The sequence below is a fragment of the Mesorhizobium sp. WSM4307 genome, from assembly GCF_007003945.1.
GTDB lineage: Bacteria > Pseudomonadota > Alphaproteobacteria > Rhizobiales > Rhizobiaceae > Mesorhizobium.
The window spans coordinates 168,028-391,196 of the sequence record NZ_VFTB01000002.1 but is presented as its reverse complement, the minus strand read 5'-3'; the positions used below and the strand labels follow the sequence as shown (position 1 = coordinate 391,196).

At 63.4% G+C, this 223,169-nt stretch carries 223 protein-coding genes, 2 tRNA genes, 4 pseudogenes and 1 riboswitch (1 of these 230 running past the window's edge); of the genes and pseudogenes, 90 read left to right on the top strand and 139 right to left on the bottom strand.

Annotated elements, in window-relative coordinates; all coding sequences use genetic code 11:
* The first annotated feature begins 137 nt into the window (after positions 1-137).
* Positions 138-1,196 (top strand): D-TA family PLP-dependent enzyme, encoded by a 1,059-nt coding sequence (locus FJV83_RS05495; RefSeq protein ID WP_142884780.1) that lies wholly within the window; start codon positions 138-140, stop codon positions 1,194-1,196.
* A gap of 28 nt (positions 1,197-1,224) precedes the next feature.
* On the opposite strand, the gene FJV83_RS05490 is transcribed toward FJV83_RS05495, so the two are convergent.
* The 8 genes from FJV83_RS05490 to hutI form a co-directional block, all read right to left on the bottom strand.
* Positions 1,225-1,989, bottom strand: a complete 765-nt coding sequence (locus FJV83_RS05490; RefSeq protein WP_095770490.1) for a heme ABC transporter permease — start codon at positions 1,987-1,989, stop codon at positions 1,225-1,227.
* Between the two features lie 162 nt (positions 1,990-2,151).
* The gene (locus FJV83_RS05485; protein ID WP_095770491.1) at positions 2,152-3,924 is read right to left on the bottom strand and encodes a glucan ABC transporter ATP-binding protein/ permease; all 1,773 of its coding nucleotides are present in this window, start codon (positions 3,922-3,924) and stop codon (positions 2,152-2,154) included.
* Positions 3,925-4,304: 380 nt separating this feature from the next.
* On the bottom strand, positions 4,305-12,896 hold the full coding sequence (locus tag FJV83_RS05480) for a glucoamylase family protein (protein ID WP_142884781.1): 8,592 nt from the start codon (positions 12,894-12,896) through the stop codon (positions 4,305-4,307).
* Positions 12,897-13,184: 288 nt separating this feature from the next.
* Positions 13,185-13,763: a HutD family protein gene (locus tag FJV83_RS05475; RefSeq protein WP_095791633.1), complete on the bottom strand. Its 579-nt coding sequence runs from the start codon at positions 13,761-13,763 to the stop codon at positions 13,185-13,187.
* A gap of 12 nt (positions 13,764-13,775) precedes the next feature.
* Positions 13,776-15,449 carry a urocanate hydratase gene (gene hutU / locus FJV83_RS05470; protein ID WP_179301002.1) on the bottom strand — a complete coding sequence of 558 codons (1,674 nt, stop codon included), beginning with the start codon at positions 15,447-15,449 and terminating at the stop codon, positions 13,776-13,778.
* Between the two features lie 28 nt (positions 15,450-15,477).
* Positions 15,478-16,296 carry an N-formylglutamate deformylase gene (gene hutG / locus FJV83_RS05465; protein ID WP_142884782.1) on the bottom strand — a complete coding sequence of 273 codons (819 nt, stop codon included), beginning with the start codon at positions 16,294-16,296 and terminating at the stop codon, positions 15,478-15,480.
* On the bottom strand, positions 16,296-17,837 hold the full coding sequence (hutH, locus tag FJV83_RS05460) for a histidine ammonia-lyase (protein WP_095791635.1): 1,542 nt from the start codon (positions 17,835-17,837) through the stop codon (positions 16,296-16,298). Before hutH ends, hutG begins: the two co-directional genes overlap by 1 nt.
* On the bottom strand, positions 17,834-19,063 hold the full coding sequence (hutI, locus tag FJV83_RS05455) for an imidazolonepropionase (protein WP_179301003.1): 1,230 nt from the start codon (positions 19,061-19,063) through the stop codon (positions 17,834-17,836). Before hutI ends, hutH begins: the two co-directional genes overlap by 4 nt.
* A gap of 97 nt (positions 19,064-19,160) precedes the next feature.
* Between hutI and FJV83_RS05450 the strand changes: the two genes are divergently transcribed.
* Together FJV83_RS05450 and hutC are read left to right on the top strand one after the other, a co-directional pair.
* Positions 19,161-20,516, top strand: a complete 1,356-nt coding sequence (locus tag FJV83_RS05450) for a formimidoylglutamate deiminase (protein ID WP_095791636.1) — start codon at positions 19,161-19,163, stop codon at positions 20,514-20,516.
* A gap of 13 nt (positions 20,517-20,529) precedes the next feature.
* Positions 20,530-21,276: a histidine utilization repressor gene (gene hutC, locus FJV83_RS05445; RefSeq protein WP_142884783.1), complete on the top strand. Its 747-nt coding sequence runs from the start codon at positions 20,530-20,532 to the stop codon at positions 21,274-21,276.
* 126 nt (positions 21,277-21,402) lie between these two features.
* Here the strand turns inward: hutC and FJV83_RS05440 are convergent, their stop codons facing one another.
* Entirely contained in the window at positions 21,403-21,747 is a 345-nt protein-coding gene (locus FJV83_RS05440) for a RidA family protein (protein ID WP_095770498.1), read from the bottom strand.
* Between the two features lie 220 nt (positions 21,748-21,967).
* Between FJV83_RS05440 and aztA the strand changes: the two genes are divergently transcribed.
* From aztA to FJV83_RS05420, 4 genes are all read left to right on the top strand, one after another.
* Positions 21,968-22,786, top strand: coding sequence for a zinc ABC transporter ATP-binding protein AztA (aztA, locus tag FJV83_RS05435; protein WP_095788397.1), 819 nt, complete (start codon positions 21,968-21,970; stop codon positions 22,784-22,786).
* Positions 22,786-23,661, top strand: coding sequence for a zinc ABC transporter permease AztB (aztB, locus tag FJV83_RS05430; RefSeq protein ID WP_095770500.1), 876 nt, complete (start codon positions 22,786-22,788; stop codon positions 23,659-23,661). Before aztA ends, aztB begins: the two co-directional genes overlap by 1 nt.
* Positions 23,662-23,691: 30 nt before the next feature.
* Positions 23,692-24,633 (top strand): zinc ABC transporter substrate-binding protein AztC, encoded by a 942-nt coding sequence (gene aztC, locus FJV83_RS05425; protein ID WP_142884784.1) that lies wholly within the window; start codon positions 23,692-23,694, stop codon positions 24,631-24,633.
* A gap of 225 nt (positions 24,634-24,858) precedes the next feature.
* Complete coding sequence (locus FJV83_RS05420) at positions 24,859-25,197, top strand: TIGR01244 family sulfur transferase (protein ID WP_142884785.1); 339 nt, start codon at positions 24,859-24,861, stop codon at positions 25,195-25,197.
* Here FJV83_RS05420 and FJV83_RS05415 read toward each other — a convergent pair.
* The gene (locus FJV83_RS05415) at positions 25,194-25,661 is read right to left on the bottom strand and encodes an Lrp/AsnC family transcriptional regulator (protein ID WP_027027888.1); all 468 of its coding nucleotides are present in this window, start codon (positions 25,659-25,661) and stop codon (positions 25,194-25,196) included. The genes FJV83_RS05420 and FJV83_RS05415 overlap by 4 nt on opposite strands.
* A 137-nt stretch (positions 25,662-25,798) precedes the next feature.
* Between FJV83_RS05415 and hppD the strand changes: the two genes are divergently transcribed.
* Together hppD and FJV83_RS05405 are read left to right on the top strand one after the other, a co-directional pair.
* Positions 25,799-26,914: a 4-hydroxyphenylpyruvate dioxygenase gene (gene hppD, locus FJV83_RS05410; RefSeq protein WP_142884786.1), complete on the top strand. Its 1,116-nt coding sequence runs from the start codon at positions 25,799-25,801 to the stop codon at positions 26,912-26,914.
* A 46-nt stretch (positions 26,915-26,960) separates the two neighbouring features.
* Positions 26,961-27,164, top strand: a complete 204-nt coding sequence (locus tag FJV83_RS05405) for a type II toxin-antitoxin system prevent-host-death family antitoxin (protein ID WP_348629130.1) — start codon at positions 26,961-26,963, stop codon at positions 27,162-27,164.
* A 15-nt stretch (positions 27,165-27,179) separates the two neighbouring features.
* Here the strand turns inward: FJV83_RS05405 and FJV83_RS05400 are convergent, their stop codons facing one another.
* From FJV83_RS05400 to hmgA, 4 genes are all read right to left on the bottom strand, one after another.
* On the bottom strand, positions 27,180-27,716 hold the full coding sequence (locus FJV83_RS05400; RefSeq protein WP_142884787.1) for a DinB family protein: 537 nt from the start codon (positions 27,714-27,716) through the stop codon (positions 27,180-27,182).
* A 20-nt stretch (positions 27,717-27,736) separates the two neighbouring features.
* The gene (locus tag FJV83_RS05395; protein WP_142884788.1) at positions 27,737-28,750 is read right to left on the bottom strand and encodes a fumarylacetoacetate hydrolase family protein; all 1,014 of its coding nucleotides are present in this window, start codon (positions 28,748-28,750) and stop codon (positions 27,737-27,739) included.
* 91 nt (positions 28,751-28,841) lie between these two features.
* Positions 28,842-29,696, bottom strand: coding sequence for an MBL fold metallo-hydrolase (locus FJV83_RS05390; protein ID WP_185973296.1), 855 nt, complete (start codon positions 29,694-29,696; stop codon positions 28,842-28,844).
* 11 nt (positions 29,697-29,707) lie between these two features.
* Complete coding sequence (hmgA, locus tag FJV83_RS05385; protein ID WP_142884790.1) at positions 29,708-31,021, bottom strand: homogentisate 1,2-dioxygenase; 1,314 nt, start codon at positions 31,019-31,021, stop codon at positions 29,708-29,710.
* A gap of 87 nt (positions 31,022-31,108) precedes the next feature.
* On the opposite strand from hmgA, the gene FJV83_RS05380 reads away from it, so the two are divergent.
* Positions 31,109-31,558, top strand: a complete 450-nt coding sequence (locus tag FJV83_RS05380) for a MarR family transcriptional regulator (protein ID WP_095770508.1) — start codon at positions 31,109-31,111, stop codon at positions 31,556-31,558.
* 45 nt (positions 31,559-31,603) lie between these two features.
* Here FJV83_RS05380 and tdh read toward each other — a convergent pair whose 3' ends face one another.
* Entirely contained in the window at positions 31,604-32,638 is a 1,035-nt protein-coding gene (gene tdh, locus FJV83_RS05375) for an L-threonine 3-dehydrogenase (RefSeq protein ID WP_142884791.1), read from the bottom strand.
* A 52-nt stretch (positions 32,639-32,690) separates the two neighbouring features.
* A complete protein-coding gene (locus FJV83_RS05370) occupies positions 32,691-33,878 on the bottom strand; it encodes a glycine C-acetyltransferase (RefSeq protein ID WP_095770510.1) in 1,188 nt (395 codons plus the stop codon).
* Positions 33,879-34,186: 308 nt separating this feature from the next.
* On the opposite strand from FJV83_RS05370, the gene FJV83_RS05365 reads away from it, so the two are divergent.
* Positions 34,187-36,256: an EAL domain-containing protein gene (locus FJV83_RS05365; RefSeq protein WP_142884792.1), complete on the top strand. Its 2,070-nt coding sequence runs from the start codon at positions 34,187-34,189 to the stop codon at positions 36,254-36,256.
* A 68-nt stretch (positions 36,257-36,324) separates the two neighbouring features.
* Complete coding sequence (locus FJV83_RS05360) at positions 36,325-37,065, top strand: polysaccharide deacetylase family protein (RefSeq protein ID WP_142884793.1); 741 nt, start codon at positions 36,325-36,327, stop codon at positions 37,063-37,065.
* 18 nt (positions 37,066-37,083) lie between these two features.
* Here the strand turns inward: FJV83_RS05360 and FJV83_RS05355 are convergent, their stop codons facing one another.
* Entirely contained in the window at positions 37,084-37,512 is a 429-nt protein-coding gene (locus FJV83_RS05355) for a MarR family winged helix-turn-helix transcriptional regulator (RefSeq protein ID WP_095770513.1), read from the bottom strand.
* A 115-nt stretch (positions 37,513-37,627) separates the two neighbouring features.
* On the opposite strand from FJV83_RS05355, the gene FJV83_RS05350 reads away from it, so the two are divergent.
* Complete coding sequence (locus tag FJV83_RS05350) at positions 37,628-38,035, top strand: hypothetical protein (RefSeq protein ID WP_142884794.1); 408 nt, start codon at positions 37,628-37,630, stop codon at positions 38,033-38,035.
* Positions 38,036-38,194: 159 nt separating this feature from the next.
* On the opposite strand, the gene FJV83_RS05345 is transcribed toward FJV83_RS05350, so the two are convergent.
* Positions 38,195-40,240, bottom strand: coding sequence for an NADH:flavin oxidoreductase (locus FJV83_RS05345; protein ID WP_142884795.1), 2,046 nt, complete (start codon positions 40,238-40,240; stop codon positions 38,195-38,197).
* 135 nt (positions 40,241-40,375) lie between these two features.
* Between FJV83_RS05345 and queF the strand changes: the two genes are divergently transcribed.
* Complete coding sequence (queF, locus tag FJV83_RS05340; RefSeq protein WP_142884796.1) at positions 40,376-40,837, top strand: preQ(1) synthase; 462 nt, start codon at positions 40,376-40,378, stop codon at positions 40,835-40,837.
* A 5-nt stretch (positions 40,838-40,842) separates the two neighbouring features.
* Here queF and FJV83_RS05335 read toward each other — a convergent pair whose 3' ends face one another.
* Positions 40,843-41,427, bottom strand: coding sequence for a hypothetical protein (locus FJV83_RS05335; protein ID WP_142884797.1), 585 nt, complete (start codon positions 41,425-41,427; stop codon positions 40,843-40,845).
* Positions 41,428-41,472: 45 nt separating this feature from the next.
* Here FJV83_RS05335 and FJV83_RS05330 point away from each other — a divergent pair, with 45 nt between their 5' ends.
* On the top strand, positions 41,473-43,332 hold the full coding sequence (locus tag FJV83_RS05330) for a class I SAM-dependent methyltransferase (RefSeq protein WP_142884798.1): 1,860 nt from the start codon (positions 41,473-41,475) through the stop codon (positions 43,330-43,332).
* Positions 43,333-43,549: 217 nt separating this feature from the next.
* On the opposite strand, the gene FJV83_RS05325 is transcribed toward FJV83_RS05330, so the two are convergent.
* The 4 genes from FJV83_RS05325 to FJV83_RS05310 all read right to left on the bottom strand — a co-directional run bounded on the left by FJV83_RS05325 (position 43,550) and on the right by FJV83_RS05310 (position 48,649).
* The gene (locus FJV83_RS05325) at positions 43,550-44,533 is read right to left on the bottom strand and encodes a right-handed parallel beta-helix repeat-containing protein (RefSeq protein ID WP_185973287.1); all 984 of its coding nucleotides are present in this window, start codon (positions 44,531-44,533) and stop codon (positions 43,550-43,552) included.
* Positions 44,534-44,827: 294 nt separating this feature from the next.
* Complete coding sequence (locus FJV83_RS05320) at positions 44,828-45,307, bottom strand: DUF3828 domain-containing protein (RefSeq protein WP_142884799.1); 480 nt, start codon at positions 45,305-45,307, stop codon at positions 44,828-44,830.
* 97 nt (positions 45,308-45,404) lie between these two features.
* Complete coding sequence (locus FJV83_RS05315) at positions 45,405-47,054, bottom strand: ABC transporter substrate-binding protein (protein ID WP_142884800.1); 1,650 nt, start codon at positions 47,052-47,054, stop codon at positions 45,405-45,407.
* A gap of 44 nt (positions 47,055-47,098) precedes the next feature.
* Positions 47,099-48,649 carry a trimethylamine methyltransferase family protein gene (locus FJV83_RS05310; RefSeq protein ID WP_095770520.1) on the bottom strand — a complete coding sequence of 517 codons (1,551 nt, stop codon included), beginning with the start codon at positions 48,647-48,649 and terminating at the stop codon, positions 47,099-47,101.
* Between the two features lie 88 nt (positions 48,650-48,737).
* Here FJV83_RS05310 and FJV83_RS05305 point away from each other — a divergent pair, with 88 nt between their 5' ends.
* The 4 genes from FJV83_RS05305 to FJV83_RS05290 all read left to right on the top strand — a co-directional run bounded on the left by FJV83_RS05305 (position 48,738) and on the right by FJV83_RS05290 (position 52,353).
* The gene (locus tag FJV83_RS05305) at positions 48,738-49,640 is read left to right on the top strand and encodes a LysR substrate-binding domain-containing protein (protein ID WP_095788381.1); all 903 of its coding nucleotides are present in this window, start codon (positions 48,738-48,740) and stop codon (positions 49,638-49,640) included.
* 67 nt (positions 49,641-49,707) lie between these two features.
* Positions 49,708-51,597: a DNA mismatch repair endonuclease MutL gene (gene mutL, locus FJV83_RS05300; protein ID WP_142884801.1), complete on the top strand. Its 1,890-nt coding sequence runs from the start codon at positions 49,708-49,710 to the stop codon at positions 51,595-51,597.
* The gene (locus FJV83_RS05295) at positions 51,597-52,013 is read left to right on the top strand and encodes a hypothetical protein (RefSeq protein WP_142884802.1); all 417 of its coding nucleotides are present in this window, start codon (positions 51,597-51,599) and stop codon (positions 52,011-52,013) included. Before mutL ends, FJV83_RS05295 begins: the two co-directional genes overlap by 1 nt.
* Positions 52,014-52,038: 25 nt before the next feature.
* Positions 52,039-52,353 carry a DUF1905 domain-containing protein gene (locus FJV83_RS05290; protein WP_142884803.1) on the top strand — a complete coding sequence of 105 codons (315 nt, stop codon included), beginning with the start codon at positions 52,039-52,041 and terminating at the stop codon, positions 52,351-52,353.
* Between the two features lie 234 nt (positions 52,354-52,587).
* On the opposite strand, the gene FJV83_RS05285 is transcribed toward FJV83_RS05290, so the two are convergent.
* The gene (locus tag FJV83_RS05285) at positions 52,588-53,481 is read right to left on the bottom strand and encodes a DMT family transporter (protein WP_142884804.1); all 894 of its coding nucleotides are present in this window, start codon (positions 53,479-53,481) and stop codon (positions 52,588-52,590) included.
* Positions 53,482-53,573: 92 nt separating this feature from the next.
* On the opposite strand from FJV83_RS05285, the gene FJV83_RS05280 reads away from it, so the two are divergent.
* Entirely contained in the window at positions 53,574-54,500 is a 927-nt protein-coding gene (locus FJV83_RS05280) for a LysR family transcriptional regulator (protein WP_142876418.1), read from the top strand.
* 25 nt (positions 54,501-54,525) lie between these two features.
* Here FJV83_RS05280 and FJV83_RS05275 read toward each other — a convergent pair whose 3' ends face one another.
* Positions 54,526-55,068, bottom strand: a complete 543-nt coding sequence (locus FJV83_RS05275; RefSeq protein WP_246688947.1) for a hypothetical protein — start codon at positions 55,066-55,068, stop codon at positions 54,526-54,528.
* Between the two features lie 171 nt (positions 55,069-55,239).
* On the opposite strand from FJV83_RS05275, the gene FJV83_RS05270 reads away from it, so the two are divergent.
* Complete coding sequence (locus FJV83_RS05270; RefSeq protein WP_095770527.1) at positions 55,240-55,473, top strand: DUF2093 domain-containing protein; 234 nt, start codon at positions 55,240-55,242, stop codon at positions 55,471-55,473.
* Here the strand turns inward: FJV83_RS05270 and lpxK are convergent.
* The 6 genes from lpxK to FJV83_RS05240 form a co-directional block, all read right to left on the bottom strand.
* Positions 55,470-56,495: a tetraacyldisaccharide 4'-kinase gene (gene lpxK, locus FJV83_RS05265; protein ID WP_095770528.1), complete on the bottom strand. Its 1,026-nt coding sequence runs from the start codon at positions 56,493-56,495 to the stop codon at positions 55,470-55,472. The genes FJV83_RS05270 and lpxK overlap by 4 nt on opposite strands.
* Position 56,496: 1 nt before the next feature.
* Positions 56,497-57,813 carry a lipid IV(A) 3-deoxy-D-manno-octulosonic acid transferase gene (gene waaA / locus FJV83_RS05260; protein WP_142884805.1) on the bottom strand — a complete coding sequence of 439 codons (1,317 nt, stop codon included), beginning with the start codon at positions 57,811-57,813 and terminating at the stop codon, positions 56,497-56,499.
* Positions 57,810-58,601, bottom strand: coding sequence for a lysophospholipid acyltransferase family protein (locus tag FJV83_RS05255; RefSeq protein WP_095770530.1), 792 nt, complete (start codon positions 58,599-58,601; stop codon positions 57,810-57,812). The genes waaA and FJV83_RS05255 overlap by 4 nt, the downstream gene beginning before the upstream one ends.
* A 5-nt stretch (positions 58,602-58,606) precedes the next feature.
* Positions 58,607-58,852: a DUF4170 domain-containing protein gene (locus FJV83_RS05250; protein ID WP_095770531.1), complete on the bottom strand. Its 246-nt coding sequence runs from the start codon at positions 58,850-58,852 to the stop codon at positions 58,607-58,609.
* Positions 58,853-58,928: 76 nt separating this feature from the next.
* The gene (locus FJV83_RS05245; RefSeq protein ID WP_095788377.1) at positions 58,929-59,738 is read right to left on the bottom strand and encodes a 3'(2'),5'-bisphosphate nucleotidase CysQ; all 810 of its coding nucleotides are present in this window, start codon (positions 59,736-59,738) and stop codon (positions 58,929-58,931) included.
* A complete protein-coding gene (locus FJV83_RS05240; protein WP_142884806.1) occupies positions 59,725-61,068 on the bottom strand; it encodes a TldD/PmbA family protein in 1,344 nt (447 codons plus the stop codon). The genes FJV83_RS05245 and FJV83_RS05240 overlap by 14 nt, the downstream gene beginning before the upstream one ends.
* A gap of 168 nt (positions 61,069-61,236) precedes the next feature.
* Here FJV83_RS05240 and FJV83_RS05235 point away from each other — a divergent pair, with 168 nt between their 5' ends.
* Positions 61,237-61,653: a VOC family protein gene (locus tag FJV83_RS05235; protein ID WP_027042200.1), complete on the top strand. Its 417-nt coding sequence runs from the start codon at positions 61,237-61,239 to the stop codon at positions 61,651-61,653.
* 25 nt (positions 61,654-61,678) lie between these two features.
* On the opposite strand, the gene epmA is transcribed toward FJV83_RS05235, so the two are convergent.
* On the bottom strand, positions 61,679-62,725 hold the full coding sequence (epmA, locus tag FJV83_RS05230; protein WP_142884807.1) for an EF-P lysine aminoacylase EpmA: 1,047 nt from the start codon (positions 62,723-62,725) through the stop codon (positions 61,679-61,681).
* 123 nt (positions 62,726-62,848) lie between these two features.
* Between epmA and efp the strand changes: the two genes are divergently transcribed.
* Positions 62,849-63,418, top strand: coding sequence for an elongation factor P (gene efp, locus FJV83_RS05225; protein ID WP_010915481.1), 570 nt, complete (start codon positions 62,849-62,851; stop codon positions 63,416-63,418).
* 48 nt (positions 63,419-63,466) lie between these two features.
* On the opposite strand, the gene FJV83_RS05220 is transcribed toward efp, so the two are convergent.
* Positions 63,467-64,366, bottom strand: a complete 900-nt coding sequence (locus FJV83_RS05220; protein WP_142884808.1) for an HNH endonuclease — start codon at positions 64,364-64,366, stop codon at positions 63,467-63,469.
* A gap of 163 nt (positions 64,367-64,529) precedes the next feature.
* On the opposite strand from FJV83_RS05220, the gene FJV83_RS05215 reads away from it, so the two are divergent.
* On the top strand, positions 64,530-65,072 hold the full coding sequence (locus FJV83_RS05215) for a dihydrofolate reductase family protein (RefSeq protein ID WP_095788374.1): 543 nt from the start codon (positions 64,530-64,532) through the stop codon (positions 65,070-65,072).
* A gap of 64 nt (positions 65,073-65,136) precedes the next feature.
* On the opposite strand, the gene FJV83_RS05210 is transcribed toward FJV83_RS05215, so the two are convergent.
* The 5 genes from FJV83_RS05210 to FJV83_RS05190 all read right to left on the bottom strand — a co-directional run bounded on the left by FJV83_RS05210 (position 65,137) and on the right by FJV83_RS05190 (position 71,552).
* Positions 65,137-66,006 carry a patatin-like phospholipase family protein gene (locus FJV83_RS05210; protein ID WP_142884809.1) on the bottom strand — a complete coding sequence of 290 codons (870 nt, stop codon included), beginning with the start codon at positions 66,004-66,006 and terminating at the stop codon, positions 65,137-65,139.
* Positions 66,003-67,430: a pitrilysin family protein gene (locus FJV83_RS05205; RefSeq protein ID WP_142884810.1), complete on the bottom strand. Its 1,428-nt coding sequence runs from the start codon at positions 67,428-67,430 to the stop codon at positions 66,003-66,005. The genes FJV83_RS05210 and FJV83_RS05205 overlap by 4 nt, the downstream gene beginning before the upstream one ends.
* 110 nt (positions 67,431-67,540) lie before the next feature.
* Positions 67,541-68,929, bottom strand: coding sequence for a pitrilysin family protein (locus FJV83_RS05200; RefSeq protein ID WP_142884811.1), 1,389 nt, complete (start codon positions 68,927-68,929; stop codon positions 67,541-67,543).
* A 113-nt stretch (positions 68,930-69,042) separates the two neighbouring features.
* Entirely contained in the window at positions 69,043-69,597 is a 555-nt protein-coding gene (rsmD, locus tag FJV83_RS05195; RefSeq protein WP_142884812.1) for a 16S rRNA (guanine(966)-N(2))-methyltransferase RsmD, read from the bottom strand.
* On the bottom strand, positions 69,594-71,552 hold the full coding sequence (locus FJV83_RS05190; protein WP_142884813.1) for a pseudouridine synthase: 1,959 nt from the start codon (positions 71,550-71,552) through the stop codon (positions 69,594-69,596). Before FJV83_RS05190 ends, rsmD begins: the two co-directional genes overlap by 4 nt.
* Positions 71,553-71,732: 180 nt before the next feature.
* Between FJV83_RS05190 and FJV83_RS05185 the strand changes: the two genes are divergently transcribed.
* Positions 71,733-72,182 (top strand): nucleoside deaminase, encoded by a 450-nt coding sequence (locus FJV83_RS05185; RefSeq protein ID WP_095770541.1) that lies wholly within the window; start codon positions 71,733-71,735, stop codon positions 72,180-72,182.
* A 38-nt stretch (positions 72,183-72,220) separates the two neighbouring features.
* On the opposite strand, the gene FJV83_RS05180 is transcribed toward FJV83_RS05185, so the two are convergent.
* The 5 genes from FJV83_RS05180 to FJV83_RS05160 all read right to left on the bottom strand — a co-directional run bounded on the left by FJV83_RS05180 (position 72,221) and on the right by FJV83_RS05160 (position 79,143).
* A complete protein-coding gene (locus FJV83_RS05180; RefSeq protein WP_095770542.1) occupies positions 72,221-72,898 on the bottom strand; it encodes a hypothetical protein in 678 nt (225 codons plus the stop codon).
* Positions 72,899-73,143: 245 nt separating this feature from the next.
* Positions 73,144-76,125, bottom strand: coding sequence for an isoleucine--tRNA ligase (gene ileS, locus FJV83_RS05175; RefSeq protein ID WP_142884814.1), 2,982 nt, complete (start codon positions 76,123-76,125; stop codon positions 73,144-73,146).
* 288 nt (positions 76,126-76,413) lie between these two features.
* On the bottom strand, positions 76,414-77,226 hold the full coding sequence (locus FJV83_RS05170) for a MipA/OmpV family protein (RefSeq protein ID WP_142884815.1): 813 nt from the start codon (positions 77,224-77,226) through the stop codon (positions 76,414-76,416).
* 130 nt (positions 77,227-77,356) lie between these two features.
* On the bottom strand, positions 77,357-77,569 hold the full coding sequence (locus tag FJV83_RS05165) for a hypothetical protein (protein ID WP_142884816.1): 213 nt from the start codon (positions 77,567-77,569) through the stop codon (positions 77,357-77,359).
* A 23-nt stretch (positions 77,570-77,592) separates the two neighbouring features.
* On the bottom strand, positions 77,593-79,143 hold the full coding sequence (locus FJV83_RS05160; RefSeq protein WP_246691801.1) for an acid phosphatase: 1,551 nt from the start codon (positions 79,141-79,143) through the stop codon (positions 77,593-77,595).
* Positions 79,144-79,285: 142 nt separating this feature from the next.
* Here FJV83_RS05160 and FJV83_RS05155 point away from each other — a divergent pair, with 142 nt between their 5' ends.
* A complete protein-coding gene (locus tag FJV83_RS05155) occupies positions 79,286-79,840 on the top strand; it encodes an HdeD family acid-resistance protein (RefSeq protein WP_142876432.1) in 555 nt (184 codons plus the stop codon).
* A 19-nt stretch (positions 79,841-79,859) separates the two neighbouring features.
* Positions 79,860-80,234, top strand: a complete 375-nt coding sequence (locus FJV83_RS05150; protein ID WP_142884818.1) for a hypothetical protein — start codon at positions 79,860-79,862, stop codon at positions 80,232-80,234.
* Between the two features lie 89 nt (positions 80,235-80,323).
* Here FJV83_RS05150 and FJV83_RS05145 read toward each other — a convergent pair whose 3' ends face one another.
* Together FJV83_RS05145 and FJV83_RS05140 are read right to left on the bottom strand one after the other, a co-directional pair.
* Entirely contained in the window at positions 80,324-81,304 is a 981-nt protein-coding gene (locus tag FJV83_RS05145) for a bifunctional riboflavin kinase/FAD synthetase (RefSeq protein WP_142876433.1), read from the bottom strand.
* 6 nt (positions 81,305-81,310) lie between these two features.
* Complete coding sequence (locus FJV83_RS05140; protein WP_142884819.1) at positions 81,311-82,171, bottom strand: TIGR01459 family HAD-type hydrolase; 861 nt, start codon at positions 82,169-82,171, stop codon at positions 81,311-81,313.
* 296 nt (positions 82,172-82,467) lie between these two features.
* Here FJV83_RS05140 and FJV83_RS05135 point away from each other — a divergent pair, with 296 nt between their 5' ends.
* The 3 genes from FJV83_RS05135 (at position 82,468) to FJV83_RS05125 (ending at position 87,402) form a co-directional block, all read left to right on the top strand.
* Entirely contained in the window at positions 82,468-84,387 is a 1,920-nt protein-coding gene (locus tag FJV83_RS05135) for a TadE/TadG family type IV pilus assembly protein (RefSeq protein ID WP_142884820.1), read from the top strand.
* Positions 84,388-84,575: 188 nt separating this feature from the next.
* Complete coding sequence (locus FJV83_RS05130; RefSeq protein WP_185973288.1) at positions 84,576-86,561, top strand: TadE/TadG family type IV pilus assembly protein; 1,986 nt, start codon at positions 84,576-84,578, stop codon at positions 86,559-86,561.
* Positions 86,562-86,769: 208 nt separating this feature from the next.
* Positions 86,770-87,402, top strand: coding sequence for a LysE family translocator (locus FJV83_RS05125; protein ID WP_032929773.1), 633 nt, complete (start codon positions 86,770-86,772; stop codon positions 87,400-87,402).
* 23 nt (positions 87,403-87,425) lie between these two features.
* Here the strand turns inward: FJV83_RS05125 and FJV83_RS05120 are convergent, their stop codons facing one another.
* The 3 genes from FJV83_RS05120 to FJV83_RS05110 all read right to left on the bottom strand — a co-directional run bounded on the left by FJV83_RS05120 (position 87,426) and on the right by FJV83_RS05110 (position 89,772).
* Positions 87,426-88,289, bottom strand: a complete 864-nt coding sequence (locus tag FJV83_RS05120) for a dienelactone hydrolase family protein (RefSeq protein ID WP_246691800.1) — start codon at positions 88,287-88,289, stop codon at positions 87,426-87,428.
* Between the two features lie 87 nt (positions 88,290-88,376).
* On the bottom strand, positions 88,377-89,201 hold the full coding sequence (locus FJV83_RS05115; protein ID WP_095770552.1) for a DUF2189 domain-containing protein: 825 nt from the start codon (positions 89,199-89,201) through the stop codon (positions 88,377-88,379).
* A 172-nt stretch (positions 89,202-89,373) separates the two neighbouring features.
* A complete protein-coding gene (locus FJV83_RS05110; protein WP_095770553.1) occupies positions 89,374-89,772 on the bottom strand; it encodes a VOC family protein in 399 nt (132 codons plus the stop codon).
* Between the two features lie 243 nt (positions 89,773-90,015).
* Here FJV83_RS05110 and FJV83_RS05105 point away from each other — a divergent pair, with 243 nt between their 5' ends.
* Both FJV83_RS05105 and FJV83_RS05100 read left to right on the top strand, forming a co-directional pair.
* Complete coding sequence (locus FJV83_RS05105) at positions 90,016-91,239, top strand: TadE/TadG family type IV pilus assembly protein (RefSeq protein ID WP_095770554.1); 1,224 nt, start codon at positions 90,016-90,018, stop codon at positions 91,237-91,239.
* 78 nt (positions 91,240-91,317) lie between these two features.
* Positions 91,318-91,833: a CAP domain-containing protein gene (locus FJV83_RS05100; RefSeq protein ID WP_095770555.1), complete on the top strand. Its 516-nt coding sequence runs from the start codon at positions 91,318-91,320 to the stop codon at positions 91,831-91,833.
* A 94-nt stretch (positions 91,834-91,927) separates the two neighbouring features.
* On the opposite strand, the gene FJV83_RS05095 is transcribed toward FJV83_RS05100, so the two are convergent.
* The 3 genes from FJV83_RS05095 to FJV83_RS05085 form a co-directional block, all read right to left on the bottom strand.
* Positions 91,928-93,460 carry a DHA2 family efflux MFS transporter permease subunit gene (locus FJV83_RS05095; RefSeq protein WP_095770556.1) on the bottom strand — a complete coding sequence of 511 codons (1,533 nt, stop codon included), beginning with the start codon at positions 93,458-93,460 and terminating at the stop codon, positions 91,928-91,930.
* Between the two features lie 310 nt (positions 93,461-93,770).
* Complete coding sequence (locus FJV83_RS05090; protein WP_095770557.1) at positions 93,771-94,949, bottom strand: HlyD family secretion protein; 1,179 nt, start codon at positions 94,947-94,949, stop codon at positions 93,771-93,773.
* Positions 94,946-95,419 (bottom strand): MarR family transcriptional regulator, encoded by a 474-nt coding sequence (locus FJV83_RS05085; RefSeq protein WP_095770558.1) that lies wholly within the window; start codon positions 95,417-95,419, stop codon positions 94,946-94,948. The genes FJV83_RS05090 and FJV83_RS05085 overlap by 4 nt, the downstream gene beginning before the upstream one ends.
* Before the next feature lie 219 nt (positions 95,420-95,638).
* Here FJV83_RS05085 and FJV83_RS05080 point away from each other — a divergent pair, with 219 nt between their 5' ends.
* From FJV83_RS05080 to FJV83_RS05055, 6 genes are read left to right on the top strand one after another with little or no spacing between them, the layout of a single operon-like run.
* Entirely contained in the window at positions 95,639-96,247 is a 609-nt protein-coding gene (locus FJV83_RS05080; protein WP_095770559.1) for a CDP-alcohol phosphatidyltransferase family protein, read from the top strand.
* Between the two features lie 40 nt (positions 96,248-96,287).
* Positions 96,288-98,069 (top strand): bifunctional alpha/beta hydrolase/class I SAM-dependent methyltransferase, encoded by a 1,782-nt coding sequence (locus FJV83_RS05075; protein ID WP_179296340.1) that lies wholly within the window; start codon positions 96,288-96,290, stop codon positions 98,067-98,069.
* A 13-nt stretch (positions 98,070-98,082) separates the two neighbouring features.
* Entirely contained in the window at positions 98,083-99,423 is a 1,341-nt protein-coding gene (locus FJV83_RS05070) for a phosphatase PAP2/dual specificity phosphatase family protein (RefSeq protein WP_142884822.1), read from the top strand.
* Complete coding sequence (locus FJV83_RS05065; RefSeq protein ID WP_095770562.1) at positions 99,420-99,863, top strand: hypothetical protein; 444 nt, start codon at positions 99,420-99,422, stop codon at positions 99,861-99,863. Before FJV83_RS05070 ends, FJV83_RS05065 begins: the two co-directional genes overlap by 4 nt.
* Positions 99,860-100,522, top strand: a complete 663-nt coding sequence (locus tag FJV83_RS05060; RefSeq protein ID WP_095770563.1) for a lysophospholipid acyltransferase family protein — start codon at positions 99,860-99,862, stop codon at positions 100,520-100,522. Before FJV83_RS05065 ends, FJV83_RS05060 begins: the two co-directional genes overlap by 4 nt.
* Positions 100,522-101,457 carry a phosphatidate cytidylyltransferase gene (locus tag FJV83_RS05055; protein ID WP_095770564.1) on the top strand — a complete coding sequence of 312 codons (936 nt, stop codon included), beginning with the start codon at positions 100,522-100,524 and terminating at the stop codon, positions 101,455-101,457. The genes FJV83_RS05060 and FJV83_RS05055 overlap by 1 nt, the downstream gene beginning before the upstream one ends.
* Positions 101,458-101,563: 106 nt before the next feature.
* Here the strand turns inward: FJV83_RS05055 and FJV83_RS05050 are convergent, their stop codons facing one another.
* The 9 genes from FJV83_RS05050 to FJV83_RS05010 all read right to left on the bottom strand — a co-directional run bounded on the left by FJV83_RS05050 (position 101,564) and on the right by FJV83_RS05010 (position 110,775).
* Complete coding sequence (locus FJV83_RS05050; RefSeq protein ID WP_185973289.1) at positions 101,564-102,613, bottom strand: iron ABC transporter permease; 1,050 nt, start codon at positions 102,611-102,613, stop codon at positions 101,564-101,566.
* Entirely contained in the window at positions 102,613-103,560 is a 948-nt protein-coding gene (locus tag FJV83_RS05045; protein ID WP_142884823.1) for an ABC transporter substrate-binding protein, read from the bottom strand. The genes FJV83_RS05050 and FJV83_RS05045 overlap by 1 nt, the downstream gene beginning before the upstream one ends.
* A gap of 47 nt (positions 103,561-103,607) precedes the next feature.
* Positions 103,608-104,396: an ABC transporter ATP-binding protein gene (locus FJV83_RS05040; protein WP_142884824.1), complete on the bottom strand. Its 789-nt coding sequence runs from the start codon at positions 104,394-104,396 to the stop codon at positions 103,608-103,610.
* Positions 104,393-104,791 carry a DUF1636 family protein gene (locus FJV83_RS05035; RefSeq protein ID WP_095770568.1) on the bottom strand — a complete coding sequence of 133 codons (399 nt, stop codon included), beginning with the start codon at positions 104,789-104,791 and terminating at the stop codon, positions 104,393-104,395. The genes FJV83_RS05040 and FJV83_RS05035 overlap by 4 nt, the downstream gene beginning before the upstream one ends.
* Positions 104,792-104,881: 90 nt before the next feature.
* Positions 104,882-105,088: riboswitch (cobalamin riboswitch) on the bottom strand.
* Positions 105,089-105,295: 207 nt separating this feature from the next.
* Entirely contained in the window at positions 105,296-105,943 is a 648-nt protein-coding gene (locus FJV83_RS05030) for a class I SAM-dependent methyltransferase (protein ID WP_142884825.1), read from the bottom strand.
* Positions 105,944-106,116: 173 nt separating this feature from the next.
* Positions 106,117-107,106, bottom strand: a complete 990-nt coding sequence (locus FJV83_RS05025; RefSeq protein WP_095788353.1) for a substrate-binding domain-containing protein — start codon at positions 107,104-107,106, stop codon at positions 106,117-106,119.
* 71 nt (positions 107,107-107,177) lie between these two features.
* Positions 107,178-108,233: an ABC transporter permease gene (locus FJV83_RS05020; protein WP_142884826.1), complete on the bottom strand. Its 1,056-nt coding sequence runs from the start codon at positions 108,231-108,233 to the stop codon at positions 107,178-107,180.
* Positions 108,233-109,750, bottom strand: a complete 1,518-nt coding sequence (locus FJV83_RS05015; RefSeq protein ID WP_095770572.1) for a sugar ABC transporter ATP-binding protein — start codon at positions 109,748-109,750, stop codon at positions 108,233-108,235. Before FJV83_RS05015 ends, FJV83_RS05020 begins: the two co-directional genes overlap by 1 nt.
* Positions 109,747-110,775 carry a LacI family DNA-binding transcriptional regulator gene (locus FJV83_RS05010; protein ID WP_142884827.1) on the bottom strand — a complete coding sequence of 343 codons (1,029 nt, stop codon included), beginning with the start codon at positions 110,773-110,775 and terminating at the stop codon, positions 109,747-109,749. The genes FJV83_RS05015 and FJV83_RS05010 overlap by 4 nt, the downstream gene beginning before the upstream one ends.
* A 217-nt stretch (positions 110,776-110,992) precedes the next feature.
* Between FJV83_RS05010 and FJV83_RS05005 the strand changes: the two genes are divergently transcribed.
* Positions 110,993-111,826, top strand: a complete 834-nt coding sequence (locus FJV83_RS05005) for an AraC family transcriptional regulator (RefSeq protein WP_142884828.1) — start codon at positions 110,993-110,995, stop codon at positions 111,824-111,826.
* A gap of 6 nt (positions 111,827-111,832) precedes the next feature.
* On the opposite strand, the gene FJV83_RS05000 is transcribed toward FJV83_RS05005, so the two are convergent.
* From FJV83_RS05000 to FJV83_RS04985, 4 genes are all read right to left on the bottom strand, one after another.
* On the bottom strand, positions 111,833-112,783 hold the full coding sequence (locus tag FJV83_RS05000; RefSeq protein WP_142884829.1) for a helix-turn-helix domain-containing GNAT family N-acetyltransferase: 951 nt from the start codon (positions 112,781-112,783) through the stop codon (positions 111,833-111,835).
* A 71-nt stretch (positions 112,784-112,854) separates the two neighbouring features.
* Positions 112,855-114,000: an alanine racemase gene (locus FJV83_RS04995; protein WP_142884830.1), complete on the bottom strand. Its 1,146-nt coding sequence runs from the start codon at positions 113,998-114,000 to the stop codon at positions 112,855-112,857.
* Positions 113,997-115,319: a D-arabinono-1,4-lactone oxidase gene (locus tag FJV83_RS04990; protein WP_142884848.1), complete on the bottom strand. Its 1,323-nt coding sequence runs from the start codon at positions 115,317-115,319 to the stop codon at positions 113,997-113,999. The genes FJV83_RS04995 and FJV83_RS04990 overlap by 4 nt, the downstream gene beginning before the upstream one ends.
* A gap of 5 nt (positions 115,320-115,324) precedes the next feature.
* Complete coding sequence (locus tag FJV83_RS04985) at positions 115,325-116,509, bottom strand: MFS transporter (RefSeq protein WP_142876446.1); 1,185 nt, start codon at positions 116,507-116,509, stop codon at positions 115,325-115,327.
* 125 nt (positions 116,510-116,634) lie between these two features.
* Between FJV83_RS04985 and FJV83_RS04980 the strand changes: the two genes are divergently transcribed.
* The 7 genes from FJV83_RS04980 (at position 116,635) to FJV83_RS04955 (ending at position 122,895) form a co-directional block, all read left to right on the top strand.
* Positions 116,635-117,261 (top strand): TetR/AcrR family transcriptional regulator, encoded by a 627-nt coding sequence (locus FJV83_RS04980; RefSeq protein ID WP_142876447.1) that lies wholly within the window; start codon positions 116,635-116,637, stop codon positions 117,259-117,261.
* 177 nt (positions 117,262-117,438) lie between these two features.
* On the top strand, positions 117,439-117,735 hold the full coding sequence (groES, locus tag FJV83_RS04975; protein WP_010915433.1) for a co-chaperone GroES: 297 nt from the start codon (positions 117,439-117,441) through the stop codon (positions 117,733-117,735).
* A gap of 62 nt (positions 117,736-117,797) precedes the next feature.
* Positions 117,798-119,453 (top strand): chaperonin GroEL, encoded by a 1,656-nt coding sequence (gene groL, locus FJV83_RS04970; RefSeq protein ID WP_095770579.1) that lies wholly within the window; start codon positions 117,798-117,800, stop codon positions 119,451-119,453.
* A 349-nt stretch (positions 119,454-119,802) separates the two neighbouring features.
* Positions 119,803-121,872 carry a TadE/TadG family type IV pilus assembly protein gene (locus FJV83_RS04965; protein WP_246691799.1) on the top strand — a complete coding sequence of 690 codons (2,070 nt, stop codon included), beginning with the start codon at positions 119,803-119,805 and terminating at the stop codon, positions 121,870-121,872.
* Positions 121,869-122,039 (top strand): TadE family protein, encoded by a 171-nt coding sequence (locus tag FJV83_RS36865; protein WP_246691798.1) that lies wholly within the window; start codon positions 121,869-121,871, stop codon positions 122,037-122,039. Before FJV83_RS04965 ends, FJV83_RS36865 begins: the two co-directional genes overlap by 4 nt.
* Before the next feature lie 95 nt (positions 122,040-122,134).
* Positions 122,135-122,458 carry a hypothetical protein gene (locus FJV83_RS36860; protein WP_246691797.1) on the top strand — a complete coding sequence of 108 codons (324 nt, stop codon included), beginning with the start codon at positions 122,135-122,137 and terminating at the stop codon, positions 122,456-122,458.
* Positions 122,455-122,895 carry a TadE/TadG family type IV pilus assembly protein gene (locus tag FJV83_RS04955; protein WP_142884831.1) on the top strand — a complete coding sequence of 147 codons (441 nt, stop codon included), beginning with the start codon at positions 122,455-122,457 and terminating at the stop codon, positions 122,893-122,895. Before FJV83_RS36860 ends, FJV83_RS04955 begins: the two co-directional genes overlap by 4 nt.
* 2 nt (positions 122,896-122,897) lie before the next feature.
* On the opposite strand, the gene FJV83_RS04950 is transcribed toward FJV83_RS04955, so the two are convergent.
* Entirely contained in the window at positions 122,898-123,506 is a 609-nt protein-coding gene (locus FJV83_RS04950; RefSeq protein ID WP_142884832.1) for a TetR/AcrR family transcriptional regulator, read from the bottom strand.
* Between the two features lie 98 nt (positions 123,507-123,604).
* Between FJV83_RS04950 and FJV83_RS04945 the strand changes: the two genes are divergently transcribed.
* Genes FJV83_RS04945 through FJV83_RS04925 form a run of 6 tightly spaced genes read left to right on the top strand, consistent with a single transcriptional unit; the run spans position 123,605 to position 126,545 of the window.
* A complete protein-coding gene (locus FJV83_RS04945; protein WP_246691796.1) occupies positions 123,605-124,114 on the top strand; it encodes an NAD(P)-dependent alcohol dehydrogenase in 510 nt (169 codons plus the stop codon).
* Positions 124,115-124,174: 60 nt separating this feature from the next.
* Positions 124,175-124,567: a transposase gene (locus FJV83_RS36335; RefSeq protein ID WP_185976822.1), complete on the top strand. Its 393-nt coding sequence runs from the start codon at positions 124,175-124,177 to the stop codon at positions 124,565-124,567.
* Positions 124,551-125,126, top strand: coding sequence for an IS630 family transposase (locus tag FJV83_RS36330; protein WP_185976821.1), 576 nt, complete (start codon positions 124,551-124,553; stop codon positions 125,124-125,126). The genes FJV83_RS36335 and FJV83_RS36330 overlap by 17 nt, the downstream gene beginning before the upstream one ends.
* An 18-nt stretch (positions 125,127-125,144) precedes the next feature.
* Entirely contained in the window at positions 125,145-125,660 is a 516-nt protein-coding gene (locus FJV83_RS04935; RefSeq protein WP_281408850.1) for a zinc-binding dehydrogenase, read from the top strand.
* Positions 125,661-125,693: 33 nt separating this feature from the next.
* The gene (locus tag FJV83_RS04930; protein ID WP_142876449.1) at positions 125,694-126,143 is read left to right on the top strand and encodes an OsmC family protein; all 450 of its coding nucleotides are present in this window, start codon (positions 125,694-125,696) and stop codon (positions 126,141-126,143) included.
* Between the two features lie 15 nt (positions 126,144-126,158).
* Positions 126,159-126,545 (top strand): nuclear transport factor 2 family protein, encoded by a 387-nt coding sequence (locus tag FJV83_RS04925; RefSeq protein ID WP_142886420.1) that lies wholly within the window; start codon positions 126,159-126,161, stop codon positions 126,543-126,545.
* Positions 126,546-126,559: 14 nt separating this feature from the next.
* On the opposite strand, the gene FJV83_RS04920 is transcribed toward FJV83_RS04925, so the two are convergent.
* From FJV83_RS04920 to FJV83_RS04890, 8 genes are all read right to left on the bottom strand, one after another.
* Entirely contained in the window at positions 126,560-127,171 is a 612-nt protein-coding gene (locus FJV83_RS04920; RefSeq protein ID WP_095770916.1) for a LysE family translocator, read from the bottom strand.
* A gap of 105 nt (positions 127,172-127,276) precedes the next feature.
* Entirely contained in the window at positions 127,277-127,657 is a 381-nt protein-coding gene (locus tag FJV83_RS04915; protein WP_095788344.1) for a YkgJ family cysteine cluster protein, read from the bottom strand.
* Positions 127,658-127,661: 4 nt separating this feature from the next.
* Positions 127,662-127,826 (bottom strand): hypothetical protein, encoded by a 165-nt coding sequence (locus FJV83_RS36325; protein ID WP_181167851.1) that lies wholly within the window; start codon positions 127,824-127,826, stop codon positions 127,662-127,664.
* 1 nt (position 127,827) lies between these two features.
* Entirely contained in the window at positions 127,828-128,235 is a 408-nt protein-coding gene (locus FJV83_RS04910) for a hypothetical protein (protein WP_142886419.1), read from the bottom strand.
* The gene (locus tag FJV83_RS04905; RefSeq protein WP_095770917.1) at positions 128,235-128,462 is read right to left on the bottom strand and encodes a hypothetical protein; all 228 of its coding nucleotides are present in this window, start codon (positions 128,460-128,462) and stop codon (positions 128,235-128,237) included. Before FJV83_RS04905 ends, FJV83_RS04910 begins: the two co-directional genes overlap by 1 nt.
* A gap of 386 nt (positions 128,463-128,848) precedes the next feature.
* The gene (locus FJV83_RS04900; protein WP_010915421.1) at positions 128,849-129,058 is read right to left on the bottom strand and encodes a cold-shock protein; all 210 of its coding nucleotides are present in this window, start codon (positions 129,056-129,058) and stop codon (positions 128,849-128,851) included.
* Between the two features lie 501 nt (positions 129,059-129,559).
* Complete coding sequence (locus tag FJV83_RS04895; RefSeq protein ID WP_245437705.1) at positions 129,560-129,889, bottom strand: YciI family protein; 330 nt, start codon at positions 129,887-129,889, stop codon at positions 129,560-129,562.
* Positions 129,890-129,935: 46 nt separating this feature from the next.
* Positions 129,936-130,604, bottom strand: coding sequence for a glutathione S-transferase family protein (locus tag FJV83_RS04890; RefSeq protein ID WP_185973421.1), 669 nt, complete (start codon positions 130,602-130,604; stop codon positions 129,936-129,938).
* A gap of 165 nt (positions 130,605-130,769) precedes the next feature.
* On the opposite strand from FJV83_RS04890, the pseudogene FJV83_RS04885 reads away from it, so the two are divergent.
* A pseudogene (locus FJV83_RS04885) lies at positions 130,770-130,957 on the top strand (CsbD family protein).
* Between the two features lie 55 nt (positions 130,958-131,012).
* Here the strand turns inward: FJV83_RS04885 and FJV83_RS04880 are convergent.
* Positions 131,013-132,146, bottom strand: a pseudogene (locus FJV83_RS04880) (metallophosphoesterase).
* Between the two features lie 134 nt (positions 132,147-132,280).
* On the opposite strand from FJV83_RS04880, the gene FJV83_RS04875 reads away from it, so the two are divergent.
* The gene (locus tag FJV83_RS04875; protein WP_142886418.1) at positions 132,281-132,874 is read left to right on the top strand and encodes a hypothetical protein; all 594 of its coding nucleotides are present in this window, start codon (positions 132,281-132,283) and stop codon (positions 132,872-132,874) included.
* Between the two features lie 38 nt (positions 132,875-132,912).
* On the opposite strand, the pseudogene FJV83_RS04870 reads toward FJV83_RS04875, so the two are convergent.
* Positions 132,913-133,255 (bottom strand): annotated as a pseudogene (locus tag FJV83_RS04870) (D-amino-acid oxidase); the annotation flags it as partial.
* A gap of 133 nt (positions 133,256-133,388) precedes the next feature.
* Complete coding sequence (locus tag FJV83_RS04860; protein WP_185973420.1) at positions 133,389-133,943, bottom strand: TetR/AcrR family transcriptional regulator; 555 nt, start codon at positions 133,941-133,943, stop codon at positions 133,389-133,391.
* A gap of 80 nt (positions 133,944-134,023) precedes the next feature.
* Here FJV83_RS04860 and FJV83_RS04855 point away from each other — a divergent pair, with 80 nt between their 5' ends.
* Positions 134,024-134,875 (top strand): NIPSNAP family protein, encoded by an 852-nt coding sequence (locus FJV83_RS04855; RefSeq protein WP_348645167.1) that lies wholly within the window; start codon positions 134,024-134,026, stop codon positions 134,873-134,875.
* On the opposite strand, the gene FJV83_RS04850 is transcribed toward FJV83_RS04855, so the two are convergent.
* Complete coding sequence (locus tag FJV83_RS04850) at positions 134,872-135,708, bottom strand: alpha/beta hydrolase (protein WP_246691795.1); 837 nt, start codon at positions 135,706-135,708, stop codon at positions 134,872-134,874. The genes FJV83_RS04855 and FJV83_RS04850 overlap by 4 nt on opposite strands.
* Complete coding sequence (gene choX / locus FJV83_RS04845; RefSeq protein ID WP_142886417.1) at positions 135,705-136,643, bottom strand: choline ABC transporter substrate-binding protein; 939 nt, start codon at positions 136,641-136,643, stop codon at positions 135,705-135,707. The genes FJV83_RS04850 and choX overlap by 4 nt, the downstream gene beginning before the upstream one ends.
* A gap of 95 nt (positions 136,644-136,738) precedes the next feature.
* Between choX and betI the strand changes: the two genes are divergently transcribed.
* The 5 genes from betI (at position 136,739) to FJV83_RS04820 (ending at position 141,019) form a co-directional block, all read left to right on the top strand.
* Positions 136,739-137,377 (top strand): transcriptional regulator BetI, encoded by a 639-nt coding sequence (gene betI / locus FJV83_RS04840; RefSeq protein WP_095791693.1) that lies wholly within the window; start codon positions 136,739-136,741, stop codon positions 137,375-137,377.
* A 147-nt stretch (positions 137,378-137,524) separates the two neighbouring features.
* A complete protein-coding gene (locus FJV83_RS04835; protein ID WP_142886416.1) occupies positions 137,525-138,298 on the top strand; it encodes an SDR family oxidoreductase in 774 nt (257 codons plus the stop codon).
* Positions 138,299-138,442: 144 nt separating this feature from the next.
* Positions 138,443-139,840, top strand: a complete 1,398-nt coding sequence (gene fumC / locus FJV83_RS04830; RefSeq protein ID WP_095770919.1) for a class II fumarate hydratase — start codon at positions 138,443-138,445, stop codon at positions 139,838-139,840.
* A 177-nt stretch (positions 139,841-140,017) separates the two neighbouring features.
* Positions 140,018-140,440 (top strand): DoxX family protein, encoded by a 423-nt coding sequence (locus FJV83_RS04825; RefSeq protein WP_142886415.1) that lies wholly within the window; start codon positions 140,018-140,020, stop codon positions 140,438-140,440.
* Between the two features lie 156 nt (positions 140,441-140,596).
* Complete coding sequence (locus tag FJV83_RS04820) at positions 140,597-141,019, top strand: DoxX family protein (RefSeq protein WP_095791694.1); 423 nt, start codon at positions 140,597-140,599, stop codon at positions 141,017-141,019.
* A 20-nt stretch (positions 141,020-141,039) separates the two neighbouring features.
* Here the strand turns inward: FJV83_RS04820 and ppx are convergent, their stop codons facing one another.
* Together ppx and FJV83_RS04810 are read right to left on the bottom strand one after the other, a co-directional pair.
* On the bottom strand, positions 141,040-142,575 hold the full coding sequence (ppx, locus tag FJV83_RS04815) for an exopolyphosphatase (protein WP_142877620.1): 1,536 nt from the start codon (positions 142,573-142,575) through the stop codon (positions 141,040-141,042).
* Positions 142,575-144,776: an RNA degradosome polyphosphate kinase gene (locus FJV83_RS04810; RefSeq protein ID WP_142886414.1), complete on the bottom strand. Its 2,202-nt coding sequence runs from the start codon at positions 144,774-144,776 to the stop codon at positions 142,575-142,577. Before FJV83_RS04810 ends, ppx begins: the two co-directional genes overlap by 1 nt.
* A gap of 228 nt (positions 144,777-145,004) precedes the next feature.
* On the opposite strand from FJV83_RS04810, the gene FJV83_RS04805 reads away from it, so the two are divergent.
* Both FJV83_RS04805 and FJV83_RS04800 read left to right on the top strand, forming a co-directional pair.
* Positions 145,005-145,250, top strand: a complete 246-nt coding sequence (locus tag FJV83_RS04805; protein ID WP_015318409.1) for a zinc-finger domain-containing protein — start codon at positions 145,005-145,007, stop codon at positions 145,248-145,250.
* Between the two features lie 19 nt (positions 145,251-145,269).
* Positions 145,270-146,508, top strand: a complete 1,239-nt coding sequence (locus tag FJV83_RS04800) for an FAD-dependent monooxygenase (RefSeq protein WP_095791696.1) — start codon at positions 145,270-145,272, stop codon at positions 146,506-146,508.
* A 65-nt stretch (positions 146,509-146,573) separates the two neighbouring features.
* On the opposite strand, the gene FJV83_RS04795 is transcribed toward FJV83_RS04800, so the two are convergent.
* The 7 genes from FJV83_RS04795 to FJV83_RS04765 form a co-directional block, all read right to left on the bottom strand.
* Complete coding sequence (locus FJV83_RS04795; protein ID WP_095791697.1) at positions 146,574-147,239, bottom strand: TIGR02117 family protein; 666 nt, start codon at positions 147,237-147,239, stop codon at positions 146,574-146,576.
* Positions 147,240-147,332: 93 nt separating this feature from the next.
* A complete protein-coding gene (locus FJV83_RS04790; RefSeq protein WP_010915400.1) occupies positions 147,333-148,136 on the bottom strand; it encodes an amino acid ABC transporter ATP-binding protein in 804 nt (267 codons plus the stop codon).
* Between the two features lie 23 nt (positions 148,137-148,159).
* Entirely contained in the window at positions 148,160-149,317 is a 1,158-nt protein-coding gene (locus FJV83_RS04785; protein ID WP_095770603.1) for an amino acid ABC transporter permease, read from the bottom strand.
* Positions 149,318-149,321: 4 nt separating this feature from the next.
* Positions 149,322-150,509: an amino acid ABC transporter permease gene (locus FJV83_RS04780; protein ID WP_142886413.1), complete on the bottom strand. Its 1,188-nt coding sequence runs from the start codon at positions 150,507-150,509 to the stop codon at positions 149,322-149,324.
* Positions 150,510-150,571: 62 nt separating this feature from the next.
* Positions 150,572-151,600, bottom strand: coding sequence for an amino acid ABC transporter substrate-binding protein (locus FJV83_RS04775; RefSeq protein ID WP_095770605.1), 1,029 nt, complete (start codon positions 151,598-151,600; stop codon positions 150,572-150,574).
* Between the two features lie 382 nt (positions 151,601-151,982).
* Entirely contained in the window at positions 151,983-152,843 is an 861-nt protein-coding gene (locus FJV83_RS04770; RefSeq protein WP_095770606.1) for a DUF2182 domain-containing protein, read from the bottom strand.
* A 9-nt stretch (positions 152,844-152,852) separates the two neighbouring features.
* Positions 152,853-153,488 carry a DUF1326 domain-containing protein gene (locus FJV83_RS04765; protein ID WP_095788328.1) on the bottom strand — a complete coding sequence of 212 codons (636 nt, stop codon included), beginning with the start codon at positions 153,486-153,488 and terminating at the stop codon, positions 152,853-152,855.
* A gap of 350 nt (positions 153,489-153,838) precedes the next feature.
* Between FJV83_RS04765 and FJV83_RS04760 the strand changes: the two genes are divergently transcribed.
* The 5 genes from FJV83_RS04760 (at position 153,839) to FJV83_RS04740 (ending at position 158,175) form a co-directional block, all read left to right on the top strand.
* Positions 153,839-155,020, top strand: a complete 1,182-nt coding sequence (locus FJV83_RS04760; protein WP_095791699.1) for a cystathionine beta-lyase — start codon at positions 153,839-153,841, stop codon at positions 155,018-155,020.
* A 227-nt stretch (positions 155,021-155,247) separates the two neighbouring features.
* The gene (locus FJV83_RS04755) at positions 155,248-156,327 is read left to right on the top strand and encodes an HPP family protein (RefSeq protein ID WP_095788326.1); all 1,080 of its coding nucleotides are present in this window, start codon (positions 155,248-155,250) and stop codon (positions 156,325-156,327) included.
* A gap of 216 nt (positions 156,328-156,543) precedes the next feature.
* Entirely contained in the window at positions 156,544-157,230 is a 687-nt protein-coding gene (locus tag FJV83_RS04750; protein ID WP_185973419.1) for an RNA polymerase sigma factor, read from the top strand.
* Between the two features lie 106 nt (positions 157,231-157,336).
* Positions 157,337-157,861, top strand: a complete 525-nt coding sequence (locus FJV83_RS04745; RefSeq protein WP_142877626.1) for a DUF4142 domain-containing protein — start codon at positions 157,337-157,339, stop codon at positions 157,859-157,861.
* On the top strand, positions 157,858-158,175 hold the full coding sequence (locus FJV83_RS04740; RefSeq protein WP_095791702.1) for a cupredoxin family copper-binding protein: 318 nt from the start codon (positions 157,858-157,860) through the stop codon (positions 158,173-158,175). The genes FJV83_RS04745 and FJV83_RS04740 overlap by 4 nt, the downstream gene beginning before the upstream one ends.
* A 146-nt stretch (positions 158,176-158,321) precedes the next feature.
* Here the strand turns inward: FJV83_RS04740 and FJV83_RS04735 are convergent, their stop codons facing one another.
* Positions 158,322-159,173: a crotonase/enoyl-CoA hydratase family protein gene (locus FJV83_RS04735; RefSeq protein ID WP_095791703.1), complete on the bottom strand. Its 852-nt coding sequence runs from the start codon at positions 159,171-159,173 to the stop codon at positions 158,322-158,324.
* A gap of 79 nt (positions 159,174-159,252) precedes the next feature.
* On the opposite strand from FJV83_RS04735, the gene FJV83_RS04730 reads away from it, so the two are divergent.
* Both FJV83_RS04730 and FJV83_RS04725 read left to right on the top strand, forming a co-directional pair.
* Entirely contained in the window at positions 159,253-159,837 is a 585-nt protein-coding gene (locus FJV83_RS04730; protein ID WP_095791704.1) for a TetR/AcrR family transcriptional regulator, read from the top strand.
* Between the two features lie 87 nt (positions 159,838-159,924).
* On the top strand, positions 159,925-160,614 hold the full coding sequence (locus FJV83_RS04725; protein WP_245318023.1) for a hypothetical protein: 690 nt from the start codon (positions 159,925-159,927) through the stop codon (positions 160,612-160,614).
* Here the strand turns inward: FJV83_RS04725 and FJV83_RS04720 are convergent.
* The 8 genes from FJV83_RS04720 to FJV83_RS04685 all read right to left on the bottom strand — a co-directional run bounded on the left by FJV83_RS04720 (position 160,552) and on the right by FJV83_RS04685 (position 166,126).
* Positions 160,552-161,421, bottom strand: coding sequence for a tetratricopeptide repeat protein (locus FJV83_RS04720; protein ID WP_095791857.1), 870 nt, complete (start codon positions 161,419-161,421; stop codon positions 160,552-160,554). The genes FJV83_RS04725 and FJV83_RS04720 overlap by 63 nt on opposite strands.
* A 17-nt stretch (positions 161,422-161,438) precedes the next feature.
* Complete coding sequence (locus FJV83_RS04715; protein WP_142886412.1) at positions 161,439-162,665, bottom strand: anion transporter; 1,227 nt, start codon at positions 162,663-162,665, stop codon at positions 161,439-161,441.
* Between the two features lie 107 nt (positions 162,666-162,772).
* Positions 162,773-163,735 (bottom strand): glycosyltransferase family 4 protein, encoded by a 963-nt coding sequence (locus tag FJV83_RS04710; RefSeq protein ID WP_095788321.1) that lies wholly within the window; start codon positions 163,733-163,735, stop codon positions 162,773-162,775.
* 217 nt (positions 163,736-163,952) lie between these two features.
* Complete coding sequence (locus tag FJV83_RS04705) at positions 163,953-164,741, bottom strand: GGDEF domain-containing protein (protein WP_095770617.1); 789 nt, start codon at positions 164,739-164,741, stop codon at positions 163,953-163,955.
* A 146-nt stretch (positions 164,742-164,887) separates the two neighbouring features.
* Positions 164,888-165,142, bottom strand: coding sequence for a hypothetical protein (locus FJV83_RS04700; protein WP_095770618.1), 255 nt, complete (start codon positions 165,140-165,142; stop codon positions 164,888-164,890).
* A 173-nt stretch (positions 165,143-165,315) separates the two neighbouring features.
* Complete coding sequence (locus FJV83_RS04695; RefSeq protein WP_142886411.1) at positions 165,316-165,603, bottom strand: hypothetical protein; 288 nt, start codon at positions 165,601-165,603, stop codon at positions 165,316-165,318.
* Positions 165,604-165,697: 94 nt separating this feature from the next.
* Positions 165,698-165,774: transfer RNA gene (locus FJV83_RS04690), tRNA-Arg, on the bottom strand.
* Between the two features lie 46 nt (positions 165,775-165,820).
* On the bottom strand, positions 165,821-166,126 hold the full coding sequence (locus FJV83_RS04685) for an ETC complex I subunit (protein WP_015318428.1): 306 nt from the start codon (positions 166,124-166,126) through the stop codon (positions 165,821-165,823).
* Positions 166,127-166,251: 125 nt separating this feature from the next.
* On the opposite strand from FJV83_RS04685, the gene FJV83_RS04680 reads away from it, so the two are divergent.
* Positions 166,252-166,328: transfer RNA gene (locus FJV83_RS04680), tRNA-Pro, on the top strand.
* 395 nt (positions 166,329-166,723) lie between these two features.
* Here FJV83_RS04680 and hdaA read toward each other — a convergent pair.
* The 3 genes from hdaA to FJV83_RS04665 are packed head-to-tail and all read right to left on the bottom strand — an operon-like array spanning position 166,724 to position 169,162.
* Positions 166,724-167,428, bottom strand: a complete 705-nt coding sequence (gene hdaA / locus FJV83_RS04675) for a DnaA regulatory inactivator HdaA (protein WP_095770620.1) — start codon at positions 167,426-167,428, stop codon at positions 166,724-166,726.
* Entirely contained in the window at positions 167,425-168,633 is a 1,209-nt protein-coding gene (locus FJV83_RS04670) for an AI-2E family transporter (protein ID WP_142886410.1), read from the bottom strand. The genes hdaA and FJV83_RS04670 overlap by 4 nt, the downstream gene beginning before the upstream one ends.
* On the bottom strand, positions 168,605-169,162 hold the full coding sequence (locus FJV83_RS04665) for a CDP-alcohol phosphatidyltransferase family protein (RefSeq protein WP_142886409.1): 558 nt from the start codon (positions 169,160-169,162) through the stop codon (positions 168,605-168,607). Before FJV83_RS04665 ends, FJV83_RS04670 begins: the two co-directional genes overlap by 29 nt.
* 203 nt (positions 169,163-169,365) lie before the next feature.
* Between FJV83_RS04665 and purM the strand changes: the two genes are divergently transcribed.
* The 4 genes from purM to FJV83_RS04645 are packed head-to-tail and all read left to right on the top strand — an operon-like array spanning position 169,366 to position 172,046.
* Positions 169,366-170,475, top strand: coding sequence for a phosphoribosylformylglycinamidine cyclo-ligase (gene purM, locus FJV83_RS04660; protein WP_095770623.1), 1,110 nt, complete (start codon positions 169,366-169,368; stop codon positions 170,473-170,475).
* Positions 170,472-171,185 (top strand): phosphoribosylglycinamide formyltransferase, encoded by a 714-nt coding sequence (gene purN, locus FJV83_RS04655; protein WP_142886408.1) that lies wholly within the window; start codon positions 170,472-170,474, stop codon positions 171,183-171,185. The genes purM and purN overlap by 4 nt, the downstream gene beginning before the upstream one ends.
* Positions 171,186-171,195: 10 nt before the next feature.
* A complete protein-coding gene (locus FJV83_RS04650; protein ID WP_142886407.1) occupies positions 171,196-171,537 on the top strand; it encodes a hypothetical protein in 342 nt (113 codons plus the stop codon).
* The gene (locus tag FJV83_RS04645; protein WP_142886406.1) at positions 171,537-172,046 is read left to right on the top strand and encodes a histidine phosphatase family protein; all 510 of its coding nucleotides are present in this window, start codon (positions 171,537-171,539) and stop codon (positions 172,044-172,046) included. The genes FJV83_RS04650 and FJV83_RS04645 overlap by 1 nt, the downstream gene beginning before the upstream one ends.
* Before the next feature lie 46 nt (positions 172,047-172,092).
* Here FJV83_RS04645 and FJV83_RS04640 read toward each other — a convergent pair whose 3' ends face one another.
* Complete coding sequence (locus FJV83_RS04640) at positions 172,093-172,332, bottom strand: DUF680 domain-containing protein (RefSeq protein WP_095770627.1); 240 nt, start codon at positions 172,330-172,332, stop codon at positions 172,093-172,095.
* A 213-nt stretch (positions 172,333-172,545) separates the two neighbouring features.
* A complete protein-coding gene (locus FJV83_RS04635) occupies positions 172,546-172,788 on the bottom strand; it encodes a DUF680 domain-containing protein (protein WP_142886405.1) in 243 nt (80 codons plus the stop codon).
* Between the two features lie 484 nt (positions 172,789-173,272).
* Here FJV83_RS04635 and FJV83_RS04630 point away from each other — a divergent pair, with 484 nt between their 5' ends.
* Together FJV83_RS04630 and FJV83_RS04625 are read left to right on the top strand one after the other, a co-directional pair.
* Entirely contained in the window at positions 173,273-173,944 is a 672-nt protein-coding gene (locus FJV83_RS04630; protein WP_142886404.1) for a response regulator, read from the top strand.
* A complete protein-coding gene (locus FJV83_RS04625; RefSeq protein ID WP_095770630.1) occupies positions 173,931-175,289 on the top strand; it encodes a sensor histidine kinase in 1,359 nt (452 codons plus the stop codon). The genes FJV83_RS04630 and FJV83_RS04625 overlap by 14 nt, the downstream gene beginning before the upstream one ends.
* Positions 175,290-175,302: 13 nt before the next feature.
* Here FJV83_RS04625 and FJV83_RS04620 read toward each other — a convergent pair whose 3' ends face one another.
* The 10 genes from FJV83_RS04620 to FJV83_RS04580 form a co-directional block, all read right to left on the bottom strand.
* Positions 175,303-176,181: an ABC transporter permease gene (locus tag FJV83_RS04620; RefSeq protein WP_142886403.1), complete on the bottom strand. Its 879-nt coding sequence runs from the start codon at positions 176,179-176,181 to the stop codon at positions 175,303-175,305.
* An 11-nt stretch (positions 176,182-176,192) separates the two neighbouring features.
* Complete coding sequence (locus tag FJV83_RS04615; protein WP_142886402.1) at positions 176,193-177,002, bottom strand: ABC transporter ATP-binding protein; 810 nt, start codon at positions 177,000-177,002, stop codon at positions 176,193-176,195.
* Positions 177,003-177,110: 108 nt separating this feature from the next.
* Entirely contained in the window at positions 177,111-178,124 is a 1,014-nt protein-coding gene (locus tag FJV83_RS04610; protein ID WP_095770922.1) for an ABC transporter substrate-binding protein, read from the bottom strand.
* Between the two features lie 204 nt (positions 178,125-178,328).
* Positions 178,329-179,105: a 4-hydroxy-tetrahydrodipicolinate reductase gene (gene dapB, locus FJV83_RS04605; RefSeq protein WP_142886401.1), complete on the bottom strand. Its 777-nt coding sequence runs from the start codon at positions 179,103-179,105 to the stop codon at positions 178,329-178,331.
* Between the two features lie 8 nt (positions 179,106-179,113).
* Complete coding sequence (locus tag FJV83_RS04600; protein ID WP_142886400.1) at positions 179,114-181,207, bottom strand: ATP-dependent helicase; 2,094 nt, start codon at positions 181,205-181,207, stop codon at positions 179,114-179,116.
* Between the two features lie 135 nt (positions 181,208-181,342).
* Entirely contained in the window at positions 181,343-181,516 is a 174-nt protein-coding gene (locus FJV83_RS36320) for a hypothetical protein (RefSeq protein WP_095788308.1), read from the bottom strand.
* Positions 181,517-181,808: 292 nt separating this feature from the next.
* Positions 181,809-181,982 (bottom strand): hypothetical protein, encoded by a 174-nt coding sequence (locus FJV83_RS04595; RefSeq protein ID WP_245437719.1) that lies wholly within the window; start codon positions 181,980-181,982, stop codon positions 181,809-181,811.
* A 318-nt stretch (positions 181,983-182,300) separates the two neighbouring features.
* On the bottom strand, positions 182,301-183,461 hold the full coding sequence (locus FJV83_RS04590) for a M20 aminoacylase family protein (protein ID WP_142886399.1): 1,161 nt from the start codon (positions 183,459-183,461) through the stop codon (positions 182,301-182,303).
* Positions 183,462-183,466: 5 nt separating this feature from the next.
* Positions 183,467-184,699, bottom strand: coding sequence for a Zn-dependent hydrolase (locus FJV83_RS04585; RefSeq protein WP_095770638.1), 1,233 nt, complete (start codon positions 184,697-184,699; stop codon positions 183,467-183,469).
* Positions 184,696-185,904: a diaminopropionate ammonia-lyase gene (locus FJV83_RS04580; RefSeq protein ID WP_142877855.1), complete on the bottom strand. Its 1,209-nt coding sequence runs from the start codon at positions 185,902-185,904 to the stop codon at positions 184,696-184,698. The genes FJV83_RS04585 and FJV83_RS04580 overlap by 4 nt, the downstream gene beginning before the upstream one ends.
* A 105-nt stretch (positions 185,905-186,009) precedes the next feature.
* Between FJV83_RS04580 and FJV83_RS04575 the strand changes: the two genes are divergently transcribed.
* Both FJV83_RS04575 and FJV83_RS04570 read left to right on the top strand, forming a co-directional pair.
* Positions 186,010-186,489, top strand: a complete 480-nt coding sequence (locus FJV83_RS04575; protein ID WP_095770640.1) for an Lrp/AsnC family transcriptional regulator — start codon at positions 186,010-186,012, stop codon at positions 186,487-186,489.
* A gap of 34 nt (positions 186,490-186,523) precedes the next feature.
* A complete protein-coding gene (locus FJV83_RS04570; RefSeq protein WP_179296322.1) occupies positions 186,524-187,711 on the top strand; it encodes an NAD(P)/FAD-dependent oxidoreductase in 1,188 nt (395 codons plus the stop codon).
* Between the two features lie 31 nt (positions 187,712-187,742).
* Here the strand turns inward: FJV83_RS04570 and FJV83_RS04565 are convergent, their stop codons facing one another.
* From FJV83_RS04565 to FJV83_RS36315, 6 genes are all read right to left on the bottom strand, one after another.
* Positions 187,743-189,851 carry a molybdopterin oxidoreductase family protein gene (locus FJV83_RS04565; protein WP_095788305.1) on the bottom strand — a complete coding sequence of 703 codons (2,109 nt, stop codon included), beginning with the start codon at positions 189,849-189,851 and terminating at the stop codon, positions 187,743-187,745.
* Between the two features lie 83 nt (positions 189,852-189,934).
* Positions 189,935-191,812 (bottom strand): ABC-F family ATP-binding cassette domain-containing protein, encoded by a 1,878-nt coding sequence (locus FJV83_RS04560; RefSeq protein WP_142886398.1) that lies wholly within the window; start codon positions 191,810-191,812, stop codon positions 189,935-189,937.
* Between the two features lie 453 nt (positions 191,813-192,265).
* Positions 192,266-192,724 carry a MucR family transcriptional regulator gene (locus tag FJV83_RS04550; RefSeq protein ID WP_019857325.1) on the bottom strand — a complete coding sequence of 153 codons (459 nt, stop codon included), beginning with the start codon at positions 192,722-192,724 and terminating at the stop codon, positions 192,266-192,268.
* 151 nt (positions 192,725-192,875) lie between these two features.
* On the bottom strand, positions 192,876-193,079 hold the full coding sequence (locus tag FJV83_RS04545; RefSeq protein ID WP_010915223.1) for a hypothetical protein: 204 nt from the start codon (positions 193,077-193,079) through the stop codon (positions 192,876-192,878).
* Positions 193,072-193,998, bottom strand: a complete 927-nt coding sequence (locus FJV83_RS04540) for a DMT family transporter (RefSeq protein WP_142886397.1) — start codon at positions 193,996-193,998, stop codon at positions 193,072-193,074. Before FJV83_RS04540 ends, FJV83_RS04545 begins: the two co-directional genes overlap by 8 nt.
* Before the next feature lie 45 nt (positions 193,999-194,043).
* Positions 194,044-194,880, bottom strand: coding sequence for a hypothetical protein (locus tag FJV83_RS36315; RefSeq protein WP_185973418.1), 837 nt, complete (start codon positions 194,878-194,880; stop codon positions 194,044-194,046).
* A 112-nt stretch (positions 194,881-194,992) separates the two neighbouring features.
* Between FJV83_RS36315 and FJV83_RS04525 the strand changes: the two genes are divergently transcribed.
* Together FJV83_RS04525 and FJV83_RS04520 are read left to right on the top strand one after the other, a co-directional pair.
* Positions 194,993-195,952, top strand: a complete 960-nt coding sequence (locus FJV83_RS04525) for a LysR substrate-binding domain-containing protein (protein ID WP_095770643.1) — start codon at positions 194,993-194,995, stop codon at positions 195,950-195,952.
* A 65-nt stretch (positions 195,953-196,017) separates the two neighbouring features.
* Positions 196,018-196,608 carry a GNAT family protein gene (locus tag FJV83_RS04520; protein WP_185973417.1) on the top strand — a complete coding sequence of 197 codons (591 nt, stop codon included), beginning with the start codon at positions 196,018-196,020 and terminating at the stop codon, positions 196,606-196,608.
* Positions 196,609-196,631: 23 nt separating this feature from the next.
* Here the strand turns inward: FJV83_RS04520 and FJV83_RS04515 are convergent, their stop codons facing one another.
* Positions 196,632-197,144, bottom strand: a complete 513-nt coding sequence (locus FJV83_RS04515) for a DinB family protein (RefSeq protein ID WP_019857317.1) — start codon at positions 197,142-197,144, stop codon at positions 196,632-196,634.
* Between the two features lie 67 nt (positions 197,145-197,211).
* Between FJV83_RS04515 and FJV83_RS04510 the strand changes: the two genes are divergently transcribed.
* A complete protein-coding gene (locus tag FJV83_RS04510; RefSeq protein ID WP_095770645.1) occupies positions 197,212-197,904 on the top strand; it encodes a glutathione S-transferase family protein in 693 nt (230 codons plus the stop codon).
* An 82-nt stretch (positions 197,905-197,986) separates the two neighbouring features.
* Here FJV83_RS04510 and FJV83_RS04505 read toward each other — a convergent pair whose 3' ends face one another.
* Positions 197,987-198,253 carry a DUF2934 domain-containing protein gene (locus FJV83_RS04505; RefSeq protein WP_095770646.1) on the bottom strand — a complete coding sequence of 89 codons (267 nt, stop codon included), beginning with the start codon at positions 198,251-198,253 and terminating at the stop codon, positions 197,987-197,989.
* 361 nt (positions 198,254-198,614) lie between these two features.
* Between FJV83_RS04505 and ndk the strand changes: the two genes are divergently transcribed.
* The gene (ndk, locus tag FJV83_RS04500; RefSeq protein WP_095770647.1) at positions 198,615-199,037 is read left to right on the top strand and encodes a nucleoside-diphosphate kinase; all 423 of its coding nucleotides are present in this window, start codon (positions 198,615-198,617) and stop codon (positions 199,035-199,037) included.
* Positions 199,038-199,152: 115 nt separating this feature from the next.
* On the opposite strand, the gene FJV83_RS04495 is transcribed toward ndk, so the two are convergent.
* From FJV83_RS04495 to FJV83_RS04465, 7 genes are all read right to left on the bottom strand, one after another.
* Entirely contained in the window at positions 199,153-199,422 is a 270-nt protein-coding gene (locus tag FJV83_RS04495; protein ID WP_095770648.1) for a hypothetical protein, read from the bottom strand.
* A gap of 164 nt (positions 199,423-199,586) precedes the next feature.
* Entirely contained in the window at positions 199,587-200,351 is a 765-nt protein-coding gene (locus FJV83_RS04490; protein WP_142886394.1) for a YbaY family lipoprotein, read from the bottom strand.
* A 95-nt stretch (positions 200,352-200,446) separates the two neighbouring features.
* The gene (locus FJV83_RS04485) at positions 200,447-200,926 is read right to left on the bottom strand and encodes a molybdenum cofactor biosynthesis protein MoaE (RefSeq protein ID WP_095770650.1); all 480 of its coding nucleotides are present in this window, start codon (positions 200,924-200,926) and stop codon (positions 200,447-200,449) included.
* 4 nt (positions 200,927-200,930) lie between these two features.
* Positions 200,931-201,188, bottom strand: a complete 258-nt coding sequence (moaD, locus tag FJV83_RS04480) for a molybdopterin converting factor subunit 1 (protein WP_095770651.1) — start codon at positions 201,186-201,188, stop codon at positions 200,931-200,933.
* A 1-nt stretch (position 201,189) separates the two neighbouring features.
* Positions 201,190-201,786, bottom strand: coding sequence for a CDP-diacylglycerol--glycerol-3-phosphate 3-phosphatidyltransferase (pgsA, locus tag FJV83_RS04475; RefSeq protein WP_010915213.1), 597 nt, complete (start codon positions 201,784-201,786; stop codon positions 201,190-201,192).
* Positions 201,787-201,883: 97 nt separating this feature from the next.
* The gene (gene uvrC, locus FJV83_RS04470; RefSeq protein WP_142886393.1) at positions 201,884-203,950 is read right to left on the bottom strand and encodes an excinuclease ABC subunit UvrC; all 2,067 of its coding nucleotides are present in this window, start codon (positions 203,948-203,950) and stop codon (positions 201,884-201,886) included.
* Positions 203,947-204,711 carry an SDR family oxidoreductase gene (locus FJV83_RS04465; protein ID WP_142877863.1) on the bottom strand — a complete coding sequence of 255 codons (765 nt, stop codon included), beginning with the start codon at positions 204,709-204,711 and terminating at the stop codon, positions 203,947-203,949. Before FJV83_RS04465 ends, uvrC begins: the two co-directional genes overlap by 4 nt.
* A 413-nt stretch (positions 204,712-205,124) precedes the next feature.
* Between FJV83_RS04465 and FJV83_RS04460 the strand changes: the two genes are divergently transcribed.
* On the top strand, positions 205,125-205,781 hold the full coding sequence (locus tag FJV83_RS04460) for an outer membrane protein (RefSeq protein ID WP_095770654.1): 657 nt from the start codon (positions 205,125-205,127) through the stop codon (positions 205,779-205,781).
* A gap of 62 nt (positions 205,782-205,843) precedes the next feature.
* Here the strand turns inward: FJV83_RS04460 and FJV83_RS04455 are convergent.
* Positions 205,844-206,439: pseudogene (locus FJV83_RS04455) on the bottom strand (glutathione S-transferase).
* 414 nt (positions 206,440-206,853) lie between these two features.
* Positions 206,854-207,234 (bottom strand): hypothetical protein, encoded by a 381-nt coding sequence (locus FJV83_RS04450; protein WP_185973416.1) that lies wholly within the window; start codon positions 207,232-207,234, stop codon positions 206,854-206,856.
* A 643-nt stretch (positions 207,235-207,877) separates the two neighbouring features.
* On the opposite strand from FJV83_RS04450, the gene FJV83_RS04445 reads away from it, so the two are divergent.
* Entirely contained in the window at positions 207,878-208,189 is a 312-nt protein-coding gene (locus tag FJV83_RS04445) for a transcriptional regulator (protein WP_095770656.1), read from the top strand.
* Between the two features lie 108 nt (positions 208,190-208,297).
* On the opposite strand, the gene FJV83_RS04440 is transcribed toward FJV83_RS04445, so the two are convergent.
* The 6 genes from FJV83_RS04440 to FJV83_RS04415 form a co-directional block, all read right to left on the bottom strand.
* A complete protein-coding gene (locus FJV83_RS04440) occupies positions 208,298-208,909 on the bottom strand; it encodes a LysE family translocator (RefSeq protein ID WP_142886391.1) in 612 nt (203 codons plus the stop codon).
* Between the two features lie 88 nt (positions 208,910-208,997).
* Entirely contained in the window at positions 208,998-209,834 is an 837-nt protein-coding gene (locus tag FJV83_RS04435) for a DMT family transporter (RefSeq protein ID WP_095791807.1), read from the bottom strand.
* Positions 209,831-210,412: a TetR/AcrR family transcriptional regulator gene (locus tag FJV83_RS04430; protein ID WP_095788299.1), complete on the bottom strand. Its 582-nt coding sequence runs from the start codon at positions 210,410-210,412 to the stop codon at positions 209,831-209,833. The genes FJV83_RS04435 and FJV83_RS04430 overlap by 4 nt, the downstream gene beginning before the upstream one ends.
* 130 nt (positions 210,413-210,542) lie before the next feature.
* Complete coding sequence (locus FJV83_RS04425) at positions 210,543-210,995, bottom strand: hypothetical protein (RefSeq protein WP_142886390.1); 453 nt, start codon at positions 210,993-210,995, stop codon at positions 210,543-210,545.
* Positions 210,996-211,084: 89 nt separating this feature from the next.
* Positions 211,085-211,447, bottom strand: a complete 363-nt coding sequence (locus FJV83_RS04420; protein ID WP_095791810.1) for a DoxX family protein — start codon at positions 211,445-211,447, stop codon at positions 211,085-211,087.
* A 30-nt stretch (positions 211,448-211,477) separates the two neighbouring features.
* Positions 211,478-211,900 (bottom strand): VOC family protein, encoded by a 423-nt coding sequence (locus FJV83_RS04415; RefSeq protein WP_142886389.1) that lies wholly within the window; start codon positions 211,898-211,900, stop codon positions 211,478-211,480.
* Positions 211,901-212,035: 135 nt separating this feature from the next.
* Between FJV83_RS04415 and FJV83_RS04410 the strand changes: the two genes are divergently transcribed.
* A complete protein-coding gene (locus tag FJV83_RS04410; RefSeq protein ID WP_246691794.1) occupies positions 212,036-212,884 on the top strand; it encodes an AraC family transcriptional regulator in 849 nt (282 codons plus the stop codon).
* Positions 212,885-212,919: 35 nt separating this feature from the next.
* Here the strand turns inward: FJV83_RS04410 and FJV83_RS04405 are convergent, their stop codons facing one another.
* The 3 genes from FJV83_RS04405 to FJV83_RS04395 form a co-directional block, all read right to left on the bottom strand.
* Positions 212,920-213,768 (bottom strand): 23S rRNA (adenine(2030)-N(6))-methyltransferase RlmJ, encoded by an 849-nt coding sequence (locus FJV83_RS04405; protein WP_142886388.1) that lies wholly within the window; start codon positions 213,766-213,768, stop codon positions 212,920-212,922.
* Positions 213,769-213,830: 62 nt separating this feature from the next.
* Positions 213,831-214,436: a hypothetical protein gene (locus FJV83_RS04400; protein WP_142886387.1), complete on the bottom strand. Its 606-nt coding sequence runs from the start codon at positions 214,434-214,436 to the stop codon at positions 213,831-213,833.
* 19 nt (positions 214,437-214,455) lie between these two features.
* Positions 214,456-215,106 (bottom strand): TetR/AcrR family transcriptional regulator, encoded by a 651-nt coding sequence (locus FJV83_RS04395; RefSeq protein ID WP_246689061.1) that lies wholly within the window; start codon positions 215,104-215,106, stop codon positions 214,456-214,458.
* 112 nt (positions 215,107-215,218) lie between these two features.
* Between FJV83_RS04395 and FJV83_RS04390 the strand changes: the two genes are divergently transcribed.
* Positions 215,219-215,689 carry a carboxymuconolactone decarboxylase family protein gene (locus FJV83_RS04390; RefSeq protein WP_095770666.1) on the top strand — a complete coding sequence of 157 codons (471 nt, stop codon included), beginning with the start codon at positions 215,219-215,221 and terminating at the stop codon, positions 215,687-215,689.
* 293 nt (positions 215,690-215,982) lie between these two features.
* Here FJV83_RS04390 and FJV83_RS04385 read toward each other — a convergent pair whose 3' ends face one another.
* Complete coding sequence (locus FJV83_RS04385) at positions 215,983-216,432, bottom strand: DNA polymerase III subunit chi (protein WP_095770667.1); 450 nt, start codon at positions 216,430-216,432, stop codon at positions 215,983-215,985.
* A gap of 9 nt (positions 216,433-216,441) precedes the next feature.
* A complete protein-coding gene (locus tag FJV83_RS04380) occupies positions 216,442-217,953 on the bottom strand; it encodes a leucyl aminopeptidase (RefSeq protein ID WP_142886423.1) in 1,512 nt (503 codons plus the stop codon).
* Between the two features lie 354 nt (positions 217,954-218,307).
* On the opposite strand from FJV83_RS04380, the gene lptF reads away from it, so the two are divergent.
* The 4 genes from lptF to FJV83_RS04360 all read left to right on the top strand — a co-directional run.
* Positions 218,308-219,510, top strand: coding sequence for an LPS export ABC transporter permease LptF (gene lptF / locus FJV83_RS04375; protein WP_095788291.1), 1,203 nt, complete (start codon positions 218,308-218,310; stop codon positions 219,508-219,510).
* On the top strand, positions 219,507-220,592 hold the full coding sequence (gene lptG / locus FJV83_RS04370; protein ID WP_179295932.1) for an LPS export ABC transporter permease LptG: 1,086 nt from the start codon (positions 219,507-219,509) through the stop codon (positions 220,590-220,592). The genes lptF and lptG overlap by 4 nt, the downstream gene beginning before the upstream one ends.
* The gene (locus FJV83_RS04365; protein WP_179296324.1) at positions 220,592-223,036 is read left to right on the top strand and encodes an LPS-assembly protein LptD; all 2,445 of its coding nucleotides are present in this window, start codon (positions 220,592-220,594) and stop codon (positions 223,034-223,036) included. The genes lptG and FJV83_RS04365 overlap by 1 nt, the downstream gene beginning before the upstream one ends.
* 89 nt (positions 223,037-223,125) lie before the next feature.
* Positions 223,126-223,169 carry the 5' end (the start) of a peptidylprolyl isomerase gene (locus FJV83_RS04360; protein WP_179296325.1) on the top strand. 889 nt of this gene lie beyond the right edge of the window, so the window shows 44 of its 933 coding nt (coding positions 1-44); it begins with the start codon at positions 223,126-223,128; its stop codon lies off the right edge, out of view.

The window sequence follows — 223,169 nt, the reverse complement described above, 5'->3', positions numbered from 1 at the left end:
GCCGCTGCGGTGTCGATCCATCTCGCCGTGCCCGCGCCTGCGCTACTCGCGGATGGCCCAGCGGTCCGGTCCGCTGGCCGCATGACATCAAGCACTTTCAGGCTCATAAACCCTGCGAATTCTCACAGGGATAGAAGATGCCGACCGTCCACGATCTCGATACGCCGTCGATCCTGATCGACGCCGCTCGCGCCGAAGCCAACATTGCCCGCGCACAGGCCCACGCCGACAGGAACGGACTGAAGCTGCGGCCGCATATCAAGACGCACAAGCTGCCCTATTGGGCGAAGAAGCAGGTCGCGGCGGGTGCCGTCGGCATAACCTGCCAGAAGATCGGCGAGGCCGAGGTGATGGCCGATGCCGGGCTGTCCGATATTTTTCTACCCTACAACATCCTCGGCCGCGCCAAGCTGGAACGGCTGAAGGCGCTGCACGGCCGCGTAACTCTGTCGGTCACTTCCGACAGCATGGAAACGCTGGAAGGGCTGGCGGCCACTTTCACCGATTCCGGTCATCCTCTCCAGGTTCTGGTCGAATGCGACACCGGCATGGGCCGCTGCGGCGTGCAAACGGCTGATTGGGCGGTTGCGCTGGCAAGGCTGATCGACAAGGCCGATGGCCTCGCCTTCGGCGGGCTGATGACCTATCCAGCCGCTGGCCGCGCGGCCGAGGCCGAAGCCTGGCTTGCGAAAGCCAAGCAGGTGCTGGCCGCTTCAGGCCTCGCTTGCGAACGCATCTCCAGCGGCGGCACCCCGGACATGTGGCGCTCCAGCGATGCATCGGTCGTCACCGAATATCGTCCTGGCACCTACATCTATCTCGACCGCTACCAGGTCGCCAAAGGCGTGGGCACCTTGAGCGATTGCGCGCTGACGGTGCTGTCGACGGTGGTCAGCCACCCGACGGCAACCCGCGCCATCCTCGATGCCGGCAGCAAGGCGCTGTCCAGTGACACGCTGGGGCTGAAAGATTTTGGCGAGCTGCTCGGCGCTCCCGACGCAAGGGTCACCGGGCTCAGCGAAGAACATGGCACCGTCACGCTTTCCGGCGACGCGAAGCTGCGCATCGGCGAGCGCGTGCGCGTGGTGCCCGACCATTGCTGCGTCGTCACCAATCTGTTCAACGAGGTCAACCTGATCGACGGCGAGCAGGTGCTCGAAACGTTGCCGGTGGCGGCGCGCGGGCTGATGGCCTGACCGCCTACGGTCCAGTGACAGGTGGGTTTCAGGCCGGTTGCCGCTCCGCCTGCCGAGCCGCTACCCGCCGCATGGCGATCACCCGGCGGCGGCGGATTTCGGTGCGCATCGCCATCAGGTGCAGCGTGAAGAACAACGCCGTGAACCCGACGGCCATGACCAGCAGCGGCCAGAGCAGGCTGGGGTCGATGGTCGGGCCGCCGAGGCGGAACACCGAGGCCGGCTGGTGCAGCGTGTTCCACCAGTCGACCGAGAATTTGATGATCGGGATGTTGATGAAGCCGACCAGCGTGATGATGGCGGCGGCCCACGCGGCGCGGCTGGCGTCGTCGAGCGCACGGGTCAGCGCGATGATGCCGAGATACATCAGGAACAGCACGAAGACCGAGGTCAGGCGCGCGTCCCAGACCCACCAGGTGCCCCACATCGGCTTGCCCCAGATCGAACCGGTAATCAGCGCCAGTGCGGTGAAGACGGCGCCGATGGGGGCCGCCGATTTCAGCGCGACATCGGCCAGCGGATGCCGCCAGACCAGCGTGCCAAGGGCTGAGACCGCCATCAGCGAGTAACACATCATGGCGAGCCATGCGAAGGGCACATGGATGTACATGATGCGCACGGTGATGCCTTGCTGGAAGTCCTCGGGCGCGGCGAAACTCATATAAAGCCCGACGGCAAGGATGAGCGCGGCGATCGTCGCCAGCCATGGCACGACCTTGTCGGCCAGCCCAACGAAGCGCGTCGGGTTGGCAAGGTCCATCCAGCCGCTCAGGCGTGAAGTCGTGTCGCTCATGCGGCTTTACATAAACCGCCGGCGCGATTGGGGCAATCGAGCGGCGGTGTCGCAGGCTTGGTTACCCCCTTGTTGGGAGGGTCGCTGCGAAGCAGTGGGGCGGCACTGCCCCACCGGGACCTTCGGTCCGACCTCCCCACAAGGGGAGGTAAAGAACAATGATTACGCTGCCTCGCCCTGCACGGAGCGGCTGAGGCGGCGGACTTCCTCGTCGTTGAGCAGGCCGCCGGCGCGCAGCAGGCTGGCAAAGCGGCCGTTGCGCAGCGACAGTTCGGCGAAGCCACCCATTTCGACCACCCTGCCCTTGTCCATGAACACGACCAGATCGGCGTCGCGAACAGTGGTCAGGCGGTGGGCGATGATGAAGGTGGTGCGGTCGCGCCGCAATTCGTCGATCGCTTCCTTGACGCGGTCCTCGGTCTCGACGTCGAGCGCGCTGGTCGCCTCGTCGAGCACCAGGATCGGGGCGTCCTTCAGCACGGCGCGAGCGATGGCGATGCGCTGGCGCTCACCGCCCGACAGCTGGCCGCCACGTTCGCCGACCACCGTGTCGTAGCCATTGCTCTTGGCCAGGATGAAGTCCTGCGCGGCAGCCGCGACGGCCGCGGCATGGATCTCGTCATTGCTGGCTTCGGCACGGCCGACGCGAATGTTGTCCTCGATCGAGCGGTTGAGCAGTCCGGCATCCTGGAACACGGTGGCGATCGAATGGCGCAGCGACTTGCGGGTCACGGTGCGGGTATCGATGCCGTCGATCAGGATGCGGCCGCTGGACGGCGAGAAGACGCGCTGCAGCAAATTGATCAGCGTGGTCTTGCCGGCACCCGTCGGTCCGACAATGGCGACGGTCTGGCCGGCCTGAACCTCGAAGGATACGTCGCTGACGCCCTGTCCCGAATTGGCGAACTCGAAGCAGACATCCTCGAAGCGGACATGGCCGGTGACATTGGTGAGATCGCGCAGGCCATCCGGTTCGGCGGCATCGGCGGCCGAGTCCTCGAGCTTGTAGAACTCCTCGAGTTTGGCGCGAGCCTCCGAAATCTGGTTGGCGAAAGCCGACATCTGGTCGAGCCGCGAGATCAGCAGCGTGGCGAAGCCGGTGAAGGCGATGACATCACCGACGCGCAGCTGGCCATGGGTCACCAGATAGGCGCCGATCAGAAGCACCACCATCATCGAGATGGTCGACGAGAGGCGATTGAGCGCATTGGCGATGGCCCACCAGTCGAGCACCGGGTTCTGGGCGTCGAGCAGGTTCTTGACATAGCGGCGCAGAGTCTCGGCCTCATGGCCAAGGCGGTTGTAGCTCTGGAGAACGGCGACGTTGCTCACGGAGTCCGTCACATGGGCGAACACCTTGTGATAATGGCGCTCCACGGCGGCCTGGCCCCCCTTGGTGCGCTTCATCACCAGACGGCCGATGCCGACATAGAGCACGCCAAGCGCGAGCAGCACCATCGACATACGCACATCCATGCTGAGCGCCGTCGGCACGAGCAGGACGAGCGCGACAGCCGTGGACAGATGCTGGCGCATGAATTCGAGCCACAGGCTGAACAGCGTCTCAACGGCACGCAGCAGCGTGTGCAGGGCGTTGGACGTGCCGCGCTGATGATGCCAGGCGAGCGGCATGGTGATGACGCGCTCGAACGATTGGCACAGCACTTCGCTACGCCGGGCGTGAGCAAAGCGGTCGGCGCCGCGCGCCACCAGGACGAAAGCGATGACGTTGAAGGCGCCCAAACCGGCCCATACGGCAAGCGTGGAGAAAACCGAGCCATGCGCGGAGATGGCATCGATCACCCGGCCAAACATGATCGGCTCCAGGATGGCGATGGCGGCAAGTGCGACGTTGGCACCGCAAATCAGCGCGACGCGCCTCTTGTCGGCGGCCAGATAGCCCAGCGCTCTCCAATAGATCTGCAGAAGTGACACTTCAGCTACTCCGCCAATTCTCTACTGTGCTCAATGCGGTATTGTGCACTGCACCATTGCTTGACACGTAACGGTTGACGCGTCGCAAAACAATGCCCGTCTATCGCTTCCGTTCCCATTTAGCGAACAAAAGATGACGACGATGCGAAATCTGACGTGATCACCTAACGGTTTGAGATAAAAGGTGAAATGTCAGCCTTGCGGCAAAATCATGGCAGCAGCCGAGCAGTGCCACATTTTTAATCACGGCAGGCTTGCATGAATTGTCCGACGACGCCTGGCGGACGCTGGCGGACGCCGTCAGCGACCGCACGCAAGTAAACATTCGCGGCATCGCGCGTCCCGAAGGACGCGCGATCTATCGACCTAAGACGTTGAATTTACGCCGGTATCTTGACCACGACCTCAGTCTGGGTGCCGGCTTTCGGTTCGAAGGAGGCGGACTTTGTTTTCGAACCATCGACTTCGAGCGAGATCGTCTTGGTTTTTTTGTCGCGAACGACGTGAACCTTGATCTCGGCGCCCAGCATCTTGAGGGAAGCCTGGTAGCCATCCCAATGGCTGGGCAGTTTCGGCCGGAACGTGATCTGCTTGCCGCGCCGTTCGATGCCGAGGATGCCTTCGACCGCTGCCCGGTAGAGCCAGCCCGCCGAGCCGGTGTACCAAGTCCAGCCGCCGCGCCCGCCCTTGTCGTCTCCGGCATAGATATCGGCGGCCACCACATAGGGTTCGACGCGGTATTGCTCGGCCGAGGCCTCGTCGGAGGCGTGGTTGACCGGATTCAGCATCGAGAAGCAGCGATAGGCTTCGTCGGTTTGCCCCATCTCGGCCAGCGCGATGACGAACCACGTCGCCGCATGCGTGTACTGGCCGCCATTCTCGCGCACGCCGGGCGGATAGCTCTTGATGTAGCCGGGGTCCTTCTGCGTCTTCGAGAAGGGTGGCGTGAACAGTTTGACGATCTTGAGCTTGTCGTCGACGAGCAGGCTGGTCGCCTGCTGCATCGCCGTCGTCGACCGCGCCGGGTCGCCCTCGCCTGAAAGCACGCTCCAGGACTGGGCGATGGAATCGATCCTGCACTCTTCGGAGGTGCGCGACCCCAAGGGCGTGCCGTCGTCAAAACTGCCGCGCCGGTACCACTCGCCGTCCCATGCCGTGCTCTCGAGCGCCCGCTTCAGCGCCTCGGCATGCTTTGCCCAGGCCTGGGCGCGCTTGTTGTCGCCCTCGCTCTTGGCGACGGCGGCGAAGTCGCCCAGCGTCTTCAGCAGGAACCAGCCCAGCCACACGCTCTCGCCCTTGCCGTGCTCGCCGACACGGTTCATGCCGTCGTTCCAGTCACCGCCAAGGATCAGCGGCAGGCCGGCAGGACTGCTGCGCTTGATGGCCAGGTCGAGCGCGCGCGCGCAATGGTCGTAAAGCGACACCGTCTTCTTCGAGATTTCGGGAGTGAAGAAGGCGTCATGCTCGCCCTCCCCCAGCGCCTGCCCGTCGATGAAGGGCAGTTGCTCCTTGAGGATGGCGGCGTCGCCGGTCACGGTGAGATAGCGCGCCGTGGCGTGGGCCAGCCAGACCACGTCGTCGGAAATCAAGGTGCGCACGCCGGCCCCGGTGCGCGGCAGCCACCAATGCTGCACGTCGCCCTCCGGGAACTGCCGCCGCGCGGCGTTGAGGATCTGATCGCGCGCCAGTGTCGGATCATGCGCCAGCAGTGCCAGCGTGTCCTGCAGCTGGTCGCGGAAGCCGAAGGCGCCGCTTGCCTGGTAGAAGGCCGAGCGGGCGCGGATGCGGCAGGCAAGGCTCTGATAGGGCAGCCAGTGATTGACCATGGCATCGAGCGCCTTGTCCGGCGTCTCGACCTGAATGGTGTCGAGGAAACCGCGCCACTCGCGCTCATTGTCGGCCAGACGCTGATCGAAATCCTTGCCCCGATGCGTCTGCACCAGCGCGCTTGCCTGCGCCGGGGTGTCGGCATCGCCGAGCAGCCAGAGCAGCGTGACGTCGCCGCCGGCCGGGATCTCGACGTCGCGGGCGATCGCCGCGCAGGGATCGTCGCCAGCCTCGACACGGCCCGACAGGGCCGCGCCGGTCAGCACAGCCTGCGGCAGTTCGCTGGACCCGTGCCGGCCGAGGAACTCCGACCGATCCGATGTCACCGAATGGACAGCGGCGTCGGCGGCCAGGAAGGCGACGCGCTCGCTGAAATCGAGCCCATAGGGGTTTTGCGCCAGCAATGCGCCGGTCGCCCCGTCGCGGGATGAGACGATGGTGGCGGCCGTCCGCGACCGATGTCCGCCAAGCACCCATTCGGCATACGCATAGACGCGCAGCCGCGCCGGCACCGGGCCAGAATTCTGGATGCGCAGCCGCGTGATCTTCACTGGATCGACGGGGTCGACCACATGGGTCAGGTCCATCGATAGCGGCCCGCGCTTCGAGCGGAAGGTGGAGAAGCCCTGGCCATGCCAGGCCTCGTAGGTCATCGAGGGATCGCGCACCACCGCAGCGATCGGCGAGAACGCCCTGCCGCTGGCCTGATCGTAGATATAGATACCCTCGCCCGGCCGGTTCGAGACCGGATCGTTGGACCACGGCGTCAACTGGTAGTCGCGGCTGTTGCGGCTCCAGGTGAAGGCTGCCCCCTCGGCCGACGTATGGAAGCCGAACGAGGCGTTGGAGACGACATTGATCCAGGGCTGCGGCGTGGTGCGTCGGCCGGCCAGGCGCACCACATAGTGACGTCCGTCGCCGTCGAAACCGCCAAAGCCATTCCATTGGCTGAGGCCAGAGCCATCGGCACTGACATCCGCCACGTTCTGCGGGGCAAAGGCATGCGCCGCCGGGATTTCGCGTGGAGCCGGCAATCCGATGGACGGCAGGCCGTCGCGCGCCTGCAAGGCAGCCGCCTCGGCCCGTTCGATCTGATCGAAGATGGTGCCGTTGCGCGTATGCAGCACCACCCGGGCGACGGCGAGCAACGTCTTGTAGGTGGTCTCTTCCATCAGGTCGCGGCGCACCGCGAAAATGTGCTGGCGGGGACCGAGTTCCTTGCCGCGCAGACGGCTGTTTTCGCACAGCGTCTCGACCGCGCGCTGCAGATCCTGGACATAGGACGAGGCCTGCTCGTTGACGACGACGAAGTCGATCATCATGCCGCGGGTGCGCATATATTCCTGGAAGCGCAGCGCCTGGGCGACGATCTCCAGATCGGCGACGTCGCCGATCCTGACCAGGAAGATCGGAAAATCGCCCGAAATGCTGGTCGGCCACAGGCTCGACTGCTTGCCGAGGCCCGAAGCGATGGATTCGGCCGGCAAGCGCAGGAACGCGTCGGGATAGATCAGGTAGCGCGCCAGTTTCTGCACATTGGCGGCGTCGGTCAGGCTGAGGCCCATATGGCGCGTCTGCACCTGGCTGCGCGTCCAGGCCAGCATGGCCTGACGGGCAAAGCTCTCCTGATGGTCGAGACGGTTTATCGCCTCTTCCAGTTCGGTGCGGTTGGCCCCGACCACGGTCCAGAAGGTCAGGGATATCTTCTTGTTTGCGGGCACCCGCACCTGACGGCGCAGCGAGGCGATGGGATCGAGCGTAAAGCCGGAATGACCGCCAAGTCTGGCGCCCGGATCGAAAGCGGCGGCATCGACGATCGAGCGGCCACGGCCGATAAAGGCGCGCCTGTCGGTCTCGGCCTCGGCATCGCGCGCCGGACCCGACGGATCGGTGACGAAATGCACCAGGTTGATATCGGGCTCGCTGGTTTCGCGCTTGCGGCGCGTGGCGAAGATCGCTCCGTTGTTGGCGGCGATTTCAGTCTCCACGAACATCTTGGAGAAGGCCGGATGCGCGTAATCGGAAGCCTCCAAACCCAGCACCAGTTCGGCAAAGGACGTCACCTCGATGAAACGATCGGACGTGCTTTCATTGTAGAGCGTGATGCGACGGCCCTCGCCATTGCCTTCGGAAACGACGATGCATTCGACCTCGGAGCGCAACGTGCCGACCAATTTGACGAAGCTCGCCTTGTCGTCGGAGAACAGGGTCTGCACCTTCTCCTCGGCCGCGCGCTTTGGCTCCGCCGTTGCCGACCACCAGTCTCCAGTGCTGACGTCACGCAGGAAGATGTAGGAACCCAGACGATCCTCGACCGGGTCCGGCTGCCAGCGCGTAACGGAAAGGTCGCCCCAGCGGCTGTAGCCGGAGCCGGTTGCCGTCACCATCACCGAATAACGGCCGTTCGACATCACATTGGTCGAACGCAGCGCCCGCAGGGGATCCAGCACGATGCGCGTGTCGGGGCTCTCGGTTTCGGTCTCGTCCTTGGCGCGCTCGTCCGCTTCGGTCCTGACGGTCGCGGTCGGGATGTCGCGCGGCGCCCTTTCCTGCAGCAGGAGTTCAGCCGATTCGATGACCGGATCGCTGTGGAAACGGTCGCGCAGACGACCCTCGAAGATCGCGTCGGCGACCGCCGCGATCGACATGCCCGAATGGTGCGCATAGTAATTCAGCACGACCGCGTGGTTGGTACCTTCAGGCACGCGCTGCGGCGTGAAGTCGACGGCATCGTAAAAGCCATGCGGGCCAAGCGCACCGATGCCGCGCAGACGCGCGAGATTTTGCACGGCTTCGCGCGGGTTGAACTGCGCCGCCATTATGGTGGCGTAGGGCGCAATCACGGTGTTCTGGCCAAGACCGCGCTTCAGCCCAAGCCCGGGCACGCCGAAATTGGTGTACTGGTAGGTCAGTTCGCGGTCGCGGGCGTTGTAGGCCGCTTCCGAGATGCCCCAGGGCACGTTTTTCTGGCGACCATACTGGATCTGGCGCTTGATGATCAGCTTGCTGGTCTGGTTGAGGATCGAGCCCTGCGCCTCCTTCATCACCAGTGGCGGCATCAGATATTCGAACATCGAGCCCGACCAGGACATCAGCGCGCCCTGGAAGCCGATCTCGACGATCGGACGGCCGAGCCGGAACCAATGTTCGGTCGGCAGGTCACCCTTGGCGATGGCGAACAGGCTGGTCAACCGCGCCTCGGAGGCGAGAAGGTCGTAGCAGCTTTCGTCGAGCTGGTGTTCCTCGACCCGGTAGCCGATCGACAGCAACTTGCGTTCCGGCCGCATCAGGAAGGCGAATTCCATCTCGAAGGCGAAACGACGGGTGCGCTCACGCAAGGTCAGGAGTTTGGCGCGCAGCGCTTCGACGGCGTTGTCGTCGCTGTGGGCATCATGGACATGTGCCTCGCAAGTGGCTTCCAGCCTCGCCGCCCAGTCGACGATGATGTCGCTCTGGGCCGAGCCCGCCTCGGTGTGGATGGCGGTGGCCAGCTTGCGGATCTCGCCCGCCAGCACGGCGAGGTTGATGGTGCGGATCGAGGCCATTTCCGGCTGCGCCTTGATCGTCTCGACGGCGCGCCGCATGCCGTCCAGGCGATCGACGAGACGCTGGCGCAGAGGCCTGAGCTGACGGCGGTCGTCGGGCAACTCATCGAGGCTTTCGCTCAGGATGGTGACCGTGTCGAGAATGCCTTCGAAATCGCCCTGGAGGTGAACGGAAGGCGCTTCCGCCCATTCGGCACAGGCAGCCGCCACAGCCACCAGATGGCCGGCGAGATTGCCGCTGTCGACAGCCGAAATGTAGAGCGGGTAGAGCGGCTTCAGCGTCGTGGTGTCGTACCAGTTGAAGAGATGGCCGCGGTGGCGCGGCATGCTCTCTATGGTCGTCATGGTGGCGTCAATGCGGGTGATGGCATCCGACAGGCTGATCCAGCCGAAATCGCGCGCCGAGACCACCGACAGGAGATAGACGCCGACATTGGTCGGCGACGTGCGCGGCGCCACGACCGGGGCCGGGCTTTCCTGGAAATTGTCCGGCGGCAGATTGTGATGCTCCGCCGTGACGAAGCTTTCGAAATAGTGCCAGGTGCGCCGCGCAATAGTGCGCAGCGTGTGGATATCGGCCTGCGATATGCGCAGCCGGTCCTCGGTTTCGGCCGAGCGGCTGATCCAGCTGGCGATCGCCGGCGAGCCTATCCAGAACAGGGCGAAGAAGAAGGCGACGAAGGCGCCGGTGGAATCGGCCAGCACCGGAATGGCCAGGCCGACGAAGCCGATGATCACGGCGCCGTACATCATGCCGTAATAGGAGCCGACATCGTTGTCGCCGGCCTTGTGGGCCTGGGAAGCGGTGCGCCATTCCAGGAGATTCTGGCGGCTGACGAACAGCCGGTAGAGCGTGCGCACGATGGCGTCGCCCATCATCCAGGCGTTGTGCGCCATCAGCACGATCTTCAGGGCCACCATGGCGGTGCCGAAGGCGACATCGCGCGCCAGCGCCGAGAAATGGCCGCGCGGTGTCTGGTCGCCGCTCTTGGGCAGGATGGCGTTGACGACATCGAAGGTCGGCGCCATGAACAGGCTGAGGATCAGCAGTGCCTGCCATTGCGCGGCCTGTGTGAAGGGCAGCAGGGTCCAGCCGGCGATCGCCGCCATCACCCAGAAGGTCGGCGTCAGCGAGCGGCGCAGATTGTCGACCATCTTCCAGCGCGACAGGGCCGGAACACCGGAACGCGGATCGAGGATGAAGCCCAGCAGCTGCCAGTCGCCACGTGCCCAGCGATGGTGGCGCGAGGCGTCGACCGAGTAGCGAGTCGGATAGTCCTCGACCAGTTCGACGTCGGTGACCAGTGCCGCGCGCGCCAGCGCGCCTTCGAGTAGATCGTGGCTGAGGACGGTGTTTTCCTCGATGCGGCCTTGCAGCGCGGCTTCGAAGGCATCGACATGATAGAGGCCCTTGCCGGTGAAGGACCCATCGCTAAAGACATCCTGATAAAGGTCGGAGACGGCGAAGACATAGGGGTCCAGGCCGCGATTGGCCGAGAACACACGCTGGAAGAACGAGGCCTCGTCGCCTGATGTCAGCGAAGCGGTGATGCGCGGCTGCAGGATCGTGTAGCCGGCGGTGACGACGCGCCTGGCGGCGTCGAAATGCGGGCGGTTGAGCGGATGGCAGAGCTTGCCGACGAGGCTCGCCACCGCATCGCGCGTGGTGCGCGTGTCGGCGTCGAGCGTCATCACATGGACGACTTTTTCCGGCAGCGGCACGTCGAGCGGCAGGAAAGTCGTGTCGCTGTCGCCACGCAGCAAAAGGTCAAGCTCATGCAGCTTGCCACGCTTGCGCTCCCAACCCATCCAGGCCCCTTGAGCGGCGTTGAAGAGCCGGCGGCGATGCAGGATGTAGAAGCGCGGCGCGCCTTCCGTGGGATAGCGGGCGTTGAGACGGGCGATCTCGCCACGGGCATATTCGAGGATCTCGGTGTCGGCCGCATCGATCTCGATCTTGGAGTCGGGCCAGTCCGACAGCAGCGCGAAATGGATCTCGTCCACCAGATTGGCAAGGTAATGGACTTCGAGGTTGCGGATGTTTTCCTCGACATCGTCGCGCGAGCCGATGAGCGATGGCACAACCACCAGCGTGCGCGCCTCGGGCGGCACACCGTGCCTGTAGTCGTAGCCGATCAGGCGTGTCGGCTTGAGGAAGAGCGAGACAACCGTGTTGAAGAACGCCAGCGCGCCCTCGCTCGCCGGCACGGCAAACAGCGCCAGCATCAGGACGATCGAGGCCACCGAAAGGCCGAGATTGGCCAACGCGTTGCCGGTGACGACAAGAAGCAAGGCCGTCAGTGCGAAAACAGGCAGGACGATGCCCAACCATCCGGTCTTGGCGAAGGTCCGCTTGACCGTCTGGCTGATGGTGAGCCGATAGCCGATCGCTTTTTCCAGCTCCAGACGGCGCGGACCGACGAGGAAGAAGCCGACATCGGTATGCGCGGACGGAGCCGGAGCTGAATCGTCGCCATCGCCGGCCGATACGTGTTCGCTGGCGGCGTGTTCGCTAGCGGCCTGGCCGGCCAGTTCGATCGCCTTTTCGGCGACGCGGTATTCCGACAGGTTCGAGCGGCGGGCCAGTTCCTCGATCGCGGTGCGGTATTGGTCGCGCGAGAAGAAGTCGAGCGCGGCAAAATCGGTGCGCTCGCGCAGCACGGTGTCGATGCGGCTGACACCTTCGAACCATACCGTCCAGTCGACGTCGTTGATGAGGCGCAGGCCGCGGATGATGTTGCCGGTCGTCACATTGCCGCTGGACAGCGTGTGATGCTCGGAGATGATGATCTCCTCGGCATCGGAACCAGTCTTTTCGAGCTCGCCTTCCAGCCATTCCAGGGCCTTGCCGGCATTCTGCGAGCCATCGCGCAAGCGGTAGAGAAGCTGCGTGGCAAAGGTTGTGTCCTGCGCGTGAGTGCTGAAATTGGCCAGGATCGCCTGGCGGTCGGCACTCTCGTCGGTCGCCAGCACCTTGTCGGCCACATCGTTGGCGATCTGGCGCATCTGGCGGGTGCGATTGACCCTGACGGCCAGCCGGCGGAGATTTTCGATCAGCACGAAGCGCAAAAGCGACGGCAGCGCCCAGAGTTCACCGATCTTCAGCGGCTCGACCGACTGAAAACCCTGGACGATGGACTTGAACATGGTCGCCGAGACGGAACTGTCCGAATGCGCCACATAGGTCCAGGCCAGCGCCAGCGCGCGCGGCACGGTGCCGCCGTCAGGCAGTTTCAGCGTCGGCAGCTGACGATAGAAGCGGCGCGGCAGGTCGCGCTTGACCTGGAAAATGGTCTCCTCGACCAGATAGTTGTTATCGAGCAGCCATTGCGCGGCCGGGGTGATCGTTTCACCCTTGGCCTGCGCGGCATTGGTCGAACGATAGACTTCGAGGATCTTCTTGGCGCTGTCGCGGATGCGGGCCTGGAAATCGAAGGGGATCAGGCCGAACAGGTCGGCGAGATCGCCCTTTGCCAGGCTTTCGCCGAGCAGCCTCAGGCGCTCCTCCGGCAGGAATGTCGACCTTATCGGCTCTTCCGTGATGGCCGGGAAGCTCGCGCTTGTCTTCTCGATCTGGGCAGGATTCGTCTGAATATTCATTGAAAATTCCGTAAGCGGGCACTCAGCGGCGTCACCGCCACGGCAATGGCCCTAAAACCGGTTCAAATGCAATTGGTTGCATCAACCCCTATGCCGAAAGTTTGTTTCCGCACCACGACAGAGCGTCATCTTTCGACCAAACTCAAAGACGAGCGCCCCTCGCTCTCGTCAGGATCGATCGACGGAGAGGATTCGGGCTTTTTCGTGATCCCGGCGGGAGCTTACGCTATATTTCGCCGGCATTGCGATCATGTTTGGAAACAGGCGGTAACCGTTGGCGCGAAAGCGTCAGGCCGCGGTGGTTATCCGGACCACGAACAGCGTCGTATCCTGCGCCGGCTCAACCTTCAGGATGGGAGTTTCCGGCCCGATCAGCAGCGTGTCGAGCGGCCCGAGGCGAATTGACCCAGCCTCGGGGAAAGCAGCTTCGCCCTTGTGGCAAAGGATGAGGATCGAACCGGCCCGGGTCGCGATGTCCACAGGCCGTGAAATCGCCAAGCGCTCGACCGAATGCAGCGTGCGGCCGCGGCGCGTCATGACGTTGAGGTCGGTGATCGGGCCGGCGATCAGCGCGGCACTGGTCGGCAGGTCTGCTGGAAAGGCAAAAGGCGCGGAAGCCGGCGTCAGCCGCACCGCGGGCCGGCCGGCGACATCGAGCACGACGCCATCGCCTTCCAGCACCGACAGCGTGCGGTCTATGTCGGCAAAGCTGGAGAACGGCCCGCTGCCCTCGACGCGGGCCATCGACACGCGCCAGTCGAACTCGTCAAGGCCGGCGCCGTCGGGCGAGACAGCGATTTCGGTCGTCGTGCCGCCGCCGTTCTTCCACGGCATGACGCGGTAGTCGGCGGCACGAAGGATGCGCATGATTTCAGCCTATCAGCCGAGAATGCCGGGCAAATTGAGCTGGTGCTCCTTGGCGCACTCGATGGCGATGTCGTAGCCGGCATCGGCGTGGCGCATGACGCCGGTCGCCGGATCGTTCCACAGCACGCGCTCCAGGCGCCTGGCGGCGTCCTGCGTACCGTCGGCGACGATGACCATGCCGGCATGCTGGGAAAAACCCATGCCGACGCCGCCACCATGATGCAGCGACACCCAGGTGGCGCCCGACGCGGTGTTGAGCAGCGCATTGAGCAGCGGCCAGTCGGACACGGCGTCCGAGCCGTCCTTCATCGCCTCCGTCTCGCGGTTCGGTGAGGCGACCGAGCCGGAATCGAGGTGATCGCGGCCGATGACGACCGGCGCCTTGAGTTCGCCCTTGGCCACCATCTCGTTGAAGGCGAGGCCCAGCCGATGGCGGTCGCCGAGACCGACCCAGCAGATGCGCGCCGGCAGGCCCTGGAACGAGATGCGCTTGCGCGCCATGTCGAGCCAATTGTGCAGATGGGTGTTGCCCGGCGTGAGTTCGCGTACCTTGGCGTCGGTCTTGTAGATATCCTCGGGATCGCCGGAGAGCGCGGCCCAGCGGAACGGACCAATGCCGCGGCAGAACAGCGGGCGAATATAGGCCGGCACGAAGCCTGGGAAGGCAAAGGCGTTCTCAAACCCTTCTTCCTTGGCGACCTGCCGGATGTTGTTGCCGTAATCCAGCGTCGGCACGCCCGCGTTCCAGAACGCCACCATCGCCTCGACGTGTTCGCGCATGGACGCGCGAGCCGCCTTCTCGACCGCCTTCGGGTCGCTGACGCGCTTCTCGCGCCATTCGGCCATCGTCCAGCCCTTCGGCAGATAACCGTTGATGGGGTCGTGGGCCGAGGTCTGGTCGGTAACCATATCGGGGCGTATGCCGCGCCTGAACATTTCCGGCACGATCTCTGCCGCATTGCCGAGCAGGCCGACGGACTTCGCCTCGCCGGCCTTGGTCCAGCGCTCGATCATCTCCATTGCCTCGTCGAGCGTCTCGGCCCTCTCGTCGACATAGCGGGTGCGCAGGCGGAAATCGATGGAGTCCGGGTTGCACTCGATGGCCAGGCAGCACGCGCCGGCCATGATGGCGGCCAGCGGCTGGGCGCCGCCCATGCCGCCGAGGCCGCCGGTCAGGATCCATTTGCCCTTGAGATTGCCGCCATAGTGCTGACGGCCGGCCTCGACGAAGGTCTCGTAGGTGCCCTGCACGATGCCCTGCGTGCCGATGTAGATCCACGAGCCGGCCGTCATCTGGCCGTACATCATCAGGCCCTTTTTATCGAGGTCGTTGAATTTATCCCAGGTCGCCCAGTGCGGCACCAGGTTGGAGTTGGCGATCAGCACGCGCGGCGCATCCGCGTGGGTGCGGAACACGCCGACCGGCTTGCCCGACTGCACCAGCAGCGTCTCTTCCTCGCCAAGCGTCTTCAGCGAGGCGACGATGCGGTCGAAATCGTTCCAGGTGCGTGCCGCGCGGCCGATGCCGCCATAGACGACCAGTTCGTTGGGGTTCTCGGCGACATCGGGGTCGAGATTGTTCATCAGCATGCGCAGCGGCGCTTCGGTCGTCCAATAGCGGGCGTTGAGCTTGTCGCCGCGCGGCGCTCGCACTTCGCGGATGTTGTGGCGAGGGTTGTTCATCATTGTCCCTTTCAGCAAGACGGGCGACGCGTCAGCGCCTTGCCCAGTCGATCGCGGTTTCGAGGATGGTCTTCAGCGTCGCTCGGATCGGCGCTGCATAGGTGGGGTCATAAGGGACCGGCCAGTTCTCCGGCGACCCCTTCTGCGACGGCTCGCGCATGTAGCCACGGTTGGAGAGCTCCATCTGCAGCGCATGAACACCGTTCTGCGGCTGGCCGAAGCCGCGGGTGATCGAGCCGCCCTTGAAGCGGCCGTTGACCACCCAGGTCTCGCCGGTCGCGGCGAGGATGGCGGCGACCTTGTCCTGAAGAACGGGATCGGTGCTCTTGCCGTCATTGGTGCCGAGATTGAAGACCGGCAGCGTGCCTTCGAACAGGCGCGGCAGCACCGAGCGGATCGAATGGCAGTCGTAGAGCACGATCTTTTCATGCATGCCGCGCAGGCGTTCGATCTCGGCCTGCAAGGCGGCATGATAGGGCTTGAAATAGCTCTCGCGACGCTGATCAATCTCGGATGGGGTCGGTTCCTCGCCCATGCGATAAAGCGGATCGCCGTCAAATGTGTCGGTCGGGCAAAGCGTGGTCGTGGTCTGCCCAGGATAAAGCGAAACGCCTGACGGGTCGCGATTGACGTCGATCACGGTGCGCGAAATGGCGGTGTGCACGACGGTTGCGCTGAGGTCGTTGGCGAAGTCATAGAGCTTGTCGATCCACCAGTCGCAATCGCGGCGGCCGAGCCAGGGCGACACCAGCCGGGGTTCGAGGCCAGCGAGGTCGATGCCAGTGTGCGGGATCGACACCAGCAGCGGTGCTGTGCCTCGGCTGACGGTGAGCCAGGGTGTGGCGGCCATCACGCCGTTCCCGCAATCGACGGCAGCGCCACCGCGCCGGCAGCCCTGACGGTCGCGCCGCTGCGCACCATGGCGATTGCCTTTTCCATATCGGGGTGGAAGTGGCGGTCATTGTCGAGATGCGGCACTTCGGCCCGGACCAGCTTGCGCACCGCTTCCAGCGCAGCGCTCGACGCCAGCGGCTGGTGGAAATCGCAGCCTTGCGCGGCGGCCAGCAATTCGATGCCGATCACCGCGGTGGCGTTCTCGACCATGCCGATCAGCCGGCGCGCGCCGTGCGCGGCCATCGAGACGTGGTCTTCCTGGTTGGCCGAGGTCGGGATCGAATCGACGCTGGCCGGATAGGCCTTCTGCTTGTTTTCCGAAACGAGTGCGGCCGCCGTCACCTGCGGGATCATGAAGCCGGAGTTGAGGCCGGGCTTGGGCGTCAGGAAGGCCGGCATGCCGGACAGCGCCGGATCGACCAGCATGGCGATGCGGCGTTCCGACAGCGAGCCGATCTCGCAGACGGCCAACGCGATCATGTCAGCGGCGAAAGCCACCGGCTCAGCGTGGAAATTGCCGCCGGAGAGCGCCGTGTCATCCTCGGCGAAGATCAGCGGATTGTCGGTCACGCCATTGGCTTCGGTGCCGAGCGTATCGGCAGCCTTGCGCAACACGTCGAGGGCGGCGCCCATGACCTGCGGCTGGCAGCGCAGGCAATAGGGATCCTGCACGCGCTCGTCACCGACACGGTGCGATTCGCGGATGACACTGCCGGCCATCAGATTGCGCAGCGCCTCCGCCGTCTCGATCTGACCTCGATGCTTGCGCAGTAGATGAATGCGCGGATCGAAAGGCGCATCGGAACCCTTGGCGGCATCGGTCGACAGCGCGCCGGCAACCAGCGCCGACTGGTAGAGCACTTCGGCTTCGAACAAAGCGGCGAGCGCGTAGGCGGTCGAAAACTGCGTGCCGTTGAGCAGCGCCAGGCCTTCCTTGGCGCCCAGCGTCACGGGCTCGAGGCCGTGCGAGACGAAGGCGACCTTGGCCGGGAACCGGCCATGCGGGGTAAAGCATTCGCCGACGCCGATCATCACCGCCGTCATGTGCGACAGCGGTGCGAGATCGCCGGACGCGCCGACGGAGCCTTGCGCCGGCACCACCGGGATGACGTCGTTGGCGAGCATCGCTTCCAGCAAATTGATGGTTTCGGGGCGCACGCCGGAGGCGCCCTGCGCCAGGCTGGCAAGTTTCAGCGCCATCATCAGCCGGGCAATTGCAACCGGCATCGGCTCGCCGACGCCGGCGGCGTGCGACAGCACGATGTTGCGCTGCAAGGTCTCGAGGTCGCCGGCGGGAATGCGCACGCTGGCCAATTTGCCGAAGCCGGTGTTGATGCCGTAGACCGGCTCCCCTTTGGCGACGATCCTGGCGACAGCCTCGGCGCTCGCCTTGATTTTTGGACGACAGGCCTCATCCAGCTTCGGCACGGCGCCACGGTAGATAGCGCGCCAGTCGGCCAGCGTCGCATTGCCGGGCTTCAGGGTCAGTTCGGTCATTGTCCTCTCCAGATGCGGGCATGCAGCGGGTTGAAGCCCATGCGGTAAACGAGTTCGGCGGGGCGCTCGATGTCCCAGATCGCCAGGTCGGCGGATTTGCCGGATTCCAGCGTGCCGGCCTTGTCGAGAAGGCCAAGCGCCCGCGCGGCCTCGCGGGTGACGCCGGCAAGGCATTCATCGACGGTCAAGCCAAAGAGCGTTGCCGCCATATTCATGGTGAGCAACAGCGAGGTGAGCGGCGAAGTACCGGGATTGCTGTCCGTCGCCACCGCCATCTTCACGCCATGGCGGCGGAACAGCTCGACAGGCGGCTTCTTGGTCTCGCGGATGAAGTAATAGGCGCCAGGCAGGATCGTCGCCACCGTGCCGGCCTTCGCCATCGCGGCAGCGCCTGCCTCGTCGGTGTATTCGAGATGATCCGCCGACAACGCACCATAGCTGGCGGCAAGCGCGGCGCCGTGCAGATTCGAAAGCTGGTCGGCATGGAGTTTCACCGGCAGCCCAAGCGCTTTCGCCTTGTCGAAGACGCGCGCCATCTGCTCCGGCGAAAAGGCGATGCCCTCGCAAAAACCATCGACGGCATCGGCAAGTTTCTCAGCGGCGACGTCCGGCAGGATCGTGCCGGCGACGAGATCGATGAAGGCGTCCTTGCCACCATGGGCTTCGGGCGGCAGCGCGTGCGCGGCAAGGCACGTCGTGCGGACGGTGACGGGGCGCTCATTGGCTAGCCGGCGGGCGGCACGCAATGACTTCTTCTCATTGTCGAGATCGAGGCCGTAGCCCGATTTGACCTCGACCGTCGTGACACCTTCGGCCATCAGCGCATCGAGGCGCGGCAGCGTCTGGGCAACGAGCTCATCCTCGCTTGCCTCGCGCAGCGACTTGACCGAAGACACAATGCCGCCGCCGGCGCGGGCGACTTCCTCATAGGTGGCACCTGCCAGCCGCATCTCGAATTCGTTGGCACGGTTGCCGGCATAGACAAGATGCGTGTGGCAATCGATCAGGCCCGGCGTGATCCAGCGGCCCTCGCAATCGACGGTCTCGGCGCCCTGCCCCGCCGAAGCCGGCATGTCCGCTTCGGCGCCCGCATAAACAATGAGACCATCGCGCGCGGCGATCGCGCCTTTCTCGACAATGCCGAGAACAGCCACACCGTCGGCCATGGTCGCCAGGCGCGCATTGCGCCAGACACGAAGGCCGCTCTTCCCGTTTGCTCCACCCATCATCTTTTCCATTTGAAAGGATGACGATTATGTATATACATATTGGAACGCGACGCAAGTGGTCTCGTCGCCCGGGCATGCAGATTTGGAGACAGACGTGACGGTGATCTTTGCGGAACAGGCGCTGCTGCCGAAGGGCTGGCAAGGCAATGTCAGGATCACGCTCGATGGCGGCCGCATCGCCTCTGTCGAAGCGACCGCCATTCCGCAGGCCGGCGACGAGCGCTGCGCCATTCTCGTGCCCGGCATGCCCAATCTGCACAGCCACGCCTTCCAGCGCGGCATGGCCGGCCTGGCTGAGCTTCGCGGCCCCTCCGCCGACAGTTTCTGGAGCTGGCGCGAGGTTATGTACCGCTTCGCGCTGTCGATGACGCCCGATCAGGTCGAGGCGGTCGCCGCGCAGCTCTATGTCGAGATGCTGGAGGCCGGTTTTTCCCGCGTCGGCGAATTTCACTATCTGCACCACGACCGCGACGGAAACCCTTACGCCAATCTTGCCGAGATGGCCGAGCGCATCGCCGCCGCCGCCGGCGAAACGGGCATCGGCCTGACGCTGCTGCCGGTGTTTTACGCGCACTCCTCTTTCGGCGGAGCGGCTCCGAACGAAGGCCAAAGGCGATTCATCAACGATGTGAATCGGTTCTCCCGGCTTGTTGAGAAGTCCAGCGAATCGGTTCGCGCGTTGAATCAGGCTGTCGTTGGCGTCGCCCCGCATAGTCTGCGCGCCGCCACACCGGAGGAATTGACCCAAGTTGCTGCTTTGGCGCCGAATGGGCCGATCCACATCCACGTCGCCGAACAGGTGAAGGAGGTCGAGGACTGCCTCGCCTGGTCCGGCGCGCGCCCGGTCGAATTCCTGCTGGCCAAAGCCGAGGTCGACCAGCGCTGGTGCCTGATCCACGCCACGCATATGACCGATGCGGAGACGATCGCCTTGGCCAAGAGCGGCGCCATCGCCGGCCTTTGCCCGATCACCGAGGCCAATCTCGGCGACGGCACGTTTGCCGCACCGCTTTTCAGGGAGCACGGCGGCCGCTTCGGTATCGGCTCCGATTCCAACGTGCTGATCGGCCTGCCGGATGAGCTGAGGCAGCTCGAATATTCGCAGCGCCTCGCCCACCGCGCCCGCAATGTGCTGGCCGTGGCCGGTGGTTCGACCGGGCGGGCGCTGTTCGATGCCGCGCTCGATGGCGGCAGCGTTGCGCTCGGTGCCGGCGCCTCGCAGATCGCCATTGGCGGTCCGGCCGATTTCGTCTCACTCGACGCCGGCCATCCTTCGCTGGCCGGCAAGACCGGCGACGCCATCCTCGATGCCTGGATCTTCGCCAATGGCAGCACGATCGATTGCGTCTGGGTGCACGGCAAGAAGCAGGTCAGCGGCGGCAGTCATGCCAAGCGCTCGGCAATCGCCGAGCGATTCCGCAAAGTCATGACCGACCTGTCGCAGAATTGAAGCAGGACGTTTGATGAGCTTGATCGAGACAGACGATGTTGACGGCGCAGAGAGCATCTCGCTGCATCAGCGCATCCTGTCCGACATCAGGGAAAAGATCCTGTCGGGCGCCTGGGCGCCCGGACGTCGCATCCCGTTCGAGCACGAACTGACGACCGAGTACAATTGCTCGCGCATGACCGTGAACAAGGCGCTGTCGCAGCTGGCCAAGGCCGGGCTGATCGAACGCCGCCGCCGCTTGGGCAGCTTCGTCCGCCGGCCGCAGTCGCAGGCAGCGGTGCTGGAACTGCACGACATCAGGATCGAGGTCGAAGCGCTTGGCCTGCCCTATCGCTACGAGCGGCTGGAACAGCTGAAGCGCCGCAGCAACGCGGAGGACAGAGCGCTTCTCGGGCTATCCGCCGCAGGGTCGGTGCTATGGGTCGAAGGCCTGCATTTTGCCGGCGAACGGCCATTCGCGCTCGAGCAGCGCCTGATCAATCTTTCCGCGGTGCCGGAAGCCGGGGACGAAGAGTTTCTGGAGATCGCCGCCGGCCCCTGGCTGATCGGCCGCGTACCATGGAGCGAGGCCGAGCACCGCATCCGTTCCATGGCCGCCGATGAGGCTATCGCCGACGCGCTCGACATCGATCCGCGCGCGCCTTGCCTGGTGGTCGAGCGCCGCACCTGGAGTGCTGAACGCCCGGTTACGCATGTGCGGTTTATCTATCCGGCGGAAAGTCACACGCTGGTGGCAAGATTCACACCATCGCAGGGGTAAGCACCTCTTACCCTCCCCTTGTGGCGAGGGTCGCTGCGAAGCAGCGGGGTGGGGGCGGCGCCAGCCCCCCACCCGGACCTGCGGTCCGACCTCCCCATAAGGGGGAGGTAGAAGGCCGGCCGTGCCTTAAATCGCCGCCGTAACGATAATCTCGACCAGATATTCCGGACCGGCGAGCTTGGCTTCGCCGGTGGCGCGGGCGGGGGTGTGGCCCTGCGGCACCCACTTGTCCCATTCAGAATTCATTTCTGCGAAGGTACCCATGTCGGCCAGCCAGATGATCGCCTGGACGATCTTGGTCTTGTCGGTTCCGGCCTTGGCCAGCAATTCGTCGATGGTCATCAGGATGTCGCGGGTCTGCGAGGCGACGTTGCCTCCGGGCTCGCCGACCTGGCCGGCCAGATAGACGGTGTTGCCGTGGATGACAATCTGGCTCATGCGCGGGCCAACATCGATGCGACGAATGCTCATGGGAGGTTCCTTCCTGTTATGGGTTGCGACTGTTTAGAGTCGCGGTTCGCTTCGGGCAAGGCCGCCGGATCGAATCCCCTTGGACCAGTGCGCAAAGGACTCACGGCAAATTGAGATGCCGGTCGCAATTCCGCCCGATTGGCTTGTTGACTAATGTAATAACATCACATATCCAATCGGCCCTTGCCCGCGGCCGGATTTCGCTGCTCCACGGAACGACATGACCCAGACCTGCCTGACATTCCGTGACCTGACGCTGGGCTATAACAGCCACCCGGCGATCCACCATCTCGACGGCACGATCCGCAAGGGCTCGCTGACCGCCGTGGTCGGCGCCAACGGCTCCGGCAAGTCGACGCTGATGAAGGGCATTGTCGGCGTATTGAAGCCGATGGCCGGCGAGGTTGTTCGCGCGCCAGGCGTGCGCGCCGCCTACCTGCCGCAGCAATCGGAACTGGACCGTTCGTTCCCGGCGCGCGTCGTCGACCTGGTCTCGCTCGGTCTCTGGCCAAAGCGCGGCATGCTCGGCCGCTACACATCAGAGGATCGCGCGGCGGTCAGCCAGGCGCTGATGGCCGTCGGTCTCGGCGGCTTCGAAAAGCGGCCGATCGACACGCTGTCAGGCGGCCAGCTGCAGCGCACGCTGTTCGCGCGGGTCTTGCTGCAGGACGCCGACCTCATCCTGCTCGACGAGCCGTTCAATGCCGTCGATGCCAAGACGGTCGGCGACCTGATCGCCCTGATCAAGCGCTGGCACGGCGAGGAACGCACCATCATGGTCGTCGTCCATGATCTCGATCTGGTGCGGCAGAATTTTCCCGAGACCTTGCTGCTTGCCCGCCAGCCGATCGCCTGGGGCGAAACGCGCGAGACGCTGAAGCCGGAAAACCTGCTGCGCGCCCGTCGCTTCCATGAGGCCTGGGAGGAGAACGCGCCCTGGTGCGAACCGGACGAGCATGGTCATGACCATGACCATGGCCATGATGATCATGGCCACGATCACGACCATCACCATGGCGCCGGTCCGAGGGCTGCCTGATGGACGCGCTCTACGGTCTGTTCATCGCACCGTTCGCCGATTTCGGTTTCATGCAGCGGGCGCTGTTCGGCTCGCTGATGCTGTCGCTCGGCGCCTGCCCGATCGGCGTCTTCCTGATGCTGCGGCGCATGAGCCTGTCGGGCGACGCCATGGCACACGCCATCCTGCCGGGTGCGGCGGCCGGCTTCCTGTTCTACGGGCTGGAAATCCTGCCGATGACCATTGGCGGCCTGATCGCCGGCATCATCGTCGCGCTCGGCGCCGGTGCCGTCTCGCGCTTCACCATCCAGCGCGAGGACGCTTCGATGGCGGCCTTCTACCTGATTTCTCTGGCCATCGGCGTGCTGATGGTGTCGATCCGCGGCTCCAGCGTCGATCTCATGCATGTGCTGTTCGGCACGGTGCTGGCGCTCAACAACGAGGCGCTGACGCTGATCGGCGGCATCGTCGCGGTGACGCTGGTCAGCCTCGCCATCTTCTGGCGGGCGCTGGTCGCTGAATGCCTCGATCCGCTGTTCCTGCGGTCGGTCAGCCGGATGGGCAGCCCGGTGCACTTCATCTTCCTTGGTCTGGTCGTGCTCAACCTCGTCGGCGGCTTCCAGGCGCTCGGCACGCTTCTGTCGGTCGGGCTGATGATGCTGCCGGCAGCCGCCGCCCGCTTCTGGACCGTGCGCGTCGAGCCGATGTGCGTGCTGGCCGTGCTGATCGGCTTTGCCTCCTGCGTCGCCGGACTGCTTCTGTCCTATCACGCCTCGCTGCCGTCCGGCCCGGCCATCATCCTGTCGGCCGGCGTCGTCTACTTCGCCTCGATCCTGTTCGGCACGCGCGGCATTCTGCGCGCCCGCATCATCCATCACCGTCACAGAACGGCCTGATCCCCGCCCCTCGAAAGGAGTCCCCCGCCTATGCCGAGATCCATCCGCGCCGCCCTGATGATGAGCGTTATAACATTAACTGCCTTTGGCACATCGTCGGCTTTCGCGGCGCCGCTGAAAGTAGTCGCCAGCTTCACCGTCATTGCCGATTTCGCCAGGAATGTCGGCGGCGATCGTGTCGACATCACCACCATCGTCGGCCCGGATGGCGACGCCCATGTCTATGAGCCGAGCCCGGCCGACGCGGTGGCCATGGCCAAGGCCGATATCGTGCTGGTCAACGGGCTGCATTTCGAGGGCTTTCTGCAGCGGCTTGTCGATGCCAGCGCCACCAAGGCCTCGATCGTCACCTTGACCAAGGGCGTGACGCCGATCGACTTCAAGCCTGAATTCGCCGACGCCGATGCGGCCGAGGGCGCCGGTACCGGCGGCGGCAAGACGGTGACCGACCCGCACGCCTTCCAGTCGATCGCCAATGCCAAGATCTATGTGAAGAACATCGCCGAGGCCTTCTGCGCGGCCGACAGCGAGGGCTGCGTCAGCTACCAGACCAATGCCGCCGCCTACACCAAGAAGCTCGACGCGCTGGACGGCGAAGTGAAGGCGGCGATCCAGTCGATCCCGGAGGCCAAGCGCGTCGTCATCACCTCGCATGACGCCTTCGGCTATTTCGAACACGAATACGGCCTGACCTTCCTCGCCCCGCAAGGCATTTCGACCGATTCCGAACCGTCGGCCGCCGATGTCGCCAAGCTGGTCGAGCAGGTCAAGCAGCACAAGGCGGCGGCGATCTTCGTCGAAAACATCACCAACCCGCGCCTGATCGAACAGATCGCCAGCGAAACCGGGATCAAGGTGGGGGGCACGCTTTATTCGGATGCGCTGTCACAGCCTGATGGTCCGGGTTCGACCTATATCGACATGATGCACAACAACATCCGTCAGATCAAAGGTGCCATCCTCGGCAGCTGAGGAGCGCCGTTCTCCGAAAGGCAAAGGCGGTCTCTGCCTTTTTCGGCCCAGGACTTCCGGCCCGACCTGTGGCGCGGTCTGCCCGATCCGTTCCAGGACTGGACGGCTTGAGTTGGAATCTTCGCCGGAAACGTCTATCTCTGCAGAACGATTTCCGCGGGCGGATTGCCGGCTACGTCGGGGAGTGGCAAGACTCCCCGCAAATCAGATTGCGAGGATGCTGCGATGGAATACCGTGAAATCAGCGACGACTATTCGGTCTCTGGCCAGATCCAGCCCGAAGATGTCGCCGCCATCAAGGAAGCCGGTTTCAAGGCCGTCATCTGCAACCGGCCGGATGACGAGCAGCCCGGCCAGCCTTCGGCCAAAAGCATCGGATCGGCGGTCGAAGCCGCCGGTCTCGCTTTCCGCTACATTCCTGTCATCAGCGGCCAGATCACGGCAGAGAATGTCGAGGACCAGGCCGAGGCCCTGCACGAACTGGAAGGCCCGGTGTTTGCCTATTGCCGTTCCGGCGCACGTTGCACCAACCTTTACGGGCTGATCCAGCAGTCGAAAGGCTAAATCGGCAGCGCGCCGGTCTCCTTCAGCGTCTCCAGCACGATCGCCGTCTTCACATGCTGCACGGATTCGTGCGGCAAGAGCACGCCGTTGACGAACTCCGACAGCGATTTCAGGTCGGGTGTCACCACCTTCAGGATGTAGTCCATCTCGCCGGTCAGCGCGTGCGCCTCCTGCACTTCAGGCAGCCGAGCCACCAGTTCGCCGAAGCGTCGCGCATTATCGCGGTTGTGGGTGGCCAGGGTCACCGAGATGACGTTTACCAGCGAGAAGCCGAGCTTGTCGCGGTCGAGGACTGCCCGATAACCCCTGATGTAGCCGTCCTCTTCGAGGCGCTGGCGGCGGCGCGAGCATTGCGAGGCCGACAGATTTACCCGCTCCGAGAGATCGTTGTTGGTCAACCGCGCATCGCCCTGCAGCAACGCCATTATCTTGCGGTCAAATTGGTCAATGCGCGTCTCATCCATGGTTTTGTCTCTCAACATGCATGCTTCACGCATGACATCATCATTTCAAGCGTTTGAATGCAAGCACCATGCGCCGGCTCCGCGCTATGATGGCTTCAAATGGTCTTTTCAGGCCAAGCCAGCTTTGGAGGAATGCCATGGGTCCCTTCCCGCACGACGCCCCGCCCGCCAAAATCAGCAAGGACAACCCCGCCGGCACCGACGGTTTCGAGTTCGTCGAGTTCGCGCATCCGGAGCCGGAAAAGCTCGCCGAACTGTTCACCCGCATGGGCTATGTGGCGGTGGCCAGGCATCGCAGCAAGGACATCACCGTCTGGCGCCAGGGTGACATCAACTATGTCGTCAATGCCGAGCCCGGCTCGCATGCGATGAAGTTCGCCGACAAGCACGGCCCGTGTGCCGCCTCGATGGCTTGGCGCGTGGTCGATGCCAAGCACGCCTTCGATCATGCCGTCTCGAAGGGCGCCACGCCTTACGAAGGCGCCGATAAGGCGCTCGACGTGCCGGCAATCGTCGGCATTGGCGGCTCGCTGCTCTATTTCATCGACGCCTATGGCAAGAAGGGCTCGGCTTACGACGCCGAATTCGAATGGCTCGGCGCGCGCGATCCGCGGCCGCAAGGCGTAGGCTTCTATTATCTCGACCACCTGACCCACAATGTCTATCGCGGCCAGATGGACAAGTGGTGGGATTTCTACCGCGAACTGTTCGGCTTCAAGCAGATCCATTTCTTCGACATTGACGGCAAGATCACCGGCCTGGTCAGCCGCGCCATCACCTCGCCCTGCGGCAAGATCCGCATTCCGCTCAACGAATCCAAGGACGAGACCAGCCAGATCGCCGAGTATCTGAAGAAGTACAATGGCGAGGGCATACAGCACATTGCGGTCGGCACCGACGAGATCTATGCCGCCACCGACAAGCTGGCCGCCAACGGGCTGAAATTCATGCCAGGCCCGCCGGAGACCTATTACGATATGTCCTATGCCAGGGTGAACGGCCATGACGAGCCGATCGAGCGGATGAAGAAACACGGCATCCTGATCGACGGCGAAGGTGTGGTCGATGGCGGCATGACCAAGATCCTGCTGCAGATCTTTTCCAAAACCGTGATCGGCCCGATCTTCTTCGAATTCATCCAGAGGAAGGGCGACGAAGGTTTTGGCGAAGGCAATTTCCGCGCTTTGTTCGAATCGATCGAGCAGGACCAGATCAAGCGCGGCGTGATCAAGGTGGATGGCAAGGCGGCCTGAAATCTCAAGCTCGTTTGCGGCTCGATCGGCTTTGATTTAATTTCCGATCATAAGAGGTCGAGCCGAGAACGTCTCCATAACCGAAGCCAGGGCTAGACTGCCGGAACTCGTGAGGCGCGCGAAGGCCGGCGAGGAGATCGTGATCACCCGACGCGGCAAGCCGGTAGCGCGTCTCCTCCCGCCTCCGGTGAGGGCGTGCCTTCTGCCGCGCATCGGCACCAGTTCAGCTGTTGATGGGCCGACTATTTAAGACGAAAATTGGCGACTAAAGTCCCAGCCGCTCAACCTCCGCCTTCCTCAGCTTCAAATCATAATCGAGCAAAAACTCGTCCAGTTGCGGTGGCACAACCGATGTGCCGGACAGCATGGCGTGCGCCTGGCCGCGGTGGTGGATGTCGTGCAGGAAGACATGGGCGAGGATGTCGCCGATCCTTTCAGGGATCATGCCGTCCTCGCGCCGGTCGGTGACGACACGGCGATCGAGATCGGCTTCCGACAGGCCATCGCAGAAGGCGATCAGCCGCCGGTCCGCGGCCACCTGAGCGGCAAACAGCGGCTGCGGTTCGTCGAAGGGCGCAAAATCATCATGGGCCGCGGCGCCGACGCCGCCCTCTTCGAGAAAATCGAGATAGAGATAATCGACCGCGAGGATGTGGTTGAGCGTTGCCTTGATCGACGGGAAAAAGCTGGTCCGTTCGGCCTCGAACTCACCCGGCTTGAGCGCGAGCACGGCGCGATAGAGCCGGTCGTTCGACCACAGATTGTTGCCGGCCATGCGGCGCAGATGATCCAGAAGATTCACCGCTGAAACCTCCGTATCCCCTATCCCTGGTATTTCTCGACCTTCTGCTCGATGGCGCCGAAGATCGAATGGCCCGTACTGTCCTTCATCTCGATGCGCACGGTGTCGCCAAAGCGCAGGAACGGAGTCTTGGGCTCGCCTGACGCAATGGTCTCGATCATGCGCAGTTCGGCGATGCAGGAATAACCGGCCCCGCCGGCCGAGACAGGCTTGCCCGGACCGCCGTCGAGTTTGTTGGAGACGGTGCCCGAGCCGATGATGGTGCCTGCCGCCAGCGGCCTTGTGCGGGCGGCATGCACAATCAGCGCCGGAAAATCGAAGGTCATGTCAACGCCGGCATTGGCGCGGCCGAAGGGCTTGCCGTTGAGGTCGGCAAGCAACGGCAGGCTGACCTTGCCGCCGTCCCAGGCATCGCCCAGTTCGTCCGGCGTCACCGCGACCGGCGAAAAAGCCGAGGACGGTTTTGATTGGAAAAAGCCAAATCCCTTGGCCAGTTCCGGGCCGGTGAGCGCGCGCAACGTGACATCGTTGACCAGCATGACCAGCCGGATCGCGGCGCGCGCCTCTTCGAGGCTAGCGCCCATCGGCACGTCGTCGACGATGACGGCGACTTCCGCCTCCATGTCGATGCCGAAGGCTTCGTCGGCCATGCGGATCGGGTCGCGCGGCGCAATGAAGGAGTCCGAGCCACCCTGGTAGATCAGCGGATCGGTCCAGAAACTCACCGGCATCTCGACGCCGCGCGCTTTGCGCACCAGTTCGACATGGTTCACATAGGCGGACCCGTCAGCCCATTGATAGGCGCGCGGCAGCGGCGAATGCGCGTCGTGCTCGTGAAAGCGGGCGGACGGCACGGCATTGTTCTCCAGCGATTCCGCTATTGTGCCGAGATGCGGCGAGACCCTGCGCCAATCGTCGAGCGCCGCCTGCAGCGTGCGCGCCAGGAACGAGGCATCGGTGTACTGTGTCAGGTCGCGCGAGACGACGACGAGTTTCCCGTCGCGCGTCCCGTCCTTCAATGTGGCAAGCTTCATGCGGTTTCCTCTCCTTGTGCAGCTTTCACACTGCTTAGTTTCTTTGTCTTGCGCATGATCTCCAGCGAAAACCGGTTTCCACTTTTCGGGATCATGCTAGCGCCACAACAAGGCCGTCGCGGGCGATCGTCAAGTCGCCGGCCCATGTTTTCCTGACAGCAGCAAGCCAATCGGCCTCGACGATCTCGGGGTCGTCGGCGGGAATGAGGTGGTTGAGCACCAGCCTCTTCACGCCGGCATCGCTGGCGATGCGCCCTGCCTCCCCGGCAAAGCTGTGGCTGGCGAGCAGATGTTCCTTGAGCCGAGCGCCATTACCCGTTCTGGCAACCAGCCGCTCGATGCCCTCCTCCAGCATGGCTTCATGGACGAGAATGTCGGCATCCTTGGCGAAATCGGCGAGCGGTGGGAAGAAAGCCGTATCGGCGGAGAACACCACGCTTTTGCCGCCTTGGTCGAAGCGCAGGGCAAAACAGTCAGTCACCGGCGGATGATCGACGCGAAGCGCTGAAACCTTCAGGCCGAGTTGGTCGAGCACATGGCCCTCGGCGAATTCGCTGACCGAAACCAGTTCGCGAATATCAGGCCGGCCCTCATCGACGATGCGGATTTCGATATCGAACTCCATCGCCTGACAGAAGCGCCGCCAGTAATGGCCGGTGCCGGGCGGGCCGAACACGTTGACCGGTGTCGCCAGTCCCGCCGTCCAGGCGGTGTGGACCAGCGGCCCGAGTTCCAGCACGTGGTCGGAATGCAGATGGGTGATGAAGATCAAGTCGAGCGCCTTAAGGCTGATCCCGGCATCGACCAGACCGCGCGTCACGCCGAGCCCGCAATCGACGACGATGGTCCGCCCACTGATCTCAAGCAGCGATGAGCTCGGCCACGGTCCGCCCGGCCGCAGCGCCGGGCCGCCCTTCGAGCCCAGCAGCACCAGCCGGTCCGGCATTGGCTTGCCGCTCAAGACCAGTCGCCCTCGGGCGTGCCATTGAAGCGCTTCTTCAAGTCGGCCCAGCAGTCGATGTAATTGTCCTGCCGGGTTTCCAGTTCGGCGCCGTAGCGGGTCAGCATCTGCGGGAAACGTGTCTCGAACATGAAGGCCATTGTGTTGTCGAGCTTGACCGGTTTCAACTCCGCGCGCGAGGCCTTTTCGAAGCCAGGCGCATCCGGGCCATGGGCCAGCATCAGATTGTGCAGGCTGATGCCGCCCGGAACGAAGCCTTCCTCCTTGGCATCGTACTGGCCGTGGATCAGCCCCATGAACTCGCTCATGATGTTGCGGTGATACCAGGGCGGACGGAACGTATCTTCCGCCACCAGCCAACGCGGCGGGAAGATGACGAAGTCGATGTTGGCGGTGCCTTCCTCGCCGCTCGGCGCCGTCAGCACGGTGAAGATCGATGGATCGGGGTGATCGAACAGGATGGCGCCGACCGGCGAAAACGTCGCCAGATCATATTTGTAGGGCGCGTAGTTGCCATGCCAGGCGACGACGTCGAGCGGCGAATGGCCGATCTCGGTGACGTGGAAATTGCCGCACCATTTCACGATCAGCCGGCACGGCGTTTCCTTCTCCTCGAACCAGGCGCAGGGCGTCTTGAAGTCGCGCGGGTTGGCCAGGCAATTGGCGCCGATCGGGCCGCGGTCGGGCAAGGTCAGCTTGGCGCCGTAGTTTTCGCAGACATAGCCGCGCACTTCAGCATCGACCAGTTCGACCTTGAAGACGAGCCCGCGCGGCAGCACGGCGATCTCGCCGGGCCGAAGCTCGATGACACCCATTTCGGTGACCAGACGCAAGGCACCGACCTGCGGGACAACCAGCAACTCGCCATCGGCGTTGAAGAAATGATCATCTACCATCGATGTGTTGGCGACATAGACGTGGGCCGCCATGCCGGTCTGCCCGAGCACGTCGCCTGCCGTGGTAATGCTGCGCATGCCCTGAATGAAATCGGTTGGTTCCTTCGGCATCGGCACCGGATTCCAGCGGTACTGGCCGAGCGCCAGTTCGTGGTCGCCGACATTCGGCGCTGTCTTCCACAGGGGATAGGTCGCCGCCTTGAAACGGCCGGTGTGCTTAACGCTCGGCCGGATGCGGTAGAGCCAGGAGCGCTCATTGGTGCCGCGGGGAGCGGTGAAGGGCGAACCGGAAAGCTGCTCGGCATAGAGGCCGTAGGCCGGCCGTTGCGGCGAGTTCCGGCCTTGCGGCAATGAGCCGGGCAAAGTCTCGGTTTCGAAGTCGTTGCCGAAGCCCGGCATGTAGGAAAAGGCCATTGCTTCCTCCCGGAATGGATCTCAATTGACCAAACTGGTTTCATTTGTAACCATCGAAAATGTAACTATCAACGGCCACGGCACGTCATGGAACCCGACATTCTCGAGCTGGAAAGCTTCCTGCCCTACCGTCTCTACCGGCTTGCCGATGCCGTCAGCCGCGAATTCTCCAGGATTTACCGGGATCGCCACGGCCTGACGCGACCGGAATGGCGCACGCTTTCAGGCCTCGGCCAGCGCGGCACGATGACGGCGACCGAGCTCGGCGAACAGTCGGCCATGCACAAGACCAAGGTGTCGCGCGCTGTCGCCGAACTCGAACGGCGGCGCTGGCTGACGCGGACGCCTGATGAAAACGACCGCCGGGTCGAGCATCTGACACTGACCAAAGCGGGGCTTGCGGCCTATCGCGAAATGGTGCCGCTGGCGATAGCGTTTGAAAGGGAACTACTGGCTAGGCTGAGCCACCAGGAGCGGGCTGCGATTGTCAGCGGAGTGGCCGCCCTGGAGGGGGCCTTGAAGGAAAGTAGCTGTTAGGCTGACGGGACAGCGAAGGAACTCGACGTCTCTAATCGATACGTCTCACCAGTCCATCACCACCTTGCCCGAACTGCCGCTCCGCATCGCATCGAAACCCGTCTGGAAATCGTCAATGCCGATGCGGTGGGTGATCAGGCCAGTCACGTCGAGCGGCCCCTGGACCAGCGCGATCATCTTGTACCAGGTCTCGAACATTTCGCGGCCATAGATGCCTTTGAGATGCAACATCTTGAAGATGACCTTGTTCCAGTCGATCTCGAAGCCGGTCGGCGCGATTCCGAGAATGGCGATCTTGCCGCCATTGTTCATGGTGTCGATCATGTCGCGGAAGGCCGGGGCGGCGCCCGACATTTCCAGGCCGACATCAAAGCCCTCGGTCATGCCGAGCGCCGGCATGACGTCGCGCAGCTTTTCCTTCGAGGCGTCGACTACATGCTGGACGCCGAGCTTTTCCGCCAGCGCCAGCCGTACCGGGTTGATGTCGGTGATGACCACTTTTCGCGCGCCCACGCATTGGGCGACGAGCGCGCCCATGATGCCGATCGGCCCCGCGCCGGTGACCAGCACGTCCTCGCCGACAAGATCGAAGGACAGTGCCGTATGCACCGCATTGCCCAGAGGGTCGAAGATCGCCGCGATCTCGTCCGGCACGTCGTCGGGGATCGGCACGACATTGTGCTGCGGGATCGCCAGATATTCGCCGAAGGCGCCGGGACGATTGACGCCGACGCCGAGCGTGTTGCGGCACAGATGCCCTCGCCCCGCGCGGCAGTTGCGGCAGTGGCCGCAGACGATGTGGCCCTCGCCCGAGACGCGCTGGCCGACCTTGTATTCGGTGACCGCGGCGCCGAAATCCGCCACCGTGCCGACAAACTCATGGCCGGTCACCATCGGCACCGGCACTGTCTTCTGTGCCCACTGGTCCCAATTGTAGATATGCACGTCGGTGCCGCAGATCGCCGTCTTCTTCACTTTGATCAGCACGTCGTTGGGGCCGATCTCCGGCACCGGCACCTCTTCCATCCAGATGCCTGGTTCGGCCTTGGCCTTTACCAGCGCCTTCATCATGTTCGACATTCTTTTGTCCCTTGAATCTCTTGATCCGGAATCGCTTTTCGGCGCTGGCCGCTCACGAAATCACGCCCAGCTCCCTGCCGACCGCGCCGAAGGCCTCGACCGCCCTGTCGATATCGGCACTGGAATGCGCCGCCGACATCTGCGTGCGGATACGCGCCTGGCCCTTCGGCACCACCGGGAAGGAAAAGCCGATGACATAGATGCCGCGCTTCAGCATGCGCGCCGCCATCTCCTGCGCCAGCGTCGCATCGCCCAGCATCACCGGAATGATAGGATGGTCGGCCCCGGCGAGCGTGAAGCCGAGTTTGCCCATCTGCGACCTGAACCGCGCCGCATTGGCATAGAGGCGCTCGCGCAAGGCGTCGCCATTGCGGATCAGCTCGAACACCTTGATCGAGGCGCCGGCGATCGCCGGCATCAGCGTGTTGGAGAACAGATAGGGTCGCGAGCGCTGGCGCAGCCAGTCGACCACTTGCCTCTTGCCCGAGGTGTAGCCGCCCGAAGCGCCGCCGAGCGCCTTGCCCAGCGTGCCGGTGATGATGTCCACCCTGCCCTCGACGCCGCAATGCTCGGCCGAGCCGCGGCCTTGTCTGCCGACGAAGCCGACAGCATGGCTGTCGTCGACCATGACCATCGCATCGTATTTGTCGGCGAGGTCGCAGACGCCCTTCAGGTTGGCGATGATGCCGTCCATCGAAAACACGCCATCGGTGGCGATCAGCCTGAAGCGGCAATCCCTGGCTTCCTTCAGCCGCGCCTCGAGATCGGCCATGTCGTTGTTGGCATAACGGAAACGCTTGGCCTTCGACAGCCGGACGCCATCGATGATCGAGGCATGGTTCAGCGCATCCGAGATGATCGCGTCTTCCTCGCCAAGCAGCGTCTCGAACAAGCCACCATTGGCGTCGAAGCAGGAGCCATAGAGGATGGTGTCTTCCAGGCCAAGGAAGGATGAGATCGTCGCTTCGAGCTCCTTGTGTTCCTCCTGCGTGCCGCAGATGAAGCGCACCGACGCCATACCGTAGCCATAGCGATCCAGAGCCTGCGCGGCCGCCTTTCGCAGATCGGCGCTATCGGCGAGGCCGAGATAGTTGTTGGCGCAGAAGTTCAGCACTTTCTCGCCGCCGACCTCGATCTGGGCCGACTGCATCGAGGATATCACCCGCTCGGACTTGTAGAGGCCGGCCGATTTGAGCCCGGCAAGCTCGCTGTCGATATGGGAGAGAAATGCTGCGGTCATGATCGGGCCTCGTTTGACGTGGCCAGACTGTCGTCCGGCCCGCGCAAAAAATCCATCGCAAAAGCGACCGGATGGGGTGGCCGGGCAGCATCGGATGAGACGCACGGGTGCAGCCCAGGCCACCAGTTGGGAACACTCGCGCCAACCAATGTTCAAATGCGGGCCGGCGGCGAAAGGAGCCGATAACCATTTCGCGATCTTTCCGCATCTTCCCCTTGCCGTCAGGCTGTCGGTTTCCAGTCCTGTTAACGTTTGCGGCTCAATGGTGGTCATACAGGAATCCGTTGGCAAAAGGGCCGCCCCCGAACATGTCGCAGCAGCCGGTGCAAACCGTTTCAGGCAAGCTCATATTGCTGATCAAGGCCGGCTATTGGCTGGCGCTGCTGATCATTGCGGCCATGGTGGCGGCGTCCTTCGTCTTGCTGCAGCAGACGATGGCCACGCAGCAGCACAACAACACCTTGCTCGACATTGTCGGCACGCAGAAGACCTTGTCGCAGCGCATCGTCTTCCTGGCCGGTGCAACCGGTGCCGCCTCGCGCGACAAGCGGCCGGCATTGGTCAGCGCACTGAAGCAGGCCACCGCCGAGTTCGAGACCAATTACGATCTGCTGCTCGAGCAGACCGGTGCGGATCCGCAATCGCCGGCCAAGTTCGATGCGAAGTCGATCGAGAGCGTGCTTTTCGCCAAACCCTTCCATCTCGATTATTTCTCGGTCGGGCTGATCGCCAATGGCGACCGCCTGATCTCAGCCCTTGAATCGCAACTCAATCTCGACAATGACGGCTACAAAGGCAGCGCAGAACGCGTCAACCTCGATGCCTCGGTCGCCAACGCCACCTTGTCGGGCTATGCCGCGCTCGGACAGCGCATCAGCGCCGATGCCGACGAGCGCTCCGAAAAGCTGCTCGCGCTCCACCGCACATTGTTCTACGCCACCCTCGGCGTCATCCTGCTGGTGGCGCTGTTCATCTTCAGGCCGATGTCCAACACGATCCTGCGCAAGACGCGTGAACTGGTCGATGCGCGCAATTCGATGGCCTTCATCGCGGTCCATGACGGCCTGACCGGCCTGCACAACCGCACCTTCCTGACCGATCATTTCGACACGCTGATCAAGGGCGCGCACCGCCGGCGCGAACGGCTGGCGGTGGTCCAGCTCGACCTCGACCGCTTCAAGCAGATCAACGATACGCTCGGCCACGCCGCCGGCGACTATGTCCTGGTCGTCACAGCCCAGCGCATGCGCGATTCCTGCCGGGCGTCGGATCTGTGCGCGCGGCTCGGTGGTGACGAATTCGTGATGATCCTCAACGGAGCGGGCAGCACCGAGGACATCAACATGCTGGCGCGGCGCATCCTGGCGCATATCAACGAACCGATCGTCTTCCAGGGCACCACCATCCTTCCGGGCGCCAGCGGCGGCATCGCCGTCTATCCGATCGACGCCGACAACGCGCAGGACCTGCTCGTCCATGCCGATCTGGCGCTATACTCCGCCAAGAAAATGGGCGGCGGCAACTTCTCGTTCTTCTCGGAGGAGTTGCGCCGCGAGCTCGACTACCGCAAGCAGCTCGAACACGACATCAAGGTCGCCATCTCCGAGCGGGCATTCCAGGTTTATTTCCAGCCGCAGGTTTCCTTGACCGACGGCACGATCAGCGGCATCGAGGCCCTGGTGCGATGGAACCATCACGAGCGCGGCATGATCTCGCCGGGCGAATTCATTCCGGTCGCCGAGAAATGCGGCTTCATGCCGGAGATCGGCCGCATCGTCATCAGCAAGGCGATCAACGAAGCCGCCGAATGGAACCGCGCCGGGATTGCCTTCGGACGGCTTGCCGTCAATGTCTCGGGCACCGAGCTGCGCGAGCACGATTTCGATGCGTTTCTGTTCGAGACGCTGGAAAAGGCCGGACTGCCGCCGCAGAAACTGTCGCTGGAAATCGTCGAATCCGTCATTCTCGACGATGAGAAGACAGGCATCGCGGCGAAACTGCGTCACATCAGGGCAGCCGGGGTCCACCTGGAACTCGATGATTTCGGCACCGGCTATGCGTCGCTCAGCCACGTCAATCCCAATGAGATCGACCGGCTCAAGATCGATCGCCGCTTCGTCCAGAACATCCATGAGAACGGCGACAACTCGAAGATCGTGCGCGCCATCACCGAGCTTGCCCGGGGGCTGGGCATCTCCATCGTCGCCGAGGGTGCTGAAACCGAGGCCGAACTCGACTCGCTGATGGCGATCGGCTGCGACCAGGTACAGGGCTATTCCATCGCCTTTCCGATGCCGCAGGACAAGGCGCTGGAATGGCTGACCGCCCGCATGCCGAAGAAGGCGAAACTGCGGGTCTTGCAGGGCAGCCTGGCGTAACTGCCCGCCTTGACAACCAGCCGCCGAAATGGCGGCCTGCGGCAAGTGCAACCGGATCGCTGGAGCTTATGACATTCTTTCAGTTTGTCCTGGCGGCCATTCTGATGTCCGCGCTGCCGGCCCATGGGGCGGACCGCATCATCTATCTCACCTTCGACGACGGCCCGCTGAACGGCACCAGCAACATCCTCGACGTGCTGCAGGCACAGCAGGTTCCGGCAACACTGTTCATGGTCGGCATGCATGCCGAGGCCAGTGCGTCCACCAAGGCGCTGGTGCGGCGCGCCAAGGCGATGCCGCTGGTGACGATCGGCAACCACAGCTACAGCCACGCCTATAATCACTACCGGCACTTCTATGGCGATACGGAAGGGGTCGTTGCAGACATGCTCATGGCGAATGCCGTGCTGGGCCTGAAGCCTGCGGTGCATGCACGACTGCCGGGGCGCGATGTGTTCCGGCTGCCCTCTATGTCAAAGGACGACAACTCGCTCGGACCCGCGCAAGCCGGCCGCGAGGACCCCGACTACGAGTTCGTCGCCGCTTCCGGCTTCTATCTGTATGGCTGGGATCATGAATGGGTGCACAAGGACAACGGCGAGCCGGTGCAGAGCGTCGATCATCTGGTCAGCGAGATCGATCATCTGTTCGGCTATGGCCACTTCGACAAGCCCGGCAGGCTGATCCTCTTGATGCATGACGAGATGTTCCAGGACGGCTTTGACGGCAAGACGAAGCTTACCGACCTGGTCACCGCGCTGAAGCTGCGCCATTACGCCTTCGGAGCGATCCCGAATTATGACAACTGAGCCGATGGTTCGGTATTCCTAGCTTTCGACATTGTCGCGTAGCGCCGCCAGTACCTGCGCAAACTCCGCCAGGCGCTCGTCGGGCAGCCCTGTGCGAAGCCGCCTGTCGAAGGCAAGCGCGGCCTGCCGCAACGTCTCGAACAGCGCTTCTCCCGCTTCCGTCAGTTCGACCAGATGGACCCGGCGGTTGACGGGATCGCGGCGGCGCGTCAGCAGGCCCTGCGCTTCCATCGCATTGAGGTGGTGGGTCAGCGTCGCCCCCTGGATGCCGATCATGCCGGCAAGTTCGCGCTGATTGGCGAGCGCGCTCGACTTGACCGACAGCAGCGTGAGCCAGACCGGCAAGGTGCCGCCCGCTTCGACCAAAGCGGCGTCGAAGGCCTGGGCGACAAGTTTTGCGGTGCGGCCAAGGTTCATGCCGATTGGCGGGCGTTCAAAGGGCGTCATTGCCGGACACTAGACGGTGTTTTTCCCAGATGGAACTGACTCCCGCTTTATACATTGACATCTAACTGTTAGATATCTAATTGTTAGATATCCTGCAGATGGGAAGAGAGCCGTCATGCAATATGTCTACATCGTCGTCATCGGTCTTCACGTCATGGCAGGGGTGTTCTGGGCCGGCACCACCATCACGCTTGCCCGCGATCCAGAGATCAAGGCGGAACGCTTCATCCAGCCGCAGATGGGCGCGGCCGGCATGGTTTTCCTGACCGGGGCGCTGCTGTGGTATTTCTTCCATGGCGCCTATTTCGGCTCGATGGAAATGGTGCTTGGGCTGGGTATCCTGGCCGCTTTCGCCGCCGCCGGCGTGCTCGGCGCCATGGTCAGGGCGCCCAGCCGGCGGCTTGCCGGCGCCAATGCGGAAATCGAAACGCAATTGCGGGCCAGAATGGCCCTGGGCGAACGGATCGCTGCGTGGCTGCTGGTGGTCACGGTGCTGTGCATGGCGATCGCCAGGATGGTCTGAGCACCGTCCGCGCCAAAAAGCTCCGAGATCGCACGTTGCCCGGCGATGAGCCAGTGACGTGCGGGCGCGCGGCCAGGCCGGCCTACATGGGCTCTCGTATGCAGGTCCGACCGCGCGCCACCAACACCACAAATTGCGCCAGCCCGAGCGGGCCTTGCATCAGAACCGCAAGCCGAACCTGATGCCGTCATAGATGGCGGCGTGAATGTTACGCGAAGCGACCGCATCGCCGATGCGCAACAGCACGAAGCCTGCTTCGGGGTTGCGTGCCGGGAAAATGTCGCCGCCGGCGACCAGACGTTCATAGTCGATCGCGCCGCCATTCTTCGAAAGCGGCTTCAGGCTGAGGTAAAGATCGTCGAGCGGCGCCGTGCCATGCTCGACCACCACCTGGTCGACCCTACGTTCCCCGCGCCAGCCGTCGGCAAAGTCCGAAGCGAGTTCGGCGACCAGTTGGTTGCCCTCGCGCCGCACCGAGCGCAGGCGCGTGTTGATGGTGATGGTGACGCCTTTCACCTGGAAAGCGCGCATATACGGCACGTGGTTCATGCCGCCCATTTCGGGGGCGAAGAAACGCTCCGGCGAGACCAGCTCCAGCATCGCACCGCTGTTGGCGATCAACTCGGCCGCCCCCATGCCCTGATGGCCGCCATTGTCGTCAAAGAGCAGAACGTTTTCGGCCGGCTTGACGCTGCCGGCCATGATGTCCCAGCTCGACGTGACGAGATTGTCGCCGCTCGTCAACGGCGGGTTCTGCGGCAGGCCGCCGGTGGCGACGACCACAACATCGGGCGCCAGTGCCAGAACATCGTCCTTTTCCGCCCAGGTGTCGTAGCGGATCTCGACGCCGAGCCGATCGAGTTCGGCCAGCCGCCAGTCGATGATGCCGATCAGCTCCTTGCGGCGCGGATTCTGCGTTGCCAGACGGACCTGGCCACCCGCTTGCGAGGATGCCTCCAGGATCGTGACCTGGTGGCCGCGCTCGGCTGCGACACGCGCCGCCTCCAGTCCGCCGGCCCCAGCACCGACGACGACGACTTTCCGCTTCGGCCCTTCGGTCTTGACGATGATGTGCGGAATCTCGGCCTCGCGGCCGGTCGCCGCGTTGTGAACGCAGAGCGCCTCGCCGCCTTCATAGATGCGATCCAGACAATAGGTGGCGCCGACACAGGGGCGGATCTCGTGCTCGCGGCCTTCCATCACCTTCCTGATGATGTGCGGATCGGCAATATGCGCACGGGTCATGCCGACCATGTCGAGCTTGCCGGTGGCGATCGCATGGCGCGCGGTGGCGACATCGGAGATGCGCGCCGCATGAAAGGTCGGGAACTTTGTCGCCGCCCTCACCTCGCCGGCAAAATCGAGATGCGGCGAAGACCGCATGCCGGTCACCGGAATAACCTTGGTCAATGCCGCGTCGCTCTCGATCGAACCGCGGATGATGTTGAGGAAATCGACCTTGCCGGAGCCGGCCAGCCGCCTGGCGATCTCGACGCCTTCCTCCTTCGACAGGCCTTGCGGAAAATCCTCGTCGGCGACCATGCGGATGCCGACGACGAACTTTTCGCCGACCGCCGCGCGCACCGCATCCAGCACCATGTTGGTGAAGCGCAGGCGATTGTCGAGCGAGCCGCCATACTCGTCATCGCGATGATTGGTGGCCGGCGACCAGAAGCCATCCATCAAATGGCCGTAAGCCTCGAACTCGATGCCGTCGAGGCCGGCGGCCTGACAGCGCTGCGCGGCCGACGCATAGTCGGCAACGATGCGTTCGATATCCCAGTCCTCGATGGTTTTTGGGAAAGCGCGGTGCGCCGGCTCGCGCACCGGCGAAGCCGAGAGCACCGGCAGCCAGTCGGCCTTGTTCCAGCCGGTTCGGCGGCCAAGATGGGTGATCTGGATCATCACCTTGCAGTCATGCTCGTGGCAGGCCTCGGCGAGTTCGGCCAGCCACGGCACGATGCGGTCATCATACACATGCAGATTGCCGAAGGCGGCCGGGCTGTCGCGCGAGACTATCGCCGAGCCGGCGGTCATGGTCAGCGCCATGCCACCCCTGGCCTTCTCGGCATGGTAGAGCCGATAGCGCTGTTTCGGCATACCGTCTTCGGAATAGGCCGGCTCGTGGCTGGTCGACATCACCCGGTTCTTCAGCGTCAAATGCTTGAGCTGGTAGGGCTGAAGAAGCGGGTCGTTGCTGGTCATCGTCTTCCTGCGGTTTCAAATTGCGCTGGAGCAGGTGCTGCAGCATTCCTAATTTAAGCATCGGATTCGTCTGAAAACCGCTGCGCACGTTTCGGTCCAATGCTAATGAGCGGCAAATTCGAAGGAACCCCGCCCATGATCGATACCAAAACCCTTACCCAGCTCGGCGCGCACGTCGAGACGCCACAGAGCCCCGAAGCAGCGGTCCTGGAAACCGTGCCGTTTTCGCACGGCGACGGCCCGCCGGCGATCGTGCGCTTCACCTGCCCGGAGTTCACCTCGCTGTGCCCGGTGACCGGCCAGCCGGATTTCGCCCATATCGTCATCGACTACGCACCCGATGCGGCTTTGGTGGAATCGAAGTCGCTGAAGCTGTTCATGACCTCGTTTCGCAACCACGGTGCCTTCCATGAGGATTGTACCGTCATGATCGGCCGCCGCATCGTGGCAGCAACCAAGCCGCTGTGGTTGCGCATAGGCGGCTATTGGTATCCGCGCGGCGGCATTCCGATCGACGTTTTCTGGCAGACCGGCACTCCACCTGAAGGCGCCTGGCTGCCGGACACGGGCGTCGCCCCCTATCGCGGGCGCGGCTGAGCCCCTCATTCGCACTGATATTGGCTGAGCGCCCATTCGCCGGTCACCGACAGAAGATCGGAAATCTTCCAGTCACCGGCTACCTTCTTGAGCTTCCATTCGAGACGGTGCTGGTGACCTTCGACAACGAACGCGACGACCACCTTGGCCTCGTCGTCGTTGACGGCCTCGACCGTACGCAGACTCCGGTCGACGGCGAGCTTGTCGTAGTCGGCGTTGTCGAGTGCCATGTTGGGGTCGAGGCATTCGCCCTCACCCGAAGCGCGCAGCGCGTCACTCTTGTCGAGCACGGTTTTCGCTGGATCGATGAAGTTCTTGCGTTGGGCTGGATCGAGTTCCAGCCCGGGATGTTCGTAAAAGGGCTTCACCACTGCCGTCGGCGATCCCTGCAGAACGGGCGCCGCCGGCGGCAGCTCGACCGGCTTTTCCTGCGGCGCCGGCGTTGCGGCAGGAGGCGTAGCGTTGCTGTCTGGAGGCTGGCCGCCGGCGGACGGCGCGTTCGGCGGCGGTGAGCCGAACAGACCTTGAGCTGCGGCGGCGCAGGACCCTGTCAAAACGCACACGATCACCAGGGCCATAAGACGGGCCATCGCATCACTCCAGGCTTCGAACGGTCATGCGTTCAGGCCGGCGGAATGTCCAGCCTTTGGTCGTCGAAACCTAGTCACAAGGATGCAGAATTTGAGGAAGCCAACAAGCACTTCGAGGCGAACGGTTCGCGCGGCTGCCCGCGCCAACCGTTCAAGAACAATCATTTCAGCGGAACCATCGGCGGATCATCGGCAACACAAACGACGCCAAAGCCTGCCGGCACCGAGAGACTTACGGCCATGTCTGGCTGGCGGGTTTGCGTATATTGTGCCAGTACCCTTGCAGGTTCCGTCAACAAGGAAGACCGTCTCTTGAACTATCTAGACGCCTTGGGGCTAACCCATGAAACGCTTCGGCCGGCCAACTATTGCGAGATCGGCTGCAGACTGGGCTATAGCCTGGCTCTGTCAAGAGTTCCGGCCATAGGCATCGATCCCGACTACGAGATCAAGGTCGCGTTGACCGCCCCCACGCGGTTGTTCAACACCACCAGCGACAGTTTCTTCGCACGCGACGACGTGGCGCAAATTCTCGGGGCACCCATCGACTTGGCGTTCATCGACGGGTTGCATCTTGTCGAATTCGCACTGCGCGATTTCATGAATCTGGAGAAGCATGCCAGCCCAGACAGCGTCATTGTCATTGATGACCTGCTGCCGCAGCACATGGATTACGCGTCACGGCAACGCAATACAACGATCTGGACTGGTGATGTCTATCGCCTGATACCTATTCTTCGCCACTACCGACCCGATCTGGACATTCGGGTTTATGATGTCGACATGAAGGGTTTCGGCCTGGTGACCCGGCTCGATCCGTCGTCGGACGTGCTTACCGCCAACTATGGCGCCATCGAAGCCGAGATACTGGCTGGGAAGTGGTCATTTCCAACCGTCGCAGCCATCCGCGACCACATGCAACCACGCGCCACGGATCTGTTGGCTAACGATCTTGGGATCATCGCGGCACAGCGCGCGACCAAGGCTTCGATGCAATCGGACCGGCGCGTGGTGCCAGCATTGTCGCAGCGCAGGCCGCGCCTCTCGGTCATCATCTGTGCCTACGAGATGGCGCGCGAGGCACCCCGCACGATCCTGTCCGCGACCGCTCCCTATCAGAAGGGACTGAGGTCGGATGAATACGAAGTCATCGTCGTCGACAACGGCTCAAGCACGCCGCTCACATACGAAAATCTGCCACCAAATGCGCAAATCGTAAGAGCACCAGACCCCAGGCAATCCCCGGTGTTTGCTCTGAATTGGGCTGCGCGCGAAATCGCCAAGGGGGAGATTTTGTTGTTTGCCATCGATGGTGCCCGCATATTCTCCGAACGACTGATCGATGAGAGTGTAAAAGCTCATGGCAGGATGGAGGATGCCTTTGTGTTCTCGCTGTCCTGGCACATTGGTCCCAAGGTGCAGATGCAGTCGGTGCCGGAAGGATATGGGGCGGAGATCGAAGATGGATTGATCCGTGCCGTGCGCTGGCCCGACGAGTCGGACGGGCTGTTCGGGATTTCGGTATTTGCCGGCTCCTCAAGCAGTGGTTTCTTCGGCGGCATCACGGAAAGCAATTCTTTCTCGATAAGCCGCACATTGTTCGACCGACATGGCGGCTTCGACGAACGTTTCACGTCCCCAGGCGGCGGCTTGGCAAATCTCGAGATATTTCGTCGCTACGTGACGCGCCCTGACGCGCGCAATGTCTGCCTGCTCAGCGAGGGGACGTTTCACCAGGTCCATGATTCCGTGGCGACCTCGGGCAAAAACAGGTGGGAGGCTTTTGCCAGCGAATACGAGGCAATCTTTGGCGGTCCCTATCTCAGGCCTTCATATCATTGCTTTTATCAGGGAAAGCCGCGCGCCGGCATGGTTCCATTTTTCCTGCAATCGCTTCAGGGTTGATTGCCTGTCGCCGGCGAAACGCGATCGATCGGGTTTCAAGATGTTGCTTGCGGCCAGGCAGCCTGAAGGCTGCCAGCGCGGCGCCATGCAACACCGACACCGCGTGGCTGGCTGAAGTACGCCCAAAGTCCGTGGAAAGCTTGGTCTTCAGGTCTTACTGCATTCCACCGGACAGCGAGCACGGCCCGGTGGAATGGTGTGTCATGCAACAGAGCGCTTATTGCAGCGGTGCGCCTCCAGGTCCAGGGAATGCCGTCAGCGGCGTGCCATCCGAGACATTTCCGGAAATCATGTTGTTCTTGAAAGACTGCACCACACCCGATCCGCTAGAGCCGACACCGGTCACGTTGGCGAACACGGTCGATCCGCCAAGAGTGACGATCGAACTGCCGGCGCCGCTGGCAGCCGCACCATTGGCATTCACGCCCACGCCGGCATTGGACGACACCGTCGTATTTGTTACCGTGGCGCGGACCTGGGAGGCTGCGGCAACCGTCTTCACGGTCACGCCGTTGCCGCCGTTCCCGCTGACCAGGCTCGCTGTCAACGCCATATTTATGGGCAGGGTGTCACCCGTGCCATCGACGGTGATGCCGGCGCCGTTGTTTGTGACCTCCGTTCGCGTGAACGCAGCATTTATCCCAACGGCGCCAGTCGTCTTGATCAGGATGCCATTGGTGGCTGCCTCGGATATCCGGGTATTGCTGATATAGATTTCGGCAGGTCCGTTCGGCGCGACTTCCACGCCCTGGCCGGTGACCCGCTGGATGATCGAATCCTCGATATGCAGTTGGCCCTGACCAAGAAAGCGTACGCCATTTAGGCCCGTGCCCACGCCATCGATATCCAGCCCCCTGAGATGCACAACGCTTCCAGCCAGGGCGTTGACGATGACACCATTGACTCCGGCGGAGAGAACCCCGCCTTCCGTATAGACACAGTCAATCGTAATCGACTTGGTGATTGTCACCGTACCGAAACCACCCGGATCGAGGCAGTTGATCTCCCCGCTGACAGCCGTCTTCGAGATCGCGCCGGCAAAGGTCTTGCAAGGCGCCGTGCGGCTGCACGGATTGGCGTCGTCGCCGACGCCGGAAACCCAGGTCCGGGTCGCTTGAGCGGAAGCCGGCGTGGCGATCACCGCCATCGCCAAAGCGAGAAACAGCGAAGATAATAGGCAGCCTAGAATTTTCATGATCATTCCCCCTAAATGGAACAAGAGATTCGTTCGCAACCAAGCGGAGGAAGTCTAGCGCTTCGCCTTGTCAAAAGCAACGTGACGTCAAAACCGGATCGCTGATTTGAATTTCTCGTGCGCGTGGCGATCCGCCAAGCTACGCAACCGCCATCATGCCATTGTTACATCGCCTTCACACTACATTCGAAGTGCTTGGCGTTCCACGAAATTTGGAAAGCTTCGCGCGTCGGGGATGCCGAGTGGTGACACGAAACCGTCGATTCAACACCCCGGCCGGAACGTCCAAGACCATGGCAATCACTCCGGATCTTGGCCCGCCATGCATTCGAGCTGGCTCAGCGTCCAGTCGCTGGTCTTCGAAGCAATGTCCGATACCTTCCACTTGCCGTCGACCTTCTGCAATGACCAGTGCATTTCGCGTTGCGAATCGTCACCGTCCGAAAACAGCTTGAAGCTTGCCACCACTTGTGCCGTGTCGCCATCCACCGTCTCGGACAATTTCAGGGTCTTGGAGACCGTCTTCTGATCGAAATCCTGCGCATCAAGACCGGGGTCGAAGTCGATGCAGGCGACCTGGTCGGGATTCTTCTTGGTCGCCTGGTCATTGAGATCGAACAGTTTCGTCACCGGCACGGTGAAGCGATCCCGGTATTGTGCATCGGCCTCGAATTTGACCGCCGGAACATAGAAGAACTTCACGGCGTCCGACGCCGGTCCGGCGAAGGCGGCCGCGGGTAAGGCTATCGCGAGGGCGGCAAGGAGCACTGTCCGTCTCATGCAGAATCTCCGGCTTTTGATGGCTTGACGCAATCAACACCACGCATCCTGCATACCGGGTTTTTTGCCGCTCATGAAGCCCCTGCCCGGCCTCCTTTCAGCCGTCGAGCCAGACGTTCTGGAGGTCCATCTCGAAGGTCTGGTGGACGCCGTAGTTCTTCACCTTCTTGCTGGTGTGACTGTAGAGCTTCTGCCAGAACGGCTGGATGATGACTCCGGAGTCCTGCAGGATCTGCTCGACATCCTTCATCACTTCCTTGCGCTTGGCGACGTCGATCAGCGAGAGCGCCTGTTTGAGCTTGGCGTCGAAATCGGGATTGGAATAGGCCGACTCATTCCACGCCTCGCCGCTGCGATAACCCAGCGCCAGCACCTGAACGCCGAGCGGACGCATGTACCAGATGGTCATCGAATAAGGATATTTCGTCCAGTCGTTCCAGAAGGTCGACCCCGGCAGCACCGTGCGCTTCACCTTGATGCCGGCATCGCGCAATTGACCGGCGATCGCGTCGCCGGTGTTCTTCTGCCAATCGTCCTCGATGGTGATCAGTTCGTGCTCGAAGTCGGCCTGACCGGCTTCCGCCATCAGTTTCTTGGCACCGGCGGCGTCACGCTGCTTTTTTGGCAGGGGATAATATTCCGGATGGATCGGGCTGACATGATGGTTCTCGCCGACCGTGCCGCGCCCGGCATAGCCGAGCTGCAAGACGGCATTGTTGTCGACGGCCATCTGCAGAGCGTTGCGCACCCGCTTGTCGTCATAGGGCTTGTGCGTGATGTTGGTGCGGGCAACTAGTGTCGTTGCCGTCGCAACCTCGGATTTCTGCAGGCCCATCTTGTCGAGAATGTCGATGAAATCGGCCGGGCTCTCGAAATTGAGGTCGATCTCGCCGGAATCGAAAGCGTTCACCGTGGCATTGAAGTCGGTGCCGTAGTCGACGAATTCGACGCCGTCGAGAGGCGCCTCGCCACCCCACCATTTGCCGTTCTCGCGGCGCTTCACCACCGCCTTCTGGCCGACATCGTAAGAGACGAGTTCGAACGGACCCGTGCCGATCGGCTTCTTGACCGGATCGGCGCCGTCGGCATCGAAGTTGCGGTGGACGACGAGCGCGGGATAATCGGTGAAGTTCGGGATCAGCGAAATGTCGGGTTCGCTAAGCTTCAGCTTGACGGTGTGGTCGTCGACCTTGGTGATCGCGCCGTCCCTCGCCTTGCCGGTTTTTGCGTCGATCAGCGCGCCGACGCGTGCGGCCATCGAATTGCCGGCGACGCCTTTCTCGCACCAGCGCGCCAGATTGTGGGCGACGTCATCGGCATTGAAGGCATCGCCATTGTTCCAGGTGATGTCCTTGCGCACATGCAGGACATATTCGGTGGCGTCGTCGTTGATATCCCAGCTTTCGAGCAGCACCGGCTCGAAGGTGAATTGCCTGGTGTAGCGCACCAGCGGCTCCAGCCAGCTGCGCGAAATGTTGGCCAGTTCCACCCAGTCGTAGGTGCGCGGGTCCTTCTGCGCCTTGACCGACATCGAGACGCGCAGCGTGCCGCCCTTCTTCGGCTCCTCAGCCTGGGCCTGTCGCGGCGCGGCAAGACCGATCATGCCATAGGCGAGAGCCGTCGACGCACCGAAGGCGCTTGCCAGCGCCAGGAACTCACGCCGGTCCATGCGGCCGGCACGCGCCTCCTGCGCCATGGCCTCGATAGCGCTGGGGACGCGATCGCCATTGCTTGTGAAAAGTGTCATTTTCTTCCTCCCTTATGGTTCCCGTCGGGTCTTCGCCCTTTGCGTCAACTCACCGTATCCGGCAGCTTCTCCTCGCGCCGCGCGATCAAATCCCTGAGACCCTCGGCAATGCCCTCGTCGAGCTTCGGCTCCTCGTAATCGGCGAGCATGTTGCGCGCCTTCTCGCGGCCGCGCGTGTCGTGGTCCTTCGCCCCTTCGGCATTCCATTGTTCGTAGGAGTTGAAGTCCATGATCGAGGGCATGAAGAAGGCGGACTCGAAATGTTCGAGCGTGTGCTGGGTGCCGAGGAAATGGCCTTGCGGTCCGACCTCGCGGATCGCCGCCATGGCCTCCTTGAAATCGTCGAAGGACACCCCCCCGGCGTATTTGTACCAGCCGACGAGCTGCTCGCAGTCCGTCGCGAATTTCGAATAGCCGCAAGTCAGGCCGGCTTCCAGCCAGCCGGCGGAATGCCAGATGTAGTTGGCGCCGGACAGGATGGCGGCATGCATGAGCATGTTCGATTCGTAACCCGCCTGAGCGTCGTTCAGCTTCGAGCCGACATGGAATCCCGAGGTGCGCCACGGCAGCCGGTATTTCCGCGCCAGCGCGCCCATCAGATACATCATCTGGGCGGCCTCCGGGGTGCCGCCCATCGGCGCGCCGGTCTTCATGTCGACCGTGACCATGAACTGGCCGTAGATTTGCGGCGAGCCTGGGCGGATGAGCTGGGTCAGCGCCACGCCGGCAAGCGCCTCGGCGTTGACCTGCGCCACCGCGCCGACGGCAGAAGCCGAGGTCGAAGCGCCGCACAGCGCGAAAGGCGCCAGGATCAGCGGCTGGTTGTGGCTCGCGTAGACCCGCATGGCGTCGATCATGGTGGCGTCCCATACCAGCGGCGAATTGCAGTTGGTGATCGCCACCAGCACAGGGTTGTCGCGTACGAACGCCTCGCCGAAGACGATGCCGGCCATCGCCATCGTGTCCTCGGCGCGCTCCTTCGACGTCACGATGCCCATGAACGGCTTGTCGGAATGCTTCAGCGCCGAGTGGATGATGTGCAGATGCCGTTTCGGCACCGCGATTTCCATCGGCTCGCAGATGACCGAGCTCGAGGAATGCAGCGCCGGCGCCATGTAGGCCATTTTGTGGAAATTGTTGAGGTCGGCGAGCGTGCCATAGCGCCTGACATTATCGAGGTCGCGGACGTAGGGCGCGCCATACATCGGCACGAAAATCGAGTTCTTGCCGCCGACGCGCACGGTGCGCTCGGGGTTGCGTGCATTGAGCGTGAATTCCGACGGAACCTTCGAGACGAGCTCCATCAGCAGCGCGCGGTCGATGCGGACACGCGTCTCCCTGACATCGGCGCCGGCCGCCTTCCAGAGCTCGATCGCGCCGTCGTCGCGGAATTCGCAGCCCACCTCCTCGAGGATCTTCAGCGATTCCTCGTGGATCAGTTCCACCGCCTCGTCAGGCACGATCTCATAGACGGGGATGTTGCGCACCAAGGTCGGAAAGGAAGCGATCGGCGCGCTTCTGAGCGCCTTGCGGCCAACACGGCCACCGCCGCGGCGGTGGGTCTGTTCGGTCAATTCGACGGCCGGTACGTTCATGGAGCCTCCTTCTTCCGGCCACCACGTTAGCGACCCGAAATATGGCTGTGACGCTGGAAAATCCTGATCTTCTGTATAAGCTGTGCTTATGCGAAGCCTGCGCCACCTCTTGCCCTCCGCCGGCAGCCTGATCGTCTTCGAGGCGGCCGGCCGGCTGTCGAGCTTCACCGCCGCCGGGCGCGAGCTCGGCATGACGCAGGCCGCCGTTTCCTACGCGGTGCGGGGGCTGGAAGAGCAGCTCGGCGCCAAGCTGTTCCAGCGCCGCCACCGGCAGGTCAGCCTGACCGAAGCCGGCGAACGCTTCCACGCCGATGTCTCGCTGGGGCTGTCGCATATCCGCAAGTCGGCCGAGGATCTGCGCCTGCAGGCGACCGGCGGCCACGTGACGCTCGCCGCATCGACCGCCTTCGGCTCGTTCTGGATGATGCCGCGCCTGCAGCAGTTCCGTGACGAATTGCCGGGCATCGATCTGCGCATCCAGACCGCCGACCGCGACCTCGACATCATCGCCGAAGGCATCCCGCTCGCCGTGCGTGGCGGCGAGCCCCGGGACTGGCCGGACTACCACTCGTTGCCGCTTGCCGATGAGGAGATCTTCCCCGTCGCCGGAACCAGCTACCTGGCCAAGTTCGGCATGCCGAAGACCGTCGGGGAATTGGCCAAGCACCGTCTCATCCATCTGGAGGAGCCGTATCGCGAGGCGGCCAGTTGGGACGAATGGTTCCAGTCGGCCGGCGGCAGCCTCGGCGACGCCGCGCGCGGCCTGCGCATCAATGATTATGGCCTGGTCATCCAGGGCGTGATGGAGGGGCAAGGCATCGCGCTCGGCTGGCGGCACCTTGCCGAGCGGCTGCTGGCGACGGGACTGCTGGTGCAGGTGACGGACCACGTGCTCAAGACCGGCAAGGCGTTCTACGTCGTGTGGCCGAAGAACCGGGAGCTCAGCGACAATGTCCGCAAGGTAAGGGACTGGCTGGCGGCGCAGGCATAAAGCCGTTTCACCGTTCCACCGCAGTTCGCCCTCGCCCGCACGACACGAATCCTCCTATACTGTCGCCATGCCCATTCGCCAGCTTTCCGAAACGATGATCAACCAGATCGCCGCCGGCGAAGTCATCGAGCGTCCGGCGAGCGTGGTCAAGGAACTGGTCGAGAATGCGCTCGATGCTGGCGCATCACGCATCGAAATCGTCACCTCAGGTGGCGGGCTGAACCTGATCCGCGTCACCGATGACGGTTCCGGCATCCCCGAGCCGGAGCTTTCGCTGGCGATCGCGCGCCACTGCACCTCCAAACTCGCCGAGGATATCAACGACATCCGCTCGCTCGGCTTTCGCGGCGAGGCGCTGCCGTCGATCGGCTCGGTATCGCGGCTGTCGATCCGCTCGCGCACGGCTTTGGGCGACAGCGCCGCCGAGATCGGCATAGAGGGCGGCCGCGTGCTGCCCGTCAGACCGGCGGCAGCCAACCGCGGCACAACCGTCGAGGTGCGCGATCTGTTCTTCGCCACGCCGGCGCGGCTCAAATTCATGAAGGGCGAGCGGGCTGAAAGCTCGGCGACCAGCGATGTCGTCAAACGCATCGCCATCGCCTTTCCGGCCGTGCGGTTCACGCTCGCCGGTTCCGACCGCTCGACCCTGGAATTGCCGGCGACCGATGACAGTCCGGAAGGCAGCCTGCGCCGCGTCGCCCAGGTGATGGGGGCGGAATTTCCCGACAATTCCATCACCATCGACGCGATGCGCGAAGGCGTACACCTGACCGGCCATGTCTCGATCCCGTCCTTCACCCGCGCCAACGCGCTGCAGCAATATGCCTATGTCAATGGCAGGCCGGTGCGTGACAAGCTGATCGCCGGCGCCATCCGCGGCGCCTTCGCCGATGTGCTGCCGCGCGACCGCCACGCGGTGACGGTGCTGTTTCTTTCGCTCGATCCGGCCATCGTCGACGTCAATGTCCACCCGGCCAAGGCCGATGTGCGCTTCCGCGATCCGGGCCTGGTGCGCGGGCTGATCGTCGGCGCCATCCGCCAGGCCCTGGCCGATGCCGGCATCCGCTCAGCCACGACGGGAGCCGCGGGCATGATGGCGGCGTTCCGGCCGGGTGCCGCACCCTACAATCATGGCGGCCCGGCCAATGGCCATCGCAGCTACGAAGCGGCCTACCGCGCTTCCGGCTCCACCGGTTTCGATCCCTCGCGCTCGCCGCAGCGGCCGCTCGACATGCAATTCGCGGGTGCGGGTTTCGAAGGCGCAGGCGCAAGGAATGGCGGGTTTGGTGAACCCGGCCAGGCGGCGTTTGATACCGGCCCGCTCGCCAGCGCCGATGCGCGCGCCGGACAGAGCGAGGCGGCCGATACGCTGCTTGGCACGGTGCTCGGTGCGGCGCGCGCCCAGGTGCACGAAAACTACATCGTTGCCCAGACCAGGGATTCGCTCGTCATCGTCGATCAGCACGCTGCGCATGAGCGGCTGGTTTACGAAGCGCTGAAGAACGCCCTGCATTCGCGCCCCGTGCCCTCGCAGATGCTGCTCCTGCCTGAGATCATCGACCTGCCGGAAGAGGATGCCGAGCGGCTCGCCATGCACTCCGAAACGCTCGCCCGCTTCGGCCTCGGCATCGAGCGTTTCGGTCCGGGTGCTGTTGCCGTGCGCGAGACGCCGTCGATGCTGGGCGAGACCAATGTCCAGCAATTGGTGCGCGATCTCGCCGACGAGATCGCCGACAACGACACCGTCGAGACACTCAAGGAAAGGCTGGACAAGATCGCCGCCACCATGGCCTGCCACGGTTCGGTGCGTTCCGGCCGGCTGCTCAAGGCCGAGGAGATGAACGCGCTGCTGCGCCAGATGGAGGCGACGCCGGGATCCGGCACCTGCAACCATGGCCGCCCGACCTATATCGAGCTGAAGCTCGCCGATATCGAGCGGCTGTTCGGGCGGCGGTGATGAACACCAGGGACTCACTGCAGCAATTTGGCCTCGTGCCGAAAGACGAGGATTTGCCTCGCATTCGCGATCTCTTAGCGCATGAAGCCGATCGCGAGCGCAAAGGCGATGGACGGGAAGATGACTTGGCATTGCTCTGTTGTGTTCAGCTCTTCAGCAAAGCAATGGACGAAGACGTCCTGCGAATTTGGGACGCCAAGTCATCAGGTTTCGATCTGTTCAGCTCCCTGGATGTCCAATTTCTTTGCGGCAATGGTCTGCAAAACACCAAGGATTTCCTGATGAAGCAGTCTAGCGAGGTTGCCACAAAGGCGCTTGCCTATTTGAAAGAATGCGAGGCTGCCGGCGACTTCGAGGAATTTTCCGCGGCGGCTCACCTGGAGCACTATCGTGCTTACTTCGGAGTACCCGAGTGAGCGGTTTCCCAGTGGCGGTGAGTCTGTGAGCGGCGAGTTGACGGTCCGGTTCCAGTTCGAAGCCGTGGTGATCCACTGGAGGGGCCCTTCGCCATACTTCTTCGCGCCAATACCCGAGCAGCATGGGGAAGAGATCAAAAAAGTCGCGAAGTTCGCGACCTATGGCTGGGGGGTGATACCTGTCGAGGCGACCATTGACGACTTCATGTTCGGCACATCTCTGTTTCCCAAGGACGGAAGCTATCTTTTACCCCTGAAGGATGACGTCCGGCGCAAGTGCAATCTAACGGCAGGCGATTCGATTTCCGTCTCCATCACGATACGCCTTCGCGGCCGATAACGCGGCCCCGTGGGCCATCTTGTTGATGGGAACCGTCTCATGTCCTCGGGCGGTACTTCTCGGCCTTGCGGTCAAAGACATAACCTCCTCATACGCCGCACGGCCATCGCGGAAACTCACGGAGATGATATCCCTGCCCCGCTCCGTTTCTTCTGCACATTCCAGTAGATCGGCGTCATCAGCCTATGACGCGAGGCTCTCGTCCTGATTCGGGAAAGACAGCCAACCTTTGGTCTAGCGCTTCAAATTCACCACGATGACACCACCCAGTGCCAGTGCGCCGCCGAGGATGCCGAGCAGCGTCGGCACTTCGCCCAGCCAAAAGAAGCCGATCAGGGCAGACATCGGCGAAACCAGATAGAGGAAGTTCGAGGCACGTGCGGCCGGCAGACGCGATAGCGCTGTTGCCCAGGCGGCATAGGCGATCAGGCTGGGCACGATGCCAAGAAAGATGACGGCGCCGAGACCGGCGGTGTTGGCGACGGCTGCCTGCGCAAAGCCGCTCGGCAGAAAGGGGGACAGACAAAGCGCTCCGAGCACCATGTTGGAGGCCGAGATGGTCAGCGGGTGATGGCGGGCAAATAGCGGCTTCTGGACGATGGTGTTGACGGCCGAACAGAGCGCGGAGCCAAGCACGAGCAGTGCGCCAGCATTGAAATGCAGGCCTTGTCCGTCTGCCATTGCTATGATGCCGATGCCGGCGAAGGATATCGCCGTGCCAGCCCAGGCCCACCTTGAAAAGCGTTCGCCCAGAAGCGCCATCGCCATGATGGCGGTGAAGATCGGGCTGACATTGATGATGAAGCCGGCGGCTCCAGCCGAGACGGTCAGCTCGCCGAAATTGAGCATGGCGGTGTAGAGCGCGACGAAAATTGCCCCGCCAAAGACGAGGCGCCACACCTCGTCGAGCCTGGGCAGCGCCGGACGCTTGACTGCAAGGAAGATCGCCGCCGGCACCGCGGCGATGGCAAAGCGCAGGGAGCCCAGTTCCAGCGGCCCGAAGGCGGCAAGGCCGGCGCGGATGGCCGGAAAAGCAGAGGCCCAGCCGACCACCGTCAGCGCCACGGCGATGGCGGCCGTGGTGTCCATCCGCTGTGTCTGATTCAACGTGCCCGTCATCGCGCTCATCTCACCGTCCTCATGCTGTTCCCGTCCTGGAGGCCACAAAACGTCTTTTCCCGCCTGTTGACAAACGACCAAATCGAGGATCACCTGTGACTATGGATCACAGCTCAGACACAATGGTGCCGCTCGAGACCCTGCGTGCCTTCGACGCGGCGGCACGAACCGGCAGTTTTTCCGCGGCCGCCGAAAAGCTCAACATCACCCACGGGGCCATCAGCCGTCAGATCGCCAAGCTCGAGGATTGGCTGGGCCTGAAAGTGTTCGATCGCGGCGCGCGCGGCGTGACGCTGACGATCGAAGGCAACCGGCTGCATCTGCGCACATCGGAGGCTTTCGCGCTGATTTCGAGCCATTCCGACCGCTGGGTCGAGCCGCGCGGCACGGCGGTGGTGCGGCTGACCTCGATCCCCTCGGTCAGCGGGCTGTGGCTGATGCCGCGCATGGCGGCACTGGAGAACAATCCGACCAAGCTGCGCATCGTGCTCGATGTCGACATCCGCCAGGCCGACCTTGCCGATGAAGGCATCGATCTGTCGATCCGCTGTGGCCGTGGAGTCATTCCGGGCCGTGTTTCGGTGCAGCTGTTCGAGGAACATGTCTTCCCTGTCGCATCGACCGAGCTGGCACGGGACATCGGGCGTGGCGACCCGGCCCGGCTGCTTAAATTTCCGCTGATCAACGATTCCGACGCCTCCGGCTGGCGTGCCTGGTTCGCCGCGCAAGGCATGGACTATCGCCCGCGCCCGCAGGATCGCCGCTTCGAGGACTACAACCTGGTGCTCGATGCCGCAGCCTATGGGCTCGGCATCGCGCTGGCGCGTCCGCCGCTAACCGGACATCAGCTGCAGTCTGGCCGCATCACCGCGGTCGACGAGCGTACCGCGCTCAACCCGGTTTCCTATTGGCTCGACCGGCCGCTGGGGCGGCCGCGCACGGCGGCGGCCGACCTTGCCCGCCGCATCGCGCGGCAGGCCGGATTGGCGCCGGACAAGATCGAGGCGTTCATCGAAGCGGAGCGATAGGTCTCCCGGCCTATCTTCGATTCGTTCAGCGAAGCAGCAGCAGAACGAATCCGAACATCATTGTTGCCAGCAAACCGGTCATGATCGAAACAAAGCCGATTCTCACCAGCAGGCCCTCGGGATTGGGTACGGCGGCGGCGTGAGATTGATTGGCTGGCCTTCGCCGTCCCGACGACATCCCCATGGCGGCGTTTTGCGGCACCGGAACCTGCGACGGGATAAACGACAACAAGGACACCCCGGCAGCCCTGGCGGGCGCGTTGTCATTGGCCGTTGCCGAAGGCGGCACGGCGCCGCGCTGCGTTTCGGCTTCGGGCGCCGTTCTCCTCGCTACGGTCGTTGCCAACACCGCCTCGTCCCGTGTGTCGAGCTGGGCCTGATAGGCCTCGACGATGCCGGAAGAAGCAATCTGCTGCGATTTGACGGCCATCGGCGCCGCCGGCATCGCCAGCAAAGCGGGCGCCGTGCGTTGCGCGAACAAAGAGGGCGCGGCGGGCTGGACCAGTTCCCTGACCAGCGCCGTCCTGACCGGATCGGCCTTCGCCGACGGCACGGGTTGCGGCGTCATCGCCTCCTTGAGCAAGGAAGCCAGGCGGGCGGAAGAAATATCCATCATGCCCCCGATAAAAGCGCTTTTCGCACCTGTCCTAGTGCCTCAGCATTGTCCGAGGCTTGTCGCAAGCTTGACCCGGCCGCGGATTTGTGGCGATGAAATCTGTATGACACTTGGCACCACCGCATGATGAACCGTTTCGAAGGCCCGGGCGGCAAGGAAGCCCGCATCCGCTATCTCGATGGCGATTTCCAGGTCACCAGTCCCGGCTCGTTCGTGCGCTGTGCGGTGACCGGGGAAAACATTCCCCTGGACGAGCTGAAATACTGGAGCGTCGCCAGGCAGGAGCCCTACGTCAACGCCACCGCTTCGCTGCGCCGCGAAATCGAGATGCATCCGGAGCTGCGCAAGCGTAGCTAGCTTCTCAGCCTGCGCTGCCGCCAGGCATCGAGCGTTTCCTCGATGATGCGCTCGGGCACATGGTCGAGCTCGAAAACCGTGTCGATTTCCAGCACCTCGAGCCTGTCGAGAAAGTCCTGCGAGGCGCCGTGGCGCAACCGGGCGGCGTCCTTGGCCGTGGTGATGAGCCCCAGCCCTTCGGCGCGCGCCGTCACCGCCAGTTCGCCGAGTTCGTCCTCGGCGTAGAAATGATGGTCCGGAAAGGGTTTTGAGAGGACCACCTCACCGCCGGCCTCGCGCACCGTGTCGAAGAATTTGTCGGGATGGCCGATGCCGGCGAAGGCCAGGAACCGCTTGCCGGCAAGCCCGGTCTTGCTGCGGGGCTCCGTGTGCGCCTCGAAGATTGGCCGACCGGCACGCGCCGCCTGGCGCACCACGGCATCGGCGGCGGTGCCCTCGCCCATCTTCAACAGCCCGCTGGTGAAGACCAGTTGGTCAACGATCTTTGCCCTGAGCGGGCCGCCCGGAATGACGCGGCCATTGCCGATGCCGTAGCGGGCGTCGACGACGATCAGCGCATAGTCGATATGGATGCGCGCGCTCTGAAAGCCATCATCCATGATCAGGAAATCGCAGCCATGCTTTGCCAAGAGCAGCCGGGCGCCGGCGGCGCGGTTCGGCGTCACCGCGACCGGGGCGTGTTCGGCCAGCAGCAGCGGCTCGTCGCCGACATGCTTGGCGGCATCGTGATTGATATCGACGACATGCGGTTCGGCGAACGAACCGCCATGGCCGCGCGACAGGAAGCCGGGCTTCAGCCGCATGCGCTTGGCCTGTTGGGCGAGCGCGATGGCGACCGGTGTCTTGCCGGTGCCGCCAACGGTGAAATTGCCGACGCACAGGACCGGTGCCTCGATCTTCTCACGCCTGGCCCGCCGCATGCCGCGGCCGGCAACGAGCGCATAGACGGCCGACAGCGGCGACAGCGCCAGGACTTTCCAGTCCGGCTCTTCCCACCAGAATGGTGGTGCTTCGGAGGCCACGCTAGCGCCCGTTGGCGCCCTTCAGGCGCGACTTGACGACCAGCGGCTGGATATAGGGTTCGAGCGATTTCAGCGTGCGCGCCAGCGCGCCGCGCATCTCGTCGACGGTCGCCACACCGGCCGCCATCATCTCATGGCGCGCCACTTCGTTGGTCAAAAGGAAGTTGACGGCCCCGGCCAGCATGTCGCGATCGCGCACCAGCTTGGCGCCGCCGCTGTCGATCAGGCGCTGATAGGCCTCGCGGAAATTCTGCACATTGCGGCCGGCTAGAACCGCTGTGTCGAGCATGGCCGGCTCGAGCGGATTCTGCCCGCCCTCGGAGGTCAGCGAGCGGCCGACGAAAGCGATTTCGGTCAACCGGAGATAGAGCCCCATCTCGCCAATCGTGTCGCCGAGCAGGATATCGGTGTCGGGCCCGATACGGTCGCCCTTGCTGCGGCGCGCGACCTTCAGCCCCATGCCGGAAATCTGCGCGGCAAGGCTTTCGGCGCGATCAGGATGGCGCGGAACGACGATCGTCAACAGACCATGGTGACGCTTGTGCAGCATCGCATGGACTTCCGCTGCCACCACTTCCTCGCCGTCATGGGTCGAGATCGCCGCCCAGGTCGGGCGGCCGCCGACCTGCCGCTGCAAGCCGGCCAGCACCCGTTCGTCGACGGGCGGCGGGTTGGTGTCGACCTTGAGGTTGCCCGACACCGTGACCGGCCGGGCGCCAAGCACGCGAAAACGCTCGCCGTCGACATCGGACTGGGCAACGACATGGGCGAGATTCTCGAACAGCGCCTCGGCGATGTTGGCGCGCTTCTTCCACGAGGTGAAAGAGCGGTCGGACAGCCTGCCATTGACCAGCACCTGCGGCACGTGGCGCGCGCCAAGCTCGAGGATGGTCATCGGCCAGATCTCGGATTCAGCGATGATCGCAAGGTCCGGCTGCCAGTGATCGAGGAACCGGCTGACCGCCGGCTTGAGGTCGAGCGGCACATATTGGTGGATGATGCGGTCGCCGAGCCGCTCGTCGGCGACCTGGGCCGATGTCACCGTGCCGGTCGTCAGTACGATGTTGACGCCATAATCGAGAATGCTCTCGACCAGCGGCACCACGGCCAGGGTCTCGCCGACGCTTGCGGCGTGGATCCAGATCACGGGCCCTTCGGGGCGCAGGCGGCCGGCGACGCCATAGCGCTCGCGGCGACGGTGGCGGTCTTCCTTGCCGCGCGAGGTGCGCCAGGCGACATAGGGCCCGACCAGCGGATAGGCCGCGGCACCGGCGAAACGGTATGCGGTCAGCATGGCGCGCGCCCAGCGACCGCTCATCGCCGGCCATCCACGAGACGATAAGCCTCTGCCGTCGCGGCATTGAGCGCGGTGGTGATTTCCTGGCGCTTGCGCTCCATTTCGGCGTCATCGGCGTCGGCCGCGACAAAGATCGGCGCGCCGATGGTCACGGCGGACCGGCCGAAAGGCAGGTTGATGGTGGTCTTGTCCCAGCTCTTTTCCAGCACCTTGCGGCGGCTGGTGGCGATGGCGACAGGCAGCAGCGGCCGGCCCGAGAGGCGCGCCAGGAGAACGATACCGAGCCCTGCGTCGCGCGGCGTGCCATGCGGAATGTCTGCGATCATGGCGACGTTCTTGCCGGCGGTGAGCGACTTTTTGAGGGCAATCAGGGCCTTGGCGCCACCCTTGTCGAGATGGCGGGCATTGTCGCGCCCGCCGGACCCGCGCACCGCCTCGATGCCGAATTTCTCCAGCATCAGCGCGTTGAGCTCGGCATCGGCGCTGCGCGACACCATGGCGACCAGCGGCTTGCGCTTGGGGTAGTAGGCCGGCGTCAAAAGATGCTGGCCGTGCCACAGGGCGATGATGCCGGGCTCGAATTCGGCATAGGCGCCGCCCGCAAAGCGCGCCGATCCGGCGACCAGCGGGCTGGTCAGGCGAACCAGCCGTACGAACTGCGCGAGCAGGCTGGCAATGGCGTTCTTGACGAATCGTGACTGCGCGAGCGGTTCGCGCACCTTGCGCCAGAACGTTTTGGTCGCGCGGCTGCCGCCCCTGCGAGTCGGCGCGGTGTCGCTGGCTGGCCCTTTCGCCAGGTCATGCTCCATCGAAGTCAACCGGCAGCCTTGTTGTCGGGGTCAAGCAGACGGTGCAGATGAACGACGAAATAACGCATATGGGCATTGTCCACGCTGGCTTGCGCCTTGGCCTTCCACGCCGTGTGCGCGGATTGATAATCGGGATAGATACCGACAATGTCGAGCCCGTCGAGATCGCGGAACTCGGTGCTCCCAAGCTTCTTCAGTTCGCCGCCGAACACCAGATGCAAAAGCTGTTTCTTCCCGTCTTCCGCGGTCATGTCGGTCCTTCACATATTGTGAGTTTGTGACAGGTCTAGACCAAAGCCGCCGACTTTGGAACCTGCGAATGTGCTTTCACGCATCCAGCCCGGCGATGACATCGACGAGCACCGCCAGCAATTCACCGCTGCCGGCGGCGAGCGCGCCGTGGCGGGTCACCTCGCCGGCATAGAGCGGCGCGCGGCCATGCGGGTCGAGCAGCCGACCGCCGGCCTCGCGCAGGATGAGATCGGCGGCGGCGATGTCCCAGTCATGCGCATTCGGCTTGACGAAGGTGGCGTCGAGCGCGCCGTTGGCGATCATCGCCAGGCGGTAGGCGAGCGAAGGGCTGTAGGGCGCGCGCACCAGCCGCTTCTGCCAGCCGGCCGGCACCAGCTCGATCAGCTGCTTCAATCCTGAAATCTCGGCCTTGTCGCCAAGCGTGCGCACGCCAATGCGCTTGCCGTTGCGGAACGCGCCCTGGCCGGGCAGCGCCCAGTAGGTCTCGTCCATCGCCGGGCATTCGAGCACGCCGGCAAGCGTGCGGCCCGCTTCGACCACAGCGACGCTGACGCACCAAGTGCGCTGTCCCTCGAGGAAGCCGCGCGTGCCGTCGATCGGATCGACGACGAAGGTGCGGCGCGCCGAAAGCCGCGCTGGATCGTCGACCGTCTCTTCCGACAGCCAGCCATAGTCCGGCCGCGCCGCCAGCAGCGTGCGGCGCAGATAGGCGTCCGCGGCATGATCCGCTTCGCTGACCGGCGAGGTGCCGCCCTTCATCCAGACTTGTGGGCTGTTGCCGAAGTACTGCATGGCGATCAGACCCGCCTCGCGGGCGGCGTCGCGCAGCAACGGCAGATCGCCAATGGCGCCGGAAGAGGCAGCGGTCAGTTCAGGCTCCGGCAAGGGTCATGCCTTCGATCAGGAGCGTCGGCGCGGCGGTGCCGAAATTGCGGTCGAGGTCATCAGCCGGCACCATGTTGAGGAACATGGTCTTCAGGTTCGAGGCAATGGTGACTTCGGCGACCGGATAGGCAAGTTCGCCGTTCTCGATCCAGAAACCCGAGGCGCCGCGGCTGTATTCGCCGGTCACCATGTCGACGCCCTGGCCGAACACTTCGGTGACATAGAAGCCGCTCTTGAGCGACTTGATCAAATCCTCCGGCGAGCGTTCGCCCGGTTCGATGGCGAGATTGGTGGAGGATGGTGACACGGAGGAGCCGCTGCGCGATCCGCGGCCGTTGGTGATCAATCCCAGTTCCCGCGCGGCCGAGGTCGACAGGAACCAGTGGTTGAGCACGCCCTTTTCGACCATGAGAAGCTTTTCGCCCTCGACGCCCTCGCCATCGAACGGGCGCGAGGCCTGGCCACGCGGCCTGAGCGGGTCGTCGGTGACGGTGACTGCGGACGCGGCCACCTGCTTGCCCATCATGTCGCGCAGGAACGAGGTCTTGCGGGCGACGGACGCGCCGTTGATGGCGCCGGCAAGATGGCCGGCGATGCCGCGCGCGACGCGCGGGTCGAACACCACGTCGACCGGCCCCGTCGCCGCCTTGCGCGCGCCGATGCGGCGCACGGCGCGTTCGCCGGCCTTGCGGCCGATATCCTCCGGCGCGTCGAGATCGGCAAAGTGCTGACGCGAGGAGAATTCATAGTCGCGCTCCATGCCGGTGCCCTCGCCGGCGATGACGCTGGCGGAGCGCGAGAAGCGCGAGCCGACATAGTGGCCGATGAAGCCGTGCGAGGTGGCCAGCACGATACCGCCCAGCCCGGCACTGGCGCCGCTGCCGGCCGAATTGGTCACGCCCTTGACGGCAAGTGCCGCCCCTTCGGCCGCAAGGGCTGCTTCCTTCAACTGGTCGGCCGACACGTCGGTGGCGTCGAACAGGTCGAGATCGCGCATTTGCCTTGCCAGCAGCGCGGGATCGGCGAGACCCTGATAGGGATCCTCGGGCGAGACTTTCGCCATGGCAACTGCGCGCTCGGCGAGCATCGCCGGATCGGATGCGGCAGTGGCCGAGACGCTCGCCACTTTCCGGCCGACGAAGACGCGCAACGAGACATCCTCGGCCTCCGACGATTCGGTGGCCTCGACCTTGCCGAGCCGAACCGACACACCGGTGGAGCGGCCGCGCACGGCGACCGCGTCGGCGGCATCGGCGCCGGCCTTCTTGGCGGCCTCGACCAGCGCCGCGACGCGGTCGGTCAGTTTTTTAGCGTCTGATGTGTCGGCCATGCCTGTGATCCTGCTTGTCGCGGCCAGCTTGCGGCTGCGCCCACCCATCTATTGTTCCGGTCCGGCTTGTGCAATGGCATAGGCTTCAATCAAAATGCATCACTACATGGTTCCCATCGCGAAGCCTGTGACGCAAAAACAGGCCGCAGCCCGCACGGAGCATCCTTCATGACGCCTTTCCATCTCGCCTTCCCGGTCCGTGATCTCGATGAAACCCGCACTTTCTATGGCGAAGTGCTGGGCTGCGCGATCGGCCGCTCGTCGGCGACCTGGGTGGACTTCGATCTTTACGGCCACCAGATGTCGGCGCATTTGCGGCCGCAGGCCGCGCAAGCCGCCAGCGACGGCAAGGTCGACGGCATTCTGGTGCCGATCCCGCATTTCGGCGCCGTGCTGCTGATGGATGACTGGCAGCGCCTGGCGACCCGGCTGGAAGCGCGCGACGATATAGACTGGCTGGAACGGCCAATGGTCCGCTTCAAGGGTGAGCCCGGCGAACAGGCGACGCTGTTCATCCGCGATCCCTCCGGAAACGCCCTGGAATTCAAGGGTTTTCGCTCGCTGGAGCAGGTTTTCGCGCATTAAGACCGGGCACCACGACGCCCGTGGCTCAAGAGCCGGCGACCGGAGTCCAGATCACGTCCTCTATTTTCTGCGCGCCGGTCGCCAGCATAACCAGCCGGTCGAAGCCGAGCGCGATGCCGCTGGCTTGCGGCATGATGGCAAGGGCGGCGAGAAAATCCTCGTCCAGCGGATAACGCTCGCCATAGACGCGCTCTTTCTCGTCCATTTCGAGCATGAAGCGCCGGCGCTGCTCCTCGGCATCGGTGAGTTCGCCAAAGCCGTTGGCGAGTTCGACGCCGCAGCAATAGAGCTCGAAGCGCTCGGCGACGCGCGGGTCGCGCGGGCTTGGCCGGGCAAGCGCCGCCTCGGCGACCGGATATTCGCAAAGAATGGTGGCGCGGCCGAGGCCGAGATTGGGCTCGATCTTTTCCACCATCACCCGGCTGAACAGGTCGGCCCAGCTATCGTCGGGCGCCGTACGCAGGCCGGCTCGACCCAGCGCGGCGTAGAGCACGTCCCGGTCGGTGCCGCCATCGACGGCGACCGTGGCCAGCAGATCGATGCCGGCATGGCGCAAGAAGGCATCCGCCACCGTCAGCCGTTCCGGCTCACCGAACGGATCGCACTCGCGGCCCCGGAAGGAAAAGCGCGTGGCCCCTGCCCTCGTCGCGGCCAGCGCCAGCAGGTCGGCGCAATCGCGCATCAGGCTCTCATAGGTCTCGCCCACCCGGTACCATTCGAGCATGGTGAATTCGGGATGGTGCAAGGGGCCGCGCTCGCGGTTGCGCCAGACGGCGCCGAGGCTGAAAATCCTGTTCTCGCCGGCGGCGAGCAGCTTCTTGCAGGCGAATTCCGGCGAGGTGTGGAGATAGAGCGGCGCGCACGCGCCATCCGGCCCGACCGCTTCCGTGGCGAAAGCCGCCAGATGCGCCTCATTGCCGGGCGAGACCTGCAGTGCCGCCGTTTCCACCTCGACGAAGTCCTGAGCCGCGAACCACTCGCGCAAGGCCGCAGTCAGCCCATTGCGCAGCATCAGGCGCGGGCGGCGGTCGGCGTGGACATGCGGCGTCCACCAGGGCGAAGCGGCGGTCATGGGCGATTTGAAGGCGTGCCGAGGCACCTGGGGGGCTGGCGGTTCGCGCCAAGATGCGCTAGGCCCCCATCCAGCGCCGCACAAGCCGGCAAACGCCCACTAACTCTCGCAGGATTTAAAACCGTGGTGAAAGTCATCGCCAGTTCGCTCCGCAAAGGCAATGTCGTCGACAAGGACGGCAAGCTTTATGTGATCCTCTTTGCCGAAAACATCCACCCAGGCAAGGGCACCCCTGTGACGCAGCTCGACATGCGCCGCATCGGCGACGGGGTGAAGGTTTCGGAGCGCTACCGCACCACCGAGCAGGTGGAGCGTGCCTATGTCGAGGAGCGCGAGCACACCTTCCTCTACGCCGACGGCGAAGGTTTTCACTTCATGAACCCGGAAACCTACGACCAAGTGGCGGTGAGCGAAGCCGTGGTCGGCGACGCGGCACCCTATCTGCAGGAAGGCATGCCGGTGCAGGTTTCCCAGTTCAACGGCATCGCGATTTCCCTGGTCCTGCCGCAGCGCGCCACTTTCGAAGTGGTCGAGACCGAGCCGACGACCAAGGGCCAGACGGCATCGTCCTCCTACAAGCCCGCCGTGCTTTCCAACGGCGTGCGCACCGCAGTGCCGCCGCACATCGCGCCCGGCACCCGCGTGGTGGTGATGACGGCCGATGGGTCCTATGTGGAGCGGGCGAAGGACTGAGGGGGACTCTCCAGTCTGCCAGCCCCAGGCCGGAAACTACTCGTCACCTCACTGCTTGAAGCAGTGCTCGCGGTGCCATTGCAGGAAATGAGGATGCGGGCGTTCGAGCTGTCGGCGAGGCGGAAGCGCGCGGCGGGTCTTGTTTATGAACCCTTGCACGCTCTCGAGGTCATTGACCTGCCGCGAGATCAGGATTTCCAGATCGTCGGAGAGGCTGATCACTCCACGATCGAACATCCAATGCGCCGTACCTGATAGTGCGAGCCCATTGTTGACGACATCGGGCCCGTTCGCTTCGACGGGTCTAATATGTGCCGCGGCAACTTCCGCCCGACCACCGCCATTTATCAATTTGAGTCCCGTGATCGCGCAACGCTCGTCATAAGCGCGCAAGACGATGCGACGGAAAATGCGGTCCCGCACGATTCGCGATCCGATGTAACTTATGCGGTCGCGGCTGTGCTCAAACTGGAACGGGGCTTCTTCATCCCGAAACCCGGATGAAATGCCGATCTCATCGACGCGTGGCAGCAACGGCTCACGAGCGTCAAGGCCCAGATCGAGAATGCGGTTGAAGTCGCTCGGACTGATCGGTCGGACGGCCGATTGAGCGCGACCGGAAATCCGTCCTTGGTCGTTAAGCAAACCTCGCTCAACGAGCCCGTCGATCCCATTGAATGGAACGGGATTGGCGAAATCGAGGTATGATCCCGGCTCGATCAAAGCGAGATACATATCAGGCGCCACGGGATCAGGGATAACCTGCTGGACTTTCGCCAGGGCGAAATAGCCACGGGTATCGTCTATTTTGCGAGGTTCATAGTAGATGATCCAATCGCCGACACATGCTTCCACACGGCGCAGATACTGGCTGGGGAACTGATACCGCTCAGCGGGGCTGTCATCGTAGATCGAATCTGAGCGATGGATGAAGACCCCGAATCCCATGATTTGCCTGTAACTTTGGGGATACCTCGGCGAGATGTAGCATCAAAACTCTTAGGAGCTGATCCAGATCAGAAAAAACTCCCTCTCTGATAAACCGCCTTTTTTTCGGAGCCTGTAGCAAACGCCCCATGCGGTTCGTCCTTTGAGCGAAGAGGAGAACGCCATGCGAAAACTCATCGTCACCGAATTTATCAGCGTCGACGGCATTGCCGAGGTCGAAAAACTGCCTGGCGTGACCTGGAACGACGAGATGAACAGGTTCAAGGAGGATGAACTCGCCGACAGCGGCGCCATGCTTCTGGGGCGCACGACCTATGAGATCTTTGCCGGCTCATGGCCCAAGGAAACCGGGGATTTTGCCGACCGGTTCAACGCGCTGCCGAAATACGTCGCCTCGACCAGCCTGAAGGCGCTCGACTGGAAACCGGCCGAATTGCTCACAGGCTCGCTGCCGGACGCGGTGAGGACGCTGAAGCAAGGCAGCGGCGGCAACATCTATGTGCATGGCAGCCTCAGCGTGGCGCAGGACCTGCTGCGCCACGGGCTGGTCGACCGCGTCAGGCTGCTCAGCTATCCCGGCGCTGTCGGCCAGGGCAAGCCGCTGTTCCCGCCGGGCGAACAAGTGCCGCTCGAGCTGATTTCGGCCACGCCCTTCAGCAACGGCGTTGTTGCGCTGGAGTATGCGCCGGTGACGGCGAAGTCATAGCGGGCTTTCCAGGCTGGATGACACAGAGTTCGACACAGGACTGCCAATTGCGGCGTCCCGTCACTCAACCGGCCTTTTTCCCTCGCCTCCCCTTGATGGCAGCGCCATTGCGCGCCTCAACCACCCTCGCCACTTCGCGCTTCAGCTGATCCTTGATGTCCGCCGTCTCGTTCATCAGGGCGTCGATCTTCAGGAAATCGAGCACGCGGTATTTTGATACGGCCGGGCGGACCAGAATGTCGGGGCGGCATTGTTTCAGCTTGTTGGCGATGATCGACTGCATCATCAACTGGGTGGCGCCGAACATCAGGTCGACGGAGGTGGGGTGCTTGCGGTCAGCCTCTTCCGGCGCGCCGACGACGTCAACGCCGATGATGATGTCGGCGTCGTTCTCGATGAGATCGAACGGCACGGGGTTGTAGATGCCGCCGTCGATCAGCAGCCTGCCGTCGCGCGTCACCGGGCGGAACACGGCGGGGATAGCGGCCGAGGCGGCCAGGGCTGAGTGCAGATCGCCTTCATCGAACACGGCGAGCTTGTGGCCGAAATAATCGGTCGCGGTCACCTTCAGCGGGATTTTCAGATCGGCGAAGGTTTCGGGAATGGCCTCGGGCAGGAACGCCTTCAGGATGCGCTCGACATTGAACTGGCTGACCCGGATGCCATTCTGCATGGCCTCCGCGATCGTGCCAGGCCGCGCGCGCCACATGCGGCTCGCCACTTCGGCGCGGCGGCCGAGGATCGAGCGGGCATAGTCGTGGATCTCCTTGCCGGTCATGCCCGCGGCCATGCCGGCGCCCATGATGGCGCCGATCGACGAGCCGGCGATCGCCACCGGCTTGATGCCGAGTTCGTCCAGCGCCTCGATGACATGGATATGCGCCAGGCCGCGCGCGCCGCCGCCGCCAAAAGCTATGCCGAAAGTTGGGCTCATCCCTTGCCGGCTCCGGCCAGCGGCGGCCCGACCACCATGATGGTCGGCTCGGCCGTCAGCAGCTTTTTGGCCGCCGCCTTGACCTGGTCGAGCGTCACCGCGTTGATGTAACCGGCACGGCGCTGCATGTAGTCGATGCCGAGATCGTCGAGCTGCAATTCGACCAGCGTCGCGGCGATGGAACTCGAAGAGTCCAGATTGGTGATGGCATAAGCGCCGATCAAATATTTCTTGGTCGCCGCCAGTTCAGCCTCGGTCGGACCATCCTCAGCCAACCGCCTGGCGACATCGCGCACGATGCCGAGCGTCTCGGCCGCGCGGTCGGAGCGCGTGCCGGTGGTGACGATCAGCGCATTGGCATGGTCCTGGTTTACCAGCGAGGAATTGACGCTGTAGGCCAGCCCGCGCTTTTCGCGCACCTCCTCGAACAGGCGCGAGGTGAAGGTGCCGCCGCCAAGAATCTCGTTCATCAGCACGGCGGGGAAGAAATCCGCCGACTTGCGCTTCACGCCCGGCCAGGCGAGCTGCAGCGAGGTCTGCGGCAGGTCGTAATTGACCTCGACGCGCTGCGCCAGCTTCGGCTCGACATCGGCGACCGGGGCGAGCGCCTGGGTCTGCGGCAGGTCGCCGAACACCATGTCCAGCTTCTTCTTCAGCGTCTGCGCGTCGATGGCACCGACCACGGCGACATGCAGGCCGCCGCGCGCGAACACCGCCTTGTGCAGGGCCTTCAGATCGGCCTGCTTGATGGCGGCGATGCTCTGCCTGGTGCCCTGGTCGGAGCGCGAATAGGGATGGTCGCCATAGATGGCGCGCGCCCATTTGTTCTGCGCCACGGTGTCGGGATCGTTCTCGTTGGCGATGATGCCGGACAGGATCTGGGCGCGGATGCGGTCGATTGGCGCCTGGTCGAAGCGCGGCTCGTTGACCGCCAGCCGCAACAGATCGAAGGCCTCGTCGCGCTGTTCGGCCAGCATGCGCATGGAGCCATAGACGCCGTCGCGGGTCTCTTCGAAGCTCATCTCGGCGCCGGCATCGTCGAGCCTGACCTGGAAGGCTTCCGAATCGAGGGGGCCGGCGCCCTCGTCGAACAGGCCGGTCATCAGATTGGCGAGGCCCTCCTTGCCCACCGGATCCTGCGTCGAACCGCCGCCGAAGACGAAACGGACGGCGACGATGGGTACGGAATAATCCTCGACCAGCCAGGCGGTGATGCCTTTAGAGGAGGTCACCTGCTGGATGTCCATGGCGCGGGCGGCCAGTGCGGGCAGGATCAGGAAGAGGATGGAGAGGAAGAGGGTTGCGAGGGCGTGCAGGGCCTTCCCCTCTCCCCTTGTGAGAGAAGGTGGATAGGCGCGCAGCGCCGAGACGGTTGAGGGGTCGGTGAAGGATCGCCGTTCTTGCCAAGCTGGAACACCCCTCATCCGACCTCGCTTCGCGAGGCCACCGCCCTGGGGCGAGCCACGGGTCTCACCCCGGCCTTCGGACCGCACGAGGGGAGAAGGGACAGAGACGCGGTGCTGGTTCGTCATCATCAATTCCCCGCCTGTTGCTGCGGCAAGAGATAGCCGGTCGTCGAACGGGACAACACCAGATAGCGCGCGGCGACGGCCTTGACCTCGTCCGCCGTGACCTTGCGGATGCGGTCCGGCCATTGCTGGACATCCTGCACATTGCCGCCGGTGGCCAGCGTCGAGCCATAGATTTCGGCCATGGAGTCCTGCTTGTCGCGGGCAAAGACCATCGACCTGATGTAGCGGTCCTTGGCCTTTTCCAGCTCATCCGGCGTGACGCCGCCGCTGGCGACGCGCGCCACCTCCGCATCGACCGCGGCCTCGACGTCGGCCAGCCTGGCGTCGCCGCGCGGCGCGCCATAGACGGTGAAATTGGTGTCGTCGAGCATGGTGCCCTGGAAATACGCGCCGGCGTTGGAAGCGATGCCTTGCTTGACCACCAGCGCCTGGTAGAGCCGGCTGCGGTTGCCGCCGCCGAGGATCTCGGCCAGGAGGTCGAGCGCCTCGGCCTCGCCCGGCCTGGCGGTGTGATAGGACGGCACCACCCATTGCGTCGAGAAACTCGGCACGCTGACGCGGGCGTCGGTGAGCGTGACCGTGCGCTTTGTGTTCTGCTCCGGCTCGACGGGGCGGATGCGCGGCGGCAGGTCCGGGCCGCGCGCCACCTTGCCGTAGGTCTTTTCGGCCAGCGCCTTGACCGTCTCCGGCTCGACGTCGCCGGCCACGATCAGCACGGCATTGTTGGGCCGGTAGTACTTGTCATAGAAAGCGACGGCGTCGGTGCGGTTGAGCTGCTCCATCTCCTGCATCCAGCCGATGACCGGAATGCGATAGGGCTGATTCTGCCACAGCGTGGCATCGACTTCCTCATCGAGCACAGCCTGCGGATTGTTGTCGATGCGCGAGCGGCGCTCCTCGAGGATCACATCGCGCTCGGTCTTGATGACGTCATCGGTGAGGATGAGGTTGCGCATGCGGTCGGCCTCGAAGCCCATCATCTGCTCGAGCGCCGAGGGCGCCACCGTCTCGTGGAAAGCGGTGTAGTCGTAGGAGGTGAAGGCGTTGTTGGAGCCGCCAATGTCGGAGACGGCGCGGTCGAACTCGCCGGCGGCGTGATTTGTCGTCGCCTTGAACATCAGATGTTCGAAGAAATGGGCGATGCCGGATTTGCCGGGCGGCTCGTCGGCGCTGCCGATCTTGTACCAGACCATATGGGTAACGATCGGCGCGCGATGGTCGGGAATGACGACCACCTCCATGCCGTTGTCGAGCAGGAAATCCGTCACCTTGAACTCGGCCGGCTTCGTGTTGAGCGACGCGGCGCTGTCGGCCAGCGTCGGGTCGGTGAGCGTGAAGGCCAGCGAGGTTGCCAGCAGTGTCGTCCGCAGCCATTCAGCCCTGGATGTCATCAATGGCTCCGGTTTTCTCTTCAAGACGATAGGCAAGGTGCTTGCGACAAGCAAAGTGAATTGTTGTTGCCGGCAAAGGCGGCGGCAAAGAGGCCACCGATGAACGCAGGCGATCAGGCGGCTTCGATGAAGCGGATGATGGTTTCGCCGTAGTTGCGCTCGTCCAGCACCGAAAAGCCGGGGCCTGGCTCGAAGGGAACCGCCGCCGCCTCCTCGACCACGCAGAGCGCGCCGGGGCGCAGCCAGCCGCCGGCTTTCGCCGATTGCAGGGCGCGCTCGCCCAGCCCCTTGCCGTAGGGCGGATCGGCGAAGACCAGGCCGAACGGCGCCAGCGTGCCCGCCTCGCCAAGGCCGGTGGCGTCGCGGCGAAAGATCTTGGTGCGCCCGGTCAGGCCGAAGGCCTCGACATTGTCGCGGATCAGGCCGCGGCCTTCGGCCGATTCCTCGATGAAGACGCCGTAGGACGCGCCGCGCGACAACGCCTCCAGACCAAGCGCGCCGGTGCCGGCGAACAGATCCAGCACGCGCGCGCCGTCCAGCTGTCCGGCAAAGCGATGCGCCAGCACATTGAAGACGGCCTCGCGGGTGCGGTCGGTCGTCGGACGGATGGCGCTACCGCGGGGCGTCGCCAGCGGGCGCCCACGAAACTCACCGCCGACGATCCTCATCTTGTGCGGGGACCCTTGGGGCCGCCACGCGGCCGTTCACCGCCAGCCGGACGCTCGCCACGCGGCTTGCCGAAAGGCTTTGCGCCGCCCGGTTTGCCAGCAGGCTTGCCATAGGCCGGCTTGAACGAGGCCTTGCGCGCCTTGGCCTCCGCCGCCTTTGCGGCGTCGGCTTCCGCCCTGCCCTTGCCGATCGGCCGGGCTCCTGGCGCCATCCAGACATTGGCCTTGCGCTGGCCGGGCGGCTCGATCGGCCGCTGCTCGCGCTCGGATTTCTTACCGCCAAAACCACCACGCGGCTTGTCGCCAAAACTGCCACGTGGCTTGTCGCCGAAGCCGCCGCGTTCGGGCCGGGGTCCGCGTTCGCCGAAGCTCTTTTCCGGCCGCTCGCCTCTGTCGGGACTGGTCGACAGTTTGCCCAATGCCTCGTCGCGGCTGCCTTCCCGGCGCTTGCGATTCTTGATCAGCCCGCCCTCGCCGATCGGCCGCCGCTCGCCGTCGCGCGTGAATTTCGGCCGCTCGGGTTCCGCTTCGCGAACTTCGGTGCGCCGCACCGGCTTGTTGGAGAAGGGTTTTGCTATCTCGGCGTCGAAGTTGGCGCCGGATTCCTCCACCAGGCGCTCGCCCAGCTGATCGCGCAGCACCCTGCCCTTGATCTCCAGTACGTGGCCCTCGGGGAGATCCTCGAGCTGGAACGGGCCATAGGAAATGCGGATCAGCCGGGTCACGTCGAGGCCGAGCGCGCCGAGGATGTTCTTCACTTCGCGGTTCTTGCCTTCGCGCAGGCCGATCGTCAGCCAGGCATTGGAGCCCTGCTCGCGGTCGAGGCTGGCTTCGATGGCACCGTAGAAGACGCCGTCGACGGCAATGCCTTCGCGCAGGCCCGCAAGCGCGCTTTCCTCGACCTTGCCGTGGACGCGCACGCGGTAGCGGCGCAGCCAGCCTGTGGCGGGCAGTTCGAGCACGCGCGACAGGCCGCCATCATTGGTGAGCAGCAGCAGGCCTTCGGTGTTGATATCGAGGCGGCCAATGGTCATCAGCCGCGGCAATTCGGCCGGCAGCACGTCGAAGACAGTCTTGCGGCCTTCGGGATCACGGTTGGTGGTGACGACGCCGGCGGGCTTGTGGAACAGGAACAGGCGCGTGCGCTCGATCGGCGGGATCTCCATGCCGTCGAGATGGATGATGTCGCCCGGCATGACGTTGAAGGCCGGCGAAGTCAGGGCGCGGCCGTTGACCTTGACGCGGCCGGCGGCGATCAACTCCTCGGCGTCGCGGCGCGAGGCAAGCCCGGCGCGCGCCAGCCGCTTGGCGATGCGTTCGCCGGCCTCTTCCGTGGCCTCCGTCGGACGCGGGCGCGGCTTGAAGCCGGCCGATGCCCCTTGGGGCCGATCGCTGAAATCACGCTTGGGGCGGTCACCGCCAAAGTCGCGCTTGGGACGGTCGGCAAAGTCGCGCTTCGGGCGATCGCCGAAATCACGCTTGGGACGGTCGAAACGCTTACCGCCGCCCTCCGCCGACGCGGCAACCGGACGGTCGCCGCGCGGCGCATAGGGTTTGCGCGGCCCTTCGCGCTTTTCATACGGCTTGCGTTCGCCTTCGGCTGCCACTGGCCTGTCGCCACGCGGCGCATAGGGTTTGCGTGGCCCTTCGCGCTTCTCATACGGCTTGCGTTCGCCTTCGGCTGCCATTGGCCTGTCGCCACGCGGCGCGTAGGGCTTGCGTGGCCCTTCGCGCTTCTCATAGGGCTTGCCCGCGGCGCGTGGCCCCTTGCTGAATGGCTTGTCGCCGCCCTTGAAGTCGCGCTTCGGCCGTTCGCCCTCGGCGGCCATCGGCCGATCGCCGCGCGGCGCATAGGGTTTCTTGGCGCCGAAGGATGGCTTCCTGTCGCCTCGCGGAGCCGCAGGTTTCTTGCCCGGGCCTTTTTGGCGCGGAGATTTCTTGTCGTTGTCGTCCATGTGGCCTTTGTCCGTTTGCGCTGCTACAGCGTGGCGCATCCTTTCGGGCGCGCAACGAACGCTGTAGCACTTTGATTTGGCGCATGATCTTTTCCGAAAATCGAGTCCGATTTTCGGGTTGATGCGCTCCATAACAGGATCACGCCTGAGTGGCGAGGAGATAATCGGAATGGAAACCGCGTGAAGCGGCCGGATTTCATGGCGGTGGCGCTCAAGGAGGCCGAGGCGGCAGCCTTGCGTGGCGAAGTGCCGGTCGGCGCCGTCATCGCCAACGGCGGCACGGTCGTTGCGAAAGCCGGCAACCGCACCCGCGAGCTTGCCGACCCGACGGCGCATGCCGAGATGCTTGTCATTCGCGAAGCCTGCGGGAAACTCTCAAGCGAGCGGCTGACCGGCCACGATCTCTATGTGACGCTGGAACCTTGCGCCATGTGCGCCGGCGCCATCTCCTTCGCCAGGCTACGCCGTGTCTACTTCGGCGCCGCCGACGAAAAGGGCGGCGCGGTGGTCAATGGAGTACGCTTCTTCGCCTCGCCGACCTGCCACCACACGCCCGACATCTATCCGGGCATGGGCGAGACGGAGGCTGCGCTGCTGCTGAAGGATTTTTTCAAGGAACGTCGCGACTGAACCGCGATGTGCCGCCCGAAAGGGCAGCGCGGGCGTTCTTACAGGGACGGCAACCAGTCGAACCAGCCGGACTTCTTGCCTTCCGCCTCCTTCTTCAGGCGGCGTTCCTTCTTGTATTCGTCCTCGCCGAGTTCGTTCTGCGGCGCCGTGCCGGCCGCGACGCGATAGGCCAATGGCGGCTCGCTCAGATATCTGCGGGTGTTGGGGTCGCCCTGCTTGCTCGCGGCAAGACGACGCTGGATCTCGGCGGCGCGGCCCTTGTCGGAATCAGCGGGTGTCCAGGCCGGCGGGTGGCTGGAGCCTGAATCCGCCATCGCCTTCTTGACCGAGGCCGGATCGGTCTGCACGTCGTCGACGACCTCAGCCTGATAGCCCGGATCATTTTGATGGGCGGTGGCGTCGGCGCGCAGGCGCGCGCGGCGCTGTTCAGGCGATTCGGGCCATTCGGCGCTTGCCGTCTGGATGCTTTCCTGCGGTGCGGGCAGCGCTTCCTTCTGTCCGGGAGCGGGCTTCACCAAGGTGGGGCGCGGCTTGTAGTCGATCGGATCCTTGCGCTTCGGCGCGAAGGAAACGGCGCCCGAGAGATCGCCGGCCAGCTGTTCGGCAGCGGTCTTGTCGGTGCCATAGGTCGGAGAGCCCATGCAGCCGGATAGAGCGAGGCCCGATGCGACAAGCGGCGCCAGCAGCGCAAGGCGCGCCTTATATCTCTCGGTCATGCCAAAAAGTCCCACTCTAGACAGCCTCTCGATCTCCACCGGTCCTGTGACCGGTCCCCATCGTCCAAGCACTTGCGACGGAAATCCGGCGACAATTTGTCTTCCGGAGTTTCGCGTGTTTACCTCAACCGCTCTTTAAGGGCAACGCACGGGCGGATTTGCACCGCCCGGCGTGGCATTTGTGCACTGTTGATCGGGTGCACGTCGTTTCCCAGAACCGCGGCACGCTCTTCGGCGACGTCGACCTAAACCCGACCGAGCGCCTTCAGCTCATGCAGAACGGCGGCATCTCGTGCGGAGACATCGGGAAATGCGGGATCCTGCCCGACATCGGCCGTGTAACGCCAGGAACGCGCGCATTTGGTGAGGCCGCGGTCCTCGGCTTTCTCGACCACTACGGCGACGCCCTTGACATCGTCGAGGGTGAAGGCGCCTTCAGGCGCCTGGCCATGGGCAATGACGAGGTCGCTGGTGATCGCCATCTCGGCCATGTCGACGTCCGATATCGCCGCTTCGAGCGCTGCGTCGTTGATGGTGACGACCGGCACCGCTTCCAGCGAGGAGCCGATCACCTTCTGGGCACGCGCGATCTCGAGCGCGCCGGTGACGACGCGGCGCACCTGCCGCACCTTGCGCCACTTTTCCGCCACCGCTTCGTTCTTCCAATCCGCCGAGATTTCCGGGAACTGGTCGAGATGCAGCGAAACGGCATCGGGATGACGGTCGAGCCAGGCCTCTTCCATGGTGAAGGGCAGCATCGGCGCCAGCCATTTCACCAGGCAGTCGAAAAGATGGCGCACCACCTGCACCGAGGCCTTGCGCTTCACGCTCGACGGTGCGTCGCAGTAGAGCGCGTCCTTGCGGATGTCGAAATAGAAGGCCGACAGCTCGACCACCATGAAATCGACGAGCGCGCGGGTGATGCGCTTGAACTCGAAGGCGTCGTAGCCCTGGCGCACCACCTCGTCGAGCTCGGCCAGCCGATGCAGCATCAGCCGTTCCAGCTCCGGCATCGCTTCCAGCGGTACGGTCTCGCCATCGTCATGGGCGAGCGTGCCCAGCATCCAGCGGATGGTGTTGCGCAGCTTGCGGTAGGCGTCGATATTGGTCTGCAGCACGTTCTTGCCGAGCCGCTGGTCTTCCCAATAATCCGTCGTCACCACCCAAAGGCGCAGGATATCGGCACCGGATTGCTTGATGACGTCCTGCGGCACCACTGTGTTGCCGAGCGATTTCGACATCTTGCGTCCGTCCTCGTCCATGGTGAAGCCATGGGTGACGACGGTGTCGTAAGGCGCCCTGCCCCTGGTGCCGCAGCTTTCGAGCAGCGAGGAGTGGAACCAGCCGCGATGCTGGTCGGACCCTTCGAGATAGACGTCGGCCGGCCATTTCAGGTCTGGGCGATCCTCCAGCGTAAAGACATGCGTCGAGCCCGAATCGAACCAGACGTCGAGGATGTCCATCACCTGCTTCCATTTGGACGCATCGTGGTTGCCGAGGAAGCGTTCCTTGGCGCCGGCGGCGAACCAGGCGTCGGCGCCCTCTTCCTCGAAGGCGTCCATGATGCGCTGGTTGACCGCCGCGTCCTTCAGCACGTTGCCGTCCTCATCGGCGAAAACGGCGATCGGCACGCCCCAGGCGCGCTGACGCGACAACACCCAGTCGGGGCGCTCCTCGATCATGGCGCGGATGCGGTTCTGGCCGGCAGCCGGCACAAAGCGCGTGTCGTCGATGGCCTTCAGGGCGCGGCTGCGCAGTGTCGTCCCGTCGCCGAGGTCCTTGTCCATGTAGACGAACCATTGCGGCGTGTTGCGGAAGATCACCGGCTTCTTCGACCGCCAGGAATGCGGGTAGCTGTGCTTCAGGCGGCCGCGCGCGAAGAGCGCGTTGCGCTTGATCAGCTCGTCGATGACAGCCTGGTTGGCGTTGCCCTTCTTGCCATTGTCGTCAATGACACGCGCAGCTCCACCCTCGCGATCCGGGCCGAAGCCTGGCGCGTCCCTGGTGAAGAAGCCGGCATCGTCGACCGTGAAGGGGATCACCGTGTCGATGCCACGTGCCCGCAGCTGCGGCGCGGCGTCCATCCAGGCGTCAAAATCCTCGCGGCCATGGCCAGGCGCGGTGTGGACGAAGCCGGTGCCGGCATCGTCGGTCACATGATCGCCCGCAACCATCGGCACGGGGAACTCGTAACCGCCACCGAGACCCTTGAATGGGTGTGAAAGCACTAGGTTTCCAAGTTGTTCGGTGCTGACGCCGTGAAGGCGCTTCAAGGTGACCTTTGCCTTGGCCTGGCTTTCCTCGGCCAGCGCGTCGGCGAAGATCAGCTTCTCACCCGGCTGCGGGCCAAAGGCATTCTCAGCCGCCGTCACTTCATAGAGCCCGTAGGCGACGCGCGGCGAATAGCTGACGGCGCGGTTGCCCGGGATGGTCCACGGCGTCGTCGTCCAGATGACGACATGGGCGTGCAGCAAATCCAGCGACCGCCCGCTCAGGTCCGGATTGAGTTCCGCCGGCTGCCCGTCCACGATATTGGCGACGACAAGATTGGCCACCGGAAACTTCGCCCAGATCGTGTCTGACTCATAATCCTGGTACTCGATTTCGGCCTCGGCCAATGCGGTGCGCTCGACGACGCTCCACATCACCGGCTTCGAGCCGCGATAGAGCTGACCCGACATGGCGAATTTCAGCAATTCGCCGGCGATGCGCGACTCGGCATGGAAAGCCATCGTCGTATAGGGATTCTTGAAGTCGCCGATGACGCCAAGCCGCTGGAACTCACCGCCCTGCACCGTGATCCAGTGCGCCGCGAACTCACGGCATTCCTTGCGGAACTCGTTGACCGGCACCTCGTCCTTGTTCTTGCCCTTGGCGCGATACTGCTCCTCGATCTTCCACTCGATCGGCAGGCCGTGGCAGTCCCAGCCAGGCACATAGTTCGAATCGTAGCCGCGCATCTGGAACGAGCGGGTGATGACGTCCTTGAGGATCTTGTTCAGCGCATGGCCGATATGGATATTGCCGTTGGCGTAGGGCGGACCGTCATGCAGCACATATTTCGTACGGCCGGCGGCACTCTCGCGCAGCTTGGCGTAGAGGTCCATGTCCTGCCAGCGCTTGACCAGCACCGGCTCCTTCTCGGGCAAGCCGGCGCGCATCGGGAAATCCGTCTGCGGCAAATAAAGCGTCTTGGAATAGTCGATCGTTTCAACAGTGTCGGTCATTGATCTGCCATCTGCGTAGCCCGTCGGCACAAAGCCCGGGCGTTGAGGTCTTTGATTGGCGCATATCGTTTTCCCAAAACCGGATCCCACCTTTGGGCGATATGCGTCGATGTTCTGAAAAAAGCGCGAGGGCGCGCGCGAAACTCCCGGCGGTTCCGGCGGCGCTCAGGCCACCCGGAACACCGGGCCAGTAATTCGTATCGCGATCGCGAAAAGGCGCGAAAAGCTCATCATGGCGTGGCTTTTAGCGGAGATGGACGCAGGAATAAAGCGTCTCGTTCAATTCGCCTACATCTTGAAGTCGAAGCGATAGGTGGTCGACACACCGACCATGAACTGGTTGCGGTCGCCGCGCTCCCTGACCAGGCTGGAATCGGCTGCCGGCCCCTCCAGGCGCGAATATTCGCCGAACAGGCTGGCGGTCATCGGATCGGTCACCTTCCAGGTCACCGCGCCGCCGAGGCCGACGGATTTCAGTCCGCCACCGGGATTGTACTGGCTCAGGCCGGAGGCCACCGCCTCCTGCGCATTGACGCCATAGTAGGCGTCGAAATAGTTCGCCGAAGCAAAGGACACGCGCGGGCCGCCCGAAATCCTGACGGTTGGCGTCACATCGTAGAAAGCGTCGGCGGCGATATCGGCGACAAAGCCGTTATGGGCACGGATGCCGTGGCGCAATTCGGCGCGCGCGCGCATCCAGTCCGTCGGATAGAATTCGAAGAAGCCGCCGACTTCGCCGCCCCAGCGCACCGGATCGAGACCCTTGAGCTCGTCGGCATCGCTGTCATCGCGCGAGAACAGGAACTTGCCGGTCAGGCCGGCGCGAACGCCGCCATCATCGACCAGCGCCAGCGAAATATTGTCGTTGCGCGAGGTGAAGCGAGCCTGGGGACCGGCCTTGCCCAGGGAGATGATGGGCTGGGCGCTGAGCATGTATTTCTTGCCGCCCTCGAAATTCGGCGCGACCATGCCCGTGGCGCCAACCGTCAGGTACCAGTCGCCGGACAGCCAGCCGAAAGGGCCGTCGCCGGCCTCGGCCGCGGAAGCGCCCAGCAAGGAGGAGGCGGTCAGAAGCAGCGGAATCGCCCGGACAATACGCATCGATACCCCATACGCGAAACATGCCGGAACAAACACCCGGCATCGCTCAAGCCATGGCGCCAGTTCGGTAAAATTTGACTTAACATCGGTAACAGTTGAGTCGGCCAACTTAGTGTCCGGCCGCGCCGGATCAGCCGCGGCGCGGCGCGGTCGGCAGGTCCAGCAGCCCTCTCACGGCCTTGCTGCCCTTGCCGGCAATGCGCGCCGATCCGTCGTCACCCACCTCCACCGTTGCACCGTTGGCAAAGCTTAGCGACCAGCCGTCGCCCTTGGCGTTACGGCGGCGGTCGGTAAGCTCGATGCCGGCAGCGGTGACAAGGGCGACGATCCCGTCAGCGTTCATCGTTTTCCTACGGACACGGGCCTTCAATTGAGGTCGAGCCCGGCGGTAAGATCGCCGAGCTGCGGTTCGCCATGCCCGGCGACGGCCCGGTCGCGAACCACGATGCCGTGCAGCACCGGCAGTTCGAAGCGCTCGGTGATGAAGCGCAGGATCGAAGTCGTGTCATAGGGCGTCTGATCGACATAGCCGTGCTTGGCGAAGGGCGAAACGATGATGGCGGGGACGCGTGTGCCCGGCCCCCAGCGGTCGCCCTTGGGCGGAGGGACGTGATCCCAGATGCCGCCATTCTCGTCATAGGTGATGACGACCAGCATATGCGGCCATTGCGGGCTTTTCTCCAGATGGGCGACGACGTCGGCGATATGGCGATCTCCAGCCTCGATGTCGGCATAGCCGGAATGCTCGTTGAGATTGCCCTGCGGCTTGTAGAAGGAGACCTGTGGCAGGACGCCGTCGTCGATCGCCTGGATGAAGCTAACGCCGGCCAGCCCACCGTCGCGCAAATGTTCGCGCCTGGCTTCGGTGCCCGGCGCGTAATTGGCATAATAATTGAACGGTTGGTGGTGATACTGGAAATTGGGAACCGGCGAGTTGTTGCCGTGGTCGAGCGTGTACTGCCAGGCGCCCGAATACCATGCCCAGGTGATGTGCTTGAGGCTAAGCATGTCGCCGATGGTCGGCTCCGTCTGGGGCGGCAGCGTGGTGGGCTTGGCCGGATCCGCGAGGAGCGGATCGCCGCCAGGCGTCGGATCGTTGCCGCTTGGTTGGTAAGGCGGCTGCATCGTGTTCACCGCGTGGAAGTCCGGCGTCAGATTGCCATCGGAGACAAATTTCGGAATGCCGTCGCGCGCCGATTTCGGCGAATTGTCGGCGATCTTCAGGGCTGTGCCGCTCTCATCCGTCACCGAAATCGACGGTTTGGCCGGGCTCTTGTCGGCATCGGCGTAGTAGGGCGCGCAAGCGCAGATCAGCCATTGGTGGTTGAAAAACGAGCCGCCGAACCCACCCATGAAGAAATGATCGGCCAGCACGTATTTCTGCGCGATCGCCCACATGTCGGTCTTGGAAGCGTCCCAGTTGCTCATCGGCATGGCGCCTGAATCGGCCCAGGCAACGAACATGTCGTTCTTGCCGCCGTTGATCTGCATCTGGTTCTGGTAGTAGCGATGCCAGAGATCGTGCGTTGTGACGCTGAGCGGCACGTTGAAACCCTTCGCGTCGTTCACGGTGAACGGCGCGTTTGGAAGGTGCTCGGTCATCGCCTGCGTCACCGGCGGCGTGACGCCCTTGGCGGTCAGCCCGTCCCACACCGGCGGCAGTTCGGACAGCACCGAGCCGTCACGGTCGCGCTGCTGCAAGCTTTCCTGGCTGGCTTTGTCGATGCCTTCGGCACCGGGAAAATGGCCATAGAGATTGTCGAAGGCGCGGTTCTCGGCGAAGATGACGACCACCGTTTCTATCTTGGTGATGCCATCCGGCGGATCGCCGGGCTGCGCTGCGAATGCGGAAGCCGCATTCGCAGCGAACAGGGCGAGAGTTGAGGAAAATAGGGCGAGCCCATGGGATCGCTTCATTGTCACACCTCCCTGAGGCAAAGCGGGATGACACCAGCTTCGCCGCGCGTTTGCAATAGCCACCGCGCTGGACGGGTAGTGCCATTGGGATTACCTTCCTTCAACCGCAGGATGCGCGGCCAGATGTGGAGGGAGGTGGATCATGACCTTGCACGGCGATACTCTGAAGAACGCGATCGGCCAGACGCGGGAAAAATGGGGATGGTTTGTCGGCCTGGGCGTGGTGCTGCTGATCCTCGGCGGCATTGCTTTCGGCAATCTGTTCATCGCCACCGTGGCTTCCGTCTATGTCGTCGGCTGGCTGATGCTGGTGGCCGGCATCATCGAGATCATGCATGCTTTCGGGGTCAAGACCTGGAGCCGCTTCTTTTACTGGCTGCTCAGCGGGCTGCTTTACGCGGTCGCCGGATTTTTCGCCTTCGACAATCCGCTGCTGGCCTCGGCGGTGCTGACCTTCCTGCTGGCCGTCGCGCTCGTCGCCTCCGGCGCGCTGCGGGCCTGGGTCGGCTACAGCCACCGTCCGGAACAGGGCTGGGGCTGGATCGTCGCGGCAGGCCTCATCAGCGTGCTTGCCGGCCTGATCATCGCCATGGGTTGGCCGGTCAACAGCCTGTGGGTGCTCGGATTGTTCCTGGCGATCGACCTGATCTTCCAGGGCTGGACCTTCATCGCGGTCGGCCTGGCGCTGAAAAAATAGAGCGGAAATTGAGGTAATAATGTCGTCTCCGCGTGATGAGATACAGTCTTTGATCCATGGACGGTGGGATGCGAAGAGATTTAAGGAGATTCTTTCGAGAACGCTAGCAATTGGATCTAGAAAAGACATTGTTAAAAATTATATAGAGACTGATCTGCGTCAAACGGAACCATCGAAATATCTTGAAATGGTTATATCCAACCCAAGAGTTGGTCAGATTATACCAGCAAGACAGCTATTCGATGTTGATGTAATTAATGAGAATGCGGCTGACGAAGTAATTTCCTGTATATTTGGCCACCCTAAATTGACAAGATTGGTCAGCGTTGCTTTTTTTATAAAAGAAAATAAGTTGGTGCAAATATCCGTCCGGAACAAAGGAGAAACGCTTTGAGCGATGTAATCGGACCAATCGGAACAACAAACCCAATTACCGGAACCGTTTGTCCGAGAAAACCGGTATCCGCTTTTCGGGATCATGCCTTAGAACGCAATGGCCGCGTCGAGCTGTGACAGCGGCTTGACGCCGGCGAGCAGCGCCCGGGCCTCGGCTTCATCGCGCTTCATCTGCACCACCAATGCATCGAGGCCGTCGAATTTGATCTCGCTGCGCAGGAAGCCGAAGAATGAGACCTCGCAGGTCTCGCCGTAGAGATCGCCGGAAAAATCGAAGACGAAGGTTTCCAGAAGCGGTGCGCCATTGTCGTCGACGGTCGGGCGGCGGCCGAAGCTGGCGACGCCGTCATGCAGCGTGCCGTCGGCGCGGCGGAAGCGGACGGCATAAATCCCTTCCTTCAGGGTCGCTTCCGGTGAAAGCCTCATATTGGCGGTGGGAAAGCCCAGTGTGCGGCCGAGTTGCTGCCCGCCGATCACTTCGGCCTCGACCGTGAAGCGATAGCCGAGCAGACCGGCGGCCTCGACTACCTCGCCATCGCAGAGCAGAGCCCGGATCCGGCTCGACGAAACCACCTCGGCGCCCTCGTCGCGAAACGCGTCGACGAGCGTGACGCCAAAGCCATGGCGTTCGCCGGCTGCCATCAGATAGGCCGGTCCGCCCTGGCGGTCCTTGCCGAAATGGAAATCGAAACCAGTCACGGCGTGGGTGATGCCGAGCGTCCTCTCCAGCACGTCAGTGACGAAAGCTTCCGCCGACAGCGAAGCGAAGTCGCGCGTGAACGGCTGCTCGACGAGCGCGGCAAAACCCAGCAAGGACAAGAGCCGCGCCTTCATCGGCGGCGGCGTCAGCACGAACAGCGGCATGTCGGGCCTGAACACCTTTCGCGGGTGCGGTTCGAAGCTGAGCACCAAGGCCGGCACGTCACGCCGCAGAGCCTCGGCCAACGCCCGTTCGAGTACCGCTTGATGACCACGGTGGACGCCATCGAAATTGCCGATCGCGACAACGCCGCCACGCAGATCGGCGGGCAGCGGCGCGGTCGCGGTGAGATGCTGGAAGCCTACCATCGCCACCTACTGCAGTCTGACCATGACGGCCACCGGACGATAGCCGTGCCGCTCCAGAAAGAGCCCGAGCTTGGCCGGATCCGGCCGGGATGCATTGCCATAGTCGCGGGCATGGATGCCGCCGGAGACATAGAGAACGTCGAAACCATTGTCGGCCGCGCCCTTCACATCGGTCATCATCCCGTCGCCGATGGCCAATACCCGAGAACGCTCGACCGGCCGGCCAAGCACCTCGGCCACCTCCTTCATCGCTAGGTCGTAGATCGGCGCATAGGGCTTTCCCGCAATCAGCGTACGGCCGCCGAGCTGGGCATAGTCGCGCGCCAGCGCGCCGGCGCACCAGATGATGCGTTCGCCGCGCTCCACCATGATATCGGGATTGGCGCAGATGAATGGCAGGTTCCTGGCACGCAATCGCCGCAGAAGGTCGATATAATCCTGAGGCTTCTCGACCTCGTCATCGAACAGCCCGGTGCATACGACGCCGGTGGCCTCGAATTCCTCGACGAGGTCGACATCGAGGCCGTCATAGAGGGTCAGATCGCGGTCGGCGCCGATATGGAAGATCTTGCGTGGGCCTTCCGCGATCAGGTCGCGGGTCACGTCGCCCGAGGTCACCACACGGTCGTAAGCTGACGGCGGAACGCCGATCACACTCATCTGGGCCACGACATCGGCGCTGCGGCGGGGCGAATTGGTGATGAGAACAACGGGAATGCCGGCTGCCCTTGCCCTGGCCAGCGCCACCGCGGCCGCCGGGAAATGCCATTCGCCATTGTGCACCACGCCCCAGACATCGCAAAGAATTGCCGGATAGGCTTTTGAGACGTCTTCGAGCGAGCCGACGATGTCAGGCGAATCCGCCATGCCGTTTCCTTCAATATGAGCGTTGCGAGTGCCGCGGCCGACGGTTCGCCGCAGCGGTTTCGAATTATCCGAACCGATCCATGCTGTCACCAGCTTTCACCTGGAGATCGACGCGAAGGCGCTCCTATGCGCGCAAACGGCGCTATCTGTTGGCGCCCGAGCCACCACTGGACAGCGTTTGGTTAACGCGCGTTGAAAGGGCGGCTCGACCTTGCAGGTATTACGGCAACGTGAAATTTAACGATTTATGACACGATCCCCACCGATTATCGATTTGGCGGGGGAATTTTGAAGCAATGATCCGGAGATTCGGAAGCGATCGGCGTGGCAATTACGCGCTCATGACCGTCGTCGCCATGGTACCGCTCATGGGTGGCCTGGCAATCGGCGTCGACTATACGGAAATGACGCGGCAGCGACAAACCACCTTGAACGCGCTGGACGCTGCCGGCGTCGCCACTGCCCAGCAGATCGTTGCCGGCGCCAGCGATGCCGATGCCAAGGCCTACGCCAAGAATTTCTTCGAAGCCAATCTCGCACATGTCGATCCGGCCAACACCATGCTGGCCGTGACGCTGCCCAACAATAATACCGGCGGCGGCACCTTGAAGCTCTGTAGCACCTTGACCTACAAGCCCTACTTCCTGCCAACGGCAAAAATGCTGATAGGCGGAAGCGCCGCCAACAGCGACATCAGCTTCGATGCCTGCTCGGAAGTCCGCCTGAAGAATACGCTGGAAGTATCGCTGGTGCTCGACAATTCCGGCTCGATGACGGAACTCGGCCACGGGTCCAACAAGGTGCGGTTCGACCTCCTCAAGAGTGCCGCGAAGCAGCTGGTCGACCAGTTGGCCGGCCAGGCGCAGATGATGAAGCAGGTTACCAAACCGGTCCAGTTCAGCCTGGTTCCCTTCGCCGGCTCGGTCAATGTCGGCTCGGGCAATGCCTCGGCGGCATGGATGGACACGACCGGCATCTCGCCGATCCATCATGAGAATTTCGACTGGACGACCATGAGCTCTTCCTATTCGTCCACCAAATATGCCCAGAACATCGCCGGCGTCTGGTATGCGAAAGGCAATGGTTGGGACGCAACCCAGAAAGACCTGCCGTTGACACGGTTTTCGCTCTACAAGCAGATGAAACGGGTTTCGGCGTGCAGTTCGAAGAACTGGGACGGCAGTTGCGCTTCGAACGCGACATATACCTATGACACCGTCGCCATCTGGGGCGGTTGCGTCGAGTCCCGTCCCTACCCCTACAATATCCAGGATACGCCAGCTTCGACCGGAACGCCCGCAACCCTGTTCGTGCCGATGTTCGCACCTGATGAAACCGACCTCACCGACACCAGCAGCCGTCCCGCCAACAACAATTGGCGTACCGACACCACGCCCGGCAACAGCACCAGCGCGGAACGTCAGCGCTACATGCCGAAATATTTCGCCTCTCCGGGCAACACGGTTACGCCGGCCTATGGCATGGATGCCGGCCCCAATACGAGCTGCAGCACCACGGCGATCACGCCGCTGACCGATGTTTCCACGACAGCCGGCGCGACGTCGGTGAAGGCGGCTGTGGACGCCATGGCCGCCGACGGCGCCACCAATGTGCCGGAAGGCATGGCCTGGGGCTGGCGAACCCTTTCCAGCACCGCTCCCTTCACCGATGGGCGGCCCGAGACGGAACGAGGCAACGACAAGGTTCTGATCGTCCTAACCGATGGTGCGAACACCTATTACACACCAACTTCGGTGACGGCCCAGACCTACTCAGGAACCAATTGGGCCTATGGCGGCAACGACCTGGCGGGCAGCAAAGCGATCTATTCGTCGCTCGGCTATATCTTGCCTTTCAGCAGCGGTTACACATATGGCCGGCTGTTCCTCGGTACCAGCAGCAGCATAAGCAAGACAGACTATTCCAATTCGAACTACAGCAAGGCGATGAACGAGCATTTCACCACGCTTTGCAACAACGCAAAGACGGCTGGCGTCATGGTCATGACGATCGCGCTCGACCTGGATTCTACCAATACGGCGGAAAAAACACAGATGGATGCGCTGAAGGCCTGTTCGTCGGATTCCCGCTTCAGCAAGGATCCGACCGATCCGAGCAAGCCGATGAAACTGTTCTGGAATTCGACCGGAGCGACACTCTCCGACGATTTCAAGGCGATCGGCAACGAACTGTCCAACCTGCGCATCGTCAGCTGATCGCCAGGCCGCGAACGCCCTCCCCGATGGGCGTTCGCCTTAGATCGGATCGGGGCCGCAGGCCTGCATTGGTTAGCGGTTGGTGAAGCGCCGACCAAGCAATAGAGCGGTTTCCCAAATCCGTCCTTCAGCGTTTTGTGAAAAGCTGGCGTCAATCGAGAATCCGCAGGCGGGGGCCGCTGCAAGTCATGCATGAACTTTGGCGTCAGTTCCGCCGCGACAGGCGCGGCAACTATGCTCTTATGACTGTTGTGGCGATGGTGCCGCTGATGGGTGGCCTGGCGATCGCGGTCGACTTCACGGAAATGAACCGCGAAAAGCAGATGGTGACGAATGCGCTCGACGCCGCCAACTTCGCCACGGCGCGCCGGCTGACGGAAGGCGCGACCGACGACCAGCTGAGAGCCTATGCGCTCGACTTCTTCAATGCCAATCTGAACGATATCGATCCGGCCAGCGCGACGCTCAACGTCACCTTGCCCAGCAACACCAGCGGCGGCGGTCTGCTCACGATGACGGCGCAGCTTTCCTACAAGCCCTATTTCTATCCTGCCTTCGCCCAGCTCGTCGGAAAATCGGCAACCGATGCGAACCAGAAGATCAACTTCAGCGTCACCTCTCAGGTCAGGCTGAAGAACACGCTGGAAGTTGCCCTGGTGCTCGACAATTCCGGATCAATGACCACGCTCGGCACGGGCTCGGGGCAAAAGCGCATCGACCTTCTCAAGACCGCATCCAAACAGCTGGTCGATACGCTGGCCCAACAGGCGGTCATGATCAAGCAGGTCGACAAGCCGGTGCAGTTCGGCCTCGTGCCCTTTGCCGCTTCGGTCAATGTCGGCCCCGCCAATGGCAACGCCTCGTGGATGGACACGGAGGGCCTGTCGCCGGTGTCGAACGAGAATTTCGACTGGTCGACCCTGAACGCGGCCAACAAATATGCCCAGCAGACCAACGGCATCTGGTACAAACGCGGCACCGGCTGGGGCAGCGAGGAAGGGCAGATGCTGACCCGGTTTTCACTCTACCGGGACATGAAGGTCGTCACCAACCACGAGCGTGTCGTCAACAGCAAGCGGGTGGTTTGCGACGAGTACAATTCGAACAACACCTGCAAACGCAGCCACGACGAATATGACTACATCGATTCCTACGGTCCGTTCGCCAGCTGGCAAGGCTGCGTTGAGGCCAGGCCCTATCCCTACAATGTCAACGACGCTTCGCCGTCCGGCGGCTCGGCCAACACAGGCATAGGCGTAGGCGATCCGGCAACGATGTTCGTGCCGATGTTCGCTCCGGACGAACCCGGCAACCACTGGAAACTCACGCAGGATCCCGACGAGGCCGCCCCGGTGACCTACGGCTCAGTGAACAGCTGGTGGAACGACGATCCTACGAGCAGCACCGGTCAAGCGCGGCTGCGAAACATGGCCAAATATTTCCAGCCGCGGCCGATCGATGCGCCGGCGCTGCCCGCCGGCAACGGCCCGAACTACAGCTGCACCACCAATCCGATCACACCACTGACCGATGTGAGCGTCGCCGATGGGGCCACCGCGATCAAGGCGGCTATCGACCTGATGCAGCCGAATGGCGGCACCAATGTTCCCGAGGGCATGGCGTGGGGCTGGCGGGTGGTCTCAAGCGGCGAACCGTTCACGCAAGGGCGCCAGGAAACGGAAAAAGGCAATGACAAGGTGGTGATCGTGCTGACCGACGGCGCCAACACCTACTACACGCCGTCCTCGCTTGGCTATTCGGACCCCGCCGACTCGAAATCGACCTATGCGTCCTACGGCTATCTCAACCCCGGCTACAACGGCACCTCGGTCGGCCGCATGTTCATGGGCACGTCGGGCGCCATCGGTCAGTTCGACTATTCGAACGGCAACTACACCAATGCGCTCAACGAGCAGATGGCAACGCTTTGCAACAACGCCAAGGCGGCCAACATCATGGTGATGACGGTAGCGCTCGACCTGTCGACGACCAAGGCCAGCGACAAGCTGGCGATCGATGCGCTGAAATCCTGCTCGTCGGACTCGCGCTTCCGCAAGGACCCGACGGATCCGAGCAAACCGGCGAAGCTGTTCTGGAATGCGACCGGCGCCAGCCTGTCGAACGACTTCAAGGAAATCGGCAACGAACTGTCGAACCTGCGGGTGGTCGGCTAAGGCGCGCCGCGCCGAAACGGCGCGCTTTGGGTCCTTCTTCATGCATGTCGTTGTCCCGAAACCGGAGGCACTTGAAACGACATGCAGCAACCGCTTCTCTGGCGTAACGCCTGATGCCGGCAAGCCCTTGCGGGCGCCTGCCGTGACAGGCAGATATTGGCTGCTCGCGGGATGCCACATCGATCGCGGGCGTGCTTGGGGACGAACAATGCCGGATACCGCCAACCATATCGCCTTCGCGCTGGTCTGCCTCGGCATGGTGCTGACGCCAGGCCCGAACATGATCTACCTGATCTCGCGCTCGCTGTCGCAAGGGCCGAAGGCTGGACTGATCTCGCTTGGCGGGGTCGCGGTCGGTTTCCTGTTCTATGTGCTGTCGGCGGCGTTCGGCATCACCGCGCTGCTGCTCGCCGTGCCCTATGCCTACGACGCGCTGCGCTTTGCCGGCGTGCTCTATCTCCTGTGGCTTGCCTGGCAAGCGGTGAAGCCGGGCGGACGTTCCCCGTTCCAGGTGCGCGATCTGCCGAAAGACCGGCCGCGCAAGCTGTTCGCCATGGGGCTGATGACCAATCTGCTCAACCCCAAGGTGGCCGTTCTCTATCTGTCGCTGCTGCCGCAATTCATCAGCATCGGCAAAGGCCATGTGCTGTCGCAGCTATTGGTTCTGGGCGCGACGCAGATCTCAATCAGCCTGACCGTCAATGCCATCATCGCGGTGACGGCCGGTTCGATCGCCACCTTCCTTGCCGGACGGCCATTGTGGCTGGTCATCCAGCGTTGGATGATGGGAGGTGTGCTGACGGCGCTGGCGTTGAAGATGGCGACCGACGCACAGCGCTGATATCCAGGCGCCGGGCCTCGTTCCTAGCCGCTGAAGGCTTTTTTCAAAAAAGCACGAACGTCGTTTATGGATCGATCGGCCGCGGCCGCGTTGTACTCCACCCGATGGCCGTAGGCCTCGGTTCCGACCTTGAACTCCGGGGCATCAAATGCATGGCGAGCCCCCTCGTAGACGTTCAGAAGGACCGGGCTTCCCTTGCCGTTGCGCCGAGCCATCATCTCTCGGCACTTCTCGGCGGGGCTGAAATCGTCAAGCTCACCGGCCAGAATCAAGGTCGGGACCGCCATGTCGCCATTTGCTACGGAACAATTTGGATAGTAGGCAATCGCCGCCTTGAATTTGCGTTCCGCCAGCCGCTCGGCGCCACCAAGTTGCACGGCCTCGAGCGTTGCTATCCCGCCAGCGGAGAATCCCAGCAAGGCTATACGCCGCGGATCGACAAAACTGTATTTCGACAGGAACTCCTCGGCCCCGTAGGCATCGTAGACACGATCAGCAAGCACGCCGCGATCACACGTCTCGTGAATGCCGCGCGTGCTGAAACTGTCGACAACGAGTACGACGTAACCCCAGGAGGACAGTCGGTCAGGCCAGGTTTGCCTGTCATTCGAGAGCACACCCGCGCAGCCGTGGAGAAGTACTATCGCAGGAAACGGTCCATTACCCTGAGGTTGCGTCAAATACCCCCTAAGCGGCGTGCCGGGAACAGCTTCCAGGACCTTGCCGCTTGCCTGGGCATTGCGCACCTGAAAAGGCGTTGGCGTTATCGCGGCACTTTCAAATTGCACCATCTGGCTGGCATCCGCATGCGCGGCGTTGTGCCCTGCGATGCCGAGGCAGGCCAGCCAAACGATTCTTTTCACGAGCCCCAGCATCTTGCGTGCCATCGGCAGACTCCGGCCATTGGGTGCCAGCGACGCCCTTGGCCGACGTTACAGACTGGGTGTCCGCCTGGTTGCCGGAGATATGGTTCCCTACATCGGCCGGCGGATCGGCCGGATCTGCGCCGGCTCGACCACTTTGCGGTAGAGGTGCCAGGTGGCATGGCCCAGGATCGGCATGACCACGGCCAGACCAGCAAACAGCGGGATGGAGCCGATCACCAGAAGCACGGCAACCAGCAGGCCCCACAGCGCCATCTGCAACGGGTTTGCCATCACCGCCCGGGCCGACGTTTCGATTGCCGAGACGGCACCGACATCACGGTCGAGCAGCAACGGGAAGGCGATCACCGTCGTGGCCAGCACCACCACTGCAAAGACAAAACCGGCCGCATTGCCAAGCAAGATCAGGGTCCAGCCCTTGCCCGTCGTCAGCACGTCGCGGACAAAGGCGCCGATCGAGGCCGGCGGCTGGTCGCCGAACAGGCCGGTGTAGATCGATTGCGCGGTGTACAGCCACAACAGGAACAGCGCAAACAGCATGACGCCGATGACCGCGATCGACGGCAATGCCGGCGAACGGCGCACATCCAGCGCATGGCGCCAATTCGTGTTCATGCCGAGTTCGCGCCGGCGGCTGATTTCGTAGAGCCCGATCGCGGCGAAGGGCCCGACCAGGGCAAAGCCCGACATCAAGGGATAGACCAGCTGAATGGCGTTGGAACCCGAGCTCCACTGGGTAAGGATCAGGCCGACGATCGGGTAGATCAAACACAGGAACACGTAGTGGGACGGTTTTGCCCAGAAATCCCCGGCGCCGAGCCTGAGCGCGTCCCAGAGATCCGCCGTGGTGATGCGGCGCACCGCGGGCTGCACATGCATCCCGTGGGCGTCCGCCATGACATGAAAGCCGGCCATAACCATCCTCCCGTGTGTCGGGGGCGGTCACCGCCGTGATGGCCGCCCGCAGCTGCCACTAGTAGATGTGGCAGCATAGCCGATTTGCCAGGGGTTGTCGCCGAATCGATGATCTTGGTCGGGCCCTCACGGGATTGTCATCGCCTGCCGGCAAAAGCCGGCCGCGCGGAACCTACTGCCGCGCGTTGAAGACCGCCTCGATATGATGGCCGTCCGGGTCGACGACGAAGGCGGCATAATAATGCGGACCATAGTCAGGCCGCAGGCCCGGGGCGCCGTTGTCACGGCCGCCAAGAGCAAGTGCCGCCGCATGAAATTGCGCGATGCTTTGACGATCCGGGGCGGCGAAGGCCAGATGAAAACCCGGACCAGGCGGGCGCTGCCCTTTCGGGCGAAGTTTTATCGCCAGCTTGTCGCCGCCGCCAGGAATCCCGTAGCCCACCGCCTGGTCGGGCTCGCCGGGCCTCAAATCATCCCAGACCCTGACATAGCCGAGTGGCGTCAGCACGGCGTCGTAGAAGGCCGCCGAGCGCTCGATGTTGGAGACGCCGAAAGAGACGTGGTGCAGCATGTCCTGGAAAATCCTTGTCCTTGGCTGCTGTCGACCGCTTCGTTTGTGCCGGCAGCCAGTGCTCAATTCACGGAACGTGTTCAACCAGACGGCCGAACATCCGGAAATCATGGTGCCCTTGAGGGCCACGTTTGGCGAGCCGCCTCGCCTCATTTTAGAACCCATGCATTTTAGTAATTGCTTAAATTACTCTTAGATATCCCGAGCGTATCACCTGGGCATTGCAAACCTTGGCGGCGGACGATGTTCACATTGAGAGGCTTCTGGCTTTCGAAGCGCGGCAACTTTGCCATGGCGACAGCCATAGCGATGCTGCCGATAATGGTTGTGGTGGCCGGCGCGATCGATCTGACAGGCACGAGTGACGACGCCGCGCAATTGCAAAACTCGCTGGACGCGGCTGGACTTGCCGTCGGCACGAAGTACCTGCCCAGCATGGCCGCGAGTGATGTCGAGGCACTTGGGTCGACATTCTTTGCGGCCAATTTGAGCCTCGCCGACCAGCAGGAATACGCAGACAGCGTCTCGGCTTTTTCGGCAACCGCCAGCGGCGATCCGAGCGCCTATTACATCTCGCTTTCATCCAGCATCAACCGTCCGAGCTTCATCAATGGCGCGGCCCCGTGGCCAGCTCACCGCTCGGCCACGGTCAAGATGAATCCCGGTGCGCAGGCCTGCGTTCTGGCGCTCGATCCACATGCGTCGGCCGCGGTAAGCCTACAGGGCTCGACCGATGTCTCCATGAGCAGTTGCGTCATCGCGGCAAACTCGGATGCGTCCGATGCTGTCAGCAGGGGCGGTTCCGCGCAGATTTCGGCGGGCTGCGTCTCGACCGTCGGCGGCACTTACGGGCTTTCGCCGCCCAGCGCCAATCTCACCTGCGGAGCCCCGCTCGAACATCAATATGCATCTTTCGATCCTCTGGCGGACGTTGTTCCTCCCCCTTACACATTGTGCCTGCCGGTCCCGAACGGCAGAACCTATACGCTGTCGCCTGGAACCTATTGCGACAAGACGTTGTCGGGAAACATCACGCTCAATCCGGGCGTCTACATCTTCCGAGGCGTCACCCTAAAACCCGGCGGCAATGGCAGCCTGACCGGTCAGGGCGTGACCTTATTCCTCGTGGAGGGCTCACAGATCATCATAAATGCCAATGAACAGGTGAACCTGTCCCCGCCCACCAGCGGTCCCTACGCCGGCATCACCATTTTCGAGAACAGCGGCAACACCTCGGCCCTGACGCTGAATGGCGGTGCAAATTCCGCGATCAGCGGGTTCGTCTATGCGCCGGACGCGGCGATATCCTTTGTCGGCAACTCGGATATGAGCGGTCAGGGCGATTGTCTGAGGCTTGTTGGCTCCACCGTGCAGATGACCGGAAACTCATCCATCAAAACCGACTGCACCGCCGTGTTTGGAAATCGCGAGATGTATGCCAGCCGCCTCATCACGCTTGTGAAATGAGAGGCCAACCTGCATTTCCATCTCGGATTTTACGGCCCTGCCCGGCAAAAGCCATGATCGCCATTATGTCAGGTGGGCATGATAGTCGCGAAAACTGCAAACTCCCCAATCCCGCATCCGAACTGGCGCACGTTGCTCAAGGTCGCCGGCCTTGCAGCCATTGCCGCGCTTTCCGCCTGCAGCACCGTCTCTGTACCGACGGGCGAAGGTGCCGGCGTCTCTTCCTCCGCCACGGCTACTCTGTCGGGCTTGCGCGCCTCAGCCGGGCTCGGCCCGCTGACGCCGGACGCCCAGCTCGAACAGGCGGCGCTGCAGCAGGCCGGCTATATGGCGTCGCGCGAGCGCATGAGCCACACCACGGGCTGGGGCAAGGATTTCGCATCGCGGATGAAGGACAATGGCGTGCGGGGCGCTGCGGCCGAGAACATCGCCGAAGGCCGCTTCGACCAGCAAAAACTGTTCGACATCTGGATGCATTCGCAGGGCCACCGGCGCAACATGCTCGATCAGGATTTCAGCCGCTTCGGGCTCGCCTATGTCCGCGACGGACGTGATCCCAACCTGCGCTATTGGTCGCTGGTGCTCGGCAGGTAGCGTCTTGCCAAGGCCGCTTCGGCTATTTCGCCAGCACCAACCGGCACGCCAATCCCAGTCCATCTAGACGGCAGGCGGACCGCCCGCCCACGGCTCAGTCCATATGCGCTGCAGGCGCGCCGCCGGCCGGACCAGCCTTTGGCTTGCGCAGCAGGAAGACGAACGGGATGGCGGCCAGCGTCATCACCATCAGTATTTTGAAGTCATTGACGTAGGAGATCATCATCGCCTGGAGATTGACCATGCGATCGACCTCCGACAGTGCCATCAGATCGCCGCCCGCGGCGGCCGGCGAGACGGCCCAGAGATTGGGATTGAACGGACTGATGAAGGCCGAAAGCTCGGCGTGGTTGATTTGCGTGTTGCGCACCAAGAGCACCGTCACGACCGAGACGCCGATCGACGAGCCGAGATTGCGCACCAGGCTGAAGAGCGCGGTTGCGTCGGTGCGGTAGCGCGCGTCGAGCGTGGCGAAGGCGACCGTCGACAGCGGCACGAACACCATTCCCATGCCCAGGCCCTGGATCACGCCGGAGCTGATGATAAGCCAGTTATCCATCTGCGGGGTGAAGCTCGCCATGGTGTAGAGCGACTGCGCGGTCAGCAGAAAACCGATGACGACGAGAATCCTGGCGTCGATCTTTCCCATGATGCGCCCGACGACGAGCATCGAGATCATCGTGCCGATACCGCGCGGACCGATGACGATGCCGATGGTGATGGTCGGATAGCCGAAGATGGTCGACAGCATCGGTGGCAGCAGCGACATCGAGGCCAGGATGAGCACACCCATGACGAAGATGAACGCCAGCCCGGTCACGAAATTCTGGTCGAGGAAAATCTTCGGATCGATGAAAGGATGCTCCGCGGTCATCGTGTGAATGATGAACACCCAGAAGCCGGTGATGGCCAAGCCGAGTTCGATCCATATCTCGACCGAGGAAAACCAGTCGACCTCGCCGCCGCGATCCAGCATCAGCTGCAGCGCGCCGACGCCGAGCGATATCATGGCAAAGCCGAAGAAGTCGAAGCTGCGCACCCGCCGGGCAATGGCCGGTAGATAGGCCGCCATGCCAAGGAAGGCGACGATGCCGACCGGCAGGTTGATGAAGAACACCCAGCGCCAGTTGAAATTCTCGGTCAGCCAGCCGCCCAGAGTCGGGCCCAGGATCGGCCCCAGCATGATGCCGGCGCCCCAGATCGCCATTGCCTGGCCGTGGCGCTCCTTGGGATTGATGTCGAGCAGGAATGTCTGCGACAGCGGTACGATGGCGGCGCCGAACACGCCTTGCATCAGCCGGAACAGCACAATGGTCTCAAGGCTCCAAGCCAGGCCGCACAGCATGGAGAAGATGGTGAAGCCGACCACCGCCGTCAGGAACAATTCCTTGCGGCCGAAGCGGTCGGCCAGCCAGCCGGTGACCGGCGTCATGATGGCTGCGGCGACGATATAGGAGGTCAGCACCCAGTTGATGTTGTCCGGGGAGGCGCCGAGGTCGCCCGTCATGGTCGGCAGCGCGACATTGGCGATGGTGGTGTCGAGCGCCTGCATGATCGTCGCCAGCATGAGCGCAACCGTGATCAGGCCGCGATGCGGCACTTCTCGAAATGGCTCTGGCGTGCTCATGATGCGGAACTTCCAGCAGGTAACAAAACCGTGTACACAGGGGTTTCCGGGCGGCAAAAGCCTTCCGTTGAGAGACCTTCATCGCGGTGGGACGCGATTATCGATGTGGGGGTTACATCGACCGAAAGTCTCTGATGAGCGGATGCCTGCCGCCCGGAAACACGAGGACCGAAGGGTCCGTGTCGAAGAATTCAGATTTCAGCCAGGCCGCGACGCGGCTTGAACCGAACGCTGATCCTTCTCACTCCTCCCCTCAGACCAATCCTTGGCTGTCCGCTTCACCTGCCTGGCGCCGTGGACTTCCGCCGACTTACTGCACGACCTCGCCAGCCGTGGCGTGGCCGAATATGGCGGGAAAGCCGCGGGCAACGCCGGTATCGACGGTGACCGAGGCGCTCATGCCGGTCCGCAGCGCCATCTTGGCGTCGGGATCGGTCAGTTCCAGTCGCACCGGGATGCGTTGCGTGACCTTGACCCAGTTGCCGGTGGCGTTCTGGGCTGGCAGCAGCGAGAATTCTGCCCCCGTTCCCGCACCGATCGCCTTGACCGTCGCCTCGAACGTCTTGCCCGGATAGGTATCGACGACGATCTCAGCCTTCTGGCCCGGCTTCATGTTGGTGAGCTGGGTTTCCTTGAAATTGGCATCGATCCAGGTGTCGTTGGTCTCGACCAGCGAAAACAGCGGCGTGCCGGAGCCGACGAACTGGCCGACCTTGAAGGACGAGGCCTGGGAGATGACGCCATCGGCGGGCGCCTTCACCGTGGTCCGCGCCAGGTCGTAGGCGGCCTTGTCGCGCGCGGCGAGCGCGGCCATCACGGTCGGATGCTTGTCGGTTTCGATATCGGGGTTGCCGCCGAGCGCGGCCTTGGCGCTGATGATGCCCTGCTGGGCGACGGCGACCTGCTGCTTTGCCTTGTCGAGGTCGTTGCGGGCCTCGTCCAGAGACGATTTGGCGTTGATGCCCTTCTGCGCGAGATCGGCGGCGCGGTCATACTGCGACTGGGCGTAGTCGACCTCGCTGCCGGCGGACTTCTCCTGTGCCATCGACTGGCTGTAGGCGGCGCGCAGCTGCTCGACATTGAGCCGCGCGGCGGCAACCGCGGCGTCGGCCTGGGCAAGCGCGATCCGGTAAGGCTCGGGATCGATGGTGAACAGAAGGTCGCCCTGCTTGACCATCTGATGGTCTGATATGGCAACCTGGACGATGCGGCCGGCCGTGTCCGAGGCGATCGACACCTTGGCCTGCTGCAGATTGGCGTTCTCCGTCCCCTGATAGCGGCCGCCGGTCACCCAGACATAACCACCACCGATGACCAGCGCCGCCGGCAAGACAAGCATCAGGAGGAAGCGGCCCATGCGGCGCTTCTTCTTCGGCGCCGGAACCGACTCCGCGGGCGGAGCTACCGCGACGGGAGCGGCGGCCGGCTGGGCCGGGGCTTCCATCTCGACCTTGGCGGCGTTTTCGTCGACTTTGGCTACCGCGTTCATGCTGCTGCGCCTTTCGTAGGCTCGATTTTTTCCGAGGTATCGCCGTCGGCGAGGTTCTGCGCCATCGCATCGAGCGCCCTGATCAGGACACGACGGTCCTCCGGCGAAACGCCTACGAGCGATTCCTCATAGACCTCGCCGGCCAGGCTCTTGACCTCGGCATAGGCGGCGCTCGCCTTGGCCGTCGGAAAGATCATGCGTACGCGGCGGTCGGCGGCGTCGGCGCGGCGCTCGATCCAGCCGCCCTCCTCCATCCGGTCGACGAGGCGCGAGACGCTGATCGGCTCGATTTCGAGCAACTCCGCGAGCCGGGCCTGGGTAACGCCCTCTTCCTTGGCGACGCGCACCATCAGGCGCCATTGCGCCGACGACAGGCCGAGGCCGCTGGCACGCGTCTCGAAACGCTTGCGCATCAGGCGCTGCACGTCGTGGATCAAAAATCCCAATCTGTCGATGCCGTCGGAAACCATGAGCGGTATATATAATAAGCGTGCTTACTATTCAAGCGCCACGTCGTTCAAAAGCCGGCAAATATGCATGCCCACCGTGAGCGTCGACGATTGGTCGACGCCTCAGCAACCGATGCGCGGCAGCCGGGCAGCGAGAGTCGCTGTTTTGGGCGCTGCAGCCGCTGGTCGCACATGACATATTGATGTACAGCCGCAGGTCAGGATCGGGGGATCGACGCCATGCCGACGCTTTACGCGCTCAAGCCGGCTTTCCAGGGAAGACTGCGGCCGTTGGTCAACCAGCTGGCGGCGAACGGCGTCACCGCAAACAGCATCACCATCCTGGCGGCCCTGATGTCGATCGTGGCTGGAGCGGCCATCGCGACCCTGCACGAATGGCGCTGGCTGCTGCTACTCATTCCCGTGGTGCTGTTCGTGCGCATGGCGCTCAATGCGGTGGATGGCATGCTGGCACGCGAACATGGCCAGGCTTCGACGCTCGGCATGTATCTGAACGAGATTTGCGATGTCGTTTCGGACCTGGCACTCACCTTGCCTTTCGCGGCCTTTGCGCAGTTCAGCGCATGGGGCGTCATCGCCTTTGCCATCGCCGCGGTGCTGGCCGAGTTCGCCGGCGTGCTCGGCATCGCCGCCGGGATCGGACGCAACTATGCCGGTCCGTTCGGCAAGAGCGACAGGGCGCTGGCGCTGGGCGTGGTGGCGGTCCTGTGCGCTGCCGGGCTGTGGCCGGTATCCATCGCGCCTTTTGTGTTTCCGGCCATGGCAACGCTTTCGCTGCTGACCGCCATAAACCGGATACGCGCCGGTCTTATTGGCAGCGCCAGCTGAGCACCGGGGGCTCGCAATGCCGCCAGAGGGGAAGACGATGATGCACGGACCAATTGCAGCGGTTGCGGAGAGCCCTGGGCGGCAGGCACAAGAGCGTGTCTTCCACAGCCATGACGGAACGGAAATCTTCTACCGGTTCTGGCCGGCGGCCTCCGCCGACGCCAAGGGCGCGGTGGTGCTCTTCCATCGCGGCCATGAACATGGCGGCCGCATGGCCCATCTCGTCGACGAACTGCAGATGCCGGATCATGCCTTCTATGCCTGGGATGCCCGCGGCAATGGCCGTTCGTCCGGCGAACGCGGCTATGCTCCGTCCTTCTCGGCGCTGGTGCGCGACATCGACTGCTTCATGCGCGAGATCGCCGCCAGGGATGGCTTCGCCACGCAGGACATCGCGCTGATCGCGCAGTCCTTCGGCGCCGTGCTTGCCGCCGCCTGGGTGCACGACTATGCGCCGAAACTGCGCGCCATGGTGCTGGCCTCGCCGGCCTTTTCGGTCAAGCTCTACGTGCCCTTCGCCAAGGAGGGCATCGCGCTCTGGCAAAAGCTCAAGGGCCGTTTTTTCGTCAACTCCTACGTCAAGGCGAAATTCCTGACCCACGATCCCGTGCGCATCGCCTCCTTCGAGAGCGATCCACTGATCACGCGGCCGATCGCCTCCAACATCCTGGTCGAACTCTACCAGCATGCCGCCCGCATCGTTTCGGACGCCCGCGCCATCACCGTGCCGACGCAACTTCTGCTTTCGGGAAGTGACTGGGTGGTGCGCCACGCCCCGCAGCACGAATTCTTCGTCAATCTCGGCAGCCGGACCAAGGAGCGCCACGTGCTGCCGGGTTTCTTCCACGACACGCTGGGGGAGCGCGACCGGGCGCAGGCCCTCGACCTGATCCGGCCGTTCCTGGCCAGGCAGTTCACGGCGCGCGATGCACCGGTTGACCTGAAGCAGGCTGACATCGCCGGCTACACGCGCGACGAGGCCGACAAGCTTGCATCGCCACTGGATCTGTTGTCGCCCAGGGGCTTCTATTGGGCATTCAGCCGCGCCTCCATCCGCATGGGCGCCTGGGTCTCGTCGGGCATGAAGGCCGGCGTCACCACCGGCTTCGATTCCGGCTCAACGCTGGACTATGTCTACGAGAACAACGCGCGAGGGCTGACGCCGCTTGGCCGCTTCGTGGACCGCATCTTCCTGGAGGCCATCGGCTGGCGCGGCATCCGTCAGCGCAAGCTGCATCTGGAAGAACTGATCGGCACCGCGCTGTCGACACTCAAGGCCGCCGGCCGCGCCGCCCACATTCTCGACATCGCCGCCGGCCACGGCCGCTATGTTCTCGATGCGATCGTGAAGAGCCCCGACCAGCCGGCAAGCGTGCGCCTGCAGGATTATTCCGACCTAAATGTCGGGCTTGGCCGCAAGCTGATCGCCGAGCGGCAATTGCCGGCCAGCATCTCGTTCCAGCGCGCCGACGCTTTCGATGCCGACATGCTCGCCGCTATCGATCCGGCGCCGGACCTCGCCATCGTTTCGGGCCTTTACGAACTGTTCTCCGACAATGCCATGATCGCGCGCTCGCTTGGCGGACTGGCCCGCGCCATGCAGCGGGGCAGCCTGCTCATCTACACCAACCAGCCCTGGCATCCGCAGCTCGAGATGATCGCGCGCAGCCTGACGTCCCATCGCGGCGGACAGGCATGGGTCATGCGCCGGCGCACGCAAGGCGAAATGGACCAGCTCGTCGAAGCCGCCGGTTTCGAGAAGCTCGACCAGCGCATCGACCAATGGGGCATCTTCACCGTCTCGGTCGCACGGCGCCTGTAGGACCAGCCGAGGCATGCCGACTAACCCCGACGCTTCGCAACCCGCAGCCATCCTCGCCGCCGAACCCTATGGCCGTGTGGTCGTCAGGGCTGCATTGTGGCTGGCGTTCCTGGCGCCGTTCTTCTACCTGAGCTATGGCTTCGCCAACTGGCTGGCGTCGCGGCGCGACGATGTCGGCAGCATCGTGTTCTCCTGGGAACACAGCATCCCGTTCGTCGCCTGGACCATCGTGCCCTACTGGTCGATCAACCTGTTCTACGGCTTGTCGCTGCTGCTTAACGACAACCGGCAAGGGGTCGACCGCCTGGCCGGCCGCTATCTCACCGCGCAACTCGTCGCCGTCACCTGCTTCATTCTGTTCCCGCTGGCCGCGACGTTCGTGCGGCCGGAAACGACCGGCCTGCCGGGCTTCATGTTTGCCGTGCTTGGCGGCTTCGACAAACCGTTCAACCAGGCGCCCTCGCTGCACATCGCCCTGCTGGTGATCATCTGGGACCATTGGCGCCACCGGCTCGGTCGCCTTCTCCTGCCGCTCTGGCACGGCTGGTGCTTTCTGATCGGCGCCTCGGTGCTGACGACGTGGCAGCATCATTTCATCGACATCCCGACCGGCGCGCTGCTCGGTCTTTTCGCGCTCTGGCTGTTTCCGCGCAACGGCGAATTGCCGTTTTCAGGTGCCCGGCTGACCAGCGATGCGAAAGCCCGCCGGCTGGCACTGTCCTATGCACTGGGCGCCGTCCTTGCGCTGGCCGCCGCCGCGTTCGGCGCGCTCTTTTCAGCCGTCGCGCTCTTCCTGCTTTGGCCAGCCTTGGCGCTGGCCATCGTCGCGCTTGCCTATGCCGGGGCCGGCCCGAAAGTGTTCCAGAAATCCGCGGATGGCAGCATCACGCTCGCAAGCCGTATCCTGCTCTTGCCGTACCGACTTGGCGCCAGAATAAACATTCGGGCCTGGACGCGTAATCTTGCGTCGCAGGTGGCGGTTGCCGACGGTGTCTTTCTCGGGCGTTTTCCCACGGCAAGCGAGGCCAACGGCTTCGGCACGGTCATCGACCTCGCCGCCGAACTTGAAAGGCCGGCGGGAGTGACTTGCCGCTGGATCGCCTTACCGATGGTCGACCTGTTGCCGCCGCCGTTGATGGTGCAGCAGCAGGCAGCCGGCGCGCTGGAGAAGGCGCGCCGCGACGGCACGGTGCTTGTTTGCTGCGCGCTCGGTTTCCAGCGCAGCGCCGGCGTCGTCGCCGAATGGCTGGTGGCGACCGGCAGGGCCAGGACACCGGCCCTGGCCCGCGAGATGCTGAGCGACGCCGGCCGGCCGGTCCATCTTGTCGAGGCAACGGAGCGGGCGGCATCATGACCGGCAATGCCTATCAGCAAAGCACCGATCGCTTCGCCCTCCTGTTGATGCGGCAGGCCGCGTGGCCGGCCGCACTCGTTCTGGCCGCGAACATGCTGGCGCCCTTGGTCGCCCGGGCGCGCGGCGCCTTCGAGACCTTGCCCGCGGCCGTGGCGCTGTCGCTCGCTGCCGTCAGCGCGGTTGCGGTGCTGGCGCTGTCGGCCCTGCTGGCATTCGACGCGCTGCTGTTCCGGCTGATGGCCAGCCATGACGACGAGGCTTCAGCCGGCGCCGCGGTGGATGACATGCTGGCGCGCATGCGCCTGAAGCCGCTGCCGCCTTCCGCACGTTCGCTCGACGAACGCATGGCCGGCACGCGCCGGCTGCTGACCAGGCAACGCATAGCCCTTGGCCTGTTCGTGGCGATGCTTCTGGCGGCCGGATTTTGGGCGCCGCGATGAACAAGCTCTCGCTCAAGACCTTCACCCTGCTGCAGACGGCGACCTCCGTCGGCCTCTCGGCGCTTGCCTGGGTGGTGACCGGGGTGCGTCCGATCTGGAATGGCAGTCTGCCGTCGGACAAGCAGCGCATCTATTTCGCCAACCACACGAGCCATGGCGACTTCATCCTTTTGTCGGCGTGCCTCAACGAAAAGGAGCGCGCGATCACCCATGCCGTGGCTGCCGGCGAATATTGGGGAAAATCGCGGCTGCGCCGCTTCATCGCCGAAGACATGCTGTCGTCCGTGCTCATCAACCGGCAATGGACGAAGCCCGAGGAAAACCCGATCGAGATCATGCTGTCGGTTCTCGACCAGGGCCATTCGCTCATCCTGTTTCCCGAGGGCACCCGCAACATGACCGACGAGCCGCTGCTGCCTTTCCGCTCCGGGCTCTACAATTTGTCGATGGCACGGCCGCAGGTCGAGTTGATCCCGTGCTGGATCGAGAACATGTCGCGCGTGCTGCCCAAGGGCCAGTTCCTGCCGGTCCCGCTTTTATGCCGCGTCGTCTTCGGCGCGCCGGTGGCGATTGCCCCCGGCGAAGAGCGGCGCGCCTTTCTCGAGCGAGCCCACGCCACGCTTCTGGCGCTCAACCCGCGTCCCGAACGAGACGATTGATGCGCCACGACATCTCCATCCTGATCATCGGCCTGCTGGCGGTGCTGACGACCGCCAGCATCGTGGCCGCGATACTTTCGGCACGGGCGCCGAAGCCACTCAGCTCGACTCTGGTCAATCTCACCCAGCGTATCAATGCCTGGTGGGTGATGGTCGCACTGATGACGGTCGCCTTCTTCTTCGGCCGGTACGGCCTGACCATCCTGTTCGCGCTGATTTCCTTCGCCTCGCTGCGCGAATTCGTGACGCTGACGCACACGAGCCGGAGCGACCATTGGGTGCTGCTCGGCATGTTCGGTATCATCATCCCGTTTCAGTACTGGCTGGTCTGGACCGCCTGGTACGGGCTCTTCGTCATCTTCATTCCGGTCTATTGCTTCCTGCTGATGCCGGCCATCACCGCGTTGCATGGAGACACCGAACGCTTTCTCGAGCGGATCGCCGCGCAGCAATGGGCGGTGATGATCTCCGTCTATTGCGTCAGCCATGTTCCAGCGCTGCTGACGCTCGATGTGCCGGGCTTCGAAGGCCGCAATTTGTTGCTGATCGCCTTCCTGGTCATCGTCGTGCAAGGCAGCGACGTGCTGCAATACATCTTCGGCAAGCTGTTCGGAAAACACCGGTTTTCGCCGACCGTATCGCCGTCGAAAACCTGGGAGGGCCTGATCGGTGGAGTGGTGTCGGCGAGCCTGCTCGGCGCTCTTCTGTCGTTCGTGACGCCATTCACGCCCCTGCAGGCGGCGTGTGTCGCCTTCGTCGTCTGTTCGATGGGGTTTCTGGGTGGGCTGGTCGCCTCGGCCATCAAGCGCGACCAGGGCGTCAAGGACTGGGGCCATCTGATAGAAGGCCATGGCGGCATGATGGACCGTACCGACAGCCTGATCTTCGCTGCCCCCATCTTCTTTCACATCGTGCGCTATTTCTGGACGGTCTGAGACGGCAAGCTCTGGCCTCTTTGTTTTAACGCAATTCCCAAGGGAAAGCGCTACGCGCTTTTCCCGGGAAAACCGCTTCACACTTTTCCTGAAATTGCTCTTGCGGTCAGAGCCGGTTTCTCACGACCAGCGTGACGACGAAGAAGGCGCCGAGCGAGCTGGTGATGATGCCGATCGGCAGTTCCTGCGGCGGCAGCAGGGTTCGCGCCAGAAGATCGCTTGCCAGCAACAGCACCGCCCCGAACAGCGCACAGCTGGCGATCAGGCGCAGATGCAAGGGACCGGCCAGCGGCCGCGAGAGATGCGGGATCATAAGCCCGACAAAGCCGATGACGCCGGCGACCGAGACGAGAATTGCCGTCGAAAAGGCGGCGACGAGAAACGTCGTCCTGCGCATCCGCGCCACCGGCACGCCAAGGCTTTCGGCGGCACTTTCACCCGCCAGGAAAGCGTCCAGCCTGCGGTGGTTCCACAGCCCGTAGGCTGCAATCGTGCCGGCGCCCAAGGCGCCCAGCCAGACATTGTCCCAGCGCGCCAGCCCGAGCCCGCCCATCGTCCAGAACAGCACCGAATGGGCGGCGCGCTGGTCGCCGGCAAAAACCAGATAGTTGGTCAAGGCCGTGAACAGGAAGGAGACGGCAAGGCCGGCGAGGATCAGCCGTTCGGGTCCCTGCCCCCTCACCCGCGCGACCAGCAGCAGGACGATGCAGGCGGCCAGTATGCCGCCGGTGAAGGCAGCGACCGGCAAGGTCCAGATGCCGAAAGTGTCACCAAAGACGGTGATGACGGAAACGGCACCGGCCGCCGCCCCCGACGACAGGCCGAACAGGAAGGGATCGGCAAGATCGTTGCGGGTCACCGTCTGCAGCAACGCGCCTGTTATGCCGAGGCCGCCGCCGACACACACCGCCAGGATCGTGCGCGGCAGCCTGAGATCGACGACGATCTTGCCGACCGGGCCAGACACCTGGTGTTCGTTCAATCCGACGGCCTGGCCAAGCGAGGCGATGACGTCGGTGAGTGGGATCAGCGTCGAACCATAGGCGATCGACAGCAGCAGGAGGCCGACGATCGCCATCGTGCCCGCCACCATCGCTAGCGCGAATGCCTTGTGTCCCGAAAGCGCGCCGGATTTATGCCCAGGGGCAACAAGCATCAGAACGCTTCCGGATGCATCGCCCTGGCGATCTTGCCGATCGCCTCGATGTTTGCCGGCCCGGGCGTCAGTTCGGCATAGCGCAGCGCCACGAAGCGCTCGTTCTTGACCGCGTCCGTCTCCTTCATCGCCGGGTGCGCCTTCAAGAAATCGAGCAGTTTCTTGTAGCCGCCGCCATCCTGGTAATCGAGCAGGATGAGGAACTGCGGATTGCGCGACGCCACGGTTTCCCAGTCCGTGTTGCCCCAGCTGGTGTCCATGTCGGCCATGATGTTGTCCCCACCCGCGGCCGCGATCATGGCGCTCGGAATGGCGAATTTGCCTGATGTGAACGGCTTGTCCTCGCCGGAATCATAGAGGAATACCCGCGTCCCCTTGCGGTCGCCAACCTTGGCGATGATTTCCGCGAGTTGCGCCTTCCAGCCGGAGACAAGCTTCTCCGCGTCCGCGTCCTTGCCGAAGATCTTGCCCAGCTTTTCGACATCGCCATAGAGCAGGTCCATCGAGGCGGCCGGACGGTTCTTGTCGAGATGGACGCAGCTTTCGGTCAGCACCAGCGTCTTGATGCCGTGCGGGGCGAGCCTGTCGGGCGTCACGTCGCCACCCGGCTTCATGCCATAGTACCAGCCGGCGAAGAAGAAATCGGGCTCGACGGCGACGAGGTTTTCGAGCGTCGGGTATTTGGGCGCCAGTTCCGGGATGGAACCCTGCTCGGCCTTGAACTCGGGGCCGACCTTGTACCATCCGGTGATGCCGGTCAGGCCGACGATCGACGGCTGCAGCTTCAGCGCGAAGGCCATTTCGGCCATGTTGAGATCATGGATGACGGCGCGCTTGGGTGGCGCGTCGAAGGTCAGCGGCTTGCCGCAGCTGTCGACGGTGACCGGGAAGGCGAAGGCTGCCGGGGCCAGCAGCAAGAAGACGAGCGACAGGGCGAGGCGTTTCACGGATTTTGCTCCTTGGCTGAACAGTGTCGGATGAGGGATGGGCTCGATCAGGATGGCGGCGCGGCGCGGTTCGGAACATCGAACACCGTGAGTTCGCGGTCTTCGGTCGGATGGCGCAGGCGAAACACGTCGACGCCGAAAATCTCGCGGATCAGCTTTTGCGTCAGCGCTTCGCCGGGTGCCGCCAGCGCATGCAGCCGCGCCTCGCTCATCACCGCGACCCTGGTGGCGAAGGGCGCCACCAGGGCCAGATCGTGCAGCACCGCGATCACCGTCATGCCGAAGCCGGCTACGAGCTCGAGCAGCTCGCCGCGGGCGCGCGGATCGAGATGGTTGGTCGGCTCGTCGAGGAACAGCACTTTCGGTTGCTGCGCGATGGCGCGCGCCAGTTGGGCGCGCTGGCGCTCGCCGCCCGACAGCGAGCCGATGGTGCGGCCAAGCAGCGGCAACAGGCCGGTCCGGCGCAACGCGTCGACGACGATGTCGCGCTCCTCGCTCCTGCGTCTCAGGCCGGCATGCGGGACGCGGCCGAGCTCGACATAGTCGATCACCGCCAGCCGCGGGTCCGGCTGGTCGGTCTGGCCGACGACGGCGATATGCAGGGCCCGCTCGGCGGTCGCGATACGGTCCAGGCGGCGCCCGCCAAGCTTCACCTCGCCCGCACTTGGCCTGAGCATGCCCGACAGCATGCGCAGCAGCGTGGTCTTGCCGGCGCCATTGGGGCCGATGATGGCAAGGCGATCGCCCGAGGCCACCGACAGGCTGAAGGCGTGGACCAGATGCCGGCCATTGACCATGGCGCTGAGGTCGCGCGCTTCGAGGAGTGGCATTGTCATCGGCTGTTGCCCGGAAACTTGGCCGGCCCGGGAATGCGGGCCAGTGTCTTGCCGGCCAGTCGCGGCGGACGTTGTCCGGAATTGCACCAGCCGTCGGCGAGCGAGGCGTAAAGTCGGGCAAATCGCAGGAGATCGCCGGCGTCGGCCTCGGCGTCGATGGAGCCGAAGAGATAGGAGGCCTTGCCCGGCGCCTGGAAGGCCACCGTCAGCGGCCGCGCGCAGCCCGCCATGCATTCGACGCCTTCGACCGTGAAGCCATGCGCCACGGCGGGTTCATGGCAGGCTGCGAGCCGGGAGCGCAAATCCACGCACAGGCTTTCGCCCGACCTGATGCCGGTCGGAACGTCGCGGCAAAGCGTGCACACGATGATACGATGATCGATGGCGCCGTCCAACTTTCCGTCACTTTCAAAACTGGCGACGGAAGGATGTTGGCGAGCCGGCCGACAAGACCGACGTCCACGCCTCCTCCCGGCACACCCCGTCCGGTCAACTCAGTTGATGGCAGGTCTCCTGGCTCGCGGGTCTCGGCGCAATCCAGCCTTCCCAGCCTTGCCGGCCAGTGGCATGTCGGATCTTGCTCACCGCTTACAGTTGCGGGGGCAGCCACGGCCTCGACCTTTTGAGGTCTCACCGTGTTCCCTTTTCACCCCTTGCCTTTCGGCGCGGGGGCCATCACGCACCCACCGTAGATTTCCGTCGATCGCATCGCAATGAGTTTTTTGCGACGCCGTCGCCACATGCTCCATATGTAATAACATTACGTTTGAAGCGATGTTTCGCGGCGATGTCAACCCCTGTCGTCGCGCAATGCGGCTTCGGCGCGGCTGCGGTTTTCAGCCGCGAGCGGTCACCAGGCAGGAGGCATGACACCTGGCCGCGGTCGCCGAGGAACCGGCCTATAGCTTTCTGAAAAAGCCTGACAGAATATTCGGACCCGCTTCGCCCGGCCGCAGTCTGATCTCGTCTTCAAAGCAATTCAGCGTCACGCATTCGAAGCCGTAATGCTCGAGGAGCGCCACCAGCGAGTCACGGTCGAAATGGTGCAGGTGCTCGTTAGGCAGACGCATGCGCCACGTCCGAAACCACGCTTCGCCGTCGGCGCCGAGTTCACGCCAGCGGCAGTAAGGGACGGCGATGGCCAGGTGGCGGCTCTGAAGGCGGGCGAGGAAACCCAGATCCGGAATGTGCTCGAGCACGTCGAACATGGCGACGAGATCCCACGAGCCGGCGAGCGCCTCGTCCCAATCGACAAAGCGGACGCCCTCGGGCAGCGGAAATCTGGTGATGTCGCAGCCGGCACAGTCGGCAACCCCGGTAATTTTGGCGGCCTCGACAAAGGTGCCGGTGCCATAACCAATCTCCAGCACGGATCGAGGTATCTCACCGGTGACCCCCAGCACCCAGCCAAGCCGCTGATAGCCGAGCTTGATGGTCCGGTCGCTCAGATCCTCGTAATAGGAAATGTACTGCTTGTCGTATTTGATCGGCGTGACGTCGATCTGGTGAATCACGCCAAACCGGTCGGCCTCGTAATTATCCAGCATTCGCGCCCCCTTGGGATTACGGATCCTTACATGACGGGGCTAAACGCAAAGTAAGCGACTGGGGTGGCGGGCCGAAGCTGGCACGAGCACGACCAGATCTAGCAATAGCAAAAAAGCAAGGCCCCGCGCGGGGCCCTGCTGTCTCAACCTCAGCGCCGAGCGCTAATCGCCCTTCACTTCCCCATCAGCTGCTTGGCATTCTCCGCCGTGATCGCCGTCGTCTCGACCGTTACCGTCGGCTCCACCGAGGTCGAGCAGTCGAGCAGGATCTTCTTCGACATCTCGATCGCTTCCTTCGCACCCGTCGGGTAGGTGAAGGTTGCCGCCCAGTCGCCCTTGGCGACGGCCTCGATGCCGCCGGCCGGTCCAGGCAGGCCGTCGGTGCCGATGATCTTGACGTCCTTGCCGGCTCCCTTGGCGGCAAGCAGCGCGCCGGCCGCCATCATGTCGTTGGAGGCATAGAGCACCTTGATGTCGGGATGCGCCTGCAGCATGGCGGCAAAGGCGGTCTGGGCTTTGTCCGGCACCCAGTCGGCGGCCTGCTCGGCGACGACCTGGATCTTGGCATTCCCCTTGACGCCGTCCTTGAAGCCGTTCAGCCGCTCCACCGCCGGCGTCGAGCTCGGCAAGCCTTCCAGCACCGCCGCCTCGCCGCCATCCGGCAGCAAGGTCTTGGCGGTGTATTTGCCGGCCTCGAGCGCAATCTTGTAATTGTCGCCGCCGATGAAGGCGGTGTAGTCCTTGCCGGGATCGCCGACCGTCTTGCGGTCGAGCTCGATGACCGGGATGCCGGCATCCATGGCGCGCTTCACCGCCGGCGTCAGCGGTGCCGCCTCGAAGGGCGAGATCAGCAGCAGATCGACTTTCTGGGTGATGAAATTGTCGACCTGCGAGGTCTGCGTGTTGACGTTGCCGGCGCCGTCGGCGATCTGCAGAGTGAAGCCCGGCACGGCCTTGGCCGCCGCCGTCAGTTCGTCATTGACATGCTGGCGATAGGGTTCGGCGTTGTTGGCCTGCGAGAAGCCGATGATGAACTGGCCGTCCTTGGCGCAGGCCTTGACCATCGGGTCGGCGGCCTGGGCGGCTCCTGCAATGCACAGGCCCGCGCCTGCCAGAAGCACGGCATGAAGCGTGTTCCTCGTTCCTTGTCTTGTGGTTTTCATACTCGCTCTCCTCCTCGTCGGGCCGGGGGGCCAGACCTTGGTTTGACTTCGACTTTGTTGCCGCCTTCCTCCTAACGACCCAACCCCTCGCGGCGGCGAACGAGGGATTGAAGCACCGCCGCCAGCACGATGATCGCGGCGGTCGCGAGCAACTGCATGGCGGGCGTGATGTTGTTCAGCTGCAGGATGTTGGCGAGCGCGCCGAGCATGATGGTGCCGGCAACGGTGCCGACCATCGAGCCGGCGCCGCCAAACAGGCTTGTGCCGCCGATGACCACGGCGGCGATCGCGGTGAGCTCGTAGCCCATGCCGTCATTGGCGCTGCCGAAATTGAACTGGCCGGCATGGACGATGCCGGCAAGGGCCGAGGCAAAACCGGTGATGGCATAGACCGAGATCTTCACCATCGAAACGGGCACGCCCGAAATTCGCGCCGCGCGCTCATTGCCGCCAACGGCAAAGACATAGCGGCCGAAGCGCGTCGTGTTGAGCACGATCGTTGCGATCGCGGCAAAGACGATAAAGACGATGGTGGCGACCGGCACGGTGTTGTTGAACAACCGCTCGCCGAGGATCGCGAACACCGGCGGTGCCAGGCCCGGTCCGTCGCCATAGGAAATGTTGATGTACTGGTTACCCGAGACGACCAGCGCCAGGCCGCGCGCCGCCTGCAGGCCGGCGAGCGTGACGATGAACGGCTCCAGCCGGAAGCGGGTGGAGATGGTGCCCTGGATGGCGCCGAAGACGATGCCCATGATAAGCACGGCGAGGATGGTGGGAATGAGCCCGAAGCCACCCGAGATCATCATCGATGCGGTGACGACGCTGGACAGCCCGAGCACCGCGCCAACCGACAGGTCGATGCCGGCGGTGATGATGACGAAAGTCATGCCGATGGCGATGATTCCGGTCTCCGAGACGGCGCGCACGATGTTGGCGATGTTGTCGGGATCGAGGAACAGGATCTGGCCGTGCCGGCGCGGCGAGAAGATGATGCCGCCGATCGCCACCACCACCAGGCCGATCAGGCTCTGGAAGCGCACCACAAGGGCGAGCGGATCGCGATGCTTTGGCGCTGCCGCCGGCACAGCCGGGCTCGCTGCCACCGAAATCTTCTGTTCAGACATCAGGCCTCCCTGCCATTTGCCGCGTCAAGCACTGTGTGCTCGTCGACGCCGCCGATGAATTCCGCCACGTTGCGCCCCTGGCGCAGCACCACGATCCGGTCGCACAGGCCGATGAGCTCCGGCATCTCGCTGGACGCGACCAATATGCCGAGCCCCTGCGCCGCCAACTGCCTCAGCCGCGCGTAGATCTCGCCCTTGGCGCCGACATCGACGCCGCGAGTCGGCTCGTCGAGCAGCAGCAGACGGGGATTGCCGAGGATCTCCTTGGCCAGCACCACCTTCTGCTGGTTGCCGCCGGAAAGCGCGCCGACGGCGATGTCGGGATTCTTCGGCCTGATATCGAACTGGCCGAAGGACTGCTTTACCGCATCCGCCTGGCGGCGCTGCGACATCAGGCCGAGGGGCGAGATGCGGCGGATCACCGACATCACCAGGTTGAGGCCCACCGCCATTCTGAGCATCAGCCCGCTGCCGCGCCGGTCGTCGGTGACGAAGGCGATGCCGGCCGCGCGGGCCGCCCTGATCGAATCCAGCCTTACAGGCCGGCCATCGATGGCGACCTCGCCTTCCCAGCGGCCGGACAGGCCGGTGCCATAGAGCGCGCTGAGCAATTCGGTGCGCCCAGCCCCCATGATGCCGGCCAACCCGACGATCTCGCCCGCCTTGACGTCGAGCGAGACGCCGCTCGGCGGCTGCCAGCCGGCGCTTTCATGGGCGAGCCTGAAGCTGGCATCGCGCAAGCTGAGCAGCGTCTTGCCGGCCTTCGTCGACCGCTCGGGATAAAGCTCATCCAGCGGCCGGCCGACCAGAAGCCGGACCAGTTCGGCCTGCGGCGCGTGCGGCTCGGTGACGCCGGCGACGCGACCGTCGCGCATGACCGTCACCCGGTCGGCGATCTGCGGTACCTCCTCTAGGCGATGCGAGATGTAGACGATGCCGACGCCGCTGGCGGCGAGCTTGCGCATGATGTCGAACAGCCTGTCGACCTCACCTACCGTGAGTGCCGCCGTCGGCTCGTCCATGATCAGCACGCGCGAGGCGTAGGACAGCGCCTTGACGATCGCCACGACCTGGCGCTGGCCGATCGACAGGTTCGCCACCATGCTGGCCGGATCGATGGCCAATTCGATGGCTTCGAGACGCTTGCGCGCTTCGCTGCGCATTGCCGGCACGTCGAGGAAACCACCCGGCCGCATCAACTCGCGGCCAAGGAAAAGGTTGGCGGCGACGTCGAGCGTCGGCACCAGGTCGAGTTCCTGGAAGATCGTGGCGATGCCGGCCGCCTGCGCCTCGCGCGGGTTGTTGAAGGCTACCTGCTTGCCGTCGATGTGGATGGTGCCCTCGTCCGGCGTGTAGACGCCCGACAACAGGTTCATCAGCGTCGATTTGCCGGCGCCGTTTTCGCCAAGCAGGGCATGGATCTCGCCCGCCTTGAGGTCGAAGTCGACGCCGCGCAGCGCCTGGACGCCGCCGAAGCGCTTGACCGCGCCGGTGACGGAAAGCAGCGGCGCGCTCATGCCGACCTCATGGGGCTGACCTCATGGGAGGCCGGCCTCGCGCAGGACTCTCGCACCTGCAGCGCCGCCCGCAGCCGCACCGCCTGCGGCTCCAGGTCGGTCGATGCGATGCGAGCGCACAGCAGGGCGGCCGCCTGCCGTCCGATCTCGGTGCAGGGTTGCGCGACCAGTGTCAGCCGCGGCTCGAAGCAATCGGCCCATTCGAAGTCGTCGAAGCCGGCGAGCGAGAGGTCGCCGGGGATGGAGAGCCCCCTCTCGCGGACGGCGCGAACTGCCCCGATGGTCGTCATGTTGTTGCCCGTGACCAATGCGGTGGGCGGCGATGGCAGAGACAGGATCGCATGGGTCGATGCGGTCGCGCTCGCCGTGTCGACATTCTCCGGCGAGACATAGTGCGGCAGGCATTCAAGTCCATTGGCGACCAGCGAGGCGCGAAAGGCCTCGACGCGTTCGCGCGTCGTCGCCAGGCCCGGCTGGCCGGCGATATAGCCGACGCGCTTGTGGCCGAAGGCGGCGACATGGTCGATCAGCGCGCGCATCGATGACTGGTTCTCGACGCCGATCTGGTCGAAGCGCTCGTCGGCGAAACGGTCGATGAGCACGCAGGGCAGCTTCTTCTCGGCCAGGTAATCGATAGCGCGCTGCGGCGCGCCCGACGGCGCCAGGATGACACCGTCGACGCGACGCTGGTGGAACGCGCGCACCACCGAAAGCTCGCGGTCGGGGTCCTCCTGCGTGTCGGAGAGGAAGACCATGAGGCCGAGGCGCGCGCATTCGGCCTCCACCGCGCAGATGATGTCGGTGAAATAAGGGTTGGAAATCGCCGAGATCGCCAGGCCGACGCTGTTGGTCGAGGCCACTTTCAGTGACCGCGCCAGCTCGTTGGGCTGGTAGCCCATCGCGGCGATCGCGTCATTGATGAGCCGCGCCTTCTCCGGCGAGACAAAGCGGGTGCGGTTGATGACATGCGAGACGGTCGAAACCGATACGCCGGCGCGGCGCGCGACCTCAGCCATTGTCGGCATGGCGGCTCAAATGGAGTGCTGGCAAGCGCTCCTCCCTGATGATGCGTTCCAGTCCGCTCTCATTGGCTTTGGCGGATTTCGGCAGAGCATATTGTCATCGAAACGTTTGCGCAATCGATTCGATGACTTTGTTCGACGAAATTCGCGCGCTGCGCAATTTCGATCAAATTGCCACGGAAGAAAGCGGCAAGATGGTCCGACCCAATGCGAGAAGCCCATGAACCCGACCGAGAAAGCGCTGTGGTTTGTCGAAAGCCATCTGCCGGAGGCGATCTCGCTCGACGACGTCGCTCAAAGCAGCGGTGTATCGCGCTTTCATGTGACGCGCGCCTTCGGTGCCGCCACCGGCCGCTCTGTCATGGGCTATATGCGCGCGCGCCGGCTGACCGAGGCGGCACGCAGGCTCGCCGACGGGGCGCCCGACATCCTCTCGGTGGCGCTCGATGCCGGCTACAACTCGCATGAGGCCTTCACCCGGGCCTTCCGCGACCAGTTCGGCACGACGCCGGAACTGGTGCGAGCGCAAGGCTCGACCAAGACCCTCGACCTCGTGGAGCCGATCCTGATGGACCAGTCCTTTCTTGCCAAGCTCGAACCGCCACGCTTCGAGACCAGCCGGCCGTTCCTCATCGCGGGGCTCGGCGAGCGCTACAGCTGCGAGACCAGCGCCGCCATTCCGATGCAATGGCAACGCTTCGGCCCCTTTATCGGCAACATTCCGGGCGAGACCGGTGACGTCGCCTATGGCGTCTGCGTCAACGGCGACGATGCCGGCAATTTCGACTACATCGCCGGCGTCGAGGTCTCGGACTTTTCCGACCTTCCCGGGGAATTCAGCCGCGTGCGCATACCGGCTCAGAAATATGCGGTGTTTTCGCATCGCGAGCACATTTCGACCATCCGCCGCACCGTCAACACGATCTGGAACAAATGGCTGCCAGGCTCCGGACACGAAATAGCGGACGCGCCGGAATTCGAACGCTATGGCCCGGAGTTCGATCCGCGCAGCGGCAATGGCGGACTGGAGATCTGGATACCGATCAAGGGTTGATCGGCGCTATAATTCCAAATCCCATGTCTGCCCGACCAGATCCTTGCCGAAGGAATGGTGGCGCTCTTCGTCGATCAGATTGAAGCCCGCCGCCTGATAGATGCGGCGCGCCGAGCCCAGTATATCGTTGGTCCAAAGCGTCAGCGTCTTGTAACCTTTGGCTCGCGCGAAGGCGATGCACTCGTCGACCAAGCGCCCGCCGATGCCAAGGCCGCGTGCCGAAGGCTCAACATAAAGCAATCTGAGCTTCGCCACCTCGGGCGACTTGCGCACGACGAAGACCGAACCGACGACCTCGCCATCGCGCTCGGCGATCCAGCTGCGCTCCCATTTCGGGTCGAAGGATTTGACGAAGGCCGCGAGGATTTCGGCGACCAGCGCCTCGTAGGTTTCGTCCCAGCCATAATCCTGCGCGTAGAGCATCCCTTGCCGGCGGGTGATCCAGCCGATGTCGCCGATCTGCAGCGGCCGCAGCAGATAGGGAATTTTCGGCTCTGCGCTTTCGTCCAGCAGTGCCTGGATAGTCCGCATGGACTTCACCAGCCGGTCCTGTTCCGAAACAGGCAGCCGATCGAGCAAGGCCGCGACCTGGTCATGCGAATCCTTGTTCAACGGCGCAAATGCATTCCTGCCCGCCGGCGTCAGCGCAATCGAGGATTGCCTGGCATCCGAAACCAGCGTCGACCTGGAGATGAGGTCATGGCGTTCGAACTTCTTCAGCAAACGGCTGACATAGCCGGCGTCGAGACCGAGATCGCGCCCAAGGTCGGTCGCGGTCAAACCGTCGCGGTGCGCCAGCTCGTAAAGCACGCGCGCCTCGGTCAGTGAGAAGGCGCTTTTCAGCAACCCTTCGTCGAGCAGGCCGATCTGGCGGGTGTAGAAGCGGTTGAAAGCCCGCACCGCATCGATCAGCTGCTTGTTCGGCGCTTCGTTCTTGGGGTGATGGTGAATCGTCATGGTCATCTCCTGCCTTCACAGGATCAACCATTTACTTGACTTAGTCAACTATATCGACCTACCCGACGCGATCACATCATCGGCAACACCGGCCAACGATCAACGATCCTGCCCTGGGAAAGCACCGCGATCGGCCCGAATTGCTGCAGCACGGCCTCGCTCTGCGTCGGCCGCAGGAACGCGTAGTCGCCTGGTTTGGCGACGCTATCGGCAGGCAGGCCCATGAATTGCTGGTTGGAAGACAGGCCGAGCAGGCGATTCGTCCTCATGCCCTCGGGAAAGACCGGTTCGGCCATCCATTTGCCGCCATAGAGATAGCAGCCCTTGCGGGGGAACCGGCCGAGCGCCTGCAGCAGGCGGGAAACAGCCGGCGGACCCGGCAGCATCGGCTCGGCCATCTTCAGGATCGGCGTCGCGATGAAGGCCGCCGGCTGGAAACCGTCGAGGCCAGGCGTGTCGAAATCGCTGGGCAGCACGAAGGCCGACCCCATCGACACTTCATTGGCAATGCCGCCGTGATGCAGCAGCGCGGTCTTGCTGCCGCCAATGTTCAGGATGCGGCGCCGGTCCGGGCCGAGGCGCGCCACGAAAGCGGCGGCCCGCTCCGAAGCCTGCGCCAACGCCTTGGCCGGCCCGCCGAACAGGCCGGGAATATGCGGCGCGTGCGCCTCATAGGCCATGACGCCTTCGCAGCGCAGTCGTTTGTGGGCCGCCATGGCGCTTAACGCTTTCGACAAGGCCTCCGGGTTGGCGAAGCCGCCGCGATGCAGCCCGACATCGATCTCGAAGGCGATGCGCAGTTCGATATCGAGTTCGATCGCGAGAGCGCCGTATTCCGCCAGTCTTTCGTCACTGTCGATCAGCCAGCAGACGCGCGACCAGTCGGCGCCACCCTTCACCAGTGCCGCCCTGGCCGCCCCGATCGGCATCGGCTTGCCGAACAGGAGACCCGCATCCGGAAACGCCTCCAGCACCGCCTCACTGATCGGTGGATGAAAGGTCATGAAGCGGCCGGTTCCGAGCGTCTTGCCGATATGCGCAAGCAGCGGCAGGCAAGCGAGCGACTTGTCGACCAGCCGCACGGCAAGACTCGGGTCAAGCCTGGCTTTGACCAGCGCAATGTTGCCATCCAGCCGGTCGAGGTCGAGCAGCAGGCAGGGCTGGAAGATGCCGGCGGTCTTCAGTGCTTCGGAGAGCGCGGCAAAGTAGGCACTCATCGTTCGATGCCAAAAGGACTGGGTTCGATGCCAAAAGGACTGGGTTCAATGCCGAACAGCCCTGCCATGTAGGGCGAGACGAATCGGTTTTGCGGATCGATGTCGCGGCGAACCGCCATGGCGTCGTCCCAACGGGGATAGAGCTTCTTGAAATCCGCCGCCTTCAGGCTGTGCATCTTGCCCCAATGCGGCCGGCCGCCATACCTGCGGAAGATCGGCTCGGCCGCCTGCATGAAGGGCAACGGATCGCTCGCCGCGTCGTGGTGGACGGCGATCGAACAGGTCGGCCTGTTGTAGAAGGGCGAGAGCCAGAACCGATCAGCCGCGACGCTGCGCACCTCCATTGGGAAATAGACTTCGGGAAAGTGCTTTTCGGTGAGCGCGATGATCTCGGCCAGCGCCTTCGGCCCCTCCTCGAAGGGAAGGTGATATTCCATCTCGTTGAACTTGGTCTGGCGGTCGCTGGCATAGACGTTGAGCCAGTCCTGCACATAATCCTCGGCCGGCACTTTCGCGACGGCACCGAGGATCAGGCGGCGGCGCAGTGACGGCAGCCAGGCGAGCCCGGTGCGCAACCGGCGCAGCGTGCGCAAGGAGCCTTCGTCATCGTCGGTCGGGCGCGTGGTGGTCGCCTCGGTGCTGAAGTCGCTGGCGATGAACTGCGCGTAGCCGGAAAACGGAATGTAGTAGAATTCGGCCGAGCGGTGCGCGGTCATCATCTTTTCGAAATCGCGCAGCATGTCGCCGATCGGCAGCACCCATTTGCGGCGGCGCAGCCGGTAGGTCGCGATGTTGTTCAGCGTCACTTCGCTCAGGACACCGAAGGCACCCAGCGCGACGCCGATGGCGTGGATCATGTCCTGATCCCCTGCCCTGGTGAAGTCGCGGACCTTGCCGAGCCCGTCGACGATCTGCACCGTCTCCAATTGCGTGTGATAGGCGCCGAGCGTCGGCCCCGAGCCGTGGGTGGCGGTTCCCAGCGCGCCGCCGATTGCCTGGCGGTCGATGTCGCCCATATTGGGCAGGCCCTGGCCGATGCCGTGCAGGATGTGCATGAGCGAACCGAGCCGCGTCCCTGCCTTCACGCGTGCCTGATGCTTTTCAGCGTCATGCGAGACCAGCCCTTCCAGTTTTTCCAGAGACAGGATCGTGCCCTCGGATTCCACCAGTGGGGTGAAGGAGTGACCGGCACCGACGACACGGACCGGGCCGGGCGCGGTGCGAACGAGGTCACCAACTTCGCTGGCATCGGCGGGGCTGGCGATCAGCCGCGGCGCGGCAGTGACAAAACCGGACCAGTTGCTCCAGATGTTCGACATGGCGCTCACGCAACAACCCGGCGACGCCGCGCCACGAGGATGAACAGGCCAAGCAACAGCACACTGGCCAAGGCACTGCCGGCAGCGAATTCCGGAACCGGGCGGAAATCCTTGCCGTCGATGAGCAGCGACGCCGCAACCGGCCCGATCGCCAGGCCGAAGAGCTGCGCGGCCGGCACCAGGAGCACGGCGGTGCGGGTGTCATCGGCCGTGATCGCCAGGCGGATCTGGTAGGGCACGATGAACAGGAGAATGAAACCCATGACCAGGGCGGCGACCCAGAAGGTGGTGAGGCCAGGTCCGCTGGCCAGCACGAGCGAGGCGACAAGCGCGACAGTGCCAATGAGTGCGATGGCAACCCGATAATCGATGCGCGCCTCGAACACGGTCGCCGTCATCGCGCCCAGGACCTGAACCGCCAGGCTGGCCGAGACGATCAGGCCGACTGTGCGGCCGTCAATGCCGAATTGGGCGCCAACCGGTTCCAGAAACGCCCAGACCGAGCCGAAGAACATGAAGTAACAGAAGACGCACAACAGGGCGGTAATCGAAGGAATCGTCAGCACATTGGCGAGGTTCTCGTCCTTGGGCAGAATGGCGTAATCGGTGGGGACGACGAAGGCGACGATGAGCGACAGGACGCAGACGACCGCGAGAATGAGGAAGCCGCCGGCCGATCCGGCGGCCGGGATGACATAAAGCGCCAGCAGCAGGGCAAGCGCGCATTGCGCCAGCGTCTGCATGGTGACGAAAAAGCCGCCGATGCGTTCGGCGCGCCGCGAACGGGCGATCAGCTCGGTGGCGACCGCGACAAGCCCGCCTTCGGCAAGGCCGGCCAAGGCGCGTGCCGCCATCAATGCATTGGCCCCGGCGGCATAGGCCGTCCAGACATTCGCCAGCGCCAGCAGGAGCAGCAGCACCGCACTTTTCCAGCGCATGTTGCGGGCCGATAGCAGCATCGCGACGATCGCCGAACCGATGGCAATGGCGATCATCTCGGCGGTGGCGACCAGCGCCAGTTCGTCGCCGCTGACATGGCCCTCCGTGTAGAGAGCGCCGAGCAGCACTGGCTGCAGGCCGAGAATGAGCAGGCCGACCGAGCCGATCCACAGCGCCGAGGCAAGCTGCCCGCCGGTCGGATTGCCGACCAGCCAGTCGCCGCTTCCGGCATGCGCGTCACCAGATGCCAAAGCCGCCTCCCAACGTCCCTTGTCGCACGGCAAAAAAACTGACAATCTGTCAGTATTTTAGAAACTGATACTTGATCATATTTTTTGTCAACCAGAATTTGGCAATTCGTGCGAAAGACCGGTGTATGGTGGAAGCAAGGCGAACAGCGACCGAACCGAGGCGCAAGCCCAAGCAGGAGCGCAGCCGCGAGCGCATCGATGCCATCTTGTCGACGACCATGCGGCTGATCGGCGAGAAGGGCATCGACGCCGTCACCATGAAGGAAGTCGGCGCGTTGGCGGGCGGACCAATCGCCACCGTCTATCACTACTTCCCCAACAAGTCGGCGATCCTGGCGATGCTCTATGAGCGGTTTTCGGAGGTGAGCCGCGCGCGATTGACTGATATCCTCGCCGATGTCCGCGAAGCCAAGGACGTCATCGCCGCCGCCGACCGGTTGCTTGACGACTACCTCGGCCGCGTCGCCGGCGATCCGGCCATCCAGGACCTGCAGAACGCCATCCAGGCCGACAAGGCGCTGAAGAATCTCGACATCGCCGAAACCCGGCATCAGGCCAGGATGTTCTGCGACCAGGTCACCACCTTGATCGAGCCGGGCAAGCATGAGCAGTTCGAACGCATGGTCCTGTTGATCTTCCAGCTCGCCGGTGGCGTGGTGCGCCTGGCGCTCGCGCAGGGCCAGCCGGAAGGCCGCCGGACCATCGAGGATTACCGGTCGATCATCCACACGCAGTTGCGGTTGTTTCTCTAAGCCGCAATCCGTGGAAAAAATTACCGCCTTTCGAGGCTGCCGCGCGCCTTGACTCTCGCAGGTCGGCGGCCTATTTCAGCGCCACGTTAGCACTCGCCCTTGGTGAGTGCTAACTATATGTCCGGCTTCGCCGGACGGAGGAACTGTTTCTCACCGTTCTCATTCGAGGAAGAAAAAATGGCAAAGTCGAAGTTCCGCCCGCTTCATGACCGCGTGGTCGTTCGCCGGGTCGAATCCGAATCCAAGACCGCCGGCGGGATCATCATCCCGGATACGGCCAAGGAAAAGCCGCAGGAAGGCGAGATCATCGCCGTCGGCTCCGGCGCGCGCGACGAAAGCGGCAAGCTGGTCCCCCTGGACGTCAAGGCTGGCGACCGCATCCTGTTCGGCAAGTGGTCGGGCACCGAAGTCAAGCTCAATGGCGAAGACCTTCTGATCATGAAGGAATCCGACATCATGGGCATCATCGGCTGATCATCGGCCTCACCGTCAACTGAATTCCGGGCTTTATCGCAAGCCCCTGCCAGGAGCTAAAAATGGCTGCTAAAGACGTAAAATTCTCCCGTGATGCCCGTGAGCGCATGCTGCGCGGCGTCAACATCCTCGCCGATGCGGTGAAGGTCACGCTCGGCCCCAAGGGCCGCAACGTCGTCATCGACAAGTCGTTCGGCGCCCCGCGCATCACCAAGGACGGCGTCACCGTCGCCAAGGAAATCGAGCTTGAGGACAAGTTCGAGAACATGGGCGCGCAGATGGTCCGCGAAGTTGCTTCGAAGACCAACGACATCGCCGGCGACGGCACCACGACCGCGACGGTTCTGGCGCAGTCGATCGTCCAGGAAGGCCACAAGTCGGTTGCCGCCGGCATGAACCCGATGGACCTGAAGCGCGGCATCGACCTGGCCGTCACCGAGGTCGTCGCGGCGCTCGGCAAGGCCGCCAAGAAGATCAAGACCTCCGAGGAAGTCGCCCAGGTCGGCACCATCTCGGCCAATGGTGACGAGTCGGTCGGCAAGATGATCGCGGAAGCGATGCAGAAGGTCGGCAACGAAGGCGTCATCACCGTCGAGGAAGCCAAGACCGCCGAGACCGAACTTGAAGTCGTCGAAGGCATGCAGTTCGACCGCGGCTATCTCTCGCCCTACTTCGTCACCAACGCCGACAAGATGGTCGCTGATCTCGAGGACGCCTACATCCTCCTCCACGAGAAGAAGCTCTCCAACCTGCAGGCAATGCTGCCGGTTCTCGAAGCCGTCGTGCAGACCTCCAAGCCGCTGCTCATCATCTCGGAAGACGTCGAAGGCGAGGCCCTGGCCACGCTGGTCGTCAACAAGCTGCGTGGCGGCCTGAAGATCGCCGCCGTCAAGGCTCCGGGCTTCGGTGATCGGCGCAAGGCCATGCTGGAAGACATCGCCATCCTCACCGGTGGCCAGGTCATCTCGGAAGACCTCGGCATCAAGCTTGAGAATGTCGGCCTCAACATGCTCGGCCGCGCCAAGAAGGTGTCGATCTCCAAGGAGAACACCACCATCGTCGACGGCGCCGGCAAGAAGGCCGAGATCCAGGGTCGCGTTGCCCAGATCAAGCAGCAGATCGAAGAGACCACTTCGGACTACGACAAGGAGAAGCTGCAGGAACGTCTCGCCAAGCTGGCGGGCGGCGTTGCGGTGATCCGCGTCGGCGGTGCGACGGAAGTCGAAGTCAAGGAAAAGAAGGACCGCGTTGACGATGCGCTGAACGCGACCCGCGCGGCCGTGGAAGAAGGCATCGTTGCCGGCGGTGGCGTGGCCCTGCTGCGCGCTTCGGCCAACATCAAGGCTGCCGGCGCCAATGCCGACCAGGCCGCTGGCATCAACATCGTGCGTCGCGCTCTGCAGGCTCCGGCCCGCCAGATCGCCTCTAACGCCGGTGCGGAAGCCTCGATCGTTGCCGGCAAGATCCTTGAGAACAAGGGCGCGACCTTCGGCTACAACGCCCAGACCGGCGAATATGGCGACATGATCGCCATGGGTATCGTCGATCCGGTCAAGGTTGTCCGCACGGCTCTCCAGGACGCGGCCTCGGTCGCCGGCCTGCTCGTCACCACCGAAGCCATGATCGCGGAGGCTCCGAAGAAGGAGTCGGCTGGCGGCGGCATGCCTGGCGGCATGGGCGGCGGCGGCATGGGCGGCATGGGCGGCATGGACTTCTAAGAAGTCCATAAAGCACGCCCATGAACTTACATTGCTCGAGCCCGCAAGCGGGCTCGAGTGGCGGCATGGACTTCTAATCCAAGCCACCTGGCTTATGCATACGAAAGGGCGGCAGCGATGCCGCCCTTTTTCATTGCCTCCTGCAACGGTAGCGACCATCGAGGTCTGCACCACTCGACGGGGCACTCGCTCCTTTCTTGAGCAGTTTTCCAGCAAAATCAGAGGTTTCGACTAAGCTTTGACGGCGCTAGGTGAATTTGTCAGACAATATTTTTTAACACATTCGCGATTACTAAAGGGCGGGAGCATGGCGAGGTTGCTCCGCGTACGGCGTGTCGGGTAACCATCGATGCAATTTTTCCGGCGATTTTTGCGAAACCGCGACGGCAACGTGCTGATCATCTCGGCACTGGTGATGCCGGTCCTGATCGGCATGGCCGCCCTGGTGACCGAATATGGCGCAGCCCTCGTCGAGCGCGCCGACAATCAGCGCGTGGCCGACCTGTCGGCCTATGCGGGCGCCCTCGCCTACAATGTGAACAAGTCCACCTCGCAGATGACTGCTACCGCCGTCGGCGTCGCGGTGCTCAACGGCGTTCCCGCCGCCAATGTACAGGTGAGCCTGGTCGCCTCCCCGAAAACGATCGGCGTCAACGCGGTTTCGGTGTCGATCAACACCTACAGGACGCTGTTCCTGGCACGCGTCCTGAACGATCGCCAGCAATTGCAGATCTATGCCAATTCGGTGGCCGAGCTTGGTGCGCAGCCGCAAACGCCCGGATGCATGCTCGCGCTCGACGGCACGCAGACCGGCCTGACGCTGAGCGGCGGTACCTCGATCTCGGCGCAGAAATGCACCGTCTCTTCCAACAACACGGTGACCGTCCCCTGCGGCACCAGCATTTCGGCGCTCGGCGTCAACTACAATTCCGCCGCTGCCCCGAGCCAGCCTTGCAACGGCATCACCGGCCCAGGCGGGGCGACCGCGGTGATCACCAAGAAATCCACCCCCGACCCGCTGGCCGGCAATGCCGCGGTCACGGCCGCCGTGGCCCGTATTGCAACGGTTGCGGCGCTTTCGACGACAGCCGCGCCAACAGCGCCAACCACTCCCAACGGCAACAACATCGACTTCGGCTGGAACACAGGCCCCACCCAAGGCCAGGCGAACGCGCTCGGCTGCACCGCCAGCTGGGCATCGTCGTCATCGACCTGGACGCTGGACTGCGGCGGCAAAACCACGGTCAACCTGGGCACCGTCACCATCGGCGGCGGCATCAACCTCAACTTCGCTACAAGCGGCGCGGCAACGACAGTTTACAATATCGCCGGCGATCTCACGACCAGTGCCACCACCAATTTCGGGCCAGGCACCTACAACTTCGCCAAGACCCTCACCACGGCCGGAACCACGACGTTCGGGGCCGGCACCTACAATTTCGGCAAGCAGGTGACCGCCGCCGGCACGACGACCTTTGGCGCCGGCACGTTCAACTTCGCCAAGGGGCTGACCACCGGCTACGGCACCACCACCTTCGGCGCCGGCACCTTCAAGATCGGCCGCAGCGACACTGCCTGCAACGGCTCGGGACAGGTCAGCATCTGCAACGCGTCCGCCTTGACCTTTGGTGGACCGAGCACTTTCGAGCTCCCCGGCGGCTATACCAACACCGGAACGCTCACCTTCGGCTCGGGCACGACCAATTCCTACAAGATCGGGCCAGGCAGCAATGGCGACGCGATCACGCTCGGCGGCGGTTCGACAACGATCATGGCCGATGCGACGGGCGCCAGCAGCGTTTTCCAGGTCATCGGCAATGTGAACGGCGGCGGCGGCGGCAGCTGCTTTGTGGTCCCGGTCGCGGCGCAGCACGACATCGCCGGCAACTTCATCGGCTCGGGCGCCATTTTGCTCGGCGCCGGCGTCTACACCGTGGACGGCTATTTCGCGCTGGGCGGCAATGGCGGCGGCAGCGCCAACTGCAACGGCAGCACGATCAGCGTCAGCGGCGCCAATGTGACGCTTGTCCTGTCAGGCAAGGCCAAATCCAGTTCGGGAAGTTGTAACGGCTATGTTTTCTGCGTGGCCGCCGGCTATAGCAACATCGCGCTCACCGCACCCCAGTCGGGAGCGACGGCGAAGCTGGCGGTGATCGGCCCCACGGGCAGTTCCAACACCGGCGGCGCGACCTTCGCCGAAGGCGGCTCCAACGCCCAGATATCGGGCGCATTCTATTTTCCCTATGGCCCGATCATCATGAATGGCGGCTCGAGCGTGCTGGGATCGAACACCGACCCGAGCAAGTGCCTGCAGATGATCGGCTCACGCATCACGCTATCGGGCGGCACCACAGCCGCATCGGAATGCATCGCGGCCTCGAGTGCCGGTGGCAGCAGCAAGGTGAGCCTCGTGCAATGAGCAAGCAGTCACGCCTCGGCCACGCCAGCCGGCGTTTCGCGTTCACAGACTTCCTGCGGCGCCAGAAAACCGGCGTGTCGGCGGTCGAGTTCGCTTTGGTCAGCCCCGTGCTGCTGGTCATCCTGGCCGGAACCGTCGACATAGGCGGCTCATTGAAGGCCAACTGAGCTCGGCGGTTTCGGCTGGTTCGAACTATGCGCTGCTCAATGGCGACAAGGTCAATTCCACCGGCGGCGGCGCGCTGGCCGGCAACATTGCGACGGTGGTCACCAGCGGTCTGGGCGGCAATGGCGGCAGCATTCAGGTCGTTATCAACAACGGTGCGGCACTTGCCTACAATGCCACCACATCCACGGCCACCCAGAGCGGCACGGTCGCCAATGCCGATCTCTGCTATTGCCCGGGCAGTTCCGGGGCCGTGGCCTGGAGCACCCCGATGGCATGCGGCAGCATCTGCAGTGGCGGCGGCATTGCGGGGAAATTCGTAACGATCACGGCCAGCAAACCCTATACGCCGCTTTTCGGCGGCTTCGGCATCGTCAGCAACGGCAACATCACGGTCAAGTCGGTGGCGCAGCCGCAATGAGCCGCCGCCGATCCTTCCTGCGCGACAGATCCGGTGCCAACGCCGTCGAGTTCGCCTTGCTGTCAGTGCCGTTGCTGCTCGTGCTGATGGGCACGTTCGAGTTCGGCCGCATGTACTGGGCCCAGCATGTGCTGAATGAAATCGCCGCGGCAGGGGCGCGTTGCGTCGGCGTGCTGCAGAGCGGATGCGCGCAGAACGGCGTCTACGATGCCGCCAGCGCCATCAGCTATATCAGCAGTCGGGCGGCAACCGACGGCATCGTGCTCAGCAACGCCAACATCACCGTCAGCAACAACACCGCCTGCTCGGGCCTGTCCGGCTTTTCGAGCGTCCAGGTTTCCTACAAATTCACGACCGTGCTGCCGGCCTTCCTGACGTCGCTGGCTAACGGCCCGAACCTCAGCGCCAGCGCCTGCTTCCCGAACCAGGGGCCTTGACCTCAGACACCGGCCTCCGCGCGTCGCTGAACCTCGCCGGCAAGCACCGCGGCTTCGATCAGCGCCGCGACCTCGTCCGCCACCGCCTGTAGCGGGGCGCGGTCCCGGGTGGCGCGGGCGATCACCATCAGCCCTTCCAGCGACGATTCGACCAGCAGCGCCAGAGCGTGGGCGCGGCGTTCGGGCACTCCGGCCCTGACGAAGGCCTCACGCAACAGCCCTATCCACTGCTCGAAGGCCGCGCGGCACAAATCCGCCAGCTCCGGCACGTCGGTCGGTGAGTCCAGCACGACGGGCGCGATCGGACAGCCGAGCGAAAACTGGTTGTCTTCCAGCATGCGCCCCACTGCCTGGTAGATATGATGGACCGCCACCGCCGGATCCCTTTCGGCGGCCAGCGCTTCGCCCAGTCTCGCCGTCACCCCGGCAACGCTGTCACGCGTCACCTCGGTCACCAGTTGGTCCTTGCCGCCCGGAAAATGGAAGTAAAGCGAACCGCGCGGCGCGCCGCTGGCGCTCAATATGTCGTTGAGCGATGTGCCGTGATAGCCGCGCTGCCGGAGCAGCAGCGCGGTCGTGTCGAGTATGCGGGTGCGGGTGTCGTTCGCCATGTCAACCTCCGTCAGCAGCAATCATTATAGGCCTTGCGCAGAATATGACAATCGGTCTACATAATATGTAGATCAGTCTACATATCGGAGGCAACACCATGCGCAGCTATCGTCTTGAAGGGTCGGGCGGGACAGAATGCCTGGTGATGCGGGACGAGCCGCAGCCTCAGCCAAAACCGCATGAGATCGTGGTGCGTGTCCGTGCCGCCTCGCTCAACCGCCGCGACACGATGATCCTCAACGGCACCTATCCGCTGCAGCCGCGCCAGGGTGTCGTTCCATTGAGCGACGGGGCTGGCGACGTTGTCGCCATCGGCGATGCCGTCACCCGCTTCGCCGTCGGTGACCGTGTCACCGGCAGCTATTTCGCCCGCTGGATCGACGGCCGCATCAACGCCGATCTCATCGACCAGCTCGGTTGCGCGCTGGACGGCATGCTGGCGGAATACGCGGTTCTCGACGAACAATGGGCGGCGCGCCTGCCCGATCATCTCGAATGGCGTGAGGCGGCGACGCTGACCTGCGCCGGCGTGACCGCCTGGAACGCGGTGACGAGTGCCAGAATTCCAAAGCCAGGCCAATGGGTTCTAAAGCCTGTCGCGTTTTAAAGGATTCAGGATTCCCCTTGGTTTGAGTTCGTGATTCATTGCGGTTGAAAGGAGACCGCAATGGGCAAGCCGCTACCGCTTGAGTTGCGTCGGCGTGTTGTTGCGTATGTCGATGAGGGCCATGGTCACCGCGAGGCTGCGGGCCATTTCCGTGTTTCGCCTCGCTTTGTGAACAATCTGATCAACCTGCGCCGGCAGACCGGTTCGCTTGAAGCGCGCCGGCAGGGCCATGTGGGCGGCGGGAAGCTTGAGCCACATGCCGAGTTTGTCCGCTTGCGGTTGGCCGAAACCGGCGAACTGACACTGGATGAGCTTTGCGTCGAACTGGAGGGGCGTGGGGTGAGCGTGCACCGCTCCAATGTCGGGCGCCTGCTCAATCGCCTGGGGCTCAGCCATAAAAAAAACTCTACAGGCCAGCGAGCAGCAGCGGGCCGACGTGCGCCAGGCGCGTGAACTGTGGATCGGGCGGCGAAAGCGCTTCTTCAACAAGGCTTTGGCGCGGCTGATCTTCATCGATGAGACGTCAACCAACACCAAGCTGACCAAACGCACCGGCTGGGCGCCGAAGGGCGAGCGCTTCAGGACGCATGCGCCATTCGGCAAGTGGCAGACGCAGACCTTCATTGCCGGGCTGCGATGCCATGGTCTGGTCGCGCCGTGGATCGTCAACGCACCGATGAATGCCGCCATCTTCGAACACTACGTCGAGACCCAACTCGCTCCCGAACTGTCGCCCGGCGATGTCGTCATCCTCGACAATGTCGGCTTCCACAAGAACGAGCGCGCCGCGCAACTGGTTCGCCAAAGGGGCGCTTGGCTGCTGTTCCTGCCGCCCTACTCACCTGATCTCAACCCGATCGAGATGGCCTACTCAAAACTCAAGGCGTGGCTGCGAAAGAAGGCGGCCAGAACCTTCGACGCGCTCTGCCAGGCTCTCGGCGATATCTGCCGCCTGTTCGAGCCAGCCGAATGCAGAAACTTCTTCAAGGCTGCCGGATATGAGGCCAATTAATAGCGACACGCTTTAGTCATCGGTTCAGGCGGCGTCTCGCTCTTTGCGCTGCAGTTCGCCAAGCTGCTCGGCTGCCGCGTCGCCGCCGTCACCTCGCGCGCAGAGAAGGCCGACAGGCTACGGATGCTGGGCGCCGATCTTGTGATCTCGACGTCGGACATGCCCGAATGGGGTGCGGCCGTCCGCGACCAGACCGGCGGCATCGATCTCGTCGTCGAGACCGGTGGCCCGGCGACCTTCGCGCAGTCGCTGATCGCCAGCACGCTTTACGGACACATCGTGCTGCTCACGCTGCAGGATGCGAAAGGCGGATCGATCCAGATCCCGGCGGCAGTCTACCAGCGCAGCCTCGCCACCATCAGCCGCCTCTTCGTCGGCAACCGGAGCAATCTCGAAGCCATGCTGCGCGCTGTTTCGCAGCACCGCCTGTCGCCCATCATCGACAAGGTCTTTGCCTTCAGCGAGGCCCGCGATGCCTATCGCCATTTCCAGCAGGGCGACGTCTTCGGAAAAGTGGTCGTCGACGGCGCCTGACCCATCGATGCCTCAAACCAAAGGAGAACGACAATGACAATTCGCGAAGCCCAGGCGAGGTGGCAAGGGACGCTGAAAGAGGGTTCGGGCAAGGTGAAGCTCGGCAGCGGGGTTTTCGAAGGCGCCTATTCCTTCCCGTCGCGTTTCGAAAACGGTCCGGGCACCAACCCGGAAGAGCTGATCGCCGCGGCGCATGCCGGCTGCTTTTCCATGGCCCTGAGCGCCATACTGGGCACAGCCCACCACATACCGACAAGCATCAGCACCGTCGCCAAGGTGCATCTCGGCGCAGCCGCCGCGGGACCGACGATCACCCGCATCGAGCTTGAGACGCAAGCCGAGATTCCGGGGCTTGCTCCGGATGAATTCCAGAACCTCGCGGAGAGGGCGAAAACGACATGCCTCGTTTCGCGCGCCCTGGCCGGCGTGGCCTCCATCACGCTCAAGGCCGAGCTCCTCGCAACCACCACCACGGCACACTGACATCAGGAGCACGAGATGAAACAGGACAGCATTATCACTCTCAACCCAGACGACCGCTCCGGACAGACGGCCGAGATCATGCGGCGCTTCAACGACGTGTTCCAGCTGCACGACCCGTCCGCACTTCCCGAACTGATTGCCGAAGAATGCGTCATCGAAAACACCGTGCCGGCGCCTAATGGCGCGCGTCATGCGGGGCGGCAAGCATGCGTCCAGCTGTGGTCGGCGATCGCCACCCAGCCAGGCACGCGCTTCGACCTCGAGGAGACCTTTGTCGCCGGCGACCGGGCGACCATCCGCTGGCGCTACTGGATGGCCGACGGTAACTCCGTCCGTGGCGTCAATCTCATGCGTGTAGAGGACGGACGCATCGTCGAGGCGATGGGCTATGTGAAGGGATAGCTGGCCGGTCGCCGCTACCGGTCAGCCAATGCCAGCTTGGCGCCGAGCATGACAAACGCACCGGCGAAGGTTCGGCGCATCCAGGTCAGCACCATCGGCCGCGAGGCGACATGGCGGCGGATCGAAGCGGCGAAGATGCCGTAGCCGACGAAAACCACGAAGGTCAAAAGCATGAAGACGGAGCTGAGCTCCAGCATCTTCGACAGCGCATTGGGCTCGGTGGTGCTGACGAACTGCGGCAGGAAGGCGAAGAAGAAGATCGACAGTTTCGGGTTGAGCACGTTGACGAGGATGCCGGTGGCAATCACCTTGCCGGCCGAGCGCGGCGCGACATTATCCTCGACACTGAGGCCGCCCTTCTCCTTCAGCGTGTTCCAGGCCATGTAGATGAGATAGGCGACGCCGAGATATTTCAGCGTCTCGAAGGCGACCGCGCTGGTGTGCAGCAGCGCCGCAAGGCCGGTGATGGCAGCGGCCATATGCGGGATGATGCCGAGCGTGCAGCCGAAGGCGGCAATGATCGAAGCCCGCGCACCGCGCGAAAGTCCCGCACTCAGCGTGTAGAGAACGCCGGTGCCGGGCGAGGCAACGACGATCAGCGACGTCAACAGAAACTCGATGCTCATGATTTCCTCCATGGCCCTGCCCGGCAAGGAAGCTATCGGGTGGCGCAAGTCGAGGCAAGCGACGGCGATTGGTGTTTTCCTTGCGCCGCAAAGCGGGGGATGGAACTACCCCACCGCCAACCCGTGCGCGGCCCTTGCCATCAGGCACTCCTCGTCGCCAGGCATGCAGGCACGGCAGACATCCGGGCGCGTTTCATAGATGCCGCAAGCGGTCGACTTGCCGACTTCGCCGGTCAGGGCCGAACAGCGCACGCCCTCGCAGCGCATGCCGGACAGGTCGAGGGCAACATATTTTTCAGGAATGCGTTCGAGCTGCGCGTCATCCTCGGTGGAGAAACGCGGCCACTCGGCCGAATAGGAACAGCACGCGCCGCAGCTCTGGCAGTCGAAGAGCGGCGAGGCGTCACGTTGTGAGGAAAGGCTTGCGGCAGCGGCCAGGGCGAGCAGCCCCGGCGCGGCAGGATTGCGATCGGCGTCCCGCGGCAAGGTGCTATTTCTTCTTGCCTGTCTTGCGCGCCGGCGCTTCGACCGGTGACTTGAACAGATCGGTCGCGGGGTCGGCAGATTCGCTGGCCTTCGCGGCGGCCGGCTTGGCGGGCTTTGCTGCGGGAGCCGGCGCCGCCGGCTGGTCCTTGGCGGAGAATTTTATGGCCATGTCAGTCCTCGTCGGCGAAACGCGATGATGGGGCGCGTGGATTGCGCAAGCGGCCGATCAGCGCCGAAACCGCCGTGATGTTCATTTCCTCTGGCGACCAGTTCCTGGCTTCCGCGATGTGATGCGGCGCCAGTTCGCGATGGGTGCTGCCGCTATAGGCGGCATCCTGATAGGTGACCCGCTCCAGGGTCTTCCTGTCCTCGCGAACGTATTCTATCAGGTAGTTCGGGGCTTCGGCGCGGCCGCGCACGCCGACGCGCACCTGGGCATCGCCATGGGCGCGCTTGCAGCGCTCGAGTTTTTCCAGCACGCGCCGGACATATTCGACCGGCTTGTCCAGGGTTTCGACCATGTCGGCGATGGTCGCATCGGCCGCGATCGGCGTTGGCGGTACGCGCTTGGTGGCCATCAGCGTTTTCCGGCTCTTTTCGGGCGCGCCGCAAGTGCGGCGGCCGCCGCCATCTCTTCGGCTTCCTTTTCCAGGCGCAGCTCGCGCAAGCGGGCCGTCTTGGCTTCCCGCGCCTCGCTGACGGCGTCGCGCTCGGATAGGATGCGGTTGAGCGACATCGACTGGGTTTGCGTCTTGCTGAACAGCGACACCGCCGGATCGGCGGCGGTCTTCGAATGGTCGGTCAAAATCTTTCTCCTGTCAGGAGCCTGGTGCCGGTAGGGCGAGACCGGGTCGTCGGTCGGGACCACGCACAAAGCAACACGGCATCGGGGCAATACGGCGGCGGATTCAAATTGCCAAGCCGTCCCTTAGCACGTTCAGCCCGATGCGCAGCGCATTTTCGGCGGCAGCAGGCGTAATATGAAAAAGGCCAGGCACCGCCTGACCTTCCCTGGGGAGTACCGCGCATCCAGTGACATCCGGAAGGATGCACAGGGCTGGATCCGCAGGAAACGCTCCTCTCATGCGCATGATGCGCCTTGGAAACTCAGGTTTCCAGGGCCACGCGTCGGAATTCGCCCTGCACCGGTGCCAGTACATCCGTGGTCACCGGGAGGGCTGAATTCGTTCTTCAGGCCGCCTTCAACTGGTCGGCGGACATCTTGCCCGACTTGTTGTCGCGGACCATCTCGTAGCCAAGCTTCTGGCCCTCGACGATGTCGCGCATGCCGGCGCGCTCTACGGCCGAGATGTGGACGAAAACGTCGGCCGAGCCGTCGTCAGGCTGAATAAAACCAAAACCTTTGGTGGCGTTGAACCATTTAACTGTGCCGGTGCTCATAAACGAACCCTTTCCATGGCAAATATTCGTTAATCGCGGTGCGACTGCACAGCGATTTTTGTCTCGATTTTTGATGGGGAAGTTCGTCAAAGGCGCGCATGCGTGCGCGGATAACAAAAGTCGGTCAAACAAATATCGACATAGTTCTTTTAGACTGCTTTTGCCGCCGAGTCAATTTCTGGTTTTCCAAAAGCCCGTCTTCAATTTCAGGTTGTCACACGAATAGAGCCTCAACCGATGAACGGCAGAAAGGCCAGGCTCCTCCCAAAAAAATCACACCACCCCCGGAACCAATCCCCTGCCAGCGCATTTCATTGGGGTCAGCAGTTTCAGAGAGCGATCTCAGGAGTGCTGACAAAAGGACGCCTCCCGCACAATAACCGGTGCGAGGGGCGTTCTTATTTGTGTCAGGCCCTCTCCCGGATCACGGTGGCGGCCGAGCGGGGCTCGCACGCTGGAGGCGCTGTGGCCGGAGCCGGACCGTTAGCTTTCGGGGTCGCCCTACATGATCGTGCTGATCATCGGCAGGATCTCGTAGCGGAAGCCGCGGCCTGACCTTGCCACTGGATCGCCATCGGTTATCGCCTTTGCGTCGGCCTCGCTGCCGGCACGCAGGATCAGCAGGCCCCAAGGACCGGCCGGATCGGCGACCGGGCCAGCCAAGATCATGGTGCCCTCGCGCAGCTTGGCGCGCAGGTAGTCGGCATGCCGGCTCATCAGCTCCCTTTCCTCGTCCGTCATGGTAAAGGCGAAGTCCGGCCGCGGCGGGATCAGCCGGCAATGGAAGATCCTTGTCGTCGCAGCTTCACGTGGTGCTTCGTTGCTGGCCATCGGTCCTCCTCCAGGAGCGAAACCTGATTGCTGTCCGTCGTTCGGTCTATTCGTCCGGCCCCGGCTCCGGCCATGGCTCTTTCGCCGCCTCCGCATACCAGTGCCGCATCGCCGGCATTGCCAGCACGGCGTCGACATAGGCCCTGGTCTCGGGCGCGAGCTCGCCGCCATAGGTGTCGAAGCGGGTGACGACCGGTGCATACATGGCATCGGCCGCGGTGAAATGGCCAAACAGGAACGGACCGCCCTTGCCGTATTTCTCGCGGCATTCGCGCCATAGCGCCTCGATGCGTGCCCGCTGCACCTCCCCGTCGGCGTCGAGCGGCTTGTGCCCCTTCGGCCGCCGCAAATTCATCGGCCAGCCATAGCGCACCTCGCGAAAACCGGAATGCATCTCGGTCGCCGCCGCGCGCGCCAAGGCACGGGCGCCGATACCGGTCGGCCAGAGCTTTTTCTCGGGAAACAGGTCAGCGAGATACTCAAGAATGGCAAGGGTTTCCCAGACGATCCTGCTCCCTCCCTGCAACGGCTTGTGATTCAGGACGGGCACCTGACCGGTCGGCGACACTTTCGCCAGATTGGCAAAGGTCTCGGGCGTACGCAGCCGCACAAAACCTTCCTCGAATGGTATCTCCAGATGCCTCATCGCCACCCATGGCCGGAGCGACCACGAGGAGAAGCATTTGTTGCCGATGTAGAGCGTGAACTCCGCCATTTTTCTCTCCATGCGCGCGGTGCGTCCGCGCAACCTATCCCGCCAGCCTTGCCACCGGAAGCGGGTCGCGCAGTCATCCTATTCCGCAACAGCGCCTGGATTTTAATCGACGGCGGCCCGTTTGTTCGCGGCGGACGAATTCCCCCGAATTCAAACTTCCAGGAGATGCGGAACATGGTGAACAAGGATCAGGTCGCCGTCTGGCCAAGCAGGTCAAGGGCGCGGTCAAACAGGCCGCCGGCAAGGCGACCGGCAACCGACGGACCCAGGCCGAGGGCATGGCCGACAAGGTCGCCGGCAAGGTGCAGAAGGCCTATGGCGACGTGAAGGACAAAGTCAGGAAGGCACTCTGATCCCGCATCGAGACATGTCGTGCAATCGGAAAGGCGGCCGCCAGGGCCGCCTTTTTCAAGTGCTCCAGCCCTTGCTGAAAGCGTTGGTGAAGGTGACCTCGCCATGGTCGTCGGTCGCCTCGCCCAGCGCCACGTCCATGCCATCGCTGGTCACCCGGGCCACGGCTAACCCTCCCATATAAGCGGCCTTCGGCTTGAACAGGTCGAGCCCGTCACGGTGGTAGCTCAGCGGGGTGTCATGCTGATGGCCGTGGAAGATGCCGACGACATTGTAGCCCTTCAGCGCCGCCAGCAGCGCCTGTCTGTCGGCCTCGCCCCATCAGTGCGGCGCACCGGCGCCGTCATCGTCATAGGTGCGCTTGGCAGGATCCCACCGCTCCGTCGAAAAAATGTCCCAGCCATAGTGCTGGAACAGGATGACGGGGCGGCCATCCGCCGCGTAGGTCGCGAGATCCTGCTTGAGCCAAGGCAGGCTCGAATCGGCGCCATGGCCGATGTCGCCGGTGAAACGATGCGTCTGGACAAGGTGCAGGCCGCCCCAGTCCCATGAATAGCAGTCGGTGTCGACATCGTAGCTGGTGGCCGGCACAGGTGGTTTGAAGAACACGCCGGGGCGGTGGTTGACCTCGACGTAGTCGCGCAGTTCACGCCGGTACCAATCGACATGATGCGGCGGACCGTTCTGGTCGAGATCATGATTGCCGAGCCCGACATAGACCGGTATGTGGACACGATCCGGGCCAACGCCTTGGCTATAGCGCTGGCTGAACTGCAGCAGCTGCGTGCCCTCGCTCGGCTGGGTGATCTGGCCGCCGCCATCGTCGGTGATGTCGCCGCCGACGACAAGACCGAGCGGCATGCCGATCCGGTTGCCGGCCGAACGCAAGCCGGTGGCGACGCCGTTGATCTCGGCCGGCCAGTGCTTGTCATTGATGGCATTCAGCGCCGCGACATTGCGCAGCAGCGCGACGTCGGTCTTGCCCTCCTGCCGGCAGTTGGGGCTGAGGCCGCTCGCCATCCGGCAGGCATGGACATCGGCGATGAACAGGAAGGTGGCATCGATGGGCTGGATGCGCTGCCCGGTCTGTCCGAGCGCCGGGCGTGAAAGCGCGCCGGCCGCGACAAGACCCGCGGCCTGCATCAGAAAGCTGCGTCGTGAAAGCAATTGTGGCGCCCAGTGATTCATCATCGGCGGAATTTCAGCACAGGCGACGTCCGTCCGTCCAGTTTCGGCAATACCGTCACTGCCTTGACCATCGACATCGCCATGAACGTCTGTCAATTTCTACCTGCACTTGTATTCGCACGAAACGGAGGAGCGTCATGAAGCGCGCGCTTATCGGCATGGCATTGGCGGTTCTGCTGCCGGCGAGTGTTGCGTTTGCCGGTCCATGCGTCGATGCGAAGTCCGCGAAAAACGGGTTCATTCTGGCGAGGCCAGGCATCCAAAGCGAGTTTCGGCCCGCCGCGGGCGGGATGATCTCCGTCGCCAACAGCTATGAGTCGCAATCACCGCAAAAGCAGTTCCTGTATGCCGGCCTGATCGAGGTTTTTCGCGACAGCAACACCGGCCGGCTGGCAATGATCCCGTTTTCCGACCTGCGAAAACTGTTTCCGCTAAAGGCGGGAACCAAGAGCACGATCGAGTTCGTCGAGTTGTCGCCGGACAAGCAGCCGAAGGCCACCAAGACGCTGATCCTGGTCGTCAAGGGCAAGGAAACCTTCAGCCTCGGCGGCTGCAAATACAACGTCCTGGCGGTCAAGGAGACCTTCAAGAACGGAGCCGGCGAGACGCTCGACACGTTCACCGCGCTCTATGCGCCCGATCTGCAAGCCTCCCTTGCCCGGCGCTATGATGAAGGCACCAGCGCGGAATCGGTCAACGGCTACGAGACGATCAAGCCGCTGGCCGAGTAGAGGTCCATGGCGCGCAGGAAGCCTTTGGACGGGTCTGATCAAAAGCGGCTTGGGCGGAAGTTCGCAAGCAGCGGATGCTCAATGCCGCCGGCGATCTCGCCGGCAAGCAACTCGCCCGCGATCAGGCCAAGCGTTGCGCCGCTATGGCTGAAGGCAACATAATACCCCTGGATGTCCTTCAACTGGCCGAAGACCGGCTCGCCGTCTCCGGGGTTCGGCTTGGGTCCGACACCGTAGCTTTGCAGTTCCAACTTTGGATGTCCCTCGATGACATTCGAGGCCTCGTTGAGAAGCCCCAGAATGGTCGAAGCCTTTACGCTATAGGTCCCGTCCGAATTGACCAACACCTCGTCAGGCGGAATCGAGCGCGAGGGCTCCGTCGCGGAATTGCTCATCCGGCGATTGAAGGGAGATCCGCGACGGGCCGAAAGGCTCATTTTGCCAACATCGATCTTCGAGCGCGGCTCGGTAGGTCCGCCCCCGAACGCCATCATCGAGCGCGCCTAGCTGCGGCTCAGGCTTGGCCGAGTGCCGCCAGACAGTCGCGCAGCATGGTCGCGTCCTGCGCCGTCTTGGCCATCGACATGGCGCCGGAATAGCTGGCGACGGCAAGTGCCGCAAAATGCTGGGGATCGGTGCCTTGCTCCCCGCCCTCCTGCTGGTCGGCTCTGATCTTGTCGGCGATCGCCTGGCGCCATGCCGCAAAGATGCCGGCAAGGGCAGTTCGAAAATCCGGATCGGCGAGCGACAGTTCATGCGCCAGATTGTTGAGCGGGCAGCCGCGCACGAAACCCTGCTGTTCCAGTTCCGCCGCGACAGCCTCGAACACAGCCCGCACTCCTTCGCGTGCCGAAACCGCTGCCACTATCGGCGCGATCCATGTCTCCTCGACCGCTGCCGCCACACGCTCTTCGATCACCGCCAGGGCCAGCGCCTTCTTGGTCGGGAAGTGATGATGCAATGCGCCGCCGCTGACCCCTGCCGCTGTCATGAGATCGCCGAAGCTGGTCGCGTGATAGCCGCGCGCCTGGAACGCGACCTCGGCGACGTCGAGCACTTTGCAGCGCATGCCCTCGGGGTCGTTGACGCGCTTTCGTGGCCTTGGGCCAGATCGAATGGTCGTCTCTGCTGACATAGTCAGAGAATAGCATGTTGACAAAACAGGACAACCTGTTTGTTTATAAACAGGATGATCACCCTGTTTTTTGGAGACTTCCGATGAACCTGCCCCTGAACGCCGCTCCGCAGGCTGCAATGCTTGCCTCGCCCGTCGTCGAATTGCGGCAGTACACGTTGAGGCCCGGGCAGCGCGAAACATTGATTGCCCTGTTTGACCGCGAGTTCATCGAAAGCCAGGAGGCGGCTGGAATGACCATCATCGGCCAGTTCCGCGATCTGGACCGTCCGGACATGTTCGTCTGGCTGCGCGGCTTCGACAGCATGGACACACGCAAGGAGGCGCTGGCCGCCTTCTACGACGGCACGATCTGGGCGGCGCACCGCGACGCGGCCAATGCGACGATGATCGATTCGGACGATGTGCTGCTGCTGAAGCCGGTATGGCCGAGCGCCGGCTTCGACCTGTCAGGACTTCAGCGGCCGCTTTCTGCCGAGCACGAAAACTCCAGCAATGAGAACCGTTTGGGCGGTGTTGTTGTCGTCCGAATTCACCACTTGCGATCAGGAGCTGAGGCCGAATTCGCCAGTCGGTTCGCGGCGGAGGCGGCGCCCTTGATGAAGGCGCCCGGCGTGCGCCTCCTCGCCGCCTTTGTCACCGAACATGCCGAAAACAGTTTTCCGCGGCTGCCGGTGCGGGCCAGCGAGAACGTCTTCGTTTCCGTCGCCCGGTTCGACAGCGCCGAGGCGCATGCAAGCCAGGAAGCCGCCCTCGCCGCCGCGCCGGCATGGCAGCGCTTTTTGCGAGCAGTTCAGCTTGATCTGACCAAACCAACCGAGACCTTGCGGCTGTCGCCCACGTCGCGATCCCTGGTTGGGCGCTAGGCGTCGAATGCCCCGGTGATGGCCCGCGCGACAAAGGCCGGGTCCTCCCAATGCGGATTGTGGCCGCACGCCTCGGCACGCACGAGGCGTGCCTCCGACAGGCAACGCGAAAGCGCCTGTTGGTGCTCAACGCCGAACAGCGGGTCGCACGCGCCGGCGATGATCAGTGTTTGGGTTCGCACTCCCTGTGCCGCAGTTGTCAGGTCGGCGCGGCGGATCTCGTCCACGATGGCGCGCCAGCGCGCCGCGGGCATGGCCGATGCGTCTTTCGCCAGGCAGGCGAGAAACGGCTGGGGCACGCCGGGCCGGCAGTCATGCCACCAGTCATAGAACGGGTCGGTCGGCGATATCGGATCGCGCAGAGCCTGCACCCCCGCGACCAGGGGATGATCCGATGCGAAATCGGGTTTCAACGTGCCGGCCATCACCACCATTCCGGCGATGAGGTCGTTGTGCCGCGCAGCCAAGGCGACGGCCGCCATGGCGCCCAGCGAATGGCCGACCACAACGGGCCGATCGAGGTGCAAATGCCGGATCAGGCCCGCAATGTCATCGGCAAAGTCGGCGATGCCGAAGCCCTTGCCCGCCGGCGAGGCGCCATGGCCGCGCAGGTCGGGCATGATCAGCCGGCGGCCGGCCAGATGCGGCGCCAAGAGCGAAAAGCTGCGGCTGGTGTCGGTGAAGCCGTGCACAAGAACCAGCGCCGGTTCGGCGCCTGACATCTCGACATAGGCCATCTCGAGGCCGCCGCAATTGATGAATTGCTTGCGGCCGGCCCAGGCATTCTGCTCCGCCCAGGGATCCGAGGCCGCTTCCAGCGTGACCGATGTCAAAGGCCGAGTTTCTCCTTGACGGCTGCAAGGCCGGGCTTGCCGTCGAAGGTGGTGACGCCGGCGAGCCAGGCGTCGAGGCGGCTCTTGTTCGCCGTGATCGCCTTCAGCGCCCCGTCCTCCGGCTTCATGCCGTCATTGATGAGATAGCCCATGCCGACATTCTCGAAATTGATGTCGAAGGCGAGATTCCTGAGGAACTGCGCTACATTGGGGCATTGCTGCAGATAGCCCTTGCGGACCTGCGTCGTCACCGTTGCCGCGCCAAAATTCGGACCGAAGAACTTGTCGCCGCCAGTCAGATATTTGAAATCGTACATGGTGTTCATCGGATGCGGGGCCCAGCCCTGGAAGACGATGAACTGCTTTTCCTTGATCTCATAGCCGACCTCGGAAAGCATTCCGGCCTCGCTCGACTCGACCACGTGCCAGCCATCAAGACCGAGCGACGGGTCGGCGATGGCATCCATCATCAACTGGTTGGAACCGGGCTCGATGCCGTACATCTTCTTGCCGAACTTGTCGGCGAATTTGTGCAGGTCGGCAAAATCCTTGACGCCGGCATCCCAGACATAGGTCGGAACGGCGAAGGTGTATTTGGCGCCTTCGAGATTGACGCGGACATTCCCGACCGAGCCATCCTTCTTGTAGGGTTCGTAATAGGTGACCATGGCGGGGTCCCAATAGCCGAGGAACAAGTCCAGGTCGTTGTTCTTCATGCCTTCGTAGATGACGTTGATGCCCAGCACCGAGCTTTGCGGCTGGTAGCCGAGCGCATCGAGCAGGACGTTGGCGACGCCGGTGGTGAAGGCAAGATCGTTCCAGCCCGGTTCGGCCATGCGGACCGCCCTGCACTGCTCAACCTCGGCCGCCTGAGCCGTATGAACGCCCAACATCAGGGCTGCAAGACAGATGCCATTTGCAAGCATGCGGACCATTTCGATTCTCCTCGTCATCACGGTCGCCATCGTTGTATTGACCAATTGGTCTTTTTATTGTCCCACTGGTCAATTGTTGATCTGAGCGGACGAAAATGTCAACATGGATTCGCAACGCCTGGATGGAAGCCGTGAAACTCAAGCGCCTCAGCGACATACGCCGCAAGGAGTTGCGGCAGGCTGCCTTCGCGGTGCTGGAGCGCGAAGGCATTGCGGGTGCTACTCTGGAAAAGGTGGCCGCCCACGCCGGCGCCTCCAAGGGCATCGTGCTGCACTATTTCCGCAACAAGCAGGAATTGTTCGAGCATGCGATGCGGGAGGCCAACGCCGTGCTGCGCGACGCCGTCGTCGCCCGGCTTCGCCAGGCGCGCACGCCGATGGAGCGGCTCGACGCGGTGATCGACGGCAATTTCGAGCAACATCTGTTCCTGCCGCCGCTTTGCCATGCCTGGCTTTCGCTGTGCGCCGAGGTGCCGCGCGACGAGAAGCTGGCGCGTATCCAGAAGGTGCTGCACGCGCGCATGCGTTCGAACCTGTTGTCCGGCCTGCACGGCCTTGCCTCGCCCGGCGATGCCGGCGACATCGCGCTTGGCGTCACCGCGCTGATCGACGGGCTTTGGCTGCGGCTCGGCCTGGAACCAGGCAGCGTCTCGCGCGAACAGGCGATCCGCCAGGTCAAGGATTTCGTTGCCGCGCGCCTGGCCATGCACCAACCTGCAACCGTCGGCGCGTAGACTTGCCCTGGCCTGCCAGCTGGGCGCACTGTCCCATCCGAGCATCGGCAACCTGCGAAGTTCATACCGTGGGATAGACCGGCTGCTTGACCAGGGCCGCGACTATGCAGTGCTCTGGCATTGGCCAAGGCGACCTCGGAGTGCCCAATGAGACTTCTGGACAAGCGCACGCTGGTGACCGGCGGCTCGGACGGCATCGGCCTGGCAATCGCCGAGGCGTTCCTGCGCGAGGGCGCCGATGTCCTGATCGCCGGCCGCGACGCCGGCAAGCTCGACGCCGCGCGTCAGAAGCTGACAGCTCTCGGCTCGCCCGGCGCGGTGGAGACGCGATCCGCAGATCTTGCCGCCAGCTCCGGCATCGCAACTGTTGTCGAACACGTGAAAGGGACCGGCCAGCCGCTCGACGTTCTCGTCAACAATGCCGCTATCGCCTACCTCCTGCCGTTCGAGAGCGTCAGCGAGGCGCAGTTCCAGCACTCCTTCGCGCTCAATGTGACGGCGCCGTTCTTCCTCACCCAGGGGCTGCTGCCGCATTTCGGCGCCGGTGCATCCATCATCAACATCTCTTCCTATTTCGCCAGCAAGATGATCCCGAAGCGGCCATCGAGCCTCTATTCCCTGTCCAAGGGCGCGTTGAACTCGCTGAGCAAATCGCTGGCCTTCGAGCTCGGCCCGCGCGGCATCCGCGTCAACGCCATCGCGCCTGGCACGGTCGACACCGCCATGCGGCGCAGGACCGTCGACAACCTGCCAGCGGAGGCAAAGGCCGAGCTGAAGGCCTATGTCGAACGCAGCTATCCGCTGGGCCGCATCGGCCGCCCGAACGACCTCGCCGGGATGGCGGTTTACCTCGCCAGCGCCGAGGCGGCCTGGACGAGCGGCGGGATCTGCGCGATCGACGGCGGGTATACGGTGGGGTGAGATGCGCCCTTTCCCTTCTCCGGCAAGGGGAGATGGGAGATGCGCCCATCTTCAACCGATTTGCATCCGGCCCACCCGCAATCTCCGCTTGAAGCCATTTGTGCAACGCGATACGCCCTTGCCGACTTCGACAAGGAGAGACCCGTGACCGCTGCAAAGACCAGAACCGAAACCGATACGTTCGGCCCCATCGAGGTTGCCGCCGACCGTTATTGGGGCGCGCAGGCGCAGCGTTCCCTCGGCAATTTCAAGATCGGCTGGGAAAAGCAGCCGGCATCGATCGTGCGAGCGCTGGGCATCGTCAAGCGGGCGGCGGCGGAAGCCAATATGGAGTTGAAGCGGCTCGATCCGGCGATCGGCAAGTCGATCATCGCGGCCGCGCAAGAGGTTATCGACGGCAAGCTCAACGACCATTTCCCACTGGTTGTCTGGCAAACCGGCTCGGGCACGCAGTCCAACATGAACGCCAATGAGGTGATCTCCAACCGGGCGATCGAGATGCTGGGCGGCGCCATGGGCTCGAAGAAGCCGGTGCATCCCAACGACCACGTCAATATGAGCCAGTCGTCGAACGACACCTATCCGACGGCCATGCACATCGCCTGCGCCGAGCGCATCGTGCACGATTTGCTGCCGGCTCTGAAGCACCTGCACAAGGCGCTGGACGCCAAGGCCCGGGCCTTCAACCACATCATCAAGATCGGCCGCACCCACACGCAGGACGCCACGCCGCTGACGCTGGGCCAGGAATTTTCCGGCTATGCCGCGCAGGTCGCCTCCTCGATCAAGCGCATCGAAATGACACTGCCCGGCCTGCAGGAACTGGCGCAAGGCGGCACCGCCGTCGGCACCGGCCTCAACGCACCGGTCGGCTTCGCCGAGCGGGTGGCCGATCGCATCGCCGCCATCACCGGCATCGCCTTCGTCACCGCGCCGAACAAGTTCGAGGCGCTCGCGGCACATGATTCCATGGTGTTCTCGCACGGCGCCATCAACGCGGCGGCGGCAGCACTCTTCAAGATCGCCAACGACATCCGCTTCCTCGGTTCAGGCCCGCGCTCGGGCCTTGGCGAATTGTCGCTGCCGGAAAACGAACCCGGCTCGTCGATCATGCCGGGCAAGGTCAATCCGACGCAGTGCGAGGCGATGACGCAGGTCTGCGTGCAGGTGTTCGGCAACAATGCGGCGCTGACCTTCGCCGGCAGCCAGGGCCATTTCGAGCTCAATGTCTACAATCCGCTGATGGCCTACAACTTCCTGCAGTCGGTGCAGTTGCTTGCCGATGCGTCGGTCTCCTTCACCGACAATTGCGTCGTCGGCATCGAGGCCCGTGAGGACAACATCAAGGCGGCGCTCGACCGCTCGCTGATGCTGGTGACGGCGCTTGCGCCCACCATCGGTTACGACAACGCCGCCAAGATCGCCAAGACGGCGCACAAGAACGGCACCACGCTACGCGAGGAAGCGCTGGCCACCGGGCTGGTCAGCGAGGCCGATTATGACCGGCTGGTGCGGCCGGAGGACATGACGCATCCGGGGTAAGGTGCTTTTCGGCGGGAGAATTTGCTCCCGCCTCCGCATCACCCGACACGAATTTCGCGCCTTTTCGCCGTTCACGGAAATGTATAGCCTGTGAACAATGTGTCGCCGCATCGGCGGCTTTGGTGAACAGTCGGCATCGTCTATCTGAGGGTCATTCAACCCATTCGGAGAGACACCATGTCCATCAACACTTCCGCCGCCGGCGCCGGCACCGCGTCCAACAGCTCTGTCACCATCCTGCTCGGCCGCATCCTGCTCGCGGTCATTTTCCTGCTTTCCGGTTTCGGCAAGCTCACCGCCATTTCTGGCACTGCTGCCTACTTTGGCGGCCTCGGCCTGCCCGCTCCGACCATAACGGCTGTGGTCGTCGGCTTGATTGAACTACTCGGCGGCCTCGCCATCCTCGTCGGTTTCCAGACCCGTGTCGCCGCCTGGGTGCTCGCGATCTTCACCGTCGCCACCGGGCTGGTCGCCCATACCGGCTGGGCCGACCAGATGCAGATGATCCAGTTCCTCAAGAACCTCGCCATCACCGGCGGCTTCCTGCTGCTGGCTTCATCGGGCGCCGGCGCCTATTCGATCGACGCCAAGCGCGGCTGAACCTCCCTCCCAGGCCTCGACAGAAGCGGCGCGGAATTTTCCGCGCCGCTTTTTCGTTGTCCGGAATAGCCGGTCCGGTTTCGGCGGAGGCCTCACAGGCGTAGACTTCGAGGCAGCCGGCTCGAGCCCAAAAGGGCGCCGGCAAGGGAGGTGGCCATGACCCGCGATGCATTGCTTCTGGTTTCGCGACTGCTGTTTGCCGTGCTGTTCGTACCATCCGGCTTCCAGGCGCTCGCCAACATTGCCGGCACATCCGATTATTTTGCCGGCCTCGGCCTGCCGCTGCCGACGCTCGCCGCCTGGGGCACGGGCCTGTTCGAGTTGGTCGCCGGCTTGCTGATCCTCATCGGCTTTCAGACCCGGATCGTGGCGCTGCTCTTGGCGGCCTTCTGCGTCGTTGCCGGCTTCATCGGCCATCACGGCCAAGGGGCCGGCGATGCGACACTCGCCTTCCTTCACCAGCAGATGCTGATGAAGGACATTGCCATATCAGGCGGCTTCCTGGCGCTGGCGATGGCCGGTGCCGGCGCTTGGTCGGCCGACGGTCGCGGTTTCGCTATCGGTGCGGACGTAACCTGAGCCTCGGTCAGCAGAACGCCCTACTTGACCGACACGCTCGGTCCACCCTCCACGGCCAGCACGAGCCTGCGGTTGGTGATCCGCGCCAGCTGCGCTAGGCGGCCGGCCGGCCGCTCGCCGTAGAGATCTGAGAGCGATGCCGGCAGCACCAGCGCCAGCACGCCGTTGGCGCGTTGCTCCCATTTCAGCCTGGGCATGATGCCGGGCATCGAGGCCGTCAGCAGGTAGACCACCCGCATCATCGCCGCCAGCACGCGAGCCCGCTCGAGATAGCGCGGCGTAGCCAGCGCCTTGATTTCAGGTGCGATGGATTCGTTGAAGATGCCGTCGTGACGATAGGCGTTGGCCAAAGCCAGGAAGGCACGGCCGGGATGGTCGACGCCGAAGAAAGAGGCGTGCGCGATGATGTTGAGCGATTGCCTGCCGCGATATTCCGGGTGCGCGCGCCAGCCGATGTCGGCCAGCAATGCGGCGGCGTGGCGGTAGCGCGCCTCGTCCTCGGTCTCGTCGATACCGAAGGCGGCGAAGGATTTGGCAGTCCAGTCGACCAATTCATGCGCATGGGTGACCGAGCGCGAGCGCAAACGGGCGAGTTCCTCGGACGCCGAGATCAACGGATCGGCCTTCTGCTCGGCCTCGTCGAGCAGCGAATAGAGAAAACCTTCGCGCACGCCGAGCGCCGAGACGATGATCTTCGACGGCTGCATCGCCGCCATGATCTCCTGCAGCACTATGGCGCCATAGGGCAGCAGCGAGCGGCGGTTCTTCGAGACGCCCTCGATCCCCTTGACCTTCTCGATCTCGGCTTTGGCCACCTGTTTGAGAAAATTCGTCGCGCTGTCGGCCGACATCTCGTAGTGGTGCATGACGCCAAGCGGGTAGTTGGTCATCTCCATGTGCAGGCGGGCGAGGTTTCGCCAGGTGCCGCCGACGGCGTAGAAGGGCCGGCCCTGCCCGCCTTTCAACAGCTTGGCGCGCGCCAGTTCGTCGCGCGCGATCTTCTGTGCCTGGGCAAGCGAGTTCTTCGCCATGTCCTGCAGGCGCAGGCCACCGAGCGGAAGCGTGATGCCGTCGCCGATCGCCTCGCCATTGACGTCGACCAGTTCGAGACTGCCGCCGCCCAGATCGCCGGCGATGCCATTGGCCGGGTGGAAACCGGAGATGACGCCGAGGGCCGAATAATAGGCCTCCTGGCGCCCGCTGATCACGCGGATCTCGGTCTTGAGGACCTCTTCGGCGCGATGGATGAAATCCGGACCGTTGATCGCCTCGCGCGCCGCGGCGGTGGCCAGGACATAAATATGCTCGGCGCCAGCCTGATCGGACAGCGCGCGAAAGCGGCGGAACTCTTCCATCGAGCGGGTCACCGCCTCGGGGTCGAGCTTTCCGGTCGAAACGATGCCGCGGCCAAGACCGGCGAGCATCTTTTCGTTGAACAGCATGGTCGGCGAGCGCGCCAGCCCTTCATAGACGACGAGGCGAATCGAATTCGACCCGATGTCGATGATGGATAGCGGTCGGCGGTCCTGCAGCCGGCCCTGGGAATCAGACAGCATCAGGTGGACGCTGCAGCGTTCTTCTTGCGGCGCTTGAACTGCGCAATGCGCTTGGGCGCATGCGACTTCAGCGCGTCACCCCGTCCCGACAGGCTCGGATTGGTCATGAAATATTCCTGCGCGTTGAACGGTTCCTCGCCCTCTTCCAGCACCACGCGCCGGGAGGTTCCATCAGCCAATACGTCGAAACTTTGCTGATTGTCCATGATGTTGCCCAGCATGATCTGGCCCAAAACCTGTTCATGCACAGTTGGATTGATGATCGGCACCATGGTCTCGACGCGACGGTCGAGATTGCGCGGCATCAGGTCGGCGGAGGAGATGTAGACGATCGCCTCGTCCGAGGGCAGGCCATAGCCATTGCCAAAACAATAGATACGGCTGTGTTCAAGGAAGCGGCCGACGATCGACTTGACCCTGATGTTTTCCGACAGGCCCGGCACCTGCGGCCGCAGACAGCATATGCCGCGCACGACGAGGTCGATCTCGACCCCGGTGCGGCTGGCATCATAGAGCGCGTCAATGATGATCGGGTCGACCAGCGCGTTCATCTTCATCCAGATGCGCGCCGGCTTTCCCTCCAGCGCATGCGCGACTTCGTCGGAAATGTGCTGCAGGATGCGGTTGCGCAGCGTGAATGGCGAGATAGCCAGCCGCATTTCGGCGGTCGGCTCGGCATAACCGGTGATGAAATTGAACAGCTGGGCGACGTCGCGGGCGATCGTCGGATCGGTGGTGAAGAAGGACAGGTCGGTGTAGATGCGCGCGGTGACCGGATGGTAGTTGCCGGTGCCCAGATGCACGTAGTTGCGCAGCTTGCCATCCTCGCGCCGCACCACCAGCGACATTTTCGCGTGGGTCTTCAACTCGAGGAACCCGAACACGACCTGCACGCCGGCGCGCTCGAGGTCGCGCGCCCAGCGGATGTTGGCCTCCTCGTCGAAACGCGCCTTAAGCTCGACCAACGCGGTCACCGACTTGCCGGCTTCGGCCGCGTCGACCAGCGCGCGCACGATCGGGCTGTCGTTGGAGGTTCGGTAAAGCGTCTGCTTGATCGCCACCACTTCCGGATCGGCCATCGCCTGGCGCAGGAACTGCACAACGACGTCGAAGGATTCGTAGGGGTGGTGGACGATGATGTCCTTCTCGCGGATAGCGGCAAAGCAGTCGCCGCCATGCTCGCGGATACGCTCAGGAAAGCGCGGATTGTAGGGGGTGAACTTCAGGTCGTCGCGGGGGACGGAGACGATCTCGGAGATCTGGCTGAGCGCCAGCGGACCGGTCAGCACGCTGATGCGGCTGGACGAGACGCCGAGCTCACCGGCCACGAAATCGCGCAGTTCAGCAGGCATCAGCCTGTCGAACTCGATGCGGATCACCGAGCCGCGGCGGCGGCGCTTCAGCGCCGTCTCGAACAGGCGCACCAGATCTTCCGATTCCTCCTCGACCTCGATATCGCTGTCGCGGATGATGCGGAATGTGCCGGAACCCTTGACTTCATAACCCGGAAACAGCTTGCCGATATAGAGACCGACCGCCTCCTCAAGCGGGATGAAGCGGACATGGTGCTTGCGATCGGGAAGCCGGATGAAGCGCTTCAGCGCCACCGGCAGACGCAGGAGCGCGCTCATCTCCTCGCCATTCTTGCGGTGGCGCAGCTGCAGCGCCATCGAGAAGCCGAGATTGGGAATGAACGGGAACGGATGCGCCGGGTCGATCGACAGCGGGGTAAGCACCGGAAACACCTGGTCCTGGAAATGCTCTTCCAGCCAGACCTTCTCGTCCTTGGTCAGCGCATCGCGCGTGATGCTCTCAATGCCTTCCTTGTTGAGCAGCACGGTAAGCGCCGAAAGGCTCTTCTGCTGGTCTTCCTGCAGCCGCTCGACCTCGCGCAGCAGCTGTTCGAGCTGCTGTTCGGGGGTGCGGCCGTCAGGGCTTTTCAGCGTAATGCCTTCGCGCACCTGGCCGGCGAGGCCGGCGACACGCACCATGAAGAATTCATCGAGATTGGCGGCGGAGATCGACAGGAAGCGGACGCGTTCCAGCAGCGGATGGTGGGTGTTCAGCGATTCCTCGAGAACGCGGCGATTGAATTGCAGCCAGGAAAACTCACGGTTGACGAAGCGATCCGGGTTGCCGCCCTCTGAATTGGCCACCTCGACATTGACGAATTCGCTCTGCACCGGCTTCAGTTCGTTCATTGTCCCTGCCCACAACCGTTCCCTTGGAGCGCCGCCAGACGACGATGAACGCTCAAACATGCCTTCGTGAAGCGTGATCAGTCGCGGAATCGCTTGGCATCCGCGGTCACACGCTTAACCGGCTCAACTTATCCTCTGACAGGGTTTTGCGACAGTTTCATTTCATCGATCTTGCAAAGAGACCTGTTATGATCCAGATGCATGCGAGACTGCGTTAAGGAGACGACGATGGCAGGCGGTTCCATTCCCCATTTCCAGAACGATGCCGGCCATCCGGCGATCGACATCGGGGTCAAGGAATTCATGTGCACGGGCGCCAATCCGCCTTTCGACCACCCGCATGTGTTTCTCGACATGGGCGACGACAATGAAAAAGTCTGCCCCTATTGCTCGACGCTTTACCGCTATTCGCCGAAGCTGAAGGCAACGGAAACGCTGCCGGCAGGCTGCCTTTACATCGACCAGGCCGCTTGAATCTTTCCCGACGGACCTGATGGACGACCAGCGCTCCCGGCAAATCGTCATCGCCGGAGCGGGCGTCGCAGGGCTGACTGCCGCACTTGCTTTTGCCAAACGCGGCTATCGCGTGCAGGTGTTCGAGCAAGCACCGCGCCTGGAAGCCGTAGGCGCCGGCCTCCAACTTTCTCCCAACGCCACACGCATCCTGCGTGACCTCAGCGTGCTCGACCGGCTGCTGCCGGCGACGGTGCGGCCAGAGGCCGTGGTGCTGAGGGATGCCAGAACGTTACGCCAATTGGCGCGCGTGCCGTTGGGACAATCAGGTGAAAGCCGCTGGGGCGCTCCCTATCTCGTCGCCCATCGCGCCGACCTGCAGACTGCGCTGATGGCGTGTGTGGCAGAGATGCCTGATGTCCATCTCACGCTCGGGGCGCGCGTCGAAAAAATTGCGACTGGCGGCCATGGTGTCACGGCGACCGTCGAGATCGGCGGCAAGACGGCAGAGGAACGGGGCTCCTTGCTGGTCGGCGCCGATGGCGTCTGGTCGTCGGTGCGCGCGCTTGTCGATGCAAAAAGGATGGCATCGCCAAGAAGCCGTTTTTCGGGAGAGCTGGCCTGGCGCACCACCGTTGCGGCCGACAGCAGCGCCGGGCAAGCCTTTGCCTCGATCGGCGCGGCCGATTGCGTCACGACTTTCCTGCATCCGGGTTTCCATATGGTCGCCTATCCCGTCAGCAAGGGCGACGCCTTCAATCTCGTCGCCTTCACCAAAGGCGAGCGCATCGCCGAGGGCTGGTCCGGCCGTGCCGATCCCGGCATCCTGTCTGCCGCCATGCGCGGCACCGCGCCAGGACTCGTCAAGCTGGTGGAAATGGCCGGCCCATGGTTGACCTGGCCGCTGCACACCGTGGAGCAGAAGCAGCCCTGGACAATGCCAACCGGCATTGCGCTGATCGGCGATGCCGCGCATGCGATGACGCCGTTCGCCGCGCAGGGCGCGGCAATGGCAATCGAGGATGCCGCGACGCTTGCCACGCTGGTCGCCGACTTTCGCGCCGATCCGCGCCAAAGCCTCACCATCTGGGAAAATCTCCGGCGACCGCGCGTGGAGAAGGTCCTTAAGCGTGGCGCGCTCAACCGGCTTGCCTGGCACGCCCGAGGCCCGGTGGCGCTGGCCCGCAACCTCGTGCTGGCGACGCGGCCGGCGGAGAAGCTCGCTGCCGACCTCGACTGGCTTTATGGTTGGGAGGAACCGAAGGTCGTCAGGCGGTAGGTGTCGAGGCAATAGAACCGGATAGCTTTGGCGCCAGCGCCAGATCTTGGAACCATCGCGGAGTCTCAATTGTACAGCCGCATCGACCATCCCAGCGACACCGGCAGCGGGTTCCACCAGCCGGTGCGCAGGCCGGCGGTACGCAACGCTGCGGCGGTCCAGGTGTTGCAGCCGACCACCGCATTGAAATGGCCGTTCGCCTCATAGAAGCGGTCGAAGCTGGAGTAGGCCGCATTCTCGATAACGATCGGGCCGCCAGGCCCCTGCTGAAAACTGGCTTCGATGAAATCGAGCAGCGCCGCGAACTGATCATCACCAATGTCGAAGCCGGCAACATCGGGATGCGGTTCGACGATAGCGCCAGCGACATCCACATGCATGACCGAGGCGTCGAGGGTCAGCGCCTTCATCACCGGAACGGCCTTGAGCTCGGACCATGTCGGTGTTTCCAGATAGAAGGCGCGGCCGCCCCAACCGAAGACGATGTAGCGCACTTCCGGCGCATCGGACGGCAGCCCGGCGTCTGCCAGGAAGTGGAAGCGCTTGCGTATGGCGGCGTCCGCCGGAATGGCGATATCGGTATGGATCGGGTTCTTCAGCACCAGTATATGCCGCGTGCCCTCGCCCGCCGACGCCGCCGGCCAGAGCGGGCGCGGCACCAGCGTGCCGAGGGTCGCCGCAAGCACGATCGCGGCCAGCACCATGAAGAGGAAACGCAGAACTTTTCTCATCGATGACGCCCCGCCGCCAACCGCATCAGCCGATCCACAAGCAAAGAGCCCGGCCGCATTGCGGCCGGGCTCTTGCGCTCGGTGTGGAACCGCTCAGTGCAGGATCTGACTGAGGAACAGTTTCGTGCGCTCGTGGCGCGGGTGGTCGAAGAACTCGGCCGGCGTGTTCTGCTCGACGATCTGGCCCTGATCCATGAAGATCACGCGGTTGGCGACTTTCCGCGCAAAGCCCATCTCGTGGGTGACGCACAGCATGGTCATGCCTTCCTCGGCCAGACCAACCATCGTCTCCAGCACTTCCTTGATCATTTCCGGGTCGAGCGCCGAGGTCGGCTCATCGAACAGCATGATGCGCGGGTTCATGCACAGCGAACGCGCGATGGCCACGCGCTGCTGCTGGCCGCCGGACAGCTGGCCGGGATATTTGTTGGCCTGTTCCGGGATCTTGACCCGCTTGAGGAAGTGCATGGCGATTTCCTCGGCCTGCTTCTTCGGTGTCTTGCGCACCCAGATCGGCGCCAGCGTGCAGTTCTCCAGGATGGTCAAGTGGGGGAACAGGTTGAAGTGCTGGAACACCATGCCGACCTCGCGGCGCACCTCGTCGATCTTCTTCAGATCGTTGGTCAGTTCCTTGCCGTCGACGATGATCTTGCCCTTCTGATGCTCTTCCAGCCGGTTGATGCAGCGGATCATCGTCGATTTGCCGGAACCCGACGGGCCGCAGATGACGATGCGCTCGCCGCGCATCACCTTGAGGTTGATATCCTTCAGCACATGGAACTCGCCGTACCATTTGTGCATGGCGATGATGTCGATGGCGACATCGGTGGTCGAGATGTGCATCTTGGCGGCGTTGACCTTGATCTCTTCGGCGCTGACGGCGTTTTCGGTGGCCATGACAGGGTCCCCTTATTCTTTTGTTAGCGTTTGTGGCCGGTGTCGAGCCGGCGTTCAGTGTACATTGAATAGCGCGACATGCCGAAGCAAAACAGCCAGAAGACGAAGGCGGCGAACACCAGGCCGGACCTGGCCGTTTGCGGCGTCGCCCAGTTGGCGTCCGAGAAGTTCTGCTTGACGACGCCAAGCAGGTCGAACATCGAGATGATGAGGACCAGGCTGGTGTCCTTGAACATGCCGATGAAGGTGTTGACGATGCCGGGAATGACCAGCTTCAGCGCCTGCGGCAGTACGATCAGCCCCATCTTCTGCCAATAGCCGAGCCCGAGTGAATCGGCGCCTTCATATTGGCCTTTGGGGATCGCCTGCAGGCCGCCACGCACGACTTCAGCCATATAGGCTGCGGCAAACAGCGACACGCCGATCAGTGCCCGCAGGAACTTGTCGAAAGTGACGCCCGCGGGCAGGAACAGCGGCAGCATGACACTGACGAAGAACAGGACGGTGATCAGCGGGATGCCACGCACCGTTTCGATGAAGATCACGCACAGCGTCTTGATGATCGGCATTTTCGAACGCCGGCCGAGCGCCAGCACTGTGCCCAGCGGCAACGACACGGCAATGCCGACGAAGGACAGGCTGAGTGTGACCAGCAGGCCGCCCCAGCGCGAGGTCTCGACATGCGGCAGGCCGAACACGCCGCCAATCAGCAGGAAGAACGAGACGATCGGCAGCACCAGGAAGAGCAGGATGGCATTCAGCCCCTTGCGCGGCACACGCGGGATCAGCATCGGCACCAGCAGAACCACGAACAGGATGGCAACCAGGATCGGCCGCCAGCGCTCCTCGATCGGATAGGTACCGAACATGAACTGGCCGAATTTGGCGTTGACGAATGCCCAGCAGGCGCCCGTCCAGCCCTCCGGCTGAATGCCGCCCTGTGCGGCAGTCGCACAGACCGTGCGGTCCGGCCCGGTCCACACGGCATTGATGAACGCCCAGTTGATGACTTGCGGCAGGACCCAGGCAACGATGGCGATGCCAAGGATGGTCAGGATGGTGTCGCCGACCGTGCCGACCAGGTTCTTGCGCACCCAGGCCACTGGGCCGCGCACACTTGTCGGCGCAGGCTGCGCCAAGGCCATTTCGGTGCGCACCCAGGACATATCGTGTTCCTGCATGGCTCTACCTTTCCACCAGCGCCATTCTGGCGTTGACCACGTTCATGACGGCCGAGGTCACCAGGCTAAGTATAAGATAGGCGATCATCATGATCAGCACACCTTCGACCGCCTGTCCCGTCTGGTTGAGGACCGTGCCGGCGGTCGCCGTCAGGTCCGGATAACCGATGGCGATCGCCAGCGAGGAGTTCTTGGTCAGGTTGAGATACTGGCTGGTCAGCGGCGGGATGACGATACGCATGGCCTGCGGCACGACAACCAGCCGCAAGATCGACCCGGACCGCAGCCCAAGTGCCGCCGCCGCCTCGGTCTGGCCCTTGCTCACGCCCCTGATGCCGGCGCGCACGATTTCGGCGATGAAGGCCGCCGTGTAGCAGGAAAGCGCCAGATAAAGCGACAGGAACTCCGGCTTGACCTGGAAGCCGCCGGTCAGATTGAAGGTCGATTGTTTGGGAAGATCAAAGCTCAGCGGAAAGCCGCTCAGCACATAGGCGAGCAATGGCAGGCCGACGATCAGCGCCACCGAGGTCCAGAGCACCGGAAACTGCTGGCCTGTCGCCATCTGCCGCTGACGCGCCGTACGGGCGACGAACCACGCCATGGCAATGCCGACAAGCAGGGCGACGACGATCAGCCAGGAGCCCTCGCCCCAGACTGGGCGGGGAAAGTAGAAGCCGCGCTGGTTAAGGAAGGAGCCGAAGGGCAGATGATAGCTGTCACGCGGCGCCGGCAGCACGGCGAGCACGCCGGAGTACCAGAAGAAGATGACCAGCAGCGGCGGGATGTTGCGGAAGACCTCGACATAGACCGTGCAGATCTTCTGGATCAGCCAGTTCTGCGACAGGCGGCCGATACCGATGACGAAGCCGATGATTGTGGCGGTGATGATGCCGGCCACGGCGACGATGATGGTGTTGATCAGGCCGACGACGATGGCGCGGCCATAGGTCGAGTCCGACGTATAGGCGATCGGCGTATCCGAAATGTCGAATCCGGCGCGTCCCCTGAGGAAGCCGAAGCCGGAGGCGATGTGCAGGCGCTGCAGATTGTCGATGACGTTCTGCACGATCCACCAGACGGAACCGAACAGGACGATGACGACCAGCGTCTGGAAGAAGAGACTGCGTATCTTCGGGTCATTGATGAAGGAAGCCCTGCTGGACTCCTCGCGAAGAACTTCCTGCGATGCCATGTGCCCGTCCCCTGAAAAGAGAAACCGGAAGGCAGATATCTGCCTTCCGGATCACATTTCGGTCAGCGGATCGGCGGAGCGTATTGCAGGCCGCCCTTGGTCCACAGCGCATTGATGCCGCGCGCGATCTTGAGCGGGCTGCCCGAGCCGACATTGCGATCGAACATTTCACCGTAATTGCCGACGGCCTTGACGATATTGACGACCCAGTCATTGGAGACGCCGAGATCGGTGCCGATCTTGGTGTCGGCTTCCTGGCCGAGAACGCGCTTGATCTCCGGGCTGGCCGAGTTCTTCATCTCATCGACATTGGCCTTGGTGATGCCGAGTTCCTCCGCGTCAAGCAGCGCGAAATAGGTCCACTTGACGATGTGGTACCACTGGTCGTCGCCTTGGCGCACCGCCGGTCCGAGCGGCTCCTTGGAGATGATCTCGGGTAGCACGACGTGATCGGCCGGCGAGCCCAGCGTCAGGCGGATGCCGTAAAGGCCCGACTGGTCCGTGGTGTAGACATCGCAGCGGCCGGCGTCATAGGCGGCGTTGACCTCTTCGAGCTTCTCGAAGACGACCGGATTGTACTCCATCTTGTTCGCCTTGAAGTAGTCGGCGAGGTTGAGCTCGGTGGTGGTGCCGCTCTGCACGCACACGGCCGCGCCCGAGAGCTGGAGCGCCGAATTGACGCCCGGCAGCTTCTTGGCGTTGATCATGAAGCCCTGGCCGTCATAGTAGGTCGTGCCGATAAAATTCAGGCCAAGCGCCGTGTCGCGATTGATGGTCCAGGTGGTGTTGCGCGACAGGATGTCGACCTCGCCGGACTGCAGCGCGGTGAAGCGCTCCTTGGCGCTGAGCGGGGTGAACTTGACCTTGGTGCCGTCACCGAAGACGGCGGCCGCGACAGCGCGGCAGAAATCCGCGTCGATGCCCTGCCAGTCACCCTTGTCGTCGGGCGCCGAGAAACCGGCCAGACCCGTCGAGACACCGCATTGGATGAAGCCCTTCGCCTTGACGGTGTCGAGCGTCGTCGCCGACGCTGCCGACGCCATAAACCCGAGCGTAGCGGCGCCAAGGATGCCGATAGCAATATGTTTCATGACCCACAGACCCTTTTCTGTTTTCAGGCAAAACCTGATCTTTTTTCCCGTGTGAACGCAGTTCCCATTCCAGCCCATTCCCGGAATCCCGCATCGTAACCGACGCGCCGCCTCCCATTCACGAACAGCATCGAAGGCGATAATTCCTGTGAGGTCAAGGGAAATGACCGAATCCGAACGTCTTTGAAAATCGATTGCCTGAAATGCCCGAATTGCAGACAAACGCGCCCGCATTTTAGTCACGGCGCGAATAAAGTCGGCAAAGCGCATTCAACGCAAATGCGGGCCAGCGGCGAAATCCATAACTGGCGCCAGCTTGGCGTCCCTGATCTGGACACCGGATGAATTGGCATGGCCGAAGACTGTCATCGGACCTGCGCCGTCAAAGCGCACGGGACATCAACCACACGCCGGCCGCCACCATCAGCGCGCCGGAAATGCGCGAGATCAACGGCCCGCTCGTGGCCGTCTTTTCCAGGAGAACGAGGATGGCGATACCGGCGATCCACAGGATGTTCATGACGCCGCCGACGAACAGCAAGGCCATCAGCGCCCAGCAGCAGCCCAGACAATAGAGGCCGTGATCGACGCCTAGCCGAATCGCACCGAGCGGCGCGGAACGGAACCCGCCATGGCTCATCAGGAACCCGATCGGCCCCTGGCATTGGCGCAAGCAGGAGCTCTTGATCGGCGTCCATTGATAGAGGCCGGCGGCGATCAGGACGAGGCCACCGAGGATCGTGCTGTCGGTTGCCATCGAGGGGTCGAGCAGGGCCAGCCGGCCGAGCAGCCATTGCGCGCCGGTCGCGGCGATGCTGAAGACGATCCAGACGGTGAGATAGCCGGTAAAAAACCAGCCGGTCGAAGCGATGGGGCGGCCAGCCGCCTGCGCCTTGCGGCCGATGCCAGCATAGAGCAGCAGCAGCGGCGCGACCGAAGGCGTCATCATGCCGACCATCATCACCGCCCACATCGTGAAAATGAAAGCGAAATCGGCGAGTGTCCAGGCTCGGAAGCCAGGCGCCACGGCGGCGCCCACATCCATTCCAGCCATGTCCATATTCGACATGTCCATTGCGGCCATATCGCCGCTTGCTCCGGCCGGCATCGGGGATTCGGGCATGGCCATGTCGATGGCAAGCCACAGCACATAGGCCCAGGCGAGCACCGCAATCACGACGAGCGCGGCCATCACGACCGTGCGGTCGCGCCGCAGCACCGCCTCCAAGGCCCTGTCGCCCATTGGATCAGCTCAATGGACGACGCCGCTCTGCGTGAGATGCAGATTGGCAAAATGACTGTGCGTATCGGCCACCCCGAACTTGATCGGGCCTGTCGCCTTGGTCCAGCCGCGCCCGATCTCGGCCATTGCGTATTCGAGGCCGTGCGGCAGGTCGATGCGTGCCCGATGCTCGGCGCCGGTGACCGGATTCTTGATCGGCTCGCCATGACCGTCGGCTACGCCCTCGACATGCAGCCGTCCGGTTCGCGCGTCGACGTCGACCTCGAACTCGATCGGGGCAAAGATCGGGTCATGGAATTTCTCCAGCGTGGTCGAGAAGAACTCGAATATTGTCGCGCCTGGTTCGGTGTCCTGCCCGCCCAGTATGCGAAGCAGCGCTTCACGCTGGGCCTCGCTCGCCCTCTCGTCGACAACCACCGCTGCTTCGCCGCCGCCCTGATGGATGGCGCCGGGCCAGCGGAAAATCCCGACGAGCCGCAATCCATCGAGTTTGGTGGCTCCGTGATGGCCGCTCTCGATTTCGATGCCGGCAACCGCCTGACAGAAGCCGTGTGTGGGCATGGCGTTGAACTGGCATGGGCAGCCATAGGCGCAATTGCAGTTGACGAATTCGCGCGCCTTCATCGTCCATTTGACGTTGGGCATGGCATTCCTCCCCTTGCGGCGCTCTGTGAGCGCGATACCCGGACCGGGGGATCAGGAGGAACCCTGCCAAAACCATCCGGCAGCATCTGATCGAGGCAATCCGGTGATTAATATTAGAGACTTATTATATATGTTTCGCAGCCGTCTACAATAGGTTGACCGAGGGACGATCGGCTCCGCCGACAATCACTTCCGCACACCTTGCCGAGCCCGTTTCAGGACCCCGCAGCTATGCCGTTCAGGTGGAGAATTGGCATATTCGAAGTCTATCCCTGGCGGATGGTGGGCTGTTGCGCGGTCCAAGCCGCCGCACTATGGCTAGCGCCTTGTCAAACAGGCGAAGACGAAGAATGGCTAAGGACGGCAACGAACAGGGTTCCGGCAAAATGGGCATCAACACGCGGTTGGCCCATTCGGGCAACAACCCGCACGACTATTTCGGCTTCGTCAATCCGCCTGTCGTGCACGCCTCGACCGTGCTGTTCCGCAACGCCGCCGCAATGGTTGGCCGCAGCCAGAAATACACCTACGGCACGCGCGGCACGCCGACGACGGACGCCCTTGCCCAGGCCATCGATGCGCTGGAGGGATCCGCCGGCACGATCGTGGTGCCGTCGGGCCTTGCGGCGGTGACTATTCCGCTGCTCGCCTTCGTGTCGGCCGGCGATCACCTGCTGATCGTCGACAGCGTCTACCATCCGACCCGTAATTTCGCCGACACGATGCTGAAGCGGCTCGGCGTCGAGGTGGAGTATTATGATCCTCGTATCGGCGCTGGCATCGCCGCCCTGATCAAGCCCAACACCAAGGTGGTGTTCACGGAATCGCCAGCCTCCAACACGTTCGAGGTGCAGGACATCCCGGCGATCGCCAAGGCGGCGCACGCGGCTGGCGCTATCGTGATGATGGACAACACCTGGGCAACGCCGCTTTATTTCCGGCCGCTCGACCACGGCGTCGACATCTCCATTCACGCGGCGACGAAGTACCCGGCCGGCCATTCCGACGTGCTGCTGGGCACGGTCTCGGCCAATGAAAGCCACTGGAAACAGCTCTATGAGAGCTTCTGCACGCTCGGCTGCTGCGCGGGTCCCGACGATGTCTACCAGGTGCTGCGCGGCTTGCGCACCATGGGCGTGCGCCTGGAGCATCACCAGCGCAGCGCGCTTGCCATCGCGTCGTGGCTCGAAGGCCAGAAGGGCGTGGCGCGCGTGTTCCACCCTGCCCTTCCCAGCCACCCGGACCACGCTCTATGGAAGCGCGACTTTTGCGGTTCGAGCGGCATCTTTTCCATCGTGCTCGCCGGCGGCGGCCAGAAGGAGCAGCACGCTTTCCTCGACGCGCTGCAGATCTTCGGCCTCGGCTATTCCTGGGGCGGCTATGAGAGCCTTGCGGTGCCAGTCTGGCTCGACGACCGCGTCGTTGCAAAAGGCCCCTATGAAGGCCCGTTGATCCGCCTGCAGATCGGCCTCGAGGATGTAGACGACCTGAAAGCCGACATTTTGCGCGGTCTGGCCGCAGCGACGGCCTAACCAGCGCGCACGGGCTGACTGCCGGACAGAATCAGCAGACGGCCGCGAGGCCTTGGCGCTGATAACAAAGCGCGAGCCGCTCGCGGCATCCCATTGCTGCGCGTCACGCAATATTATTCTCTCGGGCCGCTGCTTTCGGGATTTGTTTGACTTTCAAATCCGTGGGTTCGGTCGCATTGCGTGCTGCACTGGTACCCTCGTCCAATCCCATTGGTCCCAACCCTGTCATGGCCTTTCGTCTTTTTGTCCCCATCCTTGCCGGCGCGACGCTGCGAGAGCGGCTGCTGGCCTGTATCGGCGCCACGATCGGCATCGCGCTGACCGGCGTGATCAGCGGGCTGGCAATGGGCGGCGGCCCGCATGTGGCCCTGCTGGTGGCACCGATGGGCGCCTCCGCCGTGCTTCTCTTCGCCGTGCCCGCCAGCCCTTTGGCGCAGCCCTGGTCGATCATCGGCGGCAACTCCATATCGGCGCTGGTGGGTGTGACGGTGGCGCATTTCATCCATGATCCGGTCATGGCCTCGGGCCTCGCCGTGGCGCTCGCCATCGCGGCCATGTCGTTCACGCGCTGCCTGCATCCGCCCGGTGGCGCGGCGGCTCTGACGGCGGTGCTCGGCGGGCCGGCCGTAGTCAGCGCCGGCTTCCTGTTTCCGTTCGTGCCGGTGGCCCTGAATTCGATCATCCTGGTCACGCTCGGCCTGCTTTTCCACAGGCTGGCGCGGCGCAACTACCCGCATGTCGCTGCTTCCCCAGCCAACAGCCATGGGACGGCCGATCCGCCGGCGCGGCAGCGCGTCGGCTTCCGGCCCGAGGATATCGACGCGGCGCTGACCACGCTCGACGAAACCTTCGACATCGACCGCAACGACCTCGAACGGCTCCTGAGGCAAGTCGAGCTGCAGGCCATGGTGCGCTCACACCGGACGCTGCTTTGCCAGGACATCATGTCCCGCGACGTGGTTTCGGTGCCCGAGCAGGCCACCGCCGAGGAGGCGCGCCAGCAACTGCTCGATCACAACATCCGCACCTTGCCGGTGGTCGACGCGGATGGCCGGCTGGTTGGCGCTGTCGGCCTGCGCGAGCTGACGAAGACGACCGATGCGGTGAAGAGCGTGATGTCGAAGGCCGGCACCGCTTCGCCCGAGACACCGGCGATGAGCCTGCTTCCCGTACTGACCGACGGCCGCAGCCACGCCGTGGTCATCGTCGACGGTGAGCGGCGCATCCTCGGCCTGATCACCCAGACCGACCTGCTGGCGGCGGCAGCGCGCGTGCAGGCCGCAGACAAAGGACTGGCGGCGGCTTAGAGCAACTCCAGGAAAAGTGTGTGCGGTTTTCGGAAAAGCGCGCAGCGCTTTCCCTTGCGAATTGCGTCAACACAAAGAGTTGGAGCAGTTGGCCGTTTCCGTGAAACGGTGAACTGATCTAGAATAGCGGAGCCAGGTTGCCGAAATCCGGGAACCTTTTTCCGGCGGGCGCATCGAACGTGCAGTCAAGCGTCTGTTCGGGGAGATCCGGTCGCGATGAGCAAGCTCGCAATACCCGTCAAAATGCCCAGGGTGGCCGAGGCTCTTTCCGGCGACATGCTGCTTGTACAGCGAGCCCTGGCGCGCGATGCGGGCGCCTTCCGCACCATCATCAAGACATACAACCAGCAGCTCTACCGCATCGCGCGCGGCATACTGCGCAACGACGCCGAAGCCGAGGACGTCGTCCAGGAGGCCTATGTCCACGCCTTCGCCAATCTGGCGACATTTCGCGGCGACTCTTCGCTTGCCACCTGGCTGTCGCGCATCGTCATCAACGAAGCACTCGGCCGCCTGCGCAAGAGGCGCCGCACCGTGGCGATGCCCGAAAATCCGGAAGCGCAAATCATCCGCTTTCCCCTCAACCCCAGCGACGACCCGGAGCGGACGATGGCGCAGCGGCAGATTCTCGCACTTGTCGAGCGGGCGACCGACAGCCTGCCCGACATCTACCGCATGGTCTTCGTGGCCCGTGTCATCGAGGGCCTGAGCATGGAGGAAACCGCCGATCTGCTGGGCGTGCGGCCGGAGACCGTCAAGACAAGGCTGCACCGGGCGCGTAGCCTGTTGCGCAAGGCGCTGGACGACGAGATCGGCCCGGTCCTGCTCGACGCCTTCCCCTTCGCCGGCCGCCGCTGCGAGCGTTTGACCAAGGCCGTTATGGGACGGCTGGGCTTCGAATGATCCCGTCGCGATTTTGCGGGAACGTTTCTCCCGGCCGCGCATCCAATCGGCGTCAACTGGAAATGTAAGCCCGGCGCTTCCTCGCGGCCGGGCGAAGGAGGATGCCATGTTCACCCGATATACCGCCGCCCTTGCCGCCGTGCTTTTCGTCAGCGCTGCTCCGTTCGCGCAGGCCGCCGACAAGCCGACCGACCCGCAGATCGCCCATATCGCCTACACGGCCGGCGTCCTCGACATCGAGGCGGCCAAGCAGGCGATCAAGACATCGAAGAACAAGGAGGTCGTCGCGTTCGCCAAGGACATGGAGCGCGACCATGAGGCGGTGAACAAGCAGGCGCTCGACCTGGTCAAGAAGCTCAAGGTGAAGCCCGAGGACAACGCCACCAGCCAGGCGCTGACCAAGGCGGCGGAAGAAGAACGCGCCAAGCTCGCCAAGCTGAAGGGCGCGGCTTTCGACAAGGCCTATATCGAGAATGAAGTCGCCTATCACAAGCAGGTCAACGGCGCGCTCGAAACGCTGCTCATCCCTTCGGCCAGCAATGCCGAGTTGAAGAGCCTGCTCGAGACCGGCCTCAAGATCTTCCAGGGGCATGAGCAGCACGCCGAACATGTCGCCGGCATGCTGAAATGAAGGCGGGCGTCTTGATCCATCTGCCATGGCTGGCCGCTCTGGCGCTTATGACGGCGCCGGCGGCGGCCGCAACCATAGAGGTCACCATCGACAAGCTCGTCTTCTCCCCGGCAACCGTCGAGGCGAAGGTCGGCGACACGGTCGAGTGGGTGAACAAGGATGTGGTTGCCCACACGGCCACCGTCAAGGGCGGCTGGGAGGTGATGATCCCGCCGAAGAAATCGGCGAGCCTGACACTGAAGGCGGCTGGAGCGATCGACTATTTCTGCCGCTTCCACCCCAACATGAGGGGCCATATGAACGTGGCGCCGTGATGCCTTCGCGGGCTGGCGGTGCACAGCCGCCAGCGTGCAGGCCTCGCAGGCTTTCACGAGTGAGAAATCCTCGCTGCGGACGAACCGCGCCAGCACTTCGCCGATCGGCAGCAGAAGCGCCTCGGGCGAGCGCCACTTGCCACCGCCTACGAATGGTCGAGCCGCAGCGAGGCGCGCCTTGCTTCGTCCGGCCTTGTGATGTGTGTCCAGGTGCCGTCGTAGCTGGGCTTGCGCCGCTCGATCCAGGCGGCAAGGCCTTCCCTGAGATCGGCGGTCGGCGCCATGCGGGCGAACTGCTCGGCCTCGACCAACAGCCCTTCGGCGATGCTGAGGTTGATGCCGCGCGCCACCGCAGTGAGAATGCTGGCGAGCGCTGCCGGCGAATGCGTGGCGATGCGGCGGGCAAGATCGTGCGCTGCCGGCATCAGCTCGGCATGCGGCACAATCTTGTTGACGAGGCCGAGTTCGGCCGCTCGTTCAGCCGAAAAGGTTGCGCCCGTCAAAAGCAGTTCAAGCGCGCGCTTGCGCCCGGCAAGCCGCGGAAGGCGCTGCGTGCCGCCGAAGGTCGGGGGCATTGCGAGGTTGATCTCCGGCTTGGCGAACAGGGCGCGGTCGCTGGCGATGGCCAGCGGCACGGCCTCGGTGATCTCGCAGCCTCCGCCGAAGGCAATCCCGTTGACGGCGGCGATGATGGGTTTGCGGAAGGCTTCAAGCCTTGCCGTCAGTCGCTGGCCGCGCAGGACGAAGTCGCGCAGCGCCACATCCGTGCCTGCGGCGACACTCAATGAGAATTCGCCGATATCGCCGCCGGCGGAGAAGGCGCGTTCGCCGGCACCGGTCAGGATGACGGCGCGGACCGCATTGTCGGCCTCTATCGTGTCGAGGATCGCTAGCAGGCGATCGATCAGGGCGTAGTTCAGCGCATTGAGCTTTTCCGGGCGGTTGAGGGTGAGGACGCTTACCCCGTCGCGGGTCTCGTTCAGGACAAGATCGGCCATTGTTCTTCCTTTCCAGATACCACGGAAAGGGATCACTCTTTCGATTGCGTGTATATTCACTAGTCGGTATACATGGCTCATGCCCGAAGTCGCCAGCCCGACCCGCAAACGCATCGTCGATGCCGCGACGAAGCTGTTCTATGCCGAGGGAATCGGCCGCGTCAGCGTCGACGCCGTCGCGGAAAAGGCCGGCCTCACCAAGCGGACGCTTTACTACCACTTCAAGAGCAAGGACGACCTGATCGCCGCCTATCTGGACGGGCGGGACCAGCCCAATCTGCGGCAGATGGCCGGCTGGTTCGATGCCGCGGAAGGCGGCGCGGACCGCAAGGCCGAGGCGATCTTCAGCAATCTGGCGCGGGCTGCGCGCCACCCGAAATGGAAGGGATGCGGTTTCCTGCGCACGGCCGCGGAACTCGCTTCGATGCCCGGCCATCCGGCGATCAAGGTCGGATCACGCCACAAGTCGAATTTCGAGGCATGGCTGGCCGGCGCGTTGTCGGACCACGGCGTCGAGGAACCACAGGCGGCGGCGCGCGAGATCGTGCTTTTGATCGATGGCTCCTTTTCGATCATGCTGGTCCACCGCAATCCCGATTACATCGAGGCGGCAGGACGAGCAGCGGCGACGCTTGTCCGGGTCAGATCGCGGAACAAGGACTGAACCAGCCGTGGCTTGGAACGCAGCCGGCAAGCATGGTATCGCAATGCCAGGGAGGCGGTGATGCGTATCATCTTTCGATGTGATCCAATGTTGATCGAGCATTTGCCGCGCCCGATCCCGGCGCGCGGCGCTCTGCCGGAATGGCTGCGCGCCATGCCCGCCACCGCCTATTCGGCGATCCACGGCCGCGACATTCGCACGCTCAAGCAATGCCCACCCGTTGTCGATGCGATGACCTATGGCTTCATGGTCCTGCTGCCGTGCGACGTCGTCGTCGACAAGGGCACCTTTTCGTGGGACTGGCAAATTCCAGAACCGGTCACGCAGAACCACCCCAGAGCGCCATTGAGCTTCCACACACCGGGGCAGCTCGCCGGCAGCCCGTTTGCTACGCCCGGCCAAGCCGCCCTCAAATTCAACAGCTTCTGGACCATCGAGGTCGAGGAAGGCTGGTCGCTGTTCGCGACGCATCCGGTCAATCGCGAGGATCTTCCTTTCAGGCTGGTGACTGGGCTGGTGGATTCCGACCGGTTCAGCGATGGCGGCATCAATTTCCCGGCGGTCTGGACGGAACCTGGGTTCTCCGGCGTGCTCGGGAAAGGAACCCCGGTCGCACAGTGCTTTGCGGTTCCGCGGGCGACGCCGCAGCTGGAATACGAGGTGTTCGACGAAGAACGGCAGGCGTCTTATGCGCGCACCGTCGGTAATGTCTTGTCAACGCCGGGTGTCTACCGCAAGCGGTTCCGCGCCCGGCGGGGGCGCTCCACTGGCGAGTAAGCGACGCAGTGCTTCCTCATCGAGCCACAGCCGACCACTCGGCGCCGATGTAAGCGCCATGGCGATGACGCCGAACGTGGATGGGCGCAGACGATAGGCCGTTGAATACGCCAGCATCGCCCCATCCAGATCACCAGTTTCCTGCAAGACGACGCCCAGATTGACGGCAGCCTCCGGGGTATCGGGGCTCATCTCCAGCACGCGTCGATAGGCCTGGGCAGCGGCGCCGAACTTGCGCATGTCCTGACGCACCAACCCGAGATCAAACCAGGCAGAAGGATGCCCGCCGCCAGCGACGGCGCGTTCGAGCAAGTCCTCTGCCTCAACAGACGCGCCGCGTTGCCAGGCAAGGCGCCCGAGGCGCGCCGCAGCCTCCTCGGATTTCGGATCCCATTGCAAGACGAGTGTCCACCATTCGCCCGCGGCCAAAGCATTGCCTGCCTGATCAAGGGTACGTGCCCGCTCGATCAGTATTTCCGCCTGTGATGACAGCTTTGCCGCGCGATCCAGCTGTTGCAACGCTGCCTCGAACCGGCCGTCGGCCCGAGCAATCCTGCATGCCAGAATCAAAGCGGGCACATTATCCGCATGAGCGGCCAGGCTCGTCTCGATGCGCGTGCGAGCTCCCGACAAATCCGCCCTGGCGAACAGGATCGCCGCCAGAAGATGGCAAAGAGCCGGATCGTTCGGGCGTTGCTTCAGGCCTAACTCGCACAGCTGCATTGCCTGGCCATGATTGCCGGAATTGAAAGCAGCCACCGCACGTCGGATCAGATCTCCACTTTCGACTTGATTCGTATCCGTCACCGCTTTTACCACTCCGGTTAGAACCCGAAGGCCAGCCATGCCGTGCCGGCGACGAGAGTGATCAGCGTCAGCGGCAGGCCGACCTTGAAGAAGGCACCGAACGACAAGGGCGTGCCGGCAGCCTTGGACTGCTCGGCGACGATCAGGTTGGCGACCGAGCCGAGCAGCGTGAAATTGCCGGCGAGCGTTGAACTCATCGCCACCACCAGCCAGGCCCGTTCGGGGTTTTCCAGCCCAGGTATGAACGGCCGCAGCGCCAGCACCGCCGGAACATTGCTCATGATGTTGGAGAGCACCGCGGTGAAGCTGGACAGGCGCCAGACATCGTCGAGGCCGAGATTCTTGGCCGAGGCGATGAGATCCGGCGTCAGCAACGTCCTTTCGGCGCTGGCGACCACCACGAACAAACCGGCGAACATGAACAGCAGCGGGCCATCGATCTCACGGTAGATGCGGTCCGGCTTGATGGCGCGGGTGAGCAGGAGAATGGCTCCGCCGATCAACGCCGCCTTGGCAACGGGGACGCCGGCGAAGAAGGCGATGGCCAGCCCGATGCAGACGATCACGGCTTTCAGCACCTGCCCGCGATGCATCCGGCCGCGCGAGACATGCGGCGTCAATTCAGCTGTGCGGGTGAATTCGGCGCGATAGACGATGCGCACGATGACGATGACCGCGACGAGACCGAACAGGGCGACCGGCGCGAGTGCCGCCGAAAAAGCGGGATAGGAAATGCCCGACAGCGCGCCGATGACCATGTTCTGAGGATTGCCGGTGATGGTGGCGACGCTGCCGCAGTTCGAGGCGGTGGCGGTGGCGATCAGGTACGGGATCGGGTTGCGATTGATGACGCGGGTGACGTGGACGACGATCGGCGCCATGACCAGGCAGATGGCGTCGTTGACCAGGAAGGCCGACAGCACGCCGGTCAGCAGCGTCACCATCACCAGGAGCATGAAGGGCGCGTGCGCGTGTTCGATGGCGATGGCGCCCAGGCCGCGAAAGGCGCCAGAGACCTTCAGATGCGCCACCACGATCATCATGCCGAGCAGAAGCGTGATCGTGTCGAAATTGATGGCGCGGTAGGCGTCCTCCATGCTGATCGCGCCAACGGCGATCATCGCGGCGCCGCCAAGCAGCGCGATGCCTGCCCGGTCAAGACGCAAACCGGGGATGCGGCCGATGGCGACGCCGGCATAGGTCAGGACCAGGATCAGCAGTGCCGCCGCGCCCATCAACGTCATTGGTAAGAAGCCCTGCTCGATCTGGTGGCGCCGATGCGTCCGCCTGGTGGTTCTTTTGCATGTCAACTTTAGCGATGTCGAGATTGACGACAAACGGGGCGGTACCGCTAACGCCGATAGAAATCCAGCCGCTGTTGCAATGCCTGCGGCGAAAACAGTCGCTCGACGGTCTGCCGCGCTTTGTGGCCCATGTCAGCCCGCAGCGCTGGATCGGCCTTGAGCTCGGCCAGGATGCGCGCCGCCTGTTGCGTCGACTCGAACAGAAAACCGTTTTCGCCATGGCTGATATAGTCGGCATAGCCGCCATGCGCATGGCAGACCACGGGCAAACCGCAGGCCATCGCCTCGAACACCACGCGGCCGAATGTCTCCACATGCGAGCCGGTGCGATAGTAGAAGACGTCGAGCGTCGGCAAAAACTGCTCGGCGGCAAACTGGCCCTGCGGCAGGAGTTCGAGTTGCGGATGCGGCGCGAGCCTGTCCTTCAGCGGCATGCCGCCCTGGATCCGTACCGCAACGCCGTCGGCCAGCAAGGCCTCGTAGAGCGCCACATCGTCGGCATGATGCTTGTCCGCCGTGTCGCGGCTCAGCCGCCCCACCGTGAACGGGCCGTCCGGCCTTGCCGGTCGTGGTGAAAAACGCCCGATATCGATCGGCGACGGATGCACGACGCCTTCGACCTGCAGCATGCGCTTCTGGAATTCCGAGATCAGCACCAATTCGGCGCCGGGCCAGCCCAGCAGGCGCGGCATGCCGGTCGTCAGCCCGATGATCTTCGGGTGAAAGGTGTTGAAGACATAGATCAGCCGGCGTGGCCGCCGGATCAGGTAAGGCCAGATTTTGTTGCGCCAATGCGCGCCGAGGAAGACATAGGTGCCGCCGTCCGGCACCTCGCGCTTTGTCAGCGACACGCGGCGAATCGGAAATTGCCGCATCAGTTCGTCGGACACGCGCGAAGAGGTTGCCCAAAGACACACCTGCTGGTCGGCACTCAACAGCCGATACAGGTCCAGGGTTTCGCGTTCGCTGCCGCCAAACGGGTTCTGAAAGCCGTTGAACAAATGGATCATGATCGCCGCGCTTGCCTAGCCCGGGCCATCCCGCCACTCGTTCGCCCGGCACCGAAACAGGTCGTGACTGCGCCGGTGGCCCGGAAGACCGAGGAGATCAAGAAAGCAGAAATGTCTCTGGCGACGCCCAATACATCACCTTAGCCGGAGGAAGCACACCGGCAAGACGGCGTCAAGGAAGCGGCGACCTCAGCCTTCACGCGCAGCAAGGCTGCGGTCAATGCACCGTGGCGGCGCCGGACTGAGACACCAGGGCGGCTTCCGCCGGGTCGAAACTGACCTGATCGCGGCCATTCGACTTGGCGGCATAGAGCCGTCTGTCTGCGGCGGAGAATATCGCCTCGTAAGTCGTCGGCCCGATGAAGCTGGTGCCGCCGATACTGACGGAAAGCGGACAGGCGCGGCCGCCAGGCGAAAAGTCCATTTCGCGAATTCGCCGGCGGATGCCTTCGGCAACCAGCCAGGATTGCGAGGGGTCGACACCGGGAAGAAACACGCCAAACTCCTCGCCGCCGATGCGGCCGACGATATCGCTGCCGCGCAGCTGTCCCTTGATCGCCTGCGCGATGAGCTTGAGCGCCTGGTCGCCACAGTCATGGCCGAGGCGGTCGTTGATAGACTTGAAGTGGTCGGCATCGATGATCAGCAGCGCGCCGGAACGGGTCTGTTCCTGCTTGCGGGTCTCCTCCAGATAGGCCTCGACCAGCATCGAGAAGGCGCCGCGATTCAGCACGGCCGTCAGACTGTCGGTGGCGGCGATGACGCTGAGGTCGCGCTGAGCTATCGCCAGCTGGCGAATCTTCCACATGAGAAAAAACAGAAACGACCCGCCCAGCACCAGGGGCAGCATGAGATCCGTCATTTGCGCGCGCCAGACGGCCTCGGGCGAGAGATAGGGGAAATTGAAGGAATCGACGAAAAACGCCACGGCAATGAAGAATACCGTGCCGGCGGCGGTGACAGCGATCACCCTGCCCCAACTGGTCGACGACAGGTCGAACTTCATCCCATTCCACTCCGTTAGCCGTCGCTACTATGACGCGCCAACGCAAACAAATTGATAAGACTTTCCCTTCAATTCGAGATCAGGGAGCCGGAGCATGCTCGCCCAAATGGACCGCCGTGCCCCGGCGGTGAACGCAAGCCCGCCGACTAAATTTCGCGCGATGCGGGGAATTCAGAACGTCGATGGTTCGGCGCCGGTCCACTTGCTTCGACAACGAAGGATGCCGCGATCAGGTCGTCGGCATCCAGTTGTAGGGACCCGTCGCCCGCCCCCATGATGGCCGCGACCTTGTGGAAGGTCTTCATCTCATGATCGGAAATTTCGGCATCCTGCATTCTGGCTCTGAGTTGAGCGATACGCCGCCCCAGGGCGGGGGACGTTCCAATTTCACGTTTCGACATGGCCTCGTTTTCTCCTCCCCCAACCCGCGCTTGTTTTGTCCCGCCCGTTCGCCGGCCCGCACATTGCCTTTTATGAGGCTCCGCGAATACAAGGCCCCGAACGCCTGATGTAGGCTAAGGTTCCAACTTCGGCGGATCACGAAATAATTCCGGGTCGCCCACGCAGCTCTGCTCTATTGGCCCGCCGTCAGCACCAGCGTCGTAATAGAGTTGCGCGCCTCAACCCGCTCCAGACACCGACCCGGAATGTTCGGCCACCTCGCGGCGGCGCATTCCCTGTCGGTGACGGCAATGGGTTCGCTGCGCCGTACGTCTGCGGCTTGGGTCGCCGTCGATGCGAAAAGAACCGTCTGCGTTATCAGAGCCGAGAAAACGGCAACCTGGAACAGCACGGCGGCGAAGGCGATCTTCTTGAGCATGCGATGCAACGCGCAGGCAAGCGTCAGGTTCCCGCCGGTCATTTCTTACAGCGAGCCTGCACCGTGCCGGCGCGGCAGAAAGCGAACCGACACGCCTCAACAAGAAGGAAATAACCTCGTAAAATCATTGATTTATTGGCGATCCCGACAGGATTCGAACCTGTGACCATCGGCTTAGAAGGCCGGTGCTCTATCCAGCTGAGCTACGGGACCGCTGGCCGGCCAAAGCGGCCGGCTGGATATCTGGCGCTGACGCCGTTCAATGCGTCCAGGGCGTCCTGCGGTCATAGCGGAAATTCTCCGCATAGGAAATCTGGCGGCGCTTGGTCTCTTTCGGCTCCTCGACACGGAAGGCAAGCCCTTCCTTTTCGGCGTAGGCCACGGCCTCTTCGCGCGTGTCGAAGGTCAGCCTGATCTGGCTTCTCATGTCTCCCGACGTCGTATAGCCCATCAAGGGGTCGATCTTCTTGCGCATCTCGGGGTCGAATTCCAGCACCCAGTGGCCGGTCTTGGCCTTGCCGGATTGCATCGCGGTTTTGGCTGGGCTGAAAATGCGCGCGGACATGGCCACCTCATGGTTGTGCAAGGCAGCATCGCCGCCCCTTCGCCCGTCATTACTGCGCAATGCGCATGGCGGCAAGGTTTTTGCTCTTGCCATCCAACACCGAAATGAATAGGCAACAGACCGTTCGGAGTGTAGCGCAGGCTGGTAGCGCATCTGGTTTGGGACCAGAGGGTCGGGAGTTCGAATCTCTCCACTCCGACCATCCTCTTCATAGCTGGTGCGATTCAGGCGCCCTTGCCCACCAGAGCCTGAACCGCGGCCGCCGCCTTTGTCGTGCCCTTGGTCGGGCGATACGCGCTCCGGCCTTCATGCGACGATACGCGCGCCGGTCCAGCCCTGCTGAACGAGCGCCCCCACTCCGCCCGACTTCAAGCCCGGAGCGCGCATTCTATGTCGGTCGTGGATAGATCGGGTCCGAGAGCAGTTGAAGGCAAGCTCGCCGGGCGAGAACCCCAAACTCAATCCCGGCGAGCCTACAACCTGATTTGGAACGCAATCAGGACCGGGGTCAGCCGGCAAGCTGGTGCAGCAAGATGGATGCCAGTTCTTTTTCCCGAAATGGGACACGCCCTGTGTTCACTGGTCGTTTGAGATTCCCTAAATCTCGAACGCGCCCTGCCCCTCATCCATCGCGCTGACCGTTTCGGCGGCGAGTGCTCGCGTGATCGGCATCTTGCGCTCGAGCGCGGTGCGGTCCAGCCGCTCCACCACACGCATGGCTGTCGCCAGCGAGCGCTCGATGCGCCGCACCAGATATTGCACGACATGCGGTTCGACCTCGACCTGGCGGTCGGCGAACAGCTTGGTGATGACGCCGGCCAGCAGCAGGTCGTCGGGCTCATGGATCTCGACCGTCGCCGCCGCTTTCAGCCGCGAGGCCAGATCCGGCAGCGACACGCCCCAGGCCGAGGGAAAACGCCGTGCGGTCAACAGCAGCGTCGAGCCGGCGCCGCGCACCGCATTGATCAGATGGAACAGGCCTTGTTCGTCGACCGCGCCGGCATCGACATCGTCGATCAGCGCCGGCCGGGCGCCGAGACTGGCGATGCAATCGCCGATGAGCCGGGCGTCGACCACGACCGCGTTGGCGCGCGCACGCCAGATGGCGGCCAGATGCGACTTGCCGGAGCCGGCGGGACCTGCCAGCACCACCACAGGCGAGGGCCAGTCCGGCCAGCGGTCGACCAGTGCCGCCGCCTGGTTGTTGGTGCCGGAGACGACGAGTTCGTCGCGCGAATAGCCTGTGCCGTGGCCGAGATCGAGCGGCAGCTGGCGCGGCGGATCGGTTCGCTGGGCGGTCACTTCGAGCGACGTGGTTGGGTGCGGTGGCCGCCGCCACGATCGGCCGGCAGCGGCGGCGCAGCCTCTGTCGCGTGGCCCTTGTAAAGCGGCGATTCGAGATAGCGGGCGATGGCGAAGCGCACCAGAACGGCGACGGCGGCGGAAGCCGGCACGGCAATCAGCAGACCGACAAAACCGAACAGCGCGCCGAAGGCGAACAGAGCGAACATCAGCCACACCGGATGCAGGCCGACGCTTTTGCCGACCAGCCTGGGCTGCAGGATGTTGCCTTCGATGAACTGGCCGATGAAGAAGACCACGGCGACGGCGACGATCATTGTCCAGTCCGGCCAGAACTGCACAAAAGCGACGCCGACCGCCAGAACCAGCCCGGTCAGCGAGCCGACATAGGGAATGAACGAGATCAGCCCGGCGAACAGGCCGATCAGGATGGCGAAGTTCAGCCCGGTCAGCGTCAGACCGGTGGCGTACATGGCGCCGAGCACCAGGCAGAGCGTGCCCTGGCCGCGCACGAAACCGGCGGTCGCGGTGTTGATGTCGCGCGCAATGGCGCGCACGGTCGCGACGTTGTCGCGCGGCACCCAGCTGTCGATGACCGCCACCATGCGGTCCCAGTCGAGCAGCATGTAGAAGGCAACCACCGGCGTCACCACGAACAGGCTGATCACCGAGACCAGCGCCACGCCCGAACTCCAGATCGAGGTGAAGACCGTGGTGAGCAGGCCGAAACCCGAAGTCAGCAGCGAATTCAGCCCATCGCGCAAGCCATTGGCGTTGACGCCGAATTTCTGCTCCAGCCATTTCGGATCGAAGGAGGTGATCAGGCTCTGCAGCCGGGTCAGGTATTCCGGCAGTTTGCCGGCGAAATCGGCCATCTGCGTCGCCAAGACCGGAATGAGGATGACAAAGGCCAGCACCAGCACGATGAGGAAGGTGATCAGGATGACCACCGTCGCCATGAAACGCGACAGGCCAAGCCGCTGCAGCCGGTCGGCGACCGGATCGAGGAAATAGGCAAGCACCATGCCGGCGACGAAGGGCAGCAGGATGGCGCTGAATACGTAGAGGAACAACGCAAGCGCGGCGACGCCGGCCACCCAGAAGGAGATCTGCCGGCGGAACGCGGAGGCCGCGACAAGATCGGCAGCCGCGGCCTCGATCACCGCTGCTTCTTTCTCAGATGTTCGGATTGGAGCCTTCGCCATAGCCGCTCATATGCCTCAGCCAAGCCACGAGATAGGCTGCGGCCGAAGCCACGGTCAAGACCCCGGACAGCAATATGAGGGCTGGCCGCAGAGGGTCGAGGTGCAGGGCAAAGGCGAGCTCGCCCAGCACGACCGCCGCCAGCACGATCTGGATGGCGGTATTGGCTTTCGACACCAGGAACGGCTTTATCTCGACCGGGTGCGCCATCACGGTGGACAACAGGACCGCGCAGACGATCAGCGCATCGCGCGACACCATGGTGACGACCAGCCACAGCGGCAATTGCCCGATGAAGCCCATGACGACGAACACCGAAACCAGAAGCAGCTTGTCGGCCATCGGATCCAGATAGGCGCCGAGTTCGGACTGCTGGTTGAAGCGGCGGGCGATGAAGCCGTCGATGCCATCCGAGACGCCGGCGATGACGAGGCCGGCAAAGGCCCAGTCCCAACGGGCCTGCAGCATGGCCAGCACCACGGCAGGCACCAGGAGAAGGCGCAGGATGGTGATCAGATTGGGGATGGTCAACTCATTGTCCCGCCATGCGCTGTTTGGAGATAGATGAAGGAGATGGAGAGCCGCAACAAGGACAGTTCGTTCCAGGCGCGAGCGCCAATCCTATGCCATTCTATCCACGCTTTTGTCAGGTCAAATGGCGCTCGGCTCCGCCGTTATCCTTGCGGACCGAAACCGTTCATGCGAAGAGCCCGCAAACGAGCAGGAAAATTGCGATGAGCAAGCGCGACACAAGCCAGCCCAAAACGGGCCAGGCCAAAACGAGCAAGCGCAGGAACGGGCTCACCTATGCCGAGGCCGGCGTCGATATCGATGCCGGCAATCTCATGGTCGAGAAGATCAAGCCGCTGGTGCGTGCCACGCGCCGGCCGGGTGCGGATGGCGAGATCGGCGGTTTCGGCGGGTTGTTCGACCTCAAGGCGGCCGGCTTTACCGATCCTGTGCTGGTCGCCGCCAATGATGGTGTAGGAACCAAGCTCAAGATCGCCATCGATGCCGGCAAGCACGACACGATCGGCATCGACCTCGTCGCCATGTGCGTCAACGACATCGTCGTGCAGGGCGCCGAACCGCTGTTCTTCCTCGACTATTTCGCCACCGGCAAGCTCGATCCCGACCAGGGAGCGGCGATCGTCGGCGGCATCGCCGAGGGCTGCCGGCAGGCCGGCTGCGCGCTGATCGGCGGCGAGACGGCGGAAATGCCCGGCATGTATCACGGCAAGGACTATGATCTCGCCGGCTTTGCCGTGGGCGCGGCCGAACGCGGCCAGCTTTTGCCCACCGACGACATCGTCGAAGGCGATGTGCTTTTGGGCCTCGCTTCCTCGGGCTTGCATTCGAACGGTTTTTCGCTGGTGCGCCGCATCGTCGCCGCCAGTGGCCTGGCATGGAGCGATCCGGCGCCGTTCAACGACGAGGCGACGCTGGCCGAGGCGTTGCTCGAACCGACCCGCATCTACGTCAAGTCCATCCTCAAGGCGATCCGCAACACGCATGGCATCAAGGCGCTGGCGCACATCACCGGCGGCGGTTTCCCGGAAAACATTCCGCGCGTGCTGCCCAAGGATTTTTCGGCCGAACTCGACCTGGAAGCCATAGACGTGCCGGCGGTGTTCTCGTGGCTGGCCAAGACCGGCGGCGTGGCGCCGGAAGAGATGATGCGCACCTTCAATTGCGGCGTCGGCATGATCCTGGCGGTCGCCTCCGGCCAGGCGGCGCAGGTCGCCGCCGTGCTGCAGGAAGCCGGCGAGACGGTGACGCCCATCGGCCGCATCGTGCCGCGCCGCGATGCCGGCGTCATCTATCGGGGCTCGATCGGCCTATGAGCACGCAGAGAAAACGCACTGTCGTCCTGATCTCGGGGCGCGGCTCCAACATGACCGCGCTGATCGCCGCGGCCAGCGACCCGGCCTTCCCGGCCGAGATCGTCGGCGTGATTTCAGACAAGGCCGACGCCGCCGGCCTCGGAATCGCCAAGGCACGCGGCATCGCCACGCAGGTCATTGCCCGCGCCAACCATGCCAGCAAGCAGGCGCATGACGCGGCGATCGACGCCGCACTCGCCGCCTTCAATGCCGAGATCGTGGCCCTGGCCGGCTACATGCGCATCCTCTCCTCCGGCTTCGTCCAGAAATGGCAGGGCCGGATGATCAACATCCACCCTGCCCTGCTGCCGGCATTCAAGGGCCTCGACACCCATGCGCGCGCGCTGGCCGCCGGCCTGCGCATCCATGGCTGCACCGTGCATTTCGTCACGTCGGAGATGGACGACGGGCCGATCATCGCACAAGCGGCCGTGCCGGTGATGGTCGCCGACAATGCCGATACGCTGGCTGCCCGGGTGCTGAAGGCCGAGCACCGGCTTTATCCGCTGGCTCTGGGCCTGGTCGCCGAAGGGAAGGCGCGCATGGAGGCCGGGCGCACGGTGCTCGCTCACTTTGCCGACGATGCCGACAACGGCACCTCGGTGGTGATGGCGCCCGATCCGCTGCGCGAGGAAGCCGATCTGGAGCATCTGGCGCGGATTACGCCCTGAGCCGAGGCCAATGGACGTTTTCGACACTGCGATCCGCATTAAAGGCGACCTGGCCGGCGTTTTCGAATATGACGAGGCCGGAGACCCGCAAAACGCCACAGCATATTTTTACTTCTGTGAAATGCAGGGCAGAACCGTCGGGCCAATCGTCGGAACAATACACATTCGTTCCGGAGCCTGGCCGGTCGCCGAAACCGACATCGTCGTTAAATGGGACAACGGCGAACGGCGTGTCGGCCTATTCATCCATGGCCAGTTGGCGGCGGCCTTCGATGTCGAAGCCGGCACAAGGCACGGCGGTGGATATGGCAAGGACTTTCATGCCGACATTCCCTGGTCGGACGCAAATTGATGAAACAGCTTCTTCTCCTGCGCCACGCCAAATCGAGCTGGGACGACCCTGATCTCGACGATGTCGACCGGCCACTGGCCGAATGCGGATTGAAGGCGGCCAAATTGGTGGGGCGGGAGCTTGCGGCGCGCGACTGGCTGCCCGATCTTGTGCTGGTGTCGTCGGCTCTGCGCACCCGTGATACATGGCGGCTGGTCGCCGCGGAACTGCCGGCACATCCCCGGGTCGTGTTTGCCGAAGCGCTCTACGAGGCTTCGGCGGCGGATATTCTGAGCCAGGTTCGTAAAGTCGACCCATCAAGCCGCTGTCTGGTGGTGGTTGGCCACAATCCGGGCCTGGAGGATCTGGCGAAACAGCTTGCCGGATCCGGCTCGGAGACCAAAGCCCATAAGAGGCTCGAGGAAAAGTTCCCCACGGCAGCCATCGCGCGCCTTGTCTTCGACAGCGACTGGTCTGGCCTTTCGGCGGCACGACTGACGCATTGCCTGCGCCCGAAGGATCTGAGCTAGCAGTCCTGCCGGGCATGGGGCGGGCAAGCCCGCCGCGCCCGAGACCTCAGTTGCCCCAGATACCCTGGCCGGGTTCCGGCCAGTCGGTGGTGGTCTTCATCCTGGTATCGGCTGCCTTGCGCCCGGCCATATCCGTGTCCTTTACCGCGCCGGTGGCGGCGTGATCCACCCCGGCAATCGAGGCAACCGGCTGGTTGGCATTGTCGGAGCCATAATGGTCACTGCCGGCAAGGGCGCCGCCGGTTGCAAGGAGGATGGCGGTTATGGCGATAGCGATCTTGTTCATTTCAATCTCCTGTCTCATCCGTTGGGCGGCGTCTTGGGAGGACGGTTCCGCAGGAACAAGACCCGAGGCCGTCTGGTTTTATTCCCGGAGGCGGAGCTTTTCCGCCGGTTGCAAAGACCCAGCTGCTTGAAACCGATGCCTGCCCTGCTGCGCAAAACAAGAGCGGCGGGCCAGGCCCACCGCTCTTTGTCAATCTTCCGGGGATTGGAGGAATTAACGGCCCCAGATGCCCTGGCCCGACTGAGCCGGCACGTTGGCATTGGCGTCGCCCTGTGTCTTCAAAGACTTCACGATCGAACCGGTATAGGTGGTGTCGATGTTCGAGGACGACTGGCTGGCAACCGGCTGGTTGACGTTGTTGGAACCATAGTTGTCGGAGCCATAATGGTCGCTGCCAGCGAAAGCGGCGCCCGTAGCGACGAGGATGGCGGCGGCGGTAAGAGCGATCTTGGTCATTTTCTTTACTCCAATATTTATCTGTCCTGTCCGTCTGGTGGCGTGCCCTTGGGAGGAATTTCGCGTCGCTCGGACCACCCCGAAGTAGGGAAATGCCTTTTGGATTACCAGTCGCGTCGGCTTTGCAGAATTTCCTTATATTATAGACAATGCATATTGCATGCGCAGCAATCTTAACGCAATTTATGCAATCATTTCAGTTTATTAAGTTCAGCCCTTCCGACAAGATCGGAGCGCTTTTGGAAGCGATTGTTCACTGTTTGCGACACAATCCGTCAACCAGAACCGAACCGTTCGGTTCGATTTGAGGCGAGAATAGGCTGATCGAAACCTGCAAAGGCCTGCTGCTACCCTCGCCGAGCCCGCATTTGTCTTGCGTTGAGATCGATACTGTCGCTCATTCAAGAGAGATCAGGGGTGCCGCGACCGATCAGGCCAAGGCGATCCGCTGGAAGGCCGCAAATGAATCCGGACCGTCATAGATATGCGACTGCTGCTCGTTGAGGACAACAGCGAACTGGCCGACTGGCTGGGCAAGACCCTGCGCCAGGCGAATTATGTGGTCGACATCGTCCATGAGGGCGAGGATGTCGAGCACGCGCTGGCGGCGGGCGACCATGCGCTCGTCATCCTAGACCTGGCACTGCCGCGCATGGGCGGCCTGGAGGTGCTGCGCATGCTGCGGGCGCGCGGCAACCGGGTGCCCGTGATCGTGCTGACCGCCAATGCCAGCCTCGACGGCAGGGTCAAGGGCCTCAACGAAGGCGCCGACGACTATCTGGCCAAGCCATTCCAGATCGAGGAGCTCGAGGCCCGTATTCGGGCGCAGCTGCGCCGCGCCAACGACCGCACCGCGCCTGTCGTTGCCTGCGGCGATCTCGTCTTCGACACCAACACAAGGCTGTTTTCGCTGGCCGGTGAACCACTGGCGCTCACACCTCGCGAACATGCGGTGCTGGAGCAATTGATGGTGAAGGCCGGGCGCACGGTGAGCAAGGCGGCACTTTCGGCGGCGATCTATGATTTCGAGACCGATGCCGACCCCAGCGCCATCGAGATCTATGTGCATCGCGTGCGCAAGAAGCTCGAAGGGTCGCGGGTCCAGATCGCCACCTTGCGTGGCCTCGGCTATCTTCTGCGGCATGAAGATCAATAGCCTCCGCCTGCAGTTGTTGGCATGGGTGGTGCTGCCACTGGCCGGACTCGCCACCATTAATCTGTGGACCAGCCATGGCAGCGCGCTGGCCACAGCCAACCTGGTCACCGACCGAATGCTGCTCGGCTCGGCGCGGACCATCGCCGAGCAGGTCGCCATGACCGATGGCGTGCTCGATGCCACGATCCCGCCGGCAGCGATCGAGATGTTCGATACGGGCGACCGCGACAGCGTCTACTACCATGTCAAGACTGCCAGAGGGCGGCTGCTGACCGGCTATCCCAATCTGCCGGAGGCGTTGACGCCGTCCAGCACCGAGGCAACCTATCGCGACCACCGGCTGCGGCTGCTTACCTTCAGCCAGGGTGTGGTCGGCGCCGGCAAGGATTCGCCGATATCGGTTACCGTCGGCGTCACCCTTGCCGGACATGACGCGATGGTGCGGCGACTCTGGTTTGGCGCCTTTGCCCAGCAGTTGGCGCTGGTGGCGATCGCCGGCCTTTTCGTGCTCCTTGGCCTGCATCGGGGCCTGGCGCCGCTCATCAGGCTGCGCGACGCAGTGCGTTCGCCGAACCGCAGCGACCTCGACCCGGTCGAAGTGCCGGGCGCCCAAAGCGAAATCCGCCCGCTGATCGAAGCGCTCAACGCCTATATGGCACGCGTGCGGGCCCAGATGGCGTCGCAACGCCGCTTCGTCGCCAATGCCGCGCACCAGTTGCGCACGCCGCTGGCGCTGCTGTCGACGCAGGCAAGCTACGCGCTGCGAGAAACCGTCCCCGACGCCCGCCACGAGGCGCTGGTGGCACTCCAGGCAAGCTCCGGCCGCCTGGCACGGCTTGCCGAACAACTGCTGACCTTGTCGAGAGCCGAGCCGGGTAGCCGACGGCCGCGCGCCGACCGCGTCGACCTGACCGAAGCGGCTCGCCAGGTTCTGGAAACCCATGCGCCGATCGCCGTCAGCCGCAACGTCGATCTCGGCCTCGAGGAGGCCGGCCCCGCGCCGGTCATCGGCGACGGCACCATGCTGCGCGAAATGATCGTCAACCTCGTCGACAATGCGCTGCGCTACTCCTCGTCAGGTGGCAGCGTCACTGTGAGGCTGGCGGCCGTCGATGGCGAAGCCGTGCTGACGGTCACCGACGACGGGCCTGGCATTCCAGTGGAAGAGCGGGATCACGTGTTCGAGCGCTTCTACCGCATCGCCGGCTCGACCGAGGAAGGCAGCGGGCTGGGGCTCGCCATCGTGCGCGAGGTCGTCGAAAACGCCGGCGGCCGCGTCACCCTGCGGGATGGCGCGGCCGGCGGTCTGGTGGTTGACGTGAGGTTGCCGCTGGCAAGCAGCTAGCCCATGTCGCCGCTCACTGCGTCTCATGCAGCGGCTGGGGGCGCCATTTCGCCAGGCGATCCTCGACCATGGTCATCAGATATTCGGCGCCGAGCGCCACCACCATGACGATGACGATGGCGGCATACATGCCGGCAGCGTCGAAGGATCCCTTGGCGATATTGATCAGCAGGCCGATGCCATAGCGCGAGCCGACGAATTCGCCGACGATCGCACCGATGATGGCAAAGCCGAAGCTGACATGCAGGCTGGCGAAGATCCAGCTCATCGCCGAAGGGACGATCACCGAGCGCGTCAACTGCCAGTTGGAAGCCCCGAGGATACGGGCATTGGCAATCATTGCCCTGTCGGCCTCCCGCACGCCCTGGAATGCATTGTGGAAGACAACAAAGAAAACCATGACGAAGGCAAGCGCCACTTTCGAAGCGAGGCCGAGGCCGAGGATCATGATGAAGATCGGTGCCAGAACCACGCGAGGGATGGAATTGATCACCTTGATGTAGATGGAGAAAATGTCTGCGGCCATCCGGTTGCGACCGAGCGCGACACCGATGATGATGCCAGCTACCGAACCGGTCACGAAGCCAATGACCGACTCCTCCATGGTAACATAGAGATGATACCAGAGCGGCCCCTCGGACGTTCCTTCCGTCGTCCATTCATAGAGCCGCTGCGCGATCGCGCTCGGCATCGCGTAGAAGAACGGATCGATCCACGCCAGGCGCGCGGCAATCTCCCACAGGCCGAGAAAGGCGACCAGTATGGCGACCCGCCAGAATATGACGGTGCGGCGGCGGCGCTGCGATGCTTTTGCCGCGACCGCTTCGATTTCCGCGTCGGAAGTGCCAGGCTTGAAAGCGCCCGCTCTGATGTCGATTGCGGCATCGGTCATGGCTTTCCTCCTCAGGCTGCCGCGCGTGCATAGCTGGTCTCGACCTCTTCCTTGAGATCGGCCCAGATGGTGCGCGAGTAATCGATGAAGCTTTGTTCGTAACGGATGTCGGCGACGACGCGTGGGCGCGGCAGGTCGATCGTGTAGACCGACTTCACGGTGGCCGGACCGGCGGTCAGGACATAGACCTTGTCGGCCAAGGCAATCGCCTCTTCCAGGTCATGGGTTACGAAGACCACGGAAGCCCTTGCTTCGGACCAAAGGCGCAGCAGTTCCTCATGCATCAGCACGCGGGTCTGCACGTCAAGCGCTGAAAACGGCTCGTCCATGAGCAGGATCTCCGGACCGTTTATGAAAGTCTGCGCCAACGCCACACGCTTGCGCATGCCGCCTGAAAGCTGGTGCGGATAATGCTGCTCGAAACGCGACAGCCCGACGCGCGCCAGCCAGTCGCGCGCCGCAGCCGTGGCTTCGGATTTGGCCTTGCCGCGAAAGAGCGGACCAGCCATGACGTTGTCGATCACGGTTCGCCACGGAAACAGGGCATCGCTCTGGAAAACAAAGCCGATGCGCGGGTCTATCCCCTTGACCGGTGCGCCCATGACACGAACCTCGCCGGCACTTGGGCTTGCCAGCCCGGTGACGAGATTGAGTGTGGTGGATTTTCCGCAGCCGGTCGGACCGACAACGGCGACGAATTCGCCGCGCTGTACGATCATGGTGAAGTCGCGCAGTGCCGTCAGCGATTTGCCGGTGGGTGAAAGGAAACGCCGACTGACGTTGATCAGCTCGATCGCCGGTGCATTTTTTTCAATAGCCATGGTGGAACTCCTGGATAAGAGCAGACGCCCGCCGTCGGCCCCAAGGTCGCCGGAGGTGAAAAACTGAGGGTACCGGCGCGATGTCGTTCATCGCGCCGGTACTGTCTGCTACTTGGCGTTCTTGACGAATTCCGAGGTGTAGGTCTTGGCAAGGTCGATCTGCTTGCCCTGCAGTTCCTTCTTGAAGGCTGAAAGAACCGTCAGCACTGTCTCAGGTCCACCCTCGGGCATGATCCCGTCGGGGGTGAACATCGCCTTGCCGGCATCGAGGGCCTTCACATAGCCTTCCTTGTCGCCGACATAATAGTCCTTCGGCATCTTGTCGGCGATCTCGGCGCCGCTATGCGAATTGATGAACTTCTGCGTCTTGACGAAAGCATTGGCCAGCTTCTGCACGATGTCCTTGTGCGCTTCGACCCAATCTGTCTGCATATAGAGTGAGGCGGCCGGGTAGGTGCCGCCGAGAGCAGCCTTGGTACCTTCTATCGTGCGCATGTCGATGAGAACGGACGCTTCACCTGTCTTCAGCAGCCGCGTGATCGTCGGCTCGGTCGTCATGCCCGCCTGGATCTTGTCCTGCTGCATGGCGGCAATGAAGGTGTTGCCGGCGCCGACCGGAACCGAGGTGAATTCGCCGAGCTTCAAACCGTTCTTGACGGCAAGATATTCCGTAAGAAAATTCGTCGATGAGCCTAGACCGGTCACGCCCAGGCTCATGCCCTTGAAGTCGGCGGGCGACTTGATCTCGGGATGCTTGGTCGAAACGAGCTCGACCTCGCCCGGCGCCTGGCTGAACTGGACGATGGATTCGACGAATTTGCCCTTGGCCTGCAGATCGATGCAGTGATCATAAAAGCCGACAACTCCTTGCACGGCACCGGCAAGCATCTCATTTTCGGCGTCGACCCCGGCCGGCTCATTCAGCAACTCGACGTCGAGACCCTCGTCCTTGAAGTAACCGAGTGCTTCGGTCAGTTTGGCTGGCAGGTAAATCTGCTTCTCGTAGCCGCCGACCATGATGGAAACTTTGTCGGCGGCGTGTACGGACGGCGCTGACAAGGCCATGGTGGCGACGAGTGCGGTTGTGGCGGCTGAATCGAGCAGAATTCGCGCGAGCGACATGGCCTCTTCCCTTTGTTCGTTTCCCGCGCCCCTCTCTCTCCCATCGCTTTTGCGCGACAATATGGGGGCGCCGGACAAGAGTTATGGCACCAACCTTTCATCCAGCTTTCAGGGTAAAGCCGAAAATGACGGCAAGGCTTGCGGATCGGCAAGCCGCGGCCGGCGGACAATAGCGGCGGCGTGAAAATGCACGCCGTGCCAAGTTCAGCGATTAAATCCCAGCACGTCGCGCATATCGTATTCGCCGGGCTTGCGTCCCGACACCCAAAGTGCCGCGGCGATGGCGCCACGAGCGAACATGATGCGGTCCCCGGCAGCGTGCGACAAGGTAACAAGCTCGCCTTCGGCACAGAAGCTGACGCTGTGTTCGCCGACGATGCTGCCGCCGCGAGCCACCGCAAAACCGATCTCGCCGGCCGGCCGCGCGCCGGTGACGCCGTCGCGGACGCGCCTTGCGACCGCGTCCAGTTCGACGCCGCGTCCACCGGCGACGGCCTGCCCCAGCATCAGCGCGGTGCCCGACGGCGCATCGACCTTGTGGCGATGATGCGCCTCGAAGATCTCTGCGTCCCAATCTTCGGGGGCGAGCGCTCTCGCCGCCCGCTCGACCAACCCGACCAGCATGTTGAGCCCGAGCGAAAAACTGCCGGAGCGGACGATGGGAACCGCTTTCGCGGCATCGGCTATATCAGCCAGTTCGGCGGCATCGAAACCGGTCGAGCCGATCACCAAAGCGGGGCCGCCCCGGTTTGCGCAAACCCTCGCCAGATCGGCGGAGCCCGCCGGCGTGGTGAAATCGATCACCACATCGGCCACGGCGAGCGCCTCGTCGCGGCTCACCAGCCCGTCGCCGACACTGCCTGGGCGATGGAAGCGGGCGGCAAGCGCCAGCCGCGGATCGGCCAGAACGGCCTCCGCCATCTGCCGCCCCATGCGGCCCAGCGCCCCGGCGATGGCGACCCTGATCGACGGCTGCACCATGGTTTCAGCTATTTCCACATGCCGCGCATGCGCGCGCCGATATCGACGCGCACGTCCGGCCGGGGCGCCCTGCCCTGTGCCGCCTGTGCGCCCGGCCACGACATCTGCTGGAACGCGGCGAGAATCGAGGCCGGGATAAAGCGCGTGCGCGAGGCATAGAGATGGCGATCGCCGCGCGCGGCCTGGCCATGGGGAAAGAAGCGCTGCGGCATGACGAGGTTGAGGCTGTCCTTGGCCCGTGTCATCGCCACATAGAGCAGCCGGCGCTCCTCCTCGATATCCTCCTTGGTGCCGACGCCGAGATCGGCCGGGATGCAGCCATCGACGGTGTTGAGCACGAAGACGTTCTTCCACTCCTGGCCCTTCGCCGAATGGATGGTCGAAAGGATCAGATAGTCCTCGTCACGATGCGGCGGTCCAGCCTGGTCGCTGGTCGCATCCGGCGGATCGAGCGTGAGTTCGGTCAGGAAGCGCTCGCGCGAGGCGTAGCCCGAGCCGATCTGCTCGAGTTGCAACAGGTCGGCGCGGCGTGTGATGGCATCGTCATGGATGCGTTCCAGATGTGGCTCGTACCAGAGCCTGACCTGTTCGAGATCGGCTGGCCATTTGGCGCCGGCCCGCAGGCCGGAATAGAGCGAGACGAAACCGGGCCAGTCGTCCGCCGCGCGCTGCGGCGGCCGCCATCCGGCCAAGCCCATCGCTTCATCCAGCGCTGTCGTCATCGTCTCGACGATCTGCGCGGCAGCCGAAGGGCCAATGCCCGGCATCAGTTGCAGAACGCGAAAGCCGGCGACGCGGTCACGCGGGTTTTCGGCAAAGCGCAGCACCGCCAGCACATCCTTGACATGGGCGGCATCGAGGAATTTCAGGCCGCCGAACTTGACGAAGGGAATGTTGCGCCGCGTCAGCTCGATCTCCAGCGGCCCGCTGTGGTGCGAGGCGCGAAACAGCACCGCCTGCGATTTCAGCGCCGTACCGGCCTCGCGCTCGGCGAGGATGGTATCGCAGACGAAGTTGGCCTGCTCGACCTCGTCGCGCACGGTTACCAGCCTTGGCTTGTCTGATGATTTGCGCTCCGACCAGAGGTTCTTGGTGAAGCGCTCCGAGGCCTCGCCGATCACCGCGTTGGCGGCGGCCAGAATGGTTTCCGTCGAGCGGTAATTGCGTTCCAGCATCACCACATCGGCGGCCTGCCCGAACTGTGTTGGAAAATCGAGGATGTTGCGCACCTCGGCGGCGCGGAACGAATAGATCGACTGCGCATCGTCGCCGACCACCGTCAGCCCGGCGCCGTCGGGTTTCAGTGCCATCAGGATCGAAGCCTGCAGGCGGTTGGTGTCCTGGTATTCGTCGACCAGAACATGGTCGAAACGGCCGCCCAGATGCGCCGCTATTGCCGGCTCGGCCGCCATCTGCGCCCAGTAGAGCAGCAGATCGTCATAGTCGAGAACGTTCTGCGCCTGCTTGGCCTCGACATAGCCGGCGAACAATTGCTTGAGCTGCTCGGCCCAGCCGGCGCACCAGGGGAAGGCCGAGCCCAGCACCTCGCCGAGCGGCGCCTGCGCGTTGACGGCGCGCGAATAGATGGCAAGGCAGGTGCCCTTGGTCGGAAAGCGCGCTTCCGTTTTCGAGAAGCCGAGTTCGTGGCGCACCAGATTCATCAGGTCGGCGGAATCCTCGCGATCATGGATGGTGAAGGCCGGGTCGAGGCCGATCTCCAGCGCATAGTCGCGCAACAGCCGGGCGCCGATGCCGTGAAAAGTGCCGGCCCAGGTCAGCGCATCGGTGATCACCGCGGCGTCGCGGCCGAGCACCTCGCCGGCGATACGTTCGACACGTTTCGCCATTTCGGATGCGGCGCGCCGGGAAAAGGTCATCAGCAAGATACGGCGCGGGTCGGCACCCCTGACGATGAGATGAGCGACGCGATGCGCCAGCGTGTTGGTCTTGCCCGAGCCGGCGCCGGCAATGACCAGCAACGGCCCGGCGATCTTGCCGTCACCATGCTCGACGGCCCGGCGCTGGGCATCGTTCAGCCGCGCGAGATAGGCGGGCTGGGCAGTCGATTCCACAAAGGTCGAATCATGAGCGGCGAGGTTCATCGCCCATCAAGCATCGTTTCCGCTTTGTTCGCAACATAGAAGCTTCGCGAGGGCCCCTTGGTCTTGACGCAACTCCCAAGGGAAAGCGCTACGCTTTTCCAGGGAAAACCGCTTCACACTTTTCCTGGAATTGCTCTACCGCCGGGGATCGACACCCATGGCCGCCGATTGGCGGCGCAGAGCTTCGCGGTCACTTCTCGGCGCGGGCAGCAACAGGGGATCGATGTCGCCGGGCACGTCATCGATCATCTTGCGCGCGAGGCGGTAAGCGAGAAAGGCAAAAGTACCTGCCAGAAGCAAACGGATCATGCCGCGGTCTCCTCTGATGAGGGTCAACCGGAAACATGACGGTTTGTTCCATCGCGCCAAGTTCGCAACCAAACCGATGGCGGGTCGTTGAAAGCAAGGAGGCGATAGAGATGAAGAAGCTAGGATTAGCCCTTGTCCTGGTCGTTTTGGCTGTCTCGGCCTGCGACAACAAATTGCCACCGACCAAGGCTCCTGGTGCCGAACAAAGCCCCTACGCCAGCAATCCTGTCATGAACACGGGGAGTGTCGGGCAACTGAGATGATCCCGGTGCACTGAGGACCCGTCGAAACCTCATTGCATCGCCGCGATGCATTCTTCAAGCCGCTCGAGGCGGAACTTGGCATTGCGCAATTCGTGCCCGGCGTCCTGTTGCAGCTGACGGCCTCGGGCCGGGAATGCCATTGTAAGGTTTCTTTCGAGTTCGGCGATGCGCGCACGCACCTGCCGCGCCTCATCCTGACGCAACGCCCTTATCCAGTTCCGCCCGCGCATTGGTCTTCCCGCAACAGCCGAGGACCAGCGTCTTCCATGCCAGAAAGACGCTAACGCCCGGCAAGTGCGAATATTCTAAATTTAATGAATGCTAATTTAGCAGGCGGTCGGCGCGGGAAGAAGGCCGGCGCCGCTTGGGAGGAGAAGGCGCCGGCCAAGCGGATAAATCAGGTCCGCCGCACCACACAGCCTAGCTGAGTCTTGCCGCTGCGTCATGTGGGATCGCGGATTTCGGCCTTTTCCAGGCGTTTTCCACCGGCAAAGGCGTGCCGAAGGGGGGGCCGCGGCCGGTCAAATTCCGAGCCGTTGCCTGGCGATGGCGGCATGAAAACTGGCGCCGAAGACCAGCCCGTCATCATTGAAGTCATAGCTGGAATTGTGGAGCGGCGCCGAGGCCTCGCCATTGCCGAGGAACACGAAGCAGCCCGGCACGTGATCGAGGAATCGGGCAAAATCCTCCGACGCCGTCATCGGCTCGCGGGCAACCGCGACATTGCGGGGATCGAAGATTTTCTTGGCGGCGGCGAAGGCCGCCTCGACCAGTTCGGCATCATTGTGCAAAGGCACGAATTCTCTGGTGTAATGGACCTCGGCGGCAATGTTGTAGGCGGCCGCGGTGCCCCCGGCGATGGTGCGCATCTGGCGTTCGATCGCCACGCTGACCTCGGGGCGAAAACTGCGCGTATCGCCGAGGATGCGGGCAAGACCAGGCAGCGCATTGCGGGTGCCATCGGTGATCAGTTCGGTCACCGAAACCACCGCTATGTCGGCCGGGCTCAGGCGGCGCGAAACGATGGTCTGCAGATTGGTGACCAGCGCACAGGCGGCGACCAGCGTTTCGTTGCCCGAATGCGGCCGCGCCGCGTGGCCGCCGAACCCCCTGAGCACGATCTCGAAATTATCCTCTGCCGACATGACAGGGCCGGCACGGGTCTCGAAATGCCCGACGGGAAGGCCAGGCATGTTGTGCAGGCCAAAGATCTCGTCGAAGGGAAAGCGCTGCATCAGGCCGTCGTCGAGCATGGCCAGCGCGCCCCTGCCCCACTCCTCGGCCGGCTGGAAGATGAAGCGCACGGTGCCGTCGAAACCACCCTCACCCGCCAGCAGCTTTGCCGCGCCAAGCAGCATGGCGGTGTGGCCGTCATGGCCGCAGGCGTGCATGACGCCGGGATTGCCGGAGCGGTAGGGCGCGCTCGATTGCTCCGATATGCGCAGCGCATCCATGTCGGCGCGCAACGCAATGGCACGGTTGCCGGTGCCGCGCTTCAAAGTGCCGACGACGCCGGTGCCGCCGACACCCTCGGCGACATCGTCCAGGCCGAATTCCCGCAGCTTGGCCGCGACGAAGGCCGCAGTGCGTTTCTCCTCGAAGCCGAATTCGGGGTGCGCGTGCAGGTCGCGCCGCCAATTGATCATCTCTCGCTTCAGCGTTTCTGGATCGAGTTCAGCCATTTTGTTCAGCCCTTGAGCGCGGCGAGTTCAGCGACGACATCAAGCAGGATGTTGGCACCGGCAACAAGCTCGGCATCCTCGGTGTATTCATGCGGGCTGTGGCTGATGCCTCCGGCGCTCGGCACGAAGATCATCGCCGCCGGCGCCATGCGCGCGATCATCTGCGCGTCATGGCCGGCGCCCGAGGTCATTCGCCGCGAGGCAAGCCCGCGCTTCCTGGCGGCAGCCTCGATCAATTCGACGACCTGCCCGTCGAAGACAACCGGCTCGAAGCGGGCCAGCCGCTCGACCGACACGGTGATGCCCTCGGCGGCGAGCTGTTCGAGAAAGGCGGCCAGCGACGCCTCCTGTGCTTGCAGGCGCTGCTCGTCGGGATCGCGCAGGTCGACGGTGAAGACGGCGCGCGATGGGATGACGTTGATGGCATTCGGCTCGAATCGCATCGTGCCGACGGTGGCAACGGTCGGCGCGTTGGAGGCCGCTGCAAGGTCATGCAGGAAGGTGACCACGCGTGCCGCGGCATATCCGGCGTCGCAGCGCATCGACATCGGCGTGGTGCCGGCATGGTTGGCGACGCCATCGAGGGTTATGCGCTGCCAGGAGATGCCTTGCAGGGTCTCCACCGCGCCGATCGGAATGCCTTCGCGCTCCAGGAGCGGCCCCTGTTCAATGTGCAGTTCGACATAGAGGTGCGGCTTGAGAAAGCCGGGTTCGCGTTCCCCCGCATAGCCGATACGGGCGAGTTCCTGCCCGAGCGTGCTGCCGTCGGTGCCGACAGCGGCGAGCGCCGCCTCGACATCGACTCCGCCGGCATGGACCAGCGAGCCCATCATGTCGGGGGAGAAGCGCACGCCCTCCTCATTGGTGAAGGCCGCGACGGCGAGCGGGCGCGCCGGCGGGAAACCCGACGCCTTCAGCGTCTCGATCACCTCCAGCCCGGCAAGCACGCCGTAGCAGCCATCATAGATGCCGGCGTCGATGACTGTATCGATGTGCGAGCCGATGAGCAGCGGCGCTTCGCCCGCATTGCCGGCACTTTGCCAGATGCCGAAAATGTTGCCAATGCGGTCGATAGCGACATCGAGCCCGGCCTGCCGCAACCAGCCGAGGAAGAGGTCGCGGCCCTGTCTGTCGGTGTCGGAGGCCGCGAGCCGGGTCAGCCTGCCCTCGCCGTCGCGGCCAACGGCGCCGAGTTCGCGGATACGGCCAACCAGGCGCTGTGCATCGACAGCAATCATGCTGTTGCCTCGGCAGCGAGCTTGCCGGCCAGCACCTCGGCCGGGCTCAAGCCGACCAGTTCGGCATAGCGATGCGGGTCGGTGGCGCCTTCGGTGTTGACCACCAGCACGCGGGATTTGCCGTCGAGGCCTAGATCGGCCCTGTTTTCGGCCATCGCCCGGACCAGTCCGGCAAGACCGACGCCGCCGCTCTCGCCGGCGACGATCACCGGATCGCTGCCGGCAGGCCGGGCCAGCCGCCGCATCACCGCGACGGCGTCGTCTTCGTCCACGGTCATGAAGGCATCGGCGACGCGCGCCAGCACGCGCCAGGCGACCTGAGAGGCCTCATAGCATTCAAGCATGGCCATGACCGTTGGCTGGTCGTGCGCCACCTTGACCACATGCCCTGCCCGGGCAGCCGCGACAACGCAGGCCGCGCGCGCCGGCTCGACGACGGTGAAGGTCGGCCTGGCGTCGCCGAGCACGATGGCGAGATGGCCGGCCACCGCCGCGGCAATGCCGCCAACGCCGGCCTGGACGAAGACATGGGTTGGCGGTTCGCCGAGTTGGCGCAGCGCTTCGCGCACGATCGCCGTATAGCCCTGCATGACCAGGCCGGGGATGCGCTCATAACCGGGCCACGACGTATCCGACACCACGCTCCAGCCCTTCTCGGCCGCGACCTGCGCCGCTTGCCTGACCGAATCGTCATAATTGCCATCGACGCGAACCATCTCGGCGCCGTAGCGGGCTATGGCAGCAATGCGCCCGTCGCTGACGCCGGCATGGACAAAGATCACGGCCCTAGCGCCAGCAAGCTCGGCGCCTTGCGCGACCGAGCGGCCGTGATTGCCGTCGGTGGCGCAGGCAAATGTCATCTTCGCGGCGACCGAGCGAACATCGGCACGATCGAGATCCTCGATATCGACGGGGCGGCCAAGGCGTTTGCCGGCCTCTTCCAGCACCAGGCGGAAAACAGCATAGGCGCCGCCCAGCGCCTTGAAGCTGCCCAGGCCGAGACGAAAGCCCTCATCCTTGACATGCAGCGCAGCGAGGCCAAGTTCGCCCGCCAGCGTCGGCAGCGCGTGCAGCGGCGTCATCGCGTGATTGTCACGATGAGCGAGAAAGCGCTCGACCGTGTCCGCGCCCGCGATCCCGAGGGTTTCGGCATCGGTCGCATCAAGCGGCTCACCGTGCAAGGCATTGCGATTGGGCAGGAACACTGGGCGCCTCCTTGGCAGTTAGCGACAACATATTGCAGGACAGGCGCAAAGAGCGCTGTAATTAGGCCTGCGAAATGCAAGTTTGTTTCACCGGGATGCCGCCCGTTGCCTCCATCGTCGCCCTCACTCGACAGTTTCGATCTCGCCATCCTTGCCATCCTGCAGCGAGACAACACGACACCGCAGCGGCTGATCGGCGAAGCGGTGAACCTGTCGGCACCGGCGGTGCAGCGCCGCATCAAGCGCATGGAGCAGGCGGGCGTCATTGCAAGCAATGTCGCGATCATCGAACCCGCGGCGGTCGGCCAGCCCATCACCATCTTCGTCGAGGTGGAGCTGGAAAGCGAGCGCACCGAGCTTATCGACGGGGCCAAGCGGCAATTCTCGCAAACGCCCGAAGTGCAGCAATGCTATTACGTCACCGGCGAGGCCGACTTCATCCTCGTCATCACCGTAGCCGACATGGGCGCCTATGAGGCGCTGACGCGAAAGCTGTTCTTCGGCAGCAACAATGTCCGGAAATTTCGCACCTTCGTGGCCATGGACCGCGTCAAGGTCGGGCTAACCGTGCCGTTGCCGGGTTGAGCTTGCCGGCGGGCAGGGTCCAGTCCGTCCGGCCATGCTTTTGACATTCTCAGGACGCGAATTGAGCTGGGAGGCGCGCTTGGACGACACCACGACAGTAGCGATCATCGGTGCCGGGCCGGCGGGCCTGGCAGTCGCCGCATGCCTGCGGCAGGCGGGCGTCGACTTCATCATCATCGAAAAAGAGCAGCAGGCCGCGCCTGCCTGGCGGCGCCATTACGAGCGCGTCCACCTGCATACGACCAAGCGCTATTCGTCGCTGCCCTTCGTGCCCTTCCCCAAACACTATCCGCGTTATGTGCCGCGTGCGCTCTTCGTCGACTATCTCGATGCCTACGCGCAACGCTTCGACCTCAAGCCCCGCTTTGGAGAAACGGTGAAGGCGGTCACCCGGGACGGTCGCGGCTGGCGTGTGGACGCGCTATCCAGGCCGTTGCGCGCCAAACATGTGGTGATCGCGTCAGGTTACAATGCCGAGCCCTTGCGGCCCGGATTTGCCGGTATCGATACCTTCACGGGCAAGACATTGCACAGCGCGGACTATCGCAATGCCAGGCCTTTCGCCGGTCAGTCGGTGCTGGTCATCGGCATGGGCAACACCGGTGCGGAGATTGCGCTCGATCTGGCGGAAAACGGCGCGCGGCCGACGATTTCCGTGCGCGGCGGCGTTCATATCGTGCCGCGCGAACTGTTCGGCGTGCCCATCCAGATGGTCGGCATGGCCGCGCGCCTGGGGCCGCAGCGCTTCAACGATGTTCTTTTCCCGGTCATTCTCGACCTGGTGCTGGGCAGGCTGGAAAAATACGGGCTCAAACGGCCGGGACAGGGACTGCTGGAGCAGATTGCGATTGCATCGCGCATTCCGGTGATCGATGTGGGCACCATCGGCAAGATCCGCGAAGGCGCGATCAAGGTCGCGCCCGATATCGCCGAGATTTCGGAACGCGGCGCCCGTTTCGCCGACGGCAAACACGGCGAATTCGACGCGATCATCTTCGCCACCGGTTACCGGCCGGGCTATGCCAGATTTCTCGAGCCCGGCATCCAGCCGGACCGCAGTGGAGTGACCCCCAAAGCTTCGGATCTCGGCCTCTACCTCATCGGTTTCCACAATGCAGTCACCGGATTGCTGCGCGAGATCGGGATCGAGGCCCAGGCGATCGCCGACGACATAAGGCACCGGCTGAACAGGACGAAGGCGGCCGAGATCTTGCCGGTGTGATGGGCTCGCGGACGACCTGGTTCCGCCCGGCTCAATCCGCCTTGCGCAGCCAGACCTTGTTGTCGTGGAAGGCAGCACCGCCATAGGGCGCGGGTGCATCGGCGCCTGTCAGCACGTTGATGCCCTCGCCGCGCTCATGCGCGCTGTTCGGCCAGATGCCTTCGGCTATCACCACGCCGCGCTTGATGCCGTCGAAGAATTTGGCATGCAGCACCAGCTCGCCGCGCCGGTTGCCGACCTCGACACGGTCTCCGTCGGCAAGCCCAAGGTCCGCTGCGTCGTCGGGATGCAGGAGGAGTGCCGGCCTGCCTTCCTTTTCCTTCGACACCGGCGTTTCGGCAAAGGTCGAGTTGAGGAAGTTGCGCGCCGGCGAGGTCGTCAGCCGGAATGGATGCGCTTCGTCGGCCACTTCGATCAGGTCGACATGGTCGGGAAACTCAGGCAGCCGTTCCACCGGTCCGAACAGGCCCATGCTCTTCGGCGGCCGGTTGGGAGCCGCCTGGCCGGTCCAGTCGGCGCGGAAGCGGAATTTACCATCCGCATGGCCAAACCCGTTGATAAAATGCGCGGCCTCGAAATCCGGCTGCAGATCGACCCATTTCTGCTCTTTCAAGCTGTCGAAACTGCCCAGCCCACGCTTGCCGAGAATGATGTCAATATGCTGCTGTTCGGTCAGGCCGAAACCCGGGCGGTCTGCGACCCCCAGGCGCGCGGCGAGTTGCTCGATGACGAAATGGTTGGTGCGCGGCCCTTCCGGCGGCTCGATCAGCTTGGGCCCGAGCGTGATGTGCTGGTTGCCGCCGCCCTTGTAGACGTCGTCATGTTCGAGAAACATCGTCGCCGGCAGCACGACATCGGCCAGCCTGGCGGTGTCGGTCATGAACTGCTCGTGCACGCAAGTGAACAGGTCGTCGCGCAGAAAGCCCTGCCTTACCAGCCGCTGCTCCGGCGCGACATTCACCGGGTTGGTGTTCTGGATCAGCATTGCCGTCACCGGCGGCCCGCCGTAGAGCGCGTCGCCGGCGCCGGTCAGCACCGGGCCGATGCGCGAATGGTCGAGATGGCGGATCGAGGGATCGCGCATCCTGGTGCCTTCCAGCACCTCCTGGTTGAGCTTGAAGATGCCGGAATTCGAATGGAAGGCGCCGCCGCCCTCATACTGCCAGCTGCCCGTGACCGCGGCGATGCAGGAAGCGGCATGCATGTTGACGGCGCCATTGCGCTGGCGAGCGAAGCCGTAGCCGAGACGGAAATAGGTTTTCTTGGTCGTGCCAACGAGGTGGGCAAAGGCCTCGATCTCGGTGACCGACAGGCCCGTGATCTCGGCCGCCCATTCAGGGGATCGTGTCCGAAGATGCGCCTCCAGCCCCTTCGGGTCGTCGGTGTATTTTTCGAGATAGGCGCGGTCGGCCAGGCCTTCCCTGAACAGCACATGCATGACCGCGCAGGCCAGCGCGCCGTCGGTGCCGGGCTTCAGCACAAGGCCCATGTCGGCCTGCTTCATCGTCGCGTTTTCATAGACGTCGACGACGACGATCTTAGCGCCGCGTTCCTTGCGCGCCTTGATGGCATGGGTCATCACATTGACCTGCGTGACCACGGCATTGGTGCCCCAGATCACCACGCAGTCGGATTTCGCCATTTCGCGCGGGTCGGGCCCACGCAGGGCGCCCGCCCCCATCATCCAGCCGGTCCAGGCGAGATTGGTGCAGATCGACCCGAAGAAGCCCGAATATTTCTTGGCGTGACGCAGCCGGTCGATGCCGTCGCGCTGCACCAGCCCCATCGTGCCGGCATAGAAATAGGGCCAGACCGTCTCCGAGCCGTATTTGTCTTCGGCCGCGATGAACTTTTCGGCGACGAGGTCGAGCGCCGCCTCCCAGCTCGCTTCCTGCCAGACGCCGTCGCCTTTGGCGCCGGCGCGGATCAGCGGCTTCAGCAAGCGGTCGGGGTGGTGGACGCGGTCGGCATAGCGCGCGACCTTGGCGCAGACGACGCCGGATGTGTAGCTGTTGGCCTTGGCGCCATGGACACGGCCGATGCGGTTGCCGTCGAGCAACTCGACCTCGAGCGCGCAGGTGGACGGGCAATCATGCGGACAGGCCGAATGGCCGATGCGAAGCTTGGCGTGCTGGTTCATGAAGCATGTCTAGCGAGTTTCGCACGTGGCGTGTAGGGCCAGATAGCGCCCTTCCTTCTCTCCCAAACGAAAGAACGCTCCCCCTACTCCGCCGTGCCTTCCTCATACTCGGCCGACATGGTCAGCCATTTTTCCTCGTGGCCGGCCAGCGTCTGGGCGAGCTGCGAGCGCTCCTTGGCCAGGCGCGTCGCCGTCGAGGGATCCTTTTCGTAGATCGCCGGATTGGCCAGTTCGTCCTCGATGCCGTCGATGCGCTTGCGTAGGCGGTCCATCAGCGCCTCGGTGGCGCGGATTTCCTTGGCCAGCGGCTCGAAGGCGGCGCGGCGCGCCGCCGCATCGCGGCGGCGGTCGGCTTTTGACGCCTTGTCGGCCTCGCGCTTGCCGCGGCGGTCGCCGGACACGCCGGTGACCAGCGTCTTGTAGTCCTCCAGGTCGCCATCATAGGCGTTGACCGCGCCATCCTTGACCAGCCACAGCCGATCCGCGGTCGCCTCGAGCAAATGGCGGTCGTGCGAGATCAGGATGACGGCCCCGGGAAATTCGTTCAGCGCATGGATCAGCGATTCACGGCTGTCGATGTCGAGATGGTTGGTCGGTTCGTCGAGAATGAACAGGTTCGGCCCCTCGAAGGCCGACAGGCCCATCAAAAGGCGCGCCTTCTCGCCACCGGACAGGTCCTTGGCGGGCGTATTCATCTTCTCGGTCGTCAGACCGAACTGGGCGACGCGGCCGCGCACCTTGGATTCCGGCGCCTCGGGCATCAGCCGGCGGACATGCTCATAGGCGTTTTCGTCCGGACGCAGATCGTCGAGCTGGTGCTGGGCGAAGATCGCCACCTTCAGCCCGGGCGCCACCGTCATGGTCCCGCTCTCCTGCTTGAGGCGGCCCGACAGCAGCTTGGCGAAGGTCGACTTGCCGTTGCCGTTGGCGCCAAGCAGCGCGATGCGGTCGTCGGCGTCGATGCGCAACGTCATCTTCTTCAGGATCGGCTGGCCTTCGGTGTAGCCGACATTGACGTTGTTCAGCGCCACGATCGGCGATGCCACAGTCTTCACCGGTTCGGGGAAAGAGAACGGCCGCACCGAATCGTTCACGATCGCCGCGATCGGCTTCATCTTTTCCAGGGCCTTGATGCGTGACTGCGCCTGTCTGGCCTTGGACGCCTTGGCGCGGAACCGCTCGACGAAGGATTCCATGTGCTTGCGGGCGGCCTCCTGTTTGACGCGGCCCTTTTCCTGCAATTCCTTCTGCTCGGTGTATTGGCGCTCGAACTGATCGTAGCCGCCGCGCCAGAAGGTCAGCTTCTTCTGGTCGAGATGAACGATCGAGTTGACGGCACGGTTGAGCAGGTCGCGGTCGTGCGAAATCAGCAGAACCGTGTGCGGGTATTTCGACACGTAGTTTTCCAACCACAGCGTGCCTTCGAGGTCGAGATAGTTGGTCGGCTCGTCGAGCAGCAGCAGATCAGGCTCTGAAAACAGCACGGCGGCCAATGCCACGCGCATGCGCCAGCCGCCGGAGAAGGACGAGGCCGGCCGGCGCTGCGCTGCGTCATCGAAGCCGAGGCCGGCGAGGATGGTGGCCGCGCGGGACTCGGCCGAATGCGCGTCGATGTCGGCCAGCCGCATGTGAATATCGGCGATGCGGTGCGGATCGGTCGCGGTCTTTTCCTCTTCGAGCAGCGCCGTGCGTTCGAGGTCGGCCTTGAGCACGATCTCGATCAGCGGCTCCTCGGTTCCCGGCGCCTCCTGCGCCACCTGGCCGATGCGCGTGTTCTTCGGCAGGCTGATCGAACCGGTCTCGGAGGGAAAATCGCCGGTGATGGCCTTGAACAGCGTCGTCTTGCCGGTGCCGTTGCGGCCGACAAGGCCGGCCTTGGTGCCGGCCGGCAAGGTCAGCGAGGCATGGTCGAGAAGCAGGCGCCCTGCCATGCGGAGCGAAAGGTCGTTGATGATCAGCATGGCCGCGCTTTTGCACCGGACATCAACGCTTCGCAAGACCTTGCGGGCCAGTTGGCCGCACAAGGCCTGAAACACAGGCGGGAGCGCGAGGCCACCAGAAGATATTCTCGCAAGGCGATGTAGCGGCTTCAGCGAAAAAGCGCCTGGCACGGCACTTCTGCTGCTGGCAAATTTCGGCAAGGAGGAAAAGCCCGAACCCTTTCTCGGCAAGGTCAACCAGGAGACGCTTGCCGAAATGATCGGCACAACGCGACCGGGAGTCAGCACTTCATGAACAAGTTCCGCGACCTCGGATTCATCGAGTACAATGGGAAACTCGTGGTGCACAGTTCGTTGCTGAACGTGGTTCTGCGCGATCAACCGCAAATCAGACGGTGAACCCGGAAGGGCAAAGCCGCTTTCCGGGTTCCATTGGCTGTCGCGTCCAGGCCGGTTGGCCGGGACGCTTCGCGCTTAGCCAGCCGCCTTGCGCTTGGCACCCTTTGCCACGGCGGCCGGCGCTGCTGCCGGTTTGCGGCCAAGTCCCGTCGACTTTGCCAGTGCCGACCGGGTCGCCGAGTAATTCGGAGCGACCATCGGATAGTCCGGCGGCAGGCTCCATTTGGCCCGATAGTCGTCCGGGCTCAGACCATAGTCTGTCCTGAGGTGTCGCTTGAGCGACTTGAACTTCTTTCCGTCCTCCAGGCAGATGATGTAGTCGGGAAATACCGACTTTTTGGGGTTTACGGCCGGAACCAGGCTCGGGCTTTCCACGACGACCGCGCCAGCCAGTTTTCGAACCGAGGCGCTGACGCTGGCAATCAGGTCAGGCAGGCCGGAAGCTGGGAGTGGATTGTTGCCGACATAGGCCGAGACAATATCGGCCGTTAGCTCTATAACGGTCTTATCCTCGATATTTGACAATTCTTTCATCCTATTTGCGAGAAAGCCATCCACCCCAGCGAAGACTTTCGTCGATGTATCTCTTTAACCGCGTCCCCCAACGGGCGCCAAGTGCCAAAACGAATCAAGACTTGGCGTCAACTATTTTTATGGAAAATCGACGCTGCGCAAATTAGAAAATCTAATACTTGGAAGCAGCAGACTTGGTCGTCCGAGCGTCGGCCAATATCTCAAGAATACGCCGCCAACGGGCACAGCGCCCGAAATCCTTCTGCTCAATCGCCTTTTCGGCCTTCATCGCCGCGTAGAGCGGTGCTTCGGCGCCAAATTCCTTGATCAGCCAATGCGCTTCCTGCCTGGCGAGACGTTCATTGTCGTCAAACATAGTCTTGCACCTCCGAGCGCTCCAGGCCGACCGCGATACAACTGCCGATGACGAGGACGGCGCCGGCAATTGCGGTTGTCGTCAACCGCTCACCGGACAGGGTCAGCAGCAATGTCGAGCCAATCGGCGTGAGATAGGCGACGACCGCGACCTTGCCGCTGCCTTCGAGCTTCAAGGCGCGCGACCAGAAGTAATAACCCAGTCCCATTGGGCCGGCGCCGAGATAGAGCCCCAGGGCGAGATCGACGCCGGAGGGCCAGGCGACGCCGTCGCCAGCGGACCATAGAAGCGTCAACGCGACGCCGACCAGCGACGAAGGCAGCAGCAGCCGATCGGGTGAAGTGGCGAGCCGTCCAACCATCACCGAATAGAAAGCCATGCACAGCGCGGACCCGAATGCGGCGAAATAGCCGAGGAGATTGCCCTGGAACCAGTTGCTCTCACGCCCTCCCGAAATCACCAGCGCAACGCCGGCGAAGCCAAGGGCCGCGGCAAGCCCCAGCATGACCGGACGCCGGGGATTGTCGAAGGCGATCACTGCCGCGGCGACCATCAAGGGCCAGGTATAGGCCACGAGATTGGCTTCGATTACCGGCATCGAGGCGAAGGCGACGTATTGCAGCACCATGGTGCCGACCAGACCGATGAATCCGACAGCGAGAGGAGCGAGTGTCGCCCTCGGCGCCATTGGCCGCGCTTCCTCAGGGTTCATGAGCCGGATCAAGGCGAAGACCAGTGCAGCTCCCGCAAATTGCAGGAACTGCACTTGCGACACCGGATGTGTTGCCAGCAGGGTTCTGCCGACCAAAGCATTGGTCGACCACAAAGCCACCGCGCCGGCGGCAAAGACCAGCGCGGATATCGAACCTGATCCGTGCCGAAACAATCGGCCTGGGGCTCTATCCCTGTGTTGGACCATGATCTTGCCCGAAGACCGGCTCCCACTTTTCGGGATCATGGTTGACTACCATGATTCCCTGGCTCCGCCCGAAACCTGTGCTTCGGCGGACGAGGCGGGCGTCGGATGCTCCGCCTCGAACCGGCGATAGGCCGGCAGCTGGTTGGTCCAGACGTCTTCGGCCAATTCGTTGACCCAGTCGCGGTCGTGATCATTGTCGGCGGCAAGATAGAACATGCGGTTGTCGTCGACATAGGGCTTGGCCACCGAACGCTGGTTGAGCACCAGGGTGACGCGCTCGCCATACTGGATCGGCGCCGTGCGATGCAGGACGCCAAGGAATTGCCCGAGGGTCGCGTAATTCATCTTGTGATCGATGCGCATGATGCGGTTGCGCGGGATCTCGCGGCCGGATTCGAGGATGGCGCGGCCCGTCTCGGAATCGTCGCAATAGATTTCGAGATGGCCGCCGACCAGCGGGTTGCTGATCGACAAAGGAATGAGTTCGGTGACCGGGACGCCGTCGCAATGCCATTCGACGGCGCCGTCCCTGGGATTCATGAAGGTGACGGTCGAGCCGACGATCGACAGCGGATAGGGCTCCAGCTTCGTGCCCATCATGTCGGACAGCCGCTCCAGACGCCGCTTGTCGTGCAGCAATTCCTTGATTTCGGGGATGAAACGGTCGGCGCCGGTGATGAAGGTCAGGTCGAGGTGCTTGTGCACGGCATGACTGTCCTTGAGCTTCAAAGCGGCCTCCTCGATTGCGGCGAGCAGTGCCGGGTCATAGCCATGCAGATACTGTGCAACGCCGAAACTCGACACTTTCCAGGCGGTTTCGTGGCCGATAATGGCCTCACGGCTCATCGCATAGCGCAGTTCGGGTATGGTATGTGCGTTCATTGTACTTCTCCAAGTGGGGGGCAAACACTTGATTAACAGTCGATTAAATTAGCCCCCCCTGTAAAATTAGGAATGCTGGTGCTAGTGTAAGCCCAGCTTAAGGTCGAAGCCCGTGCGTTTGCTCAGTCAGGTCAACCTCAATTCGCTGAAAATCGTGGAGAGTGCTGCGCGCCACGGGAATTTCACGCGGGCCGGCGAGGAGCAGTTCATCACCGCCTCAGCGGTCAGCCAGCGCGTCAAGAGCCTGGAGGATCAGCTGCGTTTCAAGATTTTCCAGCGCGGTGGCAATGCGGTGTCGTTGACGCCGGAAGGCGAGACCTATGTCTCGCGTGTTCGCGAGGCGTTGGAGCGGATCGTCGCCGCCAGCATGGAAGCGACCGGACAATCGCAGGAACATGTGCTGAAAATATCCGTGCTGCCGACCTTCGCCGCGCGCTGGCTGTTTCCGCGCCTGCCGGAGTTCCAGCGGCGACATCCCGATATCGTGATGCGGGTGTCGACCTCCTACGCGACGCATGAGTTCACGGCCTCCGATTTCGATCTCGAAATCCGCTATGGAGACGGCCATTTCAACGGGCTGCCATCCGATCTGCTGTTTCGGGAAGACCTGACACCGGTGTGCAGCCGCAAACTGTTCCATGAGATTCTTGGCAACAAGCCGGTGTCAAAGGTGACGCCCGACGACCTCAGGCACTTCACGCTTCTGCATTCCGACACCTGTACCCAGAACTGGCAGTCCTGGCTTGGCTTTGCCGGCGCCAGTTTCGTGCTCAGCGAGACCAAAAGCATCTATTTCGACTCGTGCATGATGTCCTATGAGGCCGCCAATGCCGGAATGGGCTTTGCCGTGGCCAACCGTGCCTATATGGCCAGCGACATCCGCGCCGAAAGGCTGGTCGCTCCCTTTGCCGTCCACCATCCGAATACCGCCGGCTGGTATTTCGTCTCCCCCCACAAGTGCCTTGCCGCACGCAAGGTGCTGCTGTTCAAACAATGGGTCATGGCGGAAGCGGCATTGACGCAACGCCAATTGGACAGTGAAATCCGCGATCTGGCTACCGAAGCTGTCTGAAATTCGTATCAGCGCCCAATTTTCCCCCGATGACCGCCGGTCAAAAAATTGAGAACCGTCGGCTAATGGACGTCCAATCCCTGCAACCCGCCCTGACCGGCAAGATTGTTGAACTCAAGCCGCTTCAGCCGGGGCATTCGCAGGGCCTTCTGCGTGCAGCCGCGGACGGTGAGCTGTGGAACCTCACGGCGACCGTGGTTCCCGGGCCAGCAACGATCGATGACTATGTAGCCAGCGCCCTGGCTGGACGACGGGCCGGGACTGTCATGCCTTATACAATCGTCCTGCGCGGCACGGGAGCGGTCTGCGGGGGCACGCGGTTCTGGAAGATCGATCGCATGAACAGAAAATTGGAGATTGGGCACACGTGGGTCAGTGCCTCGGTTCAGCGCTCAGGGGTCAATACCGAGGCAAAGTACCTTCTCCTGGCGCATGCCTTCGAGGTCATGGCGTGTGTGCGGGTGCAGTTCACCACCGATGAGCTCAATGACGCATCGCGAGCGGCCATTCTGCGGATCGGGGCAAAGCAGGAAGGGATCGTTCGCAATGAGCGGATCATGCCGGACGGCAGGAAACGCAATTCCGTGCGGTTCAGCATCATCGATTCCGAATGGCCTGACGTGAAGGCCATGCTTCTGCAGAAGATGCGGCGGTAGTCGGCGCAGGCAGCTCGCCCGGATCAGGCGAAAGCCCTGCCCTCTTCGGTACGCTGGAAATGCGCCAGATCGAGCGGCACGGAAGGACGGCCGAGGACCGTCAGGATCATATGCGCCTGGCCGCGATGATGGGTCTGGTGGTTGAAGACATGCGCCAGCGCGGGCGCAAGACGCTGCGAGACGGTGCGCATGTCCGACAGGGTCATATAGGTGAAACGGCCCGACAGCGCCTTGTCGCTCAGGCCAGAGAGCCAGTCGATGATCCGCCGGTCCTCCGCCTCGCGCGCCGTCCTCAACTTGGGCAAGGCCCGGTGCAGTATGGCATCCAGCGCCGTCGGCGCGTCGCCCTCGCCGGTGAAGCGCTTCATCCAGATGCGATCGGCAGCGAGCAGATGGTTGAGGGTGCCCATCAGCGAGCCGAAGAAGGCGCCGACGTCGCGATTGAACTCCTCTTCATCGAGGTCCGCGGCGGCATCATAGATGCGGCCATTGGCCCATTGATTATACGCCGCAAACATCATGAAATGCTGTTTCATCTTTTCTCCAGCCGCCCCGTTTCGGGGTGTCGCGAGCGATACCTAGACCGCAAAGAGACCCGCGCCAATGACCATTCTGCTTTATGAGCTCGTCGGGCGTGACGAGAGCCGTCCGTTCAGTCCACATTGCTGGAAGGCGACGATGGCGCTGGCCCACAAGGGGCTCGATATCTCGACCGCGCCGACGCGTTTTCTCGAGGTGCCCACCATCGAGGGCGGCGCTTCGAGAACCGTTCCGGTGATCCGCGACGGCGAAAAGGTCGTCATCGATTCCTTCGCCATCGCGCTCTATCTGGAGGAAGCCTATCCGGATCTGCCGACGCTGTTTGGCGGCGAAGGCGGCAAGGCGATGGCGCGCTTCATCGAGCGCTGGTCGCAATTGACCATCCATCCCTACGTCACCACTGCGGCGCTCGTCGATCTCCATGCCATGCAGGACGAAGAGAACGCCGTGTATTTCCGGCAGAGCCGGGAGCAGCGCTTCGGCAAGCAGCTGGAAGATGTCGTCGCGGCGCGCGATGCCGGCCTGGCGGCGTTTCGGGCTTCGCTCGAGCCGCTGCGCTCGATGCTGGGCTACCAGCCTTTCATCGGCGGCGCCTCGCCGCTGTTTGCGGACTACATCGTCTTCGGCGCGCTGCAATGGGCGCGCATCGCCACGCCCTACCAGCTGCTTGAAGACAGCGATGTCGTGACGCAATGGTTCGCGCGTTGCCTCGACCTGCATGGCGGGCTGGGACGAAAGGTTGCCGCGGCGGCCTGACGGCCGCAAGCGCTGGCCCTCCCGCGAGGCAGGTTGGACGCGCCATCAATCCGTGGCGGAAATCAGCGGCGGGATAGCCGGCCTACTTGGCCGCCTTCTTTGGCTTGCTGGTCTTCGGCTTGCTGGCTTTCGCGGCAGCTTTTTCTTCCTTGGGAGCGGCTTTGGCCTTGCTGGCGACAGGGGCCTTCTTGGCCGGCTTCGTGGCTGCCGACGGCTTACCCGCATCCTCCCGATCGATGTCGGCGGCCGCCTGGTGCCAATGGCGTTCGTGGTGACCGGCCGGTTGCCCCTCTTCCTGCCAGATCTGGTGTGCGCGGTTGCGAATGCGGTCCTGACGATCGTCTGCCATGGTCGTGTTGTCTCCATTCGGGCCGACTTCAGCGCGGCGCCGACGCGTGACTATAGCAAGCAAAGCGTTGCTGTGCAGCCGTCTGATCTCGCCCTGGCGGCTTGCCGGCCTGACATGGAAGCGCCCACTGCTCCGGTCCTTCGCTCGCGGTCCCTGCCCTTCGGGCGTTCAAACCCCTTGAAAGATGCACTGGACCTTTCAATCCGCCCAAAGGCCGACAGGGCTTCACCATTCGTCGCTCGGAACGCCAGGCAATTGGCTTTCCGTCCGCTTCGGGACCGCTCCTCACCCCTTGGCAATGGGCGGGGCGGCCTGTATAGAGCCCGCCACTCTCAATTCCATTCTCAGACAAGGACGACCAATGGCGCTCGAACGCACCTTTTCCATGATCAAGCCGGACGCAACCCGGCGCAACCTCACCGGCGCCATCACCAAGATGCTAGAAGATGCAGGCCTGCGCGTCATCGCTTCGCGCCGCGTCTGGATGAGCCGCCGTGAGGCGGAAGGTTTCTACGCCGTCCACAAGGACCGTCCGTTCTTCGGCGAACTGGTCGAGTTCATGTCGTCGGCTCCGACGATCGTCCAGGTGCTGGAAGGCGAGAACGCCATTGCCAGGAACCGCGAAGTGATGGGCGCCACCAACCCGGCCAACGCCGACGAAGGCACCATCCGCAAAGTGCACGCGCTGTCGATCGGCGAAAATTCGGTGCACGGCTCCGACGCGCCGGAAACCGCCGCGCAGGAGATCAAGTACTGGTTCTCGGACACCGAGATCGTCGGCTGAGCCGACAGTCGCACCTTGTACCCCGTAAAAAGGCCGGCATTTCGCCGGCCTTTTCATTGACGCAATGGTCAGGTCTCGCTGCCAACGCCGCTGCGCATCGCAGTGGCGGTGCTGGTCACTTCGGCTGACGATCTTTTACGTTCGCATGGGCGTTCGCTGCCGCCGTGTCGGTGGCCGGTGTCTGGGTGTCGGCACCTGCAAACGGACTACCCTGCCCAGGCGCCAGATCGCCGCTGTGGCCGGCCTTGTTGGTCTGGAAGGGTCGGCCATCGGCGCTGAGGCCATGCTGAAGGGCATTGAACAGATGGTCGTCCGCCTTCGCAAGGCCGGTGAGAGCAAGGAGCGATACGCCTGTGACAGCAAGGATAAGCGCGTGCGTTTTCATCTCTGGACTCCTTTGAGTTAAGGCCAGAACAAGCCGCAGCAGGTCTGGCGGCTTCAACGAAGGGACATTCGAAAATATCCCTTTTGCCTACCCGCCATGTCTGGGAGAGAAACGCTTCTCCTGCCCGAATTATTCCGGAAAGTGTCGGGCGATCGAATTAAGCGCTAACTCGCGGCGCTGAAGCGCAGGATTTCGTGGCCGTCCTTGTCCGATATGGCGAGCTTGCCGGCGTCGACCTTGTATGACGCCGCCTTGGCCAAGGCATCGAACAAGGCCTTTTCCTCGGCCATCACCTCCGGCGCGCAGGCCTTGTAGGTCGAGCCGACGTCGCTGATGGCGATCGCCTGGCCATCGACTTTCGCGGTGGCGAAATAGGTGTTGCAGGGGCCGCTGCCGCCGGCCTTGCCGGCCTCGCTGATCCTGAACGTCGCCTGCGGCGCGGTGATGGCGCCAATGCCATCGACATAGTCGACCACCCAGAGCTGGCCAAAGATGGAAGCCGCCGGCTCGGTGCCTGACGCCACCAACTTCAGCATGATGGTCTGCGGCGCGTCGGTCAGCGGGTCCAGCCGATGGCGCACATCGGAAATGAACATCAACTTGCCGTCAACGGTGATCCGCGCCTGCAGCGCATAGGTCATCTGTGACCGGATCACCGACGGATCGAATTTGATCTCGAAGCTGATCGGCACCTGGCCGGCCGGCTTGATAGTCTGCTCGCCGATGATCCTGGCCGGTGCATCGGCTACTGAAACATCCGCGAGCTGGACGGAAAGCACGGCGCTGGGCGGCAGGGCGATGCGCTCGCGATAGATCACCTCGCCCCTCACCGCGTTTTCAGCGGCCACGGACAATTCCGGCACCGCCAGGATGCCGACGACCAGAGGCACGAAACCGAAGACGAAGAACTCCGCGAGCCTGTCCAGCATGACCGCCTCCCTTACCCGGACTGCCAATCCCCGGGGCTGATCAACCTCACGCAATTGGCCAAAGGATTGCGGTCAATACATGGCTGCGACGGGATTTATTCGGACGATGACTTCCAGCGCTCTGCCGCTTGCGCGTCGGTTTCCTTGGCCTCGACCCAGCCACCTTCAGAACCATCGGCGCGATGCTCCTTCTTCCAGAAGGGCGCGCGCGATTTGAGGTAATCCATGAGAAAGTTCGCCGCTTCGAACGCGGCCTGGCGATGGGCAGAGGCGGCCACCACCAGCACGATATTCTCGCCCGGACGAATCCGGCCATGGCGGTGGATGACGGTGAGGCCCTGCAGCGGCCAGCGCTCAACCGCCTCGGCGGCGATACGGCCGATCTCGGCCTCCGCCATGCCAGGATAATGTTCGAGCTCCAGTGCCGTGAGCGCGCCCTGCTCATCGCGGCAGAGCCCGGAGAAAGAAACCACCGCGCCAATGTCGGTGCGGCCCGCCGTCAGTCCGGCGATCTCGGCGGCGACGTCGAAATCCTCGCGCTGGATACGCACGGTCAGCGCCAGGACGGCCGACACGGTGTCAGCCCCCGGTCATCGGCGGGAACAGCGCGATCTCGCGCGCGCCCGATATCTTTTCGCGGTGGTCGACATGTTCCTGGTTGATGGCAACGCGGATCACGTCGGGATATTGCAGCGCATGTTCGTAGCCCTCGCCGCGCGATTGCAGCCAGCGCAAGAGATCGGCGACCGTCTCGATGCCGGCGGGCAATTCGACATGCTCTTCAGGCATGCCGATCCGTTCGCGTACCCAGGCAAAATAGATGAGGCGGGTCGTCATTTCACTCATCCATGATGTGCTTGAGGCCGGCGCGGAAATAGTCGTAGCCTGTGTAGAGTGTGACGAGTGCCGCGATCCACAGCAGCACAAGGCCGGTCTGCGTCGTCAGCGGGAAGATCTTGTCACCGGCCGGTCCCGCCAGCAGGAAAGCGATAGCGACCATCTGGATGGTGGTCTTCCACTTGGCAAGCTGCGTCACCGGCACCGAGACCTTGAGCGCCGCCAGATATTCGCGCAGGCCAGAAACCAGGATCTCGCGGCACAGGATGATGATGGCCGCCCACAGCGACCAGCCGGCAATGCCGGCATGGCGATCGGTGTCGGCGGCAAGCAGCAAAAGGCAGGTCGCGACCAGCAGCTTGTCGGCGATCGGGTCGAGCATCTTGCCGATATTGGAGGTCTGCTGCCAGGCGCGCGCAAAATAGCCGTCGAAATAATCGGTGACGGACGCCAGCAGGAAAATGACCAGCGCCGACCAGCGGGCGAAGTCGCTCGATTTCAGATGGCCTTCGAGAAAAAAGCACAGCACCACCAGCGGCACCGCAATGATGCGGGCATAGGTCAGCATGTTGGGCAGGTTGAACGCGCGCTGGGCCATATCTGGTGGACTCTTTCTGCCTGCGTACTCAAATCAGAAGCGAATGTAGGGGGTCAACAGGCCAGATTCGACTGGCCAGCTGAAAGTGCTGAATTTTTTAACTTTCGTGAAAATGATTGTAGACCAGTTTGGCGACCTGTTCGGAAATACCGTCGACTTTCCTCAGATCCTCGATCGCGGCACGGCTGACCGCCTTGGCGGTGCCGAATGCAAGCAGCAGCGCGCGCTTGCGGCCGGGGCCGATGCCGGCGATCTCGTCGAGCGGGCTTTTGACCATCTCCTTCTTGCGCCGCGCCCGGTGCGAGCCGATGGCGAAGCGATGGACCTCGTCGCGCAGCCGCTGGACGAAATAGAGCACGGGGTCGCGCACCGGCAGTGAAAAGGAATCCCTGCCCTTGACGAAAAAACGCTCGCGGCCGGCATCGCGGTCCTGGCCCTTGGCGATGCCGATGGCCACGACGCGGTCCTCGATGCCGAGATCGGCGAGAATCTTGCGCACCGCCGTCATCTGGCCCTGGCCACCGTCGATCAGGATGACGTCGGGCCAGGCGGGGAAGCTGCCGGAGATGTCGTCTTCGACATCATCGCCCGCTTGCGCCGAGGCCGTGTCGTCGGGCGCGACATCGCCATGTTCCTTGAGCAGCCGCGAGAAGCGCCGCTCCATCACCTCGCGCATCATGCCGAAATCGTCGCCCGGGGTGATCTCGGTCGAGCGAATGTTGAATTTCCGGTACTGGTTTTTCACAAACCCTTCCGGTCCCGCGACAACCATGGCGCCGACGGCATTGGTGCCCATGATGTGCGAGTTGTCGTACACCTCGATGCGCACCGGCGGCTTGGCCAGGCCGAAGGTCTCGGCGAAACCGGCAAGCAGCCGTCCTTGCGTCGAGGTTTCGGCCAGCCTGCGGCCCAACGCCTCCCGCGCATTCTGCAAGGCATTGTCGGTCAGGTTCTTCTTCTCGCCGCGCTGCGGCACAGAGATCGCAACCTTGCGGCCGGCGCGGGTCGAGAGCGCCTCGGCCAGCAATTCCTGGTCCTCGACGCCGTGCGACAGAAGGATGGCGCGCGGCGTCGGCTTGTCGTCGTAGAACTGCGCCAGGAACGAGCCCAATACTTCCGATCCTTCCAGGGCAGGATCGGCTTTCGGGAAATAGGCGCGGTTGCCCCAGTTCTGGCCGGTGCGGAAGAAGAAGACCTGGATGCAGACCTGCCCGCCTTCCTGATGGATGGCGAAGACATCCGCCTCGTCGACGGTCGCCGGGTTGATGCCCTGATGGCTCTGCACATGCGACAGGGCGGCCAGCCGGTCGCGATAGATGGCGGCACGTTCGAAATCGAGGTCTTCAGATGCCTGCTCCATGGCGGCCGAAATCTCGGTCTTCACCTTCTGGCTGCGGCCGGACAAGAAATCCTTCGCCTCGGCGACCAGTTCGGCATAGCCCTCATGCGAGATTTCGCCGGTGCAAGGGCCGGCGCAGCGCTTGATCTGATAGAGCAGGCACGGCCGGGTGCGGTTCTCGTAGAACGAGTTGGTGCAGCTGCGCAGCAGGAAGGCGCGCTGCAGCGAGTTGATGGTGCGGCCGACGGCGCCGGCCGAAGCAAACGGGCCGAAATAGTCGCCTTTTCGCGAGCGCGCGCCACGATGCTTGTAGATGCCGGGCGAGACATGGTCGCCGGTCAAAAGGATATAGGGAAACGACTTGTCGTCGCGCATCAGCACGTTGAATCGCGGCCGCAAGCGCTTGATAAGATTGGCTTCGAGCAGCAGCGCCTCGATCTCGGTGCGGGTGACGACGAATTCCATCGTCGACGTCTCGCGCACCATGCGGCCGATGCGGTTGGTGTGGAACCGGCCTTGCGCGTAGTTGGTGACGCGCTTCTTCAGGCTGCGTGCCTTGCCGACATAGAGCACGTCGCCCGCGGCGTTCATCATGCGGTAGACGCCGGGCGCGTTGGGCAGCCGCTTGACCAAGGTCTGGATCACCTCGGCGCCGACCATGCCTTCGGCATCGCCGGCATGCGGCGTCCAGTCGATGGCGGTGAAGGCGACATCCGGGCCTGTCGGTTCGACGATCTCCTCGAGCGCCTCGTCCTCGAGGTCGATTTCGGGAGGCAGGTCATCGGCGCCGCCACGCGCCTTGTTTTTGTGATCCAAAGGACTCATTCCGTCATGCCTGTCACATCGGGCGTCTGCCATGCAAGATGCTGGCCGCCGTCGAGCGCGATCATCTGGCCGGTGACCGAGCGCGCATCCCAGAGATAGCGGATGGTGGCGCCGAATTCCGGCAATTCCGGGCCGCGCTTCAGGATCAGGCCAGCGAGCTGTGCGTCAAAATCGGTATCGTCCTGGCGGACATTCTTCAGAGTCGGGCCAGGCCCGATCGCGTTGACGCGAATGCGCGGGCCGAGCGCTTGCGCCAGCATCTGCGTCTGGGTCCACAAAGCCGACTTCGACAACGCGTAGGAGAAGTAGCGTGGCGTCGGCCGCCAGACGCGCTGATCGATGATGTTGACGATCAGCCCCTCGCGCCCTTCAGGCAAGGCGCGAGCGAAATTCTGCGCCAACAGCGCCGGCGTTTTCACGTGGATGGCAAAGTGGCGGTCCCAGGCTTGCCAATCGAAATCCTCAACGGAATCGCCGACGAAAAGCGACGCATTGTTGACCAGCAGCGATATTGGACCCAGGGCGGCCTGCGCCTGGCCGACGAGGCCGCTGACGGCGCTCATGTCGGTCAGATCCGCCCCAACCACGGTGGCACGGCCGCCAGACCGATTGATCCCCGCGGCCAAGGCATCCGCCTCGTCGTGCGAGCGATTGGCGTGGATGGCGACGGCAAAGCCATGGCCGGCAAGGTCTTCGACAATTGCCTTGCCGACCCGTTTCGCCCCGCCGGTCACCAGGGCCGCGGCAATGGCTTTGCTCATCTGCTGTCAATCCTCAATTTCGGCCCGAAAACACGACGCCGACGAAATATGGCCCGGCATGCGTTAAACGGCATTCGCACTTGGGGCAGCATTGTGGCGAAACGCCCGGTTCGGCATGCCGACCCGTCTTGGAGTCGGAAGCGCCGGAACGCAATATAGGACGCTGGACTCCTTGCACCAAGCGGTGTGCAGCGCAGCATGAAATGGCTGCTGACATTTCGCTGTTGCGAAGATGCAACGTCAAGGTTCCGCCTCATTCGCGCCGGGTAATGACCCAAGTTCAGGTTCGCTTCAGCCTCATTTTGACACGACATTTGGAACCGACGAACGCCAGATCCGTTTCACCCCCCGGACGGGTTGATGGCGATCGTGAGAAACAAGCCTGTGTCCTGTGGCTTAAGGAGTAAAGAACAATGCAAGCCAATCTCAAATTCGCACGGCCGCTGGCCGTTGCCCTCGGGCTCTTCGCCCTCGGTGGTACTGCCTATGCCGCAGACGTCGTCCAGGAAGAGCCCCCGGCACCCGCACCGGTCGCCGAACTGCCTGTCGCATCCTGGGCCGGCCCCTATGTCGGTCTTAACGTTGGCTACGGCTTCAGCGGCCGTACCAAGGAGAAGGATTTCGACGTTTCGACCGACACCAAGGGTTTCGTCGGCAGCGTCTTCGGCGGCTATCAGTGGCAGCAGGAGAACTTCGTGTACGGCGGTGAAGCCGAACTCGGCTACAACGGCGTCAAGGGTGACGACAACGGCATCAACTCGAAGGGCGGCTTCGAAGGATCGCTGCGTGCCCGTCTTGGCTACGCCGTGACCCCGGAAATCCTGCTCTATGGCACCGGCGGTCTCGCCGGCAGAAGCCTGAAGGTGGAAGACTCGGTCATTCCTGCCAGCGACACCGCCACCATGATCGGCTGGACCGCCGGCGTCGGCACCGACATCAAGCTGACCGACAACGTCTTCGGCCGTGTCGAGTACCGCTACACCGACTTCGGCAGCAAGAGCTTCGATGGTATCGGCAAGGTCAAGGCCACCGACAACCGCGTCACCTTCGGCCTCGGTATGAAGTTCTAAGTCGTTCAAGCCACGACACGAAAAAGCCGGGCCTCGTGCCCGGCTTTTTTATTGTCGGCCGCTCAGGCCGGAACCGCCGACTTCAGCTCCGGAAATTTTTCGTCGAAACGTGCTGCCCAGCGAGTCAGCCGGCCACGGCCTTTTTCCACTTGCCGGCGAAACGCAGCGCGAGATAGCCGAGGCAAGCGCGCAACGCCATCTGACCGGCCGTGATCTTCTTCGGTAGTTTCGGCGGGTTGGCATTGAGCAGATCGAGCGCGGCGGCGATCTTCGCCCACTGCCGGTCGAGCCAGGGCTGATAGACCATCTCTTCGGGCCGGGTGCGGCGTTCATAGACCATCGACAGCGCGCAATCGCAGATGCCGTCGGCCAGTGCCTCCAGCACTTCCGCCTCCAGCCGCTTGTCGGGATTGCGCGGAAACAACGCGTTCTTCGAAATCCGGTTGAGGTGCTGGGTGATGGCGCGGCTGTCGTGAATGGAACGGCCATCGTCGAGCACCAGCACCGGGATCTTGCCAAGCGGATTGGCGCCGATCAGTTCGGCCGGCTTGTCCTCGGTCTTGACCGGCACCAGATCGATCGCGATCCCGGCATAGGTCGCGGCCATCCTTACCTTGGAGCTGTAGGGAGAGGCGGGCGCGTAGAGCAGCTTCGGCATGATCGGTTTCCTGTTTGCAGGCGTCCAGTGTTGACTGGACAGGCGCTTGCGATCAATCGCCAGAGCGCGAGAAAACAGCGGCCAGAAACCGGTGGCGGTTTCCGCTCCAGACATCCCGGACAAGCCTACGGACTGGTACGCTGGAAACACGAGCGACGACGGCAGGTTGACGGGATTCAACCTGCATTCGCATCTCACGAACCCGAGGCATCGCACCCGGGCCTTCGCCGACCGCGGCAAGGAGACGATCCAAGGAGCGAGCGAGGCAGCCAACCGGCGCCTCGCTTTGCTTGCCCCTCGGTCCCATCCCGATGTTCAGCCTCAAGGCTGAACCCGCTGCCGAACAGCTTCGATCCAGAGCGTCAGAGCGTCCTTGCGAACCCCGAAGGGATACGCGACGCCCCAACGATCCATCTACTTCTTGGCCGGAGCCTTCGCCTTCGCCTTCGCAGGCGCTGCCTTGGCCTTCGGCGCGGCGGCTTTCTTTACCGCGGGCTTGGTCGCGGCCGCTGCTGCTTTCATGGCCGGCTTTGCCGCTGCCTTCGCGGCAGGCTTTGCCGCAGCCTTGGCGGGCGCTGCTTTCTTGGCCGCGGGCTTGGCCACGGGCTTCGCTGCTGCCTTGGCCGCCGGCTTCTTCGCCGGTGCGGCCTTCGCTGCGGGCTTTGCCGCTGCCTTGGCGGGCGCCGCCTTCTTCACTGCCGGCTTTGCCGCAGCCTTGGCCGCCACCGGCTTCTTGGCCGGTGCTGCCTTTGCCGCGGGCTTGGCCGCCGCCTTCGCAGGCGCTGCTTTCTTCACTGCTGTTGCGGCCTTCGCCGCGACTGCTTTTGCGGGTGCTTTCTTTGCCGGTGCCTTGGATGCCGGCGCTTTAGATGACTGCTTAGCCATGTCATGCCCCTTCACGTTATGCCGTTGGCCGTGAATGACCCCGGCGCGCAATGCATATCTGACTCGCGGCTCGCTAGCCAGCGAAGCAATGGTATGATTTTCTCAGCTTAAATTTTGGTTGAGATCGACACGCGATCGGACTCATCATCGCAAAAATCCGCTGCTGATCTTCTTATATCGCAAGCAATTTCACACCGGCATTCTCGATGCGAAGCCGCCATGAAGCCGCGAAGATTAGCGAGCGGCTTCACGCATGATCTTCGTCCGCGAATATCACGACCTGCCACCTCATCGAAGCAATCATCTTCTACGAGTGAGCGATCCATGCGGATCACGAGCGCGACGCGACGACCAATCTGAAGATCACCTTGTCAAGCGCAGTTCCATCGCCAGCGGCTGATTGACAGACAACTCTGCAAGGCAGAGTATTCTGCGTAAATTCAGGAGCTGGCGATTTGATTTCGGTCACACAAAGGCAACAGACAGGACCGTTGCCCGCAATCGCCGGGCCATGTTGCGACGGTCCAGGGCCTTGCCGCAGTAGAGCCTATCGGTGAGCGCCGACGACATCATCCATCAGAGCATACGGCTCAGGATCATGGCCATCCTGAACACGTTGGAAAAGCGCGAGGCGCTGGAGTTTACCCAGTTGAAGGCCATGATCGAAACGACCGACGGAAATCTCGGAGCGCACATCGATACGCTGGCCAGAGCGGGCTATGTCGATGTCGAAAAGCTTTTCGTCGGGCGACGGCCGCAGACCCGGGTCAAGGCAACGACAATTGGGCGGCGGGCCTTTCGCGGCCACATTGCTTTTCTTCGCAAGATCATCGATCAGGCCGAAGTGACGCAACGCAGGAAATAGGCGCTGCGACTGAGCGATCTCTAACTCTATGCGTTGACGCAATTCCCTCGGGAAAGCGCCATGCGCTTTTCCCGGGAAAACCATTTCACACTTTTCCTGGAATTGCTTTTAGCGCGCGGCGACCACGGCAACGCCGGCGCCGATCATGACGCCGCCTGCCGCGCGGTTGACCCGGCGCACTATGCTGGGCGTGCGCAGCAGACTGCGGGCACGGCCGGCGAGGAGAACATGCCCGCCGATCACCACAATCTCGACAGCCAGGATCACCGCGACCAGAATGCCAAGATGCGCTGGTGTGAGCGAAGCCCCGAGCACGTTGGGCAACAGCGCCACGTAGAACAGCGGCATTTTCGGATTGCCGAGATTGAGCGCGACACCCGTGGCGAAGATCGTCAGCAGCCCGCGCCGCCGTGAGACGGGCTGCAGTTCCGGCACGGGCACGGCCGTCCACAGCTTGATGCCCATCCAGATCAGATAGGCCGCTCCGCCGTAGCGAAGCACCGTCATGACGATTGCCATCTTGGCGGCAATGATCGACAGGCCGAGGGCTGCGAGCACCAGGAAGATAAGGATGCCGACCACCGTGCCGGCGCCATAGGCGATGCCCGACGCGGCGCCGCTGGAGATCGTGCGGGCGACGATGGTCATGTTGTCGGGGCCAGGGCTGGCGGCGAACACGAAGAAGGCTGCCGCGAAGGCAAGGATGGTGGCAAGGTCCATGAAGGTTTCCCGAAAGTGACGTGTTGCTCTCGGGTGTCCAGGTTAGCCGATTTGCCTGCCGTCGATAGCCCGAAAGTTCAGATTGTCGTCACGATTGATAACCGAGGCAGATGGCGCCGAGCGCCACGATGGCGCAGGCGCCGACCCGGCGGGGCGTCAGCGTCTCGCCAAGAAACAGCCGGCCGATGAAGGCCGCGAAGACGACGCTGGTCTCGCGGATCGCGGTGATCGGGCCGGCCGGCCCGAGCGCGAAGGCCGCCACCACGACGCCATAGGCGAGAAGCGCGAACAGGCCGCCGCCCAGTGCCTTCCACGTTTCCGGCGCCCGCGGGTCGACAGCAAGCCGGCCGCGGCAAGCAACGAAGGTCGCCGGCAGCAATGCACCATAGGCCAGCAGCACCCAGGCCGTGTAGGCGCCGACATTGCCCGCCACACGAACGCCGATCGCATCGACCGTCGCATAGGCGGCGATGATTGCTCCCGTTGCCAGCGCGTAGAGGATCGATGTCGTGGCGGCTCTTCCGCGCCCGAGTGACAGACCCATGATGCCGCCGCCGACCAGGGCAACGCCGACGGTCTCCAGAACGGTGAGTTGCTGGCCGGCGAGCAGGAAGCCACCAAGGGTGACGAGCAGAGGCACGCTGCCGCGAACAATCGGATAGACCTGTCCCAATTCGCCATATCTGTAGGCGGCCACCAGGAAGACGCTGTAGCCGACCTGCAGGCAGGCCGAGAGGGCGACATAGAGCCAGGCCGATGTAGCTGGAAAACCGTTTAAGATGGCCAGCGGAACGGCCAGCGCCGTGCTGGAGAAGCTCATGACGGTGACGGTCCACAACCTGTCGGCTCCGGTTCGCAGGAAGGCGTTCCAGCTTGCGTGCAGGATCGCCGCGAAGAGCGCGAGCCCGATGACCAGCGGGCTCATTGTGGTCTGCGCGAGGCGGCGACGATGTCCAGGGCCGTCTTGCGCGCTTCACGCAATGCGGTATCCGCCTGCCCCATCTGCGCCATCAGGGTGGCACCTTCGATCAGTATCAACAGCGTCGCCGCCACGTTCTCGGCCCGCCCGCGCGGCATCACCTCCGACAGGATCGATCGCATGCGCTGCCGAAGGCCATTCTTCTGCCTGGCGACAGCCTCGAACACCGGATGCCCGGGATCGCCGAACTCGGCCAGCGCATGCGCGAACAGACAGCCGTGGAAATCCGGGCTGCGGAACCAGCGTCCATGCCAGTCGAAAATCTCTGCGATTTTCTGCTCCGGCGTGATGCTCTTTTGGGCAAGCTGGTCGAGCTGATCGTCAAAACGCCTGGCGCGATAGTCGAGCACCGCGACGATCAGCTCGTCCTTGCTTGGGAAATGCCGGTACATCGTCATCTTGGCCACGTCGGCCTCGGCGATGATCCGGTCGATGCCGGTGGCATGAAAGCCGGCGCGGTTGAACAGCGCATAGGCGGTTTCGATGACATGCTGGCGTTTGTCGGAGGGAGTTGACGGTGCCATGGTGCTTGCCTGATGATGAGACAGGTCTGTCTCATATCTATGCAATGGATCGCGCCTTCTGTCAACACGACAAAACGCCTACGGTCGATCGAGCCGCAGGCGCCAAAGCAATCGCGAAGGGAGGCTGCGTCTAGCGCAGGACGCGGCAGCGGCCGTTATAGACCATCCAGCGGTCGAATCCCGAGACACAGAATTCGACATTGTCGCCGATCGAGGCAAAGCCCTGGCCTTCCTCGATCAGGTACCAGATGGTCCGGTCGCGCCCGTCGGAGAGACTGACGGTGGCGCCGCAATAGCGGCGGCCGATCGGCCAGGTGTCATTGGCCGGCAGATAGCGATGCTGGTGGATGCGCCGGAAATCGGTGATCTGCACATCCGGCAGGTGCGGCACGTGATGCACCTGGTAGGAGAAGCGGCTGGTGATCTTGCTCAGCACCCAGGGCTGGCCGCAGACGCCGCCATCGTCGTCGGAATAGACGGCAAGGTCGGCCGCCTGCGCCGCCTGGGTGATACCGAGAGGCGCGGCAAACGGGGTGCAGAGCGAAATCAGAGCGGCAAGTGCGGATTTGGCGAAGCGAGTCATGGCAGCCTCTCAAGGTCGATTGCGCGCACTGTGCGGATTCGCTCGGCGGCGGTCAAGCGGTTGCCGAAACAATGGTTTCCAGAACAAGACTAGACGGTTGCCGCAAGCAGCAATCCGCCAATCACGGCGAAATTGACCAGAAAGGCGGATCGCGACGTCTGCCGTTCCAGGCCCTCACAGGCCCAGAACCGCAGCAGGAACATGTTCGCCGCCAGCGTAAACACGACCAGCGCGCCGGCGGCGAAAGGCACCGCGATGCCCATGGCAAGCAAGAAGCCGGCGACGATCTCCAACGCCGAACCCGCGGCGAGCAGGAAGGCAGGGGCCGGAAATTGCCGGGCGGCCAGATACTCGGCCATTGCCCTGAACTTCACGAAATGTTCGACGCCGGCCCATACGAACACGCCGCCGATCAGAAGCGCGCCCAGCGCCTGAACCGTTTGAGCGAACATGCCTACCTCCTGCCAGATGCCTGCCGGGGTTCAGTCCTCGGGAAGAAAGGCAGGGTTGAAGACGACTTCCCAGAGATGGTCATCCGGATCCTGGAAATAGCCGGCATAGCCACCCCAGAATGTGTCCTGGGCGGGCTTGACGGGGCGCGCGCCGGCGCTGATGGCCTGCGCCATCACGGCATCGACCTCGGCCTTGCTCGTGACATTGTGACCGATGGTGAATTCGGTCGGGCTGCGGCCGGTTTGGGCGACGCCGGCGTCATGGGCGATGTTGGAGCGCTCGAAGATCGCGAACTTCAAGCCGTTCTGCAAATCGAAGAAGGCGACGGCGCCGTGCTCGAACTCCTTGCCGATGATGCCTTCGGTCGAAAACCCCAGTCCGTTTCGGTAGAATTCGAGCGACGCCTCCAGATTATCGACACCAAGCGTGATGACACTGATGCGAGCTTTCATTTTGGTTTCTCCTTTCTATATTCTGGACTTGCACGGTATCGGTGACCTAGGCGCCGAAGTGATTGCGAATGGCACCGAAAGGCTTGGTATGGTTTGCCATGGCGGGAGCGGCCCGCATTGAAGATTTCGGCCAAAATGGCTGAGACCGTGGACCAGAACGACGAGCCGACGAGAAGACCAGGGCCGGGCAGGCTGACGAAGGCTGAAGGGATGGAAGCGGTACTGGCCCAGACCACCGGCTCTTTCCAGGAACGCCCCGCAGACAGGCGGCTGGGTGCCGCTTTCGCGTCCGTCTGGGTCCACCGCATGCGGGACCGTGACGCTCCACCGGTCGTGATAACGCCGGATGCGACGATCGACCTGCAGTGGATCGACGGCAGATTCCGGATCGCGGGACCCGACCGGGAGCCGCAGATCGAGATACTGCCGTCAGGGGCGACGATTGTCGGCTTCAGATTCCGGCCGGGGGCGGCCGCCGGTTGGCTGGGCGTGCCGGCCAACCAGATCGTCGGAGAACGCCTCGACCTCATTGACCTCTGGGGGGCGCGGGCGCGCCATCTGGCAGGCGGTGTCCGCGCCATGCCCGATCTCGCCGGCATGGCGGGACAATTGGAGAAGGCGATCGGCGCATACACGCAAGACCACCGTGCGCCCGATGCGGCCATGGGTTTTGCCTTTGACGTTGTCGACCAGGGACTGCCGGCCGACAGGCCGCTGGTGCCGTTCCTGCTGCGCACCTTGCATATGAGCGAGCGGACGCTGCGTCGCCGTTTCGAGGAAAGTTTCGGCTATGGCCCCAAGACGCTCGACCGCATCCTGCGCTTTCATCGCTACCGGCGCCTGAGGCAAATGTCCGGCGATGCTTCAACCGCGGTGCTGGCGGTCGAAGCCGGCTACTCGGATCAGGCTCATCTGATACGCGAGAGCCGGCGATTGTCCGGCGTCACGCCATCGACGCACGCGGACGCCTCCTCGAAAACATAGCAGCGCCGCCCGACGAGGTCGAAAGCCAAGGCAGCCTACTCTCCAGCCAGCCATTCCAGCGACCAGTGCGCCGGCTTTTCCACGGCAAGCAATTTGTGCAGGGCCGGCAGCACGGTTCGCAATTCGCCTTCCAGCGTAAAGGGCGGGTTGACCACCACCATGCCGCTGCCATCGAGGCTGGGTTCCAAAGAGGCCGGCCTAATCTCGAATTCCATGTCGAGGATTTTCGGGATGCCGGATTGCTTCAGTGCCTTCCTGAAGGCAATCACCGCCTTGCGGTCCTTGATCGGATACCACAGCGCATAGATGCCGCCAGGCCAGCGCCTGTGTGCCCTTATGAGCCCATCCACGAGGCGGCCGAACTCGCCCTCCTCCTCGAAGGGCGGATCGATAAGCACAAGGCCGCGCTTCTCCTTCGGCGGCAGATGCGCTCCGAGCGCCAGCCAGCCATCGAGTTCCATCACCCGCACCTGGAAGTCGCCGGCGAATTCCGCCTTCAGCCTGGCGGCGTCCTTCGGGTGCAGTTCGATCGCCGACAACCGGTCCTGCTTGCGCAGGAGATGGCGTGCGAGCAGCGGCGAGCCCGGATAGTTCTTCACGCTGTCCCCGGGATTGAGCGACTGCACCGCGTCCAGATAGGGCGCCAGCAGCGCGCCCGCCCTGGTATCGAACGAGGCATCCATCAGCCTGCCGATGCCGCCCAGCCACTCGCCGGTCTTCTGTGCCTCGACCGAGGATAGATCGTAACGGCCAATGCCGGCATGGGTGTCGACGACGCGAAATGCCTTGTCCTTCTGCTTGAGATAGTCAAGCAGAAGCGTCAGCACGACGTGCTTGACGACATCGGCGAAATTTCCGGCGTGGTAGGCGTGGCGGTAGTTCATGATCTGTTGCCGTTACGCATGTCGTTACCCCAAAACCGCTGCACACTTTTGGGCGACATCCGTCAACCCCTGCCCCAACGCGGCGGCGGTGGTTGCGAGTTCGGATTGCCCGGCCGGCCGCCGCCGGAACGCAGGGACAACAATAAGCCGATCAAGCCGACCGCCATCAGGGCGAAGCCGACCGGCCGCGCACGCCGGTCGGTTTCGCCGACACCGGAGCGCAGGATGAGATCGACGGCCCGCATCGGTATGTCCTCGGCGTCGCCCGGACCGACGGTGAAAAGGTATGAACCGGAATTGACGCTTGCGATGACGCCTGCGTCGTCGCGAAAGATCTTGTCGGGCAGCTGCGGGCTGGCCTGGCGCGGATTGTCGACATGGTTGAACTGCAACGTCGAGGCAAGCACCGTGCGGCCATTGGTGCCGGCGGTCAGCGTCAACACCGTGCGCTGCTGCGAAACGATGCGTTCGGCCCGCGCGGTGAGGTCGACCAGGACGCGGACCGGCGCGTCGCGGCTTGAGAGCGACACGCTCAACGGCTTGAAGCGGCCTTGCTCATAGACCCGCCAGGTGCCGATCTCGCGGCCGGAAAAATTGGCCATCGCCCAGGGATAGATGAAGCCGACGCCGGTGCCGGCGAGCAGGATCAGGACAAACAGAAAGCGCATTCAGACACTCACCTCGTATTCACACCTTGCCGGACAACTGGCCAGCGCCGGCACCGTCGCGCAGGCGTTCCATCTCGTCCAGCAGCATGTCGAGGCCAAGCTCGAAGGTCTTGTCGAATTCGGCGGTACCGAAAAAGCGGCCGGCGGCCATGACGTCGGGAAAATCCCGGGCCAGTTGCTCGTCGCTGACCGTGTTCACCGCCGACGGACCTTTGGCATAGCCCGCATTCTCATCCAGCACGGCACCCATCAGATAGTAGCCGACGGCGCGAAACAGCCGCGCGCTGAGTTCGGTGTCGAAGCCGCCATCCCTGAACAGACCAAGAATGCCGTTCAGCCAGGCAAGGCAGACCGGCGAGTTCATCCGGTAGGTAACTAAGAAGGTAGCATAGGCGGGATGGTCGCGGCCGATACGGCGAAAATCCTCGATGGCGATGCGCATTCTTTGCCGCCACGGAAGGTCGGCATCCGGCATTTCAAGAGCACCGACCAGCCGGTCGACCAGCGCTTCGTGCAAATGCGCCACCGAAGGAAAATGGTGGTAGATGCTCATCGCCTCGCAGCCGAGTACCGCCGCCAGCTTGCGCATCGAAAAGCCGGCGAGTCCCTCCTTCTCGATCACCTCGAAGGCCGCGTCCTCGATCATTTCGCGCGACAGGCGCCCGCGCACTCGCTTTTTTTTGATTGACGTGTCCATCGCGCCGCTTGACAGCTTACACTGTAAGGTTCATTTTCCGCATCACCTTACATCGTAAGGCTAACAAAGACCAGAGGAGAATGTCATGTCCAACTATCGCATTCCTTCATCCGTGCTTTCATCGATACACCACGGCTGCCTGCTCGCTGTCGCCGGCTGTGCGCTGGCCCTGGTCGCGGCACCTGCCTATGCCGACGACTATGATGCTACCCTCAAGGATATCCAGTCGACCATGGGCGGCGTACCGAGTTTCGTGAAGCAGTTTCCGAAGGCCGGTCTGCCCGGCGCCTGGGCCGAGGTCAAGGCCATCGAGCTCAGCGACAAGACGGCACTGCCGCCAAAGGTCAAATCGCTGATCTCGCTTGCGGTGGCGGCGCAGATCCCATGCAACTATTGCATCTGGTCGGATACGCAGGACGCCAAGCGCGCCGGCGCTACCGACGAGGAGATCCAGGAAGCCGTGGCAATGGCCGCGCTGACCCGCCATTGGAGCACCATCTTCAACGGCATGCAGGTCGATTTCGACACATTCAAGAAGGAAATGGGCGGGCAGTAGGCTATTTCGACCTGGAAGCGGTCGACCGCTTCCAGGTCGATCCATCCCCAATCGACAAAGGATCAAGCGACCGTTTTGCAGTGCCCCCAGACCGGTTGTGCCGATGTGCCGCTATGCGCATACGATGTTACGGCATCGAATGGACGCTGGCGCCTTTCCCGAAAAAATAACCGTTGGTCCGCGCCATGCGAATGAGGGGCCAATCAAGGCACGAGAGCAGCGTCAGGTCGCAGAAGGCGCGCCGCATCGATACGGGTTTATGCGGCGCGCTTGGGCCTTTGTTCCCTGCAGCATCAAGCCTTGCGCTCCCAGCGGCGGTCCGAAGTCTGCTGCCAGTAGGTCACGGCATGGCCCGCGTCCTTCATCGTCTTCCAATGCCCCCTCGCCGCCTCGACCTGGGCGGTGTCATGGCCATCGAACAGGAACACGGCGCGCTCATACCCGCCAAGGTCGGGCGGCACGGCGCCGTCGACCAGGAACCTTATCTTGGCCTCGTTGGGATTGCCGTCGCCGGTGGTCAACAGAATAGGCTGCTCGTCGGGATAAGCCTCGCGATCGGTCGCGTGCGCCAGGAAAGAATCATCGCGGAAGGTCCACAGATGCTGGTCGAGCGCGTCGCGCCGTTCCTCGGTGCCGGTCTGTACCACGGCGCGCCAGCCACGATCGACGCTGCGCTCGAGCAGGCCTGGCAGCGCCTCCTCCAGGGTCGATTCGGTCAGATGGTAGAACAGCACGTCGGCCATGGATCCGGGTCAGCTCTCATAGTGATCGCGCACCAGCCGGTCGAGCAGCCGCACGCCGAAGCCCGAGCCCCAGGACTGGTTGATCTCGTTCGACGGCGAGCCCATGGCGGTGCCGGCAATGTCGAGATGCGCCCAGGGCGTGTCCTTGACGAAACGCTGCAGGAATTGCGCCGCGATGATGGCGCCGCCATAGCGGCCGCCAATGTTCTTCATGTCGGCGTTCTTGGAATCGATCAGCTTGTCGTATTCGGCGCCGAGCGGCATGCGCCACAGCCGCTCCTGCGTCGCCTGCCCTGCCGCCGCAAGCCTCTGCGCCAATTCGTCATTGTTGGAGAACAGGCCGGCATAGTGCAAGCCGAGCGCGACCATGATGGCGCCGGTCAGCGTCGCCAGATTGACCATGAATTCCGGCTGGAAGCGGTCGTTGCAGTACCACAGCGCGTCGGCCAGCACGAGACGCCCCTCGGCGTCTGTGTTGAGCACCTCGATGGTCTGGCCCGACATCGAGGTGACGATGTCGCCGGGACGCTGGGCATGGCCATCGACGGCGTTTTCGACCAGGCCGATAATGCCGACGACATTGGCCTTTGCCTTGCGCGCGGCCAGCGCATGCATGAGGCCGGTCACTGCGGCAGCGCCACCCATATCGCCCTTCATGTCCTCCATGCCCGAAGCCGGCTTCATCGAATTGCCGCCGGTGTCGAAAGTGACGCCCTTGCCGACGAAGGCGATCGGACTGTCCTTGGGATTGCCGCCGTTCCACTGCATGACGGCCATGCGCGCGCCGCGGGGCGAGCCTTGCGCGACACCGAGCAGCGAGCCCATGCCGAGCTTCTTCATCTCCTTCTCGGTCAGGATCTCGACCTTGACGCCGAGCGTCTCCAGTTCCTTGGCGCGGGCCGCGAACTCGACCGGTCCCAGTATATTTGCCGGTTCGTTGACAAGGTCGCGCGCCAGAAGCACGCCGTCGATCACCGCCCCGGCATCGGCGAAGGCCTTCTTGGCGCCTGCCGGGTCGGCGGTGTGGATGGTTATCTTGACCGGCTTCTTCGGATCGGCCTTCGCGTCATCCTTGTCCTTACTGGTCTTGTATTTGTCGAAGGAATAGCTGCGCAGGAGGATGCCCGCCGCAAGGTTGGCGGCGTCCTTGCCATCAATCGAAGCGCCGACCAGGTCGAGCACCACGGCAACGTCGGTTGCCTTGCGCAGCGACGCCGCAACGATGCCACCAAGTTTCAGCCAGGCATATTCATCGAGCCCCGCCGCCTTGCCCGCGCCGATCGCGACCAACCTGTCGAGCGACGCTCCTTCCGGCGCCAGTATCTCGACGACGCCGGCGAACTTGCCGGTGAATTCGGCCACCGGGAAGGCCCGTTCCAGTGTCTTGCCGGGATCGTAAGCCCTGGCCGCATCGCTCAGGCCGCCGTCATCCGCCGACAGCACGAAGACCGTGCCCTTCCTGTTCGCCGCCGTCTGCGGCGCGGCGAATTTCGCAAAGGCGATTGATGGTCTCGGGTTCATCATGTCCTGCTTTCGGGGATGGCGCGCGAAGCGTTTGAAGCGATCCGCGACATTTGGTCGTTTTCCGGCATTTGGCAAGACTTTGCCAAAATGGCTACCCATATGACAGTTGGAATCGATGGCGATTCGTCGCGGCACGGCCCCGCTTCATGCCGCAACCTGTTGTTAACCATCGATGTTCGTCCTTTCTTATCCATTCCCTCCGACACTCCGATCCATTGCGGCAGCGACGTGGGACGGGAACCGGATCGCCTGCCTGATCGAGCCCATCGGAGCCAGTTGTGCGGGCGTCGCCGTGCAGCTACCCTTAGCGTGGTGGCATGATGCCGTTCGAGAAAATCGAGTAAAGCCTTCATGAAGGTCGTTGAACGCTACATCATGCGCCGCACTTTCGTGGTCTTTCTGGCAGCGCTGGTCTGGACGCTGGCCATCGTGTGGACCACGCAGGTGCTGGCCAAGATCGACCTGGTTACCGACAGCGGCCAGTCGTCGCTGACCTTCTTCGAGGTCGCCGCGCTCATTCTTCCCTCGATCGTTCCGATCGTCGTGCCTTTCGCGCTGGTGGTGGCGGTCGCACAGACACTCAGTGTCATGAATTCGGATTCCGAACTCGCCGTCGTCAACGCCGCCGGCGCATCGCGCTGGACGATCGTGCGGCCAATCATGCTTCTGGCCCTCGCGGCGAGCGTATTTTCCTTTGCGGTCGACAACGGCATAGACCCTTACGCACGGCAGAAGAACCGCGCTTTGGTGGCGCAATCGCGCGCCGATCTGTTGTCGCTGATCATCCAGGAGGGCACATTCCGCAAGATCGAGGACGGGCTGTTCCTGCAGATCGGCGAGCGGCTTCCGGACAATCGGCTGGGCGGTATCTTCGTCGCCGATTCGCGCGAGGAAGGCGTCAATCTCGTCTATTATGCCAAGTCCGGCAGCGTCGTCGAACGGGGCGGCGAAAAGGTGCTGATGATGAATGACGGCGTCATCCACCGCAAAACGCTGACCGGCGACCTCAGTGTCATCCGATTCACCTCCTACGCTTTCGACATGTCGGCCTTCATGGCGGCGGCCTCCGAAGTGACGCTGATGCCGAAGGACCAGACCACCCAGTATCTGCTCAATCCAAGTCCCAACGACAAGAATTTCCAGCAGACCCCTCAGCAATACCGGGCCGAGATCGACCAACGATTTTCGGAATGGCTGTATTCCATGGTGTTCGCGCTGATCGCGCTGGCGGTCGCCGGGGACGCGCGCTCGCATCGCGAGGCACGCGTCAATCCTTTGATCACGGCCATCACCATATCCCTCTTCGTGCGCTGGCTGGGTTTCTTTGCCGCGAGCAAAGCCGATGAAGTGCCGGAATATGCCTACATGGTCTATGGCGTGCCCATAGTGGCTTCCGCGGTGGCGATCTGGTTCATCGTCTCCAACCGGACCATGGAACTGCCGGTGGCCTGGGCGGACTGGATGACAAATCTGGCCAGCCGCGTCGGCGACGGCTGGAACGCCCTCAAACTGCGCTGGTCCAGGCGCGGCACCTCAGGTCAGGGGATCGGCTGATGGGCTGGACGCTGGGTCGTTATTTCTTCTTCCGCTACGTGACGATCACGATCTGGTTCTTCCTGGGCCTGCTGGCGCTGGTGTTCCTGATCGATTTCACCGAGCTGTCCGGCCGCACCACCGGCCTGCCCGGCTTCACCTACGGAACGGCGGTGGCCATTTCAGGCCTTCGCATGCCGATGATCATGCTGCAGACCGTGCCGTTTGTCGGCCTGTTCTCGGCGATGGCGACACTGGTTTCGCTCAACCGCCGCTACGAACTGGTCATCGCGCGGTCCGCCGGTGTTTCCGCCTGGCAATTCCTTTTGCCATGCTGCATCGGCGCGTTGCTGTTCGGTCTTGTGTCGGTCGGGCTCATCAACCCGCTTGCCGCGCACGCCTTCTCCTTGTCCGAACAGATCGAAACCCAGTTGCGCTCCGGCAAATCAAATACGGTTTCGGCCGACGCCGCCCCCTGGATTCGTCAGAAGACCAGCACCGGCGACACCATCATCGGCGCACGGGCCATCCTCGACCAAGGCATGGAGATGGCCGACGCCGTCTTTTTCGTCCTCGACCAGCAAGGCAACATCGTCGAGCGCAAGGACGCCGCGCGCGCTTACCTGCGGGACGGATATTGGGAACTGCAGGATGTGAAGACCTTCAGGAACGGCATCATCCAGCCCGCTGCAAGCGATCGTGTGCCGACCAATCTGAAGCCTGAATTCGTGCAGGAGCGGCTGGCGCGCCCGGAGACCATCCCGTTCTACGATCTGCCCGGAAAAATCGAGGTTGCCCGTTCCTTCGGCCTCAAGGCAAATGCGTTTGCCATGCAGTTTGATTCGCTGGTGGCGTTGCCGTTCCTCCTCGTCGCCATGACGCTGATTGCGGCAACAGTTTCAATGCGATTTGCGAGGATGGGACAATCGGCAACGATGATTCTGGGTGGCGTCGTTGCCGGGTTTCTGCTTTATGTCGTTTCGGTGCTGGTGAAGGCATTCGGCGTGGCGGGGTTCGTGCCGACTGCCATAGCCGCCTCGGTGCCAGTCGTGGTAGCTATGTTCTTCGGGGTGACTTTCCTGCTATACAAGGAAGACGGCTAGTGAGGGAGGCGTTCTTGCCCAGCAGCAGGCAGGCCCATTTGGCGCGCCTTTATGCCGCGAGCGCCTTGGCGTGCCTGCTTGCCTGCGCCGTGCCGTTGCCCGCGTTCGCGCAGGAAGTCGGCAAGATGGCGACCAATGTTCCGTCCGGCTCGCAGATGTTGCTGGCGGCCGACACGCTGGTCTACAACAACGACAACCAGACGGTGACCGCCGTCGGTGGTGTGCAGATCGACTATGGCGGCAACCGCCTCGTCGCCCAGAAGGTCATATACGACCGCAACACCAAGCGGATGGTTGCCACCGGCAATGTTGAAATCGTCAACAGCGACGGCACCAAGATCAATTCGCAGCATATCGATATCACCGACGATTTCGCCGACGGTTTCGTCAACGCGCTGCGCGTCGAAACCATCGACAAGGCCTATTTCGCCGCTGAAAGCGCCGAGCGCATGGGCGGCGTGCTGACCACCTTCCACAATGGCGTCTATACCGCCTGCGAACCGTGCGAAGACAAGCCAGACAAGGCTCCGACCTGGCGCGTGAAAGCCAGGAAGATCATCTGGAATGGCGAGAAGAAGACGGTTCGCTTCGAGAATGCGAATTTCGAATTCTTCGGCTTTCCGCTCGCCTACCTGCCGGCTTTCGAGATCGCCGACCCGACGGTGAAGCGCAAGAGCGGCTTCCTGATCCCGGGCATCAGCTACAACAGCCATCTGGGATACAGCGTCAAGGTTCCCTATTATTTCGCGCTTTCGCCGACATATGACCTGACGGTGTCGGGAAGCGGTTATACCAAGCAGGGTTTCCTCGGCGAGGCCGAGTGGCGCCAGCGCTTCAACAATGGCCAATACAGTTTGAAGATCGCCGGAATTCAGCAGCGCGATCCGGACGCCTTCCTTGATACCACCGCTTTCCCGACCTCCGGTGGCCACAACGTCGATTCGGGAGCGGCAGGCGATCCGAACAAGTTCCGCGGCATGATGGGCACGCAGGGGCAGTTCGCCATCAACGAACGCTGGAATTTCGGCTGGGACGTGCTGCTGCAGACCGACAAGAATTTCTCCAACACCTACAACATCAACAAATACAACGCCGCCGTCCACCAGTCGTCGGTTTATTTGACTGGTCTCAACGGCCGTAACTATTTTGACGTGCGCGCCATGCACTTCGATGTGCAGGAAGACACGCCGAACGACAATGCGGCCGCGCGAAGCGGCCAGCAGCCCTGGGTGCTGCCGTCGCTCGACTACGCGTATATTCCTGACATGTCGGTCGCCGGCGGCCAACTGTCGCTCAATGTCAATACGCGAGTCATCCGCCGCGATGATCTCGACGAGACTTTCAACGTTCCTTACAACGCCGGCACGCCCGTGCAGCGCGTGCGCGGCATCGAAGGCGAATCCGGCCGCCTCACCACCGAGGCCGAATGGAAGCGGACTTTCGTGACCGACGACGGGCTGGTGCTGACACCGCTGCTGGCGCTGCAGGGCGACGTCGACTATCTCAATGCGTCATCGGGTTCGCTCGCCGCGGTCAACCATATGGCGGACAATCCGCTGATAAATGCCAACGACGATATGCGTTCGTCGTTCGCCCGCTACATGGCAACCGCCGGGCTCGAGATGCGTTGGCCACTGCTGTTTTCCATGGCCAGCGGCTCCAGCCACGTCGTCGAGCCGATGGCGCAGCTGTTCCTGCGTCCGAACGAACAATATGTCGGCGGCCTCGCCATTCCGAATGAAGACGCCCAGAGCATGGTGTTCGACGCGACCACCCTGTTCGAACGCGACAAATTCTCCGGTTATGACCGCATCGAAGGCGGCTCGCGCGCCAATGTCGGCTTCCGCTACTCCGGCTCCTATATCAACGGCTGGGGCACCAATGCCATTTTCGGCCAATCCTACCAGATCGGCGGCGAGAACTCCTTCGCCGCGCCGGATCTGGTCAATGTCGGCGCCTATTCGGGCCTTGAGGACACCAAGTCCGACTATGTCGGCCTGTTTGGCATCAGCAGCCCGAACGGGTTCGCGGCTTCCGTCAGCGGCCGCTTCGACGAACAGACTTTCGAGGTTCGCCGCGCCGAGGTAAAGGCAGCCTATTCAGGCCTGCCGGTGTCGCTCAGCGCCAAGTACGCTTTCATCCAGGCCCAGCCGCTCTACGGTTTCACGACCGATCGGCATGAGGTGACGCTCGGTGCGTCCACGCATCTTGCCGAAAACTGGCGCGTGTTCGGGACAGGGACCTATGATCTGCAGCAAAGCCTGCTGGTCAAGGATGGGGTCGGCTTCGCCTACAACGATTCCTGCTTCACCTATCTGATGACGTACTCGCAGTCGCGCGACCTGAACACCAGGGAAGTGACGCAGAGTATCGGCTTCAACCTGTCGTTCCGCACGCTCGGCGACTTCGGCTCGTCGACCACCGCGATCGACTCCATCCAGTAGCCGGCGAGACATCGTTTCGCCGCATAGGGCTGGCACGGATTCGCGCACCCGGAAGAGGACGAAATGGGCGGAACCGGGATAGAATTGGGATGCTAATGATGAGGAAATACCTCTTTTCAGCAGGGTTCGCGCT

What these genes read in the sequence shown, in the direction of transcription:
- ndk (WP_095770647.1), top strand. Translation starts at nt 198,615, where the DNA reads ATGGCGCTCGAACGCACCTTTTCCATGATCAAGCCGGACGCAACCCGG.
- FJV83_RS05170 (WP_142884815.1), bottom strand. Translation starts at nt 77,226, where the DNA reads ATGCGTATTGTCCGGGCGATTCCGCTGCTTCTGACCGCCTCCTCCTTG.
- FJV83_RS05285 (WP_142884804.1), bottom strand. Translation starts at nt 53,481, where the DNA reads ATGAGCGCGATGACGGGCACGTTGAATCAGACACAGCGGATGGACACC.
- FJV83_RS05005 (WP_142884828.1), top strand. Translation starts at nt 110,993, where the DNA reads ATGAACCCGACCGAGAAAGCGCTGTGGTTTGTCGAAAGCCATCTGCCG.
- lptF (WP_095788291.1), top strand. Translation starts at nt 218,308, where the DNA reads ATGAAGGTCGTTGAACGCTACATCATGCGCCGCACTTTCGTGGTCTTT.
- choX (WP_142886417.1), bottom strand. Translation starts at nt 136,643, where the DNA reads ATGGTCCGCATGCTTGCAAATGGCATCTGTCTTGCAGCCCTGATGTTG.
- FJV83_RS05270 (WP_095770527.1), top strand. Translation starts at nt 55,240, where the DNA reads ATGATGAACCGTTTCGAAGGCCCGGGCGGCAAGGAAGCCCGCATCCGC.
- FJV83_RS05395 (WP_142884788.1), bottom strand. Translation starts at nt 28,750, where the DNA reads ATGAAGCTTGCCACATTGAAGGACGGGACGCGCGACGGGAAACTCGTC.
- FJV83_RS04705 (WP_095770617.1), bottom strand. Translation starts at nt 164,741, where the DNA reads ATGAAGTTCGACCTGTCGTCGACCAGTTGGGGCAGGGTGATCGCTGTC.
- FJV83_RS05135 (WP_142884820.1), top strand. Translation starts at nt 82,468, where the DNA reads ATGATCCGGAGATTCGGAAGCGATCGGCGTGGCAATTACGCGCTCATG.
- FJV83_RS05320 (WP_142884799.1), bottom strand. Translation starts at nt 45,307, where the DNA reads ATGAGACGGACAGTGCTCCTTGCCGCCCTCGCGATAGCCTTACCCGCG.
- FJV83_RS05390 (WP_185973296.1), bottom strand. Translation starts at nt 29,696, where the DNA reads ATGCCGGACCGGCTGGTGCTGCTGGGCTCGAAGGGCGGCCCGGCGCTG.
- FJV83_RS05040 (WP_142884824.1), bottom strand. Translation starts at nt 104,396, where the DNA reads ATGACAATGCCACTCCTCGAAGCGCGCGACCTCAGCGCCATGGTCAAT.
- FJV83_RS05250 (WP_095770531.1), bottom strand. Translation starts at nt 58,852, where the DNA reads ATGACCGCGGAAGACGGGAAGAAACAGCTTTTGCATCTGGTGTTCGGC.
- FJV83_RS05420 (WP_142884785.1), top strand. Translation starts at nt 24,859, where the DNA reads ATGGAATACCGTGAAATCAGCGACGACTATTCGGTCTCTGGCCAGATC.
- FJV83_RS05075 (WP_179296340.1), top strand. Translation starts at nt 96,288, where the DNA reads ATGCACGGACCAATTGCAGCGGTTGCGGAGAGCCCTGGGCGGCAGGCA.
- FJV83_RS04820 (WP_095791694.1), top strand. Translation starts at nt 140,597, where the DNA reads ATGACCCGCGATGCATTGCTTCTGGTTTCGCGACTGCTGTTTGCCGTG.
- FJV83_RS05050 (WP_185973289.1), bottom strand. Translation starts at nt 102,613, where the DNA reads ATGCTTGTTGCCCCTGGGCATAAATCCGGCGCGCTTTCGGGACACAAG.
- FJV83_RS04800 (WP_095791696.1), top strand. Translation starts at nt 145,270, where the DNA reads ATGGACGACCAGCGCTCCCGGCAAATCGTCATCGCCGGAGCGGGCGTC.
- aztC (WP_142884784.1), top strand. Translation starts at nt 23,692, where the DNA reads ATGCCGAGATCCATCCGCGCCGCCCTGATGATGAGCGTTATAACATTA.
- FJV83_RS05200 (WP_142884811.1), bottom strand. Translation starts at nt 68,929, where the DNA reads ATGACATCCAGGGCTGAATGGCTGCGGACGACACTGCTGGCAACCTCG.
- hutG (WP_142884782.1), bottom strand. Translation starts at nt 16,296, where the DNA reads ATGGCCGCCACACCCTGGCTCACCGTCAGCCGAGGCACAGCACCGCTG.
- FJV83_RS04550 (WP_019857325.1), bottom strand. Translation starts at nt 192,724, where the DNA reads ATGAAAGAATTGTCAAATATCGAGGATAAGACCGTTATAGAGCTAACG.
- FJV83_RS05325 (WP_185973287.1), bottom strand. Translation starts at nt 44,533, where the DNA reads ATGATCATGAAAATTCTAGGCTGCCTATTATCTTCGCTGTTTCTCGCT.
- FJV83_RS04835 (WP_142886416.1), top strand. Translation starts at nt 137,525, where the DNA reads ATGAGACTTCTGGACAAGCGCACGCTGGTGACCGGCGGCTCGGACGGC.
- groES (WP_010915433.1), top strand. Translation starts at nt 117,439, where the DNA reads ATGGCAAAGTCGAAGTTCCGCCCGCTTCATGACCGCGTGGTCGTTCGC.
- FJV83_RS04770 (WP_095770606.1), bottom strand. Translation starts at nt 152,843, where the DNA reads ATGGGCGACAGGGCCTTGGAGGCGGTGCTGCGGCGCGACCGCACGGTC.
- FJV83_RS04810 (WP_142886414.1), bottom strand. Translation starts at nt 144,776, where the DNA reads ATGAACGAACTGAAGCCGGTGCAGAGCGAATTCGTCAATGTCGAGGTG.
- FJV83_RS04955 (WP_142884831.1), top strand. Translation starts at nt 122,455, where the DNA reads ATGAGCCGCCGCCGATCCTTCCTGCGCGACAGATCCGGTGCCAACGCC.
- FJV83_RS05070 (WP_142884822.1), top strand. Translation starts at nt 98,083, where the DNA reads ATGCCGACTAACCCCGACGCTTCGCAACCCGCAGCCATCCTCGCCGCC.
- FJV83_RS04995 (WP_142884830.1), bottom strand. Translation starts at nt 114,000, where the DNA reads ATGAGTGCCTACTTTGCCGCGCTCTCCGAAGCACTGAAGACCGCCGGC.
- FJV83_RS05440 (WP_095770498.1), bottom strand. Translation starts at nt 21,747, where the DNA reads ATGAGCATTCGTCGCATCGATGTTGGCCCGCGCATGAGCCAGATTGTC.
- FJV83_RS36325 (WP_181167851.1), bottom strand. Translation starts at nt 127,826, where the DNA reads ATGGCCATAAAATTCTCCGCCAAGGACCAGCCGGCGGCGCCGGCTCCC.
- FJV83_RS04990 (WP_142884848.1), bottom strand. Translation starts at nt 115,319, where the DNA reads ATGTCGAACATCTGGAGCAACTGGTCCGGTTTTGTCACTGCCGCGCCG.
- FJV83_RS04615 (WP_142886402.1), bottom strand. Translation starts at nt 177,002, where the DNA reads ATGGCTATTGAAAAAAATGCACCGGCGATCGAGCTGATCAACGTCAGT.
- ileS (WP_142884814.1), bottom strand. Translation starts at nt 76,125, where the DNA reads ATGACCGACACTGTTGAAACGATCGACTATTCCAAGACGCTTTATTTG.
- FJV83_RS04715 (WP_142886412.1), bottom strand. Translation starts at nt 162,665, where the DNA reads ATGACGTTGATGGGCGCGGCGGCACTGCTGATCCTGGTCCTGACCTAT.
- FJV83_RS05380 (WP_095770508.1), top strand. Translation starts at nt 31,109, where the DNA reads ATGGAACCCGACATTCTCGAGCTGGAAAGCTTCCTGCCCTACCGTCTC.
- FJV83_RS05090 (WP_095770557.1), bottom strand. Translation starts at nt 94,949, where the DNA reads ATGAACGCGGTAGCCAAAGTCGACGAAAACGCCGCCAAGGTCGAGATG.
- FJV83_RS36335 (WP_185976822.1), top strand. Translation starts at nt 124,175, where the DNA reads ATGGGCAAGCCGCTACCGCTTGAGTTGCGTCGGCGTGTTGTTGCGTAT.
- FJV83_RS04390 (WP_095770666.1), top strand. Translation starts at nt 215,219, where the DNA reads ATGTCCAACTATCGCATTCCTTCATCCGTGCTTTCATCGATACACCAC.
- FJV83_RS05310 (WP_095770520.1), bottom strand. Translation starts at nt 48,649, where the DNA reads ATGAACGTACCGGCCGTCGAATTGACCGAACAGACCCACCGCCGCGGC.
- FJV83_RS04440 (WP_142886391.1), bottom strand. Translation starts at nt 208,909, where the DNA reads ATGGACCTTGCCACCATCCTTGCCTTCGCGGCAGCCTTCTTCGTGTTC.
- ppx (WP_142877620.1), bottom strand. Translation starts at nt 142,575, where the DNA reads ATGCTGTCTGATTCCCAGGGCCGGCTGCAGGACCGCCGACCGCTATCC.
- FJV83_RS04750 (WP_185973419.1), top strand. Translation starts at nt 156,544, where the DNA reads ATGAGCAAGCTCGCAATACCCGTCAAAATGCCCAGGGTGGCCGAGGCT.
- FJV83_RS04670 (WP_142886410.1), bottom strand. Translation starts at nt 168,633, where the DNA reads ATGGCGAAGGCTCCAATCCGAACATCTGAGAAAGAAGCAGCGGTGATC.
- FJV83_RS05335 (WP_142884797.1), bottom strand. Translation starts at nt 41,427, where the DNA reads ATGGCCCGTCTTATGGCCCTGGTGATCGTGTGCGTTTTGACAGGGTCC.
- FJV83_RS04945 (WP_246691796.1), top strand. Translation starts at nt 123,605, where the DNA reads ATGCGCAGCTATCGTCTTGAAGGGTCGGGCGGGACAGAATGCCTGGTG.
- FJV83_RS04710 (WP_095788321.1), bottom strand. Translation starts at nt 163,735, where the DNA reads ATGATCCATTTGTTCAACGGCTTTCAGAACCCGTTTGGCGGCAGCGAA.
- FJV83_RS05365 (WP_142884792.1), top strand. Translation starts at nt 34,187, where the DNA reads ATGTCGCAGCAGCCGGTGCAAACCGTTTCAGGCAAGCTCATATTGCTG.
- FJV83_RS04590 (WP_142886399.1), bottom strand. Translation starts at nt 183,461, where the DNA reads ATGGCTGAACTCGATCCAGAAACGCTGAAGCGAGAGATGATCAATTGG.
- FJV83_RS05020 (WP_142884826.1), bottom strand. Translation starts at nt 108,233, where the DNA reads ATGTCTGAACAGAAGATTTCGGTGGCAGCGAGCCCGGCTGTGCCGGCG.
- FJV83_RS04855 (WP_348645167.1), top strand. Translation starts at nt 134,024, where the DNA reads ATGTTGACAAAACAGGACAACCTGTTTGTTTATAAACAGGATGATCAC.
- FJV83_RS04760 (WP_095791699.1), top strand. Translation starts at nt 153,839, where the DNA reads ATGGCTAAGGACGGCAACGAACAGGGTTCCGGCAAAATGGGCATCAAC.
- FJV83_RS04890 (WP_185973421.1), bottom strand. Translation starts at nt 130,604, where the DNA reads ATGGCGGAGTTCACGCTCTACATCGGCAACAAATGCTTCTCCTCGTGG.
- FJV83_RS04435 (WP_095791807.1), bottom strand. Translation starts at nt 209,834, where the DNA reads ATGAGCCCGCTGGTCATCGGGCTCGCGCTCTTCGCGGCGATCCTGCAC.
- FJV83_RS05000 (WP_142884829.1), bottom strand. Translation starts at nt 112,783, where the DNA reads ATGACGATTCACCATCACCCCAAGAACGAAGCGCCGAACAAGCAGCTG.
- FJV83_RS04930 (WP_142876449.1), top strand. Translation starts at nt 125,694, where the DNA reads ATGACAATTCGCGAAGCCCAGGCGAGGTGGCAAGGGACGCTGAAAGAG.
- FJV83_RS04420 (WP_095791810.1), bottom strand. Translation starts at nt 211,447, where the DNA reads ATGTTCGCTCAAACGGTTCAGGCGCTGGGCGCGCTTCTGATCGGCGGC.
- FJV83_RS04515 (WP_019857317.1), bottom strand. Translation starts at nt 197,144, where the DNA reads ATGAAACAGCATTTCATGATGTTTGCGGCGTATAATCAATGGGCCAAT.
- FJV83_RS04460 (WP_095770654.1), top strand. Translation starts at nt 205,125, where the DNA reads ATGCAAGCCAATCTCAAATTCGCACGGCCGCTGGCCGTTGCCCTCGGG.
- FJV83_RS04895 (WP_245437705.1), bottom strand. Translation starts at nt 129,889, where the DNA reads ATGGCCAGCAACGAAGCACCACGTGAAGCTGCGACGACAAGGATCTTC.
- FJV83_RS36320 (WP_095788308.1), bottom strand. Translation starts at nt 181,516, where the DNA reads ATGATCCGTTTGCTTCTGGCAGGTACTTTTGCCTTTCTCGCTTACCGC.
- FJV83_RS04900 (WP_010915421.1), bottom strand. Translation starts at nt 129,058, where the DNA reads ATGAGCACCGGCACAGTTAAATGGTTCAACGCCACCAAAGGTTTTGGT.
- FJV83_RS05210 (WP_142884809.1), bottom strand. Translation starts at nt 66,006, where the DNA reads ATGAGCCCAACTTTCGGCATAGCTTTTGGCGGCGGCGGCGCGCGCGGC.
- FJV83_RS05240 (WP_142884806.1), bottom strand. Translation starts at nt 61,068, where the DNA reads ATGGCCGACACATCAGACGCTAAAAAACTGACCGACCGCGTCGCGGCG.
- FJV83_RS04725 (WP_245318023.1), top strand. Translation starts at nt 159,925, where the DNA reads ATGTTGATCGAGCATTTGCCGCGCCCGATCCCGGCGCGCGGCGCTCTG.
- FJV83_RS04545 (WP_010915223.1), bottom strand. Translation starts at nt 193,079, where the DNA reads ATGTTTGACGACAATGAACGTCTCGCCAGGCAGGAAGCGCATTGGCTG.
- moaD (WP_095770651.1), bottom strand. Translation starts at nt 201,188, where the DNA reads ATGACGACCCGCCTCATCTATTTTGCCTGGGTACGCGAACGGATCGGC.
- FJV83_RS04625 (WP_095770630.1), top strand. Translation starts at nt 173,931, where the DNA reads ATGAAGATCAATAGCCTCCGCCTGCAGTTGTTGGCATGGGTGGTGCTG.
- FJV83_RS05120 (WP_246691800.1), bottom strand. Translation starts at nt 88,289, where the DNA reads ATGGCACGCAAGATGCTGGGGCTCGTGAAAAGAATCGTTTGGCTGGCC.
- FJV83_RS04685 (WP_015318428.1), bottom strand. Translation starts at nt 166,126, where the DNA reads ATGTCCGCGCGCATTTTCAGCCCAGCCAAAACCGCGATGCAATCCGGC.
- FJV83_RS05360 (WP_142884793.1), top strand. Translation starts at nt 36,325, where the DNA reads ATGACATTCTTTCAGTTTGTCCTGGCGGCCATTCTGATGTCCGCGCTG.
- FJV83_RS05060 (WP_095770563.1), top strand. Translation starts at nt 99,860, where the DNA reads ATGAACAAGCTCTCGCTCAAGACCTTCACCCTGCTGCAGACGGCGACC.
- FJV83_RS05065 (WP_095770562.1), top strand. Translation starts at nt 99,420, where the DNA reads ATGACCGGCAATGCCTATCAGCAAAGCACCGATCGCTTCGCCCTCCTG.
- FJV83_RS05370 (WP_095770510.1), bottom strand. Translation starts at nt 33,878, where the DNA reads ATGACCGCAGCATTTCTCTCCCATATCGACAGCGAGCTTGCCGGGCTC.
- FJV83_RS04925 (WP_142886420.1), top strand. Translation starts at nt 126,159, where the DNA reads ATGAAACAGGACAGCATTATCACTCTCAACCCAGACGACCGCTCCGGA.
- FJV83_RS05130 (WP_185973288.1), top strand. Translation starts at nt 84,576, where the DNA reads ATGCATGAACTTTGGCGTCAGTTCCGCCGCGACAGGCGCGGCAACTAT.
- tdh (WP_142884791.1), bottom strand. Translation starts at nt 32,638, where the DNA reads ATGTCGAACATGATGAAGGCGCTGGTAAAGGCCAAGGCCGAACCAGGC.
- FJV83_RS04425 (WP_142886390.1), bottom strand. Translation starts at nt 210,995, where the DNA reads ATGACTCGCTTCGCCAAATCCGCACTTGCCGCTCTGATTTCGCTCTGC.
- dapB (WP_142886401.1), bottom strand. Translation starts at nt 179,105, where the DNA reads ATGGTGCAGCCGTCGATCAGGGTCGCCATCGCCGGGGCGCTGGGCCGC.
- FJV83_RS04695 (WP_142886411.1), bottom strand. Translation starts at nt 165,603, where the DNA reads ATGACCGGCGGGAACCTGACGCTTGCCTGCGCGTTGCATCGCATGCTC.
- FJV83_RS05355 (WP_095770513.1), bottom strand. Translation starts at nt 37,512, where the DNA reads ATGACGCCCTTTGAACGCCCGCCAATCGGCATGAACCTTGGCCGCACC.
- FJV83_RS05150 (WP_142884818.1), top strand. Translation starts at nt 79,860, where the DNA reads ATGTCGTCTCCGCGTGATGAGATACAGTCTTTGATCCATGGACGGTGG.
- FJV83_RS04620 (WP_142886403.1), bottom strand. Translation starts at nt 176,181, where the DNA reads ATGACCGATGCCGCAATCGACATCAGAGCGGGCGCTTTCAAGCCTGGC.
- FJV83_RS05085 (WP_095770558.1), bottom strand. Translation starts at nt 95,419, where the DNA reads ATGGTTTCCGACGGCATCGACAGATTGGGATTTTTGATCCACGACGTG.
- rsmD (WP_142884812.1), bottom strand. Translation starts at nt 69,597, where the DNA reads ATGAGGATCGTCGGCGGTGAGTTTCGTGGGCGCCCGCTGGCGACGCCC.
- hutU (WP_179301002.1), bottom strand. Translation starts at nt 15,449, where the DNA reads ATGATGAACAACCCTCGCCACAACATCCGCGAAGTGCGAGCGCCGCGC.
- FJV83_RS05205 (WP_142884810.1), bottom strand. Translation starts at nt 67,430, where the DNA reads ATGAGGGGTGTTCCAGCTTGGCAAGAACGGCGATCCTTCACCGACCCC.
- FJV83_RS04790 (WP_010915400.1), bottom strand. Translation starts at nt 148,136, where the DNA reads ATGGCCACCGAAAACGCCGTCAGCGCCGAAGAGATCAAGGTCAACGCC.
- FJV83_RS04430 (WP_095788299.1), bottom strand. Translation starts at nt 210,412, where the DNA reads ATGGCACCGTCAACTCCCTCCGACAAACGCCAGCATGTCATCGAAACC.
- pgsA (WP_010915213.1), bottom strand. Translation starts at nt 201,786, where the DNA reads ATGGCCCAGCGCGCGTTCAACCTGCCCAACATGCTGACCTATGCCCGC.
- FJV83_RS04980 (WP_142876447.1), top strand. Translation starts at nt 116,635, where the DNA reads ATGGTGGAAGCAAGGCGAACAGCGACCGAACCGAGGCGCAAGCCCAAG.
- FJV83_RS04400 (WP_142886387.1), bottom strand. Translation starts at nt 214,436, where the DNA reads ATGCGCTTTCTGTTTGTCCTGATCCTGCTCGCCGGCACCGGCGTCGGC.
- FJV83_RS05105 (WP_095770554.1), top strand. Translation starts at nt 90,016, where the DNA reads ATGTTCACATTGAGAGGCTTCTGGCTTTCGAAGCGCGGCAACTTTGCC.
- FJV83_RS05055 (WP_095770564.1), top strand. Translation starts at nt 100,522, where the DNA reads ATGCGCCACGACATCTCCATCCTGATCATCGGCCTGCTGGCGGTGCTG.
- FJV83_RS04585 (WP_095770638.1), bottom strand. Translation starts at nt 184,699, where the DNA reads ATGATTGCTGTCGATGCACAGCGCCTGGTTGGCCGTATCCGCGAACTC.
- FJV83_RS05215 (WP_095788374.1), top strand. Translation starts at nt 64,530, where the DNA reads ATGCGAAAACTCATCGTCACCGAATTTATCAGCGTCGACGGCATTGCC.
- FJV83_RS04755 (WP_095788326.1), top strand. Translation starts at nt 155,248, where the DNA reads ATGGCCTTTCGTCTTTTTGTCCCCATCCTTGCCGGCGCGACGCTGCGA.
- FJV83_RS05490 (WP_095770490.1), bottom strand. Translation starts at nt 1,989, where the DNA reads ATGAGCGACACGACTTCACGCCTGAGCGGCTGGATGGACCTTGCCAAC.
- FJV83_RS04825 (WP_142886415.1), top strand. Translation starts at nt 140,018, where the DNA reads ATGTCCATCAACACTTCCGCCGCCGGCGCCGGCACCGCGTCCAACAGC.
- FJV83_RS05475 (WP_095791633.1), bottom strand. Translation starts at nt 13,763, where the DNA reads ATGCGCATCCTTCGTGCCGCCGACTACCGCGTCATGCCGTGGAAGAAC.
- FJV83_RS04920 (WP_095770916.1), bottom strand. Translation starts at nt 127,171, where the DNA reads ATGAGCATCGAGTTTCTGTTGACGTCGCTGATCGTCGTTGCCTCGCCC.
- hmgA (WP_142884790.1), bottom strand. Translation starts at nt 31,021, where the DNA reads ATGGCCTTTTCCTACATGCCGGGCTTCGGCAACGACTTCGAAACCGAG.
- FJV83_RS04875 (WP_142886418.1), top strand. Translation starts at nt 132,281, where the DNA reads ATGAAGCGCGCGCTTATCGGCATGGCATTGGCGGTTCTGCTGCCGGCG.
- FJV83_RS05255 (WP_095770530.1), bottom strand. Translation starts at nt 58,601, where the DNA reads ATGGAGCATGACCTGGCGAAAGGGCCAGCCAGCGACACCGCGCCGACT.
- FJV83_RS05100 (WP_095770555.1), top strand. Translation starts at nt 91,318, where the DNA reads ATGATAGTCGCGAAAACTGCAAACTCCCCAATCCCGCATCCGAACTGG.
- FJV83_RS36865 (WP_246691798.1), top strand. Translation starts at nt 121,869, where the DNA reads ATGAGCAAGCAGTCACGCCTCGGCCACGCCAGCCGGCGTTTCGCGTTC.
- FJV83_RS04380 (WP_142886423.1), bottom strand. Translation starts at nt 217,953, where the DNA reads ATGAACCCGAGACCATCAATCGCCTTTGCGAAATTCGCCGCGCCGCAG.
- FJV83_RS04610 (WP_095770922.1), bottom strand. Translation starts at nt 178,124, where the DNA reads ATGTCGCTCGCGCGAATTCTGCTCGATTCAGCCGCCACAACCGCACTC.
- FJV83_RS04780 (WP_142886413.1), bottom strand. Translation starts at nt 150,509, where the DNA reads ATGGCATCGCAGGAAGTTCTTCGCGAGGAGTCCAGCAGGGCTTCCTTC.
- FJV83_RS04635 (WP_142886405.1), bottom strand. Translation starts at nt 172,788, where the DNA reads ATGACCAAGATCGCTCTTACCGCCGCCGCCATCCTCGTCGCTACGGGC.
- FJV83_RS04805 (WP_015318409.1), top strand. Translation starts at nt 145,005, where the DNA reads ATGGCAGGCGGTTCCATTCCCCATTTCCAGAACGATGCCGGCCATCCG.
- hutI (WP_179301003.1), bottom strand. Translation starts at nt 19,063, where the DNA reads ATGGGTGGAGCAAACGGGAAGAGCGGCCTTCGTGTCTGGCGCAATGCG.
- FJV83_RS04700 (WP_095770618.1), bottom strand. Translation starts at nt 165,142, where the DNA reads ATGTCGAAACGTGAAATTGGAACGTCCCCCGCCCTGGGGCGGCGTATC.
- hutH (WP_095791635.1), bottom strand. Translation starts at nt 17,837, where the DNA reads ATGACCGAACTGACCCTGAAGCCCGGCAATGCGACGCTGGCCGACTGG.
- FJV83_RS04785 (WP_095770603.1), bottom strand. Translation starts at nt 149,317, where the DNA reads ATGCAGGAACACGATATGTCCTGGGTGCGCACCGAAATGGCCTTGGCG.
- FJV83_RS05025 (WP_095788353.1), bottom strand. Translation starts at nt 107,106, where the DNA reads ATGAAAACCACAAGACAAGGAACGAGGAACACGCTTCATGCCGTGCTT.
- FJV83_RS04640 (WP_095770627.1), bottom strand. Translation starts at nt 172,332, where the DNA reads ATGAACAAGATCGCTATCGCCATAACCGCCATCCTCCTTGCAACCGGC.
- FJV83_RS05330 (WP_142884798.1), top strand. Translation starts at nt 41,473, where the DNA reads ATGTCCAGCCTTTGGTCGTCGAAACCTAGTCACAAGGATGCAGAATTT.
- FJV83_RS05295 (WP_142884802.1), top strand. Translation starts at nt 51,597, where the DNA reads ATGAACACCAGGGACTCACTGCAGCAATTTGGCCTCGTGCCGAAAGAC.
- FJV83_RS05010 (WP_142884827.1), bottom strand. Translation starts at nt 110,775, where the DNA reads ATGCCGACAATGGCTGAGGTCGCGCGCCGCGCCGGCGTATCGGTTTCG.
- FJV83_RS04950 (WP_142884832.1), bottom strand. Translation starts at nt 123,506, where the DNA reads ATGGCGAACGACACCCGCACCCGCATACTCGACACGACCGCGCTGCTG.
- FJV83_RS05480 (WP_142884781.1), bottom strand. Translation starts at nt 12,896, where the DNA reads ATGAATATTCAGACGAATCCTGCCCAGATCGAGAAGACAAGCGCGAGC.
- FJV83_RS04520 (WP_185973417.1), top strand. Translation starts at nt 196,018, where the DNA reads ATGGACGTCCAATCCCTGCAACCCGCCCTGACCGGCAAGATTGTTGAA.
- waaA (WP_142884805.1), bottom strand. Translation starts at nt 57,813, where the DNA reads ATGAGCGGTCGCTGGGCGCGCGCCATGCTGACCGCATACCGTTTCGCC.
- FJV83_RS05145 (WP_142876433.1), bottom strand. Translation starts at nt 81,304, where the DNA reads ATGGTAGGCTTCCAGCATCTCACCGCGACCGCGCCGCTGCCCGCCGAT.
- FJV83_RS04385 (WP_095770667.1), bottom strand. Translation starts at nt 216,432, where the DNA reads ATGGCCGACGTGCTGTTCTACCATCTGACCGAATCGACCCTGGAGGAG.
- purM (WP_095770623.1), top strand. Translation starts at nt 169,366, where the DNA reads ATGAGCAAGCGCGACACAAGCCAGCCCAAAACGGGCCAGGCCAAAACG.
- FJV83_RS05115 (WP_095770552.1), bottom strand. Translation starts at nt 89,201, where the DNA reads ATGGCCGGCTTTCATGTCATGGCGGACGCCCACGGGATGCATGTGCAG.
- groL (WP_095770579.1), top strand. Translation starts at nt 117,798, where the DNA reads ATGGCTGCTAAAGACGTAAAATTCTCCCGTGATGCCCGTGAGCGCATG.
- FJV83_RS05030 (WP_142884825.1), bottom strand. Translation starts at nt 105,943, where the DNA reads ATGCTGGATAATTACGAGGCCGACCGGTTTGGCGTGATTCACCAGATC.
- FJV83_RS36315 (WP_185973418.1), bottom strand. Translation starts at nt 194,880, where the DNA reads ATGAACGCACATACCATACCCGAACTGCGCTATGCGATGAGCCGTGAG.
- FJV83_RS05155 (WP_142876432.1), top strand. Translation starts at nt 79,286, where the DNA reads ATGACCTTGCACGGCGATACTCTGAAGAACGCGATCGGCCAGACGCGG.
- FJV83_RS05190 (WP_142884813.1), bottom strand. Translation starts at nt 71,552, where the DNA reads ATGGACGACAACGACAAGAAATCTCCGCGCCAAAAAGGCCCGGGCAAG.
- mutL (WP_142884801.1), top strand. Translation starts at nt 49,708, where the DNA reads ATGCCCATTCGCCAGCTTTCCGAAACGATGATCAACCAGATCGCCGCC.
- FJV83_RS04740 (WP_095791702.1), top strand. Translation starts at nt 157,858, where the DNA reads ATGAAGGCGGGCGTCTTGATCCATCTGCCATGGCTGGCCGCTCTGGCG.
- FJV83_RS04570 (WP_179296322.1), top strand. Translation starts at nt 186,524, where the DNA reads ATGCTTTTGACATTCTCAGGACGCGAATTGAGCTGGGAGGCGCGCTTG.
- FJV83_RS04910 (WP_142886419.1), bottom strand. Translation starts at nt 128,235, where the DNA reads ATGGCCACCAAGCGCGTACCGCCAACGCCGATCGCGGCCGATGCGACC.
- FJV83_RS05350 (WP_142884794.1), top strand. Translation starts at nt 37,628, where the DNA reads ATGCAATATGTCTACATCGTCGTCATCGGTCTTCACGTCATGGCAGGG.
- FJV83_RS05125 (WP_032929773.1), top strand. Translation starts at nt 86,770, where the DNA reads ATGCCGGATACCGCCAACCATATCGCCTTCGCGCTGGTCTGCCTCGGC.
- FJV83_RS05315 (WP_142884800.1), bottom strand. Translation starts at nt 47,054, where the DNA reads ATGACACTTTTCACAAGCAATGGCGATCGCGTCCCCAGCGCTATCGAG.
- aztA (WP_095788397.1), top strand. Translation starts at nt 21,968, where the DNA reads ATGACCCAGACCTGCCTGACATTCCGTGACCTGACGCTGGGCTATAAC.
- FJV83_RS05220 (WP_142884808.1), bottom strand. Translation starts at nt 64,366, where the DNA reads ATGGGATTCGGGGTCTTCATCCATCGCTCAGATTCGATCTACGATGAC.
- hutC (WP_142884783.1), top strand. Translation starts at nt 20,530, where the DNA reads ATGAGCTTGATCGAGACAGACGATGTTGACGGCGCAGAGAGCATCTCG.
- FJV83_RS04560 (WP_142886398.1), bottom strand. Translation starts at nt 191,812, where the DNA reads ATGCTGATCATCAACGACCTTTCGCTCCGCATGGCAGGGCGCCTGCTT.
- FJV83_RS05235 (WP_027042200.1), top strand. Translation starts at nt 61,237, where the DNA reads ATGACGCCTTTCCATCTCGCCTTCCCGGTCCGTGATCTCGATGAAACC.
- FJV83_RS05305 (WP_095788381.1), top strand. Translation starts at nt 48,738, where the DNA reads ATGCGAAGCCTGCGCCACCTCTTGCCCTCCGCCGGCAGCCTGATCGTC.
- hppD (WP_142884786.1), top strand. Translation starts at nt 25,799, where the DNA reads ATGGGTCCCTTCCCGCACGACGCCCCGCCCGCCAAAATCAGCAAGGAC.
- FJV83_RS04495 (WP_095770648.1), bottom strand. Translation starts at nt 199,422, where the DNA reads ATGAAAACGCACGCGCTTATCCTTGCTGTCACAGGCGTATCGCTCCTT.
- epmA (WP_142884807.1), bottom strand. Translation starts at nt 62,725, where the DNA reads ATGACCGCCGCTTCGCCCTGGTGGACGCCGCATGTCCACGCCGACCGC.
- FJV83_RS04645 (WP_142886406.1), top strand. Translation starts at nt 171,537, where the DNA reads ATGAAACAGCTTCTTCTCCTGCGCCACGCCAAATCGAGCTGGGACGAC.
- FJV83_RS04490 (WP_142886394.1), bottom strand. Translation starts at nt 200,351, where the DNA reads ATGCTGGACAGGCTCGCGGAGTTCTTCGTCTTCGGTTTCGTGCCTCTG.
- FJV83_RS04965 (WP_246691799.1), top strand. Translation starts at nt 119,803, where the DNA reads ATGCAATTTTTCCGGCGATTTTTGCGAAACCGCGACGGCAACGTGCTG.
- FJV83_RS05140 (WP_142884819.1), bottom strand. Translation starts at nt 82,171, where the DNA reads ATGGCGGATTCGCCTGACATCGTCGGCTCGCTCGAAGACGTCTCAAAA.
- FJV83_RS04795 (WP_095791697.1), bottom strand. Translation starts at nt 147,239, where the DNA reads ATGAGAAAAGTTCTGCGTTTCCTCTTCATGGTGCTGGCCGCGATCGTG.
- FJV83_RS05275 (WP_246688947.1), bottom strand. Translation starts at nt 55,068, where the DNA reads ATGACGCCGCAACCCGTGCCGTCGGCGAAGGCCGATCCGGTCAGGACG.
- FJV83_RS05160 (WP_246691801.1), bottom strand. Translation starts at nt 79,143, where the DNA reads ATGAAGCGATCCCATGGGCTCGCCCTATTTTCCTCAACTCTCGCCCTG.
- FJV83_RS04410 (WP_246691794.1), top strand. Translation starts at nt 212,036, where the DNA reads ATGGCTGAGACCGTGGACCAGAACGACGAGCCGACGAGAAGACCAGGG.
- FJV83_RS04730 (WP_095791704.1), top strand. Translation starts at nt 159,253, where the DNA reads ATGCCCGAAGTCGCCAGCCCGACCCGCAAACGCATCGTCGATGCCGCG.
- FJV83_RS05180 (WP_095770542.1), bottom strand. Translation starts at nt 72,898, where the DNA reads ATGACCGAGAGATATAAGGCGCGCCTTGCGCTGCTGGCGCCGCTTGTC.
- FJV83_RS04540 (WP_142886397.1), bottom strand. Translation starts at nt 193,998, where the DNA reads ATGGTCCAACACAGGGATAGAGCCCCAGGCCGATTGTTTCGGCACGGA.
- FJV83_RS05080 (WP_095770559.1), top strand. Translation starts at nt 95,639, where the DNA reads ATGCCGACGCTTTACGCGCTCAAGCCGGCTTTCCAGGGAAGACTGCGG.
- purN (WP_142886408.1), top strand. Translation starts at nt 170,472, where the DNA reads ATGAGCACGCAGAGAAAACGCACTGTCGTCCTGATCTCGGGGCGCGGC.
- uvrC (WP_142886393.1), bottom strand. Translation starts at nt 203,950, where the DNA reads ATGAGTCCTTTGGATCACAAAAACAAGGCGCGTGGCGGCGCCGATGAC.
- FJV83_RS05110 (WP_095770553.1), bottom strand. Translation starts at nt 89,772, where the DNA reads ATGCTGCACCACGTCTCTTTCGGCGTCTCCAACATCGAGCGCTCGGCG.
- FJV83_RS04630 (WP_142886404.1), top strand. Translation starts at nt 173,273, where the DNA reads ATGCGACTGCTGCTCGTTGAGGACAACAGCGAACTGGCCGACTGGCTG.
- FJV83_RS05415 (WP_027027888.1), bottom strand. Translation starts at nt 25,661, where the DNA reads ATGGATGAGACGCGCATTGACCAATTTGACCGCAAGATAATGGCGTTG.
- FJV83_RS05095 (WP_095770556.1), bottom strand. Translation starts at nt 93,460, where the DNA reads ATGAGCACGCCAGAGCCATTTCGAGAAGTGCCGCATCGCGGCCTGATC.
- FJV83_RS05015 (WP_095770572.1), bottom strand. Translation starts at nt 109,750, where the DNA reads ATGAGCGCGCCGCTGCTTTCCGTCACCGGCGCGGTCAAGCGCTTCGGC.
- FJV83_RS04510 (WP_095770645.1), top strand. Translation starts at nt 197,212, where the DNA reads ATGACCATTCTGCTTTATGAGCTCGTCGGGCGTGACGAGAGCCGTCCG.
- FJV83_RS04505 (WP_095770646.1), bottom strand. Translation starts at nt 198,253, where the DNA reads ATGGCAGACGATCGTCAGGACCGCATTCGCAACCGCGCACACCAGATC.
- FJV83_RS04565 (WP_095788305.1), bottom strand. Translation starts at nt 189,851, where the DNA reads ATGAACCAGCACGCCAAGCTTCGCATCGGCCATTCGGCCTGTCCGCAT.
- FJV83_RS04405 (WP_142886388.1), bottom strand. Translation starts at nt 213,768, where the DNA reads ATGAACTACCGCCACGCCTACCACGCCGGAAATTTCGCCGATGTCGTC.
- FJV83_RS04465 (WP_142877863.1), bottom strand. Translation starts at nt 204,711, where the DNA reads ATGAGCAAAGCCATTGCCGCGGCCCTGGTGACCGGCGGGGCGAAACGG.
- FJV83_RS05345 (WP_142884795.1), bottom strand. Translation starts at nt 40,240, where the DNA reads ATGACCAGCAACGACCCGCTTCTTCAGCCCTACCAGCTCAAGCATTTG.
- FJV83_RS04860 (WP_185973420.1), bottom strand. Translation starts at nt 133,943, where the DNA reads ATGCGCTGCAAAGTGCTCGACGTCGCCGAGGTCGCGTTCCAGGCGCGC.
- FJV83_RS04735 (WP_095791703.1), bottom strand. Translation starts at nt 159,173, where the DNA reads ATGGCCGATCTTGTCCTGAACGAGACCCGCGACGGGGTAAGCGTCCTC.
- FJV83_RS04775 (WP_095770605.1), bottom strand. Translation starts at nt 151,600, where the DNA reads ATGAAACATATTGCTATCGGCATCCTTGGCGCCGCTACGCTCGGGTTT.
- FJV83_RS05280 (WP_142876418.1), top strand. Translation starts at nt 53,574, where the DNA reads ATGGATCACAGCTCAGACACAATGGTGCCGCTCGAGACCCTGCGTGCC.
- betI (WP_095791693.1), top strand. Translation starts at nt 136,739, where the DNA reads ATGTCAACATGGATTCGCAACGCCTGGATGGAAGCCGTGAAACTCAAG.
- FJV83_RS05165 (WP_142884816.1), bottom strand. Translation starts at nt 77,569, where the DNA reads ATGAACGCTGACGGGATCGTCGCCCTTGTCACCGCTGCCGGCATCGAG.
- FJV83_RS04600 (WP_142886400.1), bottom strand. Translation starts at nt 181,207, where the DNA reads ATGAACCTCGCCGCTCATGATTCGACCTTTGTGGAATCGACTGCCCAG.
- FJV83_RS04745 (WP_142877626.1), top strand. Translation starts at nt 157,337, where the DNA reads ATGTTCACCCGATATACCGCCGCCCTTGCCGCCGTGCTTTTCGTCAGC.
- aztB (WP_095770500.1), top strand. Translation starts at nt 22,786, where the DNA reads ATGGACGCGCTCTACGGTCTGTTCATCGCACCGTTCGCCGATTTCGGT.
- FJV83_RS04765 (WP_095788328.1), bottom strand. Translation starts at nt 153,488, where the DNA reads ATGCCCAACGTCAAATGGACGATGAAGGCGCGCGAATTCGTCAACTGC.
- FJV83_RS04650 (WP_142886407.1), top strand. Translation starts at nt 171,196, where the DNA reads ATGGACGTTTTCGACACTGCGATCCGCATTAAAGGCGACCTGGCCGGC.
- FJV83_RS05495 (WP_142884780.1), top strand. Translation starts at nt 138, where the DNA reads ATGCCGACCGTCCACGATCTCGATACGCCGTCGATCCTGATCGACGCC.
- queF (WP_142884796.1), top strand. Translation starts at nt 40,376, where the DNA reads ATGATCGATACCAAAACCCTTACCCAGCTCGGCGCGCACGTCGAGACG.
- FJV83_RS04415 (WP_142886389.1), bottom strand. Translation starts at nt 211,900, where the DNA reads ATGAAAGCTCGCATCAGTGTCATCACGCTTGGTGTCGATAATCTGGAG.